This window comes from Paenibacillus oralis, from assembly GCF_003863965.1.
GTDB lineage: Bacteria > Bacillota > Bacilli > Paenibacillales > Paenibacillaceae > Fontibacillus > Fontibacillus oralis.
The window spans coordinates 4,551,714-4,782,399 of record NZ_RRCN01000001.1 but is presented as its reverse complement, the minus strand read 5'-3'; the positions used below and the strand labels follow the sequence as shown (position 1 = coordinate 4,782,399).

At 51.1% G+C, this 230,686-nt stretch carries 191 protein-coding genes, 1 tRNA gene and 9 pseudogenes (2 of these 201 only partly in view); 59 read left to right on the top strand and 142 right to left on the bottom strand.

Annotation, left to right across the window (positions count from 1 at the left end):
• Nucleotides 1-256, bottom strand: partial view of a LacI family DNA-binding transcriptional regulator gene (locus EHV15_RS21305; protein ID WP_128632980.1) — the beginning only. The gene continues 785 nt to the left of window position 1, outside the view; only the first 256 of its 1,041 coding nucleotides appear in the window; the start codon lies at nucleotides 254-256; its stop codon lies off the left edge, out of view.
• A gap of 230 nt (nucleotides 257-486) precedes the next feature.
• Here EHV15_RS21305 and EHV15_RS21300 point away from each other — a divergent pair, with 230 nt between their 5' ends.
• Nucleotides 487-1,404 (top strand): TraB/GumN family protein, encoded by a 918-nt coding sequence (locus tag EHV15_RS21300; RefSeq protein WP_128632979.1) that lies wholly within the window; start codon nucleotides 487-489, stop codon nucleotides 1,402-1,404.
• 90 nt (nucleotides 1,405-1,494) lie between these two features.
• Here EHV15_RS21300 and EHV15_RS37510 read toward each other — a convergent pair whose 3' ends face one another.
• Entirely contained in the window at nucleotides 1,495-5,334 is a 3,840-nt protein-coding gene (locus EHV15_RS37510; protein ID WP_246061721.1) for an adenosylcobalamin-dependent ribonucleoside-diphosphate reductase, read from the bottom strand.
• Nucleotides 5,335-6,208: 874 nt separating this feature from the next.
• Here EHV15_RS37510 and EHV15_RS21285 point away from each other — a divergent pair.
• The 3 genes from EHV15_RS21285 to EHV15_RS21275 all read left to right on the top strand — a co-directional run bounded on the left by EHV15_RS21285 (nucleotide 6,209) and on the right by EHV15_RS21275 (nucleotide 10,290).
• On the top strand, nucleotides 6,209-7,984 hold the full coding sequence (locus tag EHV15_RS21285) for a DEAD/DEAH box helicase (protein WP_128632978.1): 1,776 nt from the start codon (nucleotides 6,209-6,211) through the stop codon (nucleotides 7,982-7,984).
• A gap of 5 nt (nucleotides 7,985-7,989) precedes the next feature.
• Complete coding sequence (locus tag EHV15_RS21280) at nucleotides 7,990-9,087, top strand: YqhG family protein (protein WP_128632977.1); 1,098 nt, start codon at nucleotides 7,990-7,992, stop codon at nucleotides 9,085-9,087.
• Nucleotides 9,088-9,246: 159 nt separating this feature from the next.
• Nucleotides 9,247-10,290, top strand: coding sequence for a hypothetical protein (locus EHV15_RS21275; protein ID WP_128632976.1), 1,044 nt, complete (start codon nucleotides 9,247-9,249; stop codon nucleotides 10,288-10,290).
• Nucleotides 10,291-10,470: 180 nt separating this feature from the next.
• Here the strand turns inward: EHV15_RS21275 and EHV15_RS21270 are convergent, their stop codons facing one another.
• The gene (locus tag EHV15_RS21270) at nucleotides 10,471-10,686 is read right to left on the bottom strand and encodes a YqzE family protein (RefSeq protein WP_128632975.1); all 216 of its coding nucleotides are present in this window, start codon (nucleotides 10,684-10,686) and stop codon (nucleotides 10,471-10,473) included.
• A gap of 151 nt (nucleotides 10,687-10,837) precedes the next feature.
• On the opposite strand from EHV15_RS21270, the gene EHV15_RS21265 reads away from it, so the two are divergent.
• Nucleotides 10,838-11,536 (top strand): N-acetylmuramoyl-L-alanine amidase family protein, encoded by a 699-nt coding sequence (locus tag EHV15_RS21265; RefSeq protein WP_128632974.1) that lies wholly within the window; start codon nucleotides 10,838-10,840, stop codon nucleotides 11,534-11,536.
• Nucleotides 11,537-11,674: 138 nt separating this feature from the next.
• On the top strand, nucleotides 11,675-13,702 hold the full coding sequence (locus tag EHV15_RS21260) for a methyl-accepting chemotaxis protein (protein ID WP_128632973.1): 2,028 nt from the start codon (nucleotides 11,675-11,677) through the stop codon (nucleotides 13,700-13,702).
• A gap of 314 nt (nucleotides 13,703-14,016) precedes the next feature.
• Here the strand turns inward: EHV15_RS21260 and EHV15_RS21255 are convergent, their stop codons facing one another.
• Together EHV15_RS21255 and EHV15_RS21250 are read right to left on the bottom strand one after the other, a co-directional pair.
• Nucleotides 14,017-16,005: a bacteriocin maturation protein gene (locus EHV15_RS21255; RefSeq protein ID WP_128632972.1), complete on the bottom strand. Its 1,989-nt coding sequence runs from the start codon at nucleotides 16,003-16,005 to the stop codon at nucleotides 14,017-14,019.
• A gap of 18 nt (nucleotides 16,006-16,023) precedes the next feature.
• Nucleotides 16,024-17,943 (bottom strand): TOMM precursor leader peptide-binding protein, encoded by a 1,920-nt coding sequence (locus EHV15_RS21250; RefSeq protein ID WP_246061953.1) that lies wholly within the window; start codon nucleotides 17,941-17,943, stop codon nucleotides 16,024-16,026.
• A gap of 267 nt (nucleotides 17,944-18,210) precedes the next feature.
• Between EHV15_RS21250 and EHV15_RS37505 the strand changes: the two genes are divergently transcribed.
• Nucleotides 18,211-18,306 carry a YjcZ family sporulation protein gene (locus tag EHV15_RS37505; protein ID WP_246061720.1) on the top strand — a complete coding sequence of 32 codons (96 nt, stop codon included), beginning with the start codon at nucleotides 18,211-18,213 and terminating at the stop codon, nucleotides 18,304-18,306.
• 735 nt (nucleotides 18,307-19,041) lie between these two features.
• Here the strand turns inward: EHV15_RS37505 and EHV15_RS21245 are convergent.
• Nucleotides 19,042-20,082 carry an alpha/beta hydrolase family protein gene (locus EHV15_RS21245; protein WP_128632970.1) on the bottom strand — a complete coding sequence of 347 codons (1,041 nt, stop codon included), beginning with the start codon at nucleotides 20,080-20,082 and terminating at the stop codon, nucleotides 19,042-19,044.
• Nucleotides 20,083-20,287: 205 nt separating this feature from the next.
• On the opposite strand from EHV15_RS21245, the gene EHV15_RS21240 reads away from it, so the two are divergent.
• On the top strand, nucleotides 20,288-21,163 hold the full coding sequence (locus tag EHV15_RS21240) for an AraC family transcriptional regulator (protein WP_128632968.1): 876 nt from the start codon (nucleotides 20,288-20,290) through the stop codon (nucleotides 21,161-21,163).
• A 23-nt stretch (nucleotides 21,164-21,186) separates the two neighbouring features.
• Here EHV15_RS21240 and EHV15_RS21235 read toward each other — a convergent pair whose 3' ends face one another.
• The 3 genes from EHV15_RS21235 to EHV15_RS21225 all read right to left on the bottom strand — a co-directional run bounded on the left by EHV15_RS21235 (nucleotide 21,187) and on the right by EHV15_RS21225 (nucleotide 25,888).
• The gene (locus EHV15_RS21235; RefSeq protein ID WP_128632966.1) at nucleotides 21,187-22,647 is read right to left on the bottom strand and encodes a glycoside hydrolase family 28 protein; all 1,461 of its coding nucleotides are present in this window, start codon (nucleotides 22,645-22,647) and stop codon (nucleotides 21,187-21,189) included.
• Between the two features lie 19 nt (nucleotides 22,648-22,666).
• A complete protein-coding gene (locus tag EHV15_RS21230; protein WP_128632964.1) occupies nucleotides 22,667-24,232 on the bottom strand; it encodes a glycoside hydrolase family 43 protein in 1,566 nt (521 codons plus the stop codon).
• Nucleotides 24,233-24,445: 213 nt separating this feature from the next.
• Entirely contained in the window at nucleotides 24,446-25,888 is a 1,443-nt protein-coding gene (locus EHV15_RS21225; RefSeq protein WP_128632962.1) for a glycoside hydrolase family 1 protein, read from the bottom strand.
• A 128-nt stretch (nucleotides 25,889-26,016) separates the two neighbouring features.
• Here EHV15_RS21225 and EHV15_RS21220 point away from each other — a divergent pair, with 128 nt between their 5' ends.
• A complete protein-coding gene (locus tag EHV15_RS21220; RefSeq protein ID WP_128632961.1) occupies nucleotides 26,017-26,985 on the top strand; it encodes a LacI family DNA-binding transcriptional regulator in 969 nt (322 codons plus the stop codon).
• 66 nt (nucleotides 26,986-27,051) lie between these two features.
• Here the strand turns inward: EHV15_RS21220 and EHV15_RS21215 are convergent, their stop codons facing one another.
• Nucleotides 27,052-28,074: a LacI family DNA-binding transcriptional regulator gene (locus EHV15_RS21215; RefSeq protein ID WP_128632959.1), complete on the bottom strand. Its 1,023-nt coding sequence runs from the start codon at nucleotides 28,072-28,074 to the stop codon at nucleotides 27,052-27,054.
• A 449-nt stretch (nucleotides 28,075-28,523) separates the two neighbouring features.
• Here EHV15_RS21215 and EHV15_RS21210 point away from each other — a divergent pair, with 449 nt between their 5' ends.
• From EHV15_RS21210 to glpK, 5 genes are all read left to right on the top strand, one after another.
• Nucleotides 28,524-28,970: a PTS sugar transporter subunit IIA gene (locus EHV15_RS21210; protein ID WP_425464439.1), complete on the top strand. Its 447-nt coding sequence runs from the start codon at nucleotides 28,524-28,526 to the stop codon at nucleotides 28,968-28,970.
• Nucleotides 28,971-29,394: 424 nt separating this feature from the next.
• The gene (locus EHV15_RS21205; RefSeq protein WP_128632955.1) at nucleotides 29,395-30,858 is read left to right on the top strand and encodes an L-fucose/L-arabinose isomerase family protein; all 1,464 of its coding nucleotides are present in this window, start codon (nucleotides 29,395-29,397) and stop codon (nucleotides 30,856-30,858) included.
• 53 nt (nucleotides 30,859-30,911) lie between these two features.
• Nucleotides 30,912-31,760 carry a transketolase gene (locus EHV15_RS21200; protein ID WP_128632954.1) on the top strand — a complete coding sequence of 283 codons (849 nt, stop codon included), beginning with the start codon at nucleotides 30,912-30,914 and terminating at the stop codon, nucleotides 31,758-31,760.
• On the top strand, nucleotides 31,760-32,698 hold the full coding sequence (locus tag EHV15_RS21195; protein ID WP_128635459.1) for a transketolase family protein: 939 nt from the start codon (nucleotides 31,760-31,762) through the stop codon (nucleotides 32,696-32,698). Before EHV15_RS21200 ends, EHV15_RS21195 begins: the two co-directional genes overlap by 1 nt.
• Before the next feature lie 10 nt (nucleotides 32,699-32,708).
• Nucleotides 32,709-34,205: a glycerol kinase GlpK gene (gene glpK / locus EHV15_RS21190; RefSeq protein ID WP_128632952.1), complete on the top strand. Its 1,497-nt coding sequence runs from the start codon at nucleotides 32,709-32,711 to the stop codon at nucleotides 34,203-34,205.
• Nucleotides 34,206-34,341: 136 nt separating this feature from the next.
• Here glpK and EHV15_RS21185 read toward each other — a convergent pair.
• Nucleotides 34,342-34,572 (bottom strand): annotated as a pseudogene (locus EHV15_RS21185) (DUF2262 domain-containing protein); the annotation flags it as partial.
• Nucleotides 34,573-35,426: 854 nt separating this feature from the next.
• On the opposite strand from EHV15_RS21185, the gene EHV15_RS21175 reads away from it, so the two are divergent.
• On the top strand, nucleotides 35,427-36,329 hold the full coding sequence (locus EHV15_RS21175) for a transposase (RefSeq protein ID WP_128632951.1): 903 nt from the start codon (nucleotides 35,427-35,429) through the stop codon (nucleotides 36,327-36,329).
• Between the two features lie 445 nt (nucleotides 36,330-36,774).
• Here the strand turns inward: EHV15_RS21175 and EHV15_RS21170 are convergent, their stop codons facing one another.
• Together EHV15_RS21170 and EHV15_RS21165 are read right to left on the bottom strand one after the other, a co-directional pair.
• On the bottom strand, nucleotides 36,775-37,809 hold the full coding sequence (locus EHV15_RS21170) for an NADH:flavin oxidoreductase (protein WP_128632949.1): 1,035 nt from the start codon (nucleotides 37,807-37,809) through the stop codon (nucleotides 36,775-36,777).
• Nucleotides 37,810-38,096: 287 nt separating this feature from the next.
• Entirely contained in the window at nucleotides 38,097-38,687 is a 591-nt protein-coding gene (locus EHV15_RS21165) for a TetR/AcrR family transcriptional regulator (protein WP_128632947.1), read from the bottom strand.
• 146 nt (nucleotides 38,688-38,833) lie between these two features.
• Here EHV15_RS21165 and EHV15_RS21160 point away from each other — a divergent pair, with 146 nt between their 5' ends.
• Both EHV15_RS21160 and EHV15_RS21155 read left to right on the top strand, forming a co-directional pair.
• A complete protein-coding gene (locus EHV15_RS21160; RefSeq protein ID WP_128632945.1) occupies nucleotides 38,834-39,427 on the top strand; it encodes a TetR/AcrR family transcriptional regulator in 594 nt (197 codons plus the stop codon).
• A 149-nt stretch (nucleotides 39,428-39,576) separates the two neighbouring features.
• On the top strand, nucleotides 39,577-40,626 hold the full coding sequence (locus tag EHV15_RS21155; RefSeq protein ID WP_128632944.1) for an aldo/keto reductase: 1,050 nt from the start codon (nucleotides 39,577-39,579) through the stop codon (nucleotides 40,624-40,626).
• A gap of 194 nt (nucleotides 40,627-40,820) precedes the next feature.
• On the opposite strand, the pseudogene EHV15_RS38385 reads toward EHV15_RS21155, so the two are convergent.
• The 5 genes and pseudogenes from EHV15_RS38385 to EHV15_RS21135 form a co-directional block, all read right to left on the bottom strand.
• A pseudogene (locus tag EHV15_RS38385) lies at nucleotides 40,821-41,063 on the bottom strand (helix-turn-helix domain-containing protein); the annotation flags it as partial.
• 11 nt (nucleotides 41,064-41,074) lie between these two features.
• Nucleotides 41,075-41,620 carry a cupin domain-containing protein gene (locus EHV15_RS38380; RefSeq protein WP_425464483.1) on the bottom strand — a complete coding sequence of 182 codons (546 nt, stop codon included), beginning with the start codon at nucleotides 41,618-41,620 and terminating at the stop codon, nucleotides 41,075-41,077.
• A gap of 40 nt (nucleotides 41,621-41,660) precedes the next feature.
• Nucleotides 41,661-41,804, bottom strand: a complete 144-nt coding sequence (locus tag EHV15_RS36600) for a hypothetical protein (protein ID WP_178075922.1) — start codon at nucleotides 41,802-41,804, stop codon at nucleotides 41,661-41,663.
• An 80-nt stretch (nucleotides 41,805-41,884) separates the two neighbouring features.
• Entirely contained in the window at nucleotides 41,885-44,842 is a 2,958-nt protein-coding gene (locus EHV15_RS21140; protein WP_128632941.1) for a family 78 glycoside hydrolase catalytic domain, read from the bottom strand.
• Nucleotides 44,839-45,033, bottom strand: a complete 195-nt coding sequence (locus EHV15_RS21135) for a hypothetical protein (protein WP_128632940.1) — start codon at nucleotides 45,031-45,033, stop codon at nucleotides 44,839-44,841. Before EHV15_RS21135 ends, EHV15_RS21140 begins: the two co-directional genes overlap by 4 nt.
• Nucleotides 45,034-45,223: 190 nt before the next feature.
• Here EHV15_RS21135 and EHV15_RS21130 point away from each other — a divergent pair, with 190 nt between their 5' ends.
• Both EHV15_RS21130 and EHV15_RS37495 read left to right on the top strand, forming a co-directional pair.
• Nucleotides 45,224-45,652 carry a hypothetical protein gene (locus EHV15_RS21130; protein ID WP_128632938.1) on the top strand — a complete coding sequence of 143 codons (429 nt, stop codon included), beginning with the start codon at nucleotides 45,224-45,226 and terminating at the stop codon, nucleotides 45,650-45,652.
• A gap of 102 nt (nucleotides 45,653-45,754) precedes the next feature.
• A complete protein-coding gene (locus EHV15_RS37495; protein WP_246061719.1) occupies nucleotides 45,755-46,078 on the top strand; it encodes a hypothetical protein in 324 nt (107 codons plus the stop codon).
• Nucleotides 46,079-46,457: 379 nt separating this feature from the next.
• Here the strand turns inward: EHV15_RS37495 and EHV15_RS21120 are convergent, their stop codons facing one another.
• Genes EHV15_RS21120 through EHV15_RS21110 form a run of 3 tightly spaced genes read right to left on the bottom strand, consistent with a single transcriptional unit; the run spans nucleotide 46,458 to nucleotide 48,429 of the window.
• A complete protein-coding gene (locus EHV15_RS21120; protein WP_128632937.1) occupies nucleotides 46,458-47,015 on the bottom strand; it encodes a TlpA family protein disulfide reductase in 558 nt (185 codons plus the stop codon).
• Nucleotides 47,016-47,033: 18 nt separating this feature from the next.
• Nucleotides 47,034-47,756 (bottom strand): cytochrome c biogenesis CcdA family protein, encoded by a 723-nt coding sequence (locus EHV15_RS21115; RefSeq protein ID WP_128632936.1) that lies wholly within the window; start codon nucleotides 47,754-47,756, stop codon nucleotides 47,034-47,036.
• On the bottom strand, nucleotides 47,749-48,429 hold the full coding sequence (locus tag EHV15_RS21110) for a hypothetical protein (RefSeq protein WP_128632935.1): 681 nt from the start codon (nucleotides 48,427-48,429) through the stop codon (nucleotides 47,749-47,751). The genes EHV15_RS21115 and EHV15_RS21110 overlap by 8 nt, the downstream gene beginning before the upstream one ends.
• Before the next feature lie 165 nt (nucleotides 48,430-48,594).
• Here EHV15_RS21110 and EHV15_RS38075 point away from each other — a divergent pair, with 165 nt between their 5' ends.
• The 3 genes from EHV15_RS38075 to EHV15_RS21100 all read left to right on the top strand — a co-directional run bounded on the left by EHV15_RS38075 (nucleotide 48,595) and on the right by EHV15_RS21100 (nucleotide 50,560).
• A complete protein-coding gene (locus EHV15_RS38075; RefSeq protein ID WP_342774026.1) occupies nucleotides 48,595-49,050 on the top strand; it encodes an SH3 domain-containing protein in 456 nt (151 codons plus the stop codon).
• Nucleotides 48,969-49,349, top strand: coding sequence for a C40 family peptidase (locus EHV15_RS38070; RefSeq protein WP_342774088.1), 381 nt, complete (start codon nucleotides 48,969-48,971; stop codon nucleotides 49,347-49,349). Before EHV15_RS38075 ends, EHV15_RS38070 begins: the two co-directional genes overlap by 82 nt.
• Before the next feature lie 491 nt (nucleotides 49,350-49,840).
• Nucleotides 49,841-50,560 carry a class A sortase gene (locus tag EHV15_RS21100; protein WP_178075921.1) on the top strand — a complete coding sequence of 240 codons (720 nt, stop codon included), beginning with the start codon at nucleotides 49,841-49,843 and terminating at the stop codon, nucleotides 50,558-50,560.
• Between the two features lie 86 nt (nucleotides 50,561-50,646).
• On the opposite strand, the gene EHV15_RS21095 is transcribed toward EHV15_RS21100, so the two are convergent.
• The 19 genes from EHV15_RS21095 to EHV15_RS21005 form a co-directional block, all read right to left on the bottom strand.
• Nucleotides 50,647-51,735: a sensor histidine kinase gene (locus EHV15_RS21095; protein ID WP_246061952.1), complete on the bottom strand. Its 1,089-nt coding sequence runs from the start codon at nucleotides 51,733-51,735 to the stop codon at nucleotides 50,647-50,649.
• On the bottom strand, nucleotides 51,725-52,411 hold the full coding sequence (locus tag EHV15_RS21090) for a response regulator transcription factor (protein WP_128632932.1): 687 nt from the start codon (nucleotides 52,409-52,411) through the stop codon (nucleotides 51,725-51,727). Before EHV15_RS21090 ends, EHV15_RS21095 begins: the two co-directional genes overlap by 11 nt.
• A 45-nt stretch (nucleotides 52,412-52,456) precedes the next feature.
• The gene (locus EHV15_RS21085) at nucleotides 52,457-53,770 is read right to left on the bottom strand and encodes an MFS transporter (protein ID WP_128632931.1); all 1,314 of its coding nucleotides are present in this window, start codon (nucleotides 53,768-53,770) and stop codon (nucleotides 52,457-52,459) included.
• Between the two features lie 117 nt (nucleotides 53,771-53,887).
• The gene (locus tag EHV15_RS21080) at nucleotides 53,888-54,376 is read right to left on the bottom strand and encodes an OsmC family protein (RefSeq protein ID WP_128632930.1); all 489 of its coding nucleotides are present in this window, start codon (nucleotides 54,374-54,376) and stop codon (nucleotides 53,888-53,890) included.
• 119 nt (nucleotides 54,377-54,495) lie between these two features.
• Nucleotides 54,496-54,771: a rhodanese-like domain-containing protein gene (locus tag EHV15_RS38375; protein ID WP_425464482.1), complete on the bottom strand. Its 276-nt coding sequence runs from the start codon at nucleotides 54,769-54,771 to the stop codon at nucleotides 54,496-54,498.
• A 98-nt stretch (nucleotides 54,772-54,869) separates the two neighbouring features.
• Nucleotides 54,870-55,796, bottom strand: a complete 927-nt coding sequence (trxB, locus tag EHV15_RS21070; protein ID WP_128632928.1) for a thioredoxin-disulfide reductase — start codon at nucleotides 55,794-55,796, stop codon at nucleotides 54,870-54,872.
• Nucleotides 55,797-55,925: 129 nt separating this feature from the next.
• Nucleotides 55,926-57,044 (bottom strand): flavin monoamine oxidase family protein, encoded by a 1,119-nt coding sequence (locus tag EHV15_RS21065; protein ID WP_178075919.1) that lies wholly within the window; start codon nucleotides 57,042-57,044, stop codon nucleotides 55,926-55,928.
• Nucleotides 57,041-57,691, bottom strand: coding sequence for an ArsR/SmtB family transcription factor (locus tag EHV15_RS21060; RefSeq protein ID WP_128632926.1), 651 nt, complete (start codon nucleotides 57,689-57,691; stop codon nucleotides 57,041-57,043). Before EHV15_RS21060 ends, EHV15_RS21065 begins: the two co-directional genes overlap by 4 nt.
• A 148-nt stretch (nucleotides 57,692-57,839) precedes the next feature.
• Nucleotides 57,840-58,160 carry a thioredoxin gene (gene trxA, locus EHV15_RS21055; protein ID WP_128632925.1) on the bottom strand — a complete coding sequence of 107 codons (321 nt, stop codon included), beginning with the start codon at nucleotides 58,158-58,160 and terminating at the stop codon, nucleotides 57,840-57,842.
• 116 nt (nucleotides 58,161-58,276) lie between these two features.
• Entirely contained in the window at nucleotides 58,277-59,095 is an 819-nt protein-coding gene (locus EHV15_RS21050; RefSeq protein WP_281281655.1) for a zinc-binding dehydrogenase, read from the bottom strand.
• Nucleotides 59,096-59,496: 401 nt separating this feature from the next.
• Complete coding sequence (locus tag EHV15_RS21045; protein WP_128631682.1) at nucleotides 59,497-60,795, bottom strand: IS110 family RNA-guided transposase; 1,299 nt, start codon at nucleotides 60,793-60,795, stop codon at nucleotides 59,497-59,499.
• Nucleotides 60,796-60,884: 89 nt separating this feature from the next.
• A complete protein-coding gene (locus tag EHV15_RS21040) occupies nucleotides 60,885-61,055 on the bottom strand; it encodes a hypothetical protein (protein WP_246061717.1) in 171 nt (56 codons plus the stop codon).
• 177 nt (nucleotides 61,056-61,232) lie between these two features.
• Complete coding sequence (locus EHV15_RS21035) at nucleotides 61,233-61,886, bottom strand: ArsR/SmtB family transcription factor (protein ID WP_128632923.1); 654 nt, start codon at nucleotides 61,884-61,886, stop codon at nucleotides 61,233-61,235.
• A gap of 167 nt (nucleotides 61,887-62,053) precedes the next feature.
• Nucleotides 62,054-62,341, bottom strand: coding sequence for a hypothetical protein (locus EHV15_RS21030; RefSeq protein WP_128632922.1), 288 nt, complete (start codon nucleotides 62,339-62,341; stop codon nucleotides 62,054-62,056).
• 264 nt (nucleotides 62,342-62,605) lie between these two features.
• Nucleotides 62,606-62,896, bottom strand: a complete 291-nt coding sequence (locus tag EHV15_RS21025; protein WP_128632921.1) for a hypothetical protein — start codon at nucleotides 62,894-62,896, stop codon at nucleotides 62,606-62,608.
• Between the two features lie 125 nt (nucleotides 62,897-63,021).
• Nucleotides 63,022-63,399, bottom strand: coding sequence for a winged helix-turn-helix transcriptional regulator (locus EHV15_RS21020; protein ID WP_128632920.1), 378 nt, complete (start codon nucleotides 63,397-63,399; stop codon nucleotides 63,022-63,024).
• Nucleotides 63,389-64,306, bottom strand: coding sequence for a DMT family transporter (locus tag EHV15_RS21015; protein WP_128632919.1), 918 nt, complete (start codon nucleotides 64,304-64,306; stop codon nucleotides 63,389-63,391). The genes EHV15_RS21020 and EHV15_RS21015 overlap by 11 nt, the downstream gene beginning before the upstream one ends.
• A 113-nt stretch (nucleotides 64,307-64,419) precedes the next feature.
• Entirely contained in the window at nucleotides 64,420-65,133 is a 714-nt protein-coding gene (locus EHV15_RS21010; protein ID WP_128632918.1) for a Na+/H+ antiporter NhaC family protein, read from the bottom strand.
• A gap of 9 nt (nucleotides 65,134-65,142) precedes the next feature.
• Nucleotides 65,143-66,360, bottom strand: coding sequence for a MalY/PatB family protein (locus tag EHV15_RS21005; RefSeq protein ID WP_128632917.1), 1,218 nt, complete (start codon nucleotides 66,358-66,360; stop codon nucleotides 65,143-65,145).
• Nucleotides 66,361-66,579: 219 nt separating this feature from the next.
• Between EHV15_RS21005 and EHV15_RS21000 the strand changes: the two genes are divergently transcribed.
• The gene (locus tag EHV15_RS21000; RefSeq protein WP_128632916.1) at nucleotides 66,580-67,287 is read left to right on the top strand and encodes a helix-turn-helix domain-containing protein; all 708 of its coding nucleotides are present in this window, start codon (nucleotides 66,580-66,582) and stop codon (nucleotides 67,285-67,287) included.
• A gap of 144 nt (nucleotides 67,288-67,431) precedes the next feature.
• Here EHV15_RS21000 and EHV15_RS20995 read toward each other — a convergent pair whose 3' ends face one another.
• The 4 genes from EHV15_RS20995 to EHV15_RS20980 form a co-directional block, all read right to left on the bottom strand.
• On the bottom strand, nucleotides 67,432-68,655 hold the full coding sequence (locus EHV15_RS20995) for an FAD-dependent oxidoreductase (protein ID WP_128632915.1): 1,224 nt from the start codon (nucleotides 68,653-68,655) through the stop codon (nucleotides 67,432-67,434).
• Between the two features lie 18 nt (nucleotides 68,656-68,673).
• Nucleotides 68,674-69,222, bottom strand: a complete 549-nt coding sequence (locus EHV15_RS20990) for a YeeE/YedE thiosulfate transporter family protein (RefSeq protein WP_178075918.1) — start codon at nucleotides 69,220-69,222, stop codon at nucleotides 68,674-68,676.
• A gap of 36 nt (nucleotides 69,223-69,258) precedes the next feature.
• On the bottom strand, nucleotides 69,259-69,486 hold the full coding sequence (locus tag EHV15_RS20985; RefSeq protein WP_128632914.1) for a sulfurtransferase TusA family protein: 228 nt from the start codon (nucleotides 69,484-69,486) through the stop codon (nucleotides 69,259-69,261).
• Between the two features lie 68 nt (nucleotides 69,487-69,554).
• The gene (locus EHV15_RS20980) at nucleotides 69,555-70,244 is read right to left on the bottom strand and encodes a YeeE/YedE thiosulfate transporter family protein (protein ID WP_128632913.1); all 690 of its coding nucleotides are present in this window, start codon (nucleotides 70,242-70,244) and stop codon (nucleotides 69,555-69,557) included.
• Between the two features lie 172 nt (nucleotides 70,245-70,416).
• On the opposite strand from EHV15_RS20980, the gene EHV15_RS20975 reads away from it, so the two are divergent.
• On the top strand, nucleotides 70,417-71,304 hold the full coding sequence (locus tag EHV15_RS20975; RefSeq protein WP_128632912.1) for a LysR family transcriptional regulator: 888 nt from the start codon (nucleotides 70,417-70,419) through the stop codon (nucleotides 71,302-71,304).
• Nucleotides 71,305-71,315: 11 nt separating this feature from the next.
• Here EHV15_RS20975 and EHV15_RS20970 read toward each other — a convergent pair whose 3' ends face one another.
• Both EHV15_RS20970 and EHV15_RS20965 read right to left on the bottom strand, forming a co-directional pair.
• A complete protein-coding gene (locus EHV15_RS20970) occupies nucleotides 71,316-71,531 on the bottom strand; it encodes a sulfurtransferase TusA family protein (RefSeq protein WP_128632911.1) in 216 nt (71 codons plus the stop codon).
• Between the two features lie 66 nt (nucleotides 71,532-71,597).
• Nucleotides 71,598-72,479 (bottom strand): LysR family transcriptional regulator, encoded by an 882-nt coding sequence (locus EHV15_RS20965; RefSeq protein ID WP_128632910.1) that lies wholly within the window; start codon nucleotides 72,477-72,479, stop codon nucleotides 71,598-71,600.
• Between the two features lie 132 nt (nucleotides 72,480-72,611).
• On the opposite strand from EHV15_RS20965, the gene EHV15_RS20960 reads away from it, so the two are divergent.
• Nucleotides 72,612-73,658: a YeiH family protein gene (locus EHV15_RS20960; protein WP_128632909.1), complete on the top strand. Its 1,047-nt coding sequence runs from the start codon at nucleotides 72,612-72,614 to the stop codon at nucleotides 73,656-73,658.
• Between the two features lie 223 nt (nucleotides 73,659-73,881).
• Here the strand turns inward: EHV15_RS20960 and EHV15_RS20955 are convergent, their stop codons facing one another.
• The 3 genes from EHV15_RS20955 to EHV15_RS20945 all read right to left on the bottom strand — a co-directional run bounded on the left by EHV15_RS20955 (nucleotide 73,882) and on the right by EHV15_RS20945 (nucleotide 77,959).
• Nucleotides 73,882-75,942, bottom strand: coding sequence for a glycosyl hydrolase 115 family protein (locus tag EHV15_RS20955; protein ID WP_178075917.1), 2,061 nt, complete (start codon nucleotides 75,940-75,942; stop codon nucleotides 73,882-73,884).
• 91 nt (nucleotides 75,943-76,033) lie between these two features.
• A complete protein-coding gene (locus EHV15_RS20950; RefSeq protein WP_128632908.1) occupies nucleotides 76,034-77,377 on the bottom strand; it encodes an ABC transporter substrate-binding protein in 1,344 nt (447 codons plus the stop codon).
• Between the two features lie 135 nt (nucleotides 77,378-77,512).
• Entirely contained in the window at nucleotides 77,513-77,959 is a 447-nt protein-coding gene (locus EHV15_RS20945; RefSeq protein WP_342774025.1) for a helix-turn-helix transcriptional regulator, read from the bottom strand.
• Nucleotides 77,960-78,058: 99 nt separating this feature from the next.
• On the opposite strand from EHV15_RS20945, the pseudogene EHV15_RS20940 reads away from it, so the two are divergent.
• Nucleotides 78,059-78,529, top strand: a pseudogene (locus EHV15_RS20940) (RraA family protein); the annotation flags it as partial.
• Nucleotides 78,530-78,605: 76 nt separating this feature from the next.
• Here the strand turns inward: EHV15_RS20940 and EHV15_RS37490 are convergent.
• A pseudogene (locus EHV15_RS37490) lies at nucleotides 78,606-79,543 on the bottom strand (amidohydrolase family protein).
• Nucleotides 79,544-80,000: 457 nt separating this feature from the next.
• On the opposite strand from EHV15_RS37490, the gene EHV15_RS20925 reads away from it, so the two are divergent.
• Complete coding sequence (locus tag EHV15_RS20925; RefSeq protein ID WP_128632903.1) at nucleotides 80,001-80,339, top strand: hypothetical protein; 339 nt, start codon at nucleotides 80,001-80,003, stop codon at nucleotides 80,337-80,339.
• Nucleotides 80,340-80,403: 64 nt separating this feature from the next.
• Here the strand turns inward: EHV15_RS20925 and EHV15_RS20920 are convergent, their stop codons facing one another.
• The 3 genes from EHV15_RS20920 to EHV15_RS20910 all read right to left on the bottom strand — a co-directional run bounded on the left by EHV15_RS20920 (nucleotide 80,404) and on the right by EHV15_RS20910 (nucleotide 83,143).
• Nucleotides 80,404-80,745: a MarR family winged helix-turn-helix transcriptional regulator gene (locus EHV15_RS20920; protein ID WP_281281725.1), complete on the bottom strand. Its 342-nt coding sequence runs from the start codon at nucleotides 80,743-80,745 to the stop codon at nucleotides 80,404-80,406.
• Nucleotides 80,746-80,962: 217 nt separating this feature from the next.
• A complete protein-coding gene (gene lpdA / locus EHV15_RS20915; protein WP_128632901.1) occupies nucleotides 80,963-82,645 on the bottom strand; it encodes a dihydrolipoyl dehydrogenase in 1,683 nt (560 codons plus the stop codon).
• 57 nt (nucleotides 82,646-82,702) lie between these two features.
• Nucleotides 82,703-83,143, bottom strand: a complete 441-nt coding sequence (locus EHV15_RS20910) for an OsmC family protein (protein WP_128632384.1) — start codon at nucleotides 83,141-83,143, stop codon at nucleotides 82,703-82,705.
• Nucleotides 83,144-83,348: 205 nt separating this feature from the next.
• Between EHV15_RS20910 and EHV15_RS20905 the strand changes: the two genes are divergently transcribed.
• The 3 genes from EHV15_RS20905 (at nucleotide 83,349) to EHV15_RS20900 (ending at nucleotide 84,010) form a co-directional block, all read left to right on the top strand.
• On the top strand, nucleotides 83,349-83,630 hold the full coding sequence (locus EHV15_RS20905) for a hypothetical protein (RefSeq protein ID WP_246061715.1): 282 nt from the start codon (nucleotides 83,349-83,351) through the stop codon (nucleotides 83,628-83,630).
• Nucleotides 83,617-83,739, top strand: coding sequence for a sigma factor-like helix-turn-helix DNA-binding protein (locus EHV15_RS37485; RefSeq protein WP_246061714.1), 123 nt, complete (start codon nucleotides 83,617-83,619; stop codon nucleotides 83,737-83,739). The genes EHV15_RS20905 and EHV15_RS37485 overlap by 14 nt, the downstream gene beginning before the upstream one ends.
• 73 nt (nucleotides 83,740-83,812) lie before the next feature.
• Complete coding sequence (locus EHV15_RS20900) at nucleotides 83,813-84,010, top strand: helix-turn-helix domain-containing protein (RefSeq protein WP_128632900.1); 198 nt, start codon at nucleotides 83,813-83,815, stop codon at nucleotides 84,008-84,010.
• Nucleotides 84,011-84,161: 151 nt separating this feature from the next.
• Here the strand turns inward: EHV15_RS20900 and EHV15_RS37935 are convergent, their stop codons facing one another.
• Both EHV15_RS37935 and EHV15_RS37930 read right to left on the bottom strand, forming a co-directional pair.
• Nucleotides 84,162-84,503: a LysR substrate-binding domain-containing protein gene (locus tag EHV15_RS37935; RefSeq protein WP_128632899.1), complete on the bottom strand. Its 342-nt coding sequence runs from the start codon at nucleotides 84,501-84,503 to the stop codon at nucleotides 84,162-84,164.
• Complete coding sequence (locus EHV15_RS37930; RefSeq protein ID WP_178075915.1) at nucleotides 84,485-84,802, bottom strand: LysR substrate-binding domain-containing protein; 318 nt, start codon at nucleotides 84,800-84,802, stop codon at nucleotides 84,485-84,487. The genes EHV15_RS37935 and EHV15_RS37930 overlap by 19 nt, the downstream gene beginning before the upstream one ends.
• A gap of 76 nt (nucleotides 84,803-84,878) precedes the next feature.
• On the opposite strand from EHV15_RS37930, the gene EHV15_RS20885 reads away from it, so the two are divergent.
• The 3 genes from EHV15_RS20885 (at nucleotide 84,879) to EHV15_RS20875 (ending at nucleotide 87,395) form a co-directional block, all read left to right on the top strand.
• On the top strand, nucleotides 84,879-85,424 hold the full coding sequence (locus EHV15_RS20885) for a putative sulfate exporter family transporter (RefSeq protein ID WP_425464438.1): 546 nt from the start codon (nucleotides 84,879-84,881) through the stop codon (nucleotides 85,422-85,424).
• A gap of 550 nt (nucleotides 85,425-85,974) precedes the next feature.
• A complete protein-coding gene (locus EHV15_RS20880) occupies nucleotides 85,975-86,220 on the top strand; it encodes a helix-turn-helix domain-containing protein (protein ID WP_128632897.1) in 246 nt (81 codons plus the stop codon).
• 80 nt (nucleotides 86,221-86,300) lie between these two features.
• Nucleotides 86,301-87,395: a site-specific integrase gene (locus tag EHV15_RS20875; RefSeq protein WP_246061713.1), complete on the top strand. Its 1,095-nt coding sequence runs from the start codon at nucleotides 86,301-86,303 to the stop codon at nucleotides 87,393-87,395.
• Between the two features lie 200 nt (nucleotides 87,396-87,595).
• Here EHV15_RS20875 and EHV15_RS20870 read toward each other — a convergent pair.
• The 9 genes and pseudogenes from EHV15_RS20870 to EHV15_RS20830 all read right to left on the bottom strand — a co-directional run bounded on the left by EHV15_RS20870 (nucleotide 87,596) and on the right by EHV15_RS20830 (nucleotide 97,500).
• A tRNA-Leu gene (locus tag EHV15_RS20870) sits at nucleotides 87,596-87,680 on the bottom strand.
• 92 nt (nucleotides 87,681-87,772) lie between these two features.
• Nucleotides 87,773-88,273 (bottom strand): MarR family transcriptional regulator, encoded by a 501-nt coding sequence (locus EHV15_RS20865; protein WP_128632896.1) that lies wholly within the window; start codon nucleotides 88,271-88,273, stop codon nucleotides 87,773-87,775.
• Between the two features lie 34 nt (nucleotides 88,274-88,307).
• The gene (locus tag EHV15_RS20860) at nucleotides 88,308-88,889 is read right to left on the bottom strand and encodes a pyridoxamine 5'-phosphate oxidase family protein (RefSeq protein WP_128632895.1); all 582 of its coding nucleotides are present in this window, start codon (nucleotides 88,887-88,889) and stop codon (nucleotides 88,308-88,310) included.
• A 416-nt stretch (nucleotides 88,890-89,305) separates the two neighbouring features.
• Entirely contained in the window at nucleotides 89,306-90,130 is an 825-nt protein-coding gene (locus tag EHV15_RS20855) for a carbohydrate ABC transporter permease (RefSeq protein ID WP_128632894.1), read from the bottom strand.
• Nucleotides 90,123-91,013 carry a carbohydrate ABC transporter permease gene (locus EHV15_RS20850; RefSeq protein ID WP_128635454.1) on the bottom strand — a complete coding sequence of 297 codons (891 nt, stop codon included), beginning with the start codon at nucleotides 91,011-91,013 and terminating at the stop codon, nucleotides 90,123-90,125. The genes EHV15_RS20855 and EHV15_RS20850 overlap by 8 nt, the downstream gene beginning before the upstream one ends.
• A gap of 106 nt (nucleotides 91,014-91,119) precedes the next feature.
• A complete protein-coding gene (locus tag EHV15_RS20845) occupies nucleotides 91,120-92,463 on the bottom strand; it encodes an ABC transporter substrate-binding protein (RefSeq protein ID WP_128632893.1) in 1,344 nt (447 codons plus the stop codon).
• A gap of 173 nt (nucleotides 92,464-92,636) precedes the next feature.
• Nucleotides 92,637-94,436, bottom strand: a complete 1,800-nt coding sequence (locus tag EHV15_RS20840) for a sensor histidine kinase (protein WP_128632892.1) — start codon at nucleotides 94,434-94,436, stop codon at nucleotides 92,637-92,639.
• 4 nt (nucleotides 94,437-94,440) lie between these two features.
• A complete protein-coding gene (locus tag EHV15_RS20835) occupies nucleotides 94,441-96,000 on the bottom strand; it encodes a response regulator transcription factor (RefSeq protein WP_128632891.1) in 1,560 nt (519 codons plus the stop codon).
• A gap of 70 nt (nucleotides 96,001-96,070) precedes the next feature.
• Nucleotides 96,071-97,500 (bottom strand): annotated as a pseudogene (locus EHV15_RS20830) (aminotransferase-like domain-containing protein).
• A gap of 108 nt (nucleotides 97,501-97,608) precedes the next feature.
• On the opposite strand from EHV15_RS20830, the gene EHV15_RS20825 reads away from it, so the two are divergent.
• The gene (locus tag EHV15_RS20825) at nucleotides 97,609-98,538 is read left to right on the top strand and encodes a DMT family transporter (protein ID WP_128632890.1); all 930 of its coding nucleotides are present in this window, start codon (nucleotides 97,609-97,611) and stop codon (nucleotides 98,536-98,538) included.
• Between the two features lie 524 nt (nucleotides 98,539-99,062).
• Here the strand turns inward: EHV15_RS20825 and EHV15_RS20820 are convergent.
• The 5 genes from EHV15_RS20820 to EHV15_RS20800 form a co-directional block, all read right to left on the bottom strand.
• A complete protein-coding gene (locus EHV15_RS20820) occupies nucleotides 99,063-99,254 on the bottom strand; it encodes a hypothetical protein (protein ID WP_128632889.1) in 192 nt (63 codons plus the stop codon).
• A gap of 81 nt (nucleotides 99,255-99,335) precedes the next feature.
• Complete coding sequence (locus EHV15_RS20815; RefSeq protein ID WP_281281654.1) at nucleotides 99,336-100,004, bottom strand: GntR family transcriptional regulator; 669 nt, start codon at nucleotides 100,002-100,004, stop codon at nucleotides 99,336-99,338.
• A complete protein-coding gene (locus EHV15_RS20810; RefSeq protein WP_128632888.1) occupies nucleotides 99,988-100,695 on the bottom strand; it encodes a hypothetical protein in 708 nt (235 codons plus the stop codon). The genes EHV15_RS20815 and EHV15_RS20810 overlap by 17 nt, the downstream gene beginning before the upstream one ends.
• A gap of 23 nt (nucleotides 100,696-100,718) precedes the next feature.
• The gene (locus tag EHV15_RS20805) at nucleotides 100,719-102,851 is read right to left on the bottom strand and encodes a hydantoinase/oxoprolinase family protein (protein ID WP_128632887.1); all 2,133 of its coding nucleotides are present in this window, start codon (nucleotides 102,849-102,851) and stop codon (nucleotides 100,719-100,721) included.
• A 14-nt stretch (nucleotides 102,852-102,865) separates the two neighbouring features.
• On the bottom strand, nucleotides 102,866-104,218 hold the full coding sequence (locus tag EHV15_RS20800) for a citrate transporter (protein WP_218571245.1): 1,353 nt from the start codon (nucleotides 104,216-104,218) through the stop codon (nucleotides 102,866-102,868).
• A gap of 170 nt (nucleotides 104,219-104,388) precedes the next feature.
• Here EHV15_RS20800 and EHV15_RS20795 point away from each other — a divergent pair, with 170 nt between their 5' ends.
• From EHV15_RS20795 to EHV15_RS20785, 3 genes are all read left to right on the top strand, one after another.
• On the top strand, nucleotides 104,389-105,360 hold the full coding sequence (locus tag EHV15_RS20795; protein ID WP_128632886.1) for a MerR family transcriptional regulator: 972 nt from the start codon (nucleotides 104,389-104,391) through the stop codon (nucleotides 105,358-105,360).
• 234 nt (nucleotides 105,361-105,594) lie between these two features.
• A complete protein-coding gene (locus EHV15_RS20790) occupies nucleotides 105,595-106,581 on the top strand; it encodes a hydroxyacid dehydrogenase (protein ID WP_128632885.1) in 987 nt (328 codons plus the stop codon).
• Nucleotides 106,582-106,590: 9 nt separating this feature from the next.
• Nucleotides 106,591-107,997 carry an SLC13 family permease gene (locus EHV15_RS20785; protein WP_178075914.1) on the top strand — a complete coding sequence of 469 codons (1,407 nt, stop codon included), beginning with the start codon at nucleotides 106,591-106,593 and terminating at the stop codon, nucleotides 107,995-107,997.
• 48 nt (nucleotides 107,998-108,045) lie between these two features.
• On the opposite strand, the gene EHV15_RS20780 is transcribed toward EHV15_RS20785, so the two are convergent.
• From EHV15_RS20780 to EHV15_RS20755, 6 genes are all read right to left on the bottom strand, one after another.
• Nucleotides 108,046-109,056 carry a pectinesterase family protein gene (locus EHV15_RS20780; RefSeq protein ID WP_128632883.1) on the bottom strand — a complete coding sequence of 337 codons (1,011 nt, stop codon included), beginning with the start codon at nucleotides 109,054-109,056 and terminating at the stop codon, nucleotides 108,046-108,048.
• 233 nt (nucleotides 109,057-109,289) lie between these two features.
• Entirely contained in the window at nucleotides 109,290-110,648 is a 1,359-nt protein-coding gene (locus EHV15_RS20775; RefSeq protein ID WP_128632882.1) for a glycoside hydrolase family 28 protein, read from the bottom strand.
• A complete protein-coding gene (locus EHV15_RS20770; protein ID WP_128632881.1) occupies nucleotides 110,635-111,759 on the bottom strand; it encodes a glycoside hydrolase family 88/105 protein in 1,125 nt (374 codons plus the stop codon). The genes EHV15_RS20775 and EHV15_RS20770 overlap by 14 nt, the downstream gene beginning before the upstream one ends.
• 29 nt (nucleotides 111,760-111,788) lie before the next feature.
• Nucleotides 111,789-112,664, bottom strand: coding sequence for a carbohydrate ABC transporter permease (locus tag EHV15_RS20765; RefSeq protein WP_128632880.1), 876 nt, complete (start codon nucleotides 112,662-112,664; stop codon nucleotides 111,789-111,791).
• Between the two features lie 43 nt (nucleotides 112,665-112,707).
• Nucleotides 112,708-113,676, bottom strand: a complete 969-nt coding sequence (locus EHV15_RS20760) for an ABC transporter permease (RefSeq protein ID WP_128632879.1) — start codon at nucleotides 113,674-113,676, stop codon at nucleotides 112,708-112,710.
• Between the two features lie 93 nt (nucleotides 113,677-113,769).
• Nucleotides 113,770-115,317, bottom strand: coding sequence for an extracellular solute-binding protein (locus EHV15_RS20755; protein WP_128632878.1), 1,548 nt, complete (start codon nucleotides 115,315-115,317; stop codon nucleotides 113,770-113,772).
• A gap of 767 nt (nucleotides 115,318-116,084) precedes the next feature.
• On the opposite strand from EHV15_RS20755, the pseudogene EHV15_RS37475 reads away from it, so the two are divergent.
• The 3 genes and pseudogenes from EHV15_RS37475 to EHV15_RS37465 all read left to right on the top strand — a co-directional run.
• Nucleotides 116,085-116,171 (top strand): annotated as a pseudogene (locus EHV15_RS37475) (hypothetical protein); the annotation flags it as partial.
• Nucleotides 116,172-116,249: 78 nt separating this feature from the next.
• Entirely contained in the window at nucleotides 116,250-116,546 is a 297-nt protein-coding gene (locus tag EHV15_RS37470; RefSeq protein ID WP_246061711.1) for a hypothetical protein, read from the top strand.
• 84 nt (nucleotides 116,547-116,630) lie between these two features.
• Complete coding sequence (locus tag EHV15_RS37465) at nucleotides 116,631-116,927, top strand: hypothetical protein (RefSeq protein ID WP_246061710.1); 297 nt, start codon at nucleotides 116,631-116,633, stop codon at nucleotides 116,925-116,927.
• Nucleotides 116,928-117,447: 520 nt separating this feature from the next.
• Here the strand turns inward: EHV15_RS37465 and EHV15_RS20745 are convergent.
• Together EHV15_RS20745 and EHV15_RS20740 are read right to left on the bottom strand one after the other, a co-directional pair.
• A complete protein-coding gene (locus EHV15_RS20745) occupies nucleotides 117,448-117,831 on the bottom strand; it encodes a VOC family protein (protein WP_128635451.1) in 384 nt (127 codons plus the stop codon).
• Between the two features lie 105 nt (nucleotides 117,832-117,936).
• A complete protein-coding gene (locus EHV15_RS20740) occupies nucleotides 117,937-119,457 on the bottom strand; it encodes an extracellular solute-binding protein (RefSeq protein WP_246061709.1) in 1,521 nt (506 codons plus the stop codon).
• Nucleotides 119,458-119,595: 138 nt separating this feature from the next.
• Between EHV15_RS20740 and EHV15_RS20735 the strand changes: the two genes are divergently transcribed.
• On the top strand, nucleotides 119,596-121,938 hold the full coding sequence (locus EHV15_RS20735) for a helix-turn-helix domain-containing protein (protein ID WP_128632877.1): 2,343 nt from the start codon (nucleotides 119,596-119,598) through the stop codon (nucleotides 121,936-121,938).
• A 65-nt stretch (nucleotides 121,939-122,003) separates the two neighbouring features.
• On the opposite strand, the gene EHV15_RS20730 is transcribed toward EHV15_RS20735, so the two are convergent.
• The 15 genes from EHV15_RS20730 to EHV15_RS20660 form a co-directional block, all read right to left on the bottom strand.
• Nucleotides 122,004-123,323 (bottom strand): MFS transporter, encoded by a 1,320-nt coding sequence (locus EHV15_RS20730; RefSeq protein ID WP_128632876.1) that lies wholly within the window; start codon nucleotides 123,321-123,323, stop codon nucleotides 122,004-122,006.
• Between the two features lie 48 nt (nucleotides 123,324-123,371).
• Nucleotides 123,372-124,322, bottom strand: coding sequence for a phosphoglycerate dehydrogenase (locus EHV15_RS20725; protein WP_128632875.1), 951 nt, complete (start codon nucleotides 124,320-124,322; stop codon nucleotides 123,372-123,374).
• Between the two features lie 25 nt (nucleotides 124,323-124,347).
• Complete coding sequence (gene pdxA / locus EHV15_RS20720; RefSeq protein WP_128632874.1) at nucleotides 124,348-125,346, bottom strand: 4-hydroxythreonine-4-phosphate dehydrogenase PdxA; 999 nt, start codon at nucleotides 125,344-125,346, stop codon at nucleotides 124,348-124,350.
• Complete coding sequence (locus EHV15_RS20715; protein ID WP_128632873.1) at nucleotides 125,343-126,626, bottom strand: four-carbon acid sugar kinase family protein; 1,284 nt, start codon at nucleotides 126,624-126,626, stop codon at nucleotides 125,343-125,345. Before EHV15_RS20715 ends, pdxA begins: the two co-directional genes overlap by 4 nt.
• A 10-nt stretch (nucleotides 126,627-126,636) precedes the next feature.
• Nucleotides 126,637-127,821: an iron-containing alcohol dehydrogenase gene (locus EHV15_RS20710; RefSeq protein WP_128632872.1), complete on the bottom strand. Its 1,185-nt coding sequence runs from the start codon at nucleotides 127,819-127,821 to the stop codon at nucleotides 126,637-126,639.
• Nucleotides 127,822-127,856: 35 nt separating this feature from the next.
• Nucleotides 127,857-128,738, bottom strand: a complete 882-nt coding sequence (gene dapA / locus EHV15_RS20705; protein ID WP_128632871.1) for a 4-hydroxy-tetrahydrodipicolinate synthase — start codon at nucleotides 128,736-128,738, stop codon at nucleotides 127,857-127,859.
• Nucleotides 128,739-128,912: 174 nt separating this feature from the next.
• Entirely contained in the window at nucleotides 128,913-130,688 is a 1,776-nt protein-coding gene (locus tag EHV15_RS20700) for a sigma-54-dependent Fis family transcriptional regulator (RefSeq protein ID WP_178075913.1), read from the bottom strand.
• A gap of 437 nt (nucleotides 130,689-131,125) precedes the next feature.
• On the bottom strand, nucleotides 131,126-132,889 hold the full coding sequence (locus tag EHV15_RS20695; protein ID WP_128632869.1) for a glycoside hydrolase family 2 protein: 1,764 nt from the start codon (nucleotides 132,887-132,889) through the stop codon (nucleotides 131,126-131,128).
• Entirely contained in the window at nucleotides 132,886-134,910 is a 2,025-nt protein-coding gene (locus EHV15_RS20690) for an alpha-L-arabinofuranosidase C-terminal domain-containing protein (protein WP_128632868.1), read from the bottom strand. Before EHV15_RS20690 ends, EHV15_RS20695 begins: the two co-directional genes overlap by 4 nt.
• 32 nt (nucleotides 134,911-134,942) lie before the next feature.
• Entirely contained in the window at nucleotides 134,943-135,848 is a 906-nt protein-coding gene (locus EHV15_RS20685) for a carbohydrate ABC transporter permease (RefSeq protein ID WP_128632867.1), read from the bottom strand.
• A 14-nt stretch (nucleotides 135,849-135,862) separates the two neighbouring features.
• A complete protein-coding gene (locus tag EHV15_RS20680; RefSeq protein WP_128632866.1) occupies nucleotides 135,863-136,822 on the bottom strand; it encodes an ABC transporter permease in 960 nt (319 codons plus the stop codon).
• A 33-nt stretch (nucleotides 136,823-136,855) separates the two neighbouring features.
• Nucleotides 136,856-138,427 (bottom strand): extracellular solute-binding protein, encoded by a 1,572-nt coding sequence (locus EHV15_RS20675; protein ID WP_128632865.1) that lies wholly within the window; start codon nucleotides 138,425-138,427, stop codon nucleotides 136,856-136,858.
• Nucleotides 138,428-138,538: 111 nt separating this feature from the next.
• Nucleotides 138,539-140,143 carry a response regulator gene (locus tag EHV15_RS20670; RefSeq protein WP_128632864.1) on the bottom strand — a complete coding sequence of 535 codons (1,605 nt, stop codon included), beginning with the start codon at nucleotides 140,141-140,143 and terminating at the stop codon, nucleotides 138,539-138,541.
• A 3-nt stretch (nucleotides 140,144-140,146) separates the two neighbouring features.
• Nucleotides 140,147-141,946 carry a sensor histidine kinase gene (locus EHV15_RS20665; RefSeq protein ID WP_128632863.1) on the bottom strand — a complete coding sequence of 600 codons (1,800 nt, stop codon included), beginning with the start codon at nucleotides 141,944-141,946 and terminating at the stop codon, nucleotides 140,147-140,149.
• 68 nt (nucleotides 141,947-142,014) lie between these two features.
• Nucleotides 142,015-142,875, bottom strand: a complete 861-nt coding sequence (locus tag EHV15_RS20660) for an AraC family transcriptional regulator (protein ID WP_342774024.1) — start codon at nucleotides 142,873-142,875, stop codon at nucleotides 142,015-142,017.
• A 124-nt stretch (nucleotides 142,876-142,999) separates the two neighbouring features.
• On the opposite strand from EHV15_RS20660, the gene EHV15_RS20655 reads away from it, so the two are divergent.
• Nucleotides 143,000-144,538 (top strand): sulfatase family protein, encoded by a 1,539-nt coding sequence (locus EHV15_RS20655; RefSeq protein ID WP_128632862.1) that lies wholly within the window; start codon nucleotides 143,000-143,002, stop codon nucleotides 144,536-144,538.
• Between the two features lie 404 nt (nucleotides 144,539-144,942).
• The gene (locus tag EHV15_RS20650; RefSeq protein WP_128632861.1) at nucleotides 144,943-145,845 is read left to right on the top strand and encodes a transposase; all 903 of its coding nucleotides are present in this window, start codon (nucleotides 144,943-144,945) and stop codon (nucleotides 145,843-145,845) included.
• Between the two features lie 468 nt (nucleotides 145,846-146,313).
• On the opposite strand, the gene EHV15_RS20645 is transcribed toward EHV15_RS20650, so the two are convergent.
• Nucleotides 146,314-147,393: a M24 family metallopeptidase gene (locus EHV15_RS20645; protein WP_128632860.1), complete on the bottom strand. Its 1,080-nt coding sequence runs from the start codon at nucleotides 147,391-147,393 to the stop codon at nucleotides 146,314-146,316.
• 69 nt (nucleotides 147,394-147,462) lie between these two features.
• Entirely contained in the window at nucleotides 147,463-149,748 is a 2,286-nt protein-coding gene (locus tag EHV15_RS20640; protein WP_128632859.1) for a beta-L-arabinofuranosidase domain-containing protein, read from the bottom strand.
• Nucleotides 149,749-149,892: 144 nt separating this feature from the next.
• Between EHV15_RS20640 and EHV15_RS20635 the strand changes: the two genes are divergently transcribed.
• Complete coding sequence (locus EHV15_RS20635) at nucleotides 149,893-150,750, top strand: helix-turn-helix domain-containing protein (protein WP_128632858.1); 858 nt, start codon at nucleotides 149,893-149,895, stop codon at nucleotides 150,748-150,750.
• On the opposite strand, the gene EHV15_RS37460 is transcribed toward EHV15_RS20635, so the two are convergent.
• The 3 genes and pseudogenes from EHV15_RS37460 to EHV15_RS20625 form a co-directional block, all read right to left on the bottom strand.
• Nucleotides 150,735-151,211, bottom strand: coding sequence for a GH36 C-terminal domain-containing protein (locus EHV15_RS37460; protein WP_246061951.1), 477 nt, complete (start codon nucleotides 151,209-151,211; stop codon nucleotides 150,735-150,737). The two genes, EHV15_RS20635 and EHV15_RS37460, sit on opposite strands and share 16 nt — an antisense overlap.
• Nucleotides 151,154-151,902: pseudogene (locus EHV15_RS38065) on the bottom strand (glycoside hydrolase family 36 N-terminal domain-containing protein). Before EHV15_RS38065 ends, EHV15_RS37460 begins: the two are co-directional and overlap by 58 nt.
• Nucleotides 151,903-151,976: 74 nt before the next feature.
• Entirely contained in the window at nucleotides 151,977-153,491 is a 1,515-nt protein-coding gene (locus tag EHV15_RS20625; protein ID WP_128632857.1) for a peptide MFS transporter, read from the bottom strand.
• 234 nt (nucleotides 153,492-153,725) lie between these two features.
• Here EHV15_RS20625 and EHV15_RS20620 point away from each other — a divergent pair, with 234 nt between their 5' ends.
• Nucleotides 153,726-153,971 (top strand): hypothetical protein, encoded by a 246-nt coding sequence (locus tag EHV15_RS20620; RefSeq protein WP_128632856.1) that lies wholly within the window; start codon nucleotides 153,726-153,728, stop codon nucleotides 153,969-153,971.
• On the opposite strand, the gene EHV15_RS20615 is transcribed toward EHV15_RS20620, so the two are convergent.
• Nucleotides 153,968-156,247, bottom strand: a complete 2,280-nt coding sequence (locus EHV15_RS20615; protein WP_128632855.1) for a glycoside hydrolase family 3 C-terminal domain-containing protein — start codon at nucleotides 156,245-156,247, stop codon at nucleotides 153,968-153,970. The genes EHV15_RS20620 and EHV15_RS20615 overlap by 4 nt on opposite strands.
• 135 nt (nucleotides 156,248-156,382) lie before the next feature.
• On the opposite strand from EHV15_RS20615, the gene EHV15_RS20610 reads away from it, so the two are divergent.
• The gene (locus tag EHV15_RS20610; protein WP_178075912.1) at nucleotides 156,383-157,651 is read left to right on the top strand and encodes a helix-turn-helix domain-containing protein; all 1,269 of its coding nucleotides are present in this window, start codon (nucleotides 156,383-156,385) and stop codon (nucleotides 157,649-157,651) included.
• 371 nt (nucleotides 157,652-158,022) lie between these two features.
• On the opposite strand, the gene EHV15_RS20605 is transcribed toward EHV15_RS20610, so the two are convergent.
• The 5 genes from EHV15_RS20605 to EHV15_RS20585 are packed head-to-tail and all read right to left on the bottom strand — an operon-like array spanning nucleotide 158,023 to nucleotide 163,435.
• Entirely contained in the window at nucleotides 158,023-159,888 is a 1,866-nt protein-coding gene (locus tag EHV15_RS20605; RefSeq protein ID WP_128632853.1) for a BglG family transcription antiterminator, read from the bottom strand.
• Nucleotides 159,889-159,908: 20 nt separating this feature from the next.
• Complete coding sequence (locus EHV15_RS20600) at nucleotides 159,909-161,411, bottom strand: sulfatase family protein (protein ID WP_246061708.1); 1,503 nt, start codon at nucleotides 161,409-161,411, stop codon at nucleotides 159,909-159,911.
• Nucleotides 161,412-161,466: 55 nt separating this feature from the next.
• Nucleotides 161,467-161,772 carry a PTS sugar transporter subunit IIB gene (locus EHV15_RS20595; RefSeq protein ID WP_128632852.1) on the bottom strand — a complete coding sequence of 102 codons (306 nt, stop codon included), beginning with the start codon at nucleotides 161,770-161,772 and terminating at the stop codon, nucleotides 161,467-161,469.
• Nucleotides 161,773-162,084, bottom strand: coding sequence for a PTS sugar transporter subunit IIA (locus EHV15_RS20590; protein WP_128632851.1), 312 nt, complete (start codon nucleotides 162,082-162,084; stop codon nucleotides 161,773-161,775). It abuts the gene before it with no gap.
• 13 nt (nucleotides 162,085-162,097) lie between these two features.
• Nucleotides 162,098-163,435 carry a PTS sugar transporter subunit IIC gene (locus EHV15_RS20585; RefSeq protein WP_128632850.1) on the bottom strand — a complete coding sequence of 446 codons (1,338 nt, stop codon included), beginning with the start codon at nucleotides 163,433-163,435 and terminating at the stop codon, nucleotides 162,098-162,100.
• A gap of 337 nt (nucleotides 163,436-163,772) precedes the next feature.
• Between EHV15_RS20585 and EHV15_RS20580 the strand changes: the two genes are divergently transcribed.
• From EHV15_RS20580 to EHV15_RS20570, 3 genes are read left to right on the top strand one after another with little or no spacing between them, the layout of a single operon-like run.
• Nucleotides 163,773-164,273: a DUF6773 family protein gene (locus tag EHV15_RS20580; protein ID WP_246061707.1), complete on the top strand. Its 501-nt coding sequence runs from the start codon at nucleotides 163,773-163,775 to the stop codon at nucleotides 164,271-164,273.
• Nucleotides 164,274-164,311: 38 nt separating this feature from the next.
• Entirely contained in the window at nucleotides 164,312-164,512 is a 201-nt protein-coding gene (locus EHV15_RS20575) for a helix-turn-helix transcriptional regulator (RefSeq protein WP_128632848.1), read from the top strand.
• A 19-nt stretch (nucleotides 164,513-164,531) separates the two neighbouring features.
• On the top strand, nucleotides 164,532-165,974 hold the full coding sequence (locus tag EHV15_RS20570; protein ID WP_128632847.1) for an erythromycin esterase family protein: 1,443 nt from the start codon (nucleotides 164,532-164,534) through the stop codon (nucleotides 165,972-165,974).
• 334 nt (nucleotides 165,975-166,308) lie between these two features.
• Here the strand turns inward: EHV15_RS20570 and EHV15_RS20565 are convergent, their stop codons facing one another.
• Complete coding sequence (locus tag EHV15_RS20565) at nucleotides 166,309-166,842, bottom strand: chromate transporter (protein ID WP_128632846.1); 534 nt, start codon at nucleotides 166,840-166,842, stop codon at nucleotides 166,309-166,311.
• A 13-nt stretch (nucleotides 166,843-166,855) separates the two neighbouring features.
• On the bottom strand, nucleotides 166,856-167,491 hold the full coding sequence (locus EHV15_RS20560) for a chromate transporter (RefSeq protein WP_128632845.1): 636 nt from the start codon (nucleotides 167,489-167,491) through the stop codon (nucleotides 166,856-166,858).
• Nucleotides 167,492-167,764: 273 nt separating this feature from the next.
• On the opposite strand from EHV15_RS20560, the gene EHV15_RS20555 reads away from it, so the two are divergent.
• Nucleotides 167,765-168,955 carry an ROK family protein gene (locus tag EHV15_RS20555; protein WP_128632844.1) on the top strand — a complete coding sequence of 397 codons (1,191 nt, stop codon included), beginning with the start codon at nucleotides 167,765-167,767 and terminating at the stop codon, nucleotides 168,953-168,955.
• A gap of 13 nt (nucleotides 168,956-168,968) precedes the next feature.
• Here EHV15_RS20555 and EHV15_RS20550 read toward each other — a convergent pair whose 3' ends face one another.
• Genes EHV15_RS20550 through EHV15_RS20540 form a run of 3 tightly spaced genes read right to left on the bottom strand, consistent with a single transcriptional unit; the run spans nucleotide 168,969 to nucleotide 171,945 of the window.
• On the bottom strand, nucleotides 168,969-169,199 hold the full coding sequence (locus EHV15_RS20550; protein WP_128632843.1) for a hypothetical protein: 231 nt from the start codon (nucleotides 169,197-169,199) through the stop codon (nucleotides 168,969-168,971).
• 7 nt (nucleotides 169,200-169,206) lie between these two features.
• The gene (locus tag EHV15_RS20545) at nucleotides 169,207-170,421 is read right to left on the bottom strand and encodes a Ger(x)C family spore germination protein (RefSeq protein ID WP_128632842.1); all 1,215 of its coding nucleotides are present in this window, start codon (nucleotides 170,419-170,421) and stop codon (nucleotides 169,207-169,209) included.
• A 3-nt stretch (nucleotides 170,422-170,424) separates the two neighbouring features.
• Nucleotides 170,425-171,945, bottom strand: coding sequence for a spore germination protein (locus EHV15_RS20540; protein ID WP_178075911.1), 1,521 nt, complete (start codon nucleotides 171,943-171,945; stop codon nucleotides 170,425-170,427).
• Nucleotides 171,946-172,134: 189 nt separating this feature from the next.
• Between EHV15_RS20540 and EHV15_RS20535 the strand changes: the two genes are divergently transcribed.
• A complete protein-coding gene (locus EHV15_RS20535; protein WP_128632841.1) occupies nucleotides 172,135-173,250 on the top strand; it encodes a GerAB/ArcD/ProY family transporter in 1,116 nt (371 codons plus the stop codon).
• A 23-nt stretch (nucleotides 173,251-173,273) separates the two neighbouring features.
• Here the strand turns inward: EHV15_RS20535 and pgmB (EHV15_RS20530) are convergent, their stop codons facing one another.
• The 3 genes from pgmB (EHV15_RS20530) to EHV15_RS20520 form a co-directional block, all read right to left on the bottom strand.
• Complete coding sequence (pgmB, locus tag EHV15_RS20530; RefSeq protein WP_128632840.1) at nucleotides 173,274-173,915, bottom strand: beta-phosphoglucomutase; 642 nt, start codon at nucleotides 173,913-173,915, stop codon at nucleotides 173,274-173,276.
• Nucleotides 173,916-174,014: 99 nt separating this feature from the next.
• Nucleotides 174,015-175,721, bottom strand: coding sequence for a glycoside hydrolase family 3 protein (locus tag EHV15_RS20525; protein ID WP_128632839.1), 1,707 nt, complete (start codon nucleotides 175,719-175,721; stop codon nucleotides 174,015-174,017).
• A gap of 39 nt (nucleotides 175,722-175,760) precedes the next feature.
• Complete coding sequence (locus EHV15_RS20520; protein WP_128632838.1) at nucleotides 175,761-177,311, bottom strand: sulfatase family protein; 1,551 nt, start codon at nucleotides 177,309-177,311, stop codon at nucleotides 175,761-175,763.
• 486 nt (nucleotides 177,312-177,797) lie between these two features.
• On the opposite strand from EHV15_RS20520, the gene EHV15_RS20515 reads away from it, so the two are divergent.
• Nucleotides 177,798-178,700, top strand: a complete 903-nt coding sequence (locus tag EHV15_RS20515) for a transposase (protein WP_128632837.1) — start codon at nucleotides 177,798-177,800, stop codon at nucleotides 178,698-178,700.
• A gap of 443 nt (nucleotides 178,701-179,143) precedes the next feature.
• Here the strand turns inward: EHV15_RS20515 and EHV15_RS20510 are convergent, their stop codons facing one another.
• The 4 genes from EHV15_RS20510 to EHV15_RS20495 form a co-directional block, all read right to left on the bottom strand.
• A complete protein-coding gene (locus EHV15_RS20510; protein WP_128632836.1) occupies nucleotides 179,144-180,493 on the bottom strand; it encodes a glycoside-pentoside-hexuronide (GPH):cation symporter in 1,350 nt (449 codons plus the stop codon).
• Between the two features lie 332 nt (nucleotides 180,494-180,825).
• A complete protein-coding gene (locus EHV15_RS20505) occupies nucleotides 180,826-182,340 on the bottom strand; it encodes an extracellular solute-binding protein (protein ID WP_128632835.1) in 1,515 nt (504 codons plus the stop codon).
• A 23-nt stretch (nucleotides 182,341-182,363) separates the two neighbouring features.
• Nucleotides 182,364-184,166, bottom strand: a complete 1,803-nt coding sequence (locus EHV15_RS20500) for a cache domain-containing sensor histidine kinase (protein ID WP_128632834.1) — start codon at nucleotides 184,164-184,166, stop codon at nucleotides 182,364-182,366.
• Nucleotides 184,163-185,179, bottom strand: a complete 1,017-nt coding sequence (locus tag EHV15_RS20495) for a response regulator (protein ID WP_128632833.1) — start codon at nucleotides 185,177-185,179, stop codon at nucleotides 184,163-184,165. The genes EHV15_RS20500 and EHV15_RS20495 overlap by 4 nt, the downstream gene beginning before the upstream one ends.
• A gap of 207 nt (nucleotides 185,180-185,386) precedes the next feature.
• Here EHV15_RS20495 and EHV15_RS20490 point away from each other — a divergent pair, with 207 nt between their 5' ends.
• The 3 genes from EHV15_RS20490 to EHV15_RS20480 all read left to right on the top strand — a co-directional run bounded on the left by EHV15_RS20490 (nucleotide 185,387) and on the right by EHV15_RS20480 (nucleotide 189,049).
• Nucleotides 185,387-186,637, top strand: a complete 1,251-nt coding sequence (locus EHV15_RS20490; RefSeq protein ID WP_246061706.1) for an anaerobic sulfatase maturase — start codon at nucleotides 185,387-185,389, stop codon at nucleotides 186,635-186,637.
• Between the two features lie 156 nt (nucleotides 186,638-186,793).
• Nucleotides 186,794-188,299, top strand: a complete 1,506-nt coding sequence (locus EHV15_RS20485) for a sensor histidine kinase (protein ID WP_128632832.1) — start codon at nucleotides 186,794-186,796, stop codon at nucleotides 188,297-188,299.
• Nucleotides 188,300-188,326: 27 nt separating this feature from the next.
• Complete coding sequence (locus tag EHV15_RS20480; protein WP_128632831.1) at nucleotides 188,327-189,049, top strand: response regulator transcription factor; 723 nt, start codon at nucleotides 188,327-188,329, stop codon at nucleotides 189,047-189,049.
• A gap of 28 nt (nucleotides 189,050-189,077) precedes the next feature.
• On the opposite strand, the gene EHV15_RS20475 is transcribed toward EHV15_RS20480, so the two are convergent.
• From EHV15_RS20475 to EHV15_RS20445, 8 genes and pseudogenes are all read right to left on the bottom strand, one after another.
• Nucleotides 189,078-190,118: an aliphatic sulfonate ABC transporter substrate-binding protein gene (locus EHV15_RS20475; RefSeq protein WP_178075910.1), complete on the bottom strand. Its 1,041-nt coding sequence runs from the start codon at nucleotides 190,116-190,118 to the stop codon at nucleotides 189,078-189,080.
• 13 nt (nucleotides 190,119-190,131) lie between these two features.
• On the bottom strand, nucleotides 190,132-190,926 hold the full coding sequence (locus EHV15_RS20470; RefSeq protein WP_128632829.1) for an ABC transporter ATP-binding protein: 795 nt from the start codon (nucleotides 190,924-190,926) through the stop codon (nucleotides 190,132-190,134).
• The gene (locus tag EHV15_RS20465; protein ID WP_128632828.1) at nucleotides 190,923-191,750 is read right to left on the bottom strand and encodes an ABC transporter permease; all 828 of its coding nucleotides are present in this window, start codon (nucleotides 191,748-191,750) and stop codon (nucleotides 190,923-190,925) included. Before EHV15_RS20465 ends, EHV15_RS20470 begins: the two co-directional genes overlap by 4 nt.
• Before the next feature lie 49 nt (nucleotides 191,751-191,799).
• Entirely contained in the window at nucleotides 191,800-193,260 is a 1,461-nt protein-coding gene (locus EHV15_RS20460) for a sulfatase family protein (RefSeq protein WP_128632827.1), read from the bottom strand.
• A gap of 577 nt (nucleotides 193,261-193,837) precedes the next feature.
• A complete protein-coding gene (locus tag EHV15_RS20455; protein WP_246061705.1) occupies nucleotides 193,838-194,329 on the bottom strand; it encodes a FadR/GntR family transcriptional regulator in 492 nt (163 codons plus the stop codon).
• A gap of 57 nt (nucleotides 194,330-194,386) precedes the next feature.
• Nucleotides 194,387-194,542 (bottom strand): annotated as a pseudogene (locus EHV15_RS38370) (FadR/GntR family transcriptional regulator); the annotation flags it as partial.
• Between the two features lie 101 nt (nucleotides 194,543-194,643).
• Entirely contained in the window at nucleotides 194,644-195,954 is a 1,311-nt protein-coding gene (locus EHV15_RS20450; RefSeq protein WP_128632825.1) for an MFS transporter, read from the bottom strand.
• 17 nt (nucleotides 195,955-195,971) lie between these two features.
• On the bottom strand, nucleotides 195,972-197,459 hold the full coding sequence (locus EHV15_RS20445; protein WP_128632824.1) for a sulfatase-like hydrolase/transferase: 1,488 nt from the start codon (nucleotides 197,457-197,459) through the stop codon (nucleotides 195,972-195,974).
• Nucleotides 197,460-197,692: 233 nt separating this feature from the next.
• Here EHV15_RS20445 and EHV15_RS20440 point away from each other — a divergent pair, with 233 nt between their 5' ends.
• A complete protein-coding gene (locus EHV15_RS20440; protein ID WP_178075909.1) occupies nucleotides 197,693-198,496 on the top strand; it encodes a MurR/RpiR family transcriptional regulator in 804 nt (267 codons plus the stop codon).
• A gap of 57 nt (nucleotides 198,497-198,553) precedes the next feature.
• Here EHV15_RS20440 and EHV15_RS20435 read toward each other — a convergent pair whose 3' ends face one another.
• The 6 genes from EHV15_RS20435 to EHV15_RS20410 all read right to left on the bottom strand — a co-directional run bounded on the left by EHV15_RS20435 (nucleotide 198,554) and on the right by EHV15_RS20410 (nucleotide 206,416).
• On the bottom strand, nucleotides 198,554-199,273 hold the full coding sequence (locus tag EHV15_RS20435; protein WP_128632822.1) for an N-acetylmannosamine-6-phosphate 2-epimerase: 720 nt from the start codon (nucleotides 199,271-199,273) through the stop codon (nucleotides 198,554-198,556).
• Nucleotides 199,274-199,278: 5 nt separating this feature from the next.
• Entirely contained in the window at nucleotides 199,279-200,847 is a 1,569-nt protein-coding gene (ptsG, locus tag EHV15_RS20430) for a glucose-specific PTS transporter subunit IIBC (protein ID WP_128632821.1), read from the bottom strand.
• Nucleotides 200,848-201,063: 216 nt separating this feature from the next.
• Complete coding sequence (gene pgmB / locus EHV15_RS20425) at nucleotides 201,064-201,705, bottom strand: beta-phosphoglucomutase (RefSeq protein WP_128632820.1); 642 nt, start codon at nucleotides 201,703-201,705, stop codon at nucleotides 201,064-201,066.
• Nucleotides 201,706-201,765: 60 nt separating this feature from the next.
• Entirely contained in the window at nucleotides 201,766-203,472 is a 1,707-nt protein-coding gene (locus tag EHV15_RS20420; RefSeq protein WP_128632819.1) for a glycoside hydrolase family 3 protein, read from the bottom strand.
• 49 nt (nucleotides 203,473-203,521) lie between these two features.
• Nucleotides 203,522-204,976, bottom strand: coding sequence for a sulfatase (locus tag EHV15_RS20415; protein ID WP_128632818.1), 1,455 nt, complete (start codon nucleotides 204,974-204,976; stop codon nucleotides 203,522-203,524).
• Nucleotides 204,977-205,045: 69 nt separating this feature from the next.
• Nucleotides 205,046-206,416: an MFS transporter gene (locus EHV15_RS20410; protein ID WP_128632817.1), complete on the bottom strand. Its 1,371-nt coding sequence runs from the start codon at nucleotides 206,414-206,416 to the stop codon at nucleotides 205,046-205,048.
• A gap of 582 nt (nucleotides 206,417-206,998) precedes the next feature.
• On the opposite strand from EHV15_RS20410, the gene EHV15_RS20405 reads away from it, so the two are divergent.
• Nucleotides 206,999-208,036 (top strand): LacI family DNA-binding transcriptional regulator, encoded by a 1,038-nt coding sequence (locus EHV15_RS20405; RefSeq protein ID WP_178075908.1) that lies wholly within the window; start codon nucleotides 206,999-207,001, stop codon nucleotides 208,034-208,036.
• A 16-nt stretch (nucleotides 208,037-208,052) separates the two neighbouring features.
• Here the strand turns inward: EHV15_RS20405 and EHV15_RS20400 are convergent.
• From EHV15_RS20400 to EHV15_RS20365, 7 genes and pseudogenes are all read right to left on the bottom strand, one after another.
• A pseudogene (locus EHV15_RS20400) lies at nucleotides 208,053-209,519 on the bottom strand (sulfatase family protein).
• 254 nt (nucleotides 209,520-209,773) lie between these two features.
• Nucleotides 209,774-211,237 (bottom strand): sulfatase, encoded by a 1,464-nt coding sequence (locus EHV15_RS20395; protein ID WP_128632815.1) that lies wholly within the window; start codon nucleotides 211,235-211,237, stop codon nucleotides 209,774-209,776.
• Nucleotides 211,238-211,264: 27 nt separating this feature from the next.
• On the bottom strand, nucleotides 211,265-212,116 hold the full coding sequence (locus tag EHV15_RS20390) for a carbohydrate ABC transporter permease (protein WP_128632814.1): 852 nt from the start codon (nucleotides 212,114-212,116) through the stop codon (nucleotides 211,265-211,267).
• Nucleotides 212,117-212,153: 37 nt separating this feature from the next.
• Nucleotides 212,154-213,044: a carbohydrate ABC transporter permease gene (locus EHV15_RS20385; RefSeq protein ID WP_051985538.1), complete on the bottom strand. Its 891-nt coding sequence runs from the start codon at nucleotides 213,042-213,044 to the stop codon at nucleotides 212,154-212,156.
• Nucleotides 213,045-213,096: 52 nt separating this feature from the next.
• Nucleotides 213,097-214,413 (bottom strand): ABC transporter substrate-binding protein, encoded by a 1,317-nt coding sequence (locus EHV15_RS20380; protein WP_128632812.1) that lies wholly within the window; start codon nucleotides 214,411-214,413, stop codon nucleotides 213,097-213,099.
• 185 nt (nucleotides 214,414-214,598) lie between these two features.
• On the bottom strand, nucleotides 214,599-216,923 hold the full coding sequence (locus tag EHV15_RS20375) for a helix-turn-helix transcriptional regulator (protein WP_128632811.1): 2,325 nt from the start codon (nucleotides 216,921-216,923) through the stop codon (nucleotides 214,599-214,601).
• Nucleotides 216,924-217,249: 326 nt separating this feature from the next.
• Entirely contained in the window at nucleotides 217,250-218,101 is an 852-nt protein-coding gene (locus EHV15_RS20365; RefSeq protein WP_128632810.1) for a helix-turn-helix domain-containing protein, read from the bottom strand.
• Between the two features lie 182 nt (nucleotides 218,102-218,283).
• Here EHV15_RS20365 and EHV15_RS20360 point away from each other — a divergent pair, with 182 nt between their 5' ends.
• Nucleotides 218,284-219,318: an NADH:flavin oxidoreductase/NADH oxidase gene (locus EHV15_RS20360; protein ID WP_128632809.1), complete on the top strand. Its 1,035-nt coding sequence runs from the start codon at nucleotides 218,284-218,286 to the stop codon at nucleotides 219,316-219,318.
• A 96-nt stretch (nucleotides 219,319-219,414) separates the two neighbouring features.
• On the opposite strand, the gene EHV15_RS20355 is transcribed toward EHV15_RS20360, so the two are convergent.
• Entirely contained in the window at nucleotides 219,415-221,880 is a 2,466-nt protein-coding gene (locus EHV15_RS20355) for a family 43 glycosylhydrolase (protein ID WP_246061704.1), read from the bottom strand.
• 663 nt (nucleotides 221,881-222,543) lie between these two features.
• Nucleotides 222,544-223,536 (bottom strand): LacI family DNA-binding transcriptional regulator, encoded by a 993-nt coding sequence (locus EHV15_RS20350; RefSeq protein WP_246061703.1) that lies wholly within the window; start codon nucleotides 223,534-223,536, stop codon nucleotides 222,544-222,546.
• An 84-nt stretch (nucleotides 223,537-223,620) separates the two neighbouring features.
• On the opposite strand from EHV15_RS20350, the gene EHV15_RS20345 reads away from it, so the two are divergent.
• On the top strand, nucleotides 223,621-224,466 hold the full coding sequence (locus EHV15_RS20345; RefSeq protein WP_128632808.1) for an HAD-IIB family hydrolase: 846 nt from the start codon (nucleotides 223,621-223,623) through the stop codon (nucleotides 224,464-224,466).
• 6 nt (nucleotides 224,467-224,472) lie between these two features.
• Here EHV15_RS20345 and EHV15_RS20340 read toward each other — a convergent pair whose 3' ends face one another.
• The 4 genes from EHV15_RS20340 to EHV15_RS20325 form a co-directional block, all read right to left on the bottom strand.
• Entirely contained in the window at nucleotides 224,473-225,738 is a 1,266-nt protein-coding gene (locus EHV15_RS20340; protein ID WP_218571278.1) for an Nramp family divalent metal transporter, read from the bottom strand.
• 234 nt (nucleotides 225,739-225,972) lie between these two features.
• Nucleotides 225,973-227,205 carry an MFS transporter gene (locus tag EHV15_RS20335; protein ID WP_128632806.1) on the bottom strand — a complete coding sequence of 411 codons (1,233 nt, stop codon included), beginning with the start codon at nucleotides 227,203-227,205 and terminating at the stop codon, nucleotides 225,973-225,975.
• 84 nt (nucleotides 227,206-227,289) lie between these two features.
• A complete protein-coding gene (locus EHV15_RS20330) occupies nucleotides 227,290-227,883 on the bottom strand; it encodes a TetR/AcrR family transcriptional regulator (protein ID WP_128632805.1) in 594 nt (197 codons plus the stop codon).
• Nucleotides 227,884-228,066: 183 nt separating this feature from the next.
• A protein-coding gene (locus EHV15_RS20325) for a cellobiose phosphorylase (protein WP_128632804.1) crosses the window boundary here: on the bottom strand, nucleotides 228,067-230,686 show its 3' portion. The gene runs 608 nt beyond the window's last position; 2,620 of the gene's 3,228 nt are visible here — the last part of the coding sequence; its start codon lies beyond the right edge, outside the window; it ends in the stop codon at nucleotides 228,067-228,069.

Genomic DNA, 230,686 nt, shown 5'->3' with positions numbered 1-230,686 from the left:
TAAACTCCGTTACATAAGTGCTCATATATCCGTTCAACGAATTTAATAATTGGTTGAAATACAAACCGATCAGCATGGTCTGATGTTTGGCCAAATTTTGAGCGGTGATGCTCGGCACAAATTGAAGCGTTTCCATCGCTTTATTAACTTTGGCTTCCGTTTTACTGCTGACATAACCGCTTTTATTGATTACCCTGGATACGGTAGATATGGACACTCCGGCTAATTTAGCAACATCATATATAGAAACGTTCACTTTCCAACCACCCTAATCTTTTTTGTTCCAGTATAGCAAAATTTGCGCATCAGGTGGTGGTAAAAGCCATTGCCGCCGGGACTAATGTAGAAGCGTTTCCACAAGATTGGGGAAAAAATTCAGGATACAATAGGCCAAACAGATCATTCGACAATTTCCGTTTTTATGTTAATCTGATTATTGGTAAATAAACCCTACTTAATCTTAAAGAGAATGGAGTAGAGAACCGAGTGAGAAAAATGGCAATTTTAGTTTTGGCGGTTTGTTTGGCGTTGGTGAACATTGCCCCTTCCCCGGCTCATGCAAATAACGGAGAAACGAAAGCACTATGGGTTTGGGATTTTTATGAAGCGGCTTCCGATTCAAACAAGATTACACAGTTGCTGCAGTTTTTAAAAGAGCATGACATCAACTTATTGTTCATTGGGACAAGAAAGACATTGGAGGATCAGCCCGCAACTTATGAGGAACTGATCCGCAGAGCGCATGAGGACGGAATACGCGTGTTTGCTCTTGTCGGCAGAGCCAACTGGGCGCTGGAAACCCATCATCGCGAAGCGCTTCAGGAACTCCGCCAAGTGCTCTCCTTTAATACGTCCCACCCGGACAATAATTTTGACGGAATCCAATTTGACATTGAACCACACACCCTGCCCGAATATTTAACCAAAAGAGGCTCCGTCTGCTATCAATATATCCAGGTCCTGAAGAAAATCGCAAATGAAATTGCCTCAAGTGATGATCAGTTGGAGTTCAATGCAGCGATTCCGTGGTGGTATGCATCCGGGCAAAACCCGGTCATCGTAGAAACCGGCGGGCAGAAAAAACCGCTAAGTTATTTTGTATTAGACATTGTGGACACCGTATCCATCATGGCGTATCGCGACACGGCCGACAAACAAATTCGCGCGACACTGCTGGAAACCGATTATGCGGCAAAATTAGGCAAGAAGATTTACATCGGCGCAGAGACCAATTCACCGAACGGCGGCACCATTCCCAGCGAAATTACGTACTACAACAAAGGCCTGGATTATATGAATCAGCAATTAAATACCGTAACGGAATTTTATGCGGACCATAACGGGTTTGGCGGAATCGCGATCCACGACTACCCTGCACTTAAAGAATTGGCGGAAGATCATTGACAACGTCCTCAAAATTAGTAAAGCCTGTAGCCGGCATAACGCCGCTCCAGGCTTTTATAATAACTGACAAGATTGTTCAATTCCGCTCTCTTACGAGCACTTGCTATACCCGCAGTTGGCGCAGGTTTTGCAGCCCTCGCTGTTGATTAGTGAAGCCGAGCCACAGGACGGGCACAGGTCGCGTGAAGCGAACGCTGTGCTGCCGTGAGCGTGTGTTTCGCCGTCCTGCGCTTCAGCCGTTGTCCCGTGGTTGTGTTCCTCACGAGGCACAACCGTTGCCGCGACCGGCGCCGGGTCGTGATCGCCGTACGGGCCGTTTTGCACGTGGATTTCCAAAGCCTTCGCCACCGCATCGGCGATCGACTCAACCCGGTTCGGGCCGAAGCCGATGGCTCCGGTGCCGCCGATGCCCTTCAGATGCTTGATCAGCAGTTCCACCTTCTCGCCGTGATCGCCGTACCGCAGGAACAAGGAGCACACGCGGCCCAAAGCTTCCGCCATCGCGAACACGTCGGATCCGGCTTTGCCTACATTGAGGAAAATTTCCCCCGGAGTGCCGTTCAGGTCATTGATCGTGATATAGGCCATTCCGAACGGGGTGTTCATTTTGTAAGTCGCCCCGTGCAGCACCTGCGGGCGTCTTTTGTACTTGCCTTCGGATGCGGTCGTCGGTCCAGCTGCGGTTTGTACCGCGGCAAGACTCTCGCTCGGTCCGGCCACCGTCATTTGCGCGGCGGCGGAAGCCGCTCCTTCCTGGATTGCCGTTTCGGCTTCCGAAGCTTTGGCGCCGGCTTTGTCTTCCTTTTTCTCGGTTTGCAGCACCTGTACGTCCCGGCTTCCATCCCGATAAATCGTCACGCCTTTGCAGCCGAGATCGAACGCCAGCTCATACAGCCGTTTCGTCTCTTCGACCGTAAAATCGGCCGGGCAGTTCGCCGTTTTGGAGATCGAGCTGTCGACCCAACGCTGAATCGCGGCCTGCACGCGGATATGATCCTCGGCCGACAAGTTCATCGCCGTCACGAAATAATCCGGCAACTCTTCGCCCGGATGCGCGTCCATCCACTCCTGAGCGATCGGCACAAACTGCTCGTCGAAGCCAAGCCGGCTTTGCCGGTAATATTTGAAGGCGAAATAAGGCTCGATGCCGGTGGAAGTGCCCACCATCGTCCCCGTGCTGCCGGTCGGCGCCTGGGTGATGAGCGTGACGTTACGGATGCCTTTTTCGCGAACCGCCCCGCCCACTTCCGGGTAAACCTCCGTCATCCCTTTCATAAACCCGCTTTGCAAATATTTATCCGCTTCGAACGCCGGGAACGAACCTTTTTCCGCGGCGATATCGGCGGAAGCCAGATAAGCTTCCCTGGCGATAAATCCATACAGCTTATCGAGAAATTCCAACGATTCCGGGCTGCCGTAGCGGATGTTCAGCTTGATCATAAGTTCCGCCAGCCCCATCGAGCCGAGGCCGACGCGGCGTTCTTTTTTCTGGTTTTGCTCGTTTTCCTCGAAATGATAAGGCGTTTTGTCGATGACGTTGTCCAAAAAACGCACCGAATAACGCGTCGTGACCGCCAGTTCCTCCCAAGCCACATCGTGTTTCTCTTCATCGTAGAACTTGGACAGGTTAATCGCCGACAGGTTGCACACGCCCCAGCCCGGCAAGCCCTGTTCTCCGCACGGATTAGTACATATAATTCGGTTAAAATACCAGCTATTAGACATTTGATTGTAATATTCCATAAACACGACGCCCGGCTCGGCGGATTTCCAGGCCGATTCGATGATCGTATGCCATATCTCGCGGGCTTTCACCGTGCGGTAATGAACCACGCCCCGGCCAGCCGCTTTCCATTTTTCCAGATCGCCGTCCCACACTTCGGTATAGTCTTCGTAAGTCGTATCCGGGAACACCAGCTCCCAGTCCAGATCTTCCTTTACGGCCTTCATAAAACCGTTGCTGACGCAAACCGACAAGTTCGCATTCGTCACCTGCCCCATCGTCTGCTTAACCGTGATGAAGTCGAGCAGGTCCGGATGCCAGTCGTTGATCATGAGCATGAGAGCTCCGCGGCGGCTATTGGACGTATAAAATCCGTTGCCGCAGAGCATGTGGACGTCCTCCACCTCAAAATCAAACACTTCGCTCAGCCCGATCGGCTCAATCGACACAATTCGATCAGGCACCGCTGTAAGCAATTGCTCGACCCGTTCCGCCAACGCTACCTGACCGTCTGCTTGCAGACGATCTTTCCCCCGGGTCAAAGCCCGGAAGGAAATACGCGGCTTCGTCGAATCCCAGATTCCCTGATAATGCCCGATGAAGCGGCTCATCTTGTCTTTGAATTCGGCGCCGGTCACGACGAGCCGGTGGATGGTCCGCCATCCTTGCCGGCTTCGATCGGTGGACCCGATATGGGACATAATGCCGTTGGCAGCAAGCAATTGCTGCACATCGCGAAGCATTCCGAGGCTGACGCTATCGATTCCATAGTCCCCCTTGGCACCGCGATCGCAGCCGTCCGCGTCAAAATAACCGGCGACAAATGCGCCCATAACGCTCGCACGGGAACGAAAAATCGGCTCAGGCACCCTCATCTCTTCGCTTCGGGCTTTCAGCATCCGGTTTTGTTCCAGCCAATCGACCGCCAGACGGGAGTAAAAGGCAACATTTTTGCATGCACCGTCGCCATCCTCCACAACCGGCTCGATGCCGAACAGGTCCCGCAATATTTCGACTAAACGTTCGCGAATTTCCGGATGGTCGTCCGCCGTCGCCATTTTGATCGCCTTCGGAGCTTCCCAGTTGTTTTTGCGTCCCCAGTGTACATATCCGTCTCCATAAAAGTAACCGAGCAAATAAGCGAGCCGCTCGTCGAGTAGCTTGGGCAGTTCCACCGCTTCGTTCAGCGTCGTACTCATTTCGGAGCGTTTGTATGGCTTGGCCGGCAGTTCCACATAAGGAATCTCCCCCATACCTTCCGCAAGCAGGATTAAAGTTTCGTCATTTACATCCAGATCCCGCAATGGAATCGTAACGATGGAACCGTCCCGAATGACCCCCATCTTATGTTCCTTAGTCACCTCTACCGTAAACCCGCGCTCGGTCGCAACCCGAAATAAAGGCTTTACCCCGTTGCGAAAAGAGTACGTGATGCGGCGCGGCCCCCGGTGGGTTAAGGCGTACAGCGTCTCGCCGCGATCCAGCCGATCGGCCAGTTCGCTTGCGGGGATCAGACCATAATTCGTTGCAATCCGTTCATGGGGACCAAAGCATCCGCCTTGCTCGATCAAGCCGGTTGTGTAGCTGAACAGCCCGCCCCAGGAGACGGCGCCGCTTGAGGAGCCGTTAACGCCTTTGACCACCGCGCGGCGCGGGCGCAGCGAGCTGAGGTTGATACCGACGCCGCCTCCGCGCGCCATAATTTCGGTCATTTCCGTCAAAGTCTCCATAATACCGCCGCGGCTGTCTTTGGGCGAAGGGATGACGTAGCAGTTGAACAAGGTCAATTCGTCGCTGGCCCCGGCACCTGCGGCAATCCGCCCGCCCGGCACCAGTTTCCAGTCGTCCAGAATGTAGCGGAACTTCTCCTCCCAGTCCTTTTGCAGCTCCGGCGTCTTCTCCACGGAAGCCATCGCCTCCGCGAGACGGTCCCACATTTCTTCAGGAGTTTTCTCGATGTTCAAGGTCAACTTCTCCACGCCGGTTTCCATCAGCTCGCCACGGCGGGTTTTGACCGTAACCGTGCTTCCTTCGCGGGCCACGATTTCCCCGACTTCCTTTGTCGGAAACTTCGGATCGTCTTTGGTCAATACGAGGACGACATCTCCAACTTTGGCATGGCTAGGATCAGGATTTTTCCACGCGTACCGGTCCAAAAAGATCTTTTCGCTTAGCCCCTCAAGGCGCTGTTTCCGCACGGTTTTCAAAGAAAACACCCTCCTAAAAGTTTTGTTTGAGCAATTGCTTCGTGAATGGTTTTCGAAAACAAAACTAGCTACGAAAGCATTCGCTTAGTTTTGGTTGCTTCCATGAATGGTTTTCGAAAACAAAACTAGTAGACGATTCTGGAAACCGGATCATTCTACTATATGTACGAATCACAACATATTGTGTGCTTACTCCATTATACTATACAATATATCGAAGTCACGGCAGGCAGCTGTGAAAATTCGGCCGTAAAAATCCACTCCGCTCGCCCGATCAGGAAATTGCTTTGAATCTCTCTATTTTTCGGCGGTGTATATGAAATGGAGCCCCCGCCGTACCGCAAACTTCCGTCAAAGTTATGAACCGCCTCTTTTTCGTCCATACTACACATACATCTGCCGGGAAAAAATCCGATTACTTTGGGCTAAAAGCCAGATACGGCGCTTGACATCAGGAAGACGCAGCTCCTTTAAGCGAGGCCGTCAATCTAACGGTTGTGAGCGCCGCTAATTCGATAAAATGCAGGGGAAACCCAATTTAACGGTTGCAGCTGAGCTTATTTTGCCATATTCTTACGGATTCAAGCCTTTTTCACCCAAATAAGCGCGTTTATAACCGTTAGAAATTGAATCCCCGTCTTTGCGGCTAAATAGGCGCGATTACAACCGTTAGCGAATGACTGGAGAACGGGTCGTTGAACCGTTACCTCCATACGATCGGATTGGCCAACTTACTTTGCGGTCAAGTGCCAATTACCGGGCTGAGTCTTCTTTTGCTGTCTTTTTAACAAAAAAGCAGTTCGCCGCTTCACCCTCTTCCCGAGGCGAAAAACCAAGTCAGATGCACAAGCACGAAAAGGGAGGTTTTATCATCATGTTTGCTCATCCCCCCGGCGAATCCCCAAGCTTCACCAAGGATCCGGCCCCGCACGCCGAGGTCCCGGTCGAATTCGACCGGAGCTGGTTTGGCGAGCTTGCGGCCCGGCAGGAAAAAGGCGGCCCCTGGGACGATTGGAAGCTGTTCAACCTCGCCCTTGAGGCGGAAACCGCTTCTTTGGTTACGAGTTTTGAGGAAATGCAGTGCCTGAAGCATCTGCAGCAGGTAACGCCGCTGCCCCACCAAACCGAAACCGCCCGCAAGGTGCTGTTCGAAATGCGCGGGCGCGCCATCCTGGCCGATGAGGTCGGCCTAGGCAAGACGATTGAAGCCGGTTTGATTTTAAAAGAGTACATCATCCGCGGACTCGTCCGCAAAGTGCTGATCCTGGTGCCCGCCTCCCTCGTGCTGCAGTGGGTGCGCGAGCTTAACCAGAAATTCGGCATCCCCGCCGTTGCCCAGAAAAAAGAGCACTCCTGGGACAACGCCGTCGTTGTGGCTTCGATGGATACGGCGAAACGCGATCCGCATAAATCGATCCTGCTGAGCAATGAGTACGACATGCTGATCGTCGACGAAGCGCACAAGCTGAAAAACAAAAAGACGACAAACTATCAATTTATGCTGCAGCTGCGCAAAAAATATTGCCTCCTGCTGACGGCGACGCCGGTGCAAAACGACCTTGACGAGCTGTTCAACCTGATCACGCTGCTCAAACCCGGTCAGCTCGGCGGGCAAAGCGAATTCGCGGCCAATTTCGTCGTGGACAAACGCCTGCCGAAAAACGAGGATCAGCTGAGAGGCGAGCTCTCCAAAGTGATGATCCGCAACCGCCGCGCCGACGGTGAACTGGAATTCACCAAGCGGATCGTCCGGAACATCGACGTCGAGCTTTCTCCGGAAGAGAAAAACCTGTACAACGGGGTCACTTCCTTCGTCAAAGACCAGTATCAGGCGGCGGGCGGCGACCTGAACAGCATGCTCTCGCTCGTGACGCTCCAGCGCGAAGTATGCAGCAGCCGCGATGCCGTCTTCGTCACGCTGGTCAACCTATCGAAGAAGCTCGCTCCCGATTCCCCTTTGCGCGATAAAATCTGGGAAATCGTCGACCTGATCCGGCAGATCAAAGCGAACAGCAAAGCCGAGAAAACGATGGAGCTGATTCGGGAAATGAACGACAAGGTGATCGTTTTTACCGAATACCGCGCGACCCAGGAATATCTGCTGAACTATTTCCGCGACCGCAACATGACGGCCGTCCCCTATCGCGGCGGCATGAACCGCGGCAAAAAGGACTGGATGATGGACCTGTTCCGCGACCGCGCCCAGGTGATGATCGCCACCGAAGCCGGCGGCGAAGGCATCAACCTGCAGTTCTGCCATCACATGATCAACTTCGACTTGCCGTGGAATCCGATGCGGGTGGAGCAACGGATCGGCCGGGTACACCGGCTGGGGCAGCAAAATGACGTCAAAATTTACAACCTGTCCACCAAAGGAACGATTGAAGAGCATATCGTGAACCTGCTGCATGAAAAAATCAACATGTTTGAGATGGTCATCGGAGATCTTGACGTGATTTTGGAGCAGTTTGAGAAGGAGCATTCCTTGGAAAAAAGCATCTATAAAATCGTGCTCGAATCCAAAAGCGACGAGGAAATCGCCAGCCGCGTCGATTCGCTGGGCCGCACGTTTCATTCGATTAAATCGGAGCTGGACGTAGAAGCCGGCGAAAACGAAGGCGGCGATCTGCAGCAGCTGTTGGGAGGTTGACCCGCATGACGATGACGAACGAGCAAATCCGCAAGCTTGTAATGACATATCTTGAAGCGACTGAATGCCAATTTTTAGAAAAATCACCCTATCATGCCACCGTAAAGCTGTCGCCCCGGGCCGACCGCGATTTGACGAACCGCCCGTATTATTGGGGGTTCATCGAACGCACCGGAGCCGAGCCGGAGACGATGTCGTTTTCGTTCATCTTCGACCCCGAGCGGCACCGGGAGGCTGAAGCCGGGAAAGCGGCCGCGCCGAATGCCGGCAAGGGCGCTACGGGCGGATTTAGCGGCAGCGGTCCGGCACCCGCAGGGCCTGCGCCCGGGCTTGGCGGCGCCGGCGCAGCTCCGGCAAACGCCCCAGGACCCGGCGGCGCTGCCGGCGCCGGACCGCAGCAACCGGGCCAAACGGGCCAGCCCGGCCAGCCGCCGGAGGATACCCTCCTCGGCCGCTATTTCGGCCCCCTGCGCCCGCTGCCGGTCCTGGGGCCGGGCCGCATACAGCGCGAGGAGCTGACCTTCGGCAGTTCGCGGCTTAAGCAAATCTTCGAAGCGGCCAAACGCGGCGGCCGCTTCGTCTATCTGTTCGAGGAGCCAGGCCCCCGCCAGCGTACGGCCCTGCTGCCGGCCGCCTACGAGCCCTGGCTTGGCGTCTGCTATAAAGTCGAGTTCTGCTGTGACATGAAGCGGGAGGAGCTCCATTTCTTTGGAGTCTCGCTGCTGAGCGGAAAAATTGACGAAGCTTTTGAGAAGAAGTTATCCGGCGTCACGCTCGCTCCGCGCCTTCCCGAAAACGTCCATATCGAGCCGACGAAACTCACTTTGGATGCGGGCCGGGCCGCGCTGGAAGCAAGGCTGTCCGAACTCCTCGGCGCTTACGACAACGACTGGTCGATCCAGGCCAAAGAACGCCTGCGGGACGAGCTGGAGATTATCGAAGCATACTATAAGGATCTGCTCAAAGAACCGGATGAGGAACGGCAGCAGGCTGCGCGAAATCAATACGAGGCGAGGCGGGAAGAAATCCGCTGGCAATACGAGCCGAGAATTGTCGTATCCGCCTTGGGCTGCGGCATCTTTCACCTGCGTTCGCCGCGGTGACCAGAAATAGACCGATCTCGCTAAAAGACCGCAAAAATAGAAGCTGAACAAATGCCCAAAGCGCGACAGGTTGCAACAACCTTTTTGCCCCGGCTCCGGTACAATGGACAAGCAATCGCAAAGCTGACTCCCCCATCCCATTAATTAGGAGGGCGAACGATGTTTGGAAAGATCCCCCGAAACCTATCGATTACGATGAAAATGTTATGCAGCATCGGACTGGCTTGCGCCGGCGGACTCACGCTGCCGGGAGAAGCCGTTAGTTATGCCGCTTCCGGCCCGGGCGCAGCTTCCGAATGGACCGCTGGCCTTCAAACGGCCGACAATGCTCCCGAGCAGCTCCGCCTTTTTGCCGCGGAAGCCGTACGGAAGCTGGCGCAAACCGAACCTTTCAGCGCCTGGCGCGGCGCAAATACCGTGATCGAGCCGCTTGGCCCGGGAACGCACAGCTGGCTGGTCACCGTTATCCCCGGCGAATCCGGCGGTGATTCGCGCTCGAACGGCTATCTGATCATTTCCGCCACGTCCGATGGCGAATACAAGCTGGTCGAATACGGACTCGGTGCAAATACCGTTTTTGCCCCTTCCTTGCTGAAGGCTGCCCTAAAAAATAGCGAGCTGGCTGCAGAGTTGCCTGCAGAGCAGCTAAGCCAAATCCGCGTTACCCCGTTGTATGCCGGTCCCGCCCTGGCCGAATGGATGGTCCGCTTGCCGGACGGCGAATCACCGCGTTTCATTCATGCCGCGGACGGGGAATGGCTGCCCGAAACGGCTGAAACCTGGGAAAGGCAAGCCGCCCTTTACAAAGCGCCCCAGCATGCGGCAGGCAGCGGCGAGACGAAACTGGCGCCCGGCCGGATCGTTTTTACCGCCAATGCCTTTAACCCTTACGACAATTTGCTGTGGATGGCGGACAGTCCGCTCTCGGTCAAGCAGGAAACGTTCATCCGCAAGCTTCAATCCAGCAAGCAGCTGATCTTCGCCGCATCGGGCCCGGAACGCACTTATTCGCTTCCTATGCCGATATATGGGTACCAGACGTGGCAGGACAGCGCCTCCTCCGGCATCGATGCCGCGGCCGGCGAAACGTCCCTGAACGGTTCCGTATATGTCCTAACCGGCAAAGGCCCTTCGATCCGGCTTATCGCCCTGGATGCTCTGCTCGAGTCAAAGCCGGGCAAATTTATCGCTTATCCCGGTTAAATGAACAGAACCGCCGAAAAAATTCCTTTCGGCGGTTCTTTAATGTCCATACGAGAGTAATAAGCCTGCGAAATTCTCCCCTCCTGCGGTAAAATAGCGGAACTTTATGAAGCCGGTTACCTCAAACGGCCGAACGGACACCCTTTTTTACGTTTATCGAATTCCTTCAAGTTTTTCAATTTACCCCTCGCTGGAACGGGAATGCTCCCTTTCCTTTTTCCGTTTGACCGGAAGCTGCTCCGCCCATAAAGAGACCGAAAACGGAATCATCCCGAACCAGCGGTGTGTCCACGGTTCCTTCGGCTTGGAACGCTCCCGCCGGACTTCCCGGGGGGTCTCCACGAAATCGACGACTTTTTCGGTAATGTATTTCACCAGTTCATCGCCTTTTGCCATGCTAATTATCTCCTTTCCGTCAATTGCTCGCCTTATCATTAGTTTGCTCCGGCGAACCGTTCTCTAAACCCGCCGCTGCCGGGCCGTTCATGCATGATTTGGACGCGGGAAGCTCAATCTATAAAAAATAAAGCCTGGAAAGGTGAGAACCATGAAAATACTGATGCGGTATCCGCTGGCGGCTATGCTTGTCGTCTCCCTTACCCTCGGTTTATGCGGAAATCCCGCTTTTGCGGAAGACAAAGACTTACGGCACGTTTTCCCGGAGCCGGTCATTCTGATCGATGCCGGACACGGCGGTATTGACGGCGGAACCTCTTTCGAAGATATTATGGAAAAAGACATCAACCTCGAGATCGGCCGCCGGCTTTACATCGTACTGCGAAGCCACGGATACCGGGCGGTTCTGAACCGCACAGGCGACTACGCGCTAAGCGACGATAACCGCTGGTCACGCAGCAGTTCCCGTCATATGAGGGATCTCGCCCAACGCAAGGAACTCAGCGCGCAGCTCCCCGCTTCCATCGTCGTCAGCCTGCACGTGAACTGGGGCCGCAACAAATCGAAACATGGACCGCTTGTCCTGCACCAGAACGAAGGGCGCAGCGCGCTGCTGGCCGCCTCCATTCAAAATGCCTTGGAGCGGTTTTACAACCTGGAAAGGGCTTCGACCCCCGAGCTGGGCAAGCCGTTTTTTCTGCTGAAGCATGTTGAACCGCCGGCCGTCATCGTCGAAATGGGCTTTTTGAGCAATGCGGGAGACCGCGCCCTGTTGATCAGCCGGAACGGCCAGCAAAAGATCGCGGAAGCGCTTTACGCCGGCATCGCCGAATATTTTACGATCATGTAAGCAGTCTGCTGGATGAAAATTCCACTTAACAACTCCTGCCGCGCAACCGATATATCTTTTCGTTAGCAACTATAGAAAAGAGTAGCATAGGGGAGTTGAAAAGTTGTGAAGGGAAAGCCATCGGGAATAACCAGAAAAATGAAATCTGTTTCATTACGCGTGAAAATACCCTTTTTCGTCAGTTTATTGGTGATCGTCTCTTTGCTGGCGACTTCCGTCCTGACTTACCGGGAGGCGTCCAGTTTGGCACTGCGCAAAAGCAAGGACGAGATCAACGTCATGGCCGACCGGCTGGGAGGCGGATTGTCGACGGCCGTCCATTTGCAGCAGCAATCCACCTTCCTCATCTCGCAGCACAATACGTTCCGCAACCTGCTGAAACTTAGAGAATCCGGTACACTCTCGGACAAACAATTTTTCTCGCCGGCCAACCCTTATTTGGATCCCGCGAACGGAATTCTGAAAAGCAGCCTGGAAGGAACCGGCGACATCGAGTCCTACTTGTTAACGGATGCCGAAGGAACGATCGTAGCCGGCACGAACGCGGAAAATATCGGACAATCACGGTCGGACCGCGAATATTTCAGCGAAACGCTCAAAGGGGAGCCTTACATCAGCGACGCCATCGTGTCGAAGAGCACCGGCAAGCTGCTGCTCGCCTTTGCTCAACCGATCAAGGATGCGGGCGGCAAAGTGCTGGGCGTTTTCGTAACGACGATCGACAGCCAGTTCTTTTTCAACACGTTGGGGGAAGTTTCCATCAATCGCGAAGGCAGCATCGAAATCGTCAGCCGCGGCGGAACGGTATTATATAACTCCCTTGACCCTTCAAGAATCGGTACGGTCATTGAGGAACTCGCCGGTTCTGTAAAAAACACGGGCAGTCAAGAAATCGAAAAATCCAGTCTCGAGATGAACAACGATTATTTGCGGATCAACCGGATTCCGGGCCCGGACTTAACCGTTACGGTTATCGATTCTTTGGACGACATTCAGCAGCCGATCAAGGAGATGCTCCGCAACACCGCTATTTTAACCCTTGTGATCATTCTCGTGGCTGTCGGCTTTGGCTTGTTGCTGTCCCGTTATATCGCGAAACCGCTCGCGCAATTAACCCATCTGTTCCGGCAAATGGCTTCCGGCGATCTCACCGTTAGCGCGGACGAGGAGCGGTATGAAGGTGAGTTTAAAACGTTGGCGGGCAGCTTCAACCAAATGGTCGGCCGCAACAAAGACTTGATCCAAAATATGAACAAAACGATCGAGGTGCTTGGGACCAGCACGAAGGAGCTTGAAGCTTCCTCGAAGCAAACGGCCGTATCCGTCAGCGAAACGTCCGCCACTTCGCAGGAAATCGCCAAGGCGATGGATTCCCAGGCCCGGGAAACCGAACATATCGTGAACAAGTTTTTTGGCTTCGGGGAAAGTTTTGAGTCGATGAGCTCCAAAGCTCAATCCGCTAAGGACCGTTCGGAGGAAATCATCGGCGTGTTCCATACGAGCAACGCCGTAGTGGACGAATTGATCCGCATTAACGAGCAAAACGAAGAACAGGTAAGCAAGATTTCCGATATGACGTTCAAGCTTCAACAAAGCTCGGAGCAAATCAACAGCATCACGGACGCCATTACCGGAATTGCCAAACAAACCAACCTGCTCGCGCTGAACGCGTCCATCGAAGCGGCGAGAGCCGGCGAGCACGGCCGCGGCTTCGCCGTCGTGGCGGCGGAAATCCGCAAGCTGGCCGAGCAGAGTTCGCAGCAATCCGCTCATATTCAAGGCATCACCCAGCAGAACCTCGCGTTTGTGGAGGATAATTACCAAAGCGTGGCCCAGATTAAAGATATCGCGGCCATGCAGGACCAGTTTGTCGGCCAGACGCGGCAAGCTTTTAACGTAATCTTTGAAAAAATCACCGACATTACCGGCCAGATCAAACAGATGGCGGAAGAAGTCGGCCGCTTGGAAAGCGATAAGGACGAAGTGCTTGGCTCCGTCCAAAGCCTCTCGGCATCGGGCGAAGAGGTCTCCGCTTCCGTCGAGGAGGTCTCGGCCACGATGGCGGAGCAGTCGGCCACTGTTCAACAGCTCGCCGATATGGTGCAAACCATCGACGGACTCGCGAAAGAACTGACCAAGGCGGCGGCACAGTTTAAAGTGGAGTAGCGAATACGGCCGCGGGAATACGGCCGCAGCGAATACGACTGCGGCAAATACGGCTGTAGCAAACACCGCCGCAGCGAATATGCCCGCGGCCCATCCGGACTCGTTGGCCATCCAATGCCATGCGAAATGCAAAAGTGCATGCGATTTTCGTCGAAATCCCTCGAAACAGGTGGTCCAAATGCAAAAGTGCAGTCCATTCCCGGTCAAAATTGACTTTTTTATCGGATGGCCCCAAATCAGATGCACTTTTGCATTTCAAACGTTCTAGAGAGGAAATCCGAGGAAAATGAAATGCACTTTTGCAGTTGGTTCGGTTATAGAGATGTTTCCCCCTCCCGAAACATCACGCCAAATACAGCCAGCTCTTTCAGGAACGGCTCCACGGCAAGATCTAACGCGTTAAAATGCTGCCCGTTCCTTTTCACAACCTTCAGCGCGTCGGACAAGACTTCCGGCTCGAACGTTTCATCAAATTCGCCGATGTCAACGCGAACGGGAGCATCCTGTTTCAATTGCAGGGAGGGGATCTCCAGCACGTTGGCCGTCCAGCCCCCCGAGGCCGATGGATATTGCGCGTGTTGCGCTTTCATTAAGGCGGCACGAAGGGCATGCCGCAGCGCAAAAGTGTTATTTAGGCCGACACCGCCGTACCAAGCCCCGCCCGTACCTACCCAAAACACCGGAAACCCTGACACAGCTTCTCCCAAGCCGATCAGCGGCTCGCCCTGCATGATACTTAAGGCTCGTAAGTAGTATCGACAGCGCTTATCATCCACTTTCCCCAACCGAATGCAAACCGCGGACGGCATGCACCCCGGCGGCTGCTTGTGTGCCTGCTCGTTCGTTCGCTCTCCCGGCTGTTCGCGTGTCCGCGCATGCCTCTGCTCGTGCATCGGCTCCTCCGTCTGCTCTTGATCCCGTTCATCCGCCTGCACCTTCACCTGCACCTGTTCTTGCACCTGCTCTTGAACCTGTTCTTGTACCTGCTCTTGTACCTGCTCTTGCACCTGCTTTCGCTCTTGCCCCCGCTCTTCCGGCTGCTCACATATCTGCCCGCATGTCCGTCTACGCAACGATTCGCTCAAATAGGCCTCCAAGCCCCGTTGGAGTCCCTCCTCCATCGTTACCCCCGCACCGATGCCGATGAATCCGTCGGTTTCGTCCAAGAGCGCCCCGGCCAGCCGCGATACATAAGCTTCGATCCCGGCCAGCCCCGCTTCCCGGCGCGCTTCCTCATGCGTCAGGCCGGCGCAAACGATGTCCGGAAGCAAGCTTGCCGGGCCTCCCGACAACGGATCGGCCGTCTGGACGCGGCATTGAGCAAGCGGCAGCTGACTTAAGGCGCCCTCCTCCCAAGCGTGGAAAATTCCGGTTTGCCGCGAAGTTAACCCGCTGAAGTAAGAAAACCAGCCATCCGGCGGCCAGCGGTCAGAGGGTTGTTCGTGCCTACCGTCAGAGGTATGTTCGAGCCTGCAGCCAGAGATTTGCTTAAGCCGCTGAACAGAGTTTTGTTCATGCTGCCGCTCAGAGATTTGCTTGAACTGCTGACTAGAAATTTGCTCAAGCCTACAATCAGCGTTTTGTTCGAGCTGCCGGCCGGGAATTTGCAGATTTTCGATGGCGGTATCCTTCCGGCCAGCCGCGAACGGATGGGGGAGGAAAGCATGCCAGCTCCCTTCCAGCGTCTGCAAATCAAGCAGATAGATCGAGCTCCCAGCTCCCGCCTCGCTTTCTCCCGCAACATATTTCAACAGCCGGGATACAAGCACATTGGCGAGCAACGCGCCGGCTGCCGAAGAAACCGGCAGCCGCTCCCGGCCCTTGCCAAGCGCAGCCATGTGCAGCCGGCGCCAGGCCGACTCCCAGCCACCTTCCAACCAGACTTCTTCCAGGCCAGGTTGTACGAGCGGGCCCGCCACCCCTGTTTGATGCAGGCAGACGGCGGGCAGCAGCGTTTTATTCTCTTCCCGGCAAATCTGCTCCAATAGCAGCAATTCCCCGGGATCTCCCTTCTGTGACGCATAAAGGATCGTTTGATGCGGCCGCACGGTATTCCGCCAACCGTCAGCGTCTTCCCGCCCTATGGCGGCTTCCCTCACCTTCGCCTCGGGAGCCGCTTTGCGGGCCCCGCGCAGCCATTCAGCCAGCCGCTGCCGGTCGGCCTGCGCCGAACCGGTCAGGCATAGATGGAACTCGGCGACTCCTGACCCGATCAAGGCCGACGCCAACGAAAAGAAAACCGGTCCGGAACCAACGGCTAAAATGCCACTCGGACGTTCGGTTAGAAACCGATATGGACTCAATGGTTATTCCTCCTTGGATTAAACAAAAGGATGAGGATGCGGGTTCAGCCGTTCCAGCGTCAACAGTTCCGCCGCGTATCCAAGCTCCGCCGGTATCCTTAACACCCTCTCCAGCCCGTTCAGCCGGGCGAGCTGATGTCCGAACGTTATCGGCAGCATGCCCGGGATCAACACTTTGACGCAGTGTAAATGATGGCGCGAAATTTCCGGAGATGTCTGGTCGATCACAATCACTTCGAGATTCAGCCGCTCGAATATTTGCAGGATATCCTTCAGATCTTCCGTCAGATCGGGATGGCTTGCCTTCCGACTAAATTGTTCCTCGAACGTCCGCAGCGGCCGCCGGCCATCCAGCAAAAAATCAAACCTTTCCTCCGCTTGAGGCAAACCGTTCAGCAAAGCATGATCCTCCATCTCCAGGACCAGATCGGGGTCATGGAACATGTCCTGCAACTCGTCTTGCCGCTCCGCAAATTTCTCGTTAAGCGCAACAACCAGCCCGCCCAGTTCGTGCACAGCGCTTTTCGCCGCCTTTACCGGGTCAAGATGGGAGCCCGCGGCACAGATCAGATTCATTTTTCCAGGCTTAATGCTTTTCGCCAAGGCCAAAATGACCGGGATCCGGTTTTCCATCGTAATGTCAAACAAGTAAACTTCGTACCCGGCCACCGCTTTAAACCTTTCGATCATCAACCTGAGTTCAAGGTCCTCCGCAGAGCCTAGGTCCAGCCGCGGGACGGGCAATTGTCCATACCAGGCGATGAGAAACGCATCGCGCTCAACCACCTCCAAAATCCCGTACAAAACGGCCTCCTCCAAACTTCCGCCCAAAGCGCATCCGTTTGATCCTTCCTGTACAAAGCTCTCGCCGTAGCTCCAGCTGTAATAGGCCAGACAAGCCGGAACCAATATGGATTGCCGCCGCAAAAAGGAATAACCCCAAACCCAATCCATAACGCGATCCGGGTCAAACGGCTCGAACGGAAAATCCGGCAGCGCGTACCGTTCAGGCATATATAACCCCACTGTGGCGGGGTCGAGAGCTTCGCCCGCAATTCGGCTATAGCTCTCGCGCACCACCGCGCGTTTGCCCCGGGAAACGAAACCGCAGCGCCGCTCCAATCCCTCCAAAATGGCGGTCAGCCCGCTATCCGCAAAACAATGGCTGCGCCCTCCCGAGACCTCGTCTCCCGTCAGCAATGAAGGCATAATCACATATGCCCCGGCAAACGGGGAAACCAGGTCAATCGCCGCTTGGTTAAACACGCCCGTGCGGGAATCCAAATAATCATGAATAAGTACGTCTTTCAAATCATCGATTCGGCGGGACCGGTAACTGTCTGCGGTCGCTTTTGGCCTTGGCGCAAGTTCGATCCGCGCCGACAAAGCGGAATCGGCGGGAAGTTGTCCGCATACTTCGCACAACGGATCCGGCAGAACAAAATGCAGCGAGCACTCCAGCGTCTCCAGATTAACGATATACAGATAATCTTCCGAACGCGCTTTTTTCCCGCTGAGAAAAAGACCGCTCTCATTAACGGCGATATGCGCCGCATGCGCAAGCCCCGAGTATGAAGGAGGCTCTTTGCCTTGAATTTCCCCCGGCGCGACCAGCGAAAACAGCGAAGCCATGGCATCGTCCCCGCCACGTCCGGCAATCAGACGCCGCTGGTCCGCACACCGGTAACACCCTCCTGACTCCGGGCCTGCCAAAGGTCCGACCACAGCCTCATTCCCGGAGGTATGGATGCGCAGCCAAGGGATGCCTTTCTGCTGCAGCGCTTCTTCCCCCTTGATATCCGCCGCCGGATTTTCATCACCGCGAATCCATACGATAAGCTCCGTCCTCTCCGGCAAACCGGTAAACCATTCATCACGATCGCTTCGTACGTTTTTCCATACGGTCTCATGCAGCGTGGATAGCTGGTTATACACCATCTCAGCCAGCACCCCCTCCCCGATCACCGCGACCGTCCGATGATTCGGCCCGGAACCTTCGGCAGCGTCTTGCGGGTTGCCATCTTCCAAGCTTGTCATTGTAAGTCCTCCCACTTGGTTCGCCTTTTTACCCCTAATTTATGTGCCGGGCGTATGTATCGTTACGAAGAAAATTTAGGCGATGATAAAAATCGTTACATCCGTCCAATCCAAATTGGCAAACGCTCATATATTGTTGTTGTAGCAGAACAAAGGAGGTGGCGAACAATGAGCGCATTCAGCTGTGCAGGTTTCACGAGCACTGGCGTTATTCTCGTGCTTTTCATCCTGTTGGTTATCGTTTCTAGATCTCTGTTCATCTAACCAATCAGTTGCCGGATTGAAATCGCCTTTGCTTACATTTCAAGCCGCCATGACGTTTACACCGTTTTCATGAACAACCGCAACGTCAAAAACCGCAGACGCCGCTCCAAGCGTGCATAACGCGCAGATGCCGGTACTTGCGCAACGCTGCCGGACGGGGCGGCGGCTTTTAGGGAACGGGGATTACAAACCGCAGAAAACGGAAAAAGAATTAGAGACCGTTAAAGCCTTGTGGGATCGAGGTTTTTTAACGGTTTTTCTTTTAGTTCAAGCACCGTCCTCAATATTGGAAATTTTCATTAATGTATTGGATCATATAGATATTTATTTTTGATGAGGTCCTTTTTCAGCATCGCTTTGTAAGACTCTCTCATTCACCCCCTTGTATCATGTGATTTGCCTCCAGTTGAATTTACCGCCAAATAAACAGCCCAATCCTTCTTGCACGATCGGGATTGGGCTGCTTTAAAGTTAGCCGGCCGTCAGGTCGGCAATATGGTTTTCGCTTTCAACCGGGTGAACCCCCAATCATTGGGCCGCCAGCAAATGGGCGGCTTTGGCATAACGCTCCTCTCCGGTCTCCCGATACAGCGGAAACAGATTTTCCCCTGGTTAATCTGATCCCAATTGTATTCCTCTAGCTTATACGAGCGGATGGTGCCGTCCTGCCCGATAAAGGCGTCCAGCTTCTTCAAATCCGGTCATCTCATTTCCTCCTGTTGATCGTCAGCCATGCTAAACATGGCGGCGTTCATCCGCCAACTGCTCCCGCAGCCAGGCGAACGCCGGTTCTCCGTTGATTTCGTGCCCTCCGGTGAAAAAGTCCGCCTCCACCCTCCCGGCGCCGCCCGCCGCCTCATAGATCAGCTTCAACCGATCCAAAGCTTGCCTTGCCCCGTCCTGGCCGAATAGGTGATCGGTGTCTCCCGATTCCAGAAACAGGCCGCGCGGGGCAATCAAACCAAGCAGATCGGGCATTTCCGCGTCCTGCAAGATTCCCGGGATATAATTATCGAGGCAATGGTTCCGGGTCAAGATGCTGGTTGCAAAAGTGCCCGCATAACCGCTCACAACCGCACAAGCGATCCGTTCATCCAGCGCGGCCGTGAAGCCCGCCACCAGCCCGCCTCCCGAGATGCCCATAATTCCGATGCGCTCTGGCGCCACTTCGCTGCGGGTCCGCAGGTAATCCAGCGCCCTCATGGTTTCATAGATGCGAAAGCCGGCCATCGTTTGTCCGGCCAGCAGCAGCGCCGAGGACAGGCGATAGCAGGAATTCCGGGTCGCCTCCCCGCCGGCCAGATCCTCCGCGAGCCGTCTGTCTCCGAAGCCAAGCAGTTCCGGAGCCGCGACGACAAAGCCCTGCTTCACCAGCGATACGGCAAAATCTTTATGCAAGCCGGACGGCCCTGTTCGTTCGGCTCCGTCCGGCATCAGACCGACGATCTCCCTGCTGCCGTAGCCATGTCCGTGAACGGCGATGACCGCCGGTGCGGGCGAAGCCAGCGGACGCTCCGGGAGCAGCAGATACACCGCCATGCGCATTCCCTCAAAGGTCGTAATCTCCACACGTTCCCGTACGTAGCCGGGGCAGGATACGCGTTCAAGCCTTGCCGGCTGAAGTTCTTCCGGCAAGGCGGGGAACCCGCCTAGCCGGGCCGCAAAGCTTGCGGCAAGCCCGGCCCGCCACTCTTCAAAGGGAATATCCTGACGAAAGACCAGTTTGCGCGGTGCGGTATCGGCCCATCTTTTCATGTGTTGCTCCAATGTGAACATGATCAGCTTCTCCCCTCGACGACTTTTTGAACTACCTTTAATATCCTTCGGGATGCCAGCCGTCCAGCACGGCAAGAACCTCCTGCAGGCTGCCGTATCCTTCACCGCCATGCTTGGAAACTGTAATCAGCATGTTTGACTCCTTTCATAAATCCCGGTATTTATTCTATAATTGGTTTGATTGTTCAAAGAAAAGAGGCAGATCATGGTCAACGTAACGGGCCCGAATCCCAAATATCATCTCGAACAGGGACGCTTCAGTATTCAGCATATGATGCGCAAGGGCGCTACCGCCATGCCGCGTCCCCACAGCCACAAATGGGTGGAGTTATATTATCTGTCGGAAGGGGAACGGGTCTATTTTGTGGACAATCGGGTGATCACCGTCCACAAGGGAGAGCTCATTCTAATTCCCGGCGGGGAGCTTCACTCCACCGCAAGCTCCGAAATCGCCGAATTCGAGCGGATTCTGATCCATTACGATCCCACGCTGTTGCCGCAAGCCCTGCGCGATGAATCCATATGGTTTCATGGCCGGGGATACCGCTTGTTCAGACTGACCTTACGCGAACAGGATGATGCGGAGAATCTTCTGGACCGGATGCTGGAAGAATGCCGGCTGGGCAAGCCCTACTACGAAAGCTGCGTCATCGCTTTGCTTACCGAGCTGATGATTTTGCTTCAGCGTTCCGGGGGCTCCCCCCAGGCCGGCGAGCGGAATCATCCGCTGCATGAACTGGTGACCGATGTAGCCACCTATATTCGCGCCCGTTACCGCGAGGCTCTCACCATAGAGGAAACGGCCAAGCATTTTTTTATTAGTCCGTCCTACTTAAGCCGGATCTTCTATCGGTTCACGGGCTTCCACTTCCGTGAATATATCGTCCATCTTCGCGTCAGGGAAGCGGAACGGATGCTCGCCGGGTCCTCCGTCAAAATACAGGAAATCGCCGCAGCGGTCGGATTCGAACATCTGTCCCACTTTAATAAAACCTTTAAGAAGTCAACCGGACTTACACCGCTTCAATACCGGAAAGAGGCCCAGTCCCGTGCTTCGTCCGGCTCGGGCCCGAAGGAATAACGCGAGTTAGCGCGGGCGGCTCCTTATTCCGTCGCGACAGCGAGATCGCCCGAACGGATAATCCGGATATCGCCGCATCGATGAGCCAGCACCTTTGGCTGCTCCTGCTCCAGGGTTTGCAGTACAACCTCATCCAGCATCAAGCCGTCGGCGTTGCGCAAAATAATGCCCCGCCGGCTCACCGCGCGGAAATTTCTGACGGTCAAACCGGCCAGCGGCATTTCCGGCAGCCCATTGACGAGCAGTGCGGTGGCCGCTCTCCGGCAAACCAGATTGCTTAGCCGGATATTCCGGAATACGGGGGTCTCCTCGCTCACCGGAAGCGGCTGCTCTTCGTAGCCTTCCGAACCTTCAACTCCCGCGTAGAACATATGAAAAGACACGGCCTCATGCACAATGCCGCTCATTCGGATATTTTCCATCACAATATCCTCAACCACCCCGCCTCTTCCCCGGGCGCTTTTAAAGCGCAGCCCGATATCCGTGCCGATAAACGTACAGTCATGGACCCTGACCGCATGGACACCTCCGGACATCTCACTGCCAATCACCACACCGCCATGACCGTGATACACCGTGCATTGACGGATGGTGATATACTGGCTGGGCAGGCCCAGCCTGCGTCCCTCTTCATCCTTGCCCGACTTCAGGCAAATGGCGTCATCCCCCACATCAAAGCTGCAGCGCTCGACGAGAGCGTGCGAACAGGACTCCAGGTCCAGGCCGTCCCCGTTCTGTGAATACCATGGATTTCGCACCTGGACATTCCGCACGGTAATTTGCTCGCAGCCTCGGGGATGCAGGCACCATGCCGGCGAATTCTGGAAGGTCGGCCCGTCCAGCAGCACTCTCCGGCAGCCCCGCAAGCTTAGCAGTACCGGACGAAGGTAGGCGCGGGCGGCCATATAGGCTTCCCGGCTCGTCTCCCCCTCCTCCCGCAGTCTCCGGAGGAGGTTCTCCCCATCCAGCGCCTCGCGGGAAGGCCACCACATTTCACTCTGCGGATCCACCGCTCCGCCGGAAGCAATCAGGCGATTCCATTGCTGCTCGGTCATCTTGAAGCGCTTCACCGGCCTCCATCCCTCGCCGCTGCCGTCGAAGATTCCTTCGCCCGTGATGGCCACATCGCTTAGTCCTTCGCCGTCCAGCGGAGCCTGGCAGCGCCAGCCGGAGTTGCCCTCGTAATGGGAAGAAACCAGAGGATACAGCGTGAAATCGGGGTCAAACAGCACCAGCGCTCCCCGTTCGGCGCAAAGATTGATCCGGCTGCGCAGCGTCAGCGGCCCTGTCCGCCAAATACCGGGCGGGATGACCACCTTGCCGCCTCCCGCGGCGGCGCAGTCGTCCAATGCCGCCTGAAAGGCGGAGGTGCACACCGCCAGCCCGTCCCCTTCCGCCCCGTAATCCGTTACGGTAAAAATGCGTTCAGGGATAGACGGCAGCTCGGGCAGCGGATACTCATGACCATTAATATCGTTTGTCATATCAGCATTCCTCCTCCGCTTAGTCCAGCTCTTCATAGCTGAACCAGTCAAAGTCGGCATACCGGGAGCTTTCCGCGCCTTGAGAGCTGGCGTACATGCCAATATAAGCCCCGGTAAAACCGCCGGCCAAATCCGTGCTGAGCACTCTTCCATCGGCTCCTTCGAGCAGGATCGTCCATTTTTCCGTTTCATCGCCCCGGTAATAAAAACTGTACTCCTGTCCTCTTGCTTCAACCTTTAGCTGCACCTTTCCCGGCGTATAAGGCGCGGAAGCGAGCAGCTTCTCCTCGCCGCCGCGGCGTTCGATCAGGCGAAGCGCCCGTTCCCCCGATTCCAAACCGAGCTCGTACCGGAAATGATAGTCCGCATTTTGCAGCAGCACCAGGCCGGCGACTTCGCCTTCAGCCCCGGGACAAAACGCCATGTCCGCCGCCGCTCTAAAGCTCAGGTGCTGCTGGCGCCGCCCCAAATACGCCGGGTTGGCCAGATCCGAAAGCCGCTCCGGCTTAAGGCGGAGCCGCAGATAGCCGGGATGGTCGGCAAGGCTCCAGAACTCGCCGCGCGGCGTCCGCAAGAAGTTCCACATCGGCGCAAGCGCGCCGGCTTCAAAATCGTCGCGCGCCGGCGGCTGAGGCCATTTCGTCTCCGGCAAATCCGGCGCCGCCGCTTCGAATTCAAGCACCCCTTTGCCCGGGTTCACCACCGGCCATTCATTCTCCCAACTTACCGGCGCCAGGAACGTTTCCCTTCCCAGGTTGCGGAAATATCCCCCGCAGGTTCTGGAGGCCAGACAGAACATCCACCAGTCTCCGTGCTGGGTCTCCACAAGTTCCGCGTGACCGACGTTAACAATCGGAAAGGCTCTCCCCAGATGGCGATGCGTCAGAATCGGGTTGGCTTTATTTCCCTCATAGGGGCCGGTAACGCTCCGGCTTCGGGCAATCGTAACCGCATGGGTGTGTCCGGTGCCGCCTTCGGCAATCAGCACATAATACCAGCCGCCGATTTTATAAACATGGGGCCCCTCTTGCGCATGGCCGACCTTAAGAGCCCCTTGCCAGATACTGTGCTTTGGCCCAACCAGCTTTCCCGCTTTCAGATCGATTTCCTGCAGCCAGATATCCATGTGCTTCGGGTAGTCCTGACCCTCGGGCGGAACGCGGTTGCCGGTGTAGTACACCTTTCCGTCGTCATCGAAGAACAGGGAGGGGTCGATCCCCGGAGCATCCTCCAGCCATACGGGATCGGACCAATCCCCGGCCGGGTCGGTTGCCGTCACATAGAAATTATGCTGTTTCTTCTCGGTATCGACGTAAGTCGTGATCATATAAAAGACACCCTGGTGATATCGCAAAGTCGGCGCCCAGATCCCCATGGACGGGCGAATTTGATCCAGATTGAGCTGGGACGGACGATCCAGCACATGACCCAGTTGACGCCAGTTGACCAGATCCTTGCTGTGAAAAATCGGCACGCCGGGGAAAAATTCAAAGCTTGAGGTCACCAGGTAATAATCCTCGCCAACTCGGATCGCCGAAGGGTCGGGATAAAATCCCGGCAGTATCGGATTGCAAAATGTTCTCAAAACAGGAAGCCTCCTTCATCCAAAACATATTGTAAGCACAACCAATTATAGTACAATTAAGTTCAATTTTCTTGATTTATCCATGCTGTATTTCTGTATTTTTATACTTTCATGCTATGTTTATATTTGTTCAGTGCTTGTCAACCGCAAAAATAAAGCGTGCCCCCTTTTTACGGGAAGCACGCTTCTTTACATATTAGCTGGCCGGACGCCTCAGCGCTTCAGCCTTTTTCCGTTGGTCGCAATGACTTCCTTGTACCAATGGAAAGATTTTTTGCGGTAGCGTTCCAGTGTGCCGGAGCCGTCGTCATGGCGGTCGACGTAAATAAAGCCGTAACGCTTCTTGAGCTGGGCCGTCGAGGCGCTGACCAGATCGATGCAGCCCCAGGTCGTATACCCCATCACTTCCACGCCATCCGCAATGGCTTCCGCCACCTGTACGAGGTGATCGTTCAAATACTGAATGCGGTAGCCGTCTTCAACCGTTTTCTCCCCTGCTTCGTTTACGATCAGCTCATCGACCGCGCCCAGCCCGTTTTCCACGATAAACAGCGGTTTTTGATAGCGGTCGTAGAAGGCGTTCAGGACGATGCGCAGCCCTTGAGGATCGATCTGCCAGCCCCATTCGCTGGATTTCAGATACGGATTGGGAATCCCGCCGAGGATATTCCCTTCGCCGGCGGCGAGTTTCTCCGGATCGGCCGTCTGGCACACGCTCATATAGTAGCTGAAGGAAATAAAATCAACGGTATGCCGCAGGATTTCTTCGTCACCGGGCTCGAATTTGATTTCAATCCCGTACTCTCTAAAGAAACGTTTCATATATCCCGGGTAGGCGCCTCTGGCGTGCACATCCCCGAAGAAATAGTTCCGGTGTTCAAACTCCATCACTTTAACCACGTCGTCCGGATTAGGCGTAAGCGGATAAGTGGGCATGCTCAGGATCATGCAGCCGATTTTGGCCTCCGGATCGATCTCGTGGCATAGTTTAACCGCGGAAGCGCTGGCCACAAGCTCATGATGCACAGCTTGGTAAAGATCCTGCTTGCTGAGCTTGTCTTTTGGCGTGTAGATGCCCCCGCTCATAAACGGCGCTTCCAGAATGGAGTTGATTTCATTAAAGGTCAGCCAGTATTTCACCTTTCCTTTGTAGCGCTTAAATACCGTGGCGGCATAACGCTTATAGAAATCGACCAGCTTCCGGTTGACCCAGCCGTCGTATTCCTTCGACAAATGCAAAGGCGTTTCATAATGGGACAAAGTGACCAGCGGCTCAATCCCGTACTTCAGGCATTCATCGAACAAATCATCGTAAAATTGCAGCCCTTTTTCATTCGGTTCCGTCTCATCGCCTTTAGGGAAAATCCGCGACCAGGCGATCGAGGTGCGAAACACTTTAAACCCCATCTCCGCAAACAGCTTGATGTCTTCCTTGTAACGATGGTAAAAATCAATGCCCACCAGCTTCATATTGTCCGGCGTCGGAGCTTCCGTTACCGGCCCGAACAGCCCTTTGGGAGTCACGTCCTGCACGGACAAACCTTTGCCGTCTTCGTTATAGGCGCCTTCCAGTTGGTTGGCCGCGACGGCGCCTCCCCATAAGAAACCTTCCGGAAAACGGATTTCGCTCCCGGCCTTGCCGCTGCTGTTACTCATTTGCCACACTCCTATCTTTCCATCAATTTGTGCTACACTGGATGCAACACATATGCATCCTTTATTTTTAGCCTAAATGTTGGAACGGGTTACATGTCAACTTTAACTTTTCGGAAAGGGACATTTGCATGTCAAAGTTTGAACAGATCATGAGGTTATCCGGTTATTCCCGGGCAACGGTGTCTCGGGTCATCAATAATTCGCCGAATGTGAACGAGGAGACGCGCGAGAAAATTTTGCAGATCATGAAGCAGCTCGACTACGCTCCCAACCGGAACGCCGTGGCGCTGTCAAAAGGCCGAACCCAGCAAATCGGGATCGTCATCGCAGTCCTGCACGAAACTACCATTTCCTTTTTGAATCATTTTATACAAGCTGCTTTGGGATGCGGATTTCAAACGATTATTTATACTTCGCAAGGGGATAAAGAGAAAGAACTGCAGGCGTTTGAGGATTTGCGGAGCAAACGGGTGGATGGCTTGCTGATCATGACCTGCGTGAATGACCCCGGAAAACTGTCCGCCTACTGCCGTTATGGGCCAATCATTTCCTGGCAGCGCATGCGGGCGGGGCAAATCCCTTCCGTGGCGATGGATCAGGGCGAAGGTTACCGGCTTGGGCTGGAGCACCTGCTGGCCAAAGGGTTTACGCGCATCGCCAACGTTTTCGGAAGACCCAACAGCTTGAATACCAAAAGCCGCAGGCTGGCGTTTGAAGCCGTCATGGAGCAACGCGGCCTGCCGGTAAGACACGATTGGTACCGTTACGAGGTTTATGGCATGCTTGACGGCGAACAAGCCTGGCGCTCGCTCGCCGCCATGAATGAAGCTCCCGAAGCCGTCCTCTGCGCCAATGATTACGCGGCCGCAGGCATATTAAACGAAGCCCGCCGCCAAAATCTGGCGATTCCGCAGCAGCTGGCCATTGTCGGCTTTGACGATACGGAATTGTCCGCTTCCTTAGGCATAACCACCATTCATAATCCGATTAAGGAGCAGGCGCAGAACGCCTTTTATTGGATATGGAACATCATTGGCGACGAATCCTTGGAGCCGTCACCCTTAAACTTTCAACTGGTTGAACGCCAAACGACTTAAATCGCCGTTAAGCCGGGAGAGACTGCCGGCCGGAAACATTTAACCGCGCTCTCCCCGCTCCCCGTTTTAGGCCCGGCAGGACCCCCGTTCAACCACTTCCGTGTTGACCAGAATTTGCACATTTTGATCTTTCCGGCCGCCTACCTTGCGCAGCAACATGTCCATCGCCGTTTTGGCCATGATGTCTTTCTTGACATGGATCGTCGTTAACTCGGGACTGATCACCTTGGCCTCGCGGATATTGTCAAATCCCATGACCGCCACCTGCTCGGGCACCTTAATGTTCAGTTCCTGGAAAGTTTTGATGGCGCTTATGGCCATGTAATCATTTTCGCAAAATATAACCGAAGGCAAATGCTTCATGTTCTCCACGGCAGTTCTAAAAGCGTCCTGCGACAACAGCGACATCGGGTTCATCGCAAAGGTCAGTTGCTCATCGATGTCCAGATTCCCCTCTTTTAACGCGGCCATAAATCCTTCCTTGCGTTTGACGAAGTTCAAGATCCGCACCTCGGACCCGATATAGCCTATACTTTGGTACCCCAAAGCGATGAGATGCTGCCCCGCCTGATAACCTCCAAGATAGTTGTTAATCGCTACGAAACTCGCGTCGATATGTTCGAAGCATGTGTCCAGGATGACCAGATTCGAATGAATGGATAAAACGCTTTCGATCATCTGCGCCGATAAGTTCGTGCCGAGCAGTAAAATTCCCGCGGAGGGCTGCTCATTTTCGAGCTGTTGGATCTCTTCTTTCAAGCTTTGGATCGGAATAGAAGAAATAATCAGCGTGTGGCCCTGTTCTCCGGCATAGGACGTTAAATGATGAATAAGTTCGCTGAAAAACGGCTGGGATTCGTAATGCTCGGTGACGATGTCCACATTTTTGCAGGCGATAAATCGCATCACAGAGCTGTTTTTGGCCGAGACTTTGTTGGTTTTAAACGTCCGCGGGGTATACCCGTTAGCCCTTGAAATTTCAAGGATATGCTGGCGCGTTGCTTCACTGACGCCGGCCTTATTGTTGAGAGCCAAGGAAACGGCGGCCTTGGAAACCCCTGCAAGTCTGGCAATGTCATCTATTTTCATCAATACCACTCCTGATTCAAAGACTGTGTAAATTATAACACTATTATACACGAAAGTTTACGGCTTAAACTTAACTAAACTTAATTTTTCTGTTTACAAAAAATAATTTGACTAAATCTCTCCTCGGTGCTAATATTCAAAATGAAAGCGGATTATTTTAGTTAAATAGCAGTTTATCGGATGATAGTTTATATAAAATTAATAAACTATTATTTTCTTTTAGTGTGAAAAAAGGGCAGGTGATTTAAGGTGAACGTATCCATAGCTAAAAACCGGAGAACATTCACGCTAAAGGGTTTATCGGTCTTCTGATTTCCATAGTTGTGGCCTTTGCCGGCGGTTTTGTCTTAACTTATCTGTTCGGATATAAAAACGCCGCTCCAGCTCAAGCCGATAGCGGGCGCCATGCGGCGGATATCCCTGCCCAAAAGGAGCAAGGAACGGGTGAAATGACTGTTTTCAGTCCATTGGATGGCGAGTGGATTCCGTTAACCGAAGTGCAGGATGAAGCTTTCTCCAGCGGAGCGATGGGTAAAGGCGCGGCGATCATCCCTACAGGCGGCGCTGCTTACGTCCCTTTCTCCGGAACCGTGCACACGGTGTTCAAAACGAAACACGCCATCGGCATGATTTCGCAAGAAGGCGTCGAAATCCTGATTCACATCGGCATTAACACCGTCAAATTAAAGGGTGAGCATTTCACTACTTTCGTTAAAGAAGGAGACACCGTCAAAAAAGGCGACAAACTGGTCGAATTCGATCTCGAAGCGATCCAGAACGCCGGATACGATGTAACGACATCCGTTCTCATCTCCAACACTGCCGATTATGCGGAAATTAGCGTCAAGGAATACGGGCACGTAAGCCCGGGTGATCCGCTCATTTTCATTAAATAACAAGTTTAGGGGGAGCAAACCGGTTGCTTCCCTTTTTTTACGTTTGCGGAGGTCGCGGTGATAGCGGTAAAAAAGGCGTTATTTTCAGCAAAGGATGGTGTTTGGCTGGAATAGAGGAATTTTTTTCCGCTATCTCATTGTATGGGGGCAAAAAGTGATTCCCCTCCCCTTCCCTCCTTACATTTCAAGCACCAAATGACGCTCCCCCCGCACGATTGAGCCCCCACAACCTAAACTAAACTTAACTAATTATTAACAACCATAAATTTAAGCCGTTTTTAACTAAAACATTCATTGACTCCGCTTTCTTTCGGTGTTAACATGACGATATAGAGATAAATTATCTCTTAATTACTACAATTAGTTTAGTTTATTTTAGCATTACTACCCCTTAGTTTATTAATGCCGAGAGGAGATGTTGGTTATGAAAAAACTAAAGTTGGGCTACGCCCCTACCCGGCGCTTCGTTTTCAGCGCCGAAGATGCCTTTAAGTATAAGGTGGAAATCCGCAAACAGATCGAAAGCTTTGGCATGGACATCGATATCGTCGATCTTGAGGGACTTAATGAGGAAGGGCTGCTCTATGACGACCATATCAACGCGGAGCAGATCATTAAACGGTTCAAGGACGAAGAGGTGGACGCGGTCTTTTTCCCGCACTGCAACTTCGGCACCGAGGATACCGTCGCCCGCGTAGGCAAGGCATTGGGCAAACCCGTCCTGCTGTGGGGCCCCCGCGACGAGGCGCCGCTGGCTGACGGCATGCGCCTGCGCGACACGCAATGCGGCATTTTTGCCACGGGTAAAGTGCTTCGCCGCTTCAACGTCCCGTTTACGTACGTCACCAACAGTTGGCTGACCGATCCCGTGTTCGAACGCGGCTTCACCAACTTTATCGCCGCCGCCAATGTGGTACGCCAGTTCAAGAGCTTGCGCATTCTGCAGATTGGCCCCCGCCCCTCTTCATTCTGGACGATGATCTGCAACGAGGGAGAGTTGCTCGAAAAATTCGGCATTGAAATCCATCCGATCACCCTGGTCGATATACAGCTGCGCAGCAAAAAAATCGCCGCCGGAAACAGCGCGGAACTGCTGGAAACGATCGATTACATCAAAGCAACCCTGGACTACAGCGAAGTGACGGAAGACGATATCCGGCGGATTGCCGCCCTTAAAGTCGCCATGAAATCGTTCGCCCGGGAAACCGGCAGCAGCGCGATCGCCATCCAATGCTGGTCCTCGCTGCAGGACGCGATGGGGATTATGCCTTGCCTGGCCAACGCCATTTTGACCGACGAGCAGATTCCGGTCACTTGCGAAACGGATATTCACGGAGCGATCACTTCGGTTATGGTGCAGGCGGCGGCGATGAACACGGCCCCCACCTTCTTTGCGGATATTACCGTACGCCATCCCGAAAACGAAAACGGCGAGCTGCTGTTCCACTGCGGCAACTTCCCGGTATCGCTGTCCGTGGAGGACAAACCGAAACTTAGAAAGCACTTTTTATTCGACGATCATTCGCCCGGAACACATGAAGGCGAAATTCGCGGCGGCGGGATGACGATCGCGCGCTTCGACGGGGATCACGGCGACTACTCCATTTTCCTCGGCAAGGCTCGCGGAATTTCCGGTCCGTACACCCGCGGCTCCTATGTATGGGTTGAAGTCAACGACTGGCCGCTGTGGGAAGAAAAGCTGGTCAAAGGGCCGTATGTGCATCATTCCGTTGGCATCCACGCCAACGTTATCCCGGCCATTTATGAGGCCTGCAATTATATTCCCGGCCTGACCGCCGATCCCGTAGACCCTACGGAGCAAGAAATCCAGCGTTGGCTCCGCGGGTCCGACCTGGCGCAAAAGAAGTCTGCCGGCATTCCCAATTGAGATGATGTACGAAAGCGCCGGACAATCCATTTCAAGGAGGACATGAGGAAACCATGAACATTCAAGAACTGAAAATCAAAGCCGCACAAATCCGGATGGACCTTCTGACCATCATTCACCGGGCCAAAACCGGCCATACCGGCGGATCGCTCAGCAACACCGACATTTTGACCGCCCTTTATTATGAAATTATGAAAATCGACCCGGCAAATCCGAAATGGGAAGAACGCGACCGTTTTATCGCCAGCAAAGGCCATTCCGTGGAATCACTCTGGTGCATTTTGGCCGATCTCGGCTTTTTCCCGAAAGAAGAACTGCTAACCTACAGCCAATTCGGCACGCGCCTGATCGGCCACCCCAACAATAAAGTGCCGGGCATCGAAATGAATACCGGGGCTTTGGGCCATGGCTTGCCGATTTCGGTCGGCATGGCGCTTGCCGCCAAACGGGACGGACGCTCCTACCGCGTATTCTGCCTGATGGGCGACGGTGAACAGGCCGAGGGTTCGAACTGGGAAGCGGCCATGGCCGGGGCCCATTACAAGCTGGATAACCTCATCGGGATCATCGACCGCAACCGGCTGCAGATCAGCGGTTCCACCGAGGACGTCATGGGGCTTGAGCCTTTGGAAGAAAAATGGGCCGCCTTCGGCTGGCACGTTGTTTCCATCGACGGCAACGATATGGATGAGCTCGTTCGCACGCTGCGTTCCGCTCCCGAAGTCACGGGCAAGCCGACCCTCGTCATGGCCAATACGGTCAAGGGTAAAGGCGTTTCCTTTGCGGAAAACGTACCGGCATGGCATCACCACGTGCCAAATGACGAACAGCTTCGCTTGGCTCATGCCGAGCTTAAGGCGCACATCGAAGAATTAACGCAGAAAGGAACGGTGCATGAATGATGAACACAATTCCGAATCGTCAGGTGATTTGCGAGACACTGCTGGAACTGGCCAAAGAAGACCGCGATATTATGGTGCTCGCGAGCGATTCCCGCGGCTCGGCGAACATGGCCCCTTTTGCAAACACCTATCCCGAACAGTTTGTTGAAGTCGGCATTGCCGAGCAAAATATCGTTGGCATGGCGGCCGGTCTGGCCCACAGTGGCAAAAAGCCGTTCGTCACTTCACCGGCCTGCTTCCTCAGCATGCGCAGCATTGAACAAGTCAAGGTCGACGTCGCCTACTCCCGCACCAACGTCAAGCTGATCGGGATCAGCGGCGGCATCAGCTACGGCGCGCTGGGCATGTCCCATCATTCGGTGCAGGACATCGCCGTTGCCCGGGCCATTCCGGGGCTGGCCATCGTGCTTCCCTCCGACCGCCACGAAACGAAAAAACTGACCGAAGCGTTGGTGAACTACGACGGCGGCGTTTACGTCCGCATCGGCCGCAACCCGGTCGAGGATGTATATGAGTCCGACGACTATCCATTTGAAATCGGTAAGGCCGTAACCATGAAAGACGGCAAGGACGTCACGATCATCGCCGCCGGGGAAACGGTGCGCGTCGCCTTGGACGCCGCCGCAGCGCTGGCCGCGGAAGGCGTCTCCTGCCGCGTGCTCAATATGCACACCATCAAACCGCTGGATGAAGCAGCGATTATTGCGGCAGCTAAAGAAACAGGAGCGATCATCACGGTTGAAGAGCACAGCGTCTACGGTGGGCTTGGCGCAGCCGTCGCCGAAGTCGTCGTGCAGAACCACCCCGTTCCGATGAAGGTGCTCGGCATTCCCGACGAACCGGCGATTGCCGGCAAGACGGCCGAAGTGTTCCGGCACTATGGCATCACCGGGGACAACATTAAACAAGTTGCGCTTGAATTGATTAGCAAAAGATAAGGTGAGGCCGATGGAAGCGAAGCAAAAATATATTTTGGCGGTGGACCAAAGCACCTCGGGTACAAAAGCTTTATTGGTCGACCGGCAGGGGGTAGTGACCGCCCGTTCCTCTTTGGAGCACAAACAAATCTATCCCCGTCCCGGTTGGGTGGAACACGATCCGCTGGAAATTTACGAGAACGTAAAAGCCTGCATTCGCGAGGTTCTGCGGCAAACTAATGTTACCGCCGCGGAACTCGCGGTCCTGACCGTTACAAATCAGCGCGAAACCGCCGTGATGTGGGACAGCGTCACCGGGCGTCCGGTCTACAACGCGATCGTCTGGCAGTGCCAAAGAACGGCCGAGACTTGCGAGCGGCTGAAGGACCAAGGCCACGAAGAACGGGTTCGCTCCAAAACCGGGCTCCTGCTGGACCCCTATTTCTCCGCGGCCAAATTTAAATGGATACTTGACCATGTGGAGGAAGTCCCCCTCCTATTGCATGAAGGCAGGCTGCTTGCGGGTACCATGGACAGTTGGCTGGTATGGAAGCTGACCGGCGGCAAAGTGCACGCTACCGATTACACCAACGCCAGCCGCACGTCCCTGTTCAACATTCACACTTTGCAATGGGATGAGGAAATGACCGCTTTGTTCGGGGTGCCTGCTTCTCTGCTCCCCGAGGTAAAAGCATCGGATGCGATCGTCGGTTATACCGGCGACGACAGCCTCTTTGCCCTTCCCGTTCCGATCGCCGGCATTATCGGCGACTCGCAAGGCGCGTTGTTTGGCCATTTGTGCTTCGAGCCCGGAACGGCGAAAGCGACGTATGGCACGGGAACCTCGGTCCTGATGAACGTAGGGGATGAGCCTGTTGACGGCGGCCCGGGGCTGGTCACAGCCATAGCCTGGGGAGCCGGAGGAAAGGTTACGTATGCCCTGGAAGCGGTCATCCGTTCGTCAGGAGACAGCATCAAGTGGGCACGGGACAATCTGGGATTATTTTCGACCTTTGAGGAAATGCAGCAGTTGATCAATGGGCTTTCGTCCAATGAAGGCGTTTACCTCATCCCCGCATTTGTCGGCTTGGGCGTCCCCTACTGGGACCCTTCCGCACGGGCGGCCATTGTCGGCATGAACCGGGGAACGGGCAAGGCCCATATCCTTCGCGCCGCGCTGGAAAGCATCGCTTATCAGGTGCGCGACGCCGTGGAGTTTATGGAGGAGAGATCCGTCATGCCGCTACGCGGACTGCGTACGGACGGCGGCGCATCGTCCAACCCTTGGCTGATGCAATTTCAAGCCGATATTCTCGGCCATGCGGTGACGCGTTCCACATGTCCCGAATTATCGGCCATGGGTTCCGTATATCTCGGCGGCATGGCGATCGGTTTGTGGCCCGATTTGCAGCAGATCGCCGCAGATAAGGAGTTTTACGAGACCTTCCAGCCCGTCATGAACGAGCAACTCCGGGAAAGCAATTATTCCGGCTGGAAAAATGCGGTTAGCTCCGTGATAAGTCAGTAACGCCCAAGACCTTCCGTTTTCGTATTACGCAAACAAGACCGTTGACATGGATACCTGAATCATTGTCAACGGTCTTTAGATTTATTAAAGCTGGCTGGGCTGTATTTTCATGGTGATGACCGGTTGGGATGTGGCATTACCCGGCTATTTCAGCCGACTCGAACGTGCCGTCGCAATGGCCCCGCACTATGATCGAATGTTCCCAAAACATATCGCCGTCATTAAAGAATATTTCGAATGCCCCTTCCGGATACACGCTGATGCTGCTGAGTTCCATGAGCTTAACAAACATGTCTTTGGCGATCTCGTCGACCTCCGCTTCATCGTTGTCCTGCAGCCACTCGTTCGCCAACCCGACCAGTTCTTCTTGAACGGCAGGTCCGCCGCTGTCCAGCTTCTTCCAGGCAATCAGCGGAATGGAGGCCATCCACATCGCATTGCCTCCCGCTCTCCCCATGTGTCGTCCCCCTGCATTCGCTGGATTTATAAAAGATCATCCCTATGAAAATACAGGAAATTCATAACAGGGTCAAACCAAGCTATTTTGTGATAAGGTTGCCTACTGGGAAACTTCAGCGGACGCCGCTAATGGAATTAAACATGTTATGGCTCGGATAATAAGTACAAAAATAAAAAGTGCCGCTATTCTCTGAAATCCGGGGGAACGGTTGTCAAGTAGCCGGCTGTCAAGCGCCGATTTGCAGATCGAGCCATTTTTCAGATGTAATAACTCAACTTTCGCAGCAAAAAATCGGCAGACAAGCCTTGATGTAGCTGGATAAACCAGCAATCCATTGCCGGAGTTGACGCTGAATCAGAGGCGGACAGTGTCTTCCCGGCTTTTTGGGCTGCTTCATTGAGGAAAGCGTCAACGATGTAGAAGCGTCACGATCTGGCGGGGTCAGCGTATCTATCTTTTGCACCGTGGCCGTTTCGAGCAGTGTCACAAATCGACGCCAGGTGAGGGGGTTGCCTAAAGGGACTGTCTAAAGCGTTCGTGTCTTGGTGTCCCTGCCTGCCGCCTACCTTTGCACGATTATTCCTTTCGCTCAGGGAACAGGGGTGCTAGGGCAAGGGTTCCAAAAAAAGAAAGAAGAAAAAGAGATGGGAAAAAACGAGGCGGTTCAGGTGAATTTTCGCCTTGATAAGAGAACGTATGTTTGGTATAATGAAATATATGGAACTTATGTTCGTATATTCTTGATTCGGGGGCGAGCAATCATGGAGATCAATGCGGGAACGGAACTTCAGCCATTCAGCAGCCGTTTTAACAGCGAGCAGGACTGCATGGAGGCGCTGATCGCGATGAAGTGGCCAAACGGCTTTGTCTGCCCGCGCTGTGCTCACCCCCGGTGCAGTCGCCTGACCTCCCGGCATATCCCCTTATTCGAGTGCGGAAAGTGTAAGCATCAAGCATCGCCTTTGGTCGGCACGATTTTTGAAGGAACGCATTTGCCCCTACTCAAGTGGTTTGAGGCCCTGGATTTGTTCCTGCTCCCGGGCGGCATCTCGGCGCTGCGGCTGAGCAAGGTAATCCGAGTCGCCTACAAAACCGCCTGGTTACTGCTGCACAAAATACGCCACGCCGTGGGGGAGTTCGATGCCCGGGAACTGCTCTCTGGAGACGTGAAGGTGAACAGCGATCAGTATGGGCGTAATCCGTCCCGGTGTCAGCTTACGCATCCGTACGCCTCGGCGGTCGTAGCCGGCTGCACGGTCACGGAGTCGGGCGAGCCGGAGCAGGTCAAAATCCGCCTGGTGCCGTATAAGCGGGGAAGTGAAAAAAGGGCAGACCGTCACGATCTAACCGCGTTCATCAACAAGCATGTGGATGTCCGTACATCGGCGGTGCAGTTGTTCCCTCTGGCCTTTCGGCTGTATGCGCCCTTGCGGAGAGTGGTGAGGGAAGCGTGGGAATCGCTGAAGAGTACGTATGGAGCTTTGGGACTGAAGCATCTGCAGGCTTACCTGAACGAGTACACCGTACGCCGCCGGCTGCGCCTGTCCGGAGCGGAAGAAACGATGCGGCAGAAGTTGCTGCGCATGTGTGTGGCGATTCCGGCGATCCCTTACCGCAAGCTGATCGCACGCCAACCGAACCAGCCCCTTGCGGCTGCGGCCTGATCGACACGCTGTAACGGTAGGGGGAGTTTGATGCAGATCAACTTAATGGTCCTTGATCTCCTGTCTTGAGCTCCTGTCCTGATCTCCAAACTTGATCTCTTGTCCGGTCTGTTTCACCTTCTCTAAACCTGATTTCTTCTCCTAAGCCCGTCTAAATTATCTCGAAACTATCTGCTTCTCCGCAAATATTTTTTTCTCCCGAGCTTGTCTTTCTCTCTGCTACCTGATCAAACGGGATAATCGTGCAAAGTCTACGGACAGAGAGTGTTGATCTACCGCCCCCCCCCCACTTCCCTATCCTCAAGCTTTCAACGCCCTTTAATTCTTTGAACACCTTCAACCCAGGGACTCAAGCTGATTTGCTCTCCGAAAGTTGAGTTATAAGAAACCCTAACGCACTCGTTAGGGTCAACTTTTAATATGGAGATGAAGTATCCGGCGGAGCTTAATACAGTGTTTGCTCGGCCTCGGGGGTAAAGAGGACCAATTCGTCAAACCGGCCGTCGCGAATCTTGCTTGCCCAAGCGGGATCGGCCAACAAAGCCCGGCCTACGGCCACCAGATCGAATTCTCCACGTTCCAGCCTTGCGATCAACGCGCCGATGGCTTCAGCCCCCGCTTCCTTTCCATCCGGCTTTGCAAAGCCGCCGTCCAGGCCAACCGATCCGACCGTAATCGTCGGTTTCCCTGTCAGCTTTTTGACCCATCCGGCCAAATTCAGCTCGGAGCCCTCGAACTCGGGTTCCCAGAAACGGCGTGTAGAAAGATGAAACATATCAACCCCCGCCTCAGACATGGGCGCCAAGATCTGTTCCAGCATTTCCGGCGTCTCAGCCAATCTCGCCGTGTAGTCGCTCATCTTCCATTGCGAAAAACGCAGCCCGATCGGAAAATCCGGGCCGACAGCGCGGCGGCTGGCCTCGATAACTTCCACAGCAAAGCGGGTCCGTCCGGCGGTGTCGCCTCCGTAGCGATCGGTGCGCGGGTTGGTCTTTTCCCAGAAAAATTGATCGATCAAAAATCCGTGCCCGCCATGGATCTCAATGCCGTCGAAGCCGATCCGCTTGGCTTCGGATGCCGCCTGCGCGAATGCCTGGACGATATCTGCGATTTCCGTTTCCGAATAATCGCCGACATGGCCCCGCTCTCCTATATGGGCAATCTGCGGGATGATCCGCCCGCCCGCCTCGTGCACCGCGGCCACAACGTTAGCCCAACCGGTTAGCGCGGCTTCGCCGAAGAACTGCGTTACGTTCTCCATATGGGACGTATCCGGATGATCGATCAGCGCGCCTCCGGTCACGATCAGTCCAACGCCGTTTTCCGCCCGGCGGCGGTAGTAGTCAGCCATATCTTGACCCGGCACGCCGTTCGAAGCAAATTGCCGGGTCATCGGCGCCATTACGATACGGTTAGGCAGCGCCAAATTCCCGATGGTGACTGGTTGAAACAAAGCTTGGGTGGATTGAGAGTAAGTCATAAAAACCTCCAAATAAATTTATTTTTGTTTTTCATCATTGGCTTTTCCTGACTCAATAGTCAAGAATTTTGCAAAAAATTTTGCTTACTGCACAAGCGCTAAGCACCACCTCCCCACCTCGCTTTTAGAGCCGTCAATTATTGACTACACAGTCAAGAAAAACGCAAAAAAATATGTATACGCATATGTTGACGGCCTCTTTCATTAGAGTGAAAGGCCGGCAAACCCAGCCATTCACTCCACGAACAGCAGCCGAGGGCATTCTTGCCCAGGCTCTCCTGATTCTATTAAGCATTCTCTGGCGCCAGCAGCGTAAAAGCCGTACTTAACACCGCATCGACCCGCTCCCGGGATGCGCCCGACTTCTCCATAACCTTCGCGCCATTAAGCACGTTGTTCAATAAAGCGGCAAGTTCTTTACTGGTCTGGCGTGTCGTAATCAGTTGCCGCTCCTGGCCGCTCAGGATGATCTCTTCAAGGATGTGCTCGACCTGATCGGACATCAACTCAGCCTCACGGTTGACCTCCTGGTCATCGGCTCCAAATTCCAGCACGGTATTGACCATAAAACATCCCCGGCGCATCGCCTCTTCATGCGGATAAAGCGCAGCTTCGCATATGGCCTCCAGTTTTTGCAAGGGAGGCGCCTCCTGAGCGGCCAGTTCTTCCAGCATGGTTACGCTCCGTTCGCGATACAGCGCCAGCGCTTTTAAAAACAAATCGCGTTTGTCCTTGAATACGCAGTATAAACTTTGCTTCTTCACTTGCGTCGTACGCGTCAAATCCTCATAGGAAGTCGATTTGAAGCCTTTCGCCCAGAACACTTCCATGGACTGGCACAGCGCACGATCGACATCAAATTCTCTTGGTCTGCTCATGAAAGCATCATATCAATTCTTGAACGCAAAGTCAAAAACTATTGGCGGGGGCCAATCGCGTATCACTTTCTAGCCTATATAGAATGAACTATATTGTATTGCGCACAAGGGAAGGCAGCGTTAATTCCGGATTTGACTTTAATTGAATGATCATTTATTATTCAGGCATGAGATATAAAGACAAAAATAAAAACGAAGCTATTTTTCAGGCAACCATTCAGCTTTTGAACGAGATCGGTTTTTCCGAAATTTCCATGTCAAAAATCGCTAAGCGTGCTCAGGTATCGCCAGGAACGATCTATGTTTATTTTGAGAACAAGGAGGATATGCTGAGGAAGCTGTTTTTGAATGTCGAGCAAAAGATCAGTTCGAGTATGTTCCAGGGGCTCCATCATCCATTGCCGGTCAAAGCAAGATTTGAACTGGTGATGAGCAACTTTATTGAATTCACTATTAACCATAAAGATGAATTCCTTTTCTTTGAGCAATTTTGCAATTCTCCGCTTATCGACAATGTCTATCCGGTAGATTCCAATTCGATGTTCGAACCATTATATAAATTAATTGAAGAAGGCAAGGAACAAAAGCTGCTCAAAGATTACGACACCATGCTGTTGTTAGTCTTGATTTATGCTCCTGTTACAGAGCTGGCAAAGCAATATTTTAGAGAAGAATTTGAATTTAATGATAAAAATGTGAAGGACTTGATTCAAGCAAGCTGGGACGCTATCAGAGCATAAGGGTCCTTCTTTTTTTAACTATAAAATGAATGAACATTCAATTTTTATTAATGCCAAACAGAGAGATATTCCTTGAAGGGGGTGATTCATATAAAACGGAGTATCGAACGATGAGTTTTGAAAATAAAACACAATTTTAGGAGGCATATATGAAATACTATTTCTTAGGAAAAAGCGGATTACGCATCTCAGAGCTTGCTCTTGGCACCATGACTTTCGGTACGGATTGGGGATGGGGCGCAGGCACGGATGAAGCCCGGAACATGCTGGACATTTATCTCGACCGGGGCGGAAATTTTGTCGATACGGCCAGTGGTTACACGAACGGAAGCTCGGAAAAAATGTTGGGTGAAATTCTGGGCGAGCGACGTAATCGCATCGTGCTTGCCACGAAATATACGATGAATACGCATCAAGGCGACCCGAATGCAGGCGGAAATCACAGAAAAAGCATGATCCGCTCGGTTGAAACGAGTTTGTCGCGAATGAAAACAGATTATATCGACCTACTGTATCTGCACTCATGGGACAACACGACGCCGGTTGAGGAAGTGCTGCGGGCTATGGATGATCTTGTACGAGCGGGCAAGGTGCTTTATGTAGGAATATCCGATACGCCGGCCTGGCAGATTTCGCGGATGCAGACGATCGCCGACCTGAGAGGGTGGTCTCCTCTGGTTGCCCTGCAAAATGAACACAGTCTGATCGAGAGAACGTCGGAAAGAGAGCTCACTCCAATGGCTCAGGAGATGGGGCTTGGGGTTGTTGCCTGGTCGCCTCTGGCCAATGGCCTTTTGACCGGAAAATATTCAAGAGAGGATTTGCAGCAGCGCAGCAAGGAATCCGAAGGCTGGAGCTCGCGGGTAACCATGATGGCTAACCATGGTATGCTGAATGAGCGGGTATTTAATATTGTAGATGAAGTCAAAAAAGTAGCAGATGAAGTGAATGCTCCGGCAGCGCATGTTGCATTGGCATGGCTGAGAGCACAATCGTCCGTTACATCCATTTTGCTGGGGGCAAGCAAAGCCGGACAGCTTGAAAGCAATTTGGATATGCTTGATCTGCAGCTTACGGAGCAGCAACTGCAAAGGCTCGACGCGGTAAGCGCGATTGAGCCCGGGTTTCCTCATAAATACTTAAATGATCCCGCAAATCTGTGGGGAGTCTTTGGAGGCGTAGCCGTCGAGCGCCGCTAAGGTAAATCCAAAACACTACAGCAATGGCTGTTGTCTGGCACCGAATCGTAATGATTCGGTGCCATTTTTTTGTCAAAAGAAAACAAGCAATCGAGAAGAAACGTAAATTCACTGTCTTAAAATCTTCCTCATCAAGCGAACTCGAACCTCCAGGGAATGCTTTCTGCTATACACTATTTAGTATAGCCTTAAACTTAAGGGTTTTGTCTTACTTCCCTTCGAATATAACTGGGGGTTTGCCCATACTTTTTTTTGAATAAATTAGAAAAATAATACGTGTTGCTATACCCTACTTCAGATGATATTTTCTCAATCGGTTTGCTGGTATTCACTAACAAGGCATAGGATTTTTTCAAGCGGATCTCTTGAATGATTTCGATATAAGTCTTATTAAGATGCTTTTTTAAATAAGCGCTCAAATAATTAGAGCTGAAATGAAAATGTTTGGCTACATCCTGTAGTGAAACATAACTGGATGCTTCTCTATATAGTTTAAAATTTCCAGAATTGCGGCATGATTTTTATCCAACTCGTTCTGCTCATAATTAATCCGGCATAAAACGGAGAAAATTAACATAATGTAGGCATCTATCACATTCTCGGAGCATATGGAAGGATAGAAATATTCCTTTACACAATGCTGAAAATAATCTCTGAGGGATGGATTATTATTCGTTCTGAAAATATGATAGGTACTCTTTGAATTAAACATGATTCTGGTGGCCAGCTCATTCAAAAATGTGTTTGACGATACCTTATCTATTAAATAATGGGCAAAATACCTTTCGGATATCATACAATTCAGAATAATGTCATCGGTTGATGTTGCCTTTATCGAATGCACTGTACCACTATCCAGTAAAAGTATATCCCCTTCATTCAGTACAATCTCAACCTTATCGTTAATCGTCTGATAACAGCAGCCCTTGTACACATAATTAATTTCTACAAAGTTGTGATAGTGGCTTTCCAGGCTCACACCCTTAGGGTGCACATTTAATGCCGCGCTTTGGTAACCGGAGAAAAACCGGTCCTCAGTCAATAAATTGCTCAGCGGCGTTTTTTTTTCGTTTTTTTATATTGTCAATGTGAGATACAAGCTCTGCAATGGATAAAGTAGTTAGCTTGTCAAAACCAAACTCGGAGCTTTTTGCATCAATAACCTGGTCTATATCCACTGAAAAGCCTCCTTATAAAAAAACAGTTCAGAACTTTATAAAGGATTACGGAGGGGATGCTCCATCCCCTCCGTATCATTTTATCTTGGGGAGCTTACCGCAATCGAGTGGTCCTGCATCAAAAATTCATAACTGCCTGATTTCAGGATATATTTTGCATAATAAATGTTATCTTTCAATTCAACGCCTGCAAAATCCGCCCCATAACAGGATTGACAGGAGTTATGCGGGATCGCCCCCATATCCAGATACAACACTGCTTCGGCATTTGCCGGGATACTTGCAAAATAATGAGTCAATTTTTGGCCGTCTGAACGCCAATTGGAAATAATAGGTCCGTAGATCGAATCATAGCTGCTGTCAACTTCCTTGATTCGGGATTGCGTATTATACTGGCAGCCCCGGTCGATCATGGGGCGCAACTCGATGAACCGGGAATCTTCATTTGCCGCGTTAATACGAATACCCGCCATATATTTATACATCCATTCTATTACAGAACCATAAGAATAATGGTTAAAGGAATTCATCCGCGCATTGAAGAAGCTGTTTTCCGTAGAGTACGAATTCCACCGCTCCCAAATCGTAGTCGCCCCATGCTTAACAGAGTACAACCACGAAGGCATCTCCTCGCTCAATAATAAATCGTAAGCCGTTTCAGAGCCTCCATGTTCCGTAAGGACAGGCAGCAATACGTCTACTCCCAGGAAACCTACAGCCAATGACTTTTCGGGATACCCCGGCCTGTACGATTGATTAATATTTTCAATGTTGTGCTGAAGCAGGTTCAATGCTTTGATTCGCTGAGCTTCATTCTTGTATAGCTTTAATTTTAAAAACCAGGTTAGACCCGTTTGCGCATTATCAACAATCGGATAATCGTGGTAGCTCTTCGTCATCTTGTCTCTGGAAGCGGTCAATAACGTGAATTTCCCGTCTTCATCCCTCACATACTCGGATAACACATGCGCTTTGACTTTTTCAAATAACTGCAAATATCTTCTTTCATTCTCTGCTTTCCCTAGTCGCCTGGATATTTCCCTCATTATATCAGCACAATAGGCCCGGTACATCAAATTCATAAAGATGGTCGAAGTTCCCTGAAAGGACAACCAGTCTCCAAAAATATTCTCATCATAGTTGGTCTCTACAGTGTCTAAATCCCCGATATCCTCCATATAGCTGTGCATTCGATGATAATATTTCTCCAGATCATATGGATTACCGGTAAATTTGTACAAGTTCCAAGGGATGGTAATTCCCGCATCTGTCCAACCAGAAGCATATAAATTGGAGAACCTGGGGACAAACGCCTGCGGAATGATGGAGCTGTATATCTTGTCTGTACTGCTGTTGTTCATCACATCGATATAATGCTGAATGAACGAAAAGCTGTCATAGTTATATAGGGCAGTGGGAAGAAAAATCTGAGCATCGCCCAGCCACCCCACTCTTTCCGACCGTTGCGGGCAATCCGTAGGAATAGAGAAATAATTGGATTTTTGGCTCCACAGCGTATTTTGAAACAACTGATTAACATGTTCATTGGATGTTTTGATATAACCCAGCCGCCTGGTGATCGAACTCATCGGATTCATCACGATCCGATTAATGATGAGCGTAGCATCAGCCTTGATTTCAAGATATCGGAAGCCGTGATACGTATACTTGGGCCTATACATGATTTCTGAAGTATCATTAAATACAACAATATCCCTGGATAAACATTCCCCTCCCATAGGGGTGCTTAAATTTTCCCGGTAAACCGTATACCTGGGGCCGTCACTTCCGCCATTCTCGCTTTCTTTATTTCGCTTCCCGTCGTTGATCATTTCCCCTGTATGAAATTGGACTGTCGTTGTTTTGCCGCTTTCCGTACTCATGTATGCCGTAAACACTGCCGAACAGTTTTGGCCAAAGTCGATGACAAGGATTTGATCCTTAATAAGGCGAACCGGCTCCGTCATATCTACCTTGGTTATAGCAACCGCTCCCAAATCTGCATTCTTATGCGTGGTCACTTCTTCCGCAAAATATACATATCCGCTCTGCGGTTGTATCGTTTTCTCTGCCTCCAGCAAGACTAGCGCCCGATTACTGGGCTGCAGGCGCTTTTTCATAGCTGCTTGATCCTCGCTGAACAGGGGATATTCCGCATCAAAATATTCGCCGGGGCGATTTTGCTTGGTGAAGTCAACCACTTCTCCGTTGTAAAAGTCATTCTCTATAACGGTATCATCATTAAAATATTTCCAGGTTTCCTTGCTGGTACAATGCTCTTCTTTTGTGCCATCCTTATAAAGAAAGACGATTTTCCCAATAAAGCAATGTTTCTTTTGTTGATCGCTAAAAATGTTTTCATAAAAAGAATTTTTACTGATCTGCCCCAGAAACCAGCCATTTCCCAGATACGATTCCACAAGCAGCTCACCGCTCGCCGCGAGGCTTGTTATATCATAGGCTTGATAATGGATTAACTGATGGTAGTCACTCCATCCAGGCGAGAGGACCTCCCATTGTCCTGTGGCTTGCTCGGCAATCGGCGTACCGTTAATCTGTATGTCATACACCCCTAGGGATGATGCATACAGGATTACGTTCTCAAGCTCTTTTGCCGTATCTGTTTTTATATTTGATGTAAATACGGGCAAGCTCATCTTCTCCCGGGTTGTGATCCAGAAAGCGTCTGACCAATCGCAGCCGGTTATAAAAAACTGCTCCTCAGATATGCACGGGTTGTCATTTTGATCGCGAACGGTTGTCTTCCAGTAATATTTCTGCTCACATTCCAGCGGCTCACCCTCATAGAGAATGTTGATGGAGTTATTGGTGTATGCAAGATTACTATTCCACACAGCCGTTATGCCATTTTCAGTTTTTTTATATAATTCAATTTGGTAGGAGGCCTGCTTAATGCCAACATGATCCGATTGCATTTTCCAACTGAAATAAATCTTTTCTTGTTCATTAATGAGCCGGGGGTTTACTTGGGAATTTACTGTCATATCAACCAGGCTGAAAGTGCTTAAATGATTCAAAGGGCAACGGCCTCCTTTTTCTTATGGAACATATAGAAGATCAGTGCTCCCGCAGCCAATACGGTAAAGCAGATACCGGCAAACAGGAAGGGGAACATCGTCAAGTCTTTTCCGAAGAACTCAGGTATTTTATTTATGATATAAGGGGAAGAAAACACGCCCAGATTGGAACCGGCGATAATCATAGACACCGACAAATTCTCCGATCCCTTCCAAACGAATGCATGTTCATTTTGAGATTCCCGAGTATAAGTTCGCTTATATGGGAACGGCGGGAGGACGATAAGGCGTGGACAAAAAGAAACAGATTCTTGAGCTTTTCCTTTATGTCGCTCTTGTAATTGTGGGGACGATTTTATTGTTTATGAAGGAAGGCTGACTATGATTTTGTATCTGACCAGTAACGATCACGTCAATTTATTGGATATGATAGAGCAAGAACAGAATCTGCCGGTAAAGAAACTGACGGGGCAGTTTTCACTCCTGTCTTTTGTGGTCAAAGACATGCGGCATTTCAGTCATGTACGGTCCGTAGCCATTGATCGAAAGGCGATTCTTGAACCTGATGATGAGATAGTTCAAGCTCTATTATCGTTTCAAACCATGTATGAAATCCGTCTTATTGTGATTGCGATCGGGCTGCCGGAAAGCAGCCCTCTTCTGCTTCAATTGACGAATGTAAGCATTACGAATATTGTAACAGCTGATGAAATCGATCCGTTGCGTGATGAAATTAGAGAGTGTTTTTCTGAACAAGGAATGCAGCGATTCATCTCTCCAGTCTCAACCGTAGCAGATATCATAAGGTAAGACTCTCCCACTTACGAAGAACAACAGTACCGTTTTGAATGTAAAAATATTAAGGTTGCCATTGCTGGAAGCGACAGACGCGTAGGAGTGACAACGACCGCGATGAATTTGATGTGTTGGATAAACCAACATGGAGGGTCTGCTTGTTATGTAGAGGCAAATATAAGTAAGCATCTAGCGCACATCGTGCAGCTTTTTCAACCAGAGCAAAAAGGGCAAGCTTATGCAATTGAAGGACATGATCTCTATTTTACGAACGAGTTGAACCAGGACTATAATGTTATCGTGACCGATTGTGGTGTTCTCGACGAAAAAAGGTTACCTGAAGCATTCGTGAACGCAGATATACGAATACTCTGCGGCTCAGCCATGCCTTATGAATTGCCCGTATTTTATCGGGCAATTCAACGATGTAAAGATATTTAAGTTCAATCGCTTGCTTTGTGTGTTCCGAAGAACATTCGTCCCTACGTGAAAAGTCTAGATAACAATTTATTATTTGGGGAAAGCTCACATGATTTATTTGATAGTAATATCAATACACCTGTTTACTTGAAGTTACTTAATAATTACTTAGCCTTCAGGTGAATCGTCATACCCAAAAGCGCTGATTACATAAACAGCGCTACTTTTGGTATCTTTAATGAAATACCGGCTGAGAATATCGCCATTTTGAGCTAACTAAATCAGATCAATTCATCCTGAAGACCATCATAGGATAGTGATTATGAATACTGAGCACCGGAGCTCTGCATTGCTTGCCTCATGAAATCAACCAAATACTAGATGAGTCACCTATCCTCTTTTATTCAATTTCAGCAACATATTTCTCCATGATTTCATAATTAATCGCTCCCATAAACTTTTCCCGAATCACTCCTGTCGAATCCAGCAGGTAAGTCGTGGGATAAGCAATAACTTGATAGGTTTGCAGAGCGTCTCCCTCCTTGTCCAACACGATGGGAAACGTAAGCTGTTCATCCTTCACAAAGTTTTGAACGCCATCCGGATTTTCCTCGGTAAGGGTCATGTTAACCCCCAGGATCACCACGTCCTCCGACTCATAGTCTTCATAAAATTTTTGCATGTGGGGCATTTCCACCCGGCATGGCGGACACCAGGTCGCCCAAAAATTAAGCAGGACTCTCTTCCCCTTAAAATCAGACAGTTTGACCGGGTTCCCCTCTAGATCCATAAGCGTAAAGTCTGGCGCCAATTGCCCCTTCTGAATCCCCGTCTCCAATTCCTCAGTAACCGGCTCCACAGTTTGTGCAGTTTCCGAAGGCGACTTTTTCAAATAATCATACGCGCCGTAAACAATGAGTCCGATCAAGACAAGTACAGCAATGATGCTTTTTTTCATCCGAATTGTCTCCTCTCGTTAAAAATTAATCTCCCAAAACGTATATTGGGCCAGCCAAGCACTCATTTTCTGCAATTGTCCGGTAAACAACAAAAATCCGAGCCCGATCAGCAGCCAACCATTCAGTTTGGAAAGAAGGGGAATCCATCGATTCATTTTTTTCATCAGTTTGAGCGAGTACGTCAACAACCATGAAATCAACAGAAACGGCAACCCCATACCCAGCGAATACACGGTGAGCAGACCAACCCCGTTCCACAACGTTTCAGCAGACCCGGCCAGGAGCAGAATCGATGATAGAGCCAAACCGATGCAAGGACTCCAGCCTGCGCCAAAGGCTACGCCGGTAAGCAGCGAACGAATAGCTCCGTGGCTCTTCTTCGATTGAATATCCCATATTTTACCGGACGCCAACAACCTGAGATTCAAAATTCCGGCCATTTGCAAGCCAAACACAATAATCAAAAGACCGCTTACTTTTTGGATTAAATCACGTTGTTCAGCAAAAAAACGGCCAATAAAGCTTGCCGATGCCCCCATCGCGATGAATACGAAGCTAAAGCCGGTAATAAAAAACAGCGATAGCACCATCATCTTCCCCCTATGTACGGCCAGCTTGCCATCTTGGACGGATGAGCCGGTAAGATGGGAAATGTAAGCGGGAATGAGCGGAAATACACACGGGGATAAAAAAGACAGTACCCCCGCTGCCAAGGCTGCAATAATCGAAATATTATCCATGGAAACCTCCTCTTAGCTTCATTTCTTTCAACCAGCCCCATCCGGTCAAACCCGTGGCAATAAGAAGAAAAAACAACTGCTGCTTGCTGAAAGATAAAACCCAAATGGGGCGATCAGGAACCAAAAACCAAAGTATGACATGCCCAACGGAGAACCAAACAGCATAATCTGCCCCTTTCAGCGAATCCAAGCCTCTCGAAGAAAACAAGAGAAGGATAAGAAGGGCTGCGGATAACAGGGCGCTTGTCCCGTGAAACCAAGCAGGCTCCGCTCCGACGACGACCAACATCATCCGGTAAGCCGACCATCCCGACAATAGAAATACAGTCAAAATACCAGTCCATGATGGTAAGGGGATATTCAACTTTACAGTTCTAATCCAGATATAGACTGCAGCAACCAGGCTTGCTATCCATCCCCCACGCTCTCCTCCATCAAAATAAAGGAGTGCAGCAGGCCGTTGGATGACCTCGACGGGATTAAAAATCAGAAAGCTCGCCTTCCAAATGATGATCCACAACCAGAATGCGTTGGTTACAACGGACAACATTGTCCGGCATTCCGTCATATTTCGAAGGCGATAACGCAACATCAACCAGCCGGCTGCTCCAAAACTTAAATACAGAATCAGTTGTCCGTTCAAGACCCATGAACCGATATGAATATTGTGCAATGGAACCCACCGCCCCTTCACAAAAGACAATAATGCGGTATTTTAAAGAAATGATTAAGCAACTGGAAAAATGTGCATCCAGGCCCACTACCTCCCCTGTGATAGCCTTGACTATGACCGCGATCCCGTACATCGCGGAAACACATCAAGGAGGAGTAAAAAATAATGAAGAAGAAACTAGTTGCCGCTCTGTTGGCGCCGACGCTAATTGCCGGAACGATATTCACTGGACAATACGCTAATGCGATAGCAAGCAACCAAGCTATCATCGTCAAAAGCGTCAATTTTCGGGACAAGCCTTCTCTGAGCGGTGAACGGATTCGTTACTTGGAGGCAGGTGAACATGTAGATATTTTAGAACAGAAGAACGCTTACTGGTACAGAGTCCAAGATCGGCAAGGGAAGATCGGTTATGTCACAACCCAAAGTCGGTACATATCCGCAAGTGACACCTCTTCCAACGAAACCGAACAATCGGCCGCCGGCAAGGCCGAAAATGTCATTGAAGCCGGAATGAAGTATTTGGGCACGCCTTACAAATTTGGCTCCAGTCGTTCCAACACCAAACTTTCGACTGCTCAGACTTTGTTCGACAGGCTTTTAAAGACGGAGCTGAGCTGATCCTTCCCGGCAATTCCAGAACACAGGCAACGTATGTCAAAAAAAACGGGAAAACTTCAACGGATTGGCGAGATTTGAAGCCGGGAGACATTATGTTCTTTATGTCGTATAAAGGAAGCAAGCGTGCGAATTATTCCGGAATCGATAAATCCGCTGCACGTATTAGCCATAATGGCATCTACTTGGGGAATGGAAAGATCTTGCACACCTATTCCGAAAAATCCGGCGGGGTAAGAATCGACAACATCGAAGATAAACACTGGGAGTATCGGTTTGTATTTGGCGGAAGTGTCCTCTAACCATATCATACCGAGCAGAAGGGACAGCAATGTCCCTTCTTTTATTATTTTGTTGTTTTAGGTGTTTGCGGAAGCCAGAAGCATTGCCTTCCTTACGAAAGAAGGGTCAAGATCGATGGCAGTACATAACGTCTCGAACCAATCGCTATTCAAGAAAGTCTGTGCTTGGAGTCGGTTATGGAAATTCCGTCCTCCTTTCCTGGCCTTTATTTTTAAGTCGAAATACGTTCGGTTTAAAATGGCGTAGATTAAACTCCGGTACTGAGATGACATTTCCGTCTCCCCTTCCAAATGATCTTCATTTGATCGTACCGGCCTTTTGTTAAGTTCTAATAAAGAGAATAACCACACATCGCTCATTGTCATCTATAGGCAAAATCATTTATTCTTTTTCTGCACCTTTAACGATTCTTAACATTCTCAATGTACCATCATAAAGAAACGAAAGCGAAACTTAAACTAGAGATAAAAGTTACATGGGAGGGATTTCGGTGTTCAAAAATAAAACCGCCAATCGATGGTATTCCATAAGCTCTATGGTACTTATCATTACAGGAGCGGCGTTCATTTTATATGAACCCATCGTGAATAATTGGATCATCCCCAGACATCTGGCGAAAATGTATGAAACAAATTTAGGTGCGGAAGGAATCAGGCAAAATGTAATCGCAATCAACACACAGAGAGAAGAAACGATCACCCGAAACTTTGATTTTTCGGAAGTCGAGAACTTGGACGCCTTCGATATAACGGCCTCGATCCAAACAGAAAACGTCATCGGCGGCATCTACATTCCTAGCACAGGTATCAATTTACCAATTCTACATGGGGCTACGAATGAAAATTTGAAAGTGGCTAGCGCCACACTGAAGCCAGATCAGGTCATGGGTGAGGGAAACTATGCCATCGCTGCACACAATTCACGAAATCCCGATAAGATGTTCGGCTCTTTAAGGTACGTTGAATTAGGGGATGAGATGTATATCACCGATAAAAATAAAGTGTATAAATACACGATGGTTCATCAAGAGGTTGTTATGCCGGAGAGAGTGGATGTGATTGAAGATGTAGAAAATAAAACGCTATTAACACTTGTTAGTTGCTATAGCTGGGATGGATCGGATCGACTTATTGTTACAGGTGAACTTACGGAAGTGATTGAATATACTGACGCGGAACAAGAAATATATGACGTCTTCCAACCGCTGTAGTTCTGTATCAGAACGTCATAAAAAGCCGGTACACTCAAACGAAGATGGATCTTCCATTGGGGGTACCGGATTTCCTGAAGCCCTTTTTATTTTTTTTCATTTAGAGGAAACCGAACCCAAAAATGATGGAAAGTCCCATCCGAATCAAGCCCGACTTGTCCGTCGAATCGTCCCATGATTTCCTTCACAATTGAGAGCCCCAGTCCTGTTCCATATCGGTGTTGTTCCCGGCGTCTTGACGGATCGACGCGATAAAAACGTTCAAATACCAAATCGCGCACTTCCTCCGGAATAGGTTCTCCCTGATTGGAAACCGTTATCCGATACACAGACCGTTCGCGCTTTCCCGTCACCCTGATCCCCCTTCCCGTGCTATACATGAACGCATTCTGCAGCAAATTGTTCATGACCTGCTTGATTCCGTCCTCCTCACAAATAATGATCCCCTCCTGTATAGAGACGTTCAATAAGATACCTCTTTTTTCGCTTTCCAGTTGAAAGGACAGGATCGATTGTTGCAGCAATTCATGAATGTTGACTTCTTCCAGAACCATACTGCTATTCTTTCTCGCCTCCCAAACCGTCAATTCATGAAGCTGTTCCACCAGCCGGGTTAGATATTGAGACTCTTCAAGCAAGGATTGGTACAGTTCCCGATTGCCTTCCAAAACTCCACTGGATAGCGCCTCCAAATAACCGTTTAAGTTACTCAGGGGAGTTCGCAATTCATGAGATATATTGCTAAGTAAACGTTTCCGGTTTTCTTCCGTTCGTTGCAATGTTTTGGCAAATTCATTGAAATGTCGGGTAAGCCTGCCAATTTCATCATTAGATTGTGGCGGAACGAGTTCAGGATGATACCCTTCCATCATCAGCTGCGTGGACTTCGTGAGCTGTTTTAAAGGGGATAGCACATTTCGGATAAAGACATAATGAATAATGGCGGCAAATAGTATAGCCAAAATACTTGCTCTCCATAAAAAAACATCCATTGTCTCGTTGAAGAAGCCGCTCCCCCCCTTCCCTACCAATTCATATTGTCCTACAACCGAGCAAGCGAAATCTTTGACGGATACGCCTACGAGCCAGATGACAACTGCAATAACCAGTCCGTTTATCAAAATAAGCTTCATTGCCAAACGTTCCCGCCAAAACATCCATCGCTTAATATGCATCAAATCGATACCCCATTCCTCTGATCGTTTCGATAAAGCGGGGAGCTCCCCGCAGGGCTTCAATCTTTTCTCGAAGCTTGCTGATATGAACATCAACGGTTCGGTCAATGACAACACGTTCTTCTTGCGGGTACAGTTCCTGCAATATCTGTTCTCTTGACAGGATTTGATTCGGGTGCCGCATCAGAAAATATAGTAGCTTAAATTCATGCATCGTTAGCGGAATGAGTTCGCCGTTATACTTGACTTCTCCTCGATGCGGCTTAACCGTTAATCCTTTATAACTGATTTTGCTGCAACGATTGGCTGTTCTTCGCAAGACGGTTTCGACTCTGACCACAACTTCGCGCGGGCTAAACGGTTTAGTAACGTAATCGTCCGCTCCCAGTCGCAATCCCCGAATACGCTCCTCCTCCGATACCTTGGCCGTCAGCACCACAATCGGCGTATCGCTCTTCATATCAGAACGAATCCACTTACAAAGCTCTTCCCCGCTTTTATGCGGAAGCATAAGATCCATAATGACAAAGCAGGGGTCGAATTTTTCAAAGAGAGCCACGCCCTCTGTTCCGTCCGCCGCAAGCATGATTTCGTATCCTTCCTTTTCGAAATATATTTTTAGCAGCTGTCGTATTTTCGGATCATCCTCAACAATCAGGATCGTTTTGCCCTTCATTCCTAAAATGTCCCCCCATCCCATGATCGCTTAATGTCATCGGAGTCATCCCTTCTTCTGCCCCCGGGACCAGACGACAACCGGAATCAACAGCAGCGACAAGAATCCTCCAGCCAAAGAGAGTGTGGAAAAGCTTGATGAAGCGACTACCATGCCCGACAAAGCCCCACCTGAGGCACCTGCTAATGCGATCAGTACATCCACCGTGCCTTGTGTCTTCGCCCGGATTTGCGGCGGTGTTGCGTCGATGATGGCAGCTGTCCCGCTAATTAAACCGAAGTTCCAGCCCAAACCTAGTAGGGCCAATGCCAGAATGAGCAGAAACATCGAATCGCTAGGCGCAAATGCAGCCACTATCCCTGCCAACAGTAGGGTAATTCCGGAGGCGTAGGACATTATCGTGCGCCCGTATTTATCGACGAGAACACCGGTAATCAGTGAAGGCAAATACATCGCGGCAACATGGATGCCGATCACGATGCCCACCTCGCTTAGTCCATGCCCATGATGCTTCATGTGAACCGGCGTCATAGTCATAATGGCGATCATAACGATTTGGGTTAATACCATCACCGTCGCGCCTACGATGATGCCCGGTTTATGGACTCGCAGTTCAGTCTCCCGCGTTCCCGCCCCGCTGCTTTGTCCTTCCTTTGTCCGCTCAATATCTGCAACGGCCTTGGCGACGACGAGCGGATCGGGACGGAGAAACAGAAGAAGAACCAGACCCGCTAAAATATAGGCCATGGCGGCCAGCATAAACGGACCTGACAGCGCAGGAGCGCCGATGGAAGTCGCTATCCCACCTGTGATATTGACCAGATTCGGGCCAGCAACCGCGCCAAAGGTCGTGAAGACCATGGCGGCACTAATCGCTTTGGCACGTTGTGTCGGCAACGCTAGATCCGTACCGGCATAACGCGCCTGCAAGTTTGTCGCCGTACCGGCACCGTAAACTAACAAAGACATAAAGAGCAGTGGCACATGATTGAGAATGGCTGCCAAGACGACTCCTGCAGCACCGATTCCCCCCGCCAAAAAGCCGGCAGCAAGCCCGGCCCGGCGGCCCAAACGTTGGGAAAGGCGGCCGACTAAAAGCGCTGCGGCAGCGGACCCTAACGTAAACAAGGCGGAAGGAACTCCGGCATAGCTGTCCGTGCCAAGCATGTCTTGGGCAAGCAGCGCACCCACCGTGATTCCCGCAGCCAAGCCCGCCCCGCCAAAAATTTGGGAAGCGATGACGATCTTCATTGTTCTTCTGTACAACTGTCGTTGCTTCTCGGGAGACGCCGCATATTCCTCTAACGAACCGGGAAGATTGTTCGTCTTTTTTTCAAGTGATAAGGTAGTTTCTGACATGTGTATTCTCCTTCTATTTAACGGATCAATTAAGCAACAAGCTGTTCATTCATATAAATAGCCCCCTTAATATGAAGGGGGCTATTTATCGATTTGCCTCATACAAACGAATAGAGATTACCAGTCCAATCCGTGCTCTTCAATATAATTACTTGTCACATCTTCCCCGGATTCAATCGATACCTTGCCTTGTGTATCTACTGGCACCCCTGCTTTTTTTAGCAGTTGACCAATATGACAATCCTTGTCGGCCTGTACAATCAACTCTTCTACCATAGCAACATCTTCTTTTGTAGCATCCGAGGTCAATACGACATGCGGATGATGCGCAATAGCCGGATGCCCTCCTTGGGACACTGTACCTTCTGTATCCATGAAGAACCCGGTTACCGGCATTTTTTTACGATCAAGCATGTACGCGAGTGTCATTGTAAAACAAGCAACTGCCGAAGATATGAGTAATTGCTGCGGTTCTGCCCCCTCTCCGCTTCCGCCCTTCGGAACCGGGATCGCAATCTTGGTTTTCAGATTGTCACTTTGAATCCGTCCGTCCCCTTTTGCATTTTTATACCAGATCGTGTTCATTTTAATTTTTGGTTCTACCATTTCAATCACCTCTTAATTATATTTCCGTATTCAATTCTTTATTTGAATTTTAATTATTGCTTTCCCTTATGTCAAGCCCTTATGACATTCGCCGGTTGTAAATCTGTTTGATCTGCTCATCATAGATGATCCAAAACCGGCCCATGCACCGTGTATAGTTTACGGAACCCTTTTCGTTGAAGAATACGAGCGGCCTTTCTGCTCTTGAAACAACTGTCAGCCAGGATCATAACCTCATCCCCAGGGGATAATTCTTTATGCCATAAAAAGGGTAATCTCCCTAACGAAATATTGATCGAATCCGGAATATGTGTCCTATCAAATTCCGTTACATCTCTCACATCAAGAAACTTAATCGAGGGGGGCAGCTTATTTATGCTATCCCTGAGGTTCATTTTTAAACACGACAGATAACGAACCGGCCAGACTTGATAAATAGTCCACATGAGAGCCATTGTGAACAGGATATATAGGGTAGCCATGTAAACTTCGCTTAATCTTCGTTGGATTCAATGAATTTTTCACTATCGATGGCTGCCATAGCACCGCTGCCTGCCGCAGTAATGGCTTGACGATAGCGGCTATCCTGGACGTCCCCACAAGCGAATACGCCGGGAATATGGGTCTCCGTCGTGCCTGGAGTGGTGATAATATAGCCATTTGCATCCGTTTTGATCTGTCCTTCCAGAAAGTCGGTATTTGGGTGATGCCCGATAGCCACAAACACTCCATTGGCAGGAATAACTTCGTCTTCCCCCGTTGCATTATTTTGTACTTTCAACCCAGTCACCCCATGGTCACGAGCGATAACTTCAACTGGCGTCCTGTTAAGTGCCCATTCGATTTTTCCGTTGGCACGAGCACGATCTTGCATGATTTTGGAAGCTCTCAGTTCGTCGCGTCGGTGTACCAAGATGACTTTAGATGTGAATCGAGTCAAGTAATTGGCCTCTTCCAGCGCGGTGTCGCCGCCTCCAACAACAATCAATTCTTTATTCCGAAAAAAGAATCCGTCACATGTAGCACATGTGCTAACGCCGCGCCCGATATTCGCTTTTTCGTTCGGAATCCCCAAATATTTGGCACTCGCACCTGTAGAAATAATGAGCGTTTCGGTGATGATTTCACCTTTCCCTTCGACATGCAATTTAAACGGGCGTTTGGACAGATCCACTTTATTTACCCAACCCGTATAAAATTCGGCCCCAAAACGTTTGGCTTGCTGTCGCATATTCTCCATTAACTGAGGCCCCATAATTCCCTCCGGAAATCCAGGAAAATTTTCAATTTCCGTCGTTGTGGTTAATTGCCCGCCAGGTTCTGGACCTTCAATAACAAGCGGGTTCATATTGGCGCGGGCCAGATAGATAGCTGCAGTCAAACCTGCCGGGCCTGTTCCTATGATTACTGATTTATACATCCTCCATCCTCCTTTTTTGTCACGCGAAAGTTTTATAATATTCAATTGAATAATTGAATTATAGTATTTAGTATTCCTTTCGTCAAGACTGAACTTTTCCGTTCGAACTATCCTTTTTACGGAACGTGATCATATTGACCCACGAATATTTGTTTTAAATAGCCCAATGAGTTCCGATACTGCTCGCTCGGCCGATCGAAGCGCGCCTTCAAGATGTCCGCCGTGTTCATTATCCGTTTCCGTGCCTGCAAAAATAAGCCTCTTTCCCCAACTCTCCGTGCCTGCAAGGGGACCATACTCCGGATAGTTTCGAAGTGGTTCGGTATCTTCAAGCACCGCGGTTTCCGGATCACTTGACCAATCCTTATAAAGAAGGGCGCTAACGTTTTCCGCAGAAGGCCCGAAAAGCCGCGTCAACTGTTCCACGACGAGCTTGAGGACTCTTTCCTCTCCTAGTTCTTGCCGCGACTTTGCCGGCAGCCCAAAGAAACCAAAAAGCGCCCCTGCCCCCGTTTCGGGCGATGCATCATGGATTTCCTGCAAAGGTCCCGCCCAACTGGACACGAGACCGAACAACCCTTTTTCTCGCCAAAAGGGTCGTTCGTAAACCACAACGGCTTTAGCCTGTGCTGCCATCCACGTAGGTTTGTTGACCATGCTAGCAATGAGATCTGTAGAGAGTTCAGGCCAAAAGGAGATGTTGCGCGCTACGATTCGAGGAGGTAAGGTGCTAATGACCGCACTTGCACGGATACTGCTCCTCTGACCTTCAACTTCAAGCGCAAGGGTTCTGTGTTCATCCTGACGGATCGAAGTCACTTTTGTGTTAAGCCGTACTGTTCCAGGAGGAAGCGTGGCTGCTATGGCATCGATAAGAGACTTTGCACCTCCAATAAACCGAAACGATCTTTCAACAGCTCCTTCCGGCAATCTATATTGCTGTGCAGGCTCATTTCGCGATCGTTCGGAAAGCATGAGCCCTTCATTATATTGCTCAAAAGTCTTTATACCGAGTTCCTTAACGAGATTGGTGATCGCCCGCTCATAACGCGGCCAAAACCATGTCGGTCCCAAATCGAATCTCCCGAGTTCACGCTTCTCTGCAACTTCCATGCTTAAGACTCTCCCGCCGATACGATCCCGGGCTTCGAGTACGCTGCACGAGATGCCTTGCGCTGTGAGCAATGATGCAATGCGCAGGCCGCTTAAACCTGCACCAATAATGACCACCAATTCATTTTTACTCATGTCAAATTCCACTCCTTCACCCCTTCATCGATGCGATAGGCAGTAAATCCCTTTTTCTGCATAATTTCAACGGCCTCCGCCGGATTCACACAAAAGGGGCCTCTACAATAAGCCGCAAGTTCTACATGCTGTGGCAGTGTTTGAAGGTACGCCTCGAGTTCTTCCATGGGTACTGATATCGCACCTTCAATATGCCCTGCCTCATATTCGTCTTTAGGACGAAGATCCAATACTATAATCGTGTTGGCAGCCATTCTCTTCAGCAACTCTTCTTTGGAAATCGTGCGGATGCCTTCATATTCATGCAACAGGTCTTCTTTAATACGAGGTATATCGGAAAGCCGGTTCTCACATAGGTTCCATAAGGCAATTAAAAACTCGGTCACCACAGGATCCACACTATAAATCGCATAGGTTCCTTCTTTTTTGAACTTCACCAGCCGCGAATCCAACAAAATTTGCAAATGCCGCGATACGTTGGCTACACTCATACCGGACTGCTGCGCTAAATGTTCAACCGTTTTCGGACCATTGGAGAGCAAATCCATGATTTCAAGCCGCTTATCACTGGACAAACATTTTCCAATCCGGGCATATTGCAGATACAGTCTTTCTTTAATGGATGGTTCTGAATGTGAGTGATCCATAAAATAACTTTCCTTTCCAAAGATTATGAAGCCATTCCCATCTCTTCATCGATACTGATTGGCCCCCGCATCATACAATTTATCTCAAACGAGCTATAACTCCGCCATCGAGCAGCATGACGATACCTGCAATCCTTTTCCTATTGTTTTATTTGTCTGTGAGCTTTAGGATTTTATCTTTGAGCACATGCTTTGGATTTAATCCAACTATTGTTTCCATCAGCCTGCCATCTTTAAACAGCAGCAAAGTCGGAATACTTCTGATACCGAATTGCGAAGCCAGCTCCGTTTCGTTGTCGACATTGACTGTGGCAAGTGTTGCTTGCCCCTTTAGCTCATCTGCTAATTCTTCTACAATCGGAAGCTGAATTTTGCACGGACCGCACCAAGACGCCCAGAAGTCAATCAGTGTTACGCCGGATTGAATATGGCTTTGAAATGTCGTTTTCGTCAGTGCTATTGCACCCATATAGAGTTCCTCCTCTTTTTATTTGTATTTTTAAATCAATTGTTACTGTATTCAATTGATCGATTGAATTATAATGCTGACTTTCTGATTGTGTCAAGCTGTTTATTTTTCCGATTTTATTCAGACATACTCAGCACGGCACGAAATCTCGTCTTTGCCGACATCATTTTATCATACGCTTCGCTAGCGCGTTCCAAGGGAAAGACTTCAATCAAAGGACGAACATCAGTCAGCACACTGAAATGAATTGCCGCTTCAACCTCTTTAGCCTGACCAGTAAACGATCCCCGCACAGTATGAGGGCCTTTCAAAAAATCCATCGCAGACAATTCTAAAGGTTCTCCGGAACCAGCTACAATAATGAGCTCGCCATCTGGATTTAGCCCATGAATCAAAGAAGAAATTACTTTAGCATTTGGCGCAGTAGCAAGAATGACTTTGGCTCCGCCTAATGATTTTAGCGCCTGGGCCGGATCTTCTTTTTCGGAATCGATATAATTATGCGCTCCAAGCTTTCGTGCCAACTTTTCTTTGTCCCCACCACGAGATATAGCCACAGTTTGAAAGCCGGCCTTTTTAGCAAACTGTACAGCAAGATGCCCGAGACCACCAATACCGGAAATAGCTACAAGATCACCGGGCCGAGCCTTACTGTTACGCAGTGCACTAAACGTAGTTTCGCCTGCGCACATCAAAGGGGCCGCTTCTTTGGATAGTATTTCATCGGGAATGCTGATCAGGCCATCTTCAAATGCAATCATGTATTCCGCGTAGCCGCCATCTATGGTTAGACCCGTTACATGGTTGTGACTCCCATGCCAACCAATGCCCACACGTTGCCCAATTTTCCATTTTGCCGAACCTGCCCCAAGCCCCTCCACGATACCGACCACTTCATGACCCGGAATCCTCGGATATTCTCGGGAACCTCCCACTATAAAGTAATAACTTCTCCTGTTTTCTCGTTCATTCTCAATATTTCAACTTTGACAGTGTAAGAGATACTGGTGGAGAATATAGTCTACACCACGATTTTCTGTAAGAGCGTAGGCGGGAACAGAGCTTAGGATCTTCTCGTTTCCAAAACTGTAGATAATTGGTTATGATCGCACAATGGATCTCCACATTCCGCCCTTGGGGTTCACCCTCCCATGTCACACTGGGTCTATGCCCTTACATTCCTTCGTTCTACCTCTCAAGGGGTGGATGCCGTTTCTCGCTCCTTTACAGGGTCGTTGCCCTTACGGTGTGTCGTGCGTCGGCTTCTCCGGTGCTTCCGTTGTCTAGTTGTACACATGTGAATAAGCGATATTGCAGGGTGATTGCTTCCTTGACTTTATGCAGCCAATTGTTGCAGCTGGGCTTGCCTAACGGGGCCCATGACATCGTTGGCGTTATACATTCTTTGCTTTGTTCCCAGGGTATAAAGCACCCGTATGAGTTTTCCACATAGGGCAATGAGAGATTGCTTCTTCTTCAGCGGGTTCTGGCTCCGCGTCGTGTAATACCGGTGAAGCGCTTGGAACTCCGGATTCTTTGCAACCAGCGGCATCACCGCTCGGAACAACAGCGCCCGTAGGCGTGATCGCCCTCGCTTGGTTATGCCTGTCTGTCCTTTCCGTATGCCTGAACTGTTTTCCATCAGATTAAGGCCCGCCAGACGAATGATCTGCTGACCGTGATCGTAGTGATTCAGATCTCCAACCTCGGCTAGAAATCCGGCTACGGTCAGAACGCCGATTCCGGGTACAGACAGCATTTCTGTCGTTCCTGGAATGCCCTCCAAAATTCCGGCCACTTGATGCATAATCGTTTCAAGCTGCTCGTTAAACAGGTCAAACTGCGACAGTAGCGTACTTAGTTCCAGCCTGGCGGCAACGATGCCTTCTGTCAGACCGATGGAGACGCTTGCTGCAGCGTAAAGCGCTTCTGCCCGCTTGATTCCAACGCCACGCCTGACTTCCGTCTTCCAATGCGCTAGGACGTCTCTAGCGCCCTTGGCGACGATATCAGCAGGCAACGGGAAGGCTCGCATGGTCATGAACGATGCCTTGCCACTCCAGTTTTTAAACACTTTTGCGTACTCCGGAAAGAATCGATCAAACCAATTGCCGATGCGGCTTTTGACTTGAGTTAGACTGTCCGATACCTTCTCGCGGAGGTTCATCAGGATCCGCAGTTCTGCGAATTCCTTCGTCGGCAACTTCGGTTCGGAGTAATTCCCATCCCGAATGAGTTTTGCGATGACTTTTGCATCCTTGTAGTCACTCTTCGTCGGTGAGTTATCTTCAAGCTCTTTCGACTTATTGACATGATGCGGGTTTACCACTACGACTTGAATCCCTTGATCCTGTAAGAAGGCTGCTAACGGAAACCAGTAGTGTCCAGTAGGCTCGATGCCAAATATGATGTCCGTCTTGCCGTGTGTCTGCCCGAGCTCCTTCATCCACGTCGCCAGCTTCGTCAGCCCTTCCTGGCTATTATGAAACACGCAGTCTTTTCCAAGCTCAATGCCACGGAAATCTACTGCACGAGCCACATGAATCTTCTTGGCGATATCCGCTCCGACGACCAGTGTCGATTCGGTAATTCGTGTAATTCGTTGATTCTTTTTCTGTTTCAGCTTATACTTCATGTAGAGCGTCCTCCTTCAATTAGGGCAGTGAATGGCCACCATTCCGAGACCCAGCATACAGGAGGCGCTTTTTCTTTTCAAGGGGCAAATTACTTCATTACAGGAATGGCTCCTTTAATAGCAACCGAGTCTCCATTACATACCCCGCATGCCTCTACACGAAGAAGCACTTGCCCTTCTCCAGGTTGAGGCACCGGGATCTCCACCAATTGCATTTTTTCGCCCTTGGACGGAATTTGCATTGCTTTCATCATTTTCATTGCATCTATCCTCCCTATAGTTTGGCTGCCGAACACTTATAGTATATGATGAATCAAATATTATTAAAATAAACAATTGTATAATTGATTATTAAACAACTTTAACCATAGGAGTTTTTCTGGGCACATAAAAAACGCAGCCTTAATGCTGCGTTTTTTATAGAGCAATCATCTTAACTAACTCGTCCGCCATTCATGCACGCCCTCTTCAATGCGATAGGCCTTGAATCCCTTTTTCAGCATTTTCTCAACAGCTTGCGTGGTGAATACACAATACGGTCCGCGGCAATAGGCTGCGATTTCGGTATTTTTAGGCAATTTTTGCAGATAGTCATCAAGTTCTTCCATTGGAACAGATACGGCTCCTTCAATATGTTGCGTCTCGTACTCATCTTTAGGACGAATGTCCAGTACATGAATATTGCCCGTTTTCATCCTCTCCAATACTTCCTTCTTGGATATGGTACGAACATTCTCATAGTGTTGATACAGATTTTGCTTGAGACGCGGTACATCAGAAAGCTGATGCTCAGAGATTTTCCATAAAGATATCAAAAATTCCGCGACTAGCGGGTTCGCCAAGGAGTAGATGACATACGTGCCTTTTTTTGTAAACCTCACTAAATTTGCATCTAATAACACTTGAAGATGACGCGATACATTGGCAAAACTCATTCCAGATTGATGAGCTAGAGTTTCGACAGCTTTAGGACCGTTGGATAGTAAACTCAAAATTTCCAGTCTTCTCTCACTGGATAGGCATTTCCCAATTCGGGCATATTGTAAAAACAATTGTTCTTTATATAATTCAGCTAATTGTGCATCTTCCATGAATTTCACCGCCATTTCTTATTCAACTGAATATTTGAATTATAAAACGTCAATCTTTAAATTTCAAGTAATCCCGAATCCCGATCAATTTCCTGTATCATGAAAAAAACCGGCAGTGCGATAATTCGCAGTACCGGTTTTATCTATGCTATGGGTTAATTCCGCCATTAATAGGCATTGTAAATGCGAATTTCCGGATTTGCCTGAAGCAGAGGCTTAAGTCCAACAACAACATCATTATTAAAAAGCTCACTTTCCAGATAAGCTTTTGCGTCTGCTTCACTACTAAAACCGTGAAGCACCTGAACATCTTCATCCCGAACCAGTAATTCTTTCGACAATGCTCCAGCAGTTCCTTTCAGGAAAGGCTCTTTATAGGTTGTGTAAACTTTTGTAGCTGCCTCACGATCTGAAACGTTGATTTTTAATGTAATTTGCAGATAAGCTTTTTGCATAAAGTTCAGCCTCCAATTTTGTATAAAATAAGTCAATCAAATATTTAATTATTCAATTATTCAATCGACTAATTTCATAATATTAAAATTAATTTTTAGAGTCAAGCTGTTAATTCGATTTGACTATATCATTTGACATTCTCCCTTGTGATCGATTGTTTGCTCATACCTAAGAAGGAGTAGTTTTACTATTTCCCAGAAAATAAAAGGCCCGAAATGCAAAAGCATTTCGAGCACATTACTACGTTGGTTGGAATAACCCACTTAAGAAACACTATAGATTTTAACATCCGGGTCGGCGCTCCATAATGGCTTTAGGCCAACAAACACATCGTTTTTGAACATTTCACTGTTAAGGTAGGCTTTTGCGTTTTCCACACTATCGAATCCATGAAGCACCTGAACATCCTTATCACGGATAAGCAAATCCTTGGAAACCGCACCCTTGATTTCCTTCAAGAAAGGCTCGCGGTAGTCCATATAAACTTTAGCCGCAGCCGGACGGTTATTATTATCAATAACCATTGTGATTTGCAGATATGCTTTTGCACTCATGATTTATCCCTCCATTGATTTGTTCTATGGTTCGTATGACCATGATTAAACTATAATCAAGGAGCTTGGCAGGGTAAATATATTAGGAAATTTATAAGTAACTAATAAATTTCATAGTTAAGAAACTATAGCTGGTCACAACTTATGCAAGCAGGCAATTTCGTATCCAAAGCTTCCGCTGAATGTTCCCGCGACCATTGACAGATACATTGAAGTATTGGAAGTACGGATTTTCCTTTTTCGGTAAGCGCATATTCAACTCTAGGTGGAATCTCATTATATTGCGTGCGAATGATCATTTCGTCCGCAATCATTTCTTTTAGCATTGCTGCAAGCACCGCATCTGTAATATTTCCAAGTTCCTTTTTGATTTCGTTATATCGTATTACTTTGTTAGAGGATAACACACATATAATTCTTGACTTCCATTTTCCGCCGAAAATATCAAGACCGTACTCAATAGGACACATGATTTCTTTTCCGAGTTTTAGATCATATTTCATAGCTTTTTCCTCCTGTCTTTGACAAACGAGCTGCCCGCGCCCCGCTTTTGTTGGTGAGGTAGACACCGCCAAGGATAAACACAAGCCCGGCCACCAGACGCCAGCTAATCGGCTCATGGAGCAGCGTGAATCCCCAGATAATCGCGCTAACCGGCACCAGATAGGTGACGGATATAGCGAATTGCGGGCTTCCTTTTTGCACCATGAAATAGAAAAGAATATAAGCGAAGCCCGAGCCGAATACGCCCAATCCGATGACCGCGCCGAGGGTGGTGGGCGAAGCCAGCGGCACCAGAGAGACGTCTTCAGTCGCCGCGGCCATGACGCCACTGCCGAGCGTAGCGCAGAGCAGTGTACCGAACGCCACCTGATACATCGACAGCCCTTCCGAGAGTTTTTTGGACAAGTGCGACCCGAACGCATAACATAGGGTTGCCGCCAGCATGCAAGCTAAGCCGAACCCATCGACCGAAACAATTGACGCCTTGCTTACGCCGAGCAGGACGATAATTCCGATAAAGGCAACGCCCATCCCCAGCCACTGTCTTCGGCCCGCAACGACATGAAAAAACAAAACCCCAACAGCCAGCGTCCACAGCGGCGTAGTAGAATTTAACACCGAGGCCACGGCGCTCGTCAGCCTCATTTCACTGAAACCGATGAACGCCCAGGGAATCGCAGTATTTACCAACGCCATGACAGCCATCTGCAGCCAGTGAATGTTGCGGATCGCAAACGGCTTGCGCAGGATCAGCATCATCGCTGATATCGTAGCCAGCCCGAAGATCGACCGCAGGAAGGCGATCACCCATGGACCGTAATCCGGCAGCAAAATTTTGATGAAGAAAAAGGAACCTCCCCAAATCAGGCTTAACATAATTAGTGCAAAGTAAAGTGGGCGTGCCACTCCTAATCCCTTCTCTCTTTTAGCATTTTCGCTAAAGTATTTGTATCTATAAAAGTTGAACTACCATGAATAAAACCAGACTTTTGCATCTGGTCTTATCTGTAAATATTTTTTTATAGTGCTTGAATTTCTCTTGCAATATTTGCAACAGCTTTTTGAACATATTCAGGATGTGTTGCTAAATTCAAGCGATTAAAACCAACAAAGTTTTTTCCGAACCATTCTCCATAATCAACAGCAAGTTTACATTTTTTTTGTACAAAATCCCCTATACCTTCAGGCTTAACATATTTTCTTAAGTCTAAAAAAAGCAAGTACGTTCCTTCTACTCCTGCCATGGCCACATTTATTCCTGCTCCGTTTGCCAAAGCAATCGCAACAGGAATAATGGCAACTTGTGTGCCCATGGACGTGCCCGTAGAAGTAGAAATAATACAAGAAATTAAAAATATGCCCGGTACTAAGAAATTTAAGGGGATTAAATCGATTCCCATATTGACAATTGAGTTTTCTGCTCCCATAGCGGAAGCTGCACTTTGAAAACCACCAGCTAAAAGTACAACGAGACTCAAAAGCATAACTCCATATCTTCCTGCACCTTTAGTATAAATTTCTGTCTTTGCACTTAAAGGCGTCTTTCTATCAAAAAATACAAATGCCATGCATATAGCCGCTATAACCGCAACATATCTGGGCATTTGTCCGAAAGGGTCTTCTGTTCCGGTAAGAGTAAAAAACACCCCGCAACCAACATACAAGACCAGAAAAACAATCATGGGAACAAAGGCTAGTCCTTTATAATTTTTCTCACTTCTAGGTTTTTCCATATTTTCTCCTCAGCCATATTTATTTTGTTCTTCATTTTTATTGCGAACCGCTTCACAGATTCGTCTTAACCCTTCTTTAAGCACTGACTTTGGACAAGCAAGATTTAATCGAATGAATCCGTCTGAGTTCCGTACAAACATACTCCCTCCTTCCAAGAGAACTCCTGCTTTATATGCAAAGAATAAGGGTAAGTTTTCATCATTCGAAAAATATTCACTTACATCCACCCAGGCCAAATAAGTCGATTCAGAAATTTCAATATGAGCTTGCGGTAAATGAGTATTTATATATTCTTTTGTAATTCTAAAATTCTCGTCTAAATAGTCTCTTAGTTCTTCCAGCCAAGGTTCGCCTTTTTCATAAGCAGCTTGTGCAGCTGCGATGCTTAAAGGATTGTCAAAGTTATAATGTCTGGACAACCAAGTTTTTCTTAATTCTTCATTTGGAATAATAATATTTGAAATCATTAAGCCCGCCAAATTGAATGTCTTACTTGGGGCCATACAAGTAATAATTTTGTCGTAATTTGGAAATACCTTAGCAAATGGGATATGCTGTTTTCCTTTTCTCAACAAATCGCAATGAATTTCATCCGAGATCACCCATAGATGATGTCTAAGCGATATTTCTCCGATTTTTTGCAGTTCATCTTCTGTCCAAACTCTACCTGTAGGATTATGTGGATTACATAGAATCAATAATGCTACTTTGTCGTCTGCTGCTTTCTTTTCTAAATCATCAAAATCAATTTCGTATCTGCCGGCTTTATTAATTAAATCACTTACCACGGATTCTCTATTATTATGATCAGCGGCATATTTGAAATAGGCATAAGATGGAGTTAAGAACAGGACTTTTTCATCTTCCCTACAGATATATTCCACAAGTTCATAAAGTGCAGGAATTACACCATTGGACATCACTAAATGTTTTTTCTCAAAATGCCAACCGTATCTTTTTTCACACCATTTCGAGAAAGCTTGATAATAGTCATCGGAAAATACTCTGGTGTAACCAAAAATTCTTTTTTCCAGTCTTTCCTTAATTCCATCGATGACTACATCGGGAGTTGCAAATTCCATATCGGCAACCCACATGCGGATGAACTCCTCATCTCTATACGGAAAAACGATTGAATCATCTGCTTTAAAAATGTAATCTCTAAATCCATCCGTATTCATAGCATTGGTATTTCTTCTGTCGATTATTTCATCAAAGTTATACATTGCGGTATCCTTTCATCTTCTTGATGCTATTAAGTTAGTTCAAAACAGAATTCAAAACAAACAGCATAATGTTTCTTTAAAGTAAAAAAAACAACACCAAAAATCTATTCAGAATAGATTTTTGGTGTTGTTACATGTTATAATTTTTTTTATAAATGAAAGCGCTAAAATTAATGATTTTTTCAATTTATATGAAACTTTATGGGGAGAATGATTTGTATGGCTGATATAGATCGCGAAATTGGAGATAAAATAAGAACCTTCCGTAAAAAAAAGGGGATGACATTAGCCGATATATCAAAGGCTCTTTGTAAAAGTAAAGCTACTGTATCGAAATATGAAAGAGGAGAAATTGCTATTGATATAGTCACTTTATACGAAATAGCCGATGTACTTCATGTCCACGTTAATCAACTGCTGTATTTTGAAAGAGAAAACGATCCGACAAAACGAAAAATATTTAATCCCGCTTTCTTCTCCGGAATAAACCAATTTTATTCTTATTTATATGATGGACGGGCAAATAAAATAATGAAGTGCGTATTTGATATTATTCCAACTGAGTCAGAGACCGGAAATAACATTTATATGTATATGAATTTTAAAGATTACGATAATTATCAAAATTGCGAGAATACTTATCATGGCATTATCGAACATTATGATGCCTTAACCAATATTGTGATGAGAAACCAAGATACGTATATGGAACAAGTAACCGCCAGTATTTTAGCTTCTTTTTTGGACTCCAGCACCAAATGGGGACTTTTCTTTGGCCTCTCTTCCAGACCTATGATGCCTATAGCCGTAAAAATGTTATTCTCAAGACATATTTTGAAAGAAGATGATGAATTAGTAGATAAATTGAAAGTTTCAAAAGAAGATATACGTCTTTTAAAACATTATAATATGCTTTCCGTCACATAACATTTCAAATGACCTAAAAAAAGAACTCCCTATTCTATGGAAGTTCTTTTTTAGGTCAATCACTTTATGTTCGCTCTTTTAAAGCATTTGAAACCATGATATTCAGTATATTTTTTAAACGTTTGAAGATCATGCTCAGAAATGCTAAGGCAGCAAACGGTTCAAATGCTCTTCGTCAATATTCTCAGTCATGATTCCCTGTATTTTCCCGCCGTTGAAGTAAGCGATAGCCGGTACAATGTCTATACCCAGCTTGCCAGCCAATCCGGGCGATTTATAGACATCCACCTTGGTTACCCTTAGGCGCGCGGCATGAATCTGCTCAAACTTCTCGATCAGCGGCAGCAGCTCGCGGCACTTCGGCTCGGTAGCATTCCATACATAAACGACCGAGGGCTTGCCGTGATTTAATATTTGATTTTCATAAATTTCGCATTCCGAAATATACTTCTCTGCACCATAACCCGCTATTGCACCGTCCCCCACCGCCGTAGCGACCTGTTTCAGAAATTTGTCGCATACATCGCCCGCGGCGAATACTCCGGGCAAATTCGTCTCCATCTTCTCATTGACGCGCACATAACCGCTTCGATTCAGCGTGACCGTATCGGTAAATATTTCCGTATTCGGGAGATATCCAATGAACAGAAAGCAAGTGTCCACTCTGACCGACTGCAGCTCGCCGGTTTTCAGATTTTTGAGCACTACGGCCTCCAGCCGTTCTTCCCCTTCAAAAGAGTCGACCGTTGTGTTCCACAGAAATTCCATCTTGGGATTGTCGAGAGCCTGATTTTTGGCAATCTCATTGCAATCCATTTTTCCATGGTCGTGCATCACCGATACGATCACTTTATCGGCAAATTTCGTCAGGAACATTCCTTCTTCAATGGCCGCATCTCCGCTGCCGATCACCATCACCGTTTTGCCCGTATTTGCAGCTGCATCACAGGTCGCACAGAAGGAAATTCCTTTATCATATAAGTACTTTTCCTCATTCTTTGCGCCGGTCAGCCTGGGTTTCCCCCCGCTGGCAATGATCACGGCCTTGGCTTCATAACGAATCCGGAACGTTTCAACCACCTTTATCTCGTCCGTCAAAGAAACCGCTTTGACATCGGTCATTTTGAAATCCACGCCAAACTTTTTCGCCTGTTTATGGAACAAGCCCATCAATTCCGTTCCTGTCGCCCCCTCAGGAAACCCGGGGTAATTTTCGATCTCATTCGTATACGTGGCAAGACCGCCAACCAGCGTTTTTTCCAGAATCAGTGTCTTGAGTTTAGCACGACCGCAGTAAATTCCCGCCGTTAACCCCGCCGCGCCGCCGCCAATAATAACGACATCATACTGCTCGGTTCTCTTCTCCATTTGCTCGATCCCCACCCTCTACATGAAAAACTTAGCCAACAATTTACTGCCGATAAAAGCTCCTACCATCAAGAACAACCAGAAGATCCAGCCGGAGAGCGACAGCGAAGAAATCGAGGTAAATAATGCCCCGATATTACAGCCGTTAGCAAGTCTTGCTCCGTAACCCATCAGCAAGCCGCCAAGCATGGCCGCAATCACTTGCTTCCCCGAACGAATCTTCTTCAGCTTGAATTCCGAAGCAAACAGCGTAGCCAGCAATGCCCCCAGAATAATGCCCAGATTGCGAATCGATCCGCCATCGTTCAAAAAGCCGGCCGCCAGTGTCTTTTGCGACTTCTCCGAGCTGAAATACGCCCAATTGTCCACATTGCCCCCGACGAGTTGATACACCCAGGCGCCCCAGTCCGCAAAGGTGCTCGTTACTCCCCAGCCCTTCGAGAACACAGCCAGATGAGCGATCGCCAATACGGCAAGCAGCACGGCTCCGGTCACGTAGGTTAGCGGTTCTTTTAACAATTGCTTGTAAAAACGGTTAGAGGATATTTTCAACCAGAATGCGTTCACCGTTTAATTCCCCCCATTTTCATCGTACCGACAACGCTATTTCGTCTTCTCGATCACAATCTCCCACTCGCCGTCATCGATCTCTTCAATTTCCACGTTGTGTCCTTGCTTTCTCGCCCATTCCGGAACATTCTTCATCGCACAGCTATGGTCAATCGATACGACCAGCACGTCGCCTACCTTAAGCTCCTCCATCTTCTTTTCCGTTCTCATCAACGGCACCGGACAAGCCTCACCCATACAATCCAACGTAAATTCTGCCATTTTCACAACCACCTTAACTTAGTATTTTGTGAATAATTTCACTTTTCTTTCAAAGCAAACGGACACTCTTATTCCCCGCTGCCCATTTTTTTCTGCTGCCATTTGACAGAAGCTATATAAAGCAGCACAATGATTAAAAACTGAACCAGCAAGGCTCCCAACCAACCAAACACATCAGGCAAAAACACCGCCGGCGCATCCTTGATCACCGCTGTCCGCCACCAGCCCATATCATGCGCTCCCCACAGCGAGCCGATGACAAAGAATACCAGAGAGAGCATCTGCATCGTAAAACCTTCCCCGACCCTCATCAGCGTACCTGAAGCGCAGCCGCCGGCAATGACCATCCCGATTCCGAAAATAACGGCGCCGATAATCAAAGCCAAACTGATCTGCCCGACGTTATCCATGCCTGGAATCGGGTTTCCTGCTGCAAAGGCGGAATATTTAATCGCCGTGAAGCCGATGGTTGCAAGAGAGCAAGCAATTAATACCGCTCTCGTCACAGATGTGCTCCCCGTGATCCACGGATCCCGCATCGAAGCCGTGAAGCAAAACCGCGCTCTTTGCAACACTACGCCAAATGCAAGCCCGAACAGCAAATAGACTACCATCTTGTCATTGTACTGACTCAAATAGAAACCAAATCCAATGACGAGAGCCGTAGCCAGTAGAGCAATCGGCAGCTGACTCTTCTTGGGTTTTCTCGGCGCCCGGGTGCGGGTGGATTTTACCGCAGGACTGGCTTGTTGTTCCATACATCAACACCTCCAACTTTGAAGTTGACTAACTATGTGAAAATAGTAACATGATTATAAAGCCTGTAGTTATCTGTATTTTCGATGCTGCATAAGTTTTTCTAATAACGATTTGTTTATAGGCAGGTTATGATAAACAGTGGTCAAAGCTTGACAAAGAAGGAGCATCTCAATGAATCTGGAAACGCTTAAATTATTTCTTGATATTGCCAAGCTCAATAGCATTTCCAAAGCAGCGCAGAAAGCGCATATCACGCAGTCCGCGCTTAGCCAACAACTAAAATCCTGGGAAACGTCACTGGGCACCGAGCTGCTACAAAGAAGCAACAAAGGAGCGAGGCTCACGGAGACTGGAGAAATTGCCCAGAAATACGCAGCGCAAATTTGCAAACTCTATGAGGATATGCTCACTGAAATCGAACAAATCAATCCTGCTCAAGTTCAACATCTATCGATTTACGCGATTCCTGAAGTTTGCAGCTATGCGCTGCCCTGCACTTTATTTGAAGTGAAGAAGCACTTTCCCTATTGCAATATTTCATTAAACGAAGCGCTCAGCCCGGACATCGAGGAGCACATTTTACTTGAAGAAGGCGACATTGGCTTTATCTCCGGTCCATCTTCCAAGTCAGAGATCATCTCGTATAAGGTGTTTTCCGACCAAGTCATGCTCGTCTCCAGCAGTTCCAAACCTGCGCCCCATGAAATTCAATTGGAAGAGCTGTCCCGGTACTCCCTGATTGGGTCACCCCAGCTTATCTGTGTTCAAAGATCATTAGCAAACACTTTGACAGAAAATGTGAAACTTAACATTGTTTATAGCCTTGACTCCATTGAGGCCGTGAAGCTGGCTGCGATCAAAGGGCATGGCGCCGCATTTTTGCCCTATATGTCCATCAAAAAAGAGCTGTACCACAAACAGCTCAAACCAATCCATATTCGTAATCTCCATGTTTGCAATGACGTTTATATCGTGAAGAAGCATCATCAAAAATGTAAGCGCGATACCAAGCAGCTTGTTCAGTATATTGAACAGACCTTGATTGATACGTTATGCTGAGATCCCATAGCTCAAGACTCAATGCTAATCTCCCAAACGCCATTCATCACTTCTTGAGCCGAGCAACGCAGACGGGTTTGCTTGCAGTATTCCGTGATCGATTTTCTCGCACAGCTATGGTCTGTAAGCAGCAGCACCTTTTCGCCGCGGCAAATCGCTTGATGATGCTTCTTAAGCATCAATACCGGCACCGGACAAACTTCCCCCATACAATCAATTTCGATCATATTTGGACTCTCTCCTTATCTAAGCTCCTTGATAAGTCCAGTATAGCTCAACCTTCATAAATAAAACTACTTCAGATATTCTTTAAGCGTTTCAATAAAAGTACTCAAAGCTTTGGTCAAGTATACCGACCTCGTGACGATGGTAAACTCCCGTTTAAAAGGAAGCCCCTCTACTTTGATCATTCCGATGTAACCGTTCTTCAGCTCCTTAACAATTGTCCACCCCGACAGCAGGCTGATCCCCAATCCGGCCTCAACGGACTCCTTGATCACCTGTGTACTTCCGAATTCCATGATCGTTTTTGGAATAAAGTTATGCATTTCAAAGAAATGATCTGCCGCCTGTCTGGTACCGGAGCCCTCCTCCCGAAGAATCCATGTTTCATCCGTTAAAGCTGAAAGGTACAATTCACCGTCCTTTTTTAATAAAGGATGCGACGGCGAAGCAACTATAACCATATGATCCTCCGAAACGATTTCTGAGTGTAATTGATGATCGTTGAAAGAACCCTCAATAATCCCAATATCCAATTGATATGAATTCACCATGTCGATGATTTCTTTCGTATTGTGAATGATGATGGATGGCCTGATAAGCGGGTAGTCTTTTTTCAGCTTGGCGATAATATGCGGCAAAATATATTCACCGAATGTATAGCTCGCGCCAATGGCAATCGGGCCGCTGGCATTGCCCGCCAAATCATCCACTAAATACTGCATTCTTGTATAGAGTGCAAGGATTTCTTTTGCATGATGGTAGACAATCTCCCCGGCTTTATTCATTCGCACGTGTTTATTGTTCCGCTCCAATAATCGAGTCCCTAACAACCGCTCCAATGTTCTAATATGTTGGCTGACGGCTGGTTGTGTCATATGCAGTTCCTCTGCGGCTTTCGTGAAATTCTCTTTTTCCACGACCTTCATAAATACTTCCAAATATTGATCCACATTGGACACTTCCACTCATTTTAGTTTCTTAATCCATACAATTTCACTTATCATCAATATTATATATCATTATTTTCCTTATAGATAACACAGAGGTACACTGGATGTGCGAAATTAATTTGGGGTGATGATATGGGAAACCATCGTGCAAAGATCTTAAAGGAGGAGAAGCTTCCTAAGCCAAAAAGGAAAGCTTCCGTAGGGTTGTTATTTTCAGGTATTGCCTTTACCGTAGTTATTGCCGCAATTGGATTTGCTTTATCAAAGGTTCCCGGGTTCGATCATGTTGGCCCACTGGCCTGTGCGATTGTGATCGCGGTGATTTACCGTCAATTTTTCGGTTATCCGGAGGCATTACGATCAGGGATTCAATTTTCATCCAAGCGTTTTTTACGTTTTGCGATTATATTATATGGTCTCAAATTAAACATAGATACGGTTCTTCACCAAGGGCTGGATCTGCTTATCCGTGATATGGCAGTCATCGGATTTGCGATACTGGCAACCGTTTGGCTGGGGAAAATTCTGAAAGCAGAGCCATCATTATCATTGCTTCTTGGAGTAGGAACTGGTGTCTGCGGTGCTGCAGCTATTGCCTCGGTATCGCCGATATTGAAAGCTGATGACGAAGACACTGCCATTGGAGTTGGCATTATCGCATTAGTAGGAACCGTTTTTTCAGTTGTTTATACCCTTATTCGACCTATATTGCCTATTTCAGATATCCATTATGGAATTTGGAGTGGGATCAGCCTTCATGAAATTGCGCATGTCGCGCTGGCGGGGGCCCCAGCTGGGCAGGATGCACTGGCGATTGCCCTGCTGGCAAAATTAGGCCGAGTACTGTTGTTAGTTCCTTTGTGCTTTATTTTGATATTTTGGATGAAGCGTAAAAAATCCGGAAACACCAGCGATACGAAAATTGAATTTCCGTGGTTTCTTATCGGTTTTATTTTAATGAGCCTGTTTGGCAGTTACTGTTTAGGCCATTCGATTCCTATTTCCCAGGGTATTATGAACGGAGTTTCCGATCTGACGACCTTTATTCTCACATCCGCCATGGTCGGGCTTGGATTGAATGTAAGTCTGCGCGACCTCCGAGCAAAAGCTTTTAGACCGTTCATAGCGATGTTAATCACCTCTATTGTGTTATCGGTTGTTACGTTTTTTATTGCTTAAAAATTGTTGCAATTTTCCTTGAATGTTTATAACGTCTACTTTGATTTCTGAGATACCGTAAACCGCCATCGTGCAGATGAGCAGCCTCCGTTTTTACCATACATATTTGGACCTGATCGGATGGTATAGGATAGTTGGGGACGAAATTCGTCCTTAATCCGTCCCCAAGCTTACGGCCTTGCATATGGCATTATAATTCATAAATTATATTACGATCAGATATTTACTCTGCCAGCAAATCTTTCATTCGTTTGGCCAATTCATCATCAGGCAAAGGGTTACGGTGCGTATTTTCAAGATAAATATGCTTTTCGGTTTCGGGCATCAAAAACTCCTTATACCATAGGAACATATCCGGACTGTCCCCCTGGATACGCACAAATTTACGTACAGTTTCGGCTTGATCGAGCGTATTGGCGACATTGGTCAGCCAATCCGCGCGGTAAAAATGTTCCCACTGCCTCTCCTCCGCTTCCCTTAGGGCACGTTCGCTTTCACGGTAATGCCATACCGCTTCGGAAGCTTGCACGAAGCTCAGCGGATAGTTTCCCGCGTCAAATGTCGCATAAGCTTTGCATATGGCGGCAAGTCCCAGACAGCCGCTCCGATGCAGTTCGATCTGCACCAGCAATTGATGGCGGAGCCGCTTGGCCTCTGCGGCCGGCAGGACTTGAAGAAGCCGTAAACACCGCTGCTTAAGTTCCTCCCAGCCCGAAGCGGCTTGCTCCGCCTTGTCCCGGAACCAGCGGACCTGCTCCGAAAAAGAACCGCCGCCGGCTGCCCAGATCAGACTTTCATTACAAACCTTCTTCCCGCGCAGCCAGTGCCCCATGATTTGTCTGGTCGGGTGATGGTAAAACTCCTCGCCGGCCCGGTCGTCCGGGTTAGGTCCGTAAGGAATCGTGCGTTCGGCATATTCCAGGTATAAGCGCGCAATGTCCGCCTGATAGGAGGTATACATTCGCTCCGTAAAACGGCACAGTTGCTCCCCGGCATCAGCCTTGCCGTACATCCAAAGTTCCGAAACCAGATCAAGCGGCCGGAGATGCTGCAACAGATTTCCCGAATTGACCAGCAAATACTCGCCCGCACCGGCGGAAAAGGCCCGCTCCAACTCTTCCGCGATCAATTCCGCCGAGGAAGGGAACATGGTCAGATGATTGGAGGCTTGAAGATCATGGAACGTGACATGATAATACACGCCGTTTGCTCCACCGTCTTCCGGAGCGGGCAGCGCCGGGATCCGCAAGTTCAGATTGCCATGGCGCCGGGAGACCATTTTGCCGTAACCGTTGTCGGCCCAAACTTTGATGACCCCCTCGGGAACACAAATGTGGCCTTCCTTATACAACTCCGCAATTTCGCCGTACATCGCCATGCAGCAGATCGGCTTCTCCACATGCCGGGCAATCATGTCATATTGTTTACGGACGACGCGCGAGATCAACTCCCCGCGTTTCGCCGGCGTATCAAATCGGGGATCGTTCTCCCAGAAAGGCTTGTCGCCTTGCCCGCGGAAAGACAGCACCCAGACGATCTTCTCGTCCTTCTGGCGCTGGATCGCTTCCTCCCAGAGACGCTCAAACAACTCGGGGTGCTCCTGATAACTGGCCTGTTTTCCCGGATAGGCCCGCAGGAACATCTCGGCGCCAAGCGGTTCCGCGTGGTGATGGGTGATCCACAGTCCCATTTCGGCTGCCAGCTTGTGATGAATGCCGGTTCGTGGCAAATCCGTTCCCGGGATCACCATGTTGCCTCCACAGCGGAGAAGCGCCTCAAAGACCGGAAGCCACACCTCTTCCCCGGGCGGATAGGCTTCCTTCCACCCGATCAAGCATACCTCATCGTTGACGAACCATCCCCGGTAACGTACTCTGGGCTTCGAACTGTCATAGTTTACGCAGGGAACGCTCACAACCTGGCGTCTGACCGGAGGCAGTTCCGCCCAAAACCAGAAAGGATCAACGCCCAGGATCCAACGGCTGAAGTGCAGCATGCCGTAGACAACGCCCAATTCGTCCCGGCCGACAATATGCAACACTGGATCGTCGCCGCCTGTGTCGAACCGGAAGCAAAAAGCTTCGGGCCATTCCGGACATCCGTCCTCGTCGCCAGCATATCGTATGACGACAGCTGCGTCTGCCGTCAAGGCCGGAGGCCGGCCAAAAACCGCTTCATGATCTCTGGCAATCATACGCCAGGCATGTACAATCGGCGGTGTTAGCGGCAACCGCAGATCATATGGCGTCTCGCCTTTCATTTGCAATTTCGCAACTGGATTCATATCTGTTTCCTCTCCCGGCGCCCTTCGATGTATAGCCGCCATAAATTTCAATGAACCGGCCGGCGAACGCCGACCGGTTTCACTTTCGAGCTTATTTCGCTTCAGCCGCGTACTCCTCCGCCACCTTCATTAATTTCTCATAAGCTTTGTCAGGCGTGGATTGCTTATACTGCAACTCCTCGACGATGGTTTTGTAGTCATTTTTAAAATTGCCCCAGCCTTGCGGATCGTTGATAAATTTCTGTGCGTCCGGCGTCACTTTGTTCAGGAAATCGGTCGAAATTTGATCCGCTTCGCTAAAGGTTGGAGTCAACGCCTCAAGCACTTTCTTGCTGACCGGCGTACCGCGCGTCAAACCAAGCGTCTTGCCGGCCTCCTGATCGTTGATGAACCAGTCGATGAACTTGATCGCTTCCGCCTGATGCGGCGATTGGGCGTTTACGCTCCAAAACATGCTTGGCTTCAGCCAACCGCCGGCTTCCGAGCCGTACGGCATGGAGGCGAACCCAAAAGCGCCTGGCTTCAGCGCATCGATCGAGCCGACCTGGTTGGAGAACAGATGGCGCGCGACGGCATTGCCGTTAATGACGCTGTCCTGCTGCGGATCAAGCTCTTTGTCCGTCGTCGTAATATCCGCAGGCGTCAGGATGCCCTTATCCCGCAGCTCGCCCATTTTCGTCATGTAGTTGATCCAGGTGTCCTTGTCGATGCTGAGATTGCCGTCCGCATCATAGATATACCCTTTGCCCATGCTGTATTGGTAGGCGGTATAGTCGACCAGGTCGGCGCTTTGATCAACGAACACATACTTATCGTCTCCAAGCTTTGCTTTAGCCGCCTCGCCGAAGGCGAAGAAGTCATCCCAAGTCCAGCCGAAGTCCGGCGCTTCAAGTCCAAGCTTCTCCACCACGGTTTTATCGTAAACCATGCCAAGCGCGGCAACCCCGGTCGGAATGGCATACAATACGTCGTTCACCTTGCTGCTGTCCACGGTTTTCGGGTCGATATCGGATACGTTGAGCTCCTTTAAATCGCCCAACAGGCCCCTGCCTGCATAGTCATTGACGTAAGCGGCGTCCATCTGGATAATATCCGGCGCTTTCTTGGCCGAATACTGTACCGCAAGCTTATCATAGTATCCATCCCAGCCGGAGAACTGGGTCTGGAAAGTCACATTCGGATGCAGCGCCTTGTATTGGTCGAGCGCCTTCAGCGTAGCATCGTGCCGGGCCTGTGAACCCCACCAGGCGATCGTCAGCGTCACCGGCGCATCCGCGCCGGCATTTCCATCGGTTGCGGAAGACTCCGGTGGGGATGCATTCCCCCCGTTATTAGGCGATGCCGGGTTGCTCCCGCCATTCCCGCAAGCGGCAATCCCGACGGCCAGCACAATTAAAGCGATTACAAAACTGCTTTTTTTAACGAACCAACGCATGTCTTATTTCCCCCTTTTGTCGGACTCAGCCAACAATATTAATATGTGATAGCTAAATCGTAGCATTCACTTTCGGCAGCGTATAGAAGAGTAATGAACTCAAATCTTTCATTATTTATCAGCGGACCTGGCATTCTAGGATCTAAACTTCATCATCTCGCTGGGACTAACGCTGCAATACTTTTTAAATAGCGTGCTGAAGTAAGGTACGTTCTGGTAACCGACCATTTCCGACACCTCGTAAATCAAGTGATTCCCTTCAAGTAATAAAGCCTTCGCCCGCTCGATCCGCACGCGGATGACATAGTTGGTAAAAGTCTCTCCGGTTACCTTTTTGAACAGCTGGTTCAAATAATTTTTGGAAATATACAGCTGCGAAGCGAGCTGCTCCAAAGTGAGGTCCTCGGCATAATGCTTGTGAATGTAATCGATCATGAATTGTACCGCTTTCCGGTGTTTCTCCTGAATCGGCGGAAGCTGCGCTTTGGCGATGCCGGGGCCATCATGATCCGGGCCCATCCTGCCGCCCGCCCCTAGCTGCGCCGTCTCCAACAGCTTCTGCATCGCCTCGTCGGCCGACACTTTAATCCCTTCCCAGCCGCGTTGTATTCGTCCTAATCCCATACGGGTTTCAAGGCCGAGAAAGGTCCGCACATTGTCAATGATCAGACGGCCCAGGCACTCGGGGACAATCTCATGGTTTTGAAGGGAATACGTGAGGCCAAGCCAGAAGACGTTCTTGTGATCGATGCTAAAGGGGATACCTATAGGGCAATCGCAGGAGATTTTGTGGTAGGGATGGCTAAAACGCTGGGAATACAAGCCATTGTGGTAGACGATGTTATCCGGGATATCGCTGGAATCCGGCAGCTGGATTATCCGGTGTTTAGCCGAGGAACTACCGTTGCGGCAGGCGGGAAGTTGGGTATGGGAGAGGTTAATGTTCCGATCTCTTGCGGCGGTGTATCCGTAAATCCCGGAGATATGATTGTGGGAGATGCGGACGGTGTATTGGTCATCCCGCAAAGCATAGAGACAAAGGTCGTGCAGTCTGCCAAAGAAAAGTTAAAGAAGGATGAAGAACGGGAGAAGAGAATTAGCGGAGACCGCCAAGCCACTTTGGATTATTTGGACAGTATGCTTTCCAGCTAAAAGCTTAGAATATACCAAAAAGGCTTTCCACAGACATTGGGGAAAGCCTTTTTGTTTTGTGTCGACGCCGGCAAAGTCATTTAAAATCATATAATCGAGCTGGATTATCAACCAAAATTTTATGAAATAAGTCTTGATTAGAAGCCTGCTTAGCCAACAACTCAATCAATTCGGCGTCATTAGGCATCGGTTTTCCTGCAGAATACAAGCTGGGATGCGGCCAATCACTTCCCCAAATAACATTTTCCGGAGCCGTTTCAATAAAAGCTTTGGCTAAAGAAAGGCTATCTGAGTAATAAGGCGGGCCTTTCAAGGAAAGATGATACACTCCGGAAAGTTTTACCCATGCTTTGCCCCGCTGCAATAAGCTACGCATGATCTTGAAAGCTGGATGCCTTATTCCGATAGATAGAGGAATCCCGCCCAAATGATCAAAAACGATTGGACATGCAAGCCTATTCAGTAATTCGCTCATCTTAACGGTATCATCATCTTTCATCCAAAATTGAATGTGCCAGCCTAAATCGGTTATCCTTTCAGCTAGAGACTGTATTAGCGCAACATCCTGGGGTCTCCCATGCTGATATTGAACCGGACTCCTCTTACACCGATGTCGTGCATATAGGAAAGCTCCGCTTTCGTTACATCTTGATCAACCACAACCACCGCCCGTGCACGGGAACCCATCTGCAGCAGGGCGTCTAAAGTGCAGCGGTTATCGGTTCCATAGGCGGACGGAGTTACAATTACATTTCGAGTCGTGCCCAGCCGAGTTTGGAGCTTTCGGTAATCTTGTACCGTGGCCGAAGGCTGCCCGCGACGGTCCTCAGGACGATATGGAAACCGTAATGGATCATATATATGATGGTAGCAATCACATGTATTTCTCGGAAGTGTTATCGAAGTTGCATTGGTGCCCGAAGAATGCGGGACAGGGCGACGGATCTCCTCAACTTCATTCTGTTTTTTCACTCTTTCCCTCCAGTCATGATCCTGATAAAGGCACTTGTCCATTCGCTTGCTCTAAAAGCGGAAGCACCGCATAACATGCGGTTAATACTCCTTCGGAAAAAGGGGGAGTCTTCTGGTTGATTCTGCTTTTTATATATTTTAATGTTTTTACGTCTCATAAATAAATGATTAATTTTTTATCTACTTTCATAAAAACATTCTATAATTGATTATGAATAATACCAGACGATCGCGTCTGGTATTACCTGTATAAGTTTTTTTATAGTGCTTGAATTTCTCTTGCAATATCTGCAATAGCTTTTTGAACATATTCAAGGTGCGTTGCTAAATTTAAGCGAATATAACCAACAAAATTTTCTCCAAACCATTCTCCATAATCAACAGCAAGTTTACATTTTTTTGTACAAAATCCTCTATACCTTCAGGCTTAATTTTTGTCTAAAAAAGCAAGTATGTTCCTTCTAAATCGGCTACTTCAATATGCGGGAATAACATTTATATGTATATGAATTTTAAAGATTACGATAATTATCAAAATTGCGAGAATACTTATCATGGAATTATCGAACATTTTGATGTCTTAACCAATATTGTGATGAGAAACCAAGATACTTATTTGGAACAAGTAACTGCTAGTATTTTAGCTTCTTTTTTGGATTCCAGCACCAAGTGGGGACTTTTCTTTGGCCTCTCTTCCAGACCTATGATGCCTATAGCCGTAAAAATGTTATTCTCAAGGCATATTTTAAAAGAAGATGATCAATTGGTAAATAAATTGAAAATTTCAAAAGAAGATATACGTCTTTTAAAACATTATAATATGCTTTCTGTCACATAACGTTTCAGATTACCTAAAAAAGAACTTCCTATCTTTATGGAAGTTCTTTTTTAGGTAAATCACTTTATGCTCGCTCTTTTAAAGCATTTGAAACCATAATATTCAGTACATTTTTAAACGTTTGAAGATCATCTTCAGAAATACTAGCTATCGTATCGTCTTTAAACTTTTCGGCAACCGGCAATAAATCTAGATAAACCTGTACTCCCTTTTCTGACAACTCCAACCGTTTGACCCGCTTATCTGTATGGATACCTGACCGATTCAAGAACCCCTCAGATTCTAGTTTTTGAAGCAATCTGACAACGCTGGGCTCTTTTATACACATTTTATTTGCCAGTTCGCGCTGGGTAATGGATTCGCTAGTATAGATATAATACATCGCAATCCATTGGCTCCTCGTCATGTTATACGGCCGAAAATCCTTCTCCAGTTCTTCCGCGAATATTTTTGCACTACGGTTTGTAATAAAGGCAATACAGTCATCTAAATTAAACACGGCTTACACCAACCAATCAACTGTTCTATCTAAAATTAATCTCCTCTTTTCTAAATTATTATAACAAAATATTGTTGTGCCCGCTTAATAAACTTTTCACAACGATCAAATGGTTTGTTACAGTTCAAGCTTGATGCAACGCTCCAATTCCTAACCCAAACGCCGCCTCATGAATCACCTCTCCGGTAGTCGGGTGGGCAAAGATCGTCTGAGTAATCTGCTGCTCGGTAAGCCCATTGGCAATCGCAAGAGTAAGACTGCTAATCAGGGAAGATGCATCGGGACCAATAATGGACCCTCCGACGATCTTACCAGAGTTATTATCTTTGATCAGCTTTATAAATCCTTCCGGTTCATTCATCGTTAAAGCCTTGCCATTACTTTCAAATGACACCTTACTCATACTGTATTCCATTCCCCGCTGCTTGCATTCATCTTCCAATAAACCAACGCTGGCAATCTCGGGAGAAGTAAAGATAACATTGGGTACAGCGGAATAGTGCATGCTATTGGTCTCACCGAGCAAGGCATCTACAGCCGTAATGCCTTGGTGGGAAGCAACATGGGCAAGTTGTATAATGTTTGTGACATCTCCAATGGCATACACATGTTTTAGGTTCGTACGCATTTGTTTATCAACGGCAATGCCTTTACCATTATCATTTAATTGAATGCCCGCTTTTTCAATATCCAGCCCGTCAAGGTTGGGCTCTCGTCCAATAGCAACCAATACCTTTTCACTGACAAGTAAATGCTCGCCCTTTGAATCCACGTAGGTTACAATGGCTTCACCATCATCAGCACGTTGAATTTTGGACACCTTGGAGTTGGTGTGAATATGAATCCCTGCCTGCTGGGCCATATGCTTGATTTCTTCTGAGATGTCGCTGTCCAGCATAGTGAGCAGACGATCCATAAATTCCACAACATGCACTTCAGCCCCCAAGTTGCGGTAAATGAAGGCGAATTCCATCCCAATAACCCCGCCGCCGATAATTGTAATGCTTTTTGGCAGTTCTTCGCAAGAAAGCGCCTCCGTACTGTTCATGACAAACGGCAGATCAATTCCTGGTATATTCACTTTGGAAATCTTGGACCCTGTTGCCACTATAATATTTTTCGCCGAAATCTGGTAGTTAACATCGCCTGTTACATTCACAGCATTCGGTGAAAGAAAAGAAGCATGGCCACGGACAACCTGAACCTTGTTTTTTTCCATTAAAAAACCAACGCCGGAAACCAATTTCTCTTTGACTTCATCTTTACGCCGAATAATTTGCTTCATATCAACTTGAAGTTCAGTTCCTGTTTTTATACCAAACAATGAGGAATTTTTAACGCTGTGACAAACTTCAGAAGATTTGACCAGTGCTTTTGTAGGGATACAGCCAACATTCAAGCAGGTACCGCCCAATTCCTCTTTTTCAATCAACATTACCTGAAAACCTTTTTTTGCGGCATAAATGGCAGCTACATAACCTCCTGGCCCCGCCCCAATAATGAGCAAGTCCGTGTTCGTATCACGAGTTTGAATATCAGTCGATGGCTGTTGCCTGGATTGGGGAGGAGTATCGACCTGTATTGCATTCAATTCAAACAAGACTTGATTAGAGGAAATCTCGTCGCCTTCTTCAATTAATATTTTGCTTATAGTTCCATCTTCCAAAGCCTCAATCGAGCGATTCCCTTTTCCGGTTTCAATCTGTACCAAGCTATCTCCTGCAGATACCTTGTCGCCAACCTTTACCTCTATCCTGCCTGCTTTTCCCTTTTTACCACCGGGTATCATTGACATTTTGATTTGCATAAATATGCTCCTTATATACTTGAGGGCAGTTTATAAAAGCCCCTTCAAGTGAACGTTTTAATGTCTCACTACACCTGCTTTAACCATCTTCACACCGTTAGCGAGGCAATCTCCAACAGGGCATGTCTTTTCGATGAATTCTGCAAAAGCCTCTGCCTTTTCTTGGCTTTCGTTGGTTTTGAAATGCATGACGAAACGAATTTCTTGAAATCCATTCCTCACATCCGCAAATCCCATAAAGCCATCCGGGTCTAGGTCTCCTTCAAGTTCAACATAAAATTCTTCATAGGTAAATTCATTAGCTTCCGCAAAAGCGCCTGCAACAATGGATTGACAGGCACCAAGCGCACATAAAAGAGCTTCAACCGGACTCATACCAGTATTAGTTCCTCCAAAATCCTCTGGCTCGTCCATAAGGATTTTAAACCCTCTTGAATTTGTCTCAACCTGCAATCCATTAGGTAATTTTTTGGCAGTTGCTTTGAAAGTAGTTAGCATGAACATAACCTCCATATTGAATTTGTGAAAATAATAACATGTTCTATTTTGAAAATCAATAGTTAGCTAAGTAAGTATCTATATGTTATAGTGAAAATAATCGCAAAGTCTGAAGATTGTAAAAGTCATGAAATTATCTATTTCGAACCTATGGTTGCCTTTTTTCTTTCTAACCCCATTTAAATATAGAGGGGGATGGTGAAACATGAGAACCAGCAATACAGCTTCAAATTCAATAGAAAAAGCATTTAGCAGTTATATCAAAACCTGTCTTCAACATGCAAAAAGGGATTATGTCAAAAAACTTCAACGCGATTCTGCGCATCTCCTTACAATGGATGCTGTTACTTTTGAAGTTACTATTAACACTTTGGCAAACCCTTACAATACGATGTTAGTACAATATGACCCATCTCTTACACAAATCCTAGGACAGTTGCAACTTACCAAAAAAAGAAAAAGAAATTTTATATTTGAAATATTATGAAGATAAAACAGACAAAGAGATTGCTCAGTATATGGGAGTCAGTAGACAAGCCATTTCCAAAATAAAATCTAATATCCGGGCTAAGCTCAAAAGAGATTTTGAAATGTAATAAATCATTTGATTCTCGTGCCCCCCCCCTCTTTCATGAACACTACGCACATGCTAAAAAGAGGGGGGACAACATGAATAGTACTGCCCAGTTACTTTTTCTTGCACAACAAGGAGATAAAGAAGCCGAAGCAGTCTTGATAGAGCGTTACGAGCCTGTAATAAATAAGTATGCTAAGCTAAGCGGTATCATTGATGAAGATTGTAAGCAGCAGCTGACAATTTCGTTTATTTTGGCAGTTCGTCGTTTTGATCTTAATCGTTACCACTAATTAAACATATTTTCACATGTATTGATCTTATCTTGAGCGGTGGATTCATCGATCTCCTGCTCGATTTTTTGTACGTTATCCTCTATCTCTGAGTTGGGCAAGGCCTTGAATGACCATTCTAAACATAAGAAACTACGAATTCTACTTTCAACTACTTCAAATATTCCTTAAGCGTTTCAATAAACTTCTCTAGGGCTTTTGTCAGGTATGCCGACCTAGTGACGATGGAAAAGCTCCGCTTAAACGGAAGCCCCTCTACATGGATCATTCCGATGTATCCGCCTGCCAACTCTTTAGCAATTGTCCATCTTGACAGCAGACTGATCCCCAAGCCTGCCTCAACCGACTCCTTGATCACCTGTGTACTACCGAATTCCATAATAGCTTTCGGAGTAAACTCATACATTTCAAAGAAATTGTCCGCTGCCTGCTTTGTACCGGAACCTTCTTCCCGAAGAATCCACGTTTCATCCGCTAAGTCTGAAAGGCGCAATTCCTATTCTTTTTTAATAATGGATGTCGCGGTGAAGTATCTATTACCATGTTATCTTCCGAAATGACTTCTGAATGTATTTGATAATCGTTGAAACAACCCTCAATAATCCCAATATCCAATTGATAGGAAATGACTAAATCAATGATTTCTTTCGTGTTGTGAATGATGATGGATGGTCTGATAAGCAGATACTCTTTTTTCAGCTTGGCAATAACATCCGGCAAAATATATTCACCGAATGTATAGCTTGCTCTAATGGCAATCGGGCCGCCAGCGTGGCACGCCAAATCATCCACTAAATATTGCATTCTTATCATTCATATTATATATCATTATTTTCCTTATATATAAAACAAGGGGGACACTGGACTTGTGAAATCAATTTGGGGTGATGATATGGAAAGCCAACAAGCAAAGATTCCGAATGCAATGGAGAAAAAACTTCCTAAGCCAAAGAACAAAACTTCCGTGGGTTTATGGTTATCAGGCATTGCATTCACCGTTGTTATTGCCGCAATCGGGTTTGCTTTATCGAAATTCCCCATGTTCGATCATGTCGGTCCACTGGCCTGTGCAATTGTGATCGCAGTGATTTACCGGCAATTTTTTGGTTACCCGGAGGCATTGTGGCCGGGAATTCAATTTTCCGCCAAGCGTTTATTGCGGTTTGCGATTATATTATTTGGTCTGAAATTAAACATTGATACTGTTCTTCACCAGGGAGTTTACCTGCTTGTCCGTGATATGGCGGTAGTTGGGTTTGCGATTTTAACAACCGTTGGGCTGGGAAAAGCTCTCAAAGCGGCCGACGTTCATATTGGCATGTTAAGTCGGCCCCTCAACCTTTTTTGGGCTCATTCCATCCCCTCAAGCCTTCTATCACTCTACAAACCTTTCCATGTGCGAGCCAATTGTTGATATAGCCGTTCTATTAATTTTTTTCTGAAATTAGAATGTATCATATCTGTAACTCCTCTCTATAATTTAATATTTTATCTCAAAACATGATCAACCAATGGTTTCTTTTTTTGTCCCGTTGCCCATTTAAGTATATAGAAGATCAGATTGATGATCTTCCGTCCTTTATTTACGTTCCTTGATAAGTTCATACTGCCTATTTCAAGTACATTCCTCGGCCTCCGTAACCAGCGGAAGCGACGAAGCGGTAGCGCCATGACTGTTTCTCACACGAGCGACAAACTACCGGCTGAAATCAATCCATGGTGGGTTGAATCGCGATTACTCGGTGTGAGGGATAATGATACTTCTACCCGGCCAGCTTCACCGCATTGGGGGTAGCCCGCTCGGATGAGGGGGAGCTTCGGAAGACCGAAGTTATGATGCAGATTTACCACCTGCAGCTTGAAACAGGCTCTCATTACTTTTTCCATTTTCCACATGATTTCTCTGTTACCCTCATTCCTCCTTCTTCCTACATAAAATATTTCAAGAGAGGAGACCTTGGATAATGTGCCCGCCTGAACTTTTCAAACTGATGTTTCAAAATTACCCCGATGTCGTTAATGTTCCGCAACTGTGCGAGATGCTCGGCGGCATAAGCACAAAATCGGCTTATAAGCTCCTGCAAGGAAACAAAATCAAACATTTCAGAATCGGCAGAGCTTACAAAATCCCCAAAGCCAATATCATCTCCTACCTCCGCAGCATCATGACCGACTCTCCCACCTCACACTGTGATGCTTTAGTGCATTGAATCGTATGCTGTACTGTGGTATATTAACAGTGTCAATGGTAGGAGATCGGGCTGCTTAACCAAGGAGGGATATTTTCAAAATGGTAGCAGGCCACCTACAAGAAAAGAAAGGTCTTTTTTATATCGTTCTGAATTACAAAGATGGCGGAAAACGAAAAAGCAAATGGATTCCTACCAAACTTCCGGTAAAAGGCAACAAGAAAAAAGCGGAGGCCATGTTGCTCGAGGCACGCAAAAATTATGTACCTCCCTCAGAAGCCAATCTAAAAAATGAAGAAGAGATGGTTGCTGAAGAAAAAAGCGAGCAGACAGATGAGCCTACAGAAAGTGAAGAAGCCGAAAAGGACGACATTTTATTCGCTGACTTCATGGTGGAATGGCTTGAAATGATAAAATATCAGGTTGAGATCACCACCCACTCGGCTTATAGTTTTGCTGTTAACACCAGAATCGTCCCGTACTTCAGGGAAAAAGGAATTTATTTAAAGGAACTGCAACCAAAACACCTGCACGATTTTTATCAGTATGTCTTGAAAAAATTTGGCCTGACCACGAACACCGTACTGCATTATCATGCCAATATCCGTCAGGCGCTGCAACATGCATTTGAAATGGACATGATCCCTTCGAACCCCGCAGACAAAGTCAAGCGGCTCAAGAAGAACCAATTTATCGGAAGCCACTATACGAGTGATGAGCTAAACGATTTGTTCGAAGTCGTGAAAGGCGATCCGGTTGAGTTAGGTGTCATTCTGGCAGCTTTTTACGGATTGCGGCGAAGTGAAATTGTCGGGCTCAAATGGGACGCCATCAACTTTCAGCATCAGACCATTACCATCAAGCACACCGTTATCCCTGTATCTTATGAGGGCAAACAAATCATCGTGGCAAAAGACCGGGCCAAGAACAAATCGAGTTACCGCACTTTGCCGCTCGTCCCTGTCTTCCTAGAGTTGCTACTGCGGCTGCTGGAAGAGCAACAAGCGAATCGGGCTATGTACAAGGACTCTTACAGCAACCAATATCAGGACTATATTTACGTCAATAAGCTGGGAGAGCGAATTAAGCCGGGTTACATTACTCAACATTTTCCGCTCGTCCTGAAAAAGCATAATTTACGGCGGATTCGGTTTCACGACCTTCGGCACAGTTGGCGCCAGCTTACTGCTTGCTAACGGTGTCAGCTTAAAGGAAATTCAGGCATGGTTAGGGCATAGCCATTATTCCACTACCGCCAATATTTATGTTCATCTTGAATACAGCTCAAAGCTTTCTTCAGCTCAAGTGATGAACAATACTTTGCAAATTCCGAGTATGCAAAAAGCTCCTGAATCCCCATCAAAGGAAATTCAAGAGCTCGTTCATTGTTAATTGATGCGGTCGAGAGGACTCGAACCTCCACGGGGGGTTAGCCCACACGGACCTGAACCGTGCGCGTCTGCCAATTCCGCCACGACCGCATATTTCGTCGGTGCATTGTTTTGCAGCAACGAAATATATAATATCACGAATGTTTTGGGGAGTCAAGCAAAGAAAATATCTTTTTTTGCCGTTACTTGATCCCCGCCGCTTGCCTTTCGTTCAGATAGTCGGCCATCGTTTGGAAGAACTTCAGCACCGCCAGCAGCTCGGCTTCGGCAAACGAGTCAAAGGCGTCCAAAAACTTACGTTCCATCACTTGGTGCATCGCTTCATGCGCTTCGAAAATCCGCCTGCCTTTAGGCGTCAGGCTGAAGTACACTTCTTTCTTATTGTCGTTCAGCTGCCCCCGCTTAACATATCCTTCCGTCAGCAGCTTGGCGCTGATTTTAGTAATACTCGCTTTCGATAAATTCAGCTTGTCGGCAATGGAAGTATTGTTGATCGGCTCGTGGTTGCCGATGCAGTCGAGCACATGAACGCTCGTCAGATTGTTCGGCAACGAGTCAAGCCCCATTTCCCGCGCCTGATCGGCGAATTCGTCCAACTCCATGTCGAACGACTGCTCCATCATATGCGAAAAATGGAGAAACTGCCCGTAAACCAGTAGCTTTAGCTTCTCGGACGAGTTCACTTTCGCCCCCCTTTCTTCCTATATCTGCATTATTCTATTTTAGCAGGCGTTCGTTTACTTGCAAATCAGGCAAACCAAAAGCCGTCGGCAAGCCGTCGATACTTGCTGCATTTGCCTTGTGCCAGTACTTTTCAAGCTGTTCTTTGTTAAACTTCAGCGATACTTCCTTGAGCTTATCCCGGTCGCCCTCATACTTCATAAACGGGACCCCAAAGCCGCACGAATCCTGCACTCTGTGAACGTCAACGATAATCATTTGTCTCGCGCCCGGAAGCGGGTCAAACATAGGATACAGCTCCTCCCATCGGCTTGAGCCGGGCAGCGCGACCGTCCCGGTACCGTAAAGCCGTACAATGACGGGCGGTCCCTCAAACGCACAGAACATTAGTGTCACTCTGCCATTCTCCAAAATATGCGCGCATGTCTCATTGCCCGAGCCCGACATATCCAGATAAGCCACCTGATTGTCCGACAGAATACGAAAGGAGCTATAACCCTTGGGCGATAGATTCACATGTCCTTCCTCCGACAATGGCGCCGATCCGACAAAAAAAAGATGCTGACGCTGAATGAACTCTTTATGCTTCGGCAATAGAGCCTCGTGTTTAACCCCCATATCCTCTCCACCTTTTTCATGATATTGGAATGAAATACATATTTTAATTAAATATTGTTAACTATGAAACAAAAATACCATGATTGCCTCTGGAAATCAATAGTAAAATTGAGTGATCAAATCGTACAAGTCCTCCTCCGAAAGCCTAACGGTTGTAATACACGCTATTTTAGGAAAAATCGTTTGTTTGAAATCCTAACGGTTGTGAGCGACGTTATTTCCCTCTATTTCCATCAAAATGGTCATGTGTACGTGAAATAAGCGCCAGGACAACCGTTAGGATTTGAAATCGGCGTTTTTGGAGCAAATAGCGTTGATGGCAACCGTTAGAATGACTCAGCGGATTTCCTGGCTTCCCCCCATTTCGCCAGCGCCCCAGCCCCAGTCCAGCCATCACAGCAAATATAACCTCTCCATCACTTCACCGAACCGATCATCCCGGCGACGAAATGCTTCTGCATCACGAAAAATACGAGCGCCGTCGGCACTGTCGATATGACGATCGCCAGCATGATCAGTCCGTAATCCGGCGCGTAACTGGAACCGAGCGTCGAAATCAGCAGCGGCACCGTCTGCTTCTCCGGCGTTTGCAGCACGATCAGCGGCCACATGTAGTTGTTCCAGCTGCTCATGAACGTGATGATCGCCGCCGCCGCGTACGTCGTTTTCATCGTCGGCACATACACCCGAAAGAACAGCCCCAGCTCGGACAAACCGTCGATCCGGCCGGCCTCCAGCAGCTCTTTCGGGAACATTTTGGTACTCTGCCGGAAGAAAAAAATCAGAAACGCCGTCGTCATCGTCGGCAGCACCACCGCGGCCAGCGTATCGATGCCGATGAGCGGGACCAGGTTGGTGATTTGCCCGAACATCCGGTACAACGGCACCATCATCGCCGCAAACGGGATCATCATCGACAGCAGCAAAATATTAAACACGATGTCCTTCACTTTGCTGCGATAGATCTCGAAGCCGTAACCGGCCAGTGAGGCGATCAGCAGCGCCAGCAGCGTTGTCGACACGGAAACAATCAGGGAATTTTTCAAAGCGTTCAAGATATCGACGGATTCCAGCAAATTGCCCAGATTCGCCATGAAATAAGCTCCCGGCAGCAGCCGCCCCCGGGTCACATCGACGGACGGATTCGTCGCGCTGACGATGATCCACAAAAACGGAAAGATGGACACGAACGCCGCCACGGCAAGAAACAGGTACATCGAGATTCTTTTGACTTTAAGCATTGCGGTCACCTGCCACTTTAAATTGAAGGATCGACAGCACGATGATCATGATCACGATCGAATACGAAACGGTAGCCGCGTACCCGAAATCCGCCGAGTACTTGAACGACAAATTGTAAATGTACTGCGAGATCGAGGTCGTGGCGTTGCCCGGTCCGCCCTTCGTAATGTTCATCACCTCATCGAACAGCTGCAGCGTGCCGATCGTCGAGGTGATCGAGGTGAACAAAATGATCGGCTTCAGCATCGGCATCGTAATGCGGAAAAACTGCTTCACCGCCGAAGCCCCGTCGATTCTCGCCGCCTCATAGATCGACGGATCGATATTTTGCATGCCGGACAAGTAAAAAATCATATTATACCCGGTCCAGCGCCACGTAATGGCGACGATGATCGTCACCTTCGCCCAAAACGGATCGGTGATCCAATGAATCGGTTCGCCCACGACATGCAGGCTCATTAACAGCGAATTAACCAGCCCGCCATCCGCAAACAAATATTTGAAAATAACCGAATACGCCACCAGCGAGGTGATGCAGGGCAGGAAAATCGCCGTCCGGAAAAAACCTTTCCACTTCAAATGGCGGTCGTTCAGCAGTACGGAAATAAATAAAGCCAGCAGCACCATCAGCGGCACCTGTACGAGCAGATAAATGAACGTATTTTTGACCGCGGTGATAAACATCGTATCGGTGAACAGGCGTTTGTAGTTGCCAAGCCCGTTGAAGCTTAAGTTTGAACCGGTGCCGGTCTGAAACGACAGGATCAGGGCCTGAATTATCGGGTAAAAATAAAAGACCGCGATCATCAAAACGGCCAGGATCACAAACAGCCAGCCGACGGCGGAAGCTTTGAGGCGCATGGCGGATCCGGATGCTCTCATCATCGGTTTCATCTCCTTTTTCTCGGATACAACCCATAAGCCGGCCGGATCACAGTAAAACCTTGAACCGGGAACAGCCCAAGGTTTTACCGTTATGACCGCGGACTTACTGCAATTGCGCTTCAGCCTGGGCCTGGGCGTCGCGAATGACGCTGTCGACGTCTTTGCCGTTCAGGTAATTTTGGATTTCAATGACCAAAATATCTTCGATCGCATAGGTGTGCAGGCCGTAATTGACCTTCGGCACCTCTTCGGTCCATTTGGCGAAATCGGCGTAAATCTTCTGCCCGCCGAAATACTCGTCGGCTTTATCGTAGGCGTCTCCGCTGGAGGCGGCCTTGAGCGAACCGATGACCCCGGCTTTTCCCAGCATTTCCGAATACATCTCCGCGTCGGAGCCAAACGTCTCGGCCAGGAAATTCGCCGCGGTATCCTGACCGTCCGTGTTCATGACGTACCAGGAGCTGCCGCCAAGGCTTGACGCATTGACTGAACCCGTGCTGCCGGCCAGCCGCGGCGTAGGCACGACCGCCCATTTGCCCGACTGCGTCGCCTCCGCCTTGACGGAAGGCGTGATCCAGTTGCCCGTCGGCACCGAAGCCACATCGCCGTTGTTAAAAGCGGCCAAAAACTGGCTCCAGTCCGCGTTCATTTTAACGATATTCGCATCGAACATCGCTTTGTACGTTTCCAGCGCTTCCTTAATGGCCGGATTGTCCGCGAGGTTCGGCGTTTTGCCGTCCTCCTGCAAATACCAGGTACCGGCCGACTGCGCCATGACCCTGATGATGCCGAGGTCGTTCGGATCCTGGGTCAGCATGTCTTTCCCAGTTGCCTCCTTCACCTTTTTGCCGATTTCGATGTACTGGTTCCAGTCGATATTCGTCAAGTCGTCCACCGTATAACCGGCCTGCTCCAGATAGTCCGTCCGGACGTACAGCCCGGTTGCGCCGGAGTCGAACGGAACGCCGTATTGCTTGCCGTTATAGCTGGTTGGCCCGATTTTGTATTCGGCAAAATCCTCCGCCTTGATCGCGTCCGACATGTCGCGGAAGGCGTCGGGGTAGGCCTGCAGGAAGTTTTGCGCCCGATAGTCCTCTATTAGCACGATGTTCGGGAGCCCTTTTGTCGTGCCCGAATTCAGTCCGGTGTTCAGCTTCTGCACGATATCGGCCTGCGCATATTCCACGATGTTCACTTTGACGTCCGGGTGCTTCGCTTCATATCTCTGTTTGGCGATTCTAAGCGCGGCGATGTTGAAGTTAGGATCCCAGGCCCAGACGGTGATTTCCTGGCTGCCGCCGGAATCGCCGCCGCCATTCCCCGCTCCCGGGTTCGCCGTTCCCTCCGAACCGCCGGAACTTCCCGATCCGCCCGAACCCGCCGAGCAAGCGGATAAGGCCAACATCAACAGCATAACGGCAAGCATCAGAATCAAGCTTTTTTTCATCCTTTGTTCATCCCCCTGCTTGTTTGTTTGGAAAGCGCTTTCTATCTCCGTTTTTATGATAGCATCGCGGCAATTGGGGCGGTTAGAAATATCTTTGTGCGGATTGGTGATTTTATTGTCCATTGTGGGAAAGCGTATACATCGTTTTGGTCATATTTTTGGATTTTGGTAAATTATTTGGATGCCGCTTCAGTTTCGTCCGCTCCAGCCACCAGCGGCAAAATGATGCGGATTTTCGTCCCCTCCCCTTTGGCGCTGGAAATATGGACTCCGTAAGGCTCTCCGTACAGCAGCTTGATCCGGTTGTCGACGTTTTGGATGCCGATCCCGGTGAACAGCTGGCGGCTGCTTTTCGCGTTAGGCAGTGCATCCGTACCTTCGGTCAGCTCCATGCCGTCGCCGTTGTCGGCCACCTCGCAAACCAGCAAACCGTCATTTTTCGAGACAAGGATGTAAATGGTCCCTTCGTTTTTTTCGTTGAAGGCATGGAAAAAGGCGTTTTCGATAAACGGCTGGATAATCAGCTTTGGCACCTCGTAATGCAGACAGTCCGGCGAGACAAAATAGTTCACTTTGATCCGGTCGCCATACCGCACATGGTTGATAAACACGTAATTTCTCATGTTCTCCAGCTCCTGTCCGATCGTGATCGTCTCGCTGACGTTGCTGATCGTGTTTTGCAGCAGCGAAATCAGCGCGTTGATCGTTTCCGCGGCCGCGCTTTTGCTCCCTTTTTGCACCAGCATTTTGATCGACGCCAGCGTGTTGTACAGGAAATGCGGATTAATCTGCCGCTGCAAGGCTGCCAGCTCCGCGTTCCGCTGCTCCTTTTGCGTCTCCAGCAGCCGGCGGATGTAATCGTTCAGCTCATCCAGCATGTAATTAAACGCCTTGCCCAGCTCTCTAACCTCAAACCCCCCGCTTACCGTTATGTAATTGCTGAAATCTTTTTTCGCGATCGTGGACATTTGGCGGACAAGGCGGGTCAGCGAACCGGTCAGCCTGCGCGACATGACGAAAACGGCCAGCATCGCAAACACGATGATGACCATGCAGGTTAGCGCCACGGACTTCACGTTGATGATCTGCCTTGCGGTATACTGGCGGTCAATCAGGTTTACGAGGTAAAAATGGTATGAGGGCAAATCATGGGACAAAATAATCCGTTCCTTGCCCAGCACGGTACCGCTGTGGTAATCGAGCTGGCCGCGGGCGATCGCTTCAGCATCGTCCAGCAGTTCCGGAACAGTGGTCCCGATCAGTTCCGGCCGATTGGCGGACACGATCATGCCGTGCGAATCGAGCACCAGCACATCGTTGCCGGCGCTGGTGAAACTTTCGAAAAATTGCTTGAACTCCCGCTCGCGGATCGCGATGTACAGCGTGCCGTAATGGAGTCCGCGGGTCCGGTCCACCAGCGCTTTGCTGGCAATGATGAAATCCTCCTCCGCCCCGTCCGCGCCTTGCCGGGTATCGTATTGGTACAGAATGCGCCCGGGATTGGCCGCCGTCCTTGCGGTCAGCGGATCTGCCGCCAGCTCCTCCCCCGTCACCGGCCAATAGGAGCGGTCGGTCGAATAGCTGCGGCCGTTGATGCCCGTAATCGTCACGGCCACATCAAAGGCGCCCAGATTGGAGGCAAGCTGGTCCATCTGCTCCGACATGCGGTAGAACACCTTGGACATCGAAACCGAATCCAGCTCCCCGCCCGTCAAATAGGCTTTTACCGTACCGCTCTGGGCGGCGTAGGTAGCGGCGTTCACGATCGAATCGTTAAACGAATCGAGGCTGGTGTTGATTTGCTTCAGCACCTTGCCATTGGTGATGCTGAACGTTTCCGCAAACAGCCGCTCCGACATGCGGATCGTAATAAGCGAAGTCAGCAAACAGACGGCGGCGATACTCATCGTCATCACCAGGAACAGTTTGGTAAACAGCCGCACACGGCTTAGTTTTTCAAGCGCTTTTTGCATAAAATCAGTCCTTCTTGCCGTAATCATGTCTGCGGTATTGGCTGGGCGACATCCCCGTCTGCTTCCTGAACACCTTCGTAAAATAACTGTGATCCGAATAGCCCACCCGCCCGCTGATCTCCGCGATGGTCAATTCGCCTTTGCGCAGCAGTTCGGCCGCCTTGTTAATGCGGATTTTGTTCAAATATTCGCTGAACCCTTCGGCATTGTGGGCCGAAAAATAGCTGGAAAGATACGACGGATTAAAATGAAAATGCCGGCTGAGCGAGCTTAGGGTGAGCGGCTCGCCATAATGCTCGTCGATATATTCCAGCAGCTTCCTCATATTTCCATCGCCGGCCGGCTGGGATTTGGCAGCCGCCAGCTTTTCCGCCTCCTCCAAAAAGCCGTTCAACCGCGCTATCGCCTCCCCGGCGTCCTCCGCCTCATCGATCGCTTTAAAATATGCGTATTTCATGCCGTCCAGTTCCTTCAGACGCTCATTCGTTTCCGTAATAACGACGGTCATGTTGAAAATGGCGTTGCCGAGAAACGCTTTGAACTCAAAAGGCGGAATCCGGTAATTGCCCGCTACCCGGGCGGCATAATCGCGCAAGCGGCCAAACGCCTCGGCATAACGTTCCTTTTTTAAGTCGGCCAGCAGCCGCTTCATATCAAAAACCTCCGGCTCCCGGGCGGCCGGCAGTTCATCCTGCAACATCAGGATCCGGTCCGGAAAATAAAACCGGTAGTAGAGCAATTGCAGCCATTCCTCGCGGTAGACCTCCTCAAGCTGGTTCAGGTCGGCAAAGCCGGAGCTTATCGCCCAGACCATTTCGGGCATGGCCTCCGCTTTGCCGGCCGCAAGCTCCTTGACGGCGTGAACGGCCTGGCGGACGTGCTCCCGCGGCAGGTTCACCAGCATGAGCAGCCGCTTGCCGTCCGCGAGCATCGTCCTCGGCCGGGCCGGAAAAGGCGCCTCCTTCAAACGCGCCTCCAGGCTGGCGGCAAGCCCGGCGATATAGCTGTGCGGCTCCCCGGCGACCCGGCTAAGATCCGCTCCGAGCAGCACAAACGTGTCGTACGGGAAATACTCCTGGAAACGCTCGCCTTCCTCCGGCGGGAATCCAGCCAGCAGCCGCTCCAGCCGCTGATCCAGCGACAAGCCGCCATCTGCCGTCCGCTCCGTATAATGCAGGCCCGGAATTTTTCGCGCCGTGTTTTGCAGCACCTGCAGCAGTTCCTCCGTCTCCAGCTTGGGCTTCAGGATATAATCGGCGACCCCGCTCTGAAACGTGGAACGTACATAATTGAATTCCCCATAGCTGCTGAGCACGATCACTTCGACCTGTGGATCATGCGCCTTCAGGACACGGGTAAATTCCTCGCCGTCCATCACCGGCATCACGATGTCCGTAATGACGATATGCGGCGACAACCGCTTCATCAACGCCAGCGCTTCCTTGCCGTTCGAGGCTTCGCCGACGATTTGAAAGCCGTATTGCTCCCAGTTCAAATGGTGTTTGATCCCCTGCCGCACCAATATTTCATCATCAACGATCAATATTTTGCACAACTCACGCATCCCCAGCCCCCCTGTTTAGTGAAAGTTAGATTTCTTTTGACAGCGTTTTCATTCTTTTGCGCCTTGAGCGCTACTCCCCGCGCTCAAGCATATGGTACAAACCAATAAACCGTTTCAGCCCTTCCCGCGATTGCTGCTCGTTCAGATAAGAATAGCTGAGCCTGATCCAGGATTCATACGACCTCAGCGGATCGCAGATCGAGCCGGGCACAAAAGTGATGGAACGCTTGACGCTTTCGACGAGCAGCTTGTCGATCGAGACCGTCTCGGGCAGCTTGACCCATAAATTAAAGCCCCCCTCCGGACTGGACCACCCCCAGCCGGCCGCCGCAAGCTCCTCCTCCATGATGTCCCGCCGAATCGCCAGTGCGATCCGCAGTTTTTCCAAATGCTGCTGCATCCGCTGCGAAAAGAAATAATGCAGAAAAATTTTCTGATTCAAGAGCGGCGTTCCGCTGTTCGACAAAGACCTGGCTTTTAAAAAATGTTTCATCACCGGCAGCCGGCAGGCCGTAGCGGCGATGCTGAGCCCCGGAGCCACGTATTTGCTGAAGCTGCGGATATAGATCGTCCACCCCCCTCCGTATCATAGGCAAATAGCGGGAGCGGGGGTTTTTTGCCAAAATAGATATCCCGGTAGGGATCGTCCTCGATCAGCAAACATTGATATTGCTGGGCAAGCTCGACCAGCCTTTTGCGCTGCTCGGCCGGAACCGTGTAGCCCGTAGGATTATGAAAGGTAGGGTTGAGGTAAAAGAGGCGCGGTTTATAGGTTTGCATCAGCCTTTCCACCTCATCCAGCCGATAACCTGACTCCGAAATATCGATGGGAATGATACGGGCCCCCTGCCCTCTAAAGACATCAATCGCCGGGCTGTAAGTGGGCCTTTCCATTAAAACGGCGTCACGCGGTTTGACCAAAACTCTGGCTATCAAATCGATGGCTTCCTGCGACCCCGAGGTAATCAGCAGTTCATCGGCCGACAGATGGAAATGATAGTGATCGGCTAAATAACCGCATAAAGCTTCCCTTAACTCCATATCCCCCTGCACGCTTCCGTAGGTGCCCAGAACTTTAGGGTACAGATCGAACACCTTTTTCACATATTCCGAAAAATAGTGGTTCGGCAGCAGGTTGGGATCAAGCAGCGCTTTGGAATATTGATAGACAGCCTGGACCTGATGGATTTCCGAGAGGCTGCTGCCCTGAACGTTGGCCAAAACGATCGGGTCATCCCGCGTTTCGGCGGGCAAACTGCCGCCGGGCGACACGTAGTAGCCGGATTTATCTTTCACGTACACACTTCCGTTTGCCTTCAGCAACTGATAAGCTTTAAACACCGTAAGCCGGTGGACCTGAAGCTCCGCCGCCAGCTTCCGCACGGAAGGAAGCTTCTCGTCGGCCCGCCACTCCCCGCGCCGAATCCTTTCCAGCACATAATCATAAACCTGTTCGTACAGCTTATCCGCTTGAAATGTTGAAAAATTATAGTCTTCCACTTCTGCCCCGCCTCCTTCCTCCAACTTTAAAATCCAATCTGTTCTATTATATTCGATCTGTTCTATGAAGTCTCCTGTATGATGGAGACAACGACAGGAGGAATGAACATGGTTTTGCTGAATTACATCGTCATGTGTCTCATCTTCGGAACGACCTTTTTGGCCATTAAAGTGGGGGTTGATGCCGGGGCTCCGCCTTTTTTCTCCGCGGGAATTCGTTTTTTTGCGGCGGGCTGTGTCCTGTTTGTGTGGATGGCGTGGAAAAAGAAAGCGAAGCTGTCATTGCTGCTTCGCAAAGAGATGTTTCTGACCGGAGCCGCGCTCACCTTCGGCGTGTTTGCCCCGTTGTATTGGGCGGAGCAGTATTTGAGCTCCGGCATTGCCGCGGTTTTATCGGCCACGGCGCCGCTGATGATTTTGCTGCTGGAGACCCGCATTTCCGGGCGCAAGCTTCCCTTTGGATCGTGGGCCGGCTGCCTTGTCGGGTTCGCGGGACTGATTCTGCTCCTTCTCCCCGGCTTAACGGTATCGTTCAGCAAACTTTGGCTGCTCGCCTGCGCCGCCGTTTTGTTCGGACAGATTTTCTACGCTTGCGGCACCGTCTATTCCCGCCGCGTCATCCGGCGGTTTGCGGACACTTCGCCGATCGCCTTGAACGCGGCGCAAATGATGTATGGCGGGACGCTGCTGATGATTTTGTCGCTGTTTACGGAGAACATAAACATCGGGTCCATGCTGGCGCCCAATGCGGTTATGCCGCTGCTGTATCTGATCGTCGCCGGTTCCATGCTCGGTCACACCATCTTCTACTGGCTCGTCGCCAAGACGAACCCTGTGTTCCCGGCGACCTGGCTTTACATTTCGCCGTTGATCGCCCTAACCCTGGGCGTGCTGCTCTACCATGAGCCGCTTTCCTTCGTGTCCGTGATCGGCGGGATTACGATTATCGGCGGAATCGCGCTCGTCAACCTGGACAACCTGAAGCAGTTGGCGGGGAGAAAAGCTGCGCTCGCCCGCAAAGCAAGCGAGGCGCGATAGGGGCGGCGGCGTACGCGGACCGGATGGCCGGCAGGCGCAGCGGAACGGATCCCGCGTTCATGGACCAGGACCGCGGAGCCCTTCGGGGCTCGACGACCGGGTTCATGAACCGCCAGGAGCCACCGGGTCCTTCTGGGCTCGGCCGTGTTTATGGGCCAGAGGTTCCCGGAAGCCAGCCTTAGCCCCAGCACCGAATATTCCACGAAATGCAAAAGTGCATGCGATTTTTGTCAAAACCACTCGATATGGGCAGTTCAAATGCAAATGTGCAGTTCATTTCCGGTCAAAAGATACTTTTTGATCAAATCGACGATTTTCAAATGCACTTTTGCACTTCATCCGCTCGTAAAGGAAATTTGGTGTAGAATCAAATGTACTTTTGCAGTTGATTTGGCGGTTGCTTCGCCAGTTGGCCCCACCGAGTACTTCAAACTTTCTAATCTAGGGACACTGCTCTAACGGACTCCAGCGACCTTATTTGCCTATTTCCCGGGTATTTCCCGGCCTAACGGATCCACATGACCTTATTTTGCTCTAAACGAGTTCACCAGGGCCGATTCGAGGTAAATAGCGTCATCTGTGTCCGTTATATTTTGCAAACCTCCGTTTTTCCGCAAATAGAGCCTCTGGAGTCCCTTAGCCTCCATCTCTATCTCCATTTCCCTCTTCTCCTTCCTCTCCAACTCCCTCTTCTCCACCCTCTCCACCTGTCTCATCGGCCTCTACCCGACCGGAAATTTTTTAATATTAAAAAAACCGCCATTCGCATACAATGGCGGTTTCTTCATAACCAGGATTCAGAAAAACTGCGGGTACTGTTTGGCCATGCTGTTCACCTGCTCCAACAGGCTGTCGGAATGCTCCTTCACGGCTTGGCGCAGAGCTTCCGCGTCGCGGCCCCGAATGGCCGCAACCATGTTTTCATGCTGATGGATATGGGACTCTAGGACGCCTTCCATCTTGCCGTGCAGCAAACAAATGCGATTATAATGGGAGGCCACCTCTTCAATCGTATACCATGCAAGCGATTCTCCCGCCGTCTCAAAAATAAGCTGATGGAAACGGTTGTCCTTGTGGTAAAACTCGATAAAATATTTTTTGTCCGTATATTTCTTCTGCTTGTTGATCAATTCCTGCATCGTATCCGCCACCAGCTCGCTGCACTTGCGGATAAATTCATCCACCACGGCGGATTCCAGCGACGTCCGAATGAACCATTCCTCGCGCACTCGCTGCAAATCGATTTTGGAAACCACCGTTTTGCGCTGGGGATAGATTTCCACGAGTCCCGACTGCTGCAGGCGCACGACGGCTTCCCGTACCGGCGTCCTGCTGACGCCATAACGTTCGGACAGCTTCTGGACGCTGACGTCCATGCCCGGCTCCAACGTCATGTTCATTATGTCTTCTTTGATTTTATTGTAAGTTACATCGTTTAATGAATTGCTGTTATTTATAATTTTCAACGGTTTCCCTACACCTTCCCGAACCCACTCCTAAAACGTCACGATATATTTCTTCCGCGCCGGAAGAATCGTAACTGAAGTACAAAAGAAAATCCAGAATAAACGGGGAATAGTTTAGTTTATTCAGCTCCCGGGTAAACGCCATGGCTCCGATTTCACTCAAAGCGCGTATCGTAGAGCGGTGCTTAAGCCCGAGAAAATTCCATAATACAATCTTTTCATTCCGCGTATAAATGTCCGGCTCAAACCGGTCTTCCACAACATGAAAAATTTCATGCCCCAAGATAGTATTCATTATATCATCTTGCCGGAATAGTTCAACCAAGCCCGCAGCTTCCCCGGACACCAGCCGAGCCGCCTTGCGCACGGGTTCTGCCATCATGATTATTTTGTCCGGCGGCGTGTAGCAGGCAAACAGAATCCTTTTTCCCGTCATGGAAACATCCTGGAACTCAAGCCGGAGCTTCAACCTTTCGGCAAGCAAACGCACATCCGTACATCCATATTCCCCGCTGATTCGCCTGGCATACTGCCTTCCGCAAGCAACCGCCCCCGCAATCATCTCCGCTTTTTGTTCCGGCCGTATCCGCTGGCTTAAAATATCCCTTGAAAAAGCATACCCTCCCCAAGTTTCATCATCCACCCTGAGCAGCGACCCGAGCATATCTTCCAGCTTGTTTGGCTCCCGCATGCTTCCCCCGTTTCCCAGCGGTATCAACTCTGCTTCATATTGGCGGCGACGACGATAATCTCGGTATCCGGTTCAAAGGTGGACACTTCAATATCCATCAACAGCTCCAACTGCTCGAAATCGGATGCGGTAAAATCCATGACACGCGCGCCTACGCACAGGTAAAAATCCGGTCTGGCAATGAGTTCCGTCTTATAAACGGCCATCGCTTCCCACAGTTTTTCCACGGCCCGCAAATACGCTCCGGCGGTTGTCTTGATGGCCATGGCCCGGCCTCTCTGAATTTTAATGAATCCTTTACTGTCCAGGATACGGACGGCCCCGGCGTCTCCCGCTTTTTCGACTTTTTCGCCAAAAATATAAAAATACCGGGTTTTCTCCAGCAACTGCGTCCGATCGATGGAAATCCGCATATCGCCTGCGGCGATTTCCTGGAGCTCCGCTTCACTGCATTCCTTTAACAGCTCATTGGTTTTGACTTCCGTGGAACCGGTGGCGATCGCGGTGACCTTGGAGGTTTGCGGATCGATGTCGATATGAATTTCCACACTCTCCGGCGTTGCCCCGCTTTGGATGGCTTTATTCATCGCTTCCATTTTAATCGCGCTGATGTCCTCCTTGGAAGGCGACGGGATGATCCGTTCCACCACGTCCCTGACCATGGCAAGAGCTACGCCGATCGAAGAAATAACCTCGGCATTTTCGGGGATGCTGTACTTAAGTCCCATCTTTTCTGCAAAATACACGATTAGCGAAGCCGCTCCGCCCCCGACCCCAACCAAAGAGATCTGATCTTTCTCCAGCTTGTATTTGTCCGCCAGCGACAAAATGACCGGTTCGATTTTGGCGTATGCCTTCTCCATAATTTGCCCGGCGATATCTTCCACCGTCGTCCCGCAATAATCAGCTAACGCCTGCATTGCCTTTCTGGCCGCTTCCACATTTCCATAGGAAAAATGCTCTTCCTTCACCAGTCCAAGCACGTTGGCCGCGCAGGAATTCGTGATCGTCACCCGTTCGCCGTTTTCCAGCCGGATCGCCACATAGTCCGCTGGGTCGCCGGGTTTTGGCGAAAAAAATTCCACCTTGGCCCCCTTGATTTTGGCCGGGTCGGTAAATACCGCATAATCAAGCCCGGCGATGTGCGCGGACCTCGGTCCGACATCGATAACCCCGGTTTTGGCGGCGCGGACCATCGATCCCCCGGCCACGCCAAGCACCCGTACATCCAGCGAATTGACATAGGTGGGGTGACCGCCGACGATCGAGTAATCGATCGCCGGGCGGCCGTTTTTGATGACGCCGATATTGGTTGTCGTGCCCCCGACCTCAAAATACACGCCGTTGGAGGCCCGCAAATACATCAAAGAGCCCATCACCGAAGCGGCCGGACCGGAAAGCATCGTAAGAATCGGGCGTTTCTTCATTTCACTGATTTCCATTACACCGCCGTCGCCGCGCATAATCATTAAAGGCACGTGGACGCCGGCTTCCCTTACGGACCGCTCCGTTGAACCCGCCGTATCCAGCATTTTGGGAAGAATGCTGGCGTTAATCGCCGCCGTTCTCGTTCTGCGGGTCAACCCGTACAGTTTCGTAATGTCGGACGCCATCGTGGTGGGAAGGCCTTTTTTCTCCGCCTCTTCATACACAAGCTGCTCGGGTCTGCCGTTATCGACGCCAAAGGCCATGGACGGAACAATCACCTGCGCTCCCATTCCTTCCAGCTCTTCGATGACCTGCAGCACGGTTTCTTTCGTCATTTTTTTGACATGGATAAAGCTGTTGAAGATTTGAATCGCTTTGTTGTTTCCCAAATCGATGTTCGCTAGTTTCGTCTGTCTTTTGGCCAAAAAACCTTCGATTCCGCCTTTGCCCATCCCAATAATGCCGACTTGGGCGATATCGCCTTCAATCAGCGCATTGGTTGCTTGCGTCGTACTGTGCGCCACAAAAACGACATCCTCCGGCTGGATGTTATTTTCCTTCAAGCAGTTTTGGAAACATCTTACCACCCCGGCGGCTACGCCTCTGGCATCGTCATGCGTCGTTTTGACGGACGATTTGCCGATAATTTCGTGGGTTTCGTTGTCAATGGCCACGGCTTTAGTATGCGTTCCTCCTACATCTATCCCCATGCGAATTACTTTGCTCATGTTTATCCTCCAACTTAAACGAGATTACCGTACATGACAAAAACGACGGCGCAAAGAATAACCCCGATGATCCAGCCTGTAGGGATGGACATCTTCATGTAATCCCTGGCCGGTACCTTCGTATAGCCAAACCCCCAAGCGACCCATGACTGGGTAACGTCCAAGTGCTGCGGCGCAACCGTGGTGACGGCGAATAAAGGATACAAAAATTGCACGGGCCAAGCGGCCGTCGATACAACCACAGCCAGAATGGCCGCCCCGGATCCAACCAGATTCATCGGCCCGCGGAAGAAGCCAAGCGGCGTTAATACCGCAAACACGATGCATAACATTAACGCCGTCTGGGGCATAAATCCGCCAAACAGGATTTTAAAGTAAGGCGATGCATATGTAGCGGCGTTATTAAACATGGCGAGCGTCAGCAAAAAGCCGATCATGGGCGCCACATCGATCGCTCCGTCCGCAAACTGCTTCGAAAGCATGCGGCAAATGTTCGCAAAACCGCCCTTTAATTTACCGCAAGTCCACAAGGCGAACAGGCCGGCAACAATAAATCCGAAAATAATCGGGATTTTGAACGCGACCACGCCAATGACCGGAAGAATGATCGCAATCCAGGAAATGGCGGGCGCATCTCCTTTATTTTCTTCCTCAGGCGTCGTTGCCGCCCAGGCGCGGGATATTTTCTTCTTGTTCATGGAAAGGTTAGCCACAATAAGCACAACGATCAGCGAAACGGCCATCGCAATCATGCCAAAGGCGAAGTAGGCGTTATAATCATAGCTGGCATAACTTTCGTTGGCGGTAGCGAAGATCGCCTGATACTGTTTGAAGTTCACGATATTCCCGAAAATCCCGGCCATAATGGAGCCCATAAAGGAGAATAAGGCAATCGGGGAAGGAATACCGAGCGAAAGCATGATCGGCAATACGATGACAGCAATGGAAATAACCGGCCCGATTCCGGTCATGGAGGTGAATATTACGGCCGTAACGATACATAGGAGCGACATCGTCACTCTGGGTTTGTCTCCCCCCAGCTCCACCACTTTGCGAATTAACGTTGCGGCGATCCCGGTGTCAATCAAAATCCGGCCGAAAAAGGCCCCGAAGAAAACGTTTACAAGTATGGCTTTACCGTAGTTTTCGGGTCCCGTCTGAAAGACATTCGTCAGTACGGAAACCCATGTTTGCCCCTCCATCGCTCCAGTGGGTGAAATGGCGTTTCCGATCAAGGCGACTGCAGTCCATACAACCGACATGATAAAAAAGCCCACCATGAGGTTATACCCCTTCACGCAGTACCACACGAGCCCAAAAAACGACAGTACCATGATGAAACCGATTACAAAATTAACAACATCCACAAAATGCCCTCCTTAAAGTTTTGTGAGCATTGCTTCCTCAATATAGCATCGTACAAAACTCGCTTCGGAAGCACTACTTAATTAGGAATAAAACAGCAATAACTAGCATACTAACATGTTAATTACTATAACTAACATGTCAGTTTTCTTGTCAAATAGTACCACGGCTGTTGTATAACGTCAATATAGATCTTCACTTTTACCCTGCCATTCCGCTTGTTCCGCCAACCACAGAAATGATAAAATGGCTTATAAAAATACTTAAAGGTTGGTTGCGACGTATGGAACAAAAAGACCGGAAATTCATGGCAGCTTATCGGATCGGTGAAGTCGCAAATATGCTCGGTATGCATCCCCAAACGATTCGCTACTATGACAAGGTAGGTATCGTGCTCCCTGGTGAAAAAAATCACAAAAACGAAAGATTATACGCATCCTATGACGTATATATGATTATGATCCGAAAACAATATCAGAATATGGGATTTTCCATTGAAGAAACGGAAAAAATCTTCAATGAAAATGATATTAAAGACTTGGCGGAAAGCCTGGGAAACAAGATTGCCGAAAATGAAAAGGATCTTTTGAAGAAGCAATATTGTTTGGAAGGGATGAAGCAATTAAAAGAACTGGTAGAATCCATACCGGTCTTCTACAAACGTTGTTTTTATCGAGTACGTCCTCCCAGATGGCATCATTTGCACTTGCGGGAGGATATTCTCGAAAATACAGGCAATGGTACGTTAGCCAGAAAAATCGGAATGGAAGCCATGCCTTTATGCCGCCATACTTTAGGAATCAAACAATCGGATATTGAAACGAAAGAACATCCGGTCTCCACTTATTGCGACTTGACCTTGGAAAAAAGGTATGCCGAATTTTACGGATTCGACCAAATCTCCACCTCTTTTTTTGTAGAGCCGCAGCCCTGCATCTATACAATCTTCAAAGTGGATTCGTACGACTCGGTAAAATGGAGTTATTTGGAGTACGTAGAGCAGTTTATGACCACCAACCGCCTGGAGCTGAACGGTGACGTGCAATTGGTTACCATCGCCAATACGTTCGAAGGAGCGAACGACGAAAGAGAACGGTACCGCTATTTCGAAGCATGGGTTCCCTTTAAAAATAAAGTACAGTAACTGTACAGGAAGGCCGGAAAACGTAAAAACGATAACGGAAATTACTATAATCAGGCATAAAAAGGAATGAACTGGATCCGCCGGGATTCAATTTCGTTCCTTTTTCCTTTTTATCTTATAAAGCAAGTATTGACTGTACAGTAGCTGTAGCCTTTAGAATGCAGTTGCTTGATACTTTTTTCACATACTTTTGCGGAAAAAGCCGTCACCATACTACTGTAACGGAGGGTTCATATGTTAACAAAAATTTTGTTATGCGAAGCCATAAACCAAAAAGGGGTGGACCTGTTGGAGCGTCACGGATTCGAGGTCGTCGTTTCTCCTTCTACCGATGCGGAAACCTTGAAACAGCTAAGCCGGGACGTCTACGGCATCATTGTTCGTACAAGCCCTTTGCCAAGAGAAGTGATCGAATCCGCCTCGAATCTGTCCATCATCTCTCGTCACGGAATCGGTGTGGACAATATCGATGTGGATGCCGCCACTGAACGCGGTATCCTTGTCAGCAGAGTTTTGAATGCCAACGCTTACTCTGTGGCGGAGTACATTATAGCTTCCATGATGACGCTCGGAAGAAATTTGTTCCCTGCGGACCGGTTAATAAGAACGGGCAAGCTGTCGGAAGCAGGGGCTTCTTTGCCCGGATTGGTCAATCGCTATAAAGCGGGCGGCAGCGAAATCAAAGGCAAAAAACTGGGGATCATCGGGTTTGGGAGCATCGGCAGCATCATTGCCGAATTGGTGAAATCGCTGAACGTTTCGGTATACGTATATGATGAATACGTAAAAACGGACAATCCGAACGTGATTCAAGTAAATACGGCAAAAGAAATATACGAGGTTTCCGATTTCGTCACCATTAATGTGCCGCTTACGGAAACGACCAAAAATCTGGTAACCCTTGAGACGCTGAAACAAATGAAGCCTACGGCTTATTTGATTAATGCCAGCCGCGGCGGGATCGTCAACGAAGCCGACTTAGCGTATGCGCTGAACCAGGATTACATCGCCGGAGCTGCCGTCGATGTCTATTCGGTCGAACCGCCAGAGCTGGACAACCCTTTATTTTCGGCTAAAAACGTTATCCTTACTCCACACATTGCGGGAACGACGGCCGAAGCTATTGAGAATCTTTCCGTCGGCTCCGCACAAGCGATTGTCGATTACCATCTTGGCAAAACGCCTGCTTACGTAGTCAATCAGGCAGTTCTGGAAAAGTAGGTGAACTCGTTGAAAAACCCAAGTACCAAAAAAATTATCGGCGCGATTATCGGACTTGTGTTTGCCGTCGCGATTGCCTTCCTTCCTCCTTTTGAAGGACTGGACCAAAAGTCCATGATCGTGCTGGGAACGCTGGTTTGCGCCATCATTTTCTGGATTGCGGACGTCATGCCGGATTTTGCGGTGAGTCTGATCATGTGCGCCTCCTGGGTCGTTCTGGGCGTGGTTCCGTTTAACGATGCCTTTTCGCAATTTTCCGGAACCAGCTGGTGGATGGTCATTGGCGGTTTGGGCATCGGCATCGCGGTTAGCGGAACCGGGTTGATGAAGCGAATTGCCCTGCATGTCATGAAATTTTTCCCGACGACGTTCAAAGGGCAAAGTCTGGCCGTGTTATTGGCGGGGTTGATCGTTTCCCCCACCATTCCCAGCACCAATGCCAAAGGCTCGATTGCCGCACCGCTCAGCTTGTCGATCAGCGATACGATGGGATATGAAAGAAAGAGCAAAGCGAGCGCCGGCTTGTTTCTCTCCATGTTTTTCGGCTTCGTCTGCGCTTCTCCGATCTTTCTGAGCGCCACGTTCATGAACTATGTCGGCAGAGGATTGTTGGACGAATCCGTTCAAAAACAACTGACTTGGGGGAACTGGTTCCTGTATGCTTTGCCGTGGTCGGTTGTCTTTATTGCCGGCAGCTATTTTGCCATCAAGCATTTCTTTGGGCCCAAGAACGATATAAAGCTGCCCGGCGATTTCCTTAAAAACCAGTTAAAAGAACTGGGCGCGATGAGCAAAAACGAGAAAATTACGGCTGTCATTTTGATCGTCACACTTATTTTGTGGATGCTGGAAAAAAGAACCGGTATTTCGTCGGCCGTCATTGCCATACTCGCGGTTTCCATCCTTGTTGGCCTTAAGGTGATTACCGTCGCCGATTTCAAAAATAAAATACCTTGGAATGCCGTCATTTTTATCGGTTGCGCGTTGAATCTCGGGACCGTTCTTCCGAAAGTCGGCATCGATCAATGGATCGGCAGCACACTTACGCCCGTTATCGAACCGGTCCTGCAAAATCCCTATATTCTGGTAGTTGTACTGGCATTGCTGGTTTACGCCATTCGTTTCCTGCTGGTTTCTCTGTCTGCGGCGGTAACCATTTTCATCCTGATCGTGCTTCCGCTGCTGGCAAACACGGGGATCAATCCGTTCATTATTACATTTGCAACGATCACTTCCGTCAATATCTGGATTTTGCAATACCAAAACCCGCCTTTCCTGACGACGTATTATGCCATAGACGGAAAAATGGCGACCGCTAAACAAACCATGCTTGGTTCGGTCATCTATATGGCGGTAAATATCGTCGGGCTGCTGATCAGCGTCCCGTTTTGGCAATGGCTGGGGCTGCTGGGGTAAAGACAAATCGCGTAGGAGGGGGCGGTCCCCCTCCCCCCGTCCTCTCACCTATAAATCCGGATCGCTTATTTCAAAAAAGCCCCTCCCTTGCCGCCAAAAACCCGTCCCCGAAAATACATGTTCCGGGCGATACTCGTGATCCGCTTCCGCGTCTTCGATCCAACCCGCCCACGGAACACGGGACGAGCGCAGCCGGCCGGCATCCCTTGTCCCCGTCCCCAATTCCAAATACCGGACCGTCGCTTCGTTGGCGGGATTATTCCAGTTGTCCCAGCCCCCGGGGTGAATATGTTCGCCCATCAGGCAGTGAATAAATACGGTTTGCGCGTACTCCCGCCAAGGGCGCCCCAAATATACCGATGCTTCAGGCACGCCCGGTTCCGCCGTCAGGAAGCAATCGCGGAATACATAACCGTACTTCTGCCCCAGCGGCGTCGATGCCGCCGTGATGTAGCCAACGCCGCCGCCTTCATGAACGAGGCTGCGGATTTCGCAAGCCTCGAACACCGCCGTCGCCCCGCCGAAGATGAAATCAACCGTTCCTTCGATATAGCAGTTCCGGTAGAACTGGCGGTAATGGGCATGGTGTTCCCTCAGCGAAATCCCGCCGAACGCGGCTCGTTCCCTCGGCGCCGGGGGCAGCGGGCCCGTGAACAGCGTATCCTGATGCCCTTTTAACGTACAGTTTCGGAACACCGTCTGGTCGCAATGCGCATACACCGCCACCGCCTGGCCTATCGTTTCGCCCTGCCCGGCCGTGTTCGAGATCGTCAGATTTTCCACAACGAGATGGCTGCCGCCCAAAAACAACGTCGGCGTGGCGAACGTCCCGACTTCCTCGCCGTGTTCATCCCGCTCCTTGGCGTACCGGTTCATCGCGATTTCTACATCTCCGATGCCAACAATGCGAAGATGGGGGCGGTAAATCACAACCTGTTCTTCATATCGTCCCGCTAAAATGTACAGGGTCGCAGGCTTCATGGAAGCATCCCGCTCCAGCGCTTCCACCGCTTCCCGGATTGTCCGGTAATCGCAAAATGCTTCTTTTCCTACGAGCATGGTTTGCCAATCCCTCCGGTCAAAATTATTCCGTCCCCTCCCAACGAAGCTATATAAGTTGAACTATTGATTTTACGGATCAGGGCAGCCGTGTGAAATGTTCTTACGATCGCTGTTGTTCGCGGATTTCTCTAATTGAACTAAATTCAGATGCTGTAGAAATCCGCTCACAAAGGCGACCACTGCCGTTTCTTCAGAATCATTTCCCACTCTTGCCTAACTTCCATATTTCTTTAGTCCAACTTATATTCAAAGGATGCCGACGTCACCTGTTCCACCAATTTTTCCGGCTTGGCGGTATTTTTCGAGCGGCAATCCGTAATTTCCACGTCATCCCCGTTTTCGATGTAAAAAGCCGGGCCTTCATGGTTTTCAACCGTTACCCGGCTGAACCGCACGTCCCGCACATTCCCCAAATAGAAACCGCGCCGCGCCATGTCGCTGATGCCGGCCATCATCGCCGGGCGTCCGGGAATCGCGTTCTTTGCCATCGAAATATCGATGTTATCGAAGGTGATTTCGGAGATATACCGCTCCGCCAGACCATACAGAAACCCGGCGGAAGCGTGAACGCTGCGCGCCGTGATGCCGGAGAAATGAATGCGCCGGAAGTTCGGCGTTTCTTCCGTCACGGGATACGGATTTTTATCCCAAACGTATTTATCCTTGCCGCGTGGTCCGCAGAAATAATAAAGATTCATGATAAATGGACAGATCACGTCCTCCATCACGATATTGCTGATCCGGATATCTTCGACAACGCCTCCGCGGCCGCGGCGGGATTTCAGCCGGATGCCGCGGTCCGTTTGCTTGAAGATGCAATTCGATATCGTTACATTGCGGATATTCCCGCTCATTTCACTGCCCAGCACGACCCCGCCATGCCCGTGCACCATCGTGCAGTTCACGATCGTAATATTTTCGCAAGGGATCCGCTCTTTGGTATCCTCAGTTCCCGCCTTAATGGCGATACAGTCGTCCCCTACATCGATATTGCAGTTGCTGATCCGCACATTCGTGCACGACTCCGGGTTGATGCCGTCCGTATTCGGCGAATCTGCTGGGTTCAGTATCGACACATTGTCGATCGTCACATCATAGCAGCAAATCGGGTTAACCGTCCAACTAGGTGAGTTAACCAGTGTCACATCTTTGATGCTTACACCCCGGCAGCGGTCAAAGCTGATCAGCTTCGGACGCGGAAACGCCAGCTCTTCCGGGCGGTTTCTGTGCTTATCCCACCACGGTTCCCCATTTCCGTCGAGACAGCCGCTTCCGGACACGGACACGTTTTGGAGATCTTCCCCGTAGATGCAGGAGGCGTGAACCTTCCTTGTTACCCCTTCCCATCTGGACTCGACGACCGGATAATCGTCCGGGGCCGTACTGAAGGACAACACCGCGCCGGGACTAAGCCGCAGCTCGATATTGCTTTTCATGAGGATGGCCCCGGTCAGAAACGTGCCGGCCGGAACCATAACCGTGCCTCCCCCGGCTTCGCTTGCGGCCGCGATGGCGGCTGCGATCGCCCCGGTTGCCAAAACCCCGCTGTCCCTGACCGCTCCATAATCGGTGATGTTATACATGCACATTTGGTTTGTTCTCCGATCTGTTCAATAATGACTCCATTTCAACGCACGCCATCACAAACGCCCCGACGCCGTGCAAATCATTTTTCACTTTAGGGCGCGTGGCGTAATTGTCGTAATCGCCGGCTGAAGTGCCGATACAGATGTCCGGCAGCACCAGGCGGCCCTCTTCATCCCACTCTACGACACGGGTCAGCCCTTCATACCCTTTTTTTGCGGCGCTCACGGCCTCTTCATCGGCGATTCCCCGCTGCACCGCTTTGACGATGGTGTATACAAAAAGGCAGGAGCCCGACGTTTCCAGCCAGTTGTCCGGGCGGTCGCCCTTGTCGACGACCTGGTACCACAGTCCGCTCTCCCGGTCTTGATACCGGATCAGGGCATCTACGAATCCTTGCAAAGCGTTAGCGAGTTCATTCCTCCCGGGCTCATCGTCAGGCAGCAAATCAAGGAATTTCGCCAGGGCCAGGCCATACCATCCAAGCGACCTGCCCCAAAATTCCGGAGAACATCCGGTTTGCGGATCTGCCCAGGGCATCCGGCGGCTCTCATCCCAGGCATGATACAACAATCCTGTCCGGCCGTCCTTCATATGTTTGCGCATCAGTTTCTCCTGGCGCAGCACCTCTGCCCTGAGCCCCGTTTCCCCGAACGCATTCGCATATTTTAGCGAGAATACCCCCGCCATATAAAGCCCGTCAAGCCACATTTGATAAGGATATTTATCCTTATGCCAATAACCGCCTTCGGACGTTCTGTTCAAAGTCAGCAGCAGGTTTCTCAGCTTATCCGCCGCGATCCGGTATTTCGCCGCTCCGGTCCGTTCATACAACTTGAACAGCAGCAGCCCCGCCTGCACAGCATCCAGCTCATCCCTGGCAAAATAAAAATTACCTTGCTCATCCACCAGATCATCCACATACTCCTGGATATACTGAATGTATCGCTCTTCCTGAACGGCTTCCCAAAGCAGTTCCATGCCGCACAGGAAAACACCTTGATGGTAATGCCAGCGGTGCGCGGGAGGCAAACTGCCGGCGGCGTAGGTGTCCATCAGCGAATCGCAGGCCTTCCTCGCCCATTCTATCGGTGTGTTCGGACGATGAACTGTCATCTCCAAGCTCCTTCCAAATGGATTTCAAACTAACCTTTGATCGAGCCGAGCATGGCCCCTTTGGCGAAATGCTTCTGCAAAAACGGGTAAACGAGCAGAATCGGCACCGTGGCGACCACGATGACCGCCATCTTGATCGTTTGATCCGGAGGCGGCACCGTACCGTCCAAGGTGGAACTGTGATCGAGCCCGCTCGCCAGCACGACGATTTGCCGGAGAAGCACCTGGATCGGCCATTTCACGCTGTCATTCAGGTACAAAATTGCCGACATGTACGTATTCCAGTACGTCACCGCATAAAACAGGGAAATCGTCGCAATCGCGGGCATCGACAGCGGCAATACGATTTTGAACAGGATACCAAAGTCGCTGCAGCCGTCGATTCGCGCGGATTCCTCCAGACCTTCCGGAATGTTCTGAAAAAAGTTTTTCAAAATAATCATATTAAAGGCACTGATGGCCGACGGAACGATGAGCGAAGCATACGTATCGATCATCCCAAGCTCCTTCACGACCAGAAACGTAGGGATCAAACCGCCGTTAAACAACATTGTAAATACAACGAGAAAATTGATCGTTTTGCGGCCGTCGAGATCTTTGCGGGCCAGCGCATAAGCCATCAGCGCCGTCAGCAGCATACTGAACAGCGTACCGATCAAAGTAACGCCGACCGAAACGCCCATCGCTTTGAAGATCGTATTCGTCGAAAAAATGAATTTGTAAGCTTCCAGGCTCCATACCTTCGGGATCAGCACAAATTTATTGGCCGCCAGCTCCGCGTTGGTCGTGAACGAACCGGCCACGACATGGATGAAGGGAAGCACTGTTATGAGGGCGACGATGGCCAACAACGTAAAATTAATGGCGGCGTATATTCTGCCGCTTATAGATCTGTCTTCTACCATATAGACTCCTCCCACGGCATCTATAAAAGTTAGCTCGCTCGCTCTAATAGACGCCTTCTTCCCCGATTTTCTTGGCTACTTTGTTGACCAGCACGACCATGATCAGGCCGATCACGGATTTAAAGAACCCGATCGCCGTACTGTAGCTGTACTGCCCCTGCCGCAAGCCGGCGGTGTATACGTACGTATCGATAATTTCCGCAACCTGCCGGTTCATTGAATTCAGCAGCAAGTAGACGTGCTCAAACCCGAGGTCAAGCACATGACCGATTTTCAAAATAAACAGCGTGATAATGACGCCCCGGATCGCCGGAAGCGTAATATGCCATACTTGGCGCATTCTGCCTGCTCCATCGATCCGCGCCGCTTCATACAGCCCCGGATCGATGGCCGCAATGGCCGCCAGATAAATAATCGTTCCCCAACCCGCTTCCCTCCAAATGACCTGGAGGATATACATCGGTCTGAACCAGCTGGGATTCAGCAAAAAGTTGATTTTTTCAAATCCGAAATAAACCAGCAGTTCGTTGATAATACCACCGTCCATCGTCACCATGACATAGGTAATCGAAACGATGATGACCCAGGACATGAAGTGCGGCAAATAGACTAGCGTCTGAAACAGCCTTTTGAAGAAGTTGCCCCGCAGCTCGTTCAACATCAACGCTAAGATGATCGGCACCGGAAAATAAATGAACAGGTTGAGCGCGAACAAAACAATCGTGTTGATCAAAATGTTCGTGAAGTCCGGTTCGGTAAACAGCCGCTTGAAATGCTCCATACCGACCCATTCGCTGCCCATAATTCCGTTATAAGGCTTGTAATTCTGAAAAGAAATAATCAGCCCGTACATCGGCAAATACTTGAAAATGATAAAATATAACACTCCCGGCAGCAGCATAATATACAGCCATTTGTTTCTCCACAGCCGCTTCCTGAGCTCACCGGTTTTTTTTCGGCTGTCAGGCTGGATCTTGGGAGCGGCAGTGGACGGAGCGGTCGCTTCCTGCATGTGTCTCTTCCTCTCTGCTTCTTAATTCATCCGAACAGGCTATATAAGATGAACTATTGAAACATCAGCCTCATAACCTGTTCGGCTTACGTTTTATCTGGCAGCGTTATACTCCTCGATGATTTTCGATCCGCCGCGGCTCTTCCATTGTTCCACCGCTTTTTCAAAGCCGGCCTTGTCGATTTGACCATAGATATATTGGTACGTGGCGTCCGTAATGATTTGCTGAAGCTCTACTCCCTTATTCGTATAGGTCTGCGAGTCGAGAGCCGCCGTCGGATCAGGCACGCCCACCTTTACATTTTCCTTGATCAATTCCTCGGCATGAATCCGCCCCGGCAGCGTATTGTAGCTTTCGTACATGCCGTTCGTTTCGAACTCGCCGATAACGCTGTCCTTGAACGGCTTCACTTCGCGTTCGATCAATTCCTTGTTTTCCGCGGCTTGCGCTTTTCCTTCCACTACCGTATAATGCGTGCCTTCGATGCCCCAGTACATCAAATTGGCCACTTCAGGCGTCATCATCTTGTCAAAGAACGCCAAAATCTTCTTGAGCTCCGCTTCATCTTGCACCGAGGATTTCGGGAACAGGACGATATTGTTATAACCCGGAATCATCCATTGGGCGAATTTCCCGTCCGGTCCGGCAACCATGCTATGCGTGTCCAGCACGGCATCCGGAACGTTTTTGATCAAATCCTTGTGGATCGAATCGATATCCTGCATGGACCCGCCGATATAAAGTCCGGCCTTGCCGCTGGTGAACATATTGACGGCATCGGTTTTGCTCGTGGCTGCAAAATCCTGGTTGATGTAACCGTTGTCACGAAGCTTTTTGAAAAAGTCCATCGTATCGATATACTGCGGGAACATAAACTCCGGCTGGAGCTGGCCGTCCTTCTCGCCCCAGTTGTTCGGCGTGCCGAACCAGGAGGATACCGTTTTGAAGGCCCCGTAAACCAGTTCGTTCCGGTCGACAATCCCTGTCGTGTCCTTTTGGCCGTTTCCGTCCGGGTCTTGTTCGCTGAACGCCTTCGCCATTTCGAACAATTCATCCACATTGGCCGGTGCGGTAAGCCCCAATTTGTCCGCCCAGTCCTTGCGGTAAATGATGCCTTGGCGGGCAAGCGGTCTGCCGATGTAAAGCGAATACAGCTTGCCGTCCACTTTCGTGTTGTCAAGAATTTCCGGCTTCAATTTGTTCAGATTCGGGAATTCGCTCAAATAAGGGCCGATTTCCCAGAACTGCCCGTCCTTGATCGCCTCTTTCATTTGAATAAACGTAGTCTGGTTTTTGAGATAAGTCACTTGCGGCAAAGAGCCTGTCGCAAACGCGGTATTCAGCTTTTCCTCATAAGTGTCCGCCGGGAAAAACTGATACGTCAGCTTCGTGTTCGTCAGTTTCTCGAGTTCGGTTTTGATCGTGTCCGGAGGGGTCTCGGATGTATTTAATGGAAGCATGATCGTGATTTCCGTCGGTTTGTCCGACCCTGCCGATTTGTTCTGTCCGTTCGCCGCAGTGGATGAACCGGGCTCTGTCGCGGCTGCGCCGCCTCCATTGTTACCGCTTCCACAACCGGCCAGCATGACGCTAAGCGATAAGAGTGCGGTTAACAATAGGGTGAAAGACTTTTTCTTCATACCGTTTTGACCTCCAATGTCCAATGGAATGTATTGGTTACAACTTCACAGTACATTCCGCCGGAGCATTCCGGAAACAATCATTTCCTCATAATGGCCGCCGCACAGGGCATATCTGAAATAATGATTATCGTGGTGATGAACGAAATAAAATGAAAAGGGCGCATACCAAGGAAGTTCCCTCAGCATAAGCGCCCTCATTTTTTACAGAATAATCGAGAGAAATGCTTTTTAAGGATTGATTGCTGTCCCCGCCGGTTTGACACTGATTCGAGCATTACAATGATGGTTTTCTCGGGCTGGTGCCAAAAACCAGCGTAAAGGTCTTAGTGCCCTTGATTTAGCTGGGTAAAGCAGCAATCCATTGCCGGAGTTGACGCTGAATCAGAGGCGGACAGTGTCTTCCCAGCTTTTTTTGGCGTGCCGGTGACATGATCTCTAAACCGGGCAGTTCGTGTCAGGTTCGTGTCTTGGTGCCGCCCTTGCCTTGGTGCCCCTGCCTGCAGCCTTTGCACGATTATCCCATTCGCTCAGGGAGCAGGGGGTGGGGGCTAGGCAAGGGTTCCAAAAAAGAGAAGAATAAGAGATGAGGAACAAATGAGGCGGTTAAGGTGAGATTTTCAGTTCGTAATAGGAACGTACGTTTGGTATAATGGGATAAATCGAACGCACGTTCCTAAGTTCTTGATTCGGGGGCGAGCAAACATGGAGGTCAATGCGGGAACGGAACATCAACCATTCACCAGCCGTTATAACAGCGAGCAGGCCTGCATGGAGGCGCTGATCGCGATGAAGAGTGGCCAAGCGGCTTCGTCTGCCCGCGCTGTGCTCACACCCGGTGCAGCCGTCTGACCTCCCGGCATATCTCCTTGTTTGAGTGCGCAAAGTGCAAGCATCAAACGTCGGCTTTGGTTGGTACGATTTTTAAAGGAATGCATCTGCCCCTGCTCAAGTGGTTCGAGGCCCTGGATTTATTCCTGCTTGAGGACGGCATCTCGGCGAGACGACTGAGCCAGGTGATCCGGGTCACCTACAAAACCGCCTGGTTGATGCTGCACAAAATACGCTATGCTGTCGGGGAATTCGATGCCCGGGAGCTACTCTGCGGAGACGTGAAGGTGAACAGCAATCAGTATGGGCGTAACCCGTCCCGGTGTCAGTTTTCGCATCCGTATGCCTCAGCGGTCGTAGCGGGGTGCACAGTCACGGAGTCGGGCGAGCCGGAGTAGGTCAAAATCCGGCTGGTACCGCACAAGAGAGGAGACGGACAAAGGGCAAACCGTCACGAACTCGCCGCGTTCATCAACGGGCATGTGGACGTCCGTACATCGGCGGTGCAGTCGTTCCCTCTAGCCTTTCGGCTGTATGTGCCCTTACGGAAAGTAGTGAGAGAGGTGTGGGAATCGCTGAAGAGTACATATATAGCCTTGGGACTGAAGCATCTTCAGGCGTACCTGAACGAGTACACCGGACGCCGCCGGCTGCACCTGCCCGGAGCGAAAGAAACGATGCGGCAGAAGTTGCTGCACATGTGTGTGGCGATTCCGGCGATCCCTTACCGCCGGCTGATCGCGCGCCAACCGAACCAGCCTCTTGCGGCTGCGGCCTGATCATGGCGTTTGAACGGTAGGGGTTAGTTGGATGCGGATCAACTTGCTTTGATGGGGATCAACTTGCTTGGTGTGAGTTAGCATGAACGGTGCGGGCGTTGCTGCAGATGGAAGCGTTCAGCCTACGGCAAAATTACGGTCTTTTCGTTTCCCTCGCGTCTTGTCCTTGATATCCTGTCTTGATCTCTTGTCCGGTCTGTTTCACCTCCCCTAAACCTGATTCCTTCTCCTAAGCCCATCTAAACTATCTCGAACCGATCTGCTTCTCCACCAAATATTTTCTTCTCCCGAGCTTGTCTGTTTCTCTGCTACCCTGTTCAAACGGGATAATCATGCAATGCGTCCGGACAGCGAGTATTGATCTGCCGCCCCCCCCTTTATAACGGCCGCTGCAAAGGGTATATGCCCTTTTCTGTAGGGGTGCAGAATCGCCGTCATCGAAGGACGTGAAATAATGTAAAAGACCTTAAGTTCCGCCGTCAAGCGGAAGCTAAGGTCTTTGCTAAATCTATTGGCTATTTTACTTCTGAATGATCTGAATAAGGTTGCCGCATGTATCGTCGAAGATAGCTATTGTTACATCGCCCATTTTTGTCGGCTCCATTGTAAACTTCACGCCGTTATCCAATAATCTTTTGTACTCATTATGAATATCATCAACGCCAAACATGGTTACTGGGATGCCATCGGCAACTAACTTCGTTTGATACTCTTTGGCGGCAGGATGGTCATTGGGTTCGAGTAAAAGCTCGGTACCGTCTTGATCATCCGGAGAAACAAGTGTTATCCACCTAAATTCTCCGGCGGGAACGTCTTGCTTTTTTACAAAACCCAGCGTGTTTGTATAAAACGCCAATGCCTTGTCTTGATCTTGAACGAATATACTGGTAACAATAATTTTCATCATGTTTGCCTCCTTTGATATTTGCAATGTTGGTGCTCTACTAACAATCTGGCTTCAATCAGAAAAAACCATACATTCGTCACAAGCTTTTAAACCAAATCAGAATCATTTTACTCCCCTACCTGCAAGGGAAGCCTCGAATTCCTTGATAATCGTTTCCCCGCCGCTAAGTTTCCAGCGTTCGATTTCCTGCTTAAAGCCTTCGGCATCGATGTTGCCGAGGATGTAGTTGTACGTGGCATCCGTGATGATCACCGAAAGCTCGGCATTTTTCTCATCAAAGGTCGGCGAACTGAGCTGAACCGTCGGGTCCTCGACCAGAAACGATTCATTGTCCTTACTGAGCTGATCCGCAATATAGGTTAGATGTTCTTTTTTGGCGACCTCCATAATGTTTTTGTTGCTGATGTCGGCAATCAGCAGCGAATACAGCGGGTTCACCTCGTACACCCGAAGCTGCGAAGTCTCTTCCGGAAGGACCACTTTCCCGTTTTCCGTATAATAGTGTCTTCCCTCAAATCCGTACATCATCAGATTGGCGACATCCTTGTCCATAGTCCGGTCAAAAAAGCCAAGCACTTCCCGCAGCTCTTGCTCCGTAGGGATCGCCTTTTTGGAAAACAAATATAGGCCGTTATAATTCGGAATCGACCATACCTTGTATCCGTACGGACCTTTGATCCGGTTGACCAGCGTAAATTCGGCGTCCGGATGGATCGCCCTGGCTTCAATGGACAGCCGCTGAACATCGGTCATGCTTCCGATAAATACGCCCGCCTCGCCGCGAATGAACTTGTCGCGCTGAATTTCTTTGCTTGTGAGCGGAAAATCCTGATTGATCAGCTTCTCGTCGTACAGCTTTTTCATAAAATTCATCGTATCCATGTATTCGTCCGTCATAAATTCCGGGATGACATGACCGTCCTCAATTTTCCAATTGTTTGGCGTTCCGAAATAAGAACTTAATGTCTTGAAGATGCCGTACACGAGATCATTGCGGTCCACAACGCCCAGCGTGTCCTGCTTCCCGTTTCCGTCCGGATCGTTATATGTAAATTGCTTCATCACCTCATACAGATCTTCCAGCGTCTGCGGTTCTTTTAAATGAAGGTTGTCGAGCCAGTCTTTGCGCAGAATGACCCCTTGTCTTGAAGAGGGACGTTCGGTATATAATCCGTATATTTTTCCGTCCACTGCGGTCTGGTCAAAAATATTCCGGTCAAGCTGGCGGAGGTTCGGGAACTCCTCCAAAAACGGGCCGATTTCCCAGAAAACGTCCGAACGAATCGCATTATTGACCAGATTGTAATCGGAAAATTTCACAAAGCTGACTTTTGCCAGTGAATTGGTCGTGAGCCCGGTCATCATCTTGTCGGTATAAACGCCCTCCGGTACCCAGCGAAGGTCAAGCTGTACGCCGGTTAGCCGCTCGATTTCCGCAACGACATCCTTGGAAGGCGGCTGAGGAAAATGCAGCGGCGCCAAAATCGAAATAAAGGTACGGTCTTCGCCGGCCGCCGGGCGTTTCGCATCCCGGTTTATGCAGCCGCCAAGCGCGGAAACGGCGATCAAGCAAATGGCAAACGTGCAGAACATGCTTTTTATCCCGCCGATTTTTCTGAACATTCGGTAGTTCCCCCTTAAAAATCCGAAAATGAAACAAAATGATTATTGCCCCACAAGATGATTATTGTAATTATCTGTAAAACATCATACACTTGATTATAGCCGTAATTCATCACATAAGGTCAGGTGCTGATATTGGTGAAACCATTAAGCTTCTTAAGCAAACTAATGATTTTTACGATCGTTGTCAGTACACTTCCCGTGCTGTTCATCGGTACCTTTTCCTATTTGACCTCGACCCGGGAAATCCAAAAAAATGTAAGCCAGAGCAAAATTGAGCTGATTTCACAAATTAACTCAAATGTAGAACGTAAATTGACGACTGTCAATCAAACTTTAAATCAAGTGGTCAACTCGACCGTGCTTAGAAGGGCTCTTAACAACCCGTTGGGTGAAAGCGATTTCAAATTATACAACGATTTGCGCAACGAAATCCGCAACATGCAGTCCTTCGATACGAAGCTGGAAGACGTCGTTTTGATCAATATGCAGCAGAATTGGATGGTAAAAAATTCGGGGCTCTACCGGCTGGACGAGTATAAGGATCACGAGCGGCTCGAAGGGCTGATGGATACGCCCGACAGTACCTCGTGGATTTTAACCCCGTCGGCGTGGTTTTACAGCGAGGAAAACATCAATTCCGCACCGTGCAGCTACAGCGTCAGTCTGATCAAGAAGCTTCCGGTCTCCAAGCTGCACAAATACGGGCTGGCTCTGGCGAATATTCCCGCTTGCAGCCTGCAGGACAGCATCACGACGGAGGTGCAGCCGTTGGACAGTATTATCGTCATCGACGAGCATCAGCGGATTTTAATGCATCCCGATCCGTCGTTCATCGGCAGGCCGCTCGGAGAGACCGGTTTTGCCGATGTGTCCCTGATTGCGGACGAGGCCAAGCCTTCCGGGCAATTTCAAACTTTGATCGGCAAAAAGGATTTTTCCGTCACTTATTTGCGCTCCCAATTAAACGGCTGGGTATACCTGTCGGTGACCTCAATCGGGAGTTTGACCAAGGAAGCGGGCAAAATCGGGCAGTTTACCTTTTATGTGTGCCTGCTCATGCTCATCCTGTCCATCTTACTGGCCTGGTTTGGTTCGCGCCGGATGTATTCGCCGATCGAACGGCTCCTTAACCAGATGGGCCGGCGAAAGACCGAGGTCCGCCAGAGGCATACCAGCGAGTTCGAAATGATCGGCGAAGAGTTCCACCAATTATTTCAGTCGAAATCCCGGCTCGAAACGGAGATTCGCCAGCACATCAGACAGGTTCGCACCTTTTCCTTGATTCAAGCTTTCCAGGGGAAATACAAAAAACGCGAGCTTCTGGAAAAACTCGAACAGTACGGTTACAAAGATCATATCGAGGAATGGCAAACGATGGCAGTCGTCACGCTGGCGATCGATTATTCGGACGATTCGGCCTACGAGAAGAAGGATCTCAATCTGCTGCTGTTCGCCGCGCAAAATATGATTGAGGAACTGGTGGAACCCCATAGCAGGTTCGCTCCCGTCATGATGGACCAAACCATCGTCACTTTGATCGGAAGCGCGGACGGAAATGCCGGAACCTTTCACCGGATCGTTTATGCCTTGACTGAACAACTGCAGCATGAAATCGGCCAGTGCCTGAAATTGCAGGTCAGCATCGGTCTAAGCTTGCCTTTCCAATCCATTCACAAAATTTCACTCGCCTACCGGGAAGGGATCGAAGCGCTGAAATACCGGATAAAACTGGGCACCGGAGTGATTATCCAATACGAGAACATCAACTCCGGCAAACATGTGCTGAATTTGAACTACCCGACTCACAAAGAAAACGACCTGATGGACGCGATCAAGCTGGCCGAACCGGGCAGAGCGAAGGAACTTACCGGCTTGCTTTTTAAGTCCTTGTTCGCTCAGGAGTTATCGCCACATGAGTATCAAATTCCGCTGACTCGCTTGCTGAACAATTTGCTGATTATGATGCAGGAATCGGGGATTTCCCTGCAGCAGATTCATTATGCAAACAGCTCGTTGTTTGAGGAAATGCTTGACCTTCACACCAAAGCGGAAATCGAGGACTGGTTCTGGACCACGGTCATCCATCCGCTGATCAAAATTTTCAACAGCAGGCAAAACGCGCAGTATCACAATATTTCGGAAAAAATCATCGATATGATCCAGCATCATTACGACACCGACTTGACCTTGGAGGAATGCGCCTCGCGCCTGCATTACAACGCGAACTACATCAGCAGTATTTTCCGCAAGGAGACGCAGTACTCTTTTAGTGAATATCTTACGATGTACCGGTTCAAAATGGCCAAAAAGTGGCTGAGGGAAACGGATATGCCGGTCAAAGATATCGCGGCGAAGCTCCGGTACAACAACTCGCAGAACTTCATCCGTTCATTCCGCAAAGTGGAGGGCATGACGCCGGGACAATACCGCGACACCACCGCTGCGCATGGGTCCGGAAAGGTGCGGGAATCGATTTAGGGCGAAACAAGAAAAGCGCAGCGGGCTGCCCCTTCTGCGCTTTTGGCTTGGATCAGTATTCCAAATTAGGCATTTTTCACTTGAATCGGCTCTACCTTTTTCATCAGGAACAGATAGTTCACAATCGCAATTACGATCAGTACCGCGGAGAAAATCAGCGCCGGTACGAAGGAGCCTGTGCTGGCTACGATGAAACCGGTAATGATCGGACCAACGACACCGCCCATGTTGGAGACGGAGTTTTGCATCCCCGCTACAACGGATGTCATGTTCTTCGGAGCCACATCGCCCGGAAGCGCCCATACCTGGGATGCAGCCACCGTTGTGCCGGACTTGGCGATACACAGCAGCACCACGGCGAGAACGGCAGACTCGGCAAAAGCAGCAAAACCGATGCAGGCCGCCATTAGGAGGCCAATAACCAGAAAGAGCTTGCGTGTTGCGGTCAAGGATAGCTTTCCGCTCGAGTAAATCCGGTCGGATAACCAGCCTGCGGCCACCTCGACAACCATCGCACACAGCAGCGGCAGTGAGGCTACGAACCCCATTTCGATCAGATTCATGCCCCGTTCCTTGACCAGATACGTAGGAAGCCATGTAATGAAGAAATAGGAGTTGTAGTTAATCATAAAGAACCCGATACACATGGCCCAAATATTTCTGTGCTTCAGCAAATGATACCATTTCATCGGCTGCTTGCTGTCAGTGCCCTCTTTCTTGGTCTGGCCCTCGCGGATGTGCTGCAGCTCCGCTTCATTGACTCCCTTATGCTCCTCCGGGGTTTCCTTGAAATAGAGGAGCCAGATGATGCCCCATATGACGCCGAGCACACCGATAATGACAAAGGTCATTTTCCAGCCGTACATGGCGATGAGCCAGACGATCAGCGGCATGGCAATGGCCCCGCCAAACTTGGAACCGCTGTCAAAAATACCGGATACGGTCGCTCTTTCCTTGTCCGGGAACCATTTGGACGCTATTCCCGCATTGCTCGGATAAGCCGCCGCTTCCCCGACGCCCAAGGCGACCCGGAAGCCGAGCAGTGACTTGAAGCCTGTCGCAAGTCCGGTCACCGCCGTAGCCAGCGACCACCAGATGACGGCGAAGCCAAGCGTCTTCTTTTGTCCGAAACGGTCGGCAAACCAGCCGGCCGGAATCTGCAGCAGCGCATAGGACCAGAAGAAGCCGGACAGGATAATGCCCATTTGCGCTTCGCTTAACGAGAATTCATCCGTCAAAAATGGAGCGGCAGCCGAAAGCACCGTTCGGTCAATATAGTTAATGGCAATCGCCGCCCACATCAGTAAGGCAATAACCCAGCGGACTTTTGACTTTTTGCGGACAGGTTTTGATTCAGTGGCGGTTGTCAGTTCATTAGCTTGCATTTTGTCTAGCCTCCCTGTTCCCAAGTCGGGATACAATGTTAAAAATAATTACAGCCCGTTCACCACGTGCTGCGGTGCCTTCTCATGGACGATTACGTCTACAATATTGCGGACACAGGTCATGCCAAGCGTGTTCACCGCGCCATCCGTATACCCTGCGATATGCGGTGCAGCGATAAAGTTCGGCAGCGCGAACAGCGGGTGCCCGGTCAGCGGTTCCTGCTCGAATACGTCCAGCGCGGCGCCTGCGATCCTTTTCTCTTTCAAAGCCTGATACAGCCCCTCCTCATTGACGATGCCGCCTCTGGATGCGTTTACCAGGAAGGCGCTTTCTTTCATCATAGAGAATTGATCGGCTCCAATTAAATTTCGTGTCTGTTCGATCAGCGGCATATGCAGCGTAATGAAGTCGCTTTCTCTTAGCAGCTCTTCCAGCCCGACCAGACGCACCTTCCACTGCTCCGCAAACTTATGGTCAGGGTACGGATCATACGCAAGCAGGCTCATATCGAATCCGCCCGCCCTGCGCGCCACCTCTTTCCCGATGCTGCCCAGTCCGATGATGCCAAGCGTCTTGCCGTAAACGTCCGTACCGAAAATTTTCGGCCACTCACCTGCCTTGGTGCCCTTGTCAGCCGCCGGAATCTGCCTGGCAAGCGCCAGCATCAGCCCGAAAGCAAAATCCGCGACTGCATGTTTATTCGCGTTTGGAACGTTGGTCACCCAAACCTGGCGTTCCTTGGCCGCTTCCAGATCGATGTTATCGACGCCTACGCCGTGCTTGCATACAATTTTCAGGCTCGGAATCCGGTCAAGCACATGTCCGTTAATCGCATTAAAAGCAACGATAGCCGCGGCTGCACCCTGAGCCTCCCTGATAAAATCCTCTTCCCCGATATCAGCAGGCAGATGGACCAATTCAAGGCCATGCTGCTCCAGGTATCGGAACGGTTCATCCGAATATTTGCCGAACGACGGCGATGTGGAAACTACTTTCATCCTGATTTGCCTCCTTTATCTCAGCTTATAAACGCTTTGGCGCCAGCTCGGCAGCGGAACGGATGGCGGCCAGCAGGCTTGCTTCATCCGCCTTGTTCTGCCCGGCAATATCGAACGCTGTCCCATGGTCCACCGAGGTGCGGATAACGCCGCCTTTCAGGCCCACCGTAATGTTCACGCCTTCCTCCAGGCCCAGCACCTTGATCGGAATATGACCCTGGTCATGGTAGCAGGCCACCACGATATCGAAATCTCCGCGTACGGCCCGGAAAAACACCGTATCTCCCGGCAGCGGGCCTTCCACATGAATGCCTTCCGCCCGCGCTTTTTCGATGCCCGGTACAAGCTGGGCTTCCTCTTCGCCGTTGCCGAACAGCCCCTTCTCGCCCGCATGAGGGTTAATGCCGCAGACGGCGATGTGCGGGTTCGCGTATCCGGCGCGCTTGAGCGTTTCATCAGCCAGTGCGATCACCTTATAAGTCCGTTCCGGTGTGATGGACTGAATGGCTTCAATCAGCCCCTGATGTGTCGTCAGATGAATCACCTTCAGCTTGGGCGAGGACAGCATCATGGAATAGTCTTCCGTCCCGGTCAAATCCGCCAAAATCTCCGTATGCCCAGGATAGCGGTGGCCGCCCATATGCAGGGCTTCTTTGTTCAGCGGAGCTGTACAGATCGCTTGGATCTCCCCTTCTTTGGCCAACTCGACCGACCGCTTCAGGAACTGGAACGCCGCATCTCCCGCAGCCGCCGAAAGCTGGCCGAAGGGCAAATCCTCCGGCAGCAGGTTCTGATCCAGACAATCGATCGTTCCCGGCTCAAACCGGCATTCCTGAATGGAATGCACGGGGCCCAGCACCAGATCAGAGCCCGTCACATCCAAGGCCCTTTTCATGATCTTGGCGTCCCCGAGCACAACCGGCCGGCACTGCTCATACACTTCCCGATGTCCTAACGCCTTTACGATAATCTCCGGTCCGACGCCCGCCGCGTCGCCCATCGTAATCCCGATAATTGGTTTCATAATGCCCCTCCTTGCAGTTTCAGCACCGCTTTCTCCATTACAGCTTCCGAGCCGAAGTTGCCCGCCTTGGTGACTGCGAAAATATCTTGTTCTCCGGAAAGTTTACCAAGCGGTATGCCGTTCTCCACCTCCGACAGCAGCCGGAATTCATGCAGGTTCAGCCTTTGGAATACCTGATGCGCCGTGTCTCCTCCGGTCAGGAACAGATGCTGCAGGCCGTGTCTAGTCACCAGCTCTGCGGCGCATTTCCCCAGCGCCATCGAGATCCGGTTGCTGATCTCCACTGGGCCAAAGCCGAAGCGCTGCCCGGCCCTTCTTGTTTCCTCCACTTTATCCGACGAAAATAACACCACATGCCTGTTTTTTCCCAAGGCATCATCCGCCAGCCGCCGCAGCCTCTCCATTTCGGCCTCCATGTCTGCTTCGCCGCTGATCACCCGAACTGCGTCCATTTCGATGCCCGTCACCCCGGTCACCTGCAGCACCCGCTCCAGCTGTCTGCGGCCGGCCGGGCTTACGCTGCCGACCACCAGCAGGACAGGCTTTTCCGATCTCGGCAGGACCTCCCCGGTATGCACGCGGGACAAGCCGTAGGCCTGGGGCAGATACCGGATCAGCCCGGATGAGCCGGCCCAAATGACCGAATAGGATAGCGGCGTGATATGCTTCACGATCGCCTCCATGTGGGCTTCCGTTGTGGAATCCGCGACGATATAGGCAATCTGCTGTTCCTTGAACGCAGCCATCCGGGCCGCGATATGCTCCGTTCCCTGCTCCAGATCGGCTCTGGACAGATGTCCCACCTTCCGCTGCGCCTGATCGCCGATCAGCTTGACCAGGCGCGATTCCTGCACCGGCGTCTTGGGATCATGAGCAGCTTCCGTTTCATGCAGCTTTATGCCGTTCACATAATGAATCCCGTCGATCACCTGCCGTCCATTCCCGATATAAGCCGGAGCAATGATGACAAAATCCGGCTCAAACACGTCATATACCGCGTTGATCTCCTGCCCCACGTTCCCGCGCATGGTGGAATCCATTTTTTTGTACAGCACGTCAAAGGGCTCATTGCGGATTTGCCGGCATGCTTCCTGAACCGTCCGGTAGGCTTCTTCCCCGGACAGGGACCTGCTGTCCGTATTCAGGATCACCGCTTCGTTCGGAAGCGGATTTGGCTCCCGCCGCCCCAGGACGACCGACACCTGCAGGCCGTAATGGACGAGCTGTCCCCCGCAATCACTGGCGCCAGTCAGGTCGTCGGCAATGACTGCTATCCTCATGCCATCACCTTCAGGAGCTTTGCGGGAGCAGCTTGCGGTAGATCACTTTCATGTCTTCCACGCTGACCGGCTTCGGATTGTTGTTCAGCAGCCGGGTAACCTTCGCTGCGGAGAATGACAGCTCCTCGACATCTTCCTCGGATACGCCGTACTGCTGCAGATTTTGCGGGATGTTCAGCTCCTGCGTCCACTCGGCAATGCGCCGGATGACGGCCTCCGCGGCTTGCTGTTCGGACAGCCCGTTCACATCCAGGCCCATCGCCGCCCCGGCGATTCTCAGGCGGGGAGCCGCCGCGTCCATGTTGAATTCCATCACATGCGGCAGCAGCATGGAATTCGCCACCCCGTGGGCAATCTTGAATTTGCCGCCAAGCGGATAGGCCAGAGCATGCACCGCAGCCGTTCCGGCGCTGGTCAGCGCCATGCCGCCGTACATCGAGCCAAGCAGCATGTTCTCTCTTGCCTCAATGGATGAACCGTGATGGTATGCCTCAAGAATGCTGGAGGCGATAAGGCGGATCGACTCCAGTGCAAACATATCGCTGATCGGATTCGCCTTGTTGGAAATAAAGGATTCAAGCGAATGCGTAAAGGCGTCCATACCGGTGGCGGCGGTTACCGCCTGCGGCAGACCAAGCGTCACCATCGGATCAAGGATGACAAGCTGCGGCAGCAGATAGGGGCTGACCACACCAATCTTCAACTCTTCCTCCGGAATCGTCACAATCGCATTTGGAGTCACCTCGGCGCCGGTTCCCGATGTCGTAGGGATGAGCACTGTTGGAATGCCCGCCTGTTTGATCAGGTTCGTGCCCAGGAAGCTGCGGATAAATCCGCCGTTGGCCGGCAGCACGGACAATATTTTGGCCGCGTCCAGCACGCTGCCGCCGCCGATGCCGATAATGACATCCACGCTTGCGCCCGCCGCTCCCAGCGTGTCTCTATATACCTCTTCAATGTTTTCCAGCGTTGGCTCCGGCAAAACATCCAGCGTCACCTGCGCCTGAATTCCCTTCTCCATGAGCTGATTTAGCAAGCCGTCCAGAATACCGGAGCTTTGGATAAACGGCTGCGTCACAACCAAAGCGCTGCGGATTCCGGCAGCCACTGAGTCCAAATGCTCGCCCAAAGTGTAAAGGCTATCTCTGCCGGCGATGATTTTGGCTGCTGTCTGAAACTGATACAATACCTGCATCGTTAACTCTCCTTCCCATGATCTGTCTCTAATGTTTATCTCAGCTTGTAGCTGCTGACCATCTCCTGTACAATCGCCAGGGCCTCGCCGGACAGCTCGCTGACCGGCAGTTTCGGCGGACCGACAGGAATGCCGGACAATTCCACCGCTTTCTTCAGCACGGACGGCAAGGTGCCGTATTTGAACGTATCGCGCAGCGGATTCAGCAGGTCCTGGGCCTTCTGCGCTGCTTCGAGATCCCCCTTGAGCCAGTTCTGGTAAATGGACACGACGACCTCAGGCAGCATGTTGGCCGTAGCCGCCACCGCTCCGCTTCCTCCGGCGTTTAACGTCTGCAGAATCAGGGAATCGGTGCCTGCCAGCACGGAAAAATCTTCGCCTTGCGTGGCCTGAATATACTGCTGAATGTTCTCAAACTTGCCGCTGCTGTCTTTAATGGCGACAACGTTGGGGATTTTGGCCAGCCGCGCCACCGTATCCGCTTCCAAATGAACGCCTGTGCGTGAAGGAATGTTGTACAGGAGTACCGGCAGCGCAGTAGATTCGGCGATTTTGGCAAAATGGACGTACAACTCCTCCTGTGAAGGAGCAATAAAAAACGGGGTAATGACCGACAAGGCATCTGCGCCAAGCTCTTCCATTTTCTTCGATAGTCCAATGACGTCCGCGGTTGCGTTCCCTCCACTGCCCATGATGACGGGAACCGTGCCGTTCACCTCATCCACAACGATTTGAGCCAGCTTCAGTTTCTCCTGTTCATCCAACAGATGAAACTCCCCGTTCGTTCCGAGTGCAAACACACCGTTAACACCTGCATCGATCATCCGCCGCGTGAGCTGGCGAGCAACCTGTTCATTCACTTGCTGCTCTTCCGTCAAAGGAGTCAGCATGGCGGGAATAATGCCTTTGAATTCCATGATTTAGCCTCCTATATTCAAGTGTTCCTGTTTCAGAATTGAACTGTGTTCATATACAAGCGCTTTCAAATGTGATTATAGTCCTTGTTGTTCAATTTAACAACACCTTTTGATAAAATGTTCAAATTAAAAACAACATGTTTCATTATGAAACATGTTGTCCTGTTTAGCTAGTTACTTTATTTTCCTCCACAGCGTGGTCCGGCTGATGCCCAGGCGTTCGGCGGTTTTCACCTGATTCATTCCTTCCTCCATCAACACCTGCTGGATAATCCGCTGCTCAATTTCCTCCAGCGTTCCGCTGAGATCAAAATCCGGTTTCCCGTATTCGGTCCGCATCCGTCTGGTGGACAACACCTCGCTGATTTCCCCCTGCTCAATATACAATCCTTTGGCAAGCAGCACGGCTTCTTCGATCACCTGCCGCAGCTGATGAATATTGCCGCGCCATTCAAACCGTTCGAGCGCCTCTCTCGCTTCATCTCTGAGCCCGGCCACCTGCTTGCCGTACTTGGCGTTATATTCGTTGATGTACAGCAGAGAGAGGCCTTCAATATCCTCCTTGCGCTCCCTCAGCGAAGGCAGCGGCAGCGTGACTTCCGCCAGCCTGTAATACAGCTCCGCGCTGAATCCGCCGCTCTCGGTCCGCTCCAGAATGTCCTCCCTGGAGGACACAATCCATTGAAAAGCAGGCGTATGCTTGTCCAGATAGTCCGCCAATCCCTTCTGCTCAGCTTCACCAAGGCCGTCAATGTCGCGCAAAAATACAGTGCCACGCCCAAGACTGCCGAACAGTTCCTCATTCCGCTCCTCATTCAGCAGCATGTCCCACAGATCCTGTGAAGCCAGTCCGCATTCGATTTTCAGAAACGGCCGCAGCCCTCTTTCGCCGCCAAAATGAATAAACTGAGCCAGCAGCTCTTTGCCTGTCCCTTTTTCCCCGGAAATCCAGACGGAAAGCTGCTGATCGCGATAGCTCTGGGCTTTGTCCAGCGCATGCCTCATATTGCTGTTATGGCTGACGATGTTGCCGGCCACCTGCGCCGCGCGAAAGCCGGCCTCAGCCGGTACAAGGGAAGCCCCCCGCAGCCTGAGCTCATCCCGGCTTTTGCCGCTCGCGATCCGCAATACGGCCAATGGCCCGTCCGGGCCCGGCAGCGGGTAACCGCTGACCCGCCAGATTCGCTCCGCCTGCTCCAGCATGGTATGGAACGTACCCTCCGTTAGGATCTCGCGGACGATACGCCCTATTTTTTCAGAATCCATAAAAGGGGCAATCTGCCGGTTGAAATACGGATTGCCGAACACCTGCCGCTGCTCGCGGTCATAAACAGCCACCCCCGCCTGCTCTGCCTGAAGCACCTGGTAGGCCATGCCGTATTCCCGTTTGCACGCTTCAAACAGCGCATGCCACTTCCGCGCCTGCTGGAAGGAACGCAGCACGCTCTCTTTGCCTGAGGTCAGCAGAAAACCGATCAAACCCAGCTTTTCCGCTTCCTTGACGGTAATGACGTCCCCGACGATAATCTGATACCCCTGCTCCCGCAGCTCCTGCAGCACCTGGCCAACCCCGGATTCATCCTGAACCGTGTAGGAGGAAATTTTCATATCCAGCACCTCGCACACCGCCGCCGCGCCGGCGACCACCTGGGCGAAGCCCACGATCGCCACCTTGCCGGGATATCCTTTGGCAAGCGTCAGCACCCTCAGCATATCGTAGCCGGACACTTCAATCTCAACGACAGGAATGGCGACCCTGGACTGGATCAGCTTGGCCGTGCCGCCGCGGCTGATAATGATATCCGTCCCGCTACTCGCCGCTTCCTCGGCATATTTCAACCCCTGCTGCAAATCCCCGGTTTCCACCCTCAGCTCCATATCCTGGCCTTCCGCCAAGCCGAGAATCATTTCCTTCAATCCTTCATACGGCGCAATCGCCAGCACCTTCACGTCCATCATCCTCTGTTTCAGAGATAAACATTTCCTAGTTACACTATAAACAAGATGAACGTACTGTTTCAATAACTTACAGCTAAACGCGCAACAATTAAGAAAAACCTCGCCGCTGGCGAGGTCCTTTGCCGTTTAATCGTTTAATCCCATACCTTGGATGCGCGGGAGGGTCTAACGGACACCAGCGACCTTATCCGCCCATTTCCCGGGTATTTCCCAGCCTAACGGACACACACGACCCTATTTCGCTCTAAACCCGTTCATCCAGGCCGATTTGAGGTGAATAAGGTCTTCTGTGTCCGTTACATTTTGCAAACCTTCGTTTTTCCTCAAATAACGGCTCTGGAGTCCCTTAGCCTCCAGATTCCTCTTCTCCGCTCCTCTCTACCTGCGCATCCTCCTCTACCCCGCCGGAAATTTTATAAATTCTTGTTTCAGGCCAAATTGATCTCTTTAATTTTGGCAAGCGGGATTTTCGGCTTGCGGTCCTCCGTCAGGAGTCCGTTGATTTCCTGCTGTACATCGGCAAGCTGGGTGTAGCAGTAGCCGCAAATATAATCCACGCTTTTGATCGCCCGGGTCAGGCCTTCGAACCGTTCGAGGAATTCCGCTTCTGTTGCGACCTGGCGGCCATAACCCCAGCCTTTGTCCGACCTAAAAGCGATTCCGCCGAATTCGCTGATGATGATCGGCTGCCCGCGGTACCCGTAGCCTTCGGCCAAAGCGTATTTCCAGTGGTTGCAGGTGGTTTCCCTATTTACGATAGCATCCTTGTTGTCTTTGTACCGCCGCAAAAAACCGTCGCCCGTTTCGACGTAATCATGCAGCGTCAAAATATCGGAAACGGTATGCTCCCAGCCGTCGTTGGTAATGACCGGACGGTAGGGATCGAGCGCTTTGGTGAGATGGTAGATGCCCTCAGTAAATTTCTGCTGCCTCGCATCGCGGAGGATGGACGGGATGCCCCACGATTCGTTGAACGGCACCCAGGTGATGATGCTGGGATGATTATACTGCTGATCGACGATTTCCAGCCATTCCTTCGTAAACGCCGCGACCGCGCGGTCGTGAAATTCGAAGGTCGCCGCCATTTCCGACCAGACCAGCAGCCCTTTAACGTCGCACCAATAGAGAAATCGGGCATCCTCGATTTTCATATGCTTGCGCACACCGTTGTAGCCCATTTCCAGCATCCGGTCGATGTCGGCAATGATCGCTTCCTCGCTGGGCGGCGTTAAATGGCTCTCCGTCCAATACCCCTGATCCAAAATCAATCTTTGATAGATCGGCGCATTGTTTAGCAGCACCTGGCTGTTCTCAATCGAAATCTTTCTCATCCCGAAATAGGAAAAAACCCGGTCAACCACCCGATCCGCCTCGTACAGCACAAATTCCACGTCATACAAATTCGGATGCTGCGGCGACCAGAGGCATTTCTTCCACGGCCCGTTCGCCTCATGCACCAAATCGACTTCCACCGACAGGTTCGGGCGATCCGCCAGCAAGGCGACGCGCTTCACCGGTTTGCCCTTCAGCGTCACCATCGCCTCCACCCGCAAATCGCCGGCCTTTCGGGCGCCGCTGATCCGGTAATCGAAACGGACCATGGAGCGGTCGATGTCCGGCGTGATTTTGACTGCGTCCAGCCGCTGCTCCTCTACAAACTCCAGCCAAACTGTCTGCCAAATGCCGGTTGTTTGGACATAAAAGCATTCGAAGCTGTCCTTGGTCCAACGCTGCTTGCCCCGCGGCTGTGTGCAATCGTCGCTATCCTGCGCTTTTACCGTAATTTGATTGTCTGCCCCGAAAACCAGATAAGGGGTGATATCGAAGCAAAAAGCCGCGTACCCTCCTTGATGGCTGCCAGCCATCCTGCCGTTGATCCATACCTTGGCGATATAATCCACCGCCTGAAAGTGCAGGATCGCCCGCTTGCCTCCAGCCTCCTTCGGAATATGAACCGTTTTGCCGTACCATACCTGCGGGTGGAACTCCTCGATGCCGATCCCGCTCGCCTGCGTTTCGTACGTAAAAGGAACGGTAATCGTATGCGTTCCCGCAAACTGTTCCGGCCACTTCTCCTGCTCGCCGACATTGTTGTCGTCGAAACGGAAGTCCCATTCGCCGTTCAAATTGAGCCAATGCTCCCTGACGAATTGCGGCCTGGGGTAATCCTTCGTATAAGCTCTGGTTGTCACTGTTCTCCTCCTGTTCTAATCTCCAGCGCATAAACCGACGCCGGACGCAGCGGATAACCTTGCCGCCAGGCATCAAGCGGCACCATCCGCGATTGGCAGACGATTCGTTGCGGATCGAAGACGGAATTGATCGCTTCGAAGGAAGCGCCCGTAATTTCGTGCAGCAGCAGCGTCTCTCCGGACGGCTCCATGCCGAGCAGATTCAGTTCGGCATGGACTTCCTCGAGGCTGCGGTTCACGATAAAGACGGTAACTACGCTCCCGTCTTCATTCACGCACGCCGCCACGTCCAGATCCGGCAGCGCACCGAGATCAAACGGAGCCGGCTTATTCGCGCGCACGGAGAAGGTGCCGCAGGCCACGTCGGCGGGAAGCAGGCGCCGGATGTCCCGGTTCGCGTACAGCTTCATCACTTCATAGGTAGGCGTTCCGTATACGGTCAAAGGATGGCCGCTCCAGCCCGGCGTTTTGCCGCAATATTGGTCGGCGTAATAATCGCCCACGCGAATGCAGCCGCCAAGCCAGCCGTTTACGAGATCGGAAAAACTGCCGATGTGCACCAGATCGCTGGCGCGCAGCATCTCGTTGAGATTGGCGGCATTCGCCACCGCGGCACCCAGCGTATGCTCATCCGGCAGCCCTTTCCGCACCGTGTTCGGAAAATACATCGTGTTGTATTCGGTGACCGCCAGCTTCACATGGCGATGCTTCTCGTTCGCGCGGATCTGCTCTACCGTCCGCCGGAGGTCCTCCCGGGTCCACTCGGAGAAGGAGGCGATCGCTTTATAGCGCTCCTCGGCGGGCGTATCCCGGTTCATCCCGAAACGTCCGTAGCCGTGGTACAAGTGCAGGGTCAAATAATCGATATGTTCACCCGCGATATCAAGCACCGCCCGGTTCCATTCCTGATCGGTATGCCCACAGGCCAAGATCACAAGCGACGGCTCCACCGCTTTCATCGCCTCGGCAAACGTTACGCACCGCTCTGCAAACCGGTCCGCAGGACAAGTTCCGACCTGAAAATCCCCCCACACCTCGTTGCCGATCTCCCAATACCGGACGTCGTACGGCTCGGGATGACCGTTCGCCGCCCGCTTCGCCCCCATCGGGGTATCGCTGCCGCCGTTGCAGTATTCCACCCAGCGCGCGGCTTCCTCGGGCGTCCCCGATCCGTCGTTGACGCAGATCAGCGGCTCCACCTGAAGCTCCCGGCAAAAGCGGATAAATTCGTCTGTGCCAAAATACTTGCACGTCCACCCGCCCCATGCTTCGTTGTACATCACGGGCCGCTCCAACACAGGGCCGACGCCATGCTCGAAGTGGTAGGCGCTGATGTAATTGCCGGCCAGCCTCATCATCCCGGCGTTCAGCGACCGCGTCATCTCCAGCACCTCGCGCTTCACCCCGCCGATGTGATCCGCGGGCAGCAGGGACACGTGATCGAGCCACAGCATGCCGGTGGATACGTGGTCATTCCACCTCGGATGATCGGCCGGCACGTACACCCTGATTTCGGCGTCGGCGCAGGCGCGGGGGACGGACAGCTTCGCCTCGTATTCCCGCCAGTTATGGCTGCCCAGATCGATCCTAACAAGCCCAAGCAGCTCTCCCGTGCGCCGGTCCGCCGCCTCGACGATCACGTACTTCAGCTCGACCGACGCCCGCGCCACCAAGCGCACCGCATATTCGACCGGCCCTTTCAAAGCGGCCGCCTGCGCGATCCCGGCATACGCCTCGTCATCGCTCAAGATGCGGATGCGCACGGCGCGGCCCGAATGCTTCGGCGCCGGCGCCTCCAAAGCGTACCGGGTGTTCCGCCCGTTCGTATAGGCGCTCCAGCCCCCGGAAACCGCGCCTCTCCCCTCGGCATCGCTTTCAAAATCCATGTCCTTCAGCGGATAGGCCAGCATCGCCTCCATATGGTCGCGGATATCCTCCACGAAGTGCCCGAACAGGTACGGGTTCACCGTATGCCCGCTGGCCCGGCCGCCATCGATCGTAATCCTCGCGTTTGCCTTCAACCTGATCCCTCCCAGCTTTTTTCCCTCGCCATTTAACCTTTAATCGAGCCGATCATCACACCTTTGACAAAATGCCGCTGCACAAACGGATACATGATGAGCACCGGCAGGCTGGAGACAATTATGACCGCGTATTTGATGCTCTCCGCCAGCAAAACCTTGTCCTCCATCCCCACGAGTCCGTCCACCGCGTCCGACTGGCTGATCAGCAAAATTTCGCGCAGCACCAGCTGCAGCGGATACAGTTCTTCACTGCGGATATATATGAGCGCGTTAAAAAACGAATTCCAATGGCCAACCGCGTAAAACAACACCATCACCGCCAGGATCGGCTTCGACAACGGCAAAATGATGCTGACGAGCAGCCGCCAGTTGGAGCAGCCGTCCATATGGGCGGCTTCCTGGAGCTCCCAGGGAATGCTGGACTGGAAATACGTCCGCATGACGATCAGATTGTACGTCGAAATCGCTCCCGGCACGATCAAGGCCCACATCGTATCGACCATCCCCAGGTCTTTGACCAGCAGATAGGCCGGAATCAGCCCGCCGCTGAAAAACATCGTCAGCGTCACGATCAGCATCAGCCCTTTGCGGAGGGGCAGATCCGGGCGCGACAGCGGGTACGCCGCCAGCAGCGTCATAACGATGTTGACGGCCGTGCCGACCGCCGTATATACAATCGAATTGGCATACCCTCTCCAAATTTTATCGTTATCCAAAATGTTGGCGTAAGCGTCAAGCGTAACGCCCTTCGGCAGCAGCCACACTTCCCCGCCCAGCACCTTCGCCGGATCGCTGAATGAAGCGCTGACCACAAACAGCAGCGGATACAACACGATGACGATAATGACCGCCGCGATCAGGTACACAAGCCAATCAAACCACCGTTCATCGGCCGGGCCAGCCTGCGCTTCGGGCGCCGCAGCTCGTTTGGACATTTGCCCCGCCTCCTTTACCATAAACTCGTCTCCGACGTTTTGCGGGCAAAGCGGTTCACCAGAAGCAACAGCGTCAGGTTGATCACCGAGTTGAACAGCCCGATCGCCGCCGTGTAGCTGTATTCCCCTTGTAAAATCCCGGTCTTGTACACGAACGTGGAAATCACGTCGCTCGATTCGAGATTTAAATTGTTTTGCATCAGCAATATTTTTTCGAACCCGATGTTCATAAACTGCCCCACGTCGAGGATCAGCAAAATAACGATGACCGGCACGATCCCCGGCAAAGAAACGTGCCAGATACGCCGCAGCCGGGAAGCCCCGTCCATCTTGGCCGCTTCGTACAGCTGCGGATTGATCCCGCTAAGCGCCGCAATATAAATAATCGATTGCCAGCCCATGTTCTGCCAGATGTTCGAACCGATAAAAACGGTTTTGAACCAGCCGGCAGATTCCATAAACCGGACCGGTTCGCCGCCAAACGCCTGAATCAGCTGGTTGACCGGGCCGGCGGGCGACAGCAGCACCGTCAGGATGCCCACGATAACGACCACCGAAATGAAGTGCGGGATATAAGTGATGTTTTGCAGCAGTTTGCTGTATGCTTTGCTCCTGATCTCGCCGATCAGCAGCGCCAGCAAAATCGGAATCGGAAAGGCTACAGCCAAAGAAAACAGATTAATGGACAGCGTATTCCACAGCAGCCGCCAGAAATAATACGAATCGAAAAAGCGCGTAAAGTGATCGAAGCCGACCCATTCGCTGCCGGCGATCCCTTTCGCCGGATTGAAATTTTTGAAGGCGATCTGCAGCCCGTAGAGCGGACCGTAGTGGAATAGCAAGTACCAGGCTATCGGCAAAAGCAGCATAAGGTACAGGTCATACCTTTTGGCGATCTCCCGGGCCAGCCGGGCGCCCCGTTTCGGACGATTACGGGGCACCGCGGCCGCTAACGGGGCCTCTGTGTTTTTCATGGGAATCCACTCCTTATCCGAAAAAGATCCGCATCACTTCTGCATCTTGCCGTAAGCTTCCTGATACAGCTTCTCCAGCTCGTCAATTTTCATCTTCTTCAGTGTGGACTGGAATTCATCCCATTTGTCGAAGCTGAGCGCCCCGGCGATAAACTTCGTGCTTTGCTCTTCGTAATACTTATCGATGTCGGTACGCAGGATATTGACCTCCTGCGCCGTCTTTTCATCAAACATCGGGGCGGCGTAGCGAACCTGCGGCATATAAGGATCGAGCTTTTGCTGCGCCTCCTGTACCTGCGGAGGATTGATGTAGGAAGCGACCTTTTCGCTGATCAGGTGCGGCGCTCCTCCTCCGGCGTACGGGGTGATTTTCGGCTGCGTCTCCGATGTCGAGTACTCCTCCTTGTAATAGGGAATGCCGTCTTTCAGTTCATAATGCTCGCCCTCCCGGCCGAACCGCAGCAGCGTAGCTCCTTCGTCGCTAAAGAAATAATCGATCCAGCGCATGGTCGCTTCCGGGTATTTATTGACCGAAGTGATCGCAAAAGCTCCGAAATCCCGCGGCACCGGCAATGCCTGGGCTTGCAGCCGGTCCCCGTGCGGCCCTGCGGGAGGTGCGATCCCTTCATATTGATCCGCAATCGGCAGGAAGTTGTTGTTCGTCTGATCAAAGAACACGCCCGTTTTACCCGAGCCCTGTTTGGCCAAATATTGCGCTTCCGTATGCGAGAACACTTCCGGATCGAGCAGCTTCTCTTTATAAAGCTTGTTCAGGTACATCAGCATCTCTTTGTTGCGGTCGCTGCCCATCCAAATTTTCACCTGGCCGTCGACGATGTTAATGTTGTAGCCGAGCTGCTGGTCCAGGCCAAACGACCCGCTCATCATCGTGACGATATGCAGCCCGACGCGGGCGGTCAGCGGAATTTCGTCCTTTTGGCCGTTTCCGTTCGGATCCTGATCCCGGAAGGCCACCAGCACATCATAAAGCTCATCCGTCGTCTCCGGTTCCTTCAGGTTCAGCTTTTCCAGCCACGCTTTGTTGATCCACTTCTTGTCCGTACGCGCCGCGGCCAACGTCACGATGCCCGGAACCGCATAAATATGCCCTTCCGGCGTGGTGATCGCGGCGCGGATTTCCGGGTACTGCTCCATCAGCTTCGTTAAATTGGGAGCGTATTCGGCAATCAAGTCTTCCAGCGGGATCAATTGGCCGCCCGCTCCGTAGCGAACCGCTTCCAAAGGCGTCAGCCCGGAGCGGTACAAAGCGTCGGGAAGCTCGTTGGACGCGAACAGCAGGTTTTTCTTCTCCTGAAAACCGTCCGTTGGCGCTTCGATGAATTTTACCTGCATATGGCTCATTTTCTCGTAGTCCTGAAACACCGGCATATCTTTAAACGGCCCGTTTACCGGGGCAATCCGGGTGAACATCGTCAACTGAATCGGTTCCTGTACGATCGGAAAACCGTCCTTGCTGACCTCATTAGCCGTCGCCGCCTGCGGAGCGGCCTCGTTGTTTTTTCCGGCGCCGGAGCTGCACCCGCCCAGCACCAAACCGGCGATGACCATTATGCTTAATGCCGATCTTCTCCATGGTTTACGCATTGCTTACGACCTCCTTTTCTTGTCACCGAACGAATGATGTAAGCGTTTCCTGCGGTGTGCGTTCATTATAGTTCAGCCGCCGGAGACCGCAAATTATAAAAATATGACTATTTACTCCACTTTTTTTACGGGCCGGTTCATATAGTCGTGCGGCGTCATCCCGGTCAGTTCCTTGAACACTTTGAAAAAATAATTGTATGTCGTAAAGCCCACCTGGCTGCTGATTTGCTTGACCGAATTACGCCCGCTTTCCAGCAGTTTGCGGCTCGCGTCGATGCGCACCCGGTTGACGTACTCGGAGAACGTCGCCCCCGTTTCTTCTTTAAATATCCGGCTCAAATACGAAGGATTCAGCCCGATCGCCCCGGCCGCCAGCTCCAGGGTAATATAGCTCTGGTACCGTTCCAGAATCAGCATGATCGCCTGCGACACATGCCGCGAATACGGGCCGGCCGCACGCTCCCCTTTCAGACGTTCCAGCAGAGCTTCATAATAAGACGAGATCCACCTCTCCAGTTCCTCCACAGTGCCGATCTTCCCCAATGCCGTGCGCGGCGGCCATCCGCCCGCGGCGGTTTCCTCCCCCGGCAGCCATTTTTTCCGCGCCTTGTCCGCGATCGAGAGCAGCTCGCTAACGATCATTTGCACCGGCTGGGCATGGAGCGGCTGCCGGCGTACGCTGGCAAACACGGAGGCGATCAACCGCAGCGCGCCTTCTTTGTCCAGATTTTCTAGGGAAAGCAGCAGCTGCTTCTGCTCCTCGATGGTCAAAGCGACGCGCTCGGTGTTGTTCCCCGTTTTCTCCCCCGCCGGGGGGGCGTCCAAGGCCCGCTCGGCCGAGCGGTAGCTGGCTGCGAGCTGCGGCATGCTGCCGCAGAAGTGGCCGACGGCATAGATGCACTTCAGATTCAGGAACAGCTCAAGCGAGTGGCGCAGCTTGCTCATCCGCCTGGCGGCCTCGCTTGCGGCGGCTTGTTCGCTGCGGTCCTGGAACGCCAGGACAACAGCCAAGCGTCCATTTCCAACGTAAGCCGCCGTGGCTCCCGGGAGATCGCTCAAACTTTGCTGCATGACGTCAACGGCCTGCTGCATCAGCCGGTTCGTCTCCACGTCGCTGTGCGATTCCGTCAGCAGCCGAAAGGAGACGATTTGCACCGCCGCCGCTGTATAGCAGACCGCGCCCGCAAACAGGCCGCTCTGCCGGGCATAGGCTTCCAGCTCCCTGGCCGGGCCGGGTTTTCCCCGCAGCAAACCTGCGATATGCTCGCGAATCAGCTGCGGACCGGCGCTTGCCGCCATTTCCCGGTCCCCGCCCCGGCTCTCTATCAGCCGCTCCCGCTGCTCCACTTCCCGGACTGCCTTACGCAACACGGCCATCAGCGTTTCGCCGTCCAGCCGGTGCTTCAGCAAATAATCGGCCGCTCCGTTTTTCAGGCATTCGCGTACATAGTCGTAATCGTCGTAGCTGCTGAGCATGATCGTTTTGACGGAAGGAAACCGCTCCCCGATCGCCCGCTGGAGCTCTACCCCATTCATGCCCGGCATATTCACGTCGATGATGGCGACATGAGGCCGGGTTCGTTCGATCATCCGCAGCGCCGTTTCGCCGTTATAGGCTTCGCCGCACAGCTCGAAACCGTGGCTTCGCCAATCCGACAAGGTCCATACATGTTGATGGACCAAAGGCTCGTCATCAACCAACAGCACTTGAAACATGATTCAGCCCACCTCTTTCGCTTGAGTTTCCGGATTCCACAGCCGGGGGAAGCGGATCTCCACCTTCGTATACAGCCCCTCTTCGCTGAACACCTTGACGCCATACGGCTCCCCGTACATACGAACGATCCGCTCATGCACGTTGCGTACGCCCATGCCGCTAAAACGCGACGGGATTTCCCCCTTCGTCCCGAGCAAGGCGTCGATTTGTTCCCAGGACATACCCTTGCCGTTGTCCATGACCTCGATTTTCAGATCGCCTTCCTCCTCGTAGACGCGGATCACCACGAATCCCCCGGAAGCCGACGCGCCAAGGCCGTGCATCAACGCGTTCTCCACGATCGGCTGCAGCATCAGCTTGAGAACCCGGCACTCCAGCAGGGCGTCATCTTCAATCTGCATATGAACCGGAATCGGCTCCATAAACCTGTATTTCACGATCGAAACGTAGCAGGAAACATAGTCCAGTTCCTCCCGCACGGTGAGAAATTCATTCGAGTTGCCGAGCACGCCGCGCATCAGTTCGATCAACGATCCGGACACCTCTTCAATATTGGGGGCCCCGTTCAGCTTGGCCAAATATTTGATCGTGTTCAGCGAATTGTACAAAAAATGCGGGCGGATCTGCGCTTGTAGAGCGGTCAGCTCCGCCTCCCGCTTGGCCTGCTCGCTGACGCGAATCCCTTCCATCAGCCGTTTCAACTCGTCGACCATGCTGATAAAAACCCGGTACAATTCGCCGATTTCGTCTTTGGTGCCGATCTCCGTTTTCGGAAAATCCAGATTTCCGTCTTTGACCCGTGTCATCATCGTTTTCAAGCGGCGGAGGTGGAGGGTCGTCCTGGATGACATCTGCAGCGTCCCGATTAAAACGGCGATAAACACGACGGCCGCCACCTCGACCATCAGATTGCGGATGCGGACGGATTCTTTCAGCAGCGAATCAAGCGGGATCAGCGCCCGCGTGGTCCAGCCCGTATAGTCAGAGCGCCGGCTGACAACGATATAGGATTTGCCGTCGATGATTTGTTCCGCCGCCAGCTCAGTCAGGCCCGCCGAAGCCGGATGGGCATAGATCGTTTTTTCCATTTGGGGGGAAAGGGAGGACGGCGCCGAGTCGGAGCGGTAGACGAGCTCATTTTGCTCATCAAGCACATACAGAATGCTGTCCGCGGTCGGTTTCACGCCGTATGTCTTGCGGATAAAATCATAATTCAAATCCACCATCACCACGCCGATCGTTTCCCGGTTATAACGCAGAACGCGACCGACAGAGATGGCATCCGCAGGGCCCCCTTGCTTAAAATAGGCATGGCGTTCCCCGTTTTGCAGCATATACTCCATCGTCTTCGTATCCAGAAACGTCCGGTCGATCCAGGGGCCGCCCGCGAAGAACACCTTCCCGTTCAGGCCGATCACGGCGATCCGCGAAATATAAGGCTTATAATCGATCAGCCCGGACAAAAACTCGGTGATCCGCTTCTGCTCCTGAAACCATTCGTAGCTGATTTCCTCGCTCGGACTTAACACAGTGTCGATCACCGTGTTTTTGTTGGTCACGGCCACCGTGTTCAATCGGTCGACCTCCTTTAACATCACGTTGAGGGATTCATCGGCCTGGCGGATGCTGTCCGACACCGAGGTGATGGCGTTAGCCTTAATCGTCTCGCGCATGTTCACGTAAACGATGCCGGTCACGGAGACGATGGACAGCAGCGAAAGCAGCCCGAAGGCGATAAATATTTTCCCCTGAATGCTTAGCTTCGGCGAGGATATCCACTTGCGCAGCGATGTCAGCGTCATATTGGGCACTCCTTTTCATTCGGGCTTGGATCAGGTTTGTAAGCGCTTGATAAATTGAGCCGCCGCAGCTACCCGTTTTTTGCCGTCCGCATGGCGAGCGGGGGAACCTTGTAATAGATTTTGAAAGCTCGGGTGAAGGTGTACAGATTCGGATACCCCAGCGACAAGGCGATCTCCGTCACGCTCGCGTCCGTTTCGGTGAGCAGGCGCTTGGCCTTCTCCATGCGGATATTTTGCAGGTATTTCTGCGGCGGCAGCCCGATCTGGCTTGTAAACACATTGGAAAAATACGAGCGGTGCACGCCCGCAAACGCGGCGACTTGCTGCACGGTGATCCCTTCCGTGGCGTGCAGATCCATAAAATCCATGCATTCGCGTATCCAAGCGGAGGGTTCGGCGGCGCCCACGGGTGCCGTATCGGGGATAAGTTCGGCGAGCAACCGGCAAATCCGTCCCTGCAGTTCCAGCGATATGGCCGGGTTCCACCGCTCTACGCCCGCCAGCGCCTCGATCGTACGGCCCAGCGTTTCGCGGGCGCGGGGAGAAATCAGCCGCTGGCCGTAAGGTCTTTCCGGCGTGACCCCTATGAGTTCCAGCAGCGGCCCCACCCGGCTGCCGTCCAGCGCCAGCCAGTTCATCCGAGGCGGCGGTTCCGCCGGCAGTGCGTAATAATGGTAGGTCCGCCCGGGAAACAGGCAAAACAAATCGTCCTTTTGCAGCTCCACCCGTTTGTCGGCGTATTCGAGGCACAGCTTCCCCTCCAGCACAAAATGAAGACTGTAGCATTCGATTCGCTTCGGCCCCACCCGGTAATGGGGTTTGCCGACGCTGCGGCCGGCCCGTACCGGCCAAAGCTGCGCTTCTTTATCCAGAAACCCCGGCGTATAGTAAATAAACTCGGCAAACTCGTGGTCGTATTCCTGCATCATCCCGCACGCCCCTCCGAATTAGAAATTATTTTCTGTAGACAACAAAATGACAACTCCAAGATAACAGAAAGCCATTTATAAAACGCTTTATTTTCAATAATATCATAATAGGAGGGGATTTATTTTGTCCAGTAAACCTAACATTTTACTAATCACGAGTGACCAACAGCATTGGGACACGATCGGTGCGTTTCAGTCCGAAATCTCTACACCGAATTTGGATCGCCTGGCGCGGCAGGGAACAATGTTCAGCCGGGCTTATTGCCCGAATCCGACTTGCACGCCAAGCCGCTCTTCGATCATTACGGGCATGTATCCGAGCCAGCATGGCGCCTGGACCTTGGGGACGAAGCTGCTTGAGGACCGCCATACTGTCGGGGAGGATTTCAACCGGGCCGGCTATAAAACCTCGCTGATCGGCAAAGCGCATTTTCAGCCTTTGAAATCGACGCCGGAATACGAATCGCAGGAAGCTTATCCGCTGCTCCAGGACCTGGATTACTGGCGAAATTTCCACGGCCCGTTTTATGGCTTCGATCACGTCGAGTTGGCGCGGAACCATACGAATGAAGCCCATGTCGGTCAACATTATGCTTTATGGCTGGAAGAACAAGGCTGCGCCAATTGGCGGGATTATTTCCTGCCGCCGACCGGGACGATGGATCCCGCGCAGACATACAAGTGGCCGATCCCGGAAAAATACCATTACAACACGTGGATTGCCGAGCGGACGAACGCCCGCCTGGAAGAGCACAAAACATCAGGGGAGCCTTTTTTCCTGTGGGCCAGCTTCTTTGACCCGCATCCGGAATATTTGGCGCCGGAGCCGTGGGATACGATGTATGACCCGGAGCAGTTGACGATACCGTCGCTTACGCCGGGAGAGCATGACCGGAATCCGCCGCATTTCCGCCTGACGCAGGAGGAAAATCCGGACTTTTCACACTTAATGGAGACAGGATTTGGCATCCACGGCTACCGGTCCCATCATTATTACGAATACGGGGACAAGAAACGTCTGACGGACGACGACAAAAAGAAGCTCGTCGCCGTATACTACGGCATGATCAGCCTAATGGACAAATATATCGGAAAAATTCTCGATAAACTGGATGAACTGGGGCTCGCCGACAACACCCTCGTCGTGTTTACGACGGATCACGGCCACTTCTTCGGCCAACACGGCCTGCAAGCCAAGGGAGGATTCCATTACGAGGATTTGATCAAACTGCCTTTTATCGTCAGATACCCGGGCCGCGTTCCCGCCGGCAGACGCTCGGACGCGATTCAATCGTTGGTCGATCTGGCGCCGACCTTTCTGTCCTTTTGCGGGCTGCCGATTCCGCCGTCCATGACCGGCGTCGACCAGAGGGACGTGTGGCTCGGCGTAAAGGAACAAGTGCGGGATCACGCGATCTGCGAGTTCCGGCATGAACCGACGACGATTCATCAAAAAACGTATGTCGACGCCCGTTACAAAATCACCGTGTACTACAATCAGTCCTATGGGGAGATCTTCGATCTACAGGAGGACCCGGGAGAACTTCACAACCTGTGGGACGAACCTGGTTATGAAGGGCTGAAATCGCAGCTTCTGCTCAAATATGTATGGGCTGAGCTGGGCAAAGAACCCCTGCCGATGCCGAGAATCCATCATGCGTAAACAGCGGTAACCAGGCCTGCGAGTACCCGGCCGATAACCTGGCAAAACTAAGGTTTTCGGCCGCCGAGGTCAGCGCATTTACCTTTTGCACCGTAGCCGTTTCGAGCAGTGTCTCAAATCGACGCCAGGTGAGGGGGCTGTCTAAAGGGTTCGTGTCTTGGTGTCTTGGTGTCTTGGTGTCTTGGTGTCCCTGCCTGCAGCCTTTGCACGATTATCCCTTTCGTTCAGAAAGGGCAGGGGGTGGGGGCTAGGCTAGGGTTCCAAAAAAGAGAGAAGAAAAAGAGATGAGGAAAAAATGAGGCGGTTCAGGTGAGATTTTCGCCTTGATAAGGGAACGTACGTTTGGTATAATAAAAATAAGTCGAACACACGTTCTTAAAGTCTTGATTCGGGGGCGAGTGAACATGGAAGTCAATGCGGGAACGGATCTTCAATTATTCAGCAGCCGTTATAACAGCGAGCAGGCCTGCATGGAGGCGGTGATCGCGATGAAATGGCCGAACGGCTTCGTCTGCCCGCGCTGCGCTCACACCCGGTGCAGCCGTCTGACTTCCCGGCATATCCCCTTGTTCGAGTGTGGAAGGTGCGCGCATCAAACGTCGGCTTTGGTCGGCACGATTTTTGAACGAACGCATCTGCCCCTGCTCAAGTGGTTCAAGGCGTTGGAGCTGTTCCTGCTTGAGGACGGCATCTCGGCGTTGCGGCTGAGCCAGGTGATCCGGGTCACCTACAAAACCGCTTGGTTGATGCTGCACAAAATACGCCATGCCGTTGGGGAATTCGATGCCCGAGAGCTACTCTGCGGAGACGTGAAGGTAAACAGCGATCAGTATGGGCGTAACCCGTCCCGGTGTCAGCTTTCACATCCGTATGCCTCGGCGGTCGTAGCGGGCTGCACGGTAACGGAGTCGGGCGAGCCGGAGCAGGTCAAAATCCGTCTGGTGCCGCATAAGAGAGGAGACGGGAAAAGGGCAAACCGTCTCGAACTCGCTGCGTTCATCAACGGGCATGTGGATATCCGTACATCGGCGGTAGAGTCATTCCCCCTAGCCTATCGGCTGTATACGCCCTTGCGGAAAGTGGTGAGAGAGGCGTGGGAATCGCTGAAGAGTACGTATGTAGCCTTGGGACTGAAGCATCTGCAGGCGTACCTGAACGAGTACACCGTACGCCGCTCGCTGCGCCGGCCCGGAGCGGAAGAAACGATGCGGCAGAAGTTGCTGCGCATGTGTGTGGTGATTCCGGCGATCCCTTACCGCCAGCTGATCGCGCGCCAACCGAACCAGCCCCTTGCGGTTGCGGCCTGATCGAGACGCTGGAACGGCAGGGAAGTTTGACGCAGATCAACTTAATGGGTAGGGGTTAGCATGAACAGTCCGGGCGTTGCTGCAAATGGAAGGGTTCAGGCTACAGCAAAATCACGGTCTTTTCGTTTCCTTCACGTCTTGTCCTTGATCTCCTGTCTTGATCTCTTGTCCGGTCTGTTTCACCTCCCCTAAACCTGATTCCTTCTCCTAAGCCCGTCTAAATTATCTCGAACCGATCTGCTTCTCCACCAAATATTTTCTTCTCCCGAGCTTGTCTGTTTCTCTGCTCCCCTGATCAAACGGGATAATCGTGCAAAGCGTCCGGACAGTGAGTGTTGATCTGCCGCCCCCCACTTCCCTGTCCTAAGCTTTCAACGCCCTTCCGCGTTTCTTTGAAAACCTTCAGTTCAAGAACTCAAGCTAATTTTTGCTCTGGTCGCACCGAAAGTTGAGTTTTTTAGACTAAAATTAGGCAAAAAATGGCAATATGATCAAATCCCGCTTAGGAGATTTTGTTAACACCCGGCTTTGCTTTTTGCCCACCAGTACATCATCCTCAATCCGGACTCCGCCAATCCCCGGCAAATATAAGCCCGGTTCGATCGTCATAATCGTATTCTCCACAAACTCGTGTTCGGACCGGTAGCTGATATACGGCGCTTCATGAATATCCAGTCCGATGCTGTGGCCGGCGCCATGATTGAACCGCTCATTCATATTTTCTCTTACAAAGGGACTGCGGATCATCGAATCTAATTCATTGCTTTTGATCCCGTGACGAATGGCGTTCACCCCCGCCAGCTCCGCTTCCAAAACCAAATCGTACATTTCCGCAAGGCTTGGATTAGGTTCACCTACCGCAACCGTTCTGGTCATATCCGAAGCATATCCTTGAAAAGTGGCGCCAAAATCCAAGATCACCATATCTCCCAATTCGATCACTTTCTCACTGGCTTCGCCATGGGGATAGGCGGACCGGATCCCCGAGGAAACAATGGTTTCGAAAGAGGTTTTCTCCGATCCGTTCTGCTTCATGAAGTGCTCCATTTCGGTGGCCACCTGCTTCTCGGATAGGCCAGGGCGAATAAAATTTAAAATGTGCATAAACGTCCGATCAGCTATTTTTACGGCCTCTATCGTCTTTCGGATTTCATCTTCATCTTTTACCGCCCGGAACTCCTCTACCCAGCCATCCGCTATTCTGGTCTTTACTTGGACCAACGTCTTGAATAGCTCTCCATCGCTGTAGCTTAAATGCGCCCCTTCAAATCCAACCTCTTCGATATGATGCTTGCGGATGATTTCAGCCGCTTCGGCCAGCAAGGATTGAGTCCAGCAAACGATCTGAATCGGGTTGCTTAATTCTGCCCGGGCCTGTTCCACATAACGTCTGTCGGTAATGAAAAAAACGGCGTTTTCAATAAGGAGCAACGTGGAATCCTCCCCTGTAAACCCGCACAGATAACGGACATTTTTCGGATTACTTACGTATATGGCCGGCAGGTTTTCTGCAGCCATTTTGTTCAGCAAACGTTCGATTCGCTTCATGGTCTCTCGTCATCCCCTTCGTAAAATGGAAAAAAGGGGGGGAATTTACGGATTCCTCCCCGCCTCCGATTAGATGGTCTTGATATATAAATGGTAATGCTCATGGTTCAGTTCGGCCAACGGTGCAAATTCAAGCTGCTGATCCTTATAGATAAAACGGTTGGAGCCGGCCACCCGCTCAAACTTTATAGCAAGATTCCCCTCGCTTACCGGCAGTGCAAAATAATCCTTTTGGTCCGAGACGGCGGCCAGGATATAGGGACCGAAGGCCAAAGAGGCAATGTCGGATTGATCCGGCGTATATTCCAAACGCAGCCGTGGCTCAAACTTAACGGTTACTTTGTCACCCTTGCTCCATTTTTGCGATAACACCATATAACCGCTCTCTTCCGACGCCTTCACTTCCGCCCGGTTCACAAAGACTTTAACCTCACCATCATGCCAATAAGGTTTGCGGATTTTTAAATTCGCTCTCGCCAAACTTTCAATGCAAAGCTCGATATCGCCGTCAAACACCTCGGGCACGGATTGTACAACCTGTATCCCCTTCTCCTCATCCTTCAATTCCGACGAAACGAACAAATTGATATATAAGGACTCGGCATCCTCAAAATAAATCGCCTCGGCATATTTGAAGTGGTTTTCCAATCCCGTCCCGTGACAGCAGGAGTTCTCCTCGTCAAACCCTTTTTGTCCGCCGGGACTGGTCGGCATAAAGTACGTGCTGGCGCCGAGGGCTTCATGATCCGTCGAGGAAAGGATATGGCCCAGCATCGTTCGCTCGTAATAATCCATGTACTTTACGTCCTTCTCAACCCCGTATAGCTGCTTGGTTAGTTTCAGCATATTGTAGGAAGCGCAGGTTTCCGCCGTATGTTCCGTCAGATGGGCGCCGATTTTGTGCGGCTGCTTAAACATTTCCCCTTCCCCGGTTCCGCCGATGGAGTAAATATGCGCATTCACCACCGACTCCCAGAAAAACTTGGCGATATCGTAATATTTTTGCTCTCCTGTGGCTTCGAAAATTTTGAAGGCCCCGACGACTTGCGGGATATGCTGGTTGGCATGCAGCGCGCCCAAAGCGTCCACTTGTTGTTCCATCGGAAAAAACAAGCGGTCATTATCAAACAGCTTTGCAGCGGCAATATGGTGTTCCTTATGCGTGTATGTGTACAATTCGGCCAGCGATTCATTGATCCCGCCAAATTCGCCGGCGATATACATGCCCCACATTTTTTTCAGTTGCTCATGCGGCAGTGCGCTTAACCGGTTGTAGATCCAGTCTCCCACTTTGTCGGCAATGGTTAGCGCCGGTTCAATGCCCGCGAGATGATAACTGTCCAGCAAACCGGCCAAAATTTTGTGCAAGGTATAATAGGGAGCCCAGATTGCCGGATATCGCGTATATTTTTCCAGCAAATCAAACTGTTCTTCGGAATAAGCGCTAAGAAATCCGTAATGGTAGTGTTCATCCGCCTCAAAGGCCAACTGCACTTTGTTTAACTCTGCAATCATGTAAGCCAGCTTCTGATGAATCCGTTCATTGCCGGTTGCTGCATAGCATAACGCTAGCGCAGATAGATAATGCCCGGTGGTGTGCCCTTTCAGCAAGCTGTCATCCGCATCCCATCCAATCATGGCCGGAGCGTTTAACGTATCCAAGCCGGCGGCTTTGCGAAAATTGTAAAGCATCTGGTCATCATTGACCGTGAGCAGAAACTGCAGTCTCCGATCCTGCGCGGTTTTGGGCAAGGAAGGGCCTTGAAGACGCACGTTCCGGACCGGGATGGGGTCCAGTTGAAGTTTGGTATGGCTCAATTTTGCAATTTTGTTTCCGTTCTCGATGAGAATAACCGCTTCCACCTCATACAGCGTATCCGTCAGGTGACCGGCAGCATTGTACTCCCCGTTTTCCGAAAACACACGTTTTTCTCCCCCATGCCAGGTCACGGAATGAGCAAGCACATCCCCGCTTACGGTTTGAATCGAGACGGCGGAAGGCAAATAAAATTCCTGGTTTGGCTCCTGCTTGATCACGATGGGAAAGATCTTATTGACCTGGATTTTATTTTTCTCCTCCAAGATCGTCACTTCAAAAACCTTCTGGAGGCTGGCCTCGCCATACTGAAAGGTGGCGGTAACCGGAACGACCCGATCCCCCTTCCCGTACTCAGGCTGACGCACTTTCCCGGAACCGTCGATCCAACGGTCATCTTTCGACGCCCAAGTAATTTGGGAGCCGTTTTTACCTTCGTGCGGCAAATGAATATCGAACTCCACCGTCTTCAAATTGCCTAGATGCAGGGCCTCCATATCCTCTTGAACGATTTCCAGATCACTCCGTTTACTTGACATCGGCTTTCCCCCTAAACTAAACTTTTAATCGCTTTCACACCATTCATGTTACAAGAAAACATTTTTGAAGTAAGTAGTTCAAAAAAAGAATAGGTGGATTATATTTACTATATATCCGAGTTCGAAATTGGAGGAGTTGGCAGCATGTACTTTGTTGATGAAGAATATTCGGAACAGGCGGCCTTTTTGTCCGCGGGCACCTTTCTTACCAATCAACCCTGGATCCACAAAGAAAGGGTCATCGATAGTTATGAAATTATCTGTCCCGTCGATTCGACCCTGTATATCGAAAGCAACCATATTCCCTACGCCATTGAAGCGGGAGAGATCCTGCTCATTCCCCCGCACACGTTTCACCGTGGGCTTAAAGTTTGCGAAGGTCGCCTGAAATTTCACTGGCTGCATTTCTCGGGGGCTCATTTAGGCCCTAAAAGCGAAGAGGAAGTCATCCGGAAAATCAACGAAAAAGACCCGGACGAGATGATCATTTTGCCCATATACACCAACAAAATAGACTCCCGGCGCTTTCATGTCATGTTCAACCAACTGCTCGATTTATATCAGGAAAAGAAACCGAGGAGCTACTTAGACGCCTATTTAACCTGCCTTTTATATGAATTGACCGCGGAAATCAGGAGTTATCTGATCCAAAAAGCGTCCAACGGCAATCGGCTGCAGCCGATTCAGGACTGGATCCGCATCCATGCCTTTGAAGACATCACGCTCGAACAAATCGCCGATCATTTCAAATACAACAAGAACTATTTGTCCAGAATTTACAAGGAAAACACGGGAATCGGAATTTCGGAACAGATTATCAAATTCAGACTGAAGCACGCGAAAGAACTGTTGACCGAAACCGACCTAAGCATTATTGAAATCGCCTCTGAAGTCGGGTATGAGGACGCGAAATATTTCATGCGCCTGTTTAAAAAATATGTGAACGTCACCCCCACAGAGTACCGCAAAACTTTTTATTGCAAGCACTATAACAAGAAATGATTTGCATCTATCCAATTAGGTAGATTTTTTGGTGTTAAAAATAAAACAAGGCTGACTTTGGACAGATAGTCTCCGGAAGTGCTGTCGTTTAACAGGATTCCGATTGCCATCAATTCGTCTCCATAGTAGTCACGTTTGCCGGCATTGGTGATGCGGTACTTTTTATCCCCATCCAGCCCAGCCAGCTTCAACCGCTTATACCCGACATTAACTTCGGTCAGCGTACGATAATACCCCACAATGGCCCGATTCCGATCCTTGGAGATAACCATCCAGGCGGTTACGTTTCCTGCAAACGGACTAGCCAGCCGATAAAAGATGCCCTGATGGATAAGCTCCCGGTTTTTTTTCATAAATTCGACTTGCTCCCGGACCATTGCCTTTTCCTCGTCAGATAGCAGGTTCAGATCCAGTTCATAGCCGAAGGTTCCAAAATAAGCCACGTCCCCTCTGGTGGCCAGCGGAGCGCTGCGGTGGGTTTGATGGTTGGGAACCGCCGAAACACCTCTACCTGCGCCAAAAAATTGCCGCTGTAGATCAGACTAAATCCGAGCGCTTCCCCGGAAAATTCCGTCGTTCCTTTCCTTTTCAAGCCGATGAAAGGGTTATAATGATGACTGCTGTGTCCACGCAAACTGTAGATGCTCTGGACGCCCTGATGCAGGACGTGCGTTTGAATATGCCGCTCCCTGCCCCAAGCTCCGGTCAATTCGATCATTTCATAGTCTTTGTCCGGGAGATCGAGATTCAAACTCATTGCGGAATCCAGCCGGATTTTTTGCGTTCCCAAGTTGCTTATTTTGATGCTTCGGGTCAAGACCGGCAAAGGGTTTCCGCCTCTCCATCCGACTCCACATAAGTCGCCGGTAATCCTTCAAGCGCAGGTTTACCGGGAACAATCTCATGCTTCACGTACTCAAAACAGGTGGTACGGCTGCCGTCTTCCTGAACCATATTAAGACCACAGTGTCTTAGGTCCCCTGATCCGTATACGGACAGTTCCTGTTTGACCTGTTCCAGCGAAAACATGTAATTCCCCTCGAACACACAGGGGGACATATCGCGGAAGCCCAGTTCCAACAGATGTGAAAAGTCCTCCCGGTCGCGGATTTTTTTGCCGTAATACAAATGTCCCGGCTGGTGATTGGGCATGATACCAAAAATATAACTGAGTTCACCATTATATAAATGAAATTGTCGTGACTTTTCATGATAGACGATGGGCATTAGACCATATCCTTCTCGATATTTTTAGAGAACACAAAGATGAACAAAGCCGTCACCACCAGCAGCGCGGTCATGATCGGGAACAAATTCACCTGCTGATCCGCCGTCTGATAAAAGTTGAACAAAATTAAGGCGATGCCGTTCCCAATCGTGCCCGCTTGTCCCCAAGCGGTCTGCATCTGGGTATGGTAGGCGTCCGGCGACAATTTGACCACAAAAGATAAACCGATCGGCCCGACCAAATTGTCCGAAAAGGTCAGGAACAGGTAGTAAAATACCATCCACAGCAAGCTGTACGGCGCCTGGTCCTTAAACAAAACAATCGGGATGGTTAATAAGCCGTAGCCAAGCGCTGTGAAAAGGATGCCCAAGCCGTATTTATACGTCGTCCGAATATGAGTTGCGCGCGTTTTGGTCCAAAGCCATACGAAAACCGGCGCCAGCACCAATCCTAAAACGGTGTAAATGGTCCCTACCGATCCGGGAGCGACCTCAATGCCGAAAATGTGGCGGTCGATTTTCTGGTCGATGAAAATAGCCACCATCGAGGTCAACATAACCCCGCAGAGCGCCATCACAATTTGCGCCGCGAACAATTTGAGGAAAGGTTTCATTCTTCTGCGATCTACAGCCGTTAAGTCTTTTTTACGCAGCAAATTGGTCAGGAAGACGATCGGTATAATAAAGGTCGCCGAAGTAATAATATTCAGCACGCCCTGGAAGGAGATGACTTTGGCCAGCACCAAGGCGACAATAATGCCGATAACCGCAATCAGAACCAGCACAAACCGGACAAACAGTTTTCCGAACTTCCCCGGCTCCAGCGGCTTGATCGGCTTTTCTCCCAGGGGGCCGAAAAACTTGTGTTGGGTGAAAAAGATCACGGCACCATAAAGAAACGCGGCCACAGCGGCGATAAGAAAGCCAACGTGGTAGTTTTTCATGCCGATTTGAGCGACCAATACCGGAGCGATCAGACCGGCAATATTGTTGCCTATGGTATGAATCGTAAATGCGGCGTCGCGTCTGCCATTATCGTTCTTACGGTACAATTGGCCGGTCAGCGACGCATTGCTCGCCCCCATAATGGGAAGCGACATCAAAAACAAAGCGATGATGGCAAAGATCCTTCCTTGGGCAAGGGAAAATGCCGGGATAGCCAGCAGCCCGAAAGCCGTCCCTTTGACGATGTTCCCGATGATCAAAGCTTTGCGCATGCCCAGCACCCGGTCCGCCAGCCAGCTTCCCAAAATAACGAAGATGGAATTACACGCGCCCATCGCTGTAACCATAGACGCGGCCTGGCCTTGCGTAAATCCTAGACCCTGCGAATACGGAGAATAGAGATAGTAAATTAATATCGCATACAGCGCTCCCCAGGCGAAAGAATTAAAAAAATTACCCGCCGCCAGAGCCCCCACTCCTCTTGGATGCCCAAAAAACTTTCTGTCGTCAAGCACTTCCTCCAGCCTCGTTTTGTTGGAATCAGGCCCCTGCCGCAACTCGTCGCTCATCGTAGTTCCTTCTTTCGTCAGTAGTATGTTACCGTTTTCACTTAAAAATATAGCAGATTCCCTATTTCAAAACGGTAGCGTAAAGTTGGGATAGGTGGACATTTGTTACGTTACCTGGGTGGCGAAAAGGGGATGTTGGGGTATGGGGGTGCCAATGGGGATAAGAAAAAGACCCGCCGGCGGCTAGGTCCTTGTCGGAATTTCTACATAGTGCAAAGTAGGAAACGGATAAGGGTGATGCGAAATCCCACGAAATACCGCGGGGAAAGTGCAGGCGGGTTTCACCAGAATGCCCTGAAAATGCTGGCCAAATGCAAAACTGCAGTTTATTTCCGGCTAAAAGATACTTTTTTATCCCACAGCCCCAAAACAGATGCACTTTTGCATTTCAAACGCCCAAAAGCGGAATTTCAAGAGAAATCAAATGTACTTTTGCAGTTGGCTATTGCTGCCCGTGTTTTTTCTACTTTTCTTCGTTAATTCTCAACTTTTGCTTTTCCTCCGTTCAGCCGTTCCAACACCCCGGACAGCATCGCGTCCGTAAACTTGCCCTGGCTGAAAGCGACGGCGCCGCGCAGCGGCATGTATTTCATCATCGCCAGCATCATATCATCCGGCTCGTCTCCGCTCGCTGCAAGCAGCCCGGTGGCCGCCATCAATTCCTTGCCGATATCCCGGGTGGCAGCCTGCTCCATCAAGTCGCCGATCAGCGAATTGGCCGTATATACGACGGGCAGCGCGGCCGTGGAAACGACCTCAACAGAGCCTTCAAGGACGATGTCACGAGAAGACTTGCCGATGAGAATCCGGTATTCTCCGGACTCGGCATGCCAATCCTTCAGCGTGGCATTGTAGTAGGCAAATGCGTTTTTATCGAGCTCGAAAACGATCGTCTTCGTTTCTCCCGGCTGCAGCTCAACCTTGCAAAAGCCCTTCAGCTCTTTGTCCGGCCGAATGACGCTGCTTCGGGCGTCTCGGACGTAGAGCTGAACGATTTCTTTGCCCGCCCGGTTGCCCGTATTGGTGACCTGCAGGCTGACCGCGACCTTTTCATCGTCCCGCATCCGGCTTTTATCCAGCTTCAGATCGCCATATTCGAACGTGGTATAGCTCAGGCCGTGACCGAACGGAAACAGCGGCTCCACGCGCTTGGTGTCATAGTACCGGTAGCCGACGAAAATGCCCTCCCGGTATTCCACGCGGTCGCCTTCGCCGGGGAAAAACAGGTAGGAGGGATTGTCCTCCAGCCGTACGGGGAAAGTTTCCGCCAGTTTGCCGCTCGGGTTCGCATCGCCGAACAGGATGTCGGCAACGGCGCCGCCCGCCGCCTGGCCGCCCAAATAGCCTTCCAGAACGGCCTTGGCCTTGCCGATCCACGGCATTTCCACCGGCGAGCCGTTGCTCAGCACCACGACCAGATGAGGCTGCGCTTCGGCCACCGCCTCCAGCACCGCGAGCTGATTAGCCGGCAGCCGCAGATGCGTCCGGTCGTAGCCTTCCGATTCGTAGCGGTCCGGCAGGCCGATAAACAGCACCGCCGCGTCGGCGTCCGCCGCCTTAAGGGCCGCATCGCGCAGCAGTTCGGCGTCACACTCGTCCCGGTCCAGCTCGAAGCCTTGGGCGTACACAACTTTAGCGCCGCCGCCCGTCGCTTTGGTCAGTTCGTCCAAAGCCAGATCCAGGCGCGTCGGGTTGACGTGCGAGCTTCCGCCGCCTTGGTAACGGGGCTTTTCGGCGAATTCGCCGATCACGGCGATCGTTCCCGCTTTGCGCAGCGGCAAAATGCCCCCCTCGTTTTTCAGCAGCACCATGCTCTCCTGGGCCGCGGTCCGGGCCAGCCGGTGATGCGCCTCCGCATCGAAGGCCGCCTGCTCTTTGCGGTTTTCGGCCGCCTTGAATATAAAGGAAAGAATCCGTTCCACCGCCTGGTCCAACACCGCTTCGGACAAGCTGCCGTCTTTAACGGCCGTGACGATTTTGGCGTCTCCCGCGCCTCCGCTGGACGGCATCTCCAACTCAAGTCCGGCGGCCAGCCCGCGGACCCGTTCGTTGACTGCTCCCCAATCGGACACAACGAAGCCTTCAAAGCCCCATTTTCCGCGTAAAATTTTCGTTAACAAATCATGATTTTCCGAAGCGTATTCCCCGTTCACCCGGTTGTAGGAACACATAACGCTCCACGGCTGGGACTGCACGACCGCCCCCTCGAAGCTCCGCAAATAAATTTCATGCATAGTCCGCTCGTCCACCACCGCGTCCGTAGACATTCTGCGATGCTCCTGGTTGTTGACGGCAAAATGCTTCAGCGAGGTGCCCACGCCCTGGCTTTGCACCCCCTGAATATGGTGGGCGGCCATTTCGGAAGACAGATAAGGGTCCTCGGAAAAATACTCAAAGTTCCGCCCGCACAGCGGCGAGCGCTTAATATTCGCCCCCGGCCCCAGCAGCATGGCCACGCCTTCCGTTTGGCATTCCTTGCCCAGCGCTTCACCGACGCTGCGGATCAAGTCGCGGTTCCACGACGCGGCCAGTCCGGCTGCGGACGGGAAGCAAGTGGCCGGCACGCTGTCATTTAGGCCGAGGTGATCCGCGGAGGCGCTTTGCTTGCGCAAGCCGTGCGGGCCGTCCGTCATCATGACGGAAGGGATCCCCAGCCGTTCCACGCCTTTCGTATGCCAAAAATCCAGGCCTGAGCACAGGCCCGCTTTTTCTTCCAAAGTCAGCTTGGCGATGATTTCCTTGATATTCGGTTTCATAGGTTGCACGCACTCTCCCTCGTGATGGTATCGCTTTCAAAATCGATTTGCTTTTATTTTAAAGGACATTCTTTTGTCCATTATGGTATAATTTTTGCAATTATAGTATTTATTTAACCCGCATGGAGGATGAATATGACTGGACGGCCGCATCACGAAGATCGATTGGACCACTTCTGCCACTTGCTTTATGAAGCAACTTTGCTGCCCATCATCCGCACGGATAAAGCGGGCCTGATCCAAAGCTGCCGCCCGGACACGTTCCCGGTAAATCCAAAATACGGCGGCTTGCAAGAGCAGGTCACCGGCTGGATCGGCGAACGCTCCCCCGCCGCCGTTCCCAAGCTGCATTCCACCCCTTTCCTGGAAAACTTCCTCTTCGTCTCCACTGGAGAAGAAGGGGAGTTTGCCGGCGGGCGGATCATAATCGGTCCGGCGGTTTCGGCGGTCTGGCCGGAGGAACTGCTGAACGGTCTGCTACAGGACCTGAAGGTCCCGCAGGGGCAGCGCCCAGCCTGGATCGCTTATTACCGGAACCTGCCCGTGATCGACAAGAGCCGGCTGTTGTACGCGGGGCTGCTCGTCCACGAATGGCTTACCGGCCAATTCCTTGATCTGGTTGATTTAATCGATGCGTCCGAACCCGCTGACGAGGGTTCCGCCTTGAAGCCAGCCGCCCTGACTTCCCTTCGCCTTTCCGGCACCCGGGAAGCGGGCGTCTACCACCATTCACCGGACACCGAAAAGCTGTTTCTGAAGCACATCCAGCACGGGGACAAAAAAGAGCTGTTGCGGGCCTTCGCCGTCCTCACGGACCAGGGGGTGGGCATTTTGTCCCGGCGCAGTCCCCTGCGGCACCAAAAAAACATCGCCATCACCGTCATCACCCTGGCGACACGGGCGGCCATGGAAGGCGGCATGTTTCCGGAGGAAGCTTACACTTTGAGCGACGTGCACATTCAACATATTGAGGAGCTTGGGGAGGTAACCAAGGTGGAAAACGCCTTGCAGACGGCCTTGGGCGACTTCGCCGACGGGGTAAAGCGCAGCCTGGATCAGCGCGTATCCCGCCCGATTGCAATTTGCCAGCGCTACATTTTCGATCATCTGTACGAGGAGCTTTCCCTGCCGGTGTTGGCAAAGGCTTCCGGCGTGAGTACCGTTCATCTCTCCCGGCTGTTCCGGCGGGAAACGGGCATCAGCTTGACCGAATATATTCAACGGCAGCGGGTGGAGGAGGCAAAACAACTGTTAGCCTTGTCCGCATACTCCCTTTCCGACATCTCCGCCCGGCTACTGTTTCACGACCAGAGCTATTTTACCAAGGTGTTCAAAAAATACGCCGGCGTAACGCCTAAACAATACCGGCATCGCAGGCTCGGAACCGCTGCTCCGGGCGGGTGACCCTACAAAACCAAAGCGTAGACGGCCTGACATGTCTTCGAAACGCTTGCGTCCTCGCAAATAGCGGAACTTTATATACTTATTATCCGAAGCCAGGCATGTTCATCCCCATTAGCGGCATTTTATGTACTTATATTCCTATGAATGGCCTAGAACAGCCTTTTTTGGCAAAATAGCGGCTGGTACAACCGTTAGATTTCCAAGATAAACTTAAAGGCCGGGAACGGGAACCCCCGTCCGGCCTCACCCTCAAGGCTTATCGCCATCTTTGCCCACCCAAATATAAATTTGCCCCGGCGTCATGTACAGCGGAATTTCGCCCCGTGATGTTGCCTTAAATTAATACGCCGACGCCCCAAATGTCCTTTAGCTTACCTCCCCGCGTCCTTAAGCAAAATCCGCTTGAACTCCCCAAACGACTCCGCCTCGCAAAGCCGGATCATCAGGGACGAGTCGTGGACGATTTCCTGGATCAGCAGCAGCAAATCCCTCGCCTCGCTGCTTTTGGCCTGGGCGATCACGAAGACGACCTTCACCGGGACGCCTTCCCAGTCGATCTGTTTCTTCAGGATGCCCACGCCGACTTTGGTGACCGCCGAGCACAGCTCGATCGGATGAACGAGCGCGATCAAATTGCCAAAAGCGGTGCTGCCCAAATTTTCGCGGATCAGGCACAGTTCCTCGAAATCGGGCGGGGTAATGCCGGTTTCGGCGATGCGGGCGCACATTTTATGGATCGCCTCATGCTTCGTCCCGGCGGATAGCGCCCCATAAAACAAATCCTCGGAAAAATACCGCCCGATCAGCCGCTCTTTTTCCCTCCGCTTCTGGTAAACCGTAAGCTTCGCTTTATCTTCATCGGTAAAAAAGGGGCTGATAATCTCCACCGGAATGCCGCCGATCTCCACCGGTACGGTGGAAAAGACGATATCGGGGACAAATTTCACCACCTCCTCTTTGTTAAACAGCGAAAACGTCTTGACATAATGGGCGTTCGGAAACGTATGCTCGATTTTGAACTTGAGCAGCTCCGCCGTTCCCTGGCCCGTCGTGCAGACGATGGCGATCCGGTCAAAGTGGATATTGCCCCGCTGGACGTCCCGCTCGAGCGCCAGACCAATATGCATCGTCAGGTAAGCGATATCGTCGTCGATCAGCTTCTTCTGGTAAATCCGCTGAATTTCTTCGGCCAGCAGCACGGCCAGGTTAAAGGCAAACGGAAACTGCTGCTTGATCTCCCGCAGAATCGGATTTTTCAAATGCACGTCGTTGTGCAGGCGGCCGATCAAAGGCTCCAAATGGAACACCAGCCCGCTGCGCAGCCGGCTGTCATCCCATAACGACACATCGTAAACCTGCTCGATCTTTTGCAGAAACGCGTCGATGATCATCTCGATTTTCACCCGCGTGTCCTTTAACGTGTCCTGTTTGATCGAACTGATCTGGCCGATCAGATACGAGTACAGGTACGTTTTCTCGGAGACCGGAAGCGTTAGCTTCAGCTCCCGCTCCAACCCGCCGAGAATGGCGTCCGTCAGGTGAAAGTCGGGGTTGTCCTCATACCCGCCGCTCCTCTCCAGCAGGATGACATGGCCAATGGCGCAGCGTCTAAGCATGATTTTGATATGAAAAATCAAATTTTCCAGCACGATATCCGAACACCGGATGCTGCGGGCTTGAAATTCGCCAACTACGATGCGTTCGACGGCTTGAAATTCACACGGCCGCAGATACTGATCCTCATGCAGCAGCGAAGCGATCGCCAGCCTTTTGCCCAACTCCTCCCCGGCGATTCTCATACCGTGGTGCGGCTTAGCCTTAAGTGTGAGACCAAACGGCTTCATCTGCTCCTTCATTTTGCCGAGCACGCCGTTCAGCTTGCTTTTGCTGATGTAGAAACGCTCGCTGATGTTCTCCATCGTCACATAACCCGGCAGATCGATCATCAAGCGGAACACCTGAACCGCCAGCGCTTGCTCCGAGGCTCCGGCCTCCTCGGCAGCCCGCTTGATCGCCGGTTTGTCTCCGCCTTCGAGCACGTATCCTCTGCCGCGTATTAATTCGATTTCCGCCGCAAACTGCCGCAGGGATACGTTGATTTTCCTGACCATGCTGCGCAGCGTTTTGTCGCTGACGTCTAAACTGAGCATCAGTTGTTTGAGCGCCAGCGGCTGCTCGTTATCCAGAAACAGCTTTAAGAGGTTCGTTTCTTTTTCGGTTAAGTTCACCTGGATCATCCTTACGTGTCGATCATTTATCAAGTCCTCTGGTCATACCGGTGAGGAACGACATCCCCCGTTTCGAAAAAAAACTTAAGCATCCGTTCTTTAAACTTGGCGACCAGCGGCGCGTATGCCGGGTCATCGATCAAGTTGTTCCGTTCGTAAGGGTCCTGCTCCATATCGTAGAACTCGTCCTGCTCGTAATGCCGGTAGACGTATTTATATTTCCGGTCGCGAATCATCATCGCTTTGGTGTGCTGGGGCAGCTGCTCCTGCTCTACCGTTCTGGCCCAATATTCATTGCTCGGCGCGTGCCCGGCGTCCATGCAATGGTTTTCCCCCTCAAGGCGCCCGCCTTCGGCAAACACGACGTCCCGCAGCTCATCCTCCCCTTCCAGCACACGGCGCAGCGACTTGCCGAAATGGGTATAGTCCGGTGTAATTTCCAGTAAATCCAGCAAGGTGGCCTGGATGTCGATCAGTTCGGTCAGCGCGGAGGTAGTGCGCGGTTTAACCTCCATGCTTGCCGGCGGCTTGATGATCAAGGGGACCCGGGTCAGCATATCCTCAAACGTATTTTGGTTTTTCTCGGCAATTTCGTAATCGCCCGTATAATCGCCGTGATCGCTGAAGAAAATGACGATCGTGTCGTCATAAACACCTTTCGCTTTAAGCGTATCCAACAGCCGTCCGATATAAGCGTCCAGCTCCGTTCCCATCGCGTAGTATACCCGCTTCATTTCCTGCAAACGCTCGTCGGACCATTCGTACAGCTTCTGGTTGCGGCGGATGCCCCGCAAAATCGCCGGTTTCTTGGCCCATTCCGCTTCGGTGAGACGAACGGGGGCCGGTACCTTCTCCCCGTCGATCCGGTCGTACCACTCCCGGGTTACAGCGTACGGGGGATGCGGCAGCGCCAGCGCCAGATAGAGGCAAAACGGCTCCTCCTGTTCATAACCCTCCACAAATTCAATCGCATGTTCAATTTGCTCCCGGTCGATCCGCTTGTCGTCCTTAATCACCCCGCGGAAGTGGGAATAATCGTATTCCTTGGAGCTGGGCTCCGGCTCGGCCGCCGATGCTTGCTGTTTCGCTTTCCGTTCCCTCATTTCTTGAAAAAAAGCTCTGTACCGGTCGTCCCTGGTCGAACAATAGTCGAAGGCGTCCGCATCGGCACGCAGGAAATCATTCCTTCCGCCCCAGTACACATGATAACCGCCTTGTTTCAGCGTCCGCAAAATATTGGCCTCTTCCGGCCCCATTAAATGATGCATCGTGCGGAATCCCCGCGTATGCGGATACCACCCGGACAGAAACGAGCAGCGGCTCGGAACGCAGACCGGAAGCTGGCAATACGCATTGGAGAAGCTGACCCCTTCCTTGGCCAGCTCGTTCAGGTTGGGCGTGACGGCCGCTGCGCAGCCGGTGTAGCCGATGGAATCGGCTCTCCATTGGTCGGCGACGACCATGACAATATTCGGTTTCTTCGGCATAGGCAATCCAAGCGGTGAAGCTGCACCTCCGGCTTGTTTCACCACTTGGACTTTTCCCCTCCTTTGCTCTATAAAATTGCGTGTTCAAAACCTCTAAAAGTTACACTCGCATCAGTTCCATCGCCCGCTTAAGCACCTTATCCCCTTTGGACAGAGCGTAGTCGCGGCTGTCGATCACCTCGCACGGCTTGCCTTTGGCCGCGCACGTTTTTTCCACCGAGCGCAGCTTATGGCGGATCTGCGGGCCAAGCAGCACAACGTCAAAATCATCGATTAAAGCTTCCAGCTGATCCACCGGATGCGCTTCTACTTTCCAGTCCGCCCGCTCCGGGCCAAATGCGTCGCGTATGCTTTTCTCCAAAATACTGGTGGAAATTCCTCCTGCGCAAACCAACAAAATATTCATTTAAAGCACCTCCGTTAATTTTTCAACCAAATCGCGAATCGTCAGAGTCGTCATCAAATGGTCTTGGGCATGAACCACCAATACGGACATCTCGACCTTTTGCCCATTGGACTCGCCGGTCATCAGCGAGGTTTGACTGCGGTGCGCCCGGCGCAGCAAGGAGTTGGCCTCCTCGAACAGTTCCCTTATTTTCTCTTCATTTTTTGGCTTGACATAGTCCATCGCTTCCAGGAGAAGTCCCCGGGCCGTCCCGCTCGATGAGATCATTTCCATGCAAATTTGTTCCAGATTGAATTCCTGATTAGTCTCCATTCCCATTCATCCTTTATTCAGATTTAAGATGTAGGCGTTCTTCTTCCTGTTCCTCGGCCACCATTTTGCTCTCGAGGCGTTTGTAAAACGGATAATAGATGACCACATCCACCAGAATGATAAAGAGCGCCACCAAACCCGCCTTCACCGAAGCCGACCCGGCCATGGCGATCAGGATCACCGGCGTTTGCGCCGGCACGTTCAGGATCGGTGCGTTAAGCATATCGAACCAGTGAAAAGCCGCATAGGTAATCACCGTATTGACCGCAGGCACGAGCAGGAACGGGATAAACAGTTTCGTATTCAGCGGGATCGGCGTACCGAACATCGTCGGCTCGCTGATATTGAATATGGCTGGCAAAATGCCGAGCTTTCCGACCTGGCGAAGCCCTTTGGATTTGCTGCGGGTGTTCAGCAGGGCCAAAGCAAACACCCCGGCGCCGCCGATCGCGATGAAGCCGAAATGAACGGGCGTCGTAAACACCTTGTCGTACGGCAGACCCGCCGAATAATTGTTCAGGTTGGAAACGATATTTTGGATTTCGATCGGCAATATGATCGGCATGACAATGCTTCCGCCGTGAATGCCCAGAAACCAGAACAAATTGATCAGCACCATGAAGAACCCGACCATATATACGTTGTCAAAGTTATGCACGAGCGGTCCGAACAAGCTGGTCACCAGCTCAGACAAATGAGAGCCCGTCAAGGCGAGCAAAAGCTTGTCCAGACCCGCGAACGTGGCGACCGCCGCAATCCCGGGAAGAATGGCGTTGAATGACGTTTGTACGTAATTCGGGACAGAAGCGGGAAAACGGAACCCGATATTTTTCGTTTGAAAGAAGCGAATCAGCTCGACGGTAATGATTGTGATCACAATTCCCGAAAAAATACCGTGCGCGCCGAACGCCGACATCGCCACCTGGAGCGTTGGGGCATCATTCACCATCACCGTATGCGGTTGACCTACGAGCATGAAATAAATCATCGCACTGATGATGGTGGCTCCCGTTTCATTTAATTTGTAGTACCGGGCAAGATTGAAGGTAAAGGCCAACGTGAAAGCGATGCCAATGATGCCGGTGGAAATATCGTTGATGCCGCGAATCCAGGCATTTTGTTCCCCCCACGCCGCCCAGCCCTGAAGCAGAGACGGAATGAACCCGGATGCGTCCATGACGACTTGCGGGATGGGGGGCTTGCCGATAAGAACGGCGATCGCTCCGACGATCGTAAGTGTAAGCGTGGATAAAATGGCCGTCATGAGCGAGCGCAAATAGCGGTTGTTTGACGCCCAGTCCGCAACCGGTGCCATGATTCCCTCAATTCGTTCCAACATTCTGTCGAACATTGCAGACCCTCCTTAAAGTTTTGTGAGCGTTACTTCCTGAATCGACTCCGTACAAAACTCGCTTCGGAAGCATAGGCTTAATTTTGTGAGCGTTACTTCCTGAATGAGCTTCGAGCAAAACTCGCTTCGGAAGCATAAGCTTATGTTGCTATAGTTCAATTATATTAGCTTTGGTAGCGCATTCAATTTGTGTTTTTTCCGAATCAAACGGAAAAAACACGATGAATGCCGAATCTGCCGGACGATAGTTTCATTAGCAAAATGACATATATATATTGCAAAATGTCCGATATATATTTTATACTATGGATAAGCAAATCTGAAAGGAGACATCACAATGAAATGGTTCGACAAAAAAGGCGCGGTGCGCGACGAACGCATTGAGCAGTTGAAAAACCGGATCTATAAGGAAATTTACGTGCTGATCGCGATCATTTGCAGCGTCTCTGTATTTCTGAAGACCTTTGTGTTAGACGGACAACCATCCATGCTGCTCGAAGTCATCATCCTGCTGGCGGGCGGCTTGTATTACGGTATCCGCAGCATCGCGCTCGGCATTTATTCGGATGAGGTCGAAGTTTACGAACAAAGCAGCAAACGTTCCTACGGCAAACGCACCTTATATACGGGGCTCGCCATCGGGCTCACGCTGGCGCTGCTGTTTGGCATCCGGAGCGCCGTCCTATACGGTGATGAGAGCACTTATCTGAAATACTTTGCGCTGGTATTTTTGGTTTCGCTCGGCCTGTATATTCCGCTTTTTGCCGGAGGCTTGACGCTGATGCATTTTATGGCCAACAAGCTGAGCCGCAGAGCATCGCAAAATGACCAGGAGTAACCGGCGGGAAGGGAAGAAAGAAAGACAGGTGATTTTGCATGAAAAATATCAGGTTGAAAATGGCCCGGGTCGAAAAAGACCTGTCCCAGGAAGAGCTGGCCAAGATCGTAGGCGTGTCGCGGCAAACGATCGGCTTGATCGAGCTAGGCAAATACAACCCTACCCTCAGCTTGTGCATCGCCATCTGCAAGGCATTGTCCCGCACGCTTGACGAGCTGTTTTGGGAAGAGGATTCTTAGGATGGAGGAAATTATGTTTATGAAACAACAGGCAATCAAATTCAAACACGCCTTTACCCTAGGTTTAATCACGGCGATTTTTCTGGGGTCTGCGCTCATTCCGGAAACAAAGGCCGCGTCCGGCGAGAGTAGCCAGAGTATTCAAGGTACTGTCATCGCCTCCGGTCCCGCCCGCACGGCCGAAGTTAAAATCAAGGACTGGGAAGCGTGGGCAAACGATCATGCCTATAAGCTGGAGACGATTCAGCCCGTGGACGCAAGCGCCGGCCGGAGCAAGGCTTTTCAAGATCTGAGCATGTTAAAGCCGCTGCTGCTGGATAAACGGATTGTTTTCCTCGGGGAAAGCTCCCACGGTGTGGCGGAATTTAGTCTGGCCAAAACGAGACTAATTCAATTCCTTCACGAAGAAATGGGATATAATGTCCTCGCTTTTGAAAGCGGGCTGGCGAACACCTCGCTGGCCTACGGCAAGTCGGCTTCCCAAAGCGCGGAGCAGACGATGAAGGATGCGATTTTTGGCGTCTGGTGGTCCAAAGAGACGCTGCCGTTGTTCGATTACATCAAAGCTACGCAACAAAGCGACCAGCCTCTCGCCTTAACAGGGTTCGACATGCAGCTGCAGTATCCCCTGCTGGACGGCGGCTGGATACAGGACAAGGCAATGGCAGAGCGTCTGGCGGACGCGGAGCAGAAGCTGTCCGATTACTCGAACGGCACCGATCTGAAAGGATATAAGAAAGACAAAAACGTAATTATCCGGGTTTATAACGATATTTTAAAAGATTTGAAATCCGCGAAAACGCAGGCTACCCTGAAAGAACGCTATCCGGACAACGTCAAACTCCCGGTGCTGCTGGAGCGAAGCCTGAACGAACGCATCCGTTTCGCCAAAGAATACGCCGAAATTTCGATTCGCGCCAACCTCGGGATGCAGACGGGAGACTACGCCCCGTTTTTCGAATCGATGGAATGGCGGGATAAGACGATGCTTGATAATCTGATGTGGCTGGCCACCGAAGTGTATCCAACAGAGAAATTTATCGTTTGGGGGCATAACGACCATATCCGCAAAGCGCACAGCGAAGTCATGGGTACACCGTACCCAGTGAAACTGATGGGCGAACTGCTCCCGGACGAGATGAAAAAATACAGCTATGCCATCGGTCTGTATCCGTCCAGCGGCAAAACGGCGGACAACACCAAAACCGTGCACGACGTTCTTCCGCTCGCGCCCGGTTCGGTCGAGTCGATCCTGTCCGCGGCCAAAACGCCGTTTACGTTCATCGATTTGCGTTACCAAAGCAGGGAACGCGGGAACTCCTGGATGTTCGAGCCCCGGTTTGCTTACAGCTGGGGCATCATCCCGGAAAGCCTGGTCCCCCGCGATCAATATGACGGCCTTTTGCTGATCGATGGTGTGAACCCGCCGCAGTACTTAACATCAAAACCGGCAGCCAATTAAGGCTCAACCTAGAAACCGGTGCTTGACAGCTGGCTACCCGGAACGACCGGCCGTCTGCCTTCAAAATAGCGGCATTTTATGTACTTATTATCCGGAGTACTGGCATATTCATTTCCATTAGCGCCATTTTTTGTTCTTATTTTCCTATAAATGGCCCAGAACACGGGGAAACCCCAATGGTTCGAGAAAATAGCGACATAAATTGCCCTTATTTCCCTCAAATTTACATATACTGCCGGAATAACGACATTTTTTACCCTTATGTTTTTTGGGCGGAAGTTTCTCAAAAAACACAACAGGGGCTTCCTAATCAGCGAATTAGGAGGCCCCTGTTTTAAAACAGCACGATTCCCGCGACGGCGGACAGCAAAATGACCGCAAAAGGATGGACTTTGTATTTGGTTACCAAGGCCAGGCTTCCGGCAATGATCAGCAGCGTTCCGGCCATGGACCAGCTCAACAAAGGTTCGCTCCGCCCGCCGAGTCCGAAGTTGATGGCAGCGTAAATAATCAGGCCCGTCACGATCGGACGCAAGCCGTAAAACGACGATTTGACCCAATCGTTGCTCTGCAGTCTGAGAAAGAAGGCCGTAAGCAGGATAACGATAATAAGCGACGGCAAAATGATGCCAACCGTGGCCACAATCGCGCCCAAAATGCCTGCCTGCGAATATCCGATCAGCGTGGCAGCATTCGTAGCGATGGAGCCCGGGGCCATTCCCGCCAAAGCGACGATCTCCTGAAACTCCCCGGTATCCACCCATCCCATGGCGGCCACCTCCCGCTGGATCAGCGTCATAACCGCGTAGCCGCCGCCAAAGGAAATGAGCCCTACCTTGATAAAGACCAAAAACAGCTGCCAAAGCATAGATGATCACCCTTTAGATGTAATATTCCGGGAAATGAAGCTCCTGTTTCTCCTCGGTCCGCGCCTTTTCCGTCCGTACGGTCCTCCCGCATTTCCGCTTAATCAACACGACGATGATCCCGGCGATCGGTCCCCCCAGAATAAGATAAAACGAATGAATGCCGGTAAATAGGAGGAGCGCGACCGCAACTGCCGCGATCACCAGCGTGGACGTATCCAGAACGGAGGATTTCCACATCTTAAAGGCAGCTACGATGATCAGGGAAACAACCGCGGCGTGAATGCCTTTTAATGCGGCTGCCACTTTTACGTTATCTTTGAAAATGTAATTTAATATGCTCAAGAGAAAAACGATGATAAACGTTGGCAGCGTAATCGCGGTCACGGCCGTCACGGCGCCGGGGATTCCCCCCAGACGGTAGCCGATGAAAGCCGCGGAATTGACGGCCACGCCGCCGGGGGCTGACCCTGAAATGGACACCATGTCCCCCATTTCTTCGCGGTTCATCCACCCTTTTCTATGAACGATCTCCTCTTCGATCGTCGCGATCATCGCATAGCCGCCCCCAAACGTGGAAGGCCCTATTTTTAAAAACACACAAAAGATTTGCCATAGGATGCTCATGCGCTGGGTTTGCGTGCGGTTCATCCGAACTCACCCTTTTCTGTCTCGTCATGTTTTACTAGAAGCTATAAGCATTATAACACATTAATTTCATTTTGGAATAAAGTTATGATAATTTTATAGAAAAGATTAAAAACCGCTAATCCCAAAGACTTCCGGGCGGTATTTATCACCTAACATAATTTCAAAAAGAAATTATGTTGATTATTCTGATGAAATTAACTGGAAATAACACGAAGTTGCCGTTATACTTGTAATATCCCGACTAATTAACTTGGAAATGGAGAAACGTACGTTATGATCACTCATTCCAATCCTTCTATAAAAAAACAGGTTTACGATCGAATTTCCTATCTCGGAACCGTCTCCAAGGCCGATTTGTTGAACCATTTTTCGCTCACCAGCAGCAGCATGACACGCTTGCTTGAGGAGATGACCTCCCAGGGGCTGATCATCGTCTCCGGACTCGGCAACTCCACTGGCGGAAGAAAGCCGATTTTGTTTCAAACCAATCCGACATACCGCTACCTGTTCGGCTTGGAAATTTCCCGTATTTATTCCACGCTGGGACTATACGATATGCATATCAACACCTTGTCCCTGACCCGTTGGAAAATGGACGAACAGATGACGCCCGAGCTGTTTGTCGATCACGTTGTGAACAGCGCCCGGGAGTTCCTGGCCAAGCACGGCATCTCGTCCGGCGATGTCTTGGGCATGGGGATCGGAGCGGTCGGCCCGCTGGATCAGCGAAAAGGAATCATCCTTGAACCGGAATTTTTCCCCGCTCCCTCCTGGAGCAATGTGCCGATTTGCGAAATGCTTGCGGAGCGGCTGGAATTCCCGGCGAAACTCGACAACGGCGCAAACACCGCGTTAATCGGCGAGCATTGGGCGCTGCGGACCGAAAACATCCAGCATGCCCTTTACGTACACTCCGGCGTTAACATCCGGTCGGCCGCAATGTCCGACGGTCAGATACTCCGCGGGGCCGTGGATACCGAAGGGGCGATCGGCCAGATGATCATCCAGGCCAATGGGCCAAGGCTGCGGGAGAAAGGCAATTACGGGGCATTGGAGGCTTTCGTGTCGGTGCCGGCGCTGGAGGAGCGCGTGCGCACCCAGCTAAAAATCGGGCGCGGCAGCCTGCTCTCCGGCATTTCGCCGGACCAGGTCAACTTTGCCACTTTGGTTGACGCCCTGGCGCAAGACGATCCGCTGGTTAAAGAGCAGTTTATGGAAACGGCCGCTTATCTGGGGATTGGACTCGCCAACCTGATCAATGCGCTGCATCCCGAATACGTCATTTTGGGCGGCCCGCTCGTCAGCGCCAGCCCGCTCGTATTCGATACCGCGCTGGAGATCGCCAAGAAAAACACCTACCATTATCCCGAGTACAGCCCGGTGTTCACCCAGGGTCTGCTGCTTGAGGAGGCCGTGGCCACCGGGGCGGCCGTGATGATGCTGCAGGAGTGGGAAGGAAACTAGCCCGCAAAAGCTTTCATCCTAACATACGCTGAAACAAATCATTGACGGGGGTATACAACCAAATAATGAAATAAAGCGGGCTGGGAACCTGCACCTTGAATACAGTGCATAGTGTTGCCGAAATGCCGGCTATCCAGAGCAGGATGAAGACGGCAAGCTGGCCGAATCGGCGGGAGCGGACCAAGGAAGGCAGGTCAATCGCTATACAGCATGAAGCAACCAGCAGAACCGCCAGAAAGTTCATTTTGGCCTCACCCCTTTATGTCATCCTGAAATGATTTATCGATGGTGCCAATCCGGTTGATATGTACGGAAGCTTGATAATGAACGGGCAGCGTTTTCAGGTAATTTTCCCGCTGTTCCTTCAGCTTCTCCCACACCTTCGGATGGGATTGGTAAATCAGTTGGCCAAACCCCAAAATATCGGAGTTGTATTTCTCAATAATATGATCGGCCGCATTTTCCATGAGGTAAATGATCCGTTCTTCCGACTTTTTCTCCAATTCTCTGATCATCAGGTCGTCATCCAGCCGATCCGTGCTCTGTGTGCTCTCAACATTGACTGTAGCGCGAACGGTAATATAAATATGCGGCTCCCCGTCGATGATTTTGACCTTACGCTTGGTTGAAGATCGGAGTACCTCCATCACGATGGGTTTTCCGTCCTCCCCGATTACCGGGCCGGCACTTCCGCTGACTTCACCCATGATATAGTTATAACCTATCGTTTCCATATCATTAAGCCATCCGAGCAGCTTGTCCCTTCTAAACACGCCAAGGCCGCGAAGCAGCAAGCTTGCCTTGGGCCTCGTGCTTTCCAGGTTATTCGCATCCCCGTCCACGGAACGGTCGCCAACAATCTCTATGCCCGACAGCGCGACGTTTCTCCCATCGGCCACCAGACGGTCAACCAGTTTGTCAATGGTGACGGGCGTGGTTCTGGCGGTTGCCTTGGACGATTTCTGTAAGGAATAAAACAGCCGGTTGGCCGGCAATTTGTCCAGCGGCGTCAAAAACTGCAGCACTTCGGAAGCCTGGGCATCCCGCGCTACCATGATATAGAAATCCGACCGTGGCTCGCGGCTTCTTAGAATGACATCCAGCACCTTGCCGATGCCGTCCCGGGCCAACTCCTCGCCAAGCACCAATACGCGGATATGCCCCAAGTAACTTGATCTGGAGCTCGCTAAGGTGAATTCATGCAACGCTTCGTAAATGGTTTTAACTTTAAAATCGTAGACGGTGACCGGCGTTCCGCCGCCCTTTGCGGTGGTGGATGTGGCGATCTCCGAAGGAATGACCACCTGCATCGTTACTTTAAAATGGTCTCCCTCCTTATCCAATCCGTACCCCAGGACAAAAGCCAGCTCATTGAGTTCTTTCCTTTCCCAGCACCCGCTCAGCAAAGCAGGCAGCAAAATAATCAGCATGAACCCGCATAGGGTTGATTTCAGCGTTCTCAGCATGGCTTACGATTCCTCCTGCCCGGTTTGTCCTTGCCGGTTCATGTCGCTTGGCCTAGTTTGCTGGGGTCTCGTTGTTAACTTCGGCCACGTAAAGCGGAAAACGGAATCCTTCAAATCGCTTTGAATAAAGGGTCCGATCGGGCTCATATATGGCATTCCGAAAGACCGCAGCCCAGCCAAATGCAGCACGATGATAAACAGGCCGAACAAAATGCCGTACAATCCCATAAACGCCCCCAGTCCCATCAGGGCAAAACGGATGATCCGGACGGCGATGGACATCCCCATCTCCGGAAGCACAAAACTGGAAATCGCTGTAACGGACACGATGATAACCATGGCGGATGAGATAAAACCCGCCTCTACGGCCGCTTGTCCGATAACCAGGGTCCCGACAATGGAAATGGCCTGGCCGATGTTCTTCGGTATTCTGACGCCGGCCTCGCGCAAAACTTCATAAACGACCTCCATGAGCATCGCTTCGACAAACGCCGGAAAAGGCACCGTCTCCCTTTGCGCGGCCAAACTGATCACAAGGGTAGTCGGAATCATCTCCTGGTGATACGTTGTAATGGCAACATAAAGCGCTGGAGCCAGCATCGCGATAATAAATGCCAAATACCGGATGACTCTCAGCAAAGTGGAGATATCCGCCCGCTGGTAATAATCTTCGGCGGACTGGAAGAAATTCAAAAAGAAAGAGGGAACAAGCAGAACAAACGGTGTCCCGTCCACCAGGATGGCCACTTTTCCTTCCAAAATTCCCGCCGCGATCGTATCGGGACGATCGGAATTATAGATCGTGGGAAACGGGGTAATGGCCGTGTCCTGAATGAATTCTTCGATATAGCCGCTTTCCAAAATACTGTCCGTGTCGATTTTATTCAGACGCCGTTTAACTTCATTAACGATTTCCGCGTTGACAACGTTGTCCAGATACATAATGGCCACATCGGTTTGGGTTACCTTGCCGATTTGAAACGTCTCAAGCCATAAGTGTCTATCCTTGATTTTCCGCCGGATCAGCGCCGTGTTGGTGCGCAATCTCTCGGTAAACCCCTCCATCGGCCCGCGTACAACCGACTGTGAGCTGGGTTCGCCGACATTGCGGTCCTCCCAGCCGGGAAGCGCAATCCGCAGCGCGATGTTTGCTCCGTCCAGCAGCAGTATGATGCATCCCGACAAAAGATCATGAAGCAGCTTGTCGTAATCGGTGATTTCCTTTACATCTCCAGCCATCAGAGTGTTATCTTTGAGAAGCTGCAGCTTTTGCTCGGCATCCAGCTTTTCCGGATCATCATTTTCGGAGAATCCCCGCTCAGTCAGCGAGTAAAGGATGGAATTGTGCAGGATGCCGGTATCCACCAGACCATCGATATAAAACAAGGCCAGCTCCGTGTTTGTGCCCAGAATCAGCTTCTTTTTCACCAGATCCGTGCTCCCGCCAAGCGCTTGATGCAGCAGGATATCGTTCTCCTGCAGGCTGGACAGCAATTGACCTTTAAGGCTTGTTGATTTATCCACTCTCGTTCACCTGATTTTCCGCCAACAGACGTTTTTTTGCTTATTTTGGTCTAATCGGCCATTAATATTCCTAATAAATCCAGGTCAGGAGCATACTGTATATCCATTCCCGGCATACTAGCACTGACTGGCGCTTTAAATTAGGTACCGGGCCGGAAAAAATGCACAGGCGAAAGGAAGTAATGGGACATGAGCTTGGAAAAAGGGCGCTTATCTTCAAGACAACTGGCTGTGCTTTGCCTTTTTGTGTTTGTGGGCGACATGGCGCTGATTTATCCCCTAACCTTGGTGACCGATTCGCACCAGAGCGCCTGGATAGCCGGTCTTATTAGCTTACCGCTGGGACTCGCCGGCATAGCGATTCCGATCAAAGTACATTATTTTTACCCACAGCTGAACCTTATCGAAAAAATCAACAAAATATTGGGAAAATGGGCCGGAACCGCAGTCAGCCTGTTTTATTTGTTTTTCTTTCTGATGGCAGCATCCATCTACCTTCGTGAAATCGAGGATTTCATGTGCACGCAAATTTTTGAAGCTACTCCTGGCGCCGTTTTTCGTCTCATGACCCTCATTCTGGTGGTATACGGCCTCCGCCTTGGTCTTGAGACGCTTGGCAGAGCCGCCGAAATATTTTTGCCGCTGTTCGTGCTGTTTATGGCTTCATTGATGATTCTGCTGCTCCCGCAGGTCCAACTGGAGAATCTGCTTCCGATCATGAATACGCCTCTGCCCAAATTACTGCACTCCGTGTTGTTTGGCATCAGTTATCCGTTTGGCGAGATGATAGTATTTCAGATGGTGCATCCGTACGTCAAGCAGAATAGGACTACCAACAGAGATATCTTTCTCTCCATGATTATCGGAGCGGCCGCTCTGAATCTGATTTTATTTCTGTCTATTACTGTTCTGGGAGCTTATCTATCCGAGCATCAATTTTACGCCGCCTATATTTTGGCCCAAAAAATCAACATCGGCAACTTCCTGCAAAGAATCGAAGTGCTTATGGCCATCGTGTGGATCATCACCACTTATTTCAAAACGGCACTGTATTTCTACGCCTTTACGCTCGGAACCGCCCAACTGTTTAACCTGAAAAATTTCCGTTCTTTAATTTTCCCGGTTGGTTTCCTCTTGTTTGGACTTTCGCAGCTGGTATCAAAAGATATTGTTTTCTACATGAAAAAAATCCCAGCCACCTGGGTGGACTGGGACTTTACCATCGGCTTTGTGATCCCTTTGCTGCTGATGATTGTTTATTATGTCAGAAAATCCAGGACCCGATTACAGCAGCAAAAAACGTGAGTGGCGGGGGATATCCCCCGCTCCTAAACATAAAGCAACAAGTCCGCTATCGTCTTCAGCGAATAATCCGCTTCTTTACAGCTTCGCGCCTCGCCGATGGCCGCTGCCGCCATGCCGCCGCGCTTGGCCGCGGCCACTCCCGCCTCCGCGTCTTCAACGACAAGGCAGCCTGCGGGCGGAACGCCGAGCTTGCCGGCCGCCAGCAGGAACACCTCCGGGTCCGGTTTGCTGTGCTTGATCCCGTTCCCGTCCGCCACCGCGTCGAAATAACCGGACAAGCCGATCCGCTCCAGGATCACCGGCGTATTTTTGCTGGACGAACCGATGGCGATTTTGTAGCCCCGCTCGCGGAGGGCGGACAAAGTATCCGCCACTCCCGGCAGCATATCGCCAGCGGTCAGGTTGCCCAGCAAACCGCGGTAAACCTCGTTTTTCCGCTCAGCCAACTCCAGCTTCTCCACCGGCGTATAACGCTTGCTTGCCTTTTCCAGGATAATCTCCAAACTTTCCATGCGGCTGACGCCGCGCAGCCTGTGATTGATTTGCTCGTTAAATTCGATCCCCTCTTGCCGGGCCAACTCGGACCACGCCAGAAAGTGATAATGGTCCGTCGAGACGATCACCCCGTCCAAATCGAAAATCACCGCTTGGTACCGCCGATTCATGCTGCTCTCTCCTCCTGATCCGCTTTCTTTCTTGATTCCTGCAACTTCTTTATCTCGCAGCTATTCCGGCAACTTACTGCCGCAGCAGCTTCAACTTACTCACAATCTGGCGTCCCACAGGCCGCAGAAGGCATCAACCGGGCTCGTCCCTTTGAACTCCGACCGGCCCATCAGCTTATCGATCAGCGCCTGCAGCACATTGTCGTTCGAATTGTAGGCGTTAATAAAGGTTTTCACCCGCGGCACGTCCAACAGGTGGTACGGATTCTCGACCGAAATGAACAGCGTTGGAATGGTGGTCATAAAGGCCGGGACGTTGGCCCCCATCGGCTGTTTCCATTCGATGCGCACCACCGTTTGGTTGCTTTTGGTCACCATATTGGCGAGATAGATAATCAGATCATACTTACCGAGCACTTCGCTTTGCGACGACATCATGCCTTCAAACCCGGGATTCACCTCGAACGTGGTCACCTCAAACCCTTCGTTCTTCAGCTTCTCCTTGAACAGCTCTGCGGCCCCGACGCGCGCGCTGTACGCTACTCCCTGTTGGGACTCAATATCATAAAACAGGACGCGCTTGTATTTGTCCGGATGAATCGGCAGTACCCCGTTCTCTTCTTTGACGAGAGTTACCGCCTTATCCGCGCACTCGACCGACCATTGCCGGTGTTCCTCCGCGCCCAGCACCTTGAGCGTCTCCTCCAGCTTGGGCGCGAGCGTGCCCTCCGCTTGTTTGCGGTGCAGCTTCAACGCCGCTTTCAGCCCCAAAATCCGGGTCAACGCTTCATTCAGGCGATCCTCGGTGATGACGCCGTCTTCGATGCCCTGCTTCATATAGCCGAAATCTTCCTCCAAGCTGCGGCAGAACAGGAACATATCGCAGCCGGCGGCGATCGCCAGCGGAACCGCCTGCGACCGCGGCATCGAAATCATCATCCCCGCCATCGTCGAAGCATCCGTCACCACCAGGCCGTTAAAGCCGAGTTGTTCTTTAAGCAGCTTCGTCACCAATTCATAGGACAAGGAAGCCGGCAAAATCTCGTGATCCTTGAGCGCCGGATTCAGCTTGCGGCTGTAGGCCGGCTGCAGGATATGACCGACCATCACCGTCATCGCGCCTTCCTCGATGCAGGCCTTGTACACGGCGCCGTAGGTGGCGTCCCAATCCTCACAGGACAAGGAATTGACGCTTTCCACCAGATGCTGGTCCCGCTCATCGACCCCGTCGCCCGGAAAGTGCTTGATCGAAGCCGCGACACCGTTTTGCTGCACGCCTTTGACATACTGGATGCCCATGCGGCGGACCCGCTCCGGATCGGAGCCAAACGTCCGCGTATTGGTAATCGGATTGCGGAAGTTGTAATCGATGTCGATGATCGGCGCAAACGCCCAGTTGCAGCCGACCGCCGCGCCTTCGCGTCCACAGACGACGCCGAGCTTGTAGGCCATCTCGTCGTCATCGGTGGCGGCCACCTGCATGACCGATCCGATGGTGGTGCCTTCTTCGGCGATGCCGGAACCGCCTTTCTCCAAATTGGCCGCGATCAGCATCGGAATTTTGGCGTTCTGCTGCAGCGTTTGCACCGTATTTACGATACTGCTCGCAGCCATGGGGCGGCACATCAGCCCCCCGGCCTTGTAATCCGCCGCCAGCCGCTTCAAGTATTCTTCTTCATCGGAATAACCGACCAGACAAAACAGCTGCCCGACCTTCTCGTCCAGCGTCATGCCGGCGATCGTCCGCTCTACCCAAGCAATGTCTTCAGCGGATAAATTAAACGGTTTGGCTTTCAAATCAACCAAGTTTTCTCAGCTCCTAGCGATAAATGATGATGATACGATTCAATGCGGGCCCATCTGTTCCGTGAGCCGCTTTCTAACCAGCTTCTCGATCTCACTGGCCGGCTTCGGCGGGAATTCCCGAGGATGCTTTCGCGCAAGTTCCGCTGCCTGCGGGGATCTTCCGGTTTCCTCCAGCCGCTTCAGGTATCCCGGCAAATAACCTTTGGCATGGAAAGGCCCGCCTTCTTTCATAACCGTCCATAACGGATCGCGGTCGTCGCCCGAACGGACCATCATTTCGTCATGCCACTGGTTCAGCAGATAAACGGCTTCCATACAGACGGCGCGGTTTTCGGCGGCGACATTGCGCTGCTCGTTCGGGTCCTCCCGCAGGTTGTACAGCATCTCCTTGTCAAACAGGTGGTAACCGTCATGATAGCTGCGAATGTACATCCAATCGCCGAAACGGACGCTGCGCTGCACCACGTGGGCGCACTGCGACACCACGAGGTAATCCCGCCCGCAATCGGCTCCGTCCCGCAGGACCGGCGCATAACTGGTGCCGTCCCAATCCGGCATCGGGTCGTGTCCGAGCAGTTCGGCCACCGTCGGCAGCAGGTCCAGATGGTAATGCAGCCGCTCGTCGACAAGGCCTTGCTTCATACCCGGCCAGCGGATGATCATCGGAATCCGGCAGGTTCCCTGATCCGCGGTGGCATGCTCGCCATAGATGCCGAGCTGGCCGATATTTTCGCCATGGTCGGCGGTAATGATGATGATCAGATCTTCCATTACCCCCTGTTGTTCCAGCGCTGCAAACAGCTTGCCCAAATGGTCGTCCATATAACGAATGCCGCAGTCGTAACCGTCGATCGCTTTTCTCAAATCGTCCATATTGAGAATTTCCCCGGGGTGACGCGGGAAATCGGGGGATGTAGCATTGTCGTAGCTTTTCGTATTAAAGTTAATGTTAAGCTCCCGCGCACTGTGCGAGCCGACCATTTCCTTGTGCCGTTCCAGCACCTCCTCCGTCATCCACTCCGGCAGCGGATCGTTTTCGAACGGGTTTCCGTATTCCAGCGGTGTACGGTAAGGGGTGTGCGGATCCCAATAATTCACGTAGAGGAACCAATCGTCTTTCTTGGCATTCCGCTCGATCCAGTCCAGCGCGACAGGAGTGACATCGTCCGCGGACTCGTTGCCGAGATGCCCCGTATTCATGATTTCATTAAAGCCGGCATAAAAAGCGAACGTCGAATGACGCTGCGGGAAAGGGCTGATCAAGGTGGTGCTGAGTCCGCCGATCAGCTGCAAGTAGGACGGGAAGGCGCCGCCCCGGGTAAGTCGGCCCATCAGCTCCCGCTTCTCGGCTTCCAGCTTCATGTCCCCCGCCGTACCGCCGTGGCCGACCAGGCCATTGCGAATTCCGAACTGCCCGCTCATCAGCGCGGTGCGGGAAGGCGCACAAGGCGCGTCCGAAGTGTAGTAATTGGTGAAACGGACACCTTCGGCGGCGATTTTATCGATATTGGGCGACGTATTGCGATGATAACCGTAGCAGCCCAAATGTTCCGGGTTGGTCGAATCCAGGTCCAAAAACAAAACTCTCATAAGGCATTCTCCTCCAAGTTGAAATTTACGAATTGCAAACACTCTGCAAACACTCACTGTAAACGGCCTCCATGGCCAAATTCCCGACATACGTACATGTTCTACTCTACAAGCAATCCGGCCACAGCGCCTTAACCGATTTTTTTGTTTGTTGCTCTATTTTTCTGCCGGACGGCAAAATACCTTTGCGGAACCGTGAGGTACGATAGAATCCAGCTTTAAAACCAAAATCAGTGTTTGAACCGAGATGGCTGTTTATCGGGTTCGTGTCTTGGTGTCCCTGCATGCTGCCTTTGCACGATTATCCCCTTCGTTCAGGGGACAGGGTTTGAGGGTTTGGGCTAGGACAAGGGATAAAGAAAAAAGAGAGAAGAAAAAACGAGGCGGTTCAGGTGAAATGTTCGGCTTGAAAAGAGAACGTACGTTTGGTATAATGAAATAAGTGGAACGCACGTTCGTAAATTCTTGATTCGGAGGTGAGCGAATATGGAGGTCAATGCGGGAACGGATCTTCAACCATTCAGCAGCCGTTATAACAGCGAGCAGGCCTGCATGGAGGCGCTGATCGCGATGAAGTGGCGAAGCGGCTTCGTCTGCCCGCGCTGCGCTCACACCCGGTGTAGTCGTCTGACTTCCCGGCATATCCCCTTGTTCGAGTGCGGAAGGTGTGCGCATCAAACGTCGGCTTTAGTCGGCACGATTTTTGAAGGAACCCGGTTGCCTCTGTTGAAGTGGTTCGAGGCGCTGGAGTTGTTCTTACTCCCCGACGGCATCTCGGCGATGCGGCTGAGCCAGGTAATCCGGGTCACCTACAAAACCGCCTGGTTGATGCTGCACAAAATACGCCATGCCGCCCTAGAGTTCGATGCCCGGGAGCTTCTCCGCGGAGAAGTGAAGGTGAACAGCGATGTATATGGGCGTAATCCGTCCCGGTTTCAGTTTTCGCATCCGTATGCCTCGGCGGTCGTAGCGGGCTGCACAGTCACGGAGTCGGGCGAGCCAGAGCAGGTCAAAATCCGTCTGGTGCCGCATAAGAGAGGAGACGGACAAAGGGCAAACCGTCACGAACTCGCAGCGTTCATCAACGGGCATGTGGATGTCCGTACATCGGCGGTAGAGTCGTTTCCTCTAGCCTTTCGGCTGTATGCGCCCTTGCGGAAAGTGGTGAGAGAGACGTGGGAATCACTGAAGAGTACATATATAGCCTTGGGACTGAAGCATCTGCAGGCGTACCTAAACGAGTACACCGTACGCCGCTCGCTGCGCCGGCTCGGAGCGGAAGAAACGATGCGGCAGAAGTTGCTGCGCATGTGTGTGGTGATTCCGGCGATCCCTTACCGCCAGCTGATCGCGCGCCAACCGAACCAGCCCCTTGCGGCTGCGGCCTGATCGAGACGCTGGAACGGCAGGGGGGAGTTTGACGCAGATCAACCTAATGGGTAGGGGGTAGCATGAACAGTCCGGGCGTTGCTGCAAATGGAAGGGTTCAGGCCATAGCAAAATCACGGTCTTTTCGTTTCCACCACGTCCGGTCCTTCATCTCCCGTCCGATCTCTTTTACTTCTCCTAAACCTGCTTCCTCTCCTAAGCCCATCTAATTTATCTTGAACCTATCAACTTCTCCACAAAAGTATTTTCATATTTTCTTCCTTCTCCCGAGCTTGTTATTTCTCTGCTACCTACCTGATCGAACGGGATAATCATGCAAAGCGTCCACACAGTGAGTGTTGATCTTTATATTCCGCGAAGACCTCACCTAAATCATAAAAGAGAAGAAGACACCCCGAAGAGATGTCTTGCTTCCTTTTTACGTACCTGCCGATCAGCGCTAATTAAGCCGTGACGATCCGATTGTTCTGAAGCTCTTCCTTCATGGTCTCCTCTTGTTGATCAAGCCGGTAGAACATCATGAGGACGATAGAAAGCACGAAGCAAATCAGCGGCACCCACACGAAATTGAATTGAAGGGCGAGCAATGCGGAAGACGTCTGCGCCTGGTTGGGAACGTATCCCCCCATCGACATAATCCAGGCGGCAATCGCTCCCCCAAGCCCCATGCCGAATTTGACGCCAAAGGTGGAAGCCGCCATCAGCAGCCCTTGCGCACGCACGCCGGTCTTCCATTCGCCGTAATCGACCGTATCGGCGATCATCGCGAATTTGATCCCGGCCACCACGCCAAGTCCAACCTTCGCCAGCGATCTTCCAACCACCATGAGCGGAACCGAAAGAAACTCCGAGCCGGCAAAAATAATCAGTTGTCCCGCCACAGCCAGAATGAACCCCAGGAGCACCGTGTTGCGTTTGCCGAGTTTTTTGGCCAAAAACGGCACCGCGATGATCCCAACGAGCATCAAGCTCGACAATCCGTTCAACACCGGTACCAAATCCGCGCGGCCCAAGTTGTATCTTAGGAAATAGATCGTCGATTGGTTCATCATGATCGTAGAAATAAACAGCAGAACATTCACGATGAGCAAAATCCACCAGGGCCAATTTCCTTTTAGCGCTTTCACGCCTTCTTTAAAAGGAATCGGCTTGTTGTTGTTGGACTGGACTCTCTCTTTCGTATTTGCAAACGTAATGAAGAAGAGAAAAACGCCGACCGTCGCAAACAAAATCATCGTGTAGAGAAAGCCTTGCTGCTGGTTGCCTCCGCCCAAAAAAGCGACCAAAGGCAATACCGCGGCATTGACGATAAACGCGCCCGTTTGCCCGCCGACCATCCGGTACGTATTGACCACGGTTCTTTCCTGCGAATTGCTGGTAAGGCTCGGCAGCAGCGACGATAACGGAATATTGACGCCCGCATACAAAATGCCCAACGCGATGTACGTGGCATACGCGTAGATGATTTTACCCGTCGCGCTTAAATCGGGGGTCATGAACGTCAATATCGCTACGATCCCAAACGGGATGGACAACCAGAGGAAATAAGGTCTGGATTTCCCCCATTTGGTGCTCGTACGGTCGATCAATACCCCAAAAATAGGACCGTCCAAAGCGTCGATCATTCTGGCGACCAGGAACAAGGTGCCCACAGCGGCCACATTCAGGCCGTAAACATCGGTATAGAAAAACATAAGGTACGTGGTTACGATGGTAAACACAAGATTGGACGCGGTATCCCCCAACCCGTAGCTGATCCTTTCTTTTAATGAAACCTGATTTTTCTCCTTCATTCGTCACTGCCTCCCGTTGCGGTTTATTCATATTCGTAAAAGCGCTTTCGTTACCATGCGGCCGCCTGTTCTCTTTTCTGCCGAATCACCCCTTCATGCCTTGGCCCTTCCTTACTCTACATCCATTCCCAAGCGAAGTCCTTAACCGATCTTTTTGTTTGTTGCCGGATTTTTGCGGGGCCTGAGAAACTCCAGCGAAAAAAATAAGGACGTAAAATGCCGCTAATGGAGTTGAACATGCCCAGCTCCGGGTGTCATACGCCAATTTCTAGGTTGAGCAAAAAAAAGCCATGCGACAAGCGCATAGCCGTGAAATCCCGCACTCGGGTATGTTATTCCTTAGTCTTCCGGTATTCTTCATTGATCTCCCGGATGATCTGATCTCCGCCGTCCCGCTTCCAGGCCGCGGCCGCCTCGTCCACGGCGCTTAAAGGAAGCTGGCCCATGGCCACCTTGGTCATCGTGTCCACCCATCTCCCCAGAAGCCGGAGGCCCTTTTGATCAAAGGTCTCGCTGGACAGGCCCTCCGCCGGATTTTTCCATCGGTGCTTGGCATTGGTTTCATAAAACTTCAAGACGTTTTTGGCGTACTGAGGATCATCCCATTTGCGGATCTGGACTTCCGGGTCATAGCGGCGGAAAAACCAGACGGAGAGCAACTGCGGACGGTCTTTGTCAAACGCCTCCAGCTTTTCGAACGTTCCTTCAGCGGTTCTTTGATAGTGAACGCCTTCAACGCCGTTTTTGATCAAATCGTAGCCATCGTCGGACAGCAGGTAATTCAAAAGCTCCAGCGCTTTTTGCTGCTTGGCGGGGTCGATATGAGCGTTGATGACGATTTTGCTTGTGTTCCCGATCGTATGCGTCGCCTGGAGTCCGCCCCGTCCTTTCGGGGGAATTAATTGGACGAGTTCGGCCCCGGGAGCGTTCTTTTTCAAAGCCGGCAGCGTTGACGTATAAAATTCGTTGGGAACGACGGTGGCGATGCCGACTTTTCCGGCCTCCAATTTGGACAGCGGATCCTTGACCTTGTTCGTGGCGAATTCCGGGTCCAGCGCCCCCGACAAATAAGCCTCTCTAAGGTAGGCGAGAAACGGCTTCAGCTCCTCCGTTTGCACCTGCAGCGGGATAAGCTGCCCATCCTGCTCGGTCCACTCGTTACCCAGTCCGAAAGCGCCTATAATCGCATCCAGATTGGTCAATTTGCCATTGACGATGCTGAACGAAAACCCGTAAGTATCGTCCTTGCCGTTCCCGTCGGGGTCCTCCCGCGCAAACGCTTTGGCGACTTCGAGAAATTCATCGACGGTGGTTGGCGCCTTAAGCCCCAGCTTGTCCAGCCAATCCTTCCGGATGATCAAAGAATCCCGCGTATCCGTAATATAAAACGGCAATCCGTATATTTTTCCTTTGGGATTCATGAGCTCCAAGTATTCGCGGCTCAAATATTTCGTGAAATTAGGATATTTGGCAAGCTCAGGTTCGATATCCATAAAGACACCTTTGTCTTTCCACTTGTTGAACTCCGGGCCTTCGACCAAAAACACATCGGGAAAATCATTGGAGGCCGCCAATACGTTCAATTTCTGCCCATAAACGTCCATGGGGATCCATTCGATGTTCAGCTTGATGTTCAGCCGTTTATTTAGCTCTCTGACGACCGCATGATCCTCCGGCCAGCCTCCCCCCGCGAAGCTGAACGTCATCATATTCAGTTCTACGGGTGCTCCTGTCTCCCCGCTGCCGGGCGCCGCTTCCCCCGCCGGTCCGTTTCCGGCAGCGCTGGAACATCCAAGCAGCCCGGCCAGCCAAAACGCGGACAACAGCATAACCCACCATTTTTTCATACTCATCCCCCTCACTCGCTCTTTTAGCCTGTTCGGACCGCATCGCTTTCTCCGTTCCGTAAAGGAATTCGTATGCTGACCACGCTGCCGCGTCCCGGGAAAGAATGTACGGAAATGCCGTAAGGCTCGCCGTATTTCAACCGGAGCCGCGCATGGACATTCGCCAGTCCGATGGACTCGCCTCTGAACGTATCTTCGGCTGACGAACTTCCGCGGAATTGATCCTCCAGCTCCGCAAGCCGCGCTTCCGGTATTCCCGGGCCGTTGTCCGCGATTTCGATGACCAGATCGCGGCCCTCGTCGTAAGCGTTCACAATAATCGCCGCATTCCCGCCTTTTGCTTCCACGGCGTATTTGACGGCATTTTCCACGATCGGTTGAATCGTAAGCTTGATAATCGGACAATCCATAAATTTCTCGTTCACCCGGACACTGCTTTCGAATTTTTTCGGATAACGAATGTGCACGATGTCCAGATACTTGATCAACACGCTTAGCTCCTCGCGGAGCGTCACTTCCTGATCCGATCCTTTGGAAGCGTAACGGTATACGTCCGCCAAGTTGTGGGCGATTTTCTCGATCAGCGGAACTTCTTCCAGGTAGGCGATGCTCTTGATAATATCCAGCGTGTTATACAGCAAATGCGGATTGATCTGGTTCTGCAGCGCTCTGACCGTGGCCACGCTTTGCCTTAATTGCAGTTCGACCTCTTTTACCTTGTATTCGGAGATTTCCTGCATTAAATCGTTTAACTGCTCCACCATGTAGTTGAAGCTGTTGGTCAGCACCTGGTATTCATGGATGCCGGAGATTTGCGACGCCCTGGCTTCCAGATTGCCTTTGGCGACCCGTTCCATCCTCGTTTTAATATGCTTGATCGGGCCTACAAACTGAGACACCAGGAAAGGAATGATCAAAAGGATGCAAGCCCCAAGGATCGCCAGAGCGATCATTGTCGATAAAACCGCGGAGTTCAACCCTTTGGCCATCTCGGCATAAGGGGCAACGGAAACGATATTCCATCCCGTATATTGCGATTCATAGACTGAAACCAGATAGGCTTCGCCGTTCCACGTTTGGGCGCCGGTTCCGTTTTCCATATCCAAATTCAGTCCGCCGAGCGGCGTGTCTTTCCGTGCCTTCCCCACCCACTCCTTCTCGGGATGATTGACCACGATGTCCTCCTTCGACAACAGGAAAAAATAGCCGCTTTTCCCCAGCCGGGATTTATCGAAGGCGGCATCGATTTCGGTCAACGAAAACTGCAGCACCAGCTTGCCGATCATCGCCGTCGTTTGCGTGCTGTAAATCGGGATGATCATAACCATGACCAGGGGACCGTTTTCGTTCAGGCGATGCGTAGGCAATACTGTAACTTCCCGAACATCTTTAAACCAGGCGTCCATCATGCGCCGTTCTTCCGGGATATAACTGTTGTTCAGCGGGAGAACCCGCCCGTCATTCGAAACGAGAAACATATTGTTGATCTCCCGAAAATTGAATGATACATAAGTGTTCATTTCCTTTTCGATTCCGGCGATATCCTCCACATTGGGAGTATAGCCCTCGCTCAGCCACTTTTGCACCAAATCGGTATTCAGCAGCGTATTCGTCGATTTTTTCATTTGCTGGAAATAAAACTCCAGATGATGGTTCAGCCGGCCCGTGGCTTCTTCCGCGATCATCACGAATTCCTCTTTGACCGCTTTGCTGTAGAAATAGTGGGAAAATCCGGCCGTCAGGCACACCGATAAAATGCTCAGCCCGAAAAACAGCGCGATCATTCTTTGCTTGATGGAACGTACGGGTGAAAATTTGATGTTCATAAGCCCAGGCTCCTGCGGTATTCGCCCGGCGACTCGTCCGTCAGACTCTTGAATAGCCGGTTAAAGTACGGCAAGGAGGAGAACCCGACCATATCGGCCACCTCGTAAACTTTCAGGTCCGGTTCCAGCAGCAGCTGCTTGGATTTTTCGATTCTGTATTTGTTCAAATAATTGATAAAGGAGTCCCCGTAATGCTGCTTGAACAGCACGCAAAACCGGGAAACACTAAGATCGGTATACTCCGCGATTTGTGCCAGCGTGATCTCCCTGGCGTAATTTTGCTGAACGTATTCGCTCACCCGCTTGCCCAGAAAGTTTTTTCGGCCGGAAGAGGCGCCGTTCAAGCGGCGCGACCACTGCTCCAGCAAATGGGCAAAATGGGCTTGTACGGCAGGTTTGTCGGCCGCTTCGCCAAGCTCCCGGTTTTGATGATGCGGATCGATGCTTCTTAGCTGCTCATTCAGCTTGTCCGAGAAAATGCGGAACAGTCCGTTTCGGATTCCTGGATTCGGCGTTTTTACCTTATATATCGATCCCAGGATCCGGCCGGCTTCAGAAACCAGGCGTTGATGATCCCACACTTCCATTACCCCCAGAAATTCCTGAATCTGATGGAGAGGCTCGTAAAGGTGGACGGAGCTCTGCAGCCGTTCCAAGGAGCGCAGCAAGGCTTGCTTCAAATCCTCGGCCACGACCGGCTTCAGCAAATATTCCGTCGCCCCGTACCGGATCGCCTGCCGGGCGTAGGCGAAATTCTCGTAGCCGCTGATCACGATCGGAACGATGCCCAGCTTATATTCATCGCATTTGCCGAGCAGAGACAACCCGTCAAGCTCCGGCATGACGATATCGGTGATGATCACGTTCGGCCACACTTCGTTGATCAGATTCCAGGCCTCCATTCCGTCGCTGGCCTGGGCCACGACTTTGAACTCAAGCCCAAACCGCTCGATCATCTCCACGATCCCATTGCGAATCCAAACTTCATCCTCTGCAACCAATACATGGAACATACGCATCCCCCGGAGTAGTTTATAATCTCTTCATTAACTGACTATAGCAAAGATAATTTCATATTGGAATAAAGAACAGGAGTTTCCCCGCTGTATAAATCTAGTAAAAGCGCTTTACTTGAATACTTTTTATTATTTTGACATTATTTAGACTGGATGATATCTTTGAAATAGTCATAGAATTAAACATAGACAGGGGGGATTGCTTTGTCGGGAAACTGCATGACAGCCCGCCATTCCAACATCGGTGTAATGTGGAAAACCGTGTCGGAAGATTGCAATCTGGCTTGCGATTACTGTTATTACAGCACCTGCGGCGGCAAGCCGGGGCCAAAAATCATCCGGATCGATTCCGCTATTTTGGATAAATTCATCAAGGGTTACATGGAGCACAGCCAAGGCGCCGCCAACTTTGCCTGGCAGGGCGGGGAACCGCTGCTGGCCGGGCTGGAGTTTTTCGAGGAAGTCGTTTATCGGCAAGCCTTGCATGCCCCACCGCATACGATCATCAGCAACTCGCTGCAGACGAACGCCACGCTGATCAATGACCGCTGGGCTTCATTTTTTAAAACCTATAATTTTCTGATCGGCGTGAGCCTTGACGGTCCCAAAGAGATTCATGACGCCCGCCGGGTGACTTCCAACGGCAAAGGCAGCTTTGACCGGGTTATGGCCGGCATCGAGCATTTGCGGAAGCATCAGGTCGATTTTAATATTTTGACGGTCATCCATAAAGGAAACGTTGGTAAAGCCAAGGAATTGATGGCGTTTTACCGGGAGCACGGCTTCGACTACGTCCAGTTCATCCCCTGCATGGATTTCCGGTCCCAGCAAGTGGACCAGCCCGGAGTCTACGAAATCACGCCGGGGGAATACGGCGACTTCCTCTGCGAAGTGTTCGACGAGTGGTACAATGACGGCGACCCGCAGGTTTCCGTACGCTTTTTCGATAACATGCTAAGCGTTTACATTAACCGGGAAGCGGAGCTGTGCGTGCATCGGGCGGCGTGTCCGACAAGCCTTGTGCTTGAGCAAAACGGCGATGCTTTTCCGTGCGATTTCTTCATCAACGAACAGTGGACCGTCGGCAATGTGGCCAGCGCCTCCATCGCCGACATGCTGGCCCATCCGAACTACGAGCGCTTCCACCGGATGAAGCCGGCTTTGCCGGACAAATGCCGGTCTTGCGAATGGCAGCGTTTATGTTATGGCGGCTGCCCGCGGAATCGTAAATGGAATGCTGAGGGAACCGAGTCCGCTCCGGATTTCTTCTGCCAAAGTTATAAGCAGATTTATGCCCATGCCCATGAGCAAATGCAGGAAATGGGCGATAAGCTGCGCAAGGAGCTTTACAGCCACAATTTGCAACGCTATTTTGAGGGTAAAGCTCCAGGCCGCAACGAGCCTTGCCCTTGCGGCAGCGGCAAGAAGCATAAGGCGTGCTGCGGTGCTATCTAACCTTTGAACAGGAGCTGAACCCACGGCTCCTGTTTCTGTTTACACATCCTTCCTCATGACAAGCAAGGGAGCGATCCTTTATAATGAAACCGTTATTATAGAAAGCGTTTACCGGACGTTGAGCACTTCCGGTAATCCACCAAAGGAGACGTCCCTATGACTCTTCTGCTGTTGTTTTTAATGGGGTCAGCCCTCATCTTGTTTGTCACTAAGGCCCGCAGCCCTTCCGCCTATTGGATGGCATGCGTGCTGTTCGGCTGGTTTCTAAGCATGTCCGGGTTGGTCCTGTTTCTGGCCAAATACGGCGGATTTTATTTCAAGGTTAATAGAGTATTGTTCTTTAATGAAGCGATCCGCAACGTGCTGCTGCACTCCCCTCTGCAAATCGGGGACATCAGCCGCATGATTACGATCGGACGGTCCGTGTTTATTTTCGGTTTGCTGGGACTTAGCATAACGCTCTATTTAAACAAGCCGTTCAAGAAATTATGGAAGTACATTGCCCTGAATAGTTTCCTCCCGATCCTCAACATCGTGTTCTACGACCCCGTCGTTTACAAATGGATATTGAACACGGTCGAGCGAAAGTATACGTTCGTCATCGGATGGGGCACCAGGGGGTGGATCGTGTTGTCCGCGCTGGCCGCCTTCTATTTGATTTGGTGGAGATATCAAAACATTACGATTCCCTGGATCAAAAAACAGATCAGCTTTATCCTACTCGGGCTGCTTGCGCTGAACGGATTTTATTTTTACCTCGGCTTTATGGGCCCCTTGCAGGTGACGGACATCCGGACCTATTATGTGCTTTACTCCGATTTTTCCAATTTTAATCCGCCGCTCACTTTGTTCGAATGGTATTTCAGCATCCTGTTTACGGGCGGGGTTTCGCTCGTCAGCCTGCTGGCCATCTGGCGTTATACGAGGGTCGAGAAAAACATGGGAAAGCTCGATTTGCGCCTGGAGCGGAAAATCAAAACCGCGGACATGGGCACGAAAATCTTTACCCACGCCCTGAAAAACCAACTCCTTACGCTGCAGGTGCTGAATAAAAAGATGGAAAAAACGCTCAAGCACCGGGAAGAGCGGTCCGACGCCGCAGACCTTCGGCTGCTGGGGCAGATCGAACAGTCGGAAGCGATCATCCAACATACCCTGGACCGTTTGGACCGGCTTTACAAGTCGTTTAAAACGAATTATCTCCAGCTTCGGCCCGTTTCCGCAGGTGCATTTATGGAGGAGCTGATCGGCAGTCTTCAAGGGATACCCGATTCGGTTCGCGTCGAATACGAGGCGCCGGGCGGCGATCCGAAAATATTGGCGGATGCCGTCCACCTATCGGACGCCCTGCACAACGTCATCGTCAATGCCGTCGAAGCCATCGGCAGCCCACAGGGAGGACGGGTACGAATCGAAGCGTATTCCGAGGAAAAGTGGCTGGTCATTCGGATAAACGACAACGGCAACGGAATCGAGCCGGAGTTTCTTGGGGATATCTTCGACCCCTTTTACACCAGCAAAAACACAAATCGGAATTGGGGGCTGGGCCTCTCCTACACCAAACAGGTCGTCAGCGGCCACTTCGGCCAAATCGACGTAACCAGCGCTCCCGGAGCCGGAACGACGTTTCAGATTTTTTTACCGGTCTATATCACCGACTAAACCCGCCGAAAAGAAAGGGAGCTGCGTATGCAAAAGCAACCTATTCCAATACCCATTCGCGTTCTCGTCGTCGAGGATTTCGACATTTTGAACGAGCATTTCCGTTCGATGGTGGACACCGCGGAAGACATGAAGCTCGTCGGCCACGCCTTCAGCGGCAAAACCGCCTGCGATATGGTAGAGCAGCTTAAGCCGGATGTCGTGCTCATGGACATCGAGATGGATTTCAAGCACGACGGCATCCTCGCCGCCAAAAAAACGATTCAGGCGCATCCGGGCGTGCGGATCATTTTTTTGACCGTGCACGAGGACGATGAAACGGTGTTCAGCGCCTTCGATTCCGGGGCAGTGGATTATGTGCTGAAAACCGCGGTGGAACACGAGATCCTGGACAGCATCCGCATGGCCTACAACGGCTCGTCTCCGATCCGGCCGGAAATCGCTTATAAAATCAGAAACGAATTCAGGCGCATCCGCCATAACCAGGAATCGCTGCTGGATTCCATCAATATTTTATCCCAGTTGACCCCGACGGAAATGGAAATCATCGATTTGCTGCTGAAACACAAAAAGATCTCCGAAATCGCCGCCGAACGTCAAGTCGAAATGTCGACGATCAAATCGCAGATCAATATTTTGCTCAAAAAATTCAACAAGTCCCGGACGAAGGAAATCGTCAACCTGATCAACGAGATGGGAGCCGTTCCGTTCTTCCGCCAAGTAAACAAAGGGGACAGGGCCGCCCGCTAAGGCGCCCTGTCCCCGTTTGCTGCGGAGCTTATTTTTTCACGGCATTCAGGAAAGTATCTTTGCTTACGAATTGGTCGGCGGGAACCACTTCCGTCATTTTGCCGTTGTCGACGAACAATTTCTCAAGGTTTTCAAACCAGGTATACACCGTGTTGTCCTCGAAATTTTTGGCCATCTCCTCCGTCGTCAACCACTCTGTTGTGTCGATCTGCATGCTTAACGAATCTTCCGGCACTTGCGTAAATTCGCCGGTGAGCTTGACCGTTTCTTCCATGTTGGCGATGCGATAATCGTTCGCCTTGGAAAACGCGCTCAAAAACTTCTCCACCAAATCGGGATGCTCCTCCAAAAACGCCGGCCTTACCACCCAGCTTTGCGGGAATACATAATCCGGGAAAAACGCCTCGTTATTGCCCAGCACTTTGATGTTTTCTTTCCCTACCTGTTTTTCGATTTCCGCCGTATAGGGAGACCAAATCGCGACAGCGTCGACCTTTTTGGACACGAAGGCGGATACGGCTCCGGCCACATCCATATTCATGATATTAACGTCTTCGGGCTTAAGCGAGGCCTTCTTAAGTCCGAGGTTCAAGATCATTTCGCCGGACGTTCCTTTCGGCACGCCGACCGTTTTTCCTTTCAGATCCGCCCAGCTTTCGATGCCGGAATCGGCTCTGGTCAGCACGGCGTCTCCCGTATTCAAGCTGTCCACGGCGATGATCTTGCCTTGTCCCTGGGCGGCGAGGAACGTCGCTCCGGGGCCGATATACGCGATGTCGATTTCGCCCGATGCCATCGCCTGAAACTCCGGCGGACCGCTCAAGAACTTCACCGCGTTGACTTTAATTCCCGCTTCTTCGAAGAAGCCTTTCTCTTCGCCCAGCACGATCGGCGTTGCGCCGTGCATGTCCGGCATATAGGCTACATTGATCGTGGGCGTCTCGCCCGATTTTGCCGGCGCTTGGCTTTCCGTGTCCTTTCCTGTCACCGCCTGACCGGAAGAACAGGCGGAGGAGATCAGCGTCAGACCGAGCATCGATGCCATCATTAAAACGCTTACTTTTTTCATAGGTGAATCCCCCTTATTTTTTGACATCCATATATTCTTTGTAAACCTTTGACCAAATCTCGTTTTTGATCTCGACGAAGCGGTCCGACAATTTGGTTTCCTGCGTCCGCGGGTACGGAATGTCGACATCGATCATTTCCTTGATCCGGCCCGGCCTTGCGCTCATAATAATGACGCGCTGCGCCAGAATAACCGCCTCTTCCACGTCGTGCGTGATAAAAAAGATAGTGCGCTTTTCCTTCTCCCACGTTTTCAGAAGTTCCTCCTGCAGCTGCGCCCGCGTCTGCGCATCCAGGGCACCGAACGGTTCGTCCATCAGCAGCACTTCAGGTTCCACGGCATAAGCTCTGGCAATCGCCACCCGTTGCTTCATGCCCCCCGACAGTTCCTTCGGATAGGCGTTGGCAAAGTCTTTCAGTCCCACCAGCTCCAGATACTTTTCGGCTCGCTCTCTGCGCTCCTTGGCCCCCAAGCCTCTAAGCTTCAAGCCGAATTCCACATTTTTCAGCACGGTTTTCCAGGGAAACAAGGCGTATTGCTGGAAGACGACTCCCCGTTCCTTGCCCGGACCGGTAACGATCCGGTTCTCTACCTTTACGGTGCCGGTCGTTGCGTTTTCAAGCCCGGCGATAATGTTAAGCAGCGTCGTTTTGCCGCAGCCGCTGGGCCCGACGACGCAGACGAACTCGTTTTGGCCGATCGCAAGCTGCGTGTTTTGCAGGGCGGTGACAGGGCCGGATCGCCCCTGATAAACTTTGGACAGATTTTCGATTTCGATTTTCGGTGTCTTTTCCGCGATCGCGCTCATGATTTTCTCAACTCCTGCCAACCCGTTAGTTTTTTCTCCAGGAACAAAACGCCTTTGTCCATGGCCAGCCCGATGATCCCGATGATGATAATGCCCAGGATGATAATGTCCATGCGGAAGTATAAGCCCGCTTCCATGATCATGTTGCCGATTCCCTTGTTCGCTCCGGTTAGTTCCGCCGCAACCAGCGTCGTCCAGGCGCTGGCCAACCCTAAGCGCACGCCGACCAGAATATAGGGGAACGAGGCGGGGACCACCACTTCGAAGAAAATGTCTTTGTCACCCGCGCCCAGCACTTTCGCCGCCTTGATCAGCGTCGGATCCACACTCACGACGCCCTGAAAGATCGAAATCACCATGACGAGGAAGGTCGCGACGAAAATGATCGACAGCTTCGCCCCCTCGCCCACGCCCTGAACGACAATGACCAGCGGAATCAGCGCGATCGGGGGAATCGTGCGGAAAAACTGAATCCACGGCTCGACGATCATGCGGACCGGCTTGTACCAACCCATCAGGAAAGCGACAGGGATGGCCGCCGCCAGTCCCAGCACAAACCCGCCCAGAACCCGAAACAGACTGGCATAAATATTGGTCCACAGCCTGCCGCTGGATGACTCCTGTATGAAGGTCTTCACGATCGTAACCGGGTCGGATACGATCGCCCCGACCGACGGAACTCTGGAGATGAGCGCCCAGAAGGCGATCCCGACGGCGAAGGACAACAGGATGATCACACTGCCCGGAATTTGGCTCCAGGTCTTCTGGGGGGGCCCCGCTTGGCGGACGGCCTGGCTTTCGATTTTGGTTGTTTTTGTCGTCATATCGAACAAACCTTTCTATACTGTTCTCGTATGGCCGAAGTTTATGCCTCTATGCCGAGCCGTAAGCCGACTCCAGCGTTTCATGCGAATATTTTGCCGCGAGCTCCTTGGCATCTTCGTAGTACCCTTCGTCATGCAGCCGCTTGATCCACTGGTTCACGGTGACATATTTGAACGGTCCGGTCCGGATCACCTTTTGCAGCGGATCGGTCTTTGCCCCCGGTTTCCCCGTATGCTCATGCAGCCAGTTCATCAGGCGATGATCCATCTCCCGGACGACCTCCGGATGCTCGCCGGCGACATTCGTCGTCTGATACGGGTCGTTTTCCATATCGTAAAGCGCCACAGGATCGTAGCGGTAAAGCCCTTCGTGATAGGTGCGCATATAGTACCACTTTTTGTCCCGGACCGCTCTCTGGCAAGCGTACAAGGCGTGGTCCATCACCAGATGGTCCCGCCCCTGCCAGGCTTCGCCCTTCAAAGCGGAGAGGAACGACTTGCCGTCCCAGCCTTCCGGCACCGGCAAACCGGCCATGTCGGTGATCGTGGCGATCACGTCCACATTGTAGGCGAGCCCGTCCGCGATTGTGCCGGGTTTCGTCACGCCGGGCGCCTTGATGATCAGCGGGATATGGTGAACCGATTCCGAGGCGTTCGCGTGCTCCATGTAGATGCCATGCTCGCCAAACGATTCGGCGTGATCCGCGCTGATGACGAAGCATACCTCATCCTCGATCCCCATCTCGCGCAGCGTCTCCATGATCTCCCCGATGCAGCGGTCCATGTAGCTGATGCCGCCGTCGTAGCCGTCGATCAGCCGGATGAAATCCTCCCGGTCCCGGATTCGCTCGGGCATCGTCTCCGGTATGCGGCTTGCCGTATGAAGAAGAGCTGCCGAACGCGGAAACCGGTCCGCCTGGTGCTTTTCGATCGTTGCGGCATCGGGAAACGCTTTGGCCGGGACCTCCTTCCACTGATCCGCATATTCCTTCGGATACGTGTACATCGTATGCGGGTCCCAATACTGGATGTGGAGGAAAAAGTTCTCCTCGTGCGCATGCGCCTTGATCCAGGGGATAACGGCCGCATTCACCTCGTGCGCGTCTTCGTTGCCTTCTTTCAGCGAATGGGTGTGCACCTCGTTCCAGCCGGCGAAATACCACCAGGCATGATGACGGTCGCCGAAGGAGGAAAACGTCACCGTCTTATACCCGGCCTCGCGCAAATAACGCGTAAAAAACGGAACCGTCCGGCTGTGGCCGTCCCCGTCGGGATAATCAAAATCGCAGCCCGGCCCCCAGTGGGTCAGCGCTCCGTGGTTGATGCCGAAGCGTCCCGACATAAAGCTGGCCCGCGAAGGCACGCAAGGCGACGACGCGGTGTAGCAGCCGTTAAAACGGGCTCCCTCCGCCGCGATCCGATCGATATGCGGCGTCGTATTTCTTTCGTATCCGTAGCACCCCATATGGTCGGGCCGGAGCGAATCGATATCAAAATAAATAATTCTCACCCGTGTTCCCCCCGTTCGTTTTTGAGAGCAGCGCTTTCTTCAATTTTTATTGAATGCGCTTTCAATAAGAATTATAAAGACCCGCCGCGGATAAAATAAGTTTGAACTTTTTTCAAACCTTTTTTCGGCCGAGCCGGTCGCTTAACTTATAACTCACCGGCCCTACTCTGACCATTAATTGCAAATCATACAACTAACTTTATATCCATTTACCTAATCATTCGTTTAATTGTATTTCATACATCTATTTCCTCGTATTTTTGCCTTTTCTTCAAAAGATGGCGGAGTTATTGCAGGTTTTACACTTAAACAAGCGCTGTGGCAGCATTTGCGGATAAGTAACTGTACATTTTGCAACTATTCCATTCAACAATAGACCAAGAAAGCTGGAATAGGAAGCAAGGGCGCTCGGGTGGGCGATCGCTTTACTACAACTACTGGATCTAATCCATGAAGTCACCTCGAAAACCGAATAGGCCTGGGTCGCCCCATCCGTGAGGATAGTTTGACACCCAGGCCCTTCCCCGAACCAGACGTCCGCCTTTCGGCGGATCCGGCTCTCCATCGTTTTACAATATTAGCTTTGCGTCGGATCATTCATTTCATCAAAGTATTTTACGCCCCACAACAGATGGTTTTCCATTTTTGTGAGCGCAGACGGCAAATCCCTTTTTTTGATGCTGCGGAAAATATCCATATGCTCTTGATGGCTAATTTCCATGCTTCTGCGGCGCCAGCCCTTGCTTGTGATATCGCCCCAAAGCTCATGGACTAAACTTTGCATCATGATTAATATACGGTTTCCCGCCATTTCGGCTAACAATTGTTCAAAGGCAAAGTGCCTGCTGTACTTTGTTGAATTTTTTTCATCTGCGGAATCTTGCTCAACCGAGGTTAAGTAAGATTCAATTTTGTCCAGCATGATGGGCGTTGCCCTTTTGATGGCCAGCCGAATAATTTCCAGCTCGATAGCCACTCTTGTTTCCATGATTTCTTCAACAAGGATCCGTTTACTATAAAGTTGTCCCTGGATCGGAAGCAGAAGCGATGCCAAATTAATTTCCTTCACGTAACATCCCGATCCTTGCCGAACCTCGATGATCCCTAAGGCCTTCAACCCGCTTAACGCTTCGCGAACCGTACCTCTCCCCACGCCAAAATGTTCCGACAATTCCCGTTCGGTGGGAAGTTTATCTCCGCTCTTATAATCTTTTTGTAAGATAAAATTGTATAAGATCTTCGAAAACGGAACCTTTTCTGAACCGGAAACATGTTCAGCCATGTTGTTCTCCCATTAATAATATTTTCATAATAATGCAAGTATAACATCTTACCATTAATGAGGGAATAGGAGTGGCTATTAAGCGCTTACAACAAGGGCCCCTATAATTTAAATCTCTCTATTCTGCCTACGATCAGCAAATAACATAAAATTGCCGCCAGAGCATGGATGCCTACATAGACAAGCGCTAAATTAAAGGACCCCGTTCCTTGAATAATGTATCCGATTACAATTGGCGTGATAATTCCTGCAATATTTCCAAACGTATTTAACAAACCTCCGCTGATGCCAAGCGCCTCTTTGGGGGCAACATCGGAAACCACACACCAGCCAAGCGCGCCGAATCCTTTTCCAAAAAACGCTAAAGACATCAGAAAAATAACAAGGCCTTCCGAGTTCACATAATTACAGCCGATGATCGTCATGGACATCAACATACCCGCTATGATAGGAACCTTTCTGGCTACGGTTAAAGAACATCCTTTCTTAAGCAAGTAATCCGAAAAGATTCCGCTTAATATACTCGCCGCAAAACCGCAAAGTGCCGGTAAGGAAGCGACAAAACCCGCTTTCAGAATGGACATGCCGCGATCTTTTACCAAGTAAATCGGAAACCAGGTCAGGAAAAAATAAGTCATCACATTAATGCAATATTGCCCGAAAAAAATCCCCATCATCATCCGGTTTTTTAGCAGTTTTCGAATATAAGGCCATTTTGATTCTTTGTTCTCCAAGGTCGCTTTGGTATCCAAATCAACCATGGCTCCCCCTTGCTCGATATATTCCAGCTCGGCCTTGTTGATGCGCGGATGATCTTTTGGACTATAGATCGACTTCAGCCAAACCATACTTAACACGATTCCAAGCGTTCCCATAAGGATGAAATTGCTTTTCCAACCATAGGTTTGCGTAACATACGCCATAAGAGGGGAAAAGATAACGGTTGCTCCATACTGGGCTGAAGAAAAAATCGAAGCTGCCGTTCCCCTTTCTTTCGTGGGAAACCAGGAAGCCGTGATCCGGCTATTGGCAGGATAGGCCGGCGCCTCCGCTAGCCCGGTTAAAAACCTTAAAATAAAAAGGGTCACAATCAACGCAGCGCCTACAAGAAATCCAACGAATCCTTGAAAAAGAGTAAAAAGCGACCAGAAGAAAATACTAAGGAAATAGATTTTTTTGGATCCAAAACGATCAAGCAGCCATCCGCCCGGAATTTGGGCACCGACATAAGCCCATGAAAAAGCTGAAAATATATAACCTAAAGCGACTGCACTGATTCCAAGTTCATTTTGCATGGATGGAGCGCCGATGGAGATGGCTGCCCGGTCAGCGTAATTTAGAGATGAAACTATAAATAACATGAGTATGATCGTCCAGCGAACATGGCTTCTTTTGACTTGAAGATTCTTCATTTTAAACCTCCCGCTTATTATCGAATTCCACGCTGCAACAGTAAATCGCGGTTGCTTAAAATACCGCAGTTGTCTTGAACGGGTTTATATTCGAATGATTTGGACGGTTTTCCTATCAGTTTTCCGTCTTCCAACCACTCAACATCATTGCCATATAAATGCGATATTAAAATATCCGTCAGTTCTTCTTTTACGTTCTTATACTGGGCGTTTCCGGATAGATCCACCATTTCTTGGGGATCATGGACCATATCAAACAACTGAAACTGATTCCCGACAGCGTAGTAAATGAGTTTAAATTGTTCTGTGCGGATCATCCTCGTAGCCCGGTCATCTTCCCAAAGCTCTCCGTAGACGTACTCTCTCTTGTTATTTTTATTTAGCAAGGATATTCCTTCCACCGTTTCCGGTATTGGGAGATTGCACATATCAAGCAATGTTGGCATAATATCTTTCAATTCCACCAAACGGTCATCGGTTGTATTAAATCCCCAGTCTCCATGATCTATGGTAGGCACGATAATTAAAGGAACTTTAGCGGCATCTTCATAAAAGAGATTTTTTCCCCATAAGTTGTGATTGCCCAGCATCTCTCCATGATCGGATGTAATGACAATGATCGTGTTGTCGAGAACTTTCTCATCTCGAAGTGTCCCTATGATCGACCTAATGGAATAATCAATATGGGTACAGGATGCATAAAACCCCTTTCTGGCTTGCCGAAGTAAATTTTCCGTTTTAATGTCGTATAGACTGCTGTAATACTTCACAGGATACGGGACGGCTTCCGAATCCTTCGCCCAATCGCCGATATAGGGGCTCTCAACATCCACATCATTGTACATATCCATAAAAACTTGGGGAGGAACAACCGGCGGATGCGGTGCCGTGAACCCACAGTACCAAAAAGCAGGCTTCGTCGGATCTCTGCGGATAATTTGCTCGCACATTTGCCTGGATGTCCAGCTCGTCTGGTGCAACTCCTCCGGCAAGTGCCATGGTCTCGTTATATAATTATTGTTTGACATGCCATGGGCAAAATCCAATCCTGCGTATCCCTTCCTGTTGATAAACCTTGTGTAATCATCCTCCCTCATCTCATGGGGAAAGTTAACCTTTCTCCCTTCTTCATTTAAAATGACATCATCGAATCCGATCCGCGCTCTTTGCGGATACACATGCAATTTTCCGACGGCATACGTTTGATAGCCGTTGTTTTTAAAAGCTTCGGGAAGCGTAGGAACCTCCGGCATTTTTAGAAATTCGTTAAACGTCCTATCCCCATGTGTTCTTGAACTTGTTCCTGTCATGATCTCCCGCCGGGCCGGAATACAAACCGGCGTTGGACTGTATGCGTTACCAAAAATCACCCCGACTTTGGCCAACTCATCAAGTGTAGGCGAAAAAAAGTCGTCTCTGCCTTGACTTCCCATTAAACTTCCCGGCCACTGATCCACCGTGATCAATAAAACATTTTTCTTTCTATTACTGTTGTTTTCTCTCACTTTATGTCCTCCTCCAAAATCTAACCGCAAAATTTCAAGCCAATAAATATAACATCAACCGTGAACAATCACCCCCTTTGAATTTGTATGATAAATTTATATATTGGTATGATGAATTTAATTATATATGATCTTTTCGGATGCTTCAATCCTTTTTATTCTCTTTTGTTTTCACGGAAACATACTGTTAAAATGGATAATATACCATCCTAATGGAAATGAGGCTTTTTGTGATGTCGACCAGTGTCATTGACATACTGCAGCTTGAATATCAACGATTTTCAGCCAAGGAAAAAGAGATTGCCGATTACGTCATACGCAATCGGCAATCCATTAACAATATCAATATTAAGGATTTGGCCTCGTATACAAATACTTCAACGTCAACAATTACCCGTTTTTGCAAGAAAGTAGGCTGCGACACGTTTGTCGACTTCAAAATTCTGCTGAACCGGGAAGCCCAAAAGCCTCGTAATGATACGGATATTTTTATCAAAACGCAAAATCTGTACAATGATATCGTAAATGCGACAGCCGAAATGCTGGATACCGAAAGAATTGAAGAGGTTGTTGAGCTGATTAAGGAATCCCGCAGAATCTATGTTTACGGACTGGGCAGCTCCGGCCTCTCCGCCCTGGAATTTAAATACAGACTAACCCGGATGAATCTCGTGGTCGATGCTGTAACGGATTCACATATGATGACGATGAGCGCCTCCCTTCTCGGGAAAGATGATGTTGTGATTGGATTGTCCAACTCGGGACGTACGACAGAGGTAAGTCATGCTTTGAATCAGGCCAGAAAAAGAGGCGCCAAAGTCATCGGAATCACCAACTTTGACCATACCCCCCTCTCCGAAGTTTCGGATATTTGTCTATTTACTCCGGATATTGGACGATCGGGAGATGTGAATTTCATCAACAGCCAACTTGCCATCATTTATATTTTGGACGTTATGTCTCTTCTCTTGCTTGAAGACGAAAATTTACTGAAAGCACGGCGGCAGACGCTGCAGGCGTTGTATTCAGCGGAATAAAAACGAGCGAGTATTGGCAGACATCCGGCCGCCGATACTCGCTCTTTTGCAAAAATATTATTTTGTGGAGGATTCCGGATGCTTTAATTTTGCAATCTCCGATACAAAACGTTCCGTAATCTGCTGCGGACGGGTGATGGCTCCGCCAACGACAACACAATATACTCCTGCTTTCAGGCAGCTTGCCGCCATCTCCGGCGTCATGATGTTTCCTTCCGCCACAACCGGAGTCTTCACATGGGACACGATATCTTTTAATATGGCAAAATCATGATCGTACAGTTTACTTCCGGCTGTCTCCTCTGTATACCCGACTAAAGTCGAAGATATCAAATCAAAACCAAGTTGTTCCGCATACACCGCTTCAGCTGTTGTCGAGATGTCTGCCATCAACAGAAGCCCCGGATATTTACTGCGGATCTCGCCGACAAACTCCTTTAATGTCTTGCCGTCCGGTCTTGGACGGAGCGTTGCATCCAAGGCCACGACCTCCGCCTGAACTTCGGCTAATTCGTCTATTTCACGCATCGTCGGGGTGATGAACACCGGATTGGTTCCATAGTTTCTTTTTACAATTCCAATGACGGGCAGATCAACCTGCTCTTTAATTTCTTTGATATCCGTTGCCGTGTTGGCCCGAATCCCAATGGCCCCGCCTTCTTTGGCCGCTGCCGCCATTCTGCCCATGATATACGGACTGTGAAGGGGTTCATGCTCCAATGCCTGACACGATACAACGAGACCGCCTTTTAATCCCAGTCTTTCCAAGTCATTCATTGCCATTACTCCGTTTCCAAATATTCTTCAATTTCATTCTTGATTACCGTGACCTGAGGTCCGTAAATCACCTGCACTCCGTTCCCGACAAATACAACACCTTTAGCTCCTGTAGCTTTAAATGCGTCCTTTTGCACCTTATCCTTATCGATGACCGAAACCCGCAGCCGCGTAGCGCAGCAATCCAGGTCCGTAATATTTTCCGTACCGCCAAGCGCGTTCAATATGGCGGCCGATCTGGATTCTCCGGGCGGCGATGAAGTACCGCTGTTACCTGGAGCTGCTGCCTCCGAATCAGCCACTGCTTCATCTTCACGCCCTAACGTTTTCAAATTCAGTTTAACGATCAAAATCCGGAACGTGAAATAATACAGAAGGAACCATATTACACCGATGATCGGCACCAGTATCCAGTTGGTTTTCTCATTGCCCTGCAGCATTCCGAACAGGATAAAGTCAATCAATCCGCCGGAGAACGTCTGGCCGATGGTAATTTCGAAAATATGCGCCAGCATAAAAGCAAACCCGTCAAATGCGGCATGAATCACGTACAGGATGGGAGCTACAAACAAGAAAGAGAATTCCAAAGGCTCTGTAATCCCTGTTAAAAATGAAGTGAGCGCGGCAGACAACATCAATCCGCCAACCACTTTTTTACGTTCAGGCTTAGCCGTATGATAAATGGCCAGTGCTGCACCCAATAAACCGAACATCATCGTGATAAAACGTCCTGACATGAATCTGGATGTCCCGATAAAGTATTTCCCGGTAGCGGGATCGCCCAATTGCGCAAAAAAGATATTCTGCGTTCCTTCGTATACTTTGCCCGCTACTTCCATGGTTCCTCCCAAACCGGTTTGCCAGAATGGAAGGTAGAAAATATGATGCAGCCCCAGAGGCCCAAGCATGCGCAAGAAAAATCCGTAAAACAGCGTTCCGATATAACCGGTTTTGTCGACCAGACTGCCTAGGCTAGCTATACCGATTTGGATTGTCGGCCAGACCAAAAATAAGGCAATGCCGATGAAGATGGCCGCAAAGGACGAAACGATCGGAATAAACCGGGAACCTCCGAAAAAGCCAAGAAACTGGGGAAGCTCTATTTTGTTGTACCGGTTATGCAGCCACGCCGTGACCAATCCGACAACAATTCCTCCCAGAACCCCTGTCTGTAAGGTTTGAATTCCCAGCACCATGCCCTGTCCCGCACCTGCCAGGTTGTCCGCGGCAAGCTTCCCGGTATTGATCAACATCGCATGGATCGAGGCATTCATAACCAGGTAGGACAGACCCGCTGCCAAACCCGCTGTTCCTTTATCCGCTCTTGCCATCCCCACGGCAACGCCGATGGCGAAGATCAAGGCGAGATTATCGAACACAATGCTTCCGGCACTGCTCATCACGGTAAAAATCTGCTGCAGCCAGGTGATTTGCAGAAGCGGATACGAGCTAATCGTATTTGGATTCGATAATGCGCCGCCGATGCCTAACAAAAGACCGGCAGCTGGCAGTACCGCAATGGGAAGCATGAAGGACTTGCCGAATTTTTGCGCCTTCTCAAAGTATCGTTTCATGAGGAACCACCTTTCTAAATTTATTTTCATTATCATAATAATTATGAAAATAATTTTCGTCAAGAAAAATATAAATCGCTTTCATGATGTGTAAGATATTACCTTACTCGAATCTTGTAATCCCGAAAAAGCAAAAAGCTCCTAAATCGCCGCGAGAGCGAATTAAGAGCTAAGGAAAGCTGGTGGCCCATGCAATTTAAACTAAATGATCTCCATTTACAAAATAAGCAACAACTCTTCGATCTTCGTCAATGAATAATTCGCTTCTTGGCAGTTTCGCGCCTCGCCGATGGCCGCAGCTGCCATGCCGCCGCGTTTGGCCGCGTAGACTCCGGCCTCCGCGTCTTCAACGACAAGGCAGTCTTCGGGCGGAACGCCGAGCTTGCCGGCCGCTAGCAGAAACACCTCCGGGTCCGGTTTGCTGTTCTTGATCCCGTTTCCGTCCGCCACCGCGTCGAAATAACCGGACAAGCCGATCCGCTCCAAAATGACTGGTGTATTTTTGCTGGACGAGCCGATGGCGACTTTGTAGCCCCGCTCGCGAAGGGCGGACAAGGTCTCCGCCACTCCCGGCAGCATATCGCCATCGGTCAGATCACCCAGCAGAGTGCGGTAAACTTCGTTTTTCCTTTCGGCCAGCTTCAGCTTCTCCACCGGCGTATAACGCCTGCTTGCTTTTTCCAGGATAATCTCCAAACTTTCCATGCGGCTGACGCCGCGCAGCCGGTGGTTGATTTGCTCGTTAAATTCGATCCCCTCCTGCCAGGCCAACTGGGACCATGCCAAAAAGTGATAACGATCCGTCGAGACGATCACCCCGTCCAGATCAAAAATAACCGCCTGATACCGCCGATCCATGCCACTCTCTCCCTTCCGATCCGCTTTCTCTCTTGATCCCCGCAGGCTTACCTGCCGCAATTACAGCTTGGCGTCCCACAGGCCGCAGAAGGCATCAACCGGGCTCGTCCCTTTGAACTCCGACCGGCCCATCAGCTTGTCGATCAGCGCCTGCAGCACGTTGTCGTTTGAATTGTAGGCATTGATAAAGGTCTTCACCCGCGGTACGTCCAACAGATGGTACGGGTTTTCGATCGAAATGAACAAAGTCGGAATGGAAGTCATAAAGGCCGGGACGTTGGCCCCCATCGGCTGCTTCCATTCGATGCGTACGACCGTTTGGTTGCTTTTGGTCACCATATTGGCGAGATAGATAATCAGATCATACTTACCGAGCACTTCGCTTTGCGACGACATCATGCCTTCAAACCCGGGATTCACCTCGAACGTGGTCACCTCAAACCCTTCGTTCTTCAGCTTCTCCTTGAACAGCTCGGCGGCCCCGACGCGCGCGCTGTACGCCACTCCCTGTTGGGATTCGATATCATAAAACAGGACGCGCTTGTATTTGTCCGGATGAATCGGCAGCACTCCGTTCTCTTCTTTGACGAGGGTTACCGCCTTGTCCGCGCACTCGACCGACCATTGCCGGTGTTCCTCCGCGCCCAACACCTTGAGCGCCTCCTCCAGCTTGGGCGCGAGCGTGCCCTCCGCTTGTTTGCGGTGCAGTTTCAACGCCGCTTTCAGCCCCAGAATCCGGGTCAACGCTTCATTCAGGCGCTCCTCGGTGATGATGCCGTCTTCGATGCCCTGCTTCATATAGCCGAAATCTTCCTCCAAGCTGCGGCAGAATAGGAACATATCGCAGCCTGCGGCGATCGCCCGCGGAACGGCTTGCGACCGCGGCATCGAAATCATCATCCCCGCCATCGTCGAAGCATCCGTCACCACCAGGCCGTTAAAGCCGAGTTGCTCTTTAAGCAGCTTCGTCACCAATTCATAGGACAAGGAAGCCGGCAAAATCTCGTGATCCTTGAGCGCCGGATTCAGCTTGCGGCTGTAGGCCGGCTGCAGGATATGACCGACCATCACCGTCATCGCGCCTTCCTCGATGCAGGCTTTGTAGACAGCGCCGTAGGTGGCGTCCCAATCCTCACAGGACAAGGAATTGATGCTTTCCACTAAATGCTGGTCCCGCTCATCGACCCCGTCGCCCGGAAAGTGCTTGATCGAAGCCGCGACACCGCTTTGCTGCACGCCTTTGACATACTGGATGCCCATGCGGCGGACCCGCTCCGGATCGGAGCCAAACGTCCGCGTATTGGTAATCGGGTTGCGGAAGTTGTAATCGATGTCGATGATCGGCGCAAACGCCCAGTTGCAGCCCACCGCCGCGCCTTCGCGGCCGCAGACGACGCCGAGCTTGTAGGCCATTTTGTCGTCATCGGTGGCGGCCACCTGCATGACCGATCCGATGGTGGTGCCTTCTTCGGCGATGCCGGAACCGCCCTTCTCCAAATTGGCCGCGATCAGCATCGGAATTTTGGCGTTCTGCTGCAGCGTCTGGACTGTATTTACGATATCGCGCGCAGCCATGGGGCGGCACATCAGCCCCCCGGCCTTGTAATCCGCCGCCAGCCGCTTTAAGTATTCTTCTTCATCGGAATAACCGACCAGGCAAAACAGCTGCCCGACCTTCTCGTCCAGCGTCATGCCGGCGATCGTCCGCTCTACCCAAGCAATGTCTTCAGCGGATAAATTAAACGGTTTGGCTTTTAAATCGACCATGTTTCTCAGCTCCTCAGAAAATAAAATTTTCATGCACCTGCCCGCCGGGCTATATTCCTAACCGTACATACTGTTCGGACGGCGCTTCGTTCGCCTCCATTCGCTCCTTGAGCAGGCCGATCATTTTTTGCTCCAGTTCCGGATCCTGAATCGGCTGCTGCTGCAAAGGATCTGCCTCCGTATCGAACAGAAGTGTGCCGAAGGAATGCCAATGCCTGGAACCGGATGCTTTGATTTTCAGCGTCTGCACCCCTTTGGTAAACGAAAAAGGCTCCTGAAGGCTTATCTCTTTCAACTCCTCAACCGAAAACCGGCTGCGCATATGCGTAGGCATAAGCGTATAGTTGTATAGCGGCGTATTGTCCTTGGACACCGGCGCCCGCATATAAACGTAACGTCCATCGGTCACATTCACGTGCCCACCGTGGATCCCGTACAATGCCGCCTCCCGGATCGGCCGGTCCTGATCGATCGTATCCTTCAGATCCTGCCCCTGCATATCCGGCGGAACATCCAGACCAAAGTACTTCAGCAGCGTCGGAGCCATGTCGATCATCTGCACCAAGCTGTTCCTCCGCTCCCCTCGCTTCTGACTGCGCGGGTCCCAAATAAACAACGGCATATGCGCGATCTCATGGTAAAAAGGCATGATCGATTTGGCCCACCAGTCATGTTCTCCCAGCAAATAGCCGTGATCGGTGTTGACGATCAGCATCGTGTCCTTCCACAGATCAAGTTCATCCATGGTATCCAGCACTTTGCCCAAATAATGATCGCACATGCTAAGCAACGCTGCATACTCGTACCGTACGTGATCGATTTCTTCTTTCGTCTCCCGCACCGGGCCGTAAGGCGGCCAATCGAAATGTTTGCCGTTGTACTCGTGCGGATACAAATCACGGTACTTTTGCGGAGCAAAAAACGGCTCATGCGGGTCAAAGGTTTCAATTTGCAGGAACCAGCGATCCTGGCCGGAGTTTTGCCGGATAAACTCCAGGCCTTTTTCCATCGTCTGCGCCTGCGGAAAATCCTTTTCTTCGCGAATGTACTTCCGGTTAACCCAGTCCTGCCGGACTAAATCGTGCTGCATCCCGATCATATCCGGCATTTCCGGATCGGCCACCTCGCCTTTCCAGGGATCGCCTTCCTGCCCGCGAATCAGTTCGTACGAACTGTAACGGGGGTGGTATGTGCCTCCTCCGTCTTCCCAATAGTGCTGATGGTCAGTCACCATGTGGGAATATACGCCGTTATTTTTCAAGAGCTCCGGCATCGAATCGTCGAACGGCTCCATCGGCCCCCAGCTGCGGTGAAGAAAATTGTGCCTTCCCGTGTGCAGCTCCCGCCGCGCCGGCATACAAGGCATACTGCCGACATAAGCGTGGTCGAAAATCACGGTTTTCTCGGCCAATCTTTGGAAATTGGGGGCATGCACCCAATCGCATCCGTAAGGGGGAAGCATTCTCCGATTTAACGTGTCAAACATAAGCATAATGGCTTTCACTACAAAATCCTCTCCTTCCAAAATAAATGCGTGATATCTATATATTTAAGTTTGTTGGACCAACGGATCTTAGACGGTTACCCCGGAAGCAGGAGCCTCAGGATGATCCGATGGGGACGTCTTAAAAACCTCCGGTGGAATATGATAAAACTTCAGCGCGATCATCGTGCCGATGTAAGCGATCAGCGGCACGCCTGCAAACAGATAAAGAATCGTCCGCAGCACCTCGGGATTTTGCGCCTGCCCGGCCACATACCCGACGGCACCGAGGATAAACCCCGCCAGCACGCCGCCGATCGCCGAGCCTAATTTATTAACGAATACGCAGGATGAGGTTACGGTTCCAGCTCCCTGAATGCCCGTTTTCCAATTTCCGTACTGCACGCAATCCGGAATCATCGCCCATACGATCGCTCCGGCGAAAGGTCCCAATACCGTCTTTACGACCGTGGCGATAAATAACAGCGTAACGTTCTCATACGGAGTCAATAGGATAACTACGGTCGGGACAACGGAAACGAGGCTGCCGTACAGAAACACGTTTTTCTTACCGATCTTTCTCGCGATATACGGCATTAAGGCATACATGGGCACGGACAAAATAAGCCCCCACAAGGAAATTTGCGAATATAAGCTGACGTCGTTTACGTTATACTGCCAGAAATAGACGGCAACCGAAGCATTCGTCGTCGTGGCAACCAAATTCAAAAACATGGAGAACATCAAAACCAGCAACGGTTTGTTTTGGGATACCAAGTGCAACTGGGTTTTCAGCGGCGGATGCAAATGTCCGTTATTTCCATCGCTTAAGGTATCATAACGTTTAGTACCGCTTGCACAAATCCAGTAAGAGAATAGAGAGATGATTCCAAGGAGGATGGCCGTAATCAGCCAACCCTGTTGACCTTTTCCGAAAAAAGCGACCATCGGCAGTACCGCCGCGTTAACCAGGATTTGGGCCGGCAGCGCCATAAACTGCTTGGCGGTGGCAATGGCGGTCGTTTGGTTCGGATCCTTGCTCATCACCGCCGTCAAGGAATGGAACGGGACGTTCACAAGGGATGATATCAGCGAGTAGGATAAATAAGTGAATGCGGCATAAACGATTTTGCCCGACAGGCTAAGATCAGGAGCCGTAAATAACAGAATCGTGACGGCGGCTAGCAAGGGAGCTCCAAAAATCAGATAAGGGCGATATTTCCCCCATTTCGTTCTCGTACGATCGGAGAGTATTCCTATCATCGGATCGAAAATGGCATCAAGCAGCCTGACACCTAAAAACAGCGATCCGACGGCGGCCGGTGAAACACCGAAAACATCGGTGTAAAAATACATCAAGAAAGACAACTGAAGATAAAACAGGATATTGGAACCGAACCCGCCCAATGAATATTGAAAAATATTCCCTTTGCTGGCTGTTTGCGGTTTTGCTGTATTCATCGTTTTAACCCCCAAATTTTGGATAGGAATACATTCGTTTCAGTGTTGCCGATTATCCGCTTCGCAATGCGCTTTATGCCGCATCCGGTTTATAGAAGCGCTTCCACATTGGGCTGAACACCTCCTTTCTTTCACACCTGCTATACCGCTAATTTTCCCCAACACCTCCTTAAAGCAGGCGTTTCGCGACCTGACGTCAATATAGAAGCGCTTCCACATCAAAAATAACAAAACACTGTCAAATAAACGTTTCGCTATTTCCCGAGCTTCCGTTTTCGGGCCATACCTCATTTCAGCCTGCACACAATGTAGAAGCGCTTCCACACTTGCTAAACCTCTTTAGAATTAATCTGTTTACCCGATTAACCAACATGTTTCGTAAAGCGCTTTCCCAGATTATACATTGGAACCGCCTTCTTTTCAATCCAAAAATCGTTGCCAAAATAAGTTTTTTTCGAAAAGGTATCGAATTGACTTGGTTTCGTCCAATATGTTAAGTTAATTTCGAGAAGCGCTACCACATATTTAGTATGGTTCTATTTCTTAAAATACATGCAGGCTTGCATTGCGGGGATATTCTGTATGAAAGTGTCAATATATGATGTAGCCCATTTAGCCGGAGTTTCCATCTCCACGGTCTCCCGGGTGCTGAACCGAAGCGGTTATGTGAGCAGCAAAACCGAAAAAAAAGTCAGCGACGCGATGAACAAACTGAACTTCGTTCCCAATGGCGTCGCCCAAAATTTGGCCAATAGCGAAACTAAATTAATCGGCCTGTATTTTTCATTGCCTCCTGATTCTAGCCGCTCCTTGTTCAGCACCTATGTTCTGGAGTTCATCAATGGAGTTAACTCCGTTTTGGTTCAGCACGGTTTTCACCTTCTCTTTATCAATGAAACGAACGAGACCGACCGGATTTTATCGAATCAAACTCCCCCGCAATATTACGCTTTTATCAAGCAGAAGCGGATTGACGGGCTCATTTTGGGAAGCACCCCCGTTGTATGTTCATCCTTGCTTGAGCTGCTTACCTTAAAGCTGCCCGTTGTCTATATCGGAGAGAAGCTCTTTGAGCAGGCCGGAATGAACGTTTATGCGCGTTATAAGCAGTATCACCGCGAGGTATTGGACTATTTTTACGAACGCAACCATAGGCGAATTGCCGTGCTTACGATGGAAACGGCTCCGATAAAACCGGTAATCCGCGATTTTGAAGCAGAGAAGAACGGCGATGATTTGATGATTAAGCACTTTACCTATACCAATGATTTAATATCCTATCTGGAATTGATAAAAACGATCTTTTCGCAACAAGGCGACAAGCCGACCGCCTTGCTTCTCGACGATGTATCCAAAACTCAGCAGACGATAAATTTTCTCAATAATCTGGGTCTTGATGTGCCGAACGATGTTTCCCTCATCACCATCGAACACAACAAAAACGACGGGAACCAATACGTTCCCGCCGTAACCAGCGTTTATGTGCCCGCGTATCAAATGGCTGTCGAAGCGGCCACACTGCTGTTCGAATATATCCAAGGCAAGCAGGAGACCAACCGCGAGATTATTGTCACTTCTACGATCATCGAACGGAATTCCGTGAAGACATTAACTCTATGATAACGGATTCCCCATCCTAATCCTGCTGAAATTCCCGCGGATGCCGTTTCTTTAGTTCGGGGATGGCGTCGGCGCGGCCCGTGCGTTCCAAATGATTGACGTAATAGGGAAGGTGGCCTTTCGCATGATAAGGGCCGCCTTCTTGAATGACGGTCCATAACGGGTCGACATCATAGGTCATCGATGCCATCATATCGTCATGCTAATCGTTTAGCCGATAGACGGCCTGCATGCAGACCTCCGGATGCTCAGGTGCCACGTCCTGCTGCTCGAACGGATCCGACTTCAGGTTATACAGCATTTCTTTCGGGAACAAATGATAACCGTCGTGATACGTCCTCATGTACAGCCAATCCCCGAAACGAACGCTGCGTTGGCAGACATGAACGCATTGGGACAAGACCAGATAATCTCTTCCGCAGTCCGTTCCCGCGGTTAAAGCGGGCGCATAACTTCGGCCGTCCCAGGTCGGGGAAGGTTCCTTGTCAAGTAGTTCGGCGATGGTCGGCAAGAAGTCCAGATGATAGTGCAAACCTTCATCGACGTTCGGCTGGGTTACTCCCGGCCAACGAATGATCATCGGGATGCGGCATGTGCCTTGATCCGCCGTGGCATGTTCACCGTAAATGCCGAGTTGGCCCTGGTTCTCGCCGTGATCCGCGGAGATAATGATGACCAGTTCCTCCATCACGCCCTTGCGGCCAAGCGCGTCCATTAGCTGCCCGATGTGTGAATCGACGTAGCGGATTCCGCAGTCGTAGCCGTCGATCATTTGCCGCAAGCCCTCCATGTCGAGAAATTCGCCAGGTTGGCGCGGCCATTTGGGGTTCGTCTGATTGTCGAACATATTGATTTCCCGCGGGCTATGCGGCCCTACTTTCTTCAGGTGCCGTTCCAGCATCTCCTCCGTCATCCAATCCGGCAGCGGTTCGCCGGCGAACGGGTTCCCGAATTCCTCCGGCGCCCGGTAAGGCGTATGGGGGTCCCAATAATTGACATACAGAAACCAATTGTCGTCTTGCGAATTGCGGTCAATCCAGTCCAGCACGCTTGGCGTCACTTCCTCCGCCGACTCCATGCCGCTTTGGCCCGAATTGTGGATTTCCGAGAAACCCGCATAGAAGGTCCATTGCGAATGTCTTTCTCCGAAAGGGCTGAACAGCACGGTCTTCATGCCCGCTGATCTAAGGAATCCCGGGAGACTTTCGGTCGTCAGCAAATCGCGAAATTGACGGGGCTCCCCTTCCCTCCGGAAGTCCGCCGCCGTTCCCCCATGGCCCACGAGTCCCGAATGGATGCCGAAACGGCCGGACATGAACGCGGCGCGTGAAGGCGCGCACGGAGCGTCGGATGTGTAATAATTGGTGAACCGGACGCCTTGTTTCGCGATACGGTCGATATTCGGGGACGTATTTCTGGGGTACCCGTAGCATCCCAAATGGTCGGGCGACGTCGAATCGAGATCCAAAAACAAGATACGCATCTTATGACTCGCTCCTTCATCAATGGATTTATATATGTTGAACTAATCATTGTACGGAATGGGGCAGCCGTGTGAAATGTTCTTACGATCGCTGTTGTTCGCGGATTTCTTTTATTAAGTAGATTCAGATACTGTAGAAATCCGCTCACAAAGGCGACCACTGCCGTTTCTTCAGAATCATTTCACACTTTTGCCTAACCCCCGACTTTTTTTAGTTCAACTTATTTAGATAATAAATGATGGCGGCGCTTGATCTATAAACCTAGCCTTTCATACTGCTCGGGCGGGGCTTCGTTCGCCTCCATGTTTTTCTTCAACAATTCAATCATCGCTTGTTCCAAATCCTTGTCCTGAATGGGGTGCTCCTGCCGGGGGTCCTGCTGCAAATCGAACAACAGGGTGCCGAACGCATGGGCCCGATTGTAGAGGCCGACACCTTGAACTTTCAGCGTTGGGACGCCCTTCGTGAACGTAAACGGCGGATGGAGTTCCGAGGCCCGCAGTTCCTCCACGGAAAAGCGGCTGCGCATATGTGTGGGCATCAATGTATAGTTGTATAGCGGCATGTTCGTCTCGGTCACCGGGGCGCGCATATAGACGTAGCGCCCGTCCGTCACATTCACGTGTCCGCCGTGCATGCCGAAGATCGCGGAATCGCGGACAGGCCGATCGCTCGCAATCGTGGCTTCGAGGTTTTTCCCTTGCATGTCCTTCGGCACGCGGGCCCCGAAGTAGTTGAGCAGCGTAGGAGCCAAATCGATCGTCTGCACAAGACTTTGCCTGCGCTCGCCCTGCTTCCCGCTGCGGGGATCCCAGATGAACATCGGCATATGCGCGATCTCATCGTAATAGGGCATCACCGATTTGGCCCACCAATCGTGTTCGCCGAGCAGAAACCCGTGATCTGTATTCACGATCAGCAAGGTGTCCTTCCACATGTCGAATTCATCCATGACGTCCAGCACTTTCCCCAAGTAGTGATCGCACATGCTGAGCAACGCCGCATATTCGTACCGCAGATGCTCCACTTCCTCCTCCGTTTCGGTGACCGGCCCGTATGGCGGCCAATCGAAATGCTTGCCCGTGTAGTCGTGGGGATAGAGATCGCGATATTTTTGCGGAGCGTAGAACGGCTCGTGCGGATCGAACGTTTCGATCTGCAGAAACCAGCGATCCTCGTTCCGGTTCGTCCGCATGAATTCCAATCCGTTCTCCATCGTGCGGGCTTGCGGAAAATCCTGCTCTTCGCGAATATATTTACGGTTGATCCAATCATGGCGGACGAGCCGGCCCATCGCCTTCATCCCGATCGATTCGGGGTGTTCCGGGTCGGCGACCTCCCCTTTCCAAGGATCGCCTTCCTGGCCGCGAATCAGCTCGCACGAACTATATCGGGTATGATAGGTCGCACCGCCATCCTCCCAGTAATGCTGGTGATCGGTGACGAGATGGGTGTATACGCCGTTTTCGCTCAATAGTTCGGGCATCGAGTCGTCGAAAGGCTCGATCGGCCCCCAGCTGCGATGCAGGAAATTATGACGTCCCGTATGGAGTTCCCGCCGCGCGGGCATGCAAGGCATGCTCCCCACGTAGGCATGATCGAAAACGACGGTTTTCTCGGCCAACCTTTTGAAGTTTGGCGCGTGGACCCAATCGCATCCATAAGGGGGCAGCATGTGCCGATTTAACGTATCGAACATCAGCATGATTGCTTTCATCACATTTACCTCGCTTTCTTTCGTAATTTAACCTTTAACGCCGGACGAGACGATGCTGCCGACGAATTGTTTCTGGAACAACAGGAAGGCGGCGAGCATCGGCAACGACACCAGCACGGTGGCGGCCATCAGCAAGTTGTATTGAATCGTAAACTCTCCTTTGAACAGCGATAACGCCAATTGGATGGTCCGCATCGATTCCGTATTCGTAAAGATCAGCGGCTGGAAGAATTCATTCCAGACGGAAACGATTTTCAAAATGCCGAGTGTCGCCATCAATGGACCGCTTAACGGCAAGAAAATTCTCAGATAAGTTCCGAAATAACCCAACCCGTCCATATAACCCGCCTCATCCAAGTCTTTTGGAAACCCCGAGAAAAATTGTCTGGCCATAAAGATGCCGATCGACCCGGACAAAGCGGGAATGATCAAAGCGTAATACGTGTTCAGCCAGCCCGTTCCGCCCTGGCCCCAAATGTCGTTATTGCCGAACAGCGGAATGCTTTTCATAATGATGAACTGCGGAACCACAATCGACTGCGCGGGCACCATCATCCCGGCCAGCAAGCACACGAAGATGATCGTGCTGCCCCGAAAGCGGATTCTGGCAAACGTATACCCCGCTAGCGTGTTGAATAAGAGACTGCCGGCCGTCACGACCAGGGTGACGATCAAGGAATTTTTGAAATAAAGCCCCCATTTCCCGCTCTCCATCGCTTTCAGATAATTTTCGAAATGCCAATCGTGGGGCAGCAGGGAGAACGCTCCCGAAATGAGTTCATCGTTCCCCTTCAGCGAAGTAAAAATCATGACCACGACGGGAAATAAATTGAGCAGTGTAATCACGATCAAAAATACGTAGACTAGAATCTTTGCCATGCCGAGCTTCTTCAACGGTCTCTCTCCCTTCTTCCGTTCAGCTATCCAGCGTTTTCGTTCCGACTCTGTAGTTGATCAAAGTAATGACCAGCGTAATGACGAGCAAGAAAATGGAGAGCGCCGAAGCATATCCCATTTCATACTGCGCGAAAGAGGTATCCACAATGCTGTTGACGATCGTATTCGTCGCGTTCAGCGGCCCGCCTTTGGTCATCACGTAAACGTAATCGAAGACTTGGAACGAGCGGATCGTCGCGGTCACGAAAATGAAAAACGTCATCGGATTCAAGAGCGGCACGGTGATCCGGAAAAAAATGCGCAGTTTCGAAGCCCCGTCGATGCTGGCCGCCTCGTACAATTCCTGCGAGATCGATTGCAGACCCGCCAAGTATACGATCAACGCGTATCCGGTCCCGACCCAGATGCCGAGAATACTGATCGACATCAAGGCGTACTGCGCATCCCCCAGCCAATTGACCGGATTCAGATGCAGCCCTTTCAACACGGCATTAAACGGACCGCTCTGAAAGTCATACAAGTAGAGCCATGTCATGGATACCGCGACCCCGGAGATGACGCTCGGCAAATACAACCCCGCACGGAAAAAAGAAAGCCCTTTAATTTTCGAATTCAACAAAACGGCCAGAACCAAACCGAGCGCCATCTGCGGCAGGACCGACACGATCCAAAACACAAACGTATTTTTGACGGCGCCCATAAACAATTGATCTTCCAGCATCCGTTCGTAATTGGACAACCCCACCCAATGGCCGGGGGACAAGATGCTGTAGTTGGTGAAACTTAAATAGATGACGCATAAAAGGGGAACAAAAATAAAAATGAAGTAGATGAGCACGTTGGGCAATATCAATAGATAGGGCGTTAGTTTTCTTCTCCAGGTCGCGTTCATGCGTTTTCCCCTTTCCATTAAAGGCCCCCTGAGCATAACAGCAGCACATAGGGGCCCCGGAATTCGCTTTTTACTTTTTGGCGCTTTCTTGCCGGGCCGCTTCCGCGGCATCCTTCATCGCTTGCTCCGGCGATTTTTTCCCGAAGAAGGCTTCTTCCAAGCCGATCCGCAGGTACTTGACGATCGTATTCCAGTTGGCCGAAGGCAAATAGCTGCTGGCGTCGTTCATCGATTCAAAAATGACTTCATTGGCCGGATCCAGTTTCACGAATTCATCTTTGAGCGATTTCAGCGGCGGGATGTAGCCGGATGCTTTGGAGAACGGCAGCATTTCTTCCGGCGAGAACATAAATTTCAGGAATTCCCAAGCTTCTTGCGGGTGTTCGGTTTTCTTGGCCATGGTCATGAACGTTCCCAGCATCAGCGAGGTTTGCTCGCCGTTTGGCCCTTTAGGCGGCAGGGAATACCCGAGATTCTCCGCGCCGATCGACTTGCTTAATTGCGTCAACGAATAGGAGCTGGCAAAAGACATGGCCGCCAAATTGTTTTGGAACAAGGTTCCCGTTACGTTCACATCCGTTTGGAACACGATATCTTTATCTTTCACGAGTTCCATGACCTGCTCCAGAACCTTAATCGACTCCGGCGAATCAAATGTCGGATTGCCTGTCTCGTCATACAAGTTCAAGCCGTTAAGCAGCAGCAAGCTTAAGAACGATTGCTCCGAATTTGCATTGTTGACGGTGCTCGTCGTGATATCGAGACCGGAGCGCACGGCTTTTCCGTTCTCTTTTTTGGCCAGCTTCTTGGCGAATTCAAACAATTCGGCATAAGTCTTTGGCGGTTGTTCGGGATCAAGTCCTGCTTCCCGGAAATAGTCCTTTCTCCAAACAAACGGACGGATCTCGGGAATCAGCAGGCCGTACAGTCCGCCGTTCCATTCCCCGGCTTTCAGGATGTCCGGAAAGAAATCGTCTTTGCCGGACCAACTGTCATTTTGGATCAAGGTGTTCAAATCCATATAATTGCCCTGGTCGACCGTCGAGATCAATTGCCCGAATCCGAGCCCGTGGACGTCCGGCTGAATGCCGCCGGCGTAGGCCACCGATAATTTTTGGAAGTAATCGGAGAAAGGGATGGTCGTGATTTCCACCTTAATGTTCTCATGCGTTTTCTCGAAGTCGGCGCCGATTTGCTTATACACCGCGTCGAGTTCCGGCGTATTGATCGGTACCCATACCTTCAACGTCACCTGCTCCCCCGCGGCGTTTCCCCCTTTGCTTCCGCTTGTTTCCGCGTTTCCGCCGCCAGACGAACACGCGGAGACCAACAGGACGAGTGTGGCCATGAATAACGATAGAAAAGCTTTTCCCCTTTTTTGCAACATCGGATCTTCCCCCCGATTTTAAATTTGATCCGCCGATCGAAGCGGCTGATCTTGGCTTTGAATATAATCTGCCCGAATCAAAAAAAATAGCGTGCATTTTTGATCCGATGATCATCATTTGCACGCCAGCCCAAATGGTCTTTCTTTCGGCGGATGAACCTTTTTTGAAAGATGAATGATTTTTGCTAGTAGACTTTTCCCGTATCCAAGCGCTTTACGGTCTCGCGGGTTTTGCTTTCCCGGTATTGGCCCGGCGTTACGCCGACGTTTTTTTTGAAGATACGAATGAAACTTTGGGTGTTTATATACCCGACTTTCTCTCCGATCCGCTGCACCGTCTCCGGCGAATCCGTCAGCATTTGCTTGGCCCGTTCGATTCGTAAATCAATCAAGTAGTCCATGAAATTTTTGCCGGTGCTTTTTTTGAACAAACGGCTTAAATATGCGATGCTCAGCTGCAATTCGGCAGCGATGCCGCCAAGCGAAATCTCCCGGTCGTAATTGGCGTTCACGTATTCAAGCACATGCGACATTAATCCAGTGTGATCGGAACGCTCCTCCTCCATGGTTTCCAGCCAATAGGACAGCTTGTTCTTGAACCAGGCCACGGCTTCCTCAATGCTTTCGATGCGCTGCATGGCCAAATGCATCTCCGCGAATACTTTTTCAACCTGCAGCTTCGAGCCCATCTCCATCAACGCATAGGCGGCCGACATCACAAAATCGATCAACAACTGTTGAACAAACATCATCGGATAACCGTCCAAAGACTCCAAAAACAACTTCGTCCGCTCCAGTTCTTCATCGATTTGCCGAATATCGTTGCTTTTGACGGCTTGAAGCAAGGCGTCTTTCCGCCCCCGCGAGATTTCGAGCATATCTGCAAAAAACGGCGTTTCAGCGTCTTGATCCCAGCACATCAGCACGTGACAGCCGCCGCCATATCTTTTGCTTTCCATGAAATTGCCGACCCGATTCCAGCTATCCGGAATATGCCGAACATCTTGGACCGGATGGCCGATCACGGCGGTAATGGTAATTTTCAAATAACTGTTGATTTGGACGACGATCGAATTGATTGCGCTTTCAAGTTGGGCTTTGAAAACTTCTTCCTCCATAGGAACGAGGGCGTTGGCGATCATGACGATATCCCGGCTTTCGGTATTCCACATCAAAACTTTGAAGGACTGACCGCCCATCTCTTCAGCCATTTTATAAGCAAAAAAGCGCAGCAAGCTTTGATCCGCCTTGTTGTAAGTCTGCAAAAAGTCATAATATTTATCGATGCGAAACAAAATGACCGAGAACAGGGAAGTGGAAAACGTGAATCCGAGTTGCCCCATCTGTTCTTGAATATCCGGCCATTCCCCCCGATCGTGATGAAGCAGCCGATAACAAAGGGCTTTTTTCAAGATCGGGATATTTTTCCGATACATCCATTCGATATTTTCCCGGTGCTCTTTCAAAGCGGCTACGCTGTTAATTAACACGTTAAGGGAAAAACTTCTGCCGTTCTTGACGCCCGTAACGTTCGAGCTCCCCACGACTTCTTGAATCGTGCGTATTTTTCCGAAGACACTGCGCATCAGGGTGAACGTATAGAAAATTAACATGATAAACAGAAGGAAAAACGCAAGCCAAAGGGCGGAACCGAAATAGATCCCATTACCATTCGTTACGCTCCCCTCGGGTACCGCATAAACAAAATTCCATCCCGATAACCGGGCAGGCAAAACATCGTAAAAGTAATTTTTGCCGTCCAATTGAATGGAGTCGGAAGAACTGGGCTCGAACCGGAGAACACTGGCCATGGCCTGCTGATCGAGTTGCCCCGTACTTAACGAAAATAATCGATGCGAGGGCGATTCCAACCACATCTTTTCCCGCTGGCTGCTCTGAAACGGGTTTTGGAAAAGCGACTGGCTGTTTATATTGATTTTGATAAAACCGATCGGATCCGCCGCGATATTGGGAATGCTGCGCAGGATATGCACCGCCGGAGGAGACGAGGAGGCACCGGCGGCAGTGTCATCTATTCTCCAATAAGTGCCCTTTATGATGTCCGCTCTGCTCGCCGCCCATTCGTCATCGCTCATCAGCGGGATATTTACGATTTGGCCATGGTTGTAACGAAACGCCTGATCGCGCGTGTAGATATCGATGGATACCATGCAGCAAAAGTCGGCGCCGCTATTGATAATGTCGGTGAGGCTGATGTTCCCGCCTTGTTCCGTGCCCTTTAATATATTCATCAATTTTTTGTTATTGGATAGATCGACGGACTTCTTGTCCATATCTTGAAATAAATTGTTATAGTAATTTTTGAACAGTGTTTCCGATTTTGTGCTTAAATCCTCCAGCTTGGCCTTTTGCTGAAGATGATTGTAAGCGCTGTTAAAAATAACAAAACCTAAAGCGGCCAGCACAACCAACAGGCCCAGCGCGGCGGACAAACGATAGAACAAAGACCGGTATTTATCGTTAAAAAGAACCTCCCTCAAGCTTTTCATGATCCCGTGCCCCCCCGTTGTCGATGGATAATGTGACAAATCTGTGTCTTTACTTTATTCATCATACCACATAAAAAAGCTCCTGAATCGTCCTAAAGACAATTCAAGAGCTTATTTATTGCTTCAAGTGATCATACCGATACCAGATCAATCTCCTGAAAACGACTGACCTTTTTATTCCAACGCTCCTCGACATACTTAAGGTGTACCGGATGATTATTGTAGGTATCATATACCTGCTGATTTGCAAACAGCCTCCTTGTTGTTGAGAAAACTATATCATCATCTTATTCACGGCTCAATAAGATCGCCGAAATATCTTTGTCTCAGGCCCGCGGCAAATCAATCCGTTCTCTCCGCTCGCTGCGCTTATACTGTGTGGGCGATTCCCCCATCGTCTTCGTGAACAAAATTGAGAAATAATTGGGATTCTCATACCCAAGAAAATCGGCAATTTCCTTGATCTTCATATCGGTGTTGACCAGCAGCCGTTTGGCCTCCCCCATTCTGCGGCGCAACATGTAATTAATCGGGGAATCATTGTATTTTTTCTTGAATACATGCGAAAGATAGTAGGCGTTCATATGAAAAAACTGCGAGATATCGTTCAGGCTGAGATGGTATAAATAATGTTCATCCAGGTACTTCTTGAGAGAGACGGCGAGAGCATCAGGATCGTTCTTGCACGGTTTGTTTTCGGTTGCGGCCATTCTCCGAATCAAAGTGATCAGAGCCACAAGCAAGCTGGAACAAATCAGCTCATAATCTTCTGCCTGCTCCTCTGATTCGGTATACAGCATGGCAAACAAAGATCCGATATGCCCGGCGTTCTCCCCGGTGTGGACATAGGGGCTGGCGTTCTCGGGAATCAGCGTAACCGGCGCAGAACCCTCGTTGTTCAACCGGATCACCCCACAATAATACATGTCCAGCGGACAGATCGGCGAAGAACATTCCTCATGAATAATACCCTGGTTATATATGAGCAAATCTCCCGCTTTCACGGCATAAGGCACTCCGTTGATTTTCATGACGCCTTCGCCATGGGAGACAAACACAATTTCACTAACATCTTCATGTTGATGGGCAGGAAACTTCCATTCCGGTTTGCCACTAACTCTCCCAATGTATGCCAGTGCCGGAGCTGCTTCCGTCCGGTTTGCTTCAAGTGTCAGCAACACTCCACCTTCTTTAAGGATTATGGTTTTGTTTATCTACTATAATCCCGCCATCCCCAAAAAAGCAAGATCTATCACATTTGCTTCTCATAAAACCAAGATGTTGCATTGTGTGACTCATGAATAGCTTTTATGATTAATTTACAAATTACAACACATTTAAGGATAAGGAGAGCAAAGAGATGGCAAATTTGGATACCCCTGTAGCCTTCAAAGGACTTGAGCTTAAAAATAAAATCGTGATGCCCCCGATGTGTCAGTATTCGGTTGACGCGGAGGACGGTATTCCGAACGACTGGCATTTCGTTCATTACGTGTCGCGCGCTGTCGGCGGCACCGGGCTCATCATTATGGAAATGACCGATGTGGAGCCGGATGGCCGGATTACGAACCGCGATCTGGGGTTATGGTCGGACGAACAAATCCCTGCATTTGCCAGAATCATTGATGAGGTGCACAAGCATGGTTCCAAAATCGGCGTGCAGATTGCACACGCTGGCCGGAAAGCCGAAGATGCCGCTCAGCCTGTGAGCGCTTCAGACCTGCCTGTTCCCGGAGAAGAAGGCTTGAATCCGCCAAGAGCGTTGACAACGGCCGAGGTCAAGGACATGGTCGTCAAGTTCAAAGAAGCGGTACGCCGAGCCGTTACGGCAGGCTCTGATGTCATTGAACTACATGGCGCGCATGGCTATCTGATTCATCAGTTCCACTCCCCCGGTATCAACAACCGTACTGATGAATATGGACAGGATTTGGCCCGCTTTGGTGTTGAGGTAATTGAAGCGGCGCGTTCCGTGATGCCGAAGGACATGCCGCTGATCATGCGGATATCGGCCGTTGAATATATGGACGGCGGCTACGGATTGGAGCATTCACTGGCTATCGCCAAGCGATACAAAGACGCCGGTGCGGATATCTTCCACGTGTCCAGCGGCGGTGAAGCGCCTCCAGGAAAATCTAAACCGGCCAACCACCCCGGCTATCAGGTGCCGTTCGCACGCGCTTACCGCGAAGCCTTGAAGCTCCCGGTTATCGCGGTCGGCAAACTTGACGATCCGCATCTTGCCGAAGCAACATTGGCCAATGGCGATGCCGATCTGGTCGCGGTCGGCCGCAGTATGCTCCTCGATCCGTACTGGGCGCTCCACGCGATCAAGGCGGTTGCCCACAAGGTGGATGTTCCCGAACAGTATACCCGGGGCGTTTACACCCGTTAAACAAGGCGAAAGGTTGCACGTCCACGTCTTTGCATCATGGGTGATTGGCACCATATCGTACAAAAAGCCTGCAATTTATTTGCAGGCTTTTTGTCATCATTGTGACACCGAAATGTTATCGAAATGCGCATGCTTGTTTAAGGTTCTTACCCCGATTTTGCCGTGCGTGAACGGATTCAAGCTGGTGTCGGTGTAGTCGATTTTCGGACTCGCCATATCTCCCACAAACACTTTGATGTTCGTGCCGTTAACGACAACTTTTATATGATGCCAGGTATTCGTGGAATACGACTGCGCGGAGCCGGCGAGAAACTTCCAATTATAATTCATTTTGCCCAGGTTTACTCCGCTTGTCGTTAAATAGACGTAGTACCCTTGAAGGGCATCCAAGTTGTTCTGGCCTCTTTCGGTGCCATGCGAAGGATTGGACACTCGAACGAGCAGCCCCGCGTCGCCCCCGGAATCGATCATCTTGAGATCGGCCTCCACCGTATAATCCGCCCATCCCGCATCTCCAAACACGGCTTTGGCCGGCCCCGATCCGCCCGAACTGTACTCCCCGTTCTCCACCGCCCACGTGCCTTCGAAGCGGGTCCAGCCGTTGTCATTGCCGTCATCGAAATGATCGCTTGCCGCCGGGACGGCGGCGTGTTTATGGAACGTCATTCGTGAAAAATCCGCTTCGCCGGTGACAAATTCCACTTTCAGCTCCCGCTCTCCGCCGTTAAGATACACCCTTTGCTTCGAGACGGTCCGCCAGTTTTCCCAATCGCCCGTATTCGGCACATCGATCAGGCCCGTTAAATCCGTGGCACCGTCCCACACGCGGATTTGCACGCCGTTCATCGTCGTGGCCATGCGGAAGTCGATATCGTAGTAACCGCTGGCCGCCACATTCACTTTATATTTGTACCATTCTCCGGTTTGATTCCAGCCTAAATTAAATATTCCTTCGCTATTCTGCCGGATGTCGCCGGCATCGGACCGGTAGGCGCCGCCTATATTATTTCCCGTCGTGTCGTGATAGGCGGTTCCTTCCCCACCTTTCATGTAGTGAACCGCCTCGATCGTGCCCGGAACCGGTTTATAAGCATCCCAGGCGCTGCTACCGTTGACGTCGTTGCTTAAGGCGACAAAGCCGAAATCCGCATGCGTATCTTCCGTCATCACGCCGATTTTGCCTGCTCCCAAATTAGCGGTTCGCGTCCCTTTATGCATGCCGTCCACAAAATACTTAAACGTGGATCCGGACTTTTCGACACGAATGCTGTGCCATTTTGAATAATCGAAGCCGGCCGGTAAAGGGAACGTCTGCCAAGCTTGATCCACACCGCCTATACGGAAAAACGTCTCCAGCCGGTTATTTTTCGAACTGAGCAGCGCTACGCCGTAATTGTTTTCATCCGTATAGGAAAATACAGCGCCGAATTTCGGATTGGCGGAGGTCCCCCGGTTCATTTCCTTCATGTTGAATTCGGCCGTATAATCCGCCGTGCTGGCAGCCGCCGTCACCTGTTTGTACCAGGTTGTATTGCCGAGCGCATTTTGCCACATTAACTGCTGATTATAAATGCCCCAATTGCCGCCGCCCACATTGGCCCAGCTGCTCCCGATCGCGGAACGGTCAAAATAGTCGTAGAAATCCGGCATTTCCGGATCGCGCTGCGGTGTCGCCGTGGGGCCAAGCACCATCATCCTGTCATTGTTCCAAACGATCCGGTCCATGTTCAAATGGCGCAGCGGCCCGACAATGCCCGGCCCCTCCAAATTATGATAAAGCATATAATGCGTATCCAGATCCGGACCAACGACCACCGTATTATGTCCAAGTCCCACCGTTGGCCCCTCCGTACTGATTAAAGCGGGATTAAGGCCGTCCGGGGCATACCCTGATCTCGGCCCCGACGTGCTCACCGCGTAGTCCACCCGGTACCCTTTGCTGAACACATGGTTTCCGGTATAAGTCATATAGTATTTTCCATTGCGCTTAAAGACCGTCGCCCCCTCCGTCCAGCCCCCCATCCCAACTCCCGTTGATGCGCTTGCCCCAATAGCGGTCGGGCTGCTCATCGGCGCGGCGTCGATGCGGCCTGGAGCGGCATGGTAAAAACTGAACGAGCCGTCATCATCAATAAAGACATGGCCGTCGATCGATTTCCCGAGATTGCCGGTGACAACTTGAAACGGACCGGTTGGACTTGTGCTGCTAAGAACATAATGGCCGTTCCCAGCGGGTGAGGTATACATATAAAACGTTCCGTTCCAGTAAATGACCTCAGGCGCGTAGGCCCCGTGCGTAATCGGGTCCGTCGCGGCCAGTCCGCGATAGTTCCAGTTCACCAGGTCCCGGGAGCTCCAAACTTTGACCCCGTCGTCCGTATCTCTCGTACTCACATACAAGTAGTAATAACCGTTAAATTTCAGGACATAGGGATCCCCGAGCCCATACTGCTCCCATTCATCCGGCAAGGTTCGCGGATTTTGATAGGCTGAAGCCGTGAACGGAACCGCCGCGACAGACAGGATGACGATCAGCGTGAACAGCCATCGATACGTTCTCACCACATGATAACCTCCTCATATTTGCAATTGAATACCCGACATTGCAGAGCGGCTTTGTGCTGTAAACGCTTAATTATATGATGTAGGCGGAGCCCTTAATCCTCATGAGCAGAAGCACCGAGGACTTCGGCTCTTTCAAAACTTTGGACGCTACTCTTACGGACTCCAGCGACCTTATTCGCTTATTTCCCGGGTATTTCCCAGCCTAACGGACCCAGTTGACGCTATTTCGCTCTAAACCGGTTCACCCGGGCCGATTTGAGCTAAATAAGGTCATCTGTGTCCGTTACATTTTGCAAACCTTCGTTTTTCCGCAAATAACGGCTCTGGTGTCCCTTAGCTTCCTGATCCTCTACTCCTCTTGTCGATACCTGCGCATCACGACTGCGTTGCGGGCACAATTAAGTCGCGTTCATGCTCTCATTGGATATAATCCAATAGATTAGGGGAAATCGAATGCGATTTGAAGCTCCCATTGGAAAAGTCCAATAGAATTCGCTCAATTCGCCCGTTTTGAACCCTGCGGAGCTCGCTCTATTGGAAAATATCCAATCTAACCACTATATTTTCCACCAAATTTCCAATTCTATTGGATAAATCCAATGACGATGCCGATAATAGCCAGCCAAGAGAGACAAAGCGCAAAGCCGCAGCTCAAGTGTTTCACGACGAACCGCGCCCAACCAGCACGGCTTTATAAGATCGCAACATCGGCGCGGACGCTTCTCCCCGCAGCCTCCGGTTCAAGCATTCCGTAACATCCCGGACCATTTCGGCAATCCGGTTTTGAACCGTCGTCAGCTCTGGCGTGGTCACCAGACAGATCGGATGGTCGTCAAAGCCGATGATGGCCGTTTCCTCCGGAACGATGACACCGCAAGTTTTCGCCGCGCGCAGAAAACCGGCCGCCGCCTCGTCGCTTCCGGCCACGATCCCGTCCGGCTTTTTCGCAGAAGCAAACAACTCAAGCCCAAGCGCATAGCCGTCCTGAACCTGATGGACGCCGCTGAAGCTTTGCGCCTCCGTACACGGAAGTCCAAAATGACGATGGGCGGCCTTAAACCCTTCCCACCTTTTGTCCTGCAACGGCGTCCGGTGATCCATGCAGAAAATCAGGTGACGCCGCCCTTTGGCCAGCAAATGGGTTGCGGCTTGATAAATGGCGTCTGCTTCATCCAAGGCAAACACATCCAGCCATTCCCCAGGAAATGTTTCGTTGCAAACCAGGGCAACCCGGGTTCCCACCTGTTCTTTGACCTCCCGCTCCGAAAAAAGAGAATGCGTAATAACGACCGCGTCCATTTCCCGGCGAGCCAATTTGCCGTACACTTCCCGTTCCTGTTCGCGCGAAAAATACGTCTGATGGACGACCACCTTCAAGCCATGTTCACTGAAAGATTTGCCCAGCACACTCACCAGTTCGCTGAAATAAGGGCGGTTCAAATCGGGGACAATCACGCCGACCATATGATTCGACTGCAGACGAAGCTGGACACCTCGCGCATTTCTGACGTATTCAAGCTCCCGCACGGCCCGCATCACTTTATCCCGGCTTTCTTTCGAAACGTGAGGATGATCGTTTAGGACTCGGGATACCGTCGATTTGGAGACCCCGCTATGGCGGGAAATATCGTGAATGGTCGGAATAAAAACCACTCCTTTTTTAAGCTATTGACCTGGGAACGTTCCCGGCATGTATCCTAAGTCTAATCCATTTACCGGGAGGAAGTATATAGAACCATGCGCACATTTCAAACCGCACAGGAAACACATCATCTCATTTTGTTTGACTTCGACGAAACCTATTATCCCCATGAACGAACACCGGAGCAGCTTCGGATGCTGCAAGAACTGGAGGAATATCTGCAATTGCTTGCCTGGCGTCACCAGGTCAAAATCGGCTTTGCAACCGGAAGCGGCCTCTCGCATATTGAGCACAAAATGACTTTGGCCGGTCTGTCATACCTTCCCCATTTCATCGGCAGCAACCTGGGCACAGAGCTTTGGCAGGTGGAGCCTGATGGGCAACTCCGGCATAGCTCAGCGTGGGAGAAGATCATCCGGCTGTCGGGCTTTTCCCGCCATGCCGTGGAAGATATGGTCAGCGAACTTAAGTCGGTATACGGCATCCGGCTGCATGAACAAACCCAGTTTGGCCAAGCCCGCTACAAAATGAACTATTATTACTATGCCGAGTCGCCAACGAAAACGGCATACGACTTGACTATCATCAGGCAATTGGCCTTTAACCAGGGGATTGGGCTCAACCTCAATGCTTGCAATCCGAAAGCGGGCGATCCCGAGGGGGCTTATGACGTTGATTTTATACCAAGAGGAACGGGGAAAAAGACGGTAGCGGACTTTCTAATATCCTCCACAAAAGTTCCTTTCGAAAGAACGATCGCTTTCGGCGACAGCGGGAACGATCTTGAAATGTTAAAAGCGGTAAAACACGGGTACCTGCTGCAAAACGCAACCCGGGAAGCGAAGTCGCTTTATTCCCGGGTTGCTCCATATCCGTATGCGCAGGGAATCCTGCATGTATTAAGCGGGCTTTTTTCGCAGGAAACAAACAATAATCCGTAGCTGAACTCACAACAGCATTTGCGTCAACAGGAACAGATTCAGGCCGACGACCAAGGCGGAGATCAGCCATCCCAGGACGGTGGTGAAACGCCGGTTAACCAGACCGCCCATAATGTCCCGGTTTGAAGTAAACATAATGAGCGGAATCAGGGCAAAAGCGATGCCAAACGAGAGGACGACCTGGCTCAACACAAGCGCGCTGGTAGGATTAATACCCGAAATAATGATCGCCAGCGGCGGTACGATGGTGATGGCCCGGCGGAGATACAAATTGATCCGCTTGTTGATGAATCCCTGCATCACCACGTCCCCGGCCATCGTGCCTACCGAAGAGCTGGACAGGCCGGCGATCAGCAGGCCAAGCCCAAAGGATATGGCGGTAACCGGTCCGGACAGCTGCGCGAACTGGTGAAAGGCAACGTCAAGGTCCTCGACCACCAGCCCGTTTTTGAAAAACAGCCCCGCGGAGACGATAACCATCGCCATATTGACCGCTCCGGCGATAATCATGGCCAGCACGATATCGATGAATTCCAGCTTGAAAATCTTCTTCTTCTCCGCTTCGTTGCGGCCGACGATCCGGTTTTGCGTCAGCGAAGAATGCAAATAAATCGCATGGGGCATCACGGTAGCGCCCAGAATGCCCGCGGCCAGAAGCACGCTGTCCACGCCCTCAAAACGCGGAGTGACGATGCCCGCGGCTACCGCGCCGAGATCTGGTTTGGCGGCGACTACCTGGAAGGCGAACGCCAATACGACGATCAACACCATGCCGGCGATGCCGGCTTCAAGCGTACGGTAGCCCCGGCGCTGCAGCTCCAGTATCGCGAACGAGCCGATCGCGGTGATAATGGCGGCCGGCAGCATCGGGATGCCGAACAACAGGTAAAGCCCCAACGCCGCTCCGATAAATTCGGCCAAATCGGTGGCGATGATGACCAGTTCGCTCTGAATCCACAAAAAGATCGAAACGCCTTTGGGAAACCGGTCATGCGCAACCTCAGGCAAATTTTTGCCGGTGGCGATGCCCAGCTTGGCGGATAACGTCTGGATCAGCACCGCCATCAGGTTGGAGGCGGCGATCACCCATAACAGGAGATATCCATATTTGGAACCGGCGGTAATATTGGTCGCAAAATTCCCGGGATCAAGATAGGCTACCGCGGCGATAAACGCCGGGCCCAGAAAGGGCAGCAGACGCTTCAGCCCCTTAACCTTCCCGTCGAGTGCGGCATGCGCGGATGCCGTTGTTTTTTTCGCTTTATGATCCATTTTAGCCGGTTGTTGCTGTACAACACCTTGCTCTATCATGTCAATCCCTCCTTAAATGCACATGGGATTTGCCTCTATACAGTAAAGTTTCCTCAGTGCAACTTTCTGATATGAGTATAGTCCTCTTTTTGAAAAATGTAAATACACATTCATGAAATAAAAAAGCCGGCGGACCGTTTCCTTGTCCACACCGGCTTTTTTTGCCACAAATGCTATGCAATCGCGAGCTTTATATTAATGTTCATAATCCGCCGTCTGCCGCGCTGCGGTGCCGCTGGTCCGGCCCGAAACGGGCCTAAGCGCCAAGAAAAAGCAGAGAATCAGGACGATCGCGGCGGAGACGTACGGATAATTGATATTGATATCAAACAAGTAACCGGCGACCAACGGGCCCGCGATATTGCCAAGGCTGGTATAAGCCGAATTGAGACCGGCGACGTATCCCTGCTGATCCCCGGCCATTTTGGATAATTGCGTGCCGACCGCCGGCCGCACAATATCGATGGACAAAAACACCAGGAACGTCACCAGGAAAATCAGCCAATATTGGTGCACGAACAAGGTCAGCAGGATGCACAGCCCGCACGTAATCAAACTGATGGTGATCACCCGTTTCTCCCCAAACCGGTTCAGAATCGCACTGAACACCGTCGCTTGCACGACGGCGCCGGAGATGGAGCCAAACGTAATGATCATGGCGATATCCCGCGGCGTGAAGCCGAATTTATGATCGACGAACAGGCCGAACACCGTTTCGTAATTAGATACGCCGAACGACAGCACAAAAACGATAATCAGGCTGATAAAATAAGGCTGCCGGTACGAACGAAGCAGTTGCACGAGCAGGCTCTCTTGCTTCGGCTGCGGCAAGTTTTCCGCCGTTTCCTGCCGCTGCTTGGCAATGTTAAGCGATTCGGGCAGCAAAACGGTCGTTACCACAGCGGCGATAAGTCCGGCAACGGCAGCGGCATAAAAAGGCATGCGGATGCCGAATTCGGCGATAAAGCCGCCGATCCCCGGGCCGATAATAAAGCCGGTCGTAATGGCCGCGTTGATCAGTCCCAACCCTTTGGCTCTTTCTTCGCCCGTAGTGACATCCGCCGCGTAGGCCATAACGGCCGGCATAATGAGCGCCGCCCCGATGCCTCCCAGCATTCGCGCCGCAAACAGCAGCACCGGGGAGCTAACGGCCCCGAAAAGCCATTCCGACACGGCGAAAACAAGCATTCCGGCGATGATGATTTTTTTGCGGCCAAGCGAGTCGGACAACCGGCCGGCAAACGGCGAGAACACCAGCTGGGTCAGTGAAAACGCGGCGACCAGCATGCCGACGATGCTGCCGCTGATATGAAGTTCGTTCATGTAAGTTGGCATGATCGGAACAACGAGCCCGATTCCCGTAAAAACCAGGAAAATGTTGATCATGAGCAGCAGAATCGCCCCGTTATTTCTAATCAACAATGACATATAGGTTTCCTCCAAATAAATAAAAATGCAGTTTATTGTTTTTATATACTGAACGTTCGGTCTGTATTCCGGCAAAAAAATAGTTTATCTCGGGGTTATGCCGCGAAGAAACACGGTAACCGCATCATGATATAAGCGCTGTACGTCCTCGATATTAACGACCCGGGTCGTCTGGCTTAACCCTGCCAGAAGGCTTTCTAGAACAACGGATAGGGTTTCCGCGTCGCCGGGCGCAAACTCCCCTGCAGCGATACCCTGCTGAAGCAGTTCTTTATTGAAAGCGAAATGGCTTGCAAAGATCTCCGCCATTTTGCTTTTTACGTCTTCAGCCAGATCTTCACTGTTGACAAATTCATCGATTGCTTTCGAAATCGGATGATTCAACTCGTCAAGCGCCAGTTGGTCGAACATCCCGTACAGTTTATCCGTTGCCGTAGGGTACAAGTGCTCCTTCTCTTTCCAGCGCTGCTCCCATTCCTCATCCCATTCCTCGATAATATGCAGGAACAAGCCTTCCTTGCTCTTAAAATGGTAGTAGATATTCCCTTTGCTGCTGCCGGAGGCCTCCACGATATCCTCAATGGAAGTCGCCTTGTACCCCTTGTTAAAAATCAGCGTTTTGGCCGCGTCGGTAATCCGCCTTTTGGTTTCAAGGGTCTGCTGCAGCTTTTTGTTCATCAGGAACACCCCCTTCTATACTGAACGTTCGTTCTATATCTTAGCAAAAGCAGAGCTGTAATTCAAGCATCATCGCATGGTCTTTACTTTACCTTGGCCGCTCTGCTTGCCGTTTGGCTTACCATCCCCCTTGCCGGAAATGTAGAAAGGGCCGGGACTCCCCAGCCCTTTCACATCCAACCGCTAACCCAGCTCGATTTCGATGCGCTGAACCTGGCCATTGCGGACCGCTTCAGCCAGCGGACCGGCAGTGACCGGGCCGTCGACCACAGTCTGGGCTCCGTCCCGTTTCAACACGGTCAACCGCCGGATTTCCACACGATCGGCCCCGTACGTGTTTTTCTTCTGCGGATTGACGTACGTTACGTCCGTCGTGCCCAGGAACCGGAACGAGATCTCGCCCTGTTCGTCAAACAGCCAGCCGGGCAGCAGCGGGTTAAATGCCAGGACCAGCTCGTTTCCGCTCATGCGGAAGACGCGTTTTCCGGCCATCATCGCCGTCCACATGCTGAGGAATTCGGCGGTGGAGCCGCTGAGCCGGGCGACATAGCCGCGGCCGTGGGTCGCCGGGTCCGGATTAACGCTCGTCGCGATAAACGATGAATTTTCCAGCGTACTGCGGCCGTAAACGACCGGATCGAGGAACGGGATCAGCGATGTGCGCAGCTCGGCGAAAAATTGCTCCGTCAGGCCGCTTTTGAGCAGCGCAAGCAAGTATTTGTAGCTCATGTGCAAAAATACCGACTCCCGCTCCAGCCAGCCCGGCGTAAAGGCGCGAATCCGCCCGATCTCATGGGATTCCCCACCCAGGCTAACCGAGGTTTTGTACATGCCCAGCCGTTCGTCGAACAAATCGCTGCCGCGGATTTTTTCGTAGGCCTGCTTGGCTTCGTTCACGTCCTCCACCGTTTTCAGCCAGCGGGCCGGGCCCTCCAGAAAATGCGGCAAGGCCCGAGCCGCGAACTTGTTCACGCGCGCCTTCGGCAGGCCGTAGCCGCTGATAACCGGCTCGCCCTGTCCGTTCAGCACCGGCTCGTACTCCGCGGCTTCAAAAGCAAAATACGTCGGCGTCAGCCCGCCGCCGAGCCGAATGGCCTCGCGGATGCCCCGCTCGATTTTCTCGAGCATCGACCGCAGCGTCCCGCCGAGGTTGCCAAGCCGCACCGTGCGCTCGCTCCCCGCGATGCCAAAGCGGATCGCCTCCCGGTACCGCTCGCGGGCCGCGGCGACCCGGTCCCAGTAATCGAACTGCGCCAGCGATCCGTTCAGGTGCTCCGCAAGCAGCCGCGCCACTTCAGCGAGCAGGTCCGCGATCTCCTCCGGCACGGCGATTTCGCGATCCGCCGCGCCCTCCTCCGCGCACGCCGCTTCGATAAACCGCAACAGCCGTTTCAGCTCGAACGTTTCGCTCATCCCCGAGCCGAACAGACCCGGCAGGCCGTTCATCGCATCGTTCCAGCCCGGCTTGTTGGCCTCCATCTCCACGCCCATCCCGAACGGATCAAGCGTGGCGAACTTGTTCAGCGCCAGCGACAGCAGTTTCACGAACAAGTTGGTGCGGTAAATTTCGCCGGTCCCGTGGCCGGTTTTCAGCCAATTCGTGTCTTTTAACGTCAGCCCGAATTTCTCCAGCTTCTCCTCGTCATGCACCAGCGCGCCGTATTGGCGGACGCCGCCCGCGGCGATGACGTATTTCTCGCTTCGCGGCAGCACGCGGGCCGGGCTGTCGAAAAAGGCGTACTCTTTTTCCTCAAACAACAGCCATTCCTTGCGGTCCGGAAAAATATCCAGGTAACTGTCGATCAAATCCATATTGTACGTCCAGTGATCCGACCAGTATCCTTCCCCGAAGGAAGCTTCGATGTGTTGATCGGCCAGCGATAAAATCCCGGTAAGGAACTCGTTTTCATCCACGCTCAAGGCGATGCCGCGCCCATTCACGAACGAGATCAGCTTGCCCGGCGTAAATTTGCCCAGACACAACTCGGCCAGCTCTTCCCGGCCACCGGCTGCTGCCGTGTCCAGATAAGCGGTGAGCGCGTCCTTGTTAGCGGCCGGAACCCGGAAGCTGGTGCCTTCCACGCCGAGCGGGTTGTAACCGTCCGCTTGAATCAGGCTGAAAAACATGCGGATATTAAACGTCCCGACGCGCGGATTGAAATAGATGTCGCTGCGGCGGTTCTGGTTGGCGTCGCGGAAGTTGCCGTTTCCTTGCGAATAATATTCCGGGGCGATCGAGAAAAAGTTGTAATCCCGCTCCAGATCTCCGTGTTTTCGGGAATACAGATGAATCACGAAGCCTTCCCGCCCGTTTTCAAAAATAAACGGATACCCGCCGCGCAGGAAATTGTCCAGATAGCTTTGCCGGCAGTAAGCGTCGAATAATGGCAAGGCCGTTTTGGTGGCGATATCCGCGGTCAGGCTCTCCGTCAGCTCACTGGCTTCGGCATATTTTTGCGCGAAGTAGACCGGGCTGGTGATCGCGGGAGCCTTCGCGTTCAGCCGTTCGACGCTGTCGATATGCCCGATCAGCGTATAAAGGCAGCGGCTCTGCCCCGGGGCGAGCTCGGCGGACAGGGCCGAAAACCCGCACGGCACCTTGTTCGTGCAGTACTGCGGCTGCGCGGTCAGCTCCGCGAGCGGCTCCGCCGCAAAGCGGGCGGGGTGGGCGAGCGACGTGTTGCCGCCGAAGATGAGCTCGAAGTCGGCAATCGTCGGCAGCATCCCGCCGTCATCGCCAAAGGACAAATAGAAATGGCCGCTTTGCACCTCACTGACCTCCGCCTCATCATGCGTGCTGGAG

What these genes read in the sequence shown, in the direction of transcription:
- EHV15_RS21080 (WP_128632930.1), bottom strand. Translation starts at nt 54,376, where the DNA reads ATGGTAGAACCAAAAATTAAAATGAACACGATCTGGTATAAAAATGCA.
- EHV15_RS20565 (WP_128632846.1), bottom strand. Translation starts at nt 166,842, where the DNA reads ATGCTTTGGCAGCTGTTTTTGGTCTTTATCAAGGTAGGGCTCATTTCC.
- EHV15_RS21235 (WP_128632966.1), bottom strand. Translation starts at nt 22,647, where the DNA reads ATGACAAACGATATTAATGGTCATGAGTATCCGCTGCCCGAGCTGCCG.
- EHV15_RS20615 (WP_128632855.1), bottom strand. Translation starts at nt 156,247, where the DNA reads ATGAAACCGAATATCAAGGAAATCATCGCCAAGCTGACTTTGGAAGAA.
- EHV15_RS20985 (WP_128632914.1), bottom strand. Translation starts at nt 69,486, where the DNA reads ATGGCAGAATTTACGTTGGATTGTATGGGTGAGGCTTGTCCGGTGCCG.
- EHV15_RS20485 (WP_128632832.1), top strand. Translation starts at nt 186,794, where the DNA reads ATGACTCTTCTGCTGTTGTTTTTAATGGGGTCAGCCCTCATCTTGTTT.
- EHV15_RS20625 (WP_128632857.1), bottom strand. Translation starts at nt 153,491, where the DNA reads ATGAGCGACGAGTTGCGGCAGGGGCCTGATTCCAACAAAACGAGGCTG.
- EHV15_RS20905 (WP_246061715.1), top strand. Translation starts at nt 83,349, where the DNA reads ATGAGAACCAGCAATACAGCTTCAAATTCAATAGAAAAAGCATTTAGC.
- EHV15_RS20910 (WP_128632384.1), bottom strand. Translation starts at nt 83,143, where the DNA reads ATGCTAACTACTTTCAAAGCAACTGCCAAAAAATTACCTAATGGATTG.
- EHV15_RS21065 (WP_178075919.1), bottom strand. Translation starts at nt 57,044, where the DNA reads ATGAGTAAAAATGAATTGGTGGTCATTATTGGTGCAGGTTTAAGCGGC.
- EHV15_RS20805 (WP_128632887.1), bottom strand. Translation starts at nt 102,851, where the DNA reads ATGAGCAAAGTAATTCGCATGGGGATAGATGTAGGAGGAACGCATACT.
- EHV15_RS21155 (WP_128632944.1), top strand. Translation starts at nt 39,577, where the DNA reads ATGAAATACTATTTCTTAGGAAAAAGCGGATTACGCATCTCAGAGCTT.
- EHV15_RS20340 (WP_218571278.1), bottom strand. Translation starts at nt 225,738, where the DNA reads ATGGATCATAAAGCGAAAAAAACAACGGCATCCGCGCATGCCGCACTC.
- EHV15_RS20640 (WP_128632859.1), bottom strand. Translation starts at nt 149,748, where the DNA reads ATGTCAAGTAAACGGAGTGATCTGGAAATCGTTCAAGAGGATATGGAG.
- EHV15_RS20590 (WP_128632851.1), bottom strand. Translation starts at nt 162,084, where the DNA reads ATGGAGACTAATCAGGAATTCAATCTGGAACAAATTTGCATGGAAATG.
- EHV15_RS20375 (WP_128632811.1), bottom strand. Translation starts at nt 216,923, where the DNA reads ATGAAAAGCTTGAGGGAGGTTCTTTTTAACGATAAATACCGGTCTTTG.
- glpK (WP_128632952.1), top strand. Translation starts at nt 32,709, where the DNA reads ATGGAAGCGAAGCAAAAATATATTTTGGCGGTGGACCAAAGCACCTCG.
- EHV15_RS20840 (WP_128632892.1), bottom strand. Translation starts at nt 94,436, where the DNA reads ATGCAAAAAGCGCTTGAAAAACTAAGCCGTGTGCGGCTGTTTACCAAA.
- EHV15_RS20440 (WP_178075909.1), top strand. Translation starts at nt 197,693, where the DNA reads ATGTCGACCAGTGTCATTGACATACTGCAGCTTGAATATCAACGATTT.
- EHV15_RS21045 (WP_128631682.1), bottom strand. Translation starts at nt 60,795, where the DNA reads ATGAAGTATAAGCTGAAACAGAAAAAGAATCAACGAATTACACGAATT.
- EHV15_RS21035 (WP_128632923.1), bottom strand. Translation starts at nt 61,886, where the DNA reads ATGGAAGATGCACAATTAGCTGAATTATATAAAGAACAATTGTTTTTA.
- EHV15_RS20510 (WP_128632836.1), bottom strand. Translation starts at nt 180,493, where the DNA reads ATGAAGGAGAAAAATCAGGTTTCATTAAAAGAAAGGATCAGCTACGGG.
- EHV15_RS20955 (WP_178075917.1), bottom strand. Translation starts at nt 75,942, where the DNA reads ATGAATCCAGTTGCGAAATTGCAAATGAAAGGCGAGACGCCATATGAT.
- EHV15_RS21250 (WP_246061953.1), bottom strand. Translation starts at nt 17,943, where the DNA reads ATGGTGTATAACCAGCTATCCACGCTGCATGAGACCGTATGGAAAAAC.
- EHV15_RS20975 (WP_128632912.1), top strand. Translation starts at nt 70,417, where the DNA reads ATGAATCTGGAAACGCTTAAATTATTTCTTGATATTGCCAAGCTCAAT.
- EHV15_RS20330 (WP_128632805.1), bottom strand. Translation starts at nt 227,883, where the DNA reads ATGAACAAAAAGCTGCAGCAGACCCTTGAAACCAAAAGGCGGATTACC.
- EHV15_RS21205 (WP_128632955.1), top strand. Translation starts at nt 29,395, where the DNA reads ATGAAAAAACTAAAGTTGGGCTACGCCCCTACCCGGCGCTTCGTTTTC.
- lpdA (WP_128632901.1), bottom strand. Translation starts at nt 82,645, where the DNA reads ATGCAAATCAAAATGTCAATGATACCCGGTGGTAAAAAGGGAAAAGCA.
- EHV15_RS20675 (WP_128632865.1), bottom strand. Translation starts at nt 138,427, where the DNA reads ATGCGTAAACCATGGAGAAGATCGGCATTAAGCATAATGGTCATCGCC.
- EHV15_RS21240 (WP_128632968.1), top strand. Translation starts at nt 20,288, where the DNA reads ATGGTCAACGTAACGGGCCCGAATCCCAAATATCATCTCGAACAGGGA.
- EHV15_RS20740 (WP_246061709.1), bottom strand. Translation starts at nt 119,457, where the DNA reads ATGTTCAGAAAAATCGGCGGGATAAAAAGCATGTTCTGCACGTTTGCC.
- EHV15_RS20860 (WP_128632895.1), bottom strand. Translation starts at nt 88,889, where the DNA reads ATGGGGGTTAAACACGAGGCTCTATTGCCGAAGCATAAAGAGTTCATT.
- EHV15_RS20835 (WP_128632891.1), bottom strand. Translation starts at nt 96,000, where the DNA reads ATGCGTGAGTTGTGCAAAATATTGATCGTTGATGATGAAATATTGGTG.
- EHV15_RS21025 (WP_128632921.1), bottom strand. Translation starts at nt 62,896, where the DNA reads ATGAGTGCAAAAGCATATCTGCAAATCACAATGGTTATTGATAATAAT.
- EHV15_RS20535 (WP_128632841.1), top strand. Translation starts at nt 172,135, where the DNA reads ATGAGCTTGGAAAAAGGGCGCTTATCTTCAAGACAACTGGCTGTGCTT.
- EHV15_RS21020 (WP_128632920.1), bottom strand. Translation starts at nt 63,399, where the DNA reads ATGAAATATGATCTAAAACTCGGAAAAGAAATCATGTGTCCTATTGAG.
- EHV15_RS20605 (WP_128632853.1), bottom strand. Translation starts at nt 159,888, where the DNA reads ATGATCCAGGTGAACTTAACCGAAAAAGAAACGAACCTCTTAAAGCTG.
- EHV15_RS20850 (WP_128635454.1), bottom strand. Translation starts at nt 91,013, where the DNA reads ATGAGAGCATCCGGATCCGCCATGCGCCTCAAAGCTTCCGCCGTCGGC.
- EHV15_RS20880 (WP_128632897.1), top strand. Translation starts at nt 85,975, where the DNA reads ATGTGCCCGCCTGAACTTTTCAAACTGATGTTTCAAAATTACCCCGAT.
- EHV15_RS21195 (WP_128635459.1), top strand. Translation starts at nt 31,760, where the DNA reads ATGAACACAATTCCGAATCGTCAGGTGATTTGCGAGACACTGCTGGAA.
- EHV15_RS20950 (WP_128632908.1), bottom strand. Translation starts at nt 77,377, where the DNA reads ATGCGTTGGTTCGTTAAAAAAAGCAGTTTTGTAATCGCTTTAATTGTG.
- EHV15_RS38075 (WP_342774026.1), top strand. Translation starts at nt 48,595, where the DNA reads ATGAAGAAGAAACTAGTTGCCGCTCTGTTGGCGCCGACGCTAATTGCC.
- EHV15_RS20560 (WP_128632845.1), bottom strand. Translation starts at nt 167,491, where the DNA reads ATGAACCGCACGCAAACCCAGCGCATGAGCATCCTATGGCAAATCTTT.
- EHV15_RS20660 (WP_342774024.1), bottom strand. Translation starts at nt 142,875, where the DNA reads ATGATGCAGGAATACGACCACGAGTTTGCCGAGTTTATTTACTATACG.
- EHV15_RS20725 (WP_128632875.1), bottom strand. Translation starts at nt 124,322, where the DNA reads ATGAAAGTAGTTTCCACATCGCCGTCGTTCGGCAAATATTCGGATGAA.
- EHV15_RS20995 (WP_128632915.1), bottom strand. Translation starts at nt 68,655, where the DNA reads ATGGAGAAGAGAACCGAGCAGTATGATGTCGTTATTATTGGCGGCGGC.
- EHV15_RS20465 (WP_128632828.1), bottom strand. Translation starts at nt 191,750, where the DNA reads ATGACGACAAAAACAACCAAAATCGAAAGCCAGGCCGTCCGCCAAGCG.
- EHV15_RS21120 (WP_128632937.1), bottom strand. Translation starts at nt 47,015, where the DNA reads ATGAAAAAAAGCATCATTGCTGTACTTGTCTTGATCGGACTCATTGTT.
- EHV15_RS20585 (WP_128632850.1), bottom strand. Translation starts at nt 163,435, where the DNA reads ATGTTCGACAGAATGTTGGAACGAATTGAGGGAATCATGGCACCGGTT.
- EHV15_RS20550 (WP_128632843.1), bottom strand. Translation starts at nt 169,199, where the DNA reads ATGAACTTTCTGGCGGTTCTGCTGGTTGCTTCATGCTGTATAGCGATT.
- trxA (WP_128632925.1), bottom strand. Translation starts at nt 58,160, where the DNA reads ATGGGTGCAATAGCACTGACGAAAACGACATTTCAAAGCCATATTCAA.
- EHV15_RS21270 (WP_128632975.1), bottom strand. Translation starts at nt 10,686, where the DNA reads ATGGCAAAAGGCGATGAACTGGTGAAATACATTACCGAAAAAGTCGTC.
- EHV15_RS21165 (WP_128632947.1), bottom strand. Translation starts at nt 38,687, where the DNA reads ATGAGCAGACCAAGAGAATTTGATGTCGATCGTGCGCTGTGCCAGTCC.
- EHV15_RS20475 (WP_178075910.1), bottom strand. Translation starts at nt 190,118, where the DNA reads ATGAAAAAAGTAAGCGTTTTAATGATGGCATCGATGCTCGGTCTGACG.
- EHV15_RS20765 (WP_128632880.1), bottom strand. Translation starts at nt 112,664, where the DNA reads ATGGTAGAAGACAGATCTATAAGCGGCAGAATATACGCCGCCATTAAT.
- EHV15_RS20420 (WP_128632819.1), bottom strand. Translation starts at nt 203,472, where the DNA reads ATGGTCGATTTAAAAGCCAAACCGTTTAATTTATCCGCTGAAGACATT.
- EHV15_RS37495 (WP_246061719.1), top strand. Translation starts at nt 45,755, where the DNA reads ATGAATTTGATGTGTTGGATAAACCAACATGGAGGGTCTGCTTGTTAT.
- EHV15_RS20845 (WP_128632893.1), bottom strand. Translation starts at nt 92,463, where the DNA reads ATGAAAAAAAGCTTGATTCTGATGCTTGCCGTTATGCTGTTGATGTTG.
- EHV15_RS20575 (WP_128632848.1), top strand. Translation starts at nt 164,312, where the DNA reads ATGAAAAATATCAGGTTGAAAATGGCCCGGGTCGAAAAAGACCTGTCC.
- EHV15_RS20380 (WP_128632812.1), bottom strand. Translation starts at nt 214,413, where the DNA reads ATGTTGCAAAAAAGGGGAAAAGCTTTTCTATCGTTATTCATGGCCACA.
- EHV15_RS20495 (WP_128632833.1), bottom strand. Translation starts at nt 185,179, where the DNA reads ATGTTCCATGTATTGGTTGCAGAGGATGAAGTTTGGATTCGCAATGGG.
- EHV15_RS21275 (WP_128632976.1), top strand. Translation starts at nt 9,247, where the DNA reads ATGTTTGGAAAGATCCCCCGAAACCTATCGATTACGATGAAAATGTTA.
- EHV15_RS20345 (WP_128632808.1), top strand. Translation starts at nt 223,621, where the DNA reads ATGCGCACATTTCAAACCGCACAGGAAACACATCATCTCATTTTGTTT.
- EHV15_RS21010 (WP_128632918.1), bottom strand. Translation starts at nt 65,133, where the DNA reads ATGGAAAAACCTAGAAGTGAGAAAAATTATAAAGGACTAGCCTTTGTT.
- EHV15_RS21260 (WP_128632973.1), top strand. Translation starts at nt 11,675, where the DNA reads ATGAAATCTGTTTCATTACGCGTGAAAATACCCTTTTTCGTCAGTTTA.
- EHV15_RS21225 (WP_128632962.1), bottom strand. Translation starts at nt 25,888, where the DNA reads ATGAGTAACAGCAGCGGCAAGGCCGGGAGCGAAATCCGTTTTCCGGAA.
- EHV15_RS21245 (WP_128632970.1), bottom strand. Translation starts at nt 20,082, where the DNA reads ATGTTCACATTGGAGCAACACATGAAAAGATGGGCCGATACCGCACCG.
- EHV15_RS20435 (WP_128632822.1), bottom strand. Translation starts at nt 199,273, where the DNA reads ATGAATGACTTGGAAAGACTGGGATTAAAAGGCGGTCTCGTTGTATCG.
- EHV15_RS20500 (WP_128632834.1), bottom strand. Translation starts at nt 184,166, where the DNA reads ATGAACATCAAATTTTCACCCGTACGTTCCATCAAGCAAAGAATGATC.
- EHV15_RS20595 (WP_128632852.1), bottom strand. Translation starts at nt 161,772, where the DNA reads ATGAATATTTTGTTGGTTTGCGCAGGAGGAATTTCCACCAGTATTTTG.
- EHV15_RS20505 (WP_128632835.1), bottom strand. Translation starts at nt 182,340, where the DNA reads ATGAAAAAATGGTGGGTTATGCTGTTGTCCGCGTTTTGGCTGGCCGGG.
- pgmB (WP_128632840.1), bottom strand. Translation starts at nt 173,915, where the DNA reads ATGAATCGGCGGTACCAAGCGGTGATTTTCGATTTGGACGGGGTGATC.
- EHV15_RS21085 (WP_128632931.1), bottom strand. Translation starts at nt 53,770, where the DNA reads ATGTCAGAAACTACCTTATCACTTGAAAAAAAGACGAACAATCTTCCC.
- EHV15_RS21060 (WP_128632926.1), bottom strand. Translation starts at nt 57,691, where the DNA reads ATGGATCACTCACATTCAGAACCATCCATTAAAGAAAGACTGTATCTG.
- EHV15_RS20715 (WP_128632873.1), bottom strand. Translation starts at nt 126,626, where the DNA reads ATGAGGATAGCAGTCATTGCCGACGACCTGACTGGCGCCAGTGATTGC.
- EHV15_RS21170 (WP_128632949.1), bottom strand. Translation starts at nt 37,809, where the DNA reads ATGACTTACTCTCAATCCACCCAAGCTTTGTTTCAACCAGTCACCATC.
- ptsG (WP_128632821.1), bottom strand. Translation starts at nt 200,847, where the DNA reads ATGAAACGATACTTTGAGAAGGCGCAAAAATTCGGCAAGTCCTTCATG.
- EHV15_RS20680 (WP_128632866.1), bottom strand. Translation starts at nt 136,822, where the DNA reads ATGAAAAACACAGAGGCCCCGTTAGCGGCCGCGGTGCCCCGTAATCGT.
- EHV15_RS20335 (WP_128632806.1), bottom strand. Translation starts at nt 227,205, where the DNA reads ATGTCATTGTTGATTAGAAATAACGGGGCGATTCTGCTGCTCATGATC.
- EHV15_RS21090 (WP_128632932.1), bottom strand. Translation starts at nt 52,411, where the DNA reads ATGAAGGGCAAAACGATCCTGATTGTTGAGGATGATCCGAAAATACGA.
- EHV15_RS20810 (WP_128632888.1), bottom strand. Translation starts at nt 100,695, where the DNA reads ATGCGGGAGCCAAACAAGCTGGAAGATATGCTCGGGTCGCTGCTCAGG.
- EHV15_RS20900 (WP_128632900.1), top strand. Translation starts at nt 83,813, where the DNA reads ATGAATAGTACTGCCCAGTTACTTTTTCTTGCACAACAAGGAGATAAA.
- EHV15_RS20385 (WP_051985538.1), bottom strand. Translation starts at nt 213,044, where the DNA reads ATGGAAAGGGGAAAACGCATGAACGCGACCTGGAGAAGAAAACTAACG.
- EHV15_RS21280 (WP_128632977.1), top strand. Translation starts at nt 7,990, where the DNA reads ATGACGATGACGAACGAGCAAATCCGCAAGCTTGTAATGACATATCTT.
- EHV15_RS20545 (WP_128632842.1), bottom strand. Translation starts at nt 170,421, where the DNA reads ATGCTGAGAACGCTGAAATCAACCCTATGCGGGTTCATGCTGATTATT.
- EHV15_RS21265 (WP_128632974.1), top strand. Translation starts at nt 10,838, where the DNA reads ATGAAAATACTGATGCGGTATCCGCTGGCGGCTATGCTTGTCGTCTCC.
- EHV15_RS20515 (WP_128632837.1), top strand. Translation starts at nt 177,798, where the DNA reads ATGGAGGTCAATGCGGGAACGGATCTTCAACCATTCAGCAGCCGTTAT.
- EHV15_RS21200 (WP_128632954.1), top strand. Translation starts at nt 30,912, where the DNA reads ATGAACATTCAAGAACTGAAAATCAAAGCCGCACAAATCCGGATGGAC.
- EHV15_RS20645 (WP_128632860.1), bottom strand. Translation starts at nt 147,393, where the DNA reads ATGAAGCGAATCGAACGTTTGCTGAACAAAATGGCTGCAGAAAACCTG.
- EHV15_RS20825 (WP_128632890.1), top strand. Translation starts at nt 97,609, where the DNA reads ATGGTTTTGCTGAATTACATCGTCATGTGTCTCATCTTCGGAACGACC.
- EHV15_RS37470 (WP_246061711.1), top strand. Translation starts at nt 116,250, where the DNA reads ATGCATCTGCCCCTGCTCAAGTGGTTCGAGGCCCTGGATTTATTCCTG.
- EHV15_RS21040 (WP_246061717.1), bottom strand. Translation starts at nt 61,055, where the DNA reads ATGAAAATGATGAAAGCAATGCAAATTCCGTCCAAGGGCGAAAAAATG.
- EHV15_RS20555 (WP_128632844.1), top strand. Translation starts at nt 167,765, where the DNA reads ATGATCACTCATTCCAATCCTTCTATAAAAAAACAGGTTTACGATCGA.
- EHV15_RS20710 (WP_128632872.1), bottom strand. Translation starts at nt 127,821, where the DNA reads ATGCAGGTATTGTATCAGTTTCAGACAGCAGCCAAAATCATCGCCGGC.
- EHV15_RS20875 (WP_246061713.1), top strand. Translation starts at nt 86,301, where the DNA reads ATGGTAGCAGGCCACCTACAAGAAAAGAAAGGTCTTTTTTATATCGTT.
- EHV15_RS20790 (WP_128632885.1), top strand. Translation starts at nt 105,595, where the DNA reads ATGTTAACAAAAATTTTGTTATGCGAAGCCATAAACCAAAAAGGGGTG.
- EHV15_RS38375 (WP_425464482.1), bottom strand. Translation starts at nt 54,771, where the DNA reads ATGAACCTCAGGGATAGCATAAATAAGCTGCCCCCCTCGATTAAGTTT.
- EHV15_RS20770 (WP_128632881.1), bottom strand. Translation starts at nt 111,759, where the DNA reads ATGACAGTTCATCGTCCGAACACACCGATAGAATGGGCGAGGAAGGCC.
- EHV15_RS20925 (WP_128632903.1), top strand. Translation starts at nt 80,001, where the DNA reads ATGTATATGAATTTTAAAGATTACGATAATTATCAAAATTGCGAGAAT.
- EHV15_RS20395 (WP_128632815.1), bottom strand. Translation starts at nt 211,237, where the DNA reads ATGAAAGCAATCATGCTGATGTTCGATACGTTAAATCGGCACATGCTG.
- EHV15_RS20410 (WP_128632817.1), bottom strand. Translation starts at nt 206,416, where the DNA reads ATGAATACAGCAAAACCGCAAACAGCCAGCAAAGGGAATATTTTTCAA.
- EHV15_RS20450 (WP_128632825.1), bottom strand. Translation starts at nt 195,954, where the DNA reads ATGAAGAATCTTCAAGTCAAAAGAAGCCATGTTCGCTGGACGATCATA.
- EHV15_RS20650 (WP_128632861.1), top strand. Translation starts at nt 144,943, where the DNA reads ATGGAAGTCAATGCGGGAACGGATCTTCAATTATTCAGCAGCCGTTAT.
- EHV15_RS20635 (WP_128632858.1), top strand. Translation starts at nt 149,893, where the DNA reads ATGTACTTTGTTGATGAAGAATATTCGGAACAGGCGGCCTTTTTGTCC.
- EHV15_RS20775 (WP_128632882.1), bottom strand. Translation starts at nt 110,648, where the DNA reads ATGTGCATGTATAACATCACCGATTATGGAGCGGTCAGGGACAGCGGG.
- EHV15_RS20480 (WP_128632831.1), top strand. Translation starts at nt 188,327, where the DNA reads ATGCAAAAGCAACCTATTCCAATACCCATTCGCGTTCTCGTCGTCGAG.
- EHV15_RS21215 (WP_128632959.1), bottom strand. Translation starts at nt 28,074, where the DNA reads ATGAAAATAGATGACATTGCCAGACTTGCAGGGGTTTCCAAGGCCGCC.
- EHV15_RS21115 (WP_128632936.1), bottom strand. Translation starts at nt 47,756, where the DNA reads ATGGATAATATTTCGATTATTGCAGCCTTGGCAGCGGGGGTACTGTCT.
- EHV15_RS20980 (WP_128632913.1), bottom strand. Translation starts at nt 70,244, where the DNA reads ATGGAACAACAAGCCAGTCCTGCGGTAAAATCCACCCGCACCCGGGCG.
- EHV15_RS20390 (WP_128632814.1), bottom strand. Translation starts at nt 212,116, where the DNA reads ATGGCAAAGATTCTAGTCTACGTATTTTTGATCGTGATTACACTGCTC.
- EHV15_RS21000 (WP_128632916.1), top strand. Translation starts at nt 66,580, where the DNA reads ATGGCTGATATAGATCGCGAAATTGGAGATAAAATAAGAACCTTCCGT.
- EHV15_RS21285 (WP_128632978.1), top strand. Translation starts at nt 6,209, where the DNA reads ATGTTTGCTCATCCCCCCGGCGAATCCCCAAGCTTCACCAAGGATCCG.
- EHV15_RS21210 (WP_425464439.1), top strand. Translation starts at nt 28,524, where the DNA reads ATGACTGTTTTCAGTCCATTGGATGGCGAGTGGATTCCGTTAACCGAA.
- EHV15_RS20610 (WP_178075912.1), top strand. Translation starts at nt 156,383, where the DNA reads ATGACTGGACGGCCGCATCACGAAGATCGATTGGACCACTTCTGCCAC.
- EHV15_RS20820 (WP_128632889.1), bottom strand. Translation starts at nt 99,254, where the DNA reads ATGAGACAGGTGGAGAGGGTGGAGAAGAGGGAGTTGGAGAGGAAGGAG.
- EHV15_RS20855 (WP_128632894.1), bottom strand. Translation starts at nt 90,130, where the DNA reads ATGCTTAAAGTCAAAAGAATCTCGATGTACCTGTTTCTTGCCGTGGCG.
- pdxA (WP_128632874.1), bottom strand. Translation starts at nt 125,346, where the DNA reads ATGAAACCAATTATCGGGATTACGATGGGCGACGCGGCGGGCGTCGGA.
- EHV15_RS21005 (WP_128632917.1), bottom strand. Translation starts at nt 66,360, where the DNA reads ATGTATAACTTTGATGAAATAATCGACAGAAGAAATACCAATGCTATG.
- EHV15_RS20670 (WP_128632864.1), bottom strand. Translation starts at nt 140,143, where the DNA reads ATGTTTCAAGTGCTGTTGGTTGATGACGAGCCTTTGGTCCATCAACAT.
- EHV15_RS21095 (WP_246061952.1), bottom strand. Translation starts at nt 51,735, where the DNA reads ATGCATATTAAGCGATGGATGTTTTGGCGGGAACGTTTGGCAATGAAG.
- EHV15_RS20685 (WP_128632867.1), bottom strand. Translation starts at nt 135,848, where the DNA reads ATGTCCAAACGAGCTGCGGCGCCCGAAGCGCAGGCTGGCCCGGCCGAT.
- EHV15_RS21160 (WP_128632945.1), top strand. Translation starts at nt 38,834, where the DNA reads ATGATCATTTATTATTCAGGCATGAGATATAAAGACAAAAATAAAAAC.
- EHV15_RS20580 (WP_246061707.1), top strand. Translation starts at nt 163,773, where the DNA reads ATGAAATGGTTCGACAAAAAAGGCGCGGTGCGCGACGAACGCATTGAG.
- EHV15_RS20760 (WP_128632879.1), bottom strand. Translation starts at nt 113,676, where the DNA reads ATGCAGGAAGCGACCGCTCCGTCCACTGCCGCTCCCAAGATCCAGCCT.
- dapA (WP_128632871.1), bottom strand. Translation starts at nt 128,738, where the DNA reads ATGGAATTCAAAGGCATTATTCCCGCCATGCTGACTCCTTTGACGGAA.
- EHV15_RS20755 (WP_128632878.1), bottom strand. Translation starts at nt 115,317, where the DNA reads ATGAAGAAAAAGTCTTTCACCCTATTGTTAACCGCACTCTTATCGCTT.
- EHV15_RS21175 (WP_128632951.1), top strand. Translation starts at nt 35,427, where the DNA reads ATGGAGATCAATGCGGGAACGGAACTTCAGCCATTCAGCAGCCGTTTT.
- EHV15_RS20730 (WP_128632876.1), bottom strand. Translation starts at nt 123,323, where the DNA reads ATGCAAGCTAATGAACTGACAACCGCCACTGAATCAAAACCTGTCCGC.
- EHV15_RS20665 (WP_128632863.1), bottom strand. Translation starts at nt 141,946, where the DNA reads ATGACGCTGACATCGCTGCGCAAGTGGATATCCTCGCCGAAGCTAAGC.
- EHV15_RS21220 (WP_128632961.1), top strand. Translation starts at nt 26,017, where the DNA reads ATGTCAAAGTTTGAACAGATCATGAGGTTATCCGGTTATTCCCGGGCA.
- EHV15_RS21030 (WP_128632922.1), bottom strand. Translation starts at nt 62,341, where the DNA reads ATGCAAAAAGCTTATCTGCAAATTACATTAAAAATCAACGTTTCAGAT.
- pgmB (WP_128632820.1), bottom strand. Translation starts at nt 201,705, where the DNA reads ATGGATCGGCGGTATCAGGCGGTTATTTTTGATCTGGACGGGGTGATC.
- EHV15_RS20570 (WP_128632847.1), top strand. Translation starts at nt 164,532, where the DNA reads ATGAAACAACAGGCAATCAAATTCAAACACGCCTTTACCCTAGGTTTA.
- EHV15_RS37505 (WP_246061720.1), top strand. Translation starts at nt 18,211, where the DNA reads ATGAGCGCATTCAGCTGTGCAGGTTTCACGAGCACTGGCGTTATTCTC.
- EHV15_RS20780 (WP_128632883.1), bottom strand. Translation starts at nt 109,056, where the DNA reads ATGCTCGTAGGAAAAGAAGCATTTTGCGATTACCGGACAATCCGGGAA.
- EHV15_RS20470 (WP_128632829.1), bottom strand. Translation starts at nt 190,926, where the DNA reads ATGAGCGCGATCGCGGAAAAGACACCGAAAATCGAAATCGAAAATCTG.
- EHV15_RS20920 (WP_281281725.1), bottom strand. Translation starts at nt 80,745, where the DNA reads ATGACGAGGAGCCAATGGATTGCGATGTATTATATCTATACTAGCGAA.
- EHV15_RS20405 (WP_178075908.1), top strand. Translation starts at nt 206,999, where the DNA reads ATGAAAGTGTCAATATATGATGTAGCCCATTTAGCCGGAGTTTCCATC.
- EHV15_RS20360 (WP_128632809.1), top strand. Translation starts at nt 218,284, where the DNA reads ATGGCAAATTTGGATACCCCTGTAGCCTTCAAAGGACTTGAGCTTAAA.
- EHV15_RS20745 (WP_128635451.1), bottom strand. Translation starts at nt 117,831, where the DNA reads ATGAAAATTATTGTTACCAGTATATTCGTTCAAGATCAAGACAAGGCA.
- trxB (WP_128632928.1), bottom strand. Translation starts at nt 55,796, where the DNA reads ATGTATAAATCAGTAATCATAGGAACAGGCCCGGCAGGTTTGACTGCA.
- EHV15_RS21130 (WP_128632938.1), top strand. Translation starts at nt 45,224, where the DNA reads ATGATTTTGTATCTGACCAGTAACGATCACGTCAATTTATTGGATATG.
- EHV15_RS20520 (WP_128632838.1), bottom strand. Translation starts at nt 177,311, where the DNA reads ATGAGAGTTTTGTTTTTGGACCTGGATTCGACCAACCCGGAACATTTG.
- EHV15_RS20960 (WP_128632909.1), top strand. Translation starts at nt 72,612, where the DNA reads ATGGGAAACCATCGTGCAAAGATCTTAAAGGAGGAGAAGCTTCCTAAG.
- EHV15_RS20970 (WP_128632911.1), bottom strand. Translation starts at nt 71,531, where the DNA reads ATGATCGAAATTGATTGTATGGGGGAAGTTTGTCCGGTGCCGGTATTG.